This is a genomic window from Bifidobacterium callitrichos DSM 23973 (genome assembly GCF_000741175.1).
Lineage (GTDB): Bacteria > Actinomycetota > Actinomycetes > Actinomycetales > Bifidobacteriaceae > Bifidobacterium > Bifidobacterium callitrichos.
Window position 1 is genome coordinate 1 of sequence record NZ_JGYS01000003.1, and the last position, 230,686, is coordinate 230,686.

The following is a 230,686-nucleotide window of genomic DNA, read 5'->3' on the forward strand; positions in this document are numbered from 1 at the left end:
CCAGCCGTGAGTGCATCATCCACGAGCACAGGCGGTGCAGGCGCGACCACGCCTCGCCTGGCGTGCGGCTGGTCTCGTAGATGTCCTGCAGGGTCTCGCGTATCTGGCACGCCCGGCCGGTCTTCAGCCGCTGTTTCATGAGAGCGCGTTTGGTTTCCAACTGCAGTTCGCTCAGCCCGGACTCGTTGCGCAGCCACAGGTACTTCGTCCTCTTCAGCAGCCCGTTGGAGCGTCCCTCGGCCTTCCGGACCTTGTCGACGGCCTCGTTGGCGTGCTTGACAACGTGGAACTTGTCGACGATCCGCTCCGCGTTGGGCAGGTATTCGCGGATGCCCTTCCGAAACCCCAGGCTCATGTCGCAGGTGACGAGCCGCACGTATCCGGGCACTCCGTTGTGCGCCGTGAAGTCGTCGACGAACCGCTTCACCGTGGACGAGTCCTTGCCGGCCGTCACGTTGATCACGTCGTGCTCGACGAGGTCGGCGACCACCGTGATGTAGTTGTGCCCCTTGCGGCTGGTCTCGTCGATGCCGATGGCCTCCACGCCCGTGTAGTCCTCGAGCCTGCGGGCCTCGTCCACGTAGTGCGCGATGAACCGCCACAGGCGGGTGTCGGTCTCGTCGACCTGCTCGGCGAGCGTGCTGACCGGCAGGTGGCGGGCCATCTCGACCGCCCACGCCTCGAACAGGAGCGTGAACCCGCTGCCCGGCCTCGCCCACGGGACAGGCACGGTCCTCACGCCATGCTCCGGGCATGTCACGCGCGGCACGCCGGCATGGATGAACGCCTTGTACTGGAAGAAGTTCAGATGCCTCCACACGCGCCCGCGCGTGTCATGCACCGGACATTCGTCCCGCCGGCACCCCGGCTCGGGGCAGCGGAACCGCGAGCCCGCCTCGAAACCGATCCCGATGTGCAACTCCTGCCTGCCGTCGTCGGTGTCCCGGAAATCCACGGACTCGACCCTCCAAGGCTCCCGCAGCTGGAGCGCGGCCGTGAACAAACGCGAGGTATCCATGCCTCCAACCTACCCGACAGACACCACACCGCACACCATCACCCACCACAAACAGCGAAAGGCCCAGAAAACACAAATAGAAAAACCCTCAGAATCGGCATGATTCCAAGGGTTTCACTAGTGACCCCGGCCGGACTCGAACCGGCGACCCAATGATTAGAAGTCAGTTGCTCTATCCAGCTGAGCTACGGGGCCAAACTCGTGACATTGTAATAGCCGGGGTGGAACGACACGAATCGGCGACCTACAGATCACCTACAGATTACAGGTCAGCTGCGGTATTCACGGTCGGCGATCATGCGACCGGACTGGTCGAGCGCCGTGGAGAATCGACCGTAATCGGAAAGGATCACGCCCATGTACAGCATGTCGACGAGCGCGATGTGGGCCACGCGCGAGAAGATCGCATTGCCGTAGATGGTCTGCGTACTCGAACCGGTGATCAGCGTGACGTCGGCGGACCCGGCAAGGGGCGAGCCGATATGGTTGGTCACGGCGATGGTACGGGCGCCGGCGGATTTGGCCAGACGCAACGCTTTGACGGTGTCCGCGGATGAGCCGGAATGCGAGAACGCAATGGCCACATCCTGATCACGCAGGTGCCCCGCTCCGATCTGCTGCAGGTAGGCGTCCGTGTTGAGGCGACAATCGAGCCCCAGATACATCAGCTTGGTGAACAGATCGGTAGCCGGGACCAGCGAGTTCTCGACACCATAGATATCAATGGCATGCGCGTCGGCCAGCAGCGCCGTCGCCTTGCGGAACGCCTTGACATCGAGGCAACGACGAAGTTCCTCGATGAGCGAGGCGGCACCCGCAGCGGCCTTGGCCGGCACATCCTCGGGGCTGTCCCACGGGTTGAGGTCGAATCCTTCGAGCGGATCGAACGTCACCTGATGTTCCGCCTCGGGATGGCGCAGCACGTATCGCAGTTCGCGATAGCCGCCGAAACCGAGTTTGCGCGAGAAGCGGATGACCGTGGGCTGGCTTACGTGCGTCGCCTCCGCGAGCTGGCCGACGGTCAATCCCGCCGCCTCCTCGATATGATCGCGGATGTAACGCGCAACGGCCCGTTCGGCCGGGCGAAGCGAAGGGTATACGTGATCGATACGCTCGCGGATTCCCACCGAAGACTGCACGGTCCCATCTCCTACAACGTCACGCCTATGATGCTCTACACTGTCGTAGCCTAACCGGAATGGGTGTGTCGACGGGTGATATCAGCCGACTTCCAAGTGAACCGTCCGTTAACTTTTCCGTGGGTCGACTACGTTCCGCATCTTGCGCCGCATCTTCCGTCATGCGTTCTCCATCAAGCCCGCCATATATATGGGTAGGTAGGTGACGGCCCCTTCCACGGAGACATTGCATGGGCCAAACACGAGGCCAGTGCCGAGATGATATTCCGGACGCGCAAGCACATTATCCATGGCATGATGGCGCTTGTACGATTTGCCGGATTTCACCTCGATGGGCAGTACACGATCGTTCCTGTCCTGAACCAGAAAGTCCAGTTCACCGAATCGCTTGCTGTTGTAGTAATACAGGTCAAACCCATGGGCATGCAATTCCTGTGCGACCGCGTTTTCATAGATGGACCCGTAGTTGACATCGGGATTGCCGTCGAGCACATCAAGCGCGGTTTTCTTCAGGAAGGAGCCGGTCAACAGACCAACATCATTGTAGAAGAACTTGAACAGGTTGCGCTCCTTGCTCATTTCCAACGGAACACACGGCTCATCGACGTTATACGCGGCTATCGCCACACCGGCGGCCTTCAGCCAATCGAAGTCAGCGGCCACGGTCTGGAACCGCAGCCCCTTGTCTACCTTCGCGAAGGTGAAACGCTTGTTGGGATTGTTGAGCTCGCTCGGCACCAGATCGTAAATGCCTCTGATATGCAGACGATCCTCCCGCTTGGCATACTGGCTGATATCCCGACGATACTCACGCTTGATGTTCTCCTGAATCGTGCGAACGTCGGAGATGCTGCCATTGGCGACGAAGGAGTCGACCGCCGCCGGCATTCCCCCGATGACCAGATATTTGGCATACAGATCCATCAGCCGGTCATGAACGAACCCATCCACCGGCTTTCTGCCGGCAAGACAGCCACGCAACATGTCGAACACGTTGCCCCCCACACCCTGAGACCAGCAGAATTCCTCGAAATCCAGCGGATACATGTCCAACTCGCTCAGATACCCCACAGGCACCGAACGCACATCCTCCAGTTCAACGCCGAGCAACGATCCCGACAACATATAGTCGAATCGACCGTCGTCCACCAGAAACTTGACCGCGGTAACCATTTCCCTGCACTGCTGGACCTCATCGAAGAACACAAGGGTCTTCCCCGGCACCAACGGAACGTCAACGGCCAGCTCCAGCCGCATCAACAAGTTCTCCACATCGCGCGGCTTGCTGAAGATGGAGACCAGCTCGGGATTCTCGATGAAGTTCAGCTCGGCGACATGCTCATAATGCTTGCGGGCAAAGTAACGGATGATGTAGGTCTTGCCGGTCTGGCGAGCTCCCGTAATCAGCAACGCGGTGCGCTTGGGGGCGGATAGCCACGCCTCCATCCGGTTCTCCACTTTACGAGTCAGCATGCATCCCTCCCACGCGATACGGACCGAAAACCAGTTGTCCCCGAACGTATCGACAACAGTGTGACTACATTTTCAAACCATTGAAACATGACGTCATTACATTTTCAAACTGATTTCATGTCGTTTATCTACATTTTCAAACCATAGAATCGTCCTAGAAGCACATTTTCAAACCCGTCATCCCGCGGGATCAATAGAACGGGACCGAAGCCGCGCCATCGCCATCGCGGAATAAGCCGCAGCCCGCGCCGACAAACAACCAAGAACTACGTAGCAAAGCGTTCGTTGAGTCAAAAAAGACATCGCGAAACCGATTGTGACCGTGCTCACATGCACAATACGCACATCGCATCGCCCCAAAACTACGTGGACTACATCCGCCACAGGTAGTTTCACTCGCTGTTCACCGTACTTTCAGTCCGATTTCCCCGGCATGCGGTAGAGCAGCGCCGAAACGGAACCATCATGGAAATTGCGCACGGCGGACGGGAACGACCGAACGGACACGACCGAACGCGGGGCGCAACGGCGAGCAGTCTCTAGCCGTGACAACACAGTGCTGACACACAGTGCATACCGCATAACTGAACAACAACTGAATATCGATCACGGCGAAGAACCCATGGGACCGATCAATCCGATCCGACCCCGCGGGAACGGAGCCACACCATAGAGCGGACCCGAACAACGGGCCGCATGATGAGAGGCAGTCGAAGAATATGCTCGAATTGAAGAACATCACCAAGTCGTTCGGCGACACCCACGTCCTGAACGGCATCACCCTGGAACTCGACAACGGCAAGATCATGTCGATCCTCGGACCCTCCGGCGGCGGCAAGACCACGCTGCTCAACATCATCCTCGGCATCACCGAGCCGACGAGCGGCAAGCTGATCTACAACGGCGAGGACCTGACCCACGTGCCGATGGAGAAGCGAGGCTTCAACATCGTGTTCCAGGACTACGCCCTCTTCCCGAACCTCACCGCCTACGAGAACATCACCTACGGCCTGCGTAACAATCCGGGCATCTCCTCCGAGAAGGAGATCAAGGAGATGATCTCCCTGCTCGGCCTCGAGGAGCACCTGAACAAGCACATCGACGAGCTCTCCGGCGGTCAGAAGCAGCGCGTGGCGCTCGCCCGCACGCTGGTGATGAAGCCGAAGCTGCTGCTCCTCGACGAGCCGCTGTCCGCTCTGGACGGCGTGATCAAGGAGTCCATCAAGGCCAAGATCAAGCAGATCGTCGAGCAGTACAACCTCACCACGATCATGGTCACCCACGATCCGGAGGAGGCCTGCACGATGAGCGACAAGGTCCTCATCATCAACCAGGGCAAGGTCGCGCAGTACGACAGCCCGGAGAACATCATCGAGCACCCGGCGTCCGACTTCGTGAAGAAGTTCATCCTCCACCAGCTCGAGGTCAAGCGCAACAACATCTACACCCTGTTCAACGAGGGCGATCAGGACGCGGCCAAGGCCAACGCCCAGCTCGCCGCCGCAGGTCAGGAGGCCTGAGACCCATGTCGGCTGAATCCATCCAGGCGGGCAAGCAGCTGCCCAACATCCGCCCCGAGATCCACAACTACGAGGCCCGGCCGTCCAAGCCGAAGCAGACCGAGCTGTGGACCCTCCTCGTGATCGTGGCGGTGTGCTTCCTCGGCTTCCTCGTCGTGCCGATGATCCTCGTGATCATCCGCTCGTTCACCACCGCCGGCGGGGCCGCCACCCTCGAGAACTACACGACGATTCTCTCCCGGCCCGAATTCGGGCGGTCGATCACCAACTCGCTGACCGTGGCCGCGGTCTCCGCGCTCGTCGCCGTGATCCTCGCGTTCCTGCTGTCCTACACCATCAACTGCACGAACGTGCCGCGCGGCCTCAAGAAGGCCATCGCCCTGCTCGCGCAGCTGCCGATGCTCCTGCCGACCATCACCTACGGCTTCGCGATCATCTACTCGTTCGGCAAGAACGGTCTGATCACGCAGCTCATCGGCCACCCGCTGTTCGACATCTACGGCTTCAACGGCCTGCTGATCGGCTACGTGATCTACACGCTGCCGACCTGCTTCCTGCTGATCAACAACAGCTTCCAGTTCGTCGACAAGAAATTCATCATCGTCTCCCACATCATGGGCGACAAGCCGATCACCACGTTCCTCAACACCGTGCTGCGCCCGCTGGTCGGCACGATGGCCGTCGCGTTCATCCAGTCGTTCTTCCTCGCGTTCACCGACTACGGTATTCCGACCTCCGTCGGCGGCGAGTACGACGTGCTGGCCATGACGCTGTTCAACCAGATGCTCGGCTCGATCCCGAACTTCAACCGCGGCGCCGTGATCGCAGTGTTCATGCTCATCCCCTCGATCATCTCGATCATCCTGATGACCGTGCTCGAGCGCTTCGCGATCCGCTACAAGCAGATCAGTCAGGTCGACCTGCCCAAGGGCAAGAAGCGCGACTGGATCTGCGGCATCCTATCCGTGGTAACCCTCGTGTGCGTGCTCTCCGTGTTCCTCGTGATCCTGCTCATCCCGTTCGTCCAGGAATGGCCTGACCACCTCGGCTTCACCTTCTCGCACATCGCGAACCTGTTCGTCGACTCCCAGCTGACGCAGGTGTTCGTCAACTCGCTGTACGTGGCCGCGATGACCGCCATCTTCGGATGCGTGTTCGTCTACGCCGCCGGCCTCGTGACCTCCCGCTCGAAGCTGCCCGGCTGGGCCCGCCGCTCGGTCGACGCGATCTCCGCGATCATCAACACGGTCCCGGGCATGGTGCTCGGCATCGCCTTCCTGTTCGCCTTCTCCGGCTCCCCGCTGCAGAATACGTTCTGGATCCTGATCATCGCGAACATCGTGCACTACTTCGCCACCCCGTACCAGATGATCAAGGACTCCCTGACCAAGATGAACGCGGGATGGGAGACCACCGCCAAGCTCATGGGCGACAACTGGATCAAGACACTGATCCGCGTGGTCACCCCGAACGCGTGGCCGACCCTGCTGCAGATCTTCGGCTACTACTTCGTCAACGCGATGGTCACGATCTCCGCGGTCGTGTTCCTCACCGGCGCCCGCACGCAGGTCATCACCACGAAGATCTCCGCCCTGCAGCACATCGCCAAGTTCGACGACGTGTTCGTGCTCTCGCTGCTCATCCTCGTCGTCAACCTCGTGGTCAAGGGCCTGATCGCCCTGTTCACCCGCGACCGTTCCAAGGAGCGCGCGAAGGCGAAGGCCAAGGAACGCGCCGCCGTGAAGACCCCGCAGGTCGCAGCCTCGTTCAGTACCGTCAGGCCCAGCAGCCAGCTGACGACCGCAGCGGCCACCTTCCAGCTGCCGAACGACGGCAACCGCAAGGCCAAGGGCCTGCTCACCGGCATCGCCTCGGCGGTGTGCGTGGCGTTGCTCGTCACCTTCGGCGCGGTCTCGACCTCCGCGGCCGCAGCCGGCGGCAAGGTCGTCATCTACACGAACGCCGACGAGGAGGCCGTCACCGCCTTCGAGCACGCGCTCGACGACAACGGCTACAAGGACCAGTACATCATCCAGGAGTTCGGCACCTCCGAGCTCGGCGGCAAGATGCTGGCCGAAGGCAAGGCCCTCGAGGCTGACATGCTGACGATGAGCTCCTACTACGTCGACTCCGCGCAGGAGCGCAACCACATGTTCGCGAACCTGACCGACGTGCACACCAAGCTGCTCGGCGACACGGAGAACTCGAAGGCCCCGGCCTACCGCTCCCCGACCACCGCGCAGGAGGGCGCCATCATCATCAACACCGAGGCCCTCAAGGCCGCCGGCGTCGAGGCCCCGAAGAGCTACGCGGACCTCGCCAAGCCCGAATACAAGGGACTCATCTCCGTGCCGGACATGGAGGGCTCCTCCACCGGCTGGCTGATGATTCAGGCCATCGTCGACGCCTACGGCACCGGCGAGAAGGGCAAGCAGATTCTCACCGACATCTACCGCAACGCCGGTCCGCACCTTGAACAGTCCGGCTCCGGCCCGCTCAAGGCCGTGCGCGCCAAGGAGGTGGCGATCGGCTTCGGCCTGCGCCACCAGGCGGTCGCGGACAAGAAGAAGGGCCTGCCGATCGACTACGTCGACCCGACCGAAGGCAACTACTCGCTCACCGAGTCGGTGGCCGTGCTCGACAAGGGCAACGCCACCAACCCGAAGGCGCAGAAGATGGCCGGCATCATCATCGACAAGGGCCGCAAGGAGCTGCTCCAGACCTACCCGACCCCGCTGTACGAGGGCGAGAAGGCTCCTGCGAACGCCTCCAAGCGCTCCAAGTCGTTCCCCGAGCCGCTGACCGTCGACCTGCTCCAGCAGCATCAGGACTTCTCGTCCGAATGCAAGCGGATCGCGCAGGGCGAGGCGTAAAGCGGACAGTCCGGTGGACTGTCCGTAGCCGAGCCCCGAGTGAGACGACAGTCGAACGAGGGCAGGATGACAGTCTCACCGCAGGGCGAGTAAACGCAAAGCGAACGCAACTAGCAAACTAGATTCGACACTCCGCCCGCAGGGCGAAATCTACGTAGAAATTTTCAAAAACTCTCTTCGTGATTACACTCTGCGGGCGGAAGCCATATTCGGACACATTTTCAGCGCTTCAACGCTTCACAACCCAAGCTTCATAACTGAATATCGCAACAACCAAGACCACGACAAACTACGCCCCCGCTCCCCCGACTCCCACGCGAGAAGCGAAGGACATCGACAAGGAAAGGAAACCACCATCATGGCGAACGAATACAAGCTGCTGACCCCCGGCCCGCTGACCACCACCCGCACCGTCAAGGAGGAGATGCTCTTCGACCACTGCACGTGGGACGAGGACTACCAGCAGATCACCCAGAAGATCCGCCACCAGCTGCTCGAGCTCGCCCACGCCGACGACGGCGCCCACACCGTCGTGCTCATGCAGGGCTCCGGCACCTTCGGCGTCGAGAGCGTCCTGACCTCCGTGATCGGCAAGGACGAGAAGGTCCTGCTGTGCACCAACGGCGCGTACGGCGACCGTCAGGTCAAGATCTGCGAGCACGCCGGCATCGCCTACACGCAGTACGCCGAGCCGTACGACCGCATTCCGGACGCCGAGCGCGTGGCCGAGTACCTGGACGCCGACCCGTCCATCACCCACGTCTCTATGATCCACTCCGAGACCACCTCCGGTCTGCTCAACGACATCCAGGCCGTGGCCGCCGTCGCCAAGGCCCACAACTGCACGTTCATGGTCGACGCGATGAGCTCCTTCGGCGGCGTCGACATCCCGGTCGCCGACTGGGGCATCGACTTCCTCGTCTCCTCCGCCAACAAGTGCATTCAGGGCGTGCCTGGCTTCAGCTTCATCATTTGCGACAAAGCCAAGCTTGAGGCCTCCAAGGGCAAGGCGCGCAGCCTCTCCCTCGACCTGTGGGATCAGTGGAACACCCTTGAGAAGGCCAACGGCAAGTGGCGCTACACCTCCCCCACCCACGTCGTGCTCGCCTTCTCCAAGGCCCTCGACGAGATGTTCGCCGAAGGCGGCATCCCCGCCCGCTCCGCCCGTTACGCCCTGAACAACCACCTGCTCATCGCCCGTATGAAGGCGCTCGGTTTCCGTGTGTTCCTCAAGCACCACCAGGGCCCGATCATCACCACGTTCCTCTACCCGGAGGGCACGCAGTTCGACTTCCACGACATGTACGAGTTCATCAAGGAGCGCGGCTACGCGATCTACCCGGGCAAGCTGACCGACGAGGAGACCTTCCGTCTCGGCAACATCGGCGAGATCTACACCGACGACATCGAGAAGGTCACCGAGCTGCTGGCCCTGTACATGGGCGAGCGCGGCCTGCTGGCCGCCGCCACCGGTCTCGATTCAGTGCCGGCCGCGATCGCCGCGATGGACGCCGCCGGCGAGCCGATCAAGGCCGCCGCCCCGGCGAACGTCAAGCTCACCGCCTGATTCTTTCGAGTTCGTATTCAAGGAGATTCCATTATGACCAAGCGTTTTGAGGCCGTTATCTTCGACTGGGCCGGCACCACCGTGGACTACGGCTGCTTCGCCCCCGTCAAGGCGTTCCAGGAGGCGTTCAAGGAGTTCGGCGTCGAGCCGACGATGGCCGAGACCCGCAAGCCGATGGGCATGCTCAAGCACGACCACATCGAGACCATGCTGCACATGGATCGCATCGCCCGCGCATGGGAGGACAAGCATGGCGCCGCCCCGACCGACGCCGACACCGACGCCGTGTGCGCGCACTTCGAGCCGAAGCTGCTGTCGATCCTCGACGGCTTCGCCGATCCAAAGCCGGGCGTGATCGACGCCGTCGCCGAGCTGCGCGCCGAAGGTCTCAAGATCGGTTCGACCACCGGCTACACCGACAGGATGATGGAGATCGTCGTGCCGAAGGCCGCCGAGAACGGCTACGCCCCGGACTTCTGGATCAGCCCGGACGGCACCAACGGCTTCGGCCGCCCCTACCCGTACATGGTCTTCAGGAACCTCGAGAAGCTCGGCGTGACCGATGTGCGCCGCGCGGTCAAGGTCGGCGACACGCTCTCCGACATCCGCGAAGGCAAGAACGCCGGCGTGTTCACGGTGGGCGTGACCGAAGGCAGCTCGCAGATGGCGCTGAGCCAGGACGAGTTCGAGGCGCTGTCCGATCAGGACAAGGCCAAGGCGCGCACCGCGGCCCGTGACGCGTTCGTCGCCGCCGGCGCGGACGCGGTCATCGACACGATGGCCGAGCTGCCGACCCTGCTCAAGCAGATCGCCTGAACATATCCGATATATGTCGATGTAGCCTGAGACTCCCGGAGCATTCATCCGGGAGTCTCAGGCTACATTGCGTTCAGCGATTCGCCGATCACTTGAATGCCCCTCTCCAGATCGGCCGCATCGGGGCGGACCATATTGAGGCGGATGTGGGCGTCGTCGCTCTCATCGACGTCGAAGACGCCGCCGGGCATGAACGTAACACCCCTGGCACGGCACCGGCCGAGCAGGTCGAGCGCGCGCACGCCTCCGGGCAGAGTAGCCCATATGTAGTATCCGCCCTGCGGTCGCGTCCAGCGCATGTCGTGGGGCATGTACCGTTCCAGCGCATCGAGGATCACGTCCCGGCGCGTGCGGTATGCGGCCGCAAGGGACGCGACATGCCCCGCGATGCGCCCCTCCTTGAGTAGTTCCAGACAGATGCGCTGCGACGACGTGCTCGTATGCTGGTCGACCATACGTCGCAATGCCGCGAGTCGCGCGATGACATGCGGATCGGCCACGACCCATCCGGTGCGCAGTCCCGACGTGACGGTCTTGGAGAACGTGGACAGATACATCACATAGCCGGTGTTCTCCATGCCGGCGAGAGGGATGGGACGGGGACCCTGCCCGTACCACAGATCGCCGTACGCGTCATCCTCGACGATAAGGCACTGGTAACGTCGGGCCACGTCGACGAGCGTGCGTCGGCGTTCGATCGGCATCGTCGTGCCGGTGGGATTATGGAACGTGGGGATCGTGTAGATGAGTTTCGGATGGAATCGGGCGCAGTAGCCCTCCAGTAGGTCGGTGCGCATGCCGTGCCCGTCGACGGGTACGCCGATGATGCGCGCGTCCGCCGAACGGAAGGTCTGCAGCGCGGGAAAGAACGTGGATTGTTCGACGAGCACGCAGTCGCCGGGATTGACGAACGCACGCACGATCAGGTCGATGCCCTGTTCGGAGCCGGACAGGACCATGACGTTGCGCGCGTCGCAGCCGACGCCGCGATCGCGCATGTGTTTCGCAAGCAGGTCGCGCAGCTCGTCGAACCCCTCGATCGGGGATTCGGGCTGGCCGTCGAACTCGTGCGAGGAGAACGCCTCGAGACTCACCGCGCGCAGCAGATCGTCGGGGATGTCGGCCGGATTCGGCGAGCCGGTGGCGAAGTCGATCGGATGCGGTCCGGTTCCGCCACCTCTACCGCCACTGCCGCTCCGCTGGGCGCGATCCGCCGCGGCGATGTCGTGGTAGGTGAACCGGTTGGAATAGTCGGAGAACAGGATCGACCACGGCGGTCGGATGATAGGCGGTTCGCCGGATGCGCTGCCGACATCGGCAACCGGATCGGCCGCCCGCGGCGACGCCGGACTTGCGGGCAGCGCAGTCGTACCGATGGCATCGACGGATGCGGGTGGAATGGATGCGGCCGTTGTGCCCGGTGCCACAGATACAGCAGGCGCAGCAGGCAGCACGAAGGTGCCCTTGCCAACCTTCGAGGCGATGAACCCCTCGTCCTTCAGCTGCTGGTACGCCTGCAGCACGGTGGTGCGATTGACCTCGAGGCGTGTTGCGAGCTCGCGTTCGGGCGGGAGCCGGTAGCCTTCGGCGAGCGCACCGGAGACGATCGACTCGCGCAGCTGGGCCGCAAGCTGCCGGTACATCGGCATGCCCGAATGCCGGTCAACGGTCAATCGCATCGCATCCCACCTTTCTGAATATCCGGTCTTCGCGCCAACGTCCGTTCCTATAGGATCGGGCGAAATACCACCCCATTCGGGCCTCTATCACGTCCGATCCTATAGGAACGGATGAAACGAGGACCCCTCATCCCCGTTTTTCGTCCGTTCCTATAGGATCCGACGAAATGGGGGATGGGGAACAGGGCTAGAGCGAGAGGAACAGCTCGTGGATGCGGGTGTCGTCGGTGAGTTCGGGGTGGAACGCGGTGGCGAGGATATTGCCCTGGCGCAAGGCCACCGGATGCCCGTCGACCTCCGTCTCGACCTGTGCCTCGGGGCCGACCGAGACGACGAAGGGCCCGCGGATGAACACGAGCGGGAATCCGGCGATGCGCTGCGGGTCGTCCGTGGCGCCGAAGTCGGCGGTCGTCTGGAAGCTGCCGAGCTGGCGGCCGTACGCGTTGCGGCGGACGACGGCGTCGAGCGCGCCGAAGTAGACGTTCGGATCGTTGTCGAGCTTCTTCGCGAGCAGGATCATGCCGGCGCAGGTGCCGAACACCGGCTTGCCGGCCTTGATGTGCTCGGCGATCGGATCGAACAGGCCGGTCGAACGCAGCAGCTTGCCCTGCGTGGTGGATTCTCCGCCGGGCAGGATCACCCGGTCGATGGACTCGTCGAAGTCCTCGGCGGCGCGCAGGAGCTTCCACGGGGCACCGAGCCTGTCCAGTACGGCGGCGTGTTCGGCGAATGCGCCCTGAACGGCGAGGATGCCGGTCATGCCATGCTTCGCGTGTTCGGCGTCGTCGGACTCCTCCTTGGAGATGTATTCAACGGCTACGACCATGCTGTCTTCCGCTCCCCGTCACTCGCCTCGGGCGGCCATGATGGTCTTGATCTCGTCCTCGTTGATGCCGACCATGGCCTCGCCGAGGTTCTCGGAGAGCTTGGCGAGCAGGTCGGCGTCCTGCCAGTTGGCGGTCGCCTTGACGATGGCGGCGGCGCGCTTGGCCGGGTCGCCGGACTTGAAGATGCCGGAGCCGACGAACACGCCCTCGGCACCGAGCTCCATCATCAGGGCCGCGTCGGCCGGGGTGGCGACGCCGCCGGCGGCGAAGTTGACGACGGGCAGACGGCCGTTGTCGTGCACGTACTTGGCGAGGTCGTACGGCACGGCGAGCTGCTTGGCCTCCTCATATACCTCGTCGTCGCGCAGGGAGACGAGCTCGTGGATCTGCTTGTTCATCGTGCGCATGTGGCGCACGGCCTGAATCACGTCGCCGGTGCCGGGCTCGCCCTTGGTGCGGATCATCGCGGCGCCTTCGGCGATGCGGCGCAGGGCCTCACCGAGGTTCTTCGCGCCGCACACGAACGGCACGTCGAACTGGCGCTTGTCGATGTGGTAGACGTCGTCGGCCGGGGAGAGCACCTCGGACTCGTCGATGTAGTCGATGTCGATGGCCTGCAGGATGCGGGCCTCTGCGATGTGTCCGATGCGTACCTTGGCCATGACCGGGATGGACACGGCCTCCTGGATGCCCTTGATCATGGCCGGGTCGGACATGCGGCTCACGCCACCGGCGGCACGGATGTCGGCTGGGATGCGCTCGAGGGCCATGACGGCGCATGCGCCGGCGTCCTGGGCGACCTTCGCCTGTTCGGGCGTGGTCACGTCCATGATCACGCCGCCCTTGAGCATCTGGGCCAGATTACGATTGAGTTCCGCACGATCCTGCGTCATGAGTGTTCCCTTCATGTGTGATAATGTGCGAACGACCGTTGGTTCGTTCCGTCGCGTTCATTATCGATCGCAGGACCATGCGGCCATCCAAGCCAGTCCAATTTGGATGGGGCCAATCGGCAAGTTCTTCACCCATCCAATCGCGATGCCGCCGTGCGCCTCAGCCGATGGTGCCGTAGACCTGGGCCTGAAGGTCCTTGCGGGAGGTTTCGAGCTTGGTGATCTCACCCAGCAGGGCGATCTTCTCCTCGCCGTCCGGAAGCATCGTCATGCGCCGGCGGGCGGCGCCGATGCGGCGCATCAGGCCCATGTCGAGCAGCTTGGCGAGCAGCTCGTTGGCATACTGCGTCTCGGCCTTGGTCGGCGGACGCAACTGGGCGTCGGCGGAATCGGCGTCACCCGACGTGTTGACGTTGCCCGACGCATCCGGGCCGGAACCAGCGCCCGCGCGTCCCGAGGGCGGCAGCGGAAGAGGCATCACGGCCAGCTCGTTGATGACCGGTTCGAGCATCGGCCCGCCCGCCTTGGTCAGATTATGCATCCACAATCCCTGCGGAGTGTCGTTGGACGGCAATCCCCCGGCCGCGGCGATCGCCTGATACAGCGTGCGGAACACCGGCGTCATGAAGTTCGCGAGCGTCAGCGCGCCGAACCAGTTCGCGTCGATGGCGCGCGGCACCTGGATCAGCATCGCCATGAACTGCTGTTCGGCGATGAACACCGCATCGTCGATACGGAAATACGTCTGCTCGGTCGCGTCGCGATGCTCGAGCTCACGCCGGCGGGCGGGATTGGCATACGGGTTCTCCCCCGGCTCGAGACGCGACTCCCCGCGTCCGAACGTTCCGGGTTGATCGCCGAACCTGCGGCGCTGCGCGTACGCATCGTCATCGCGCACGTGCAGCTGGCGGCGCGCCATGTTCACCTCGCGGCGCATCACGTCCAGATCCACGCCGATGCGACGCGTGGTCTTGCGCGTGTACATGTCGAGCAGCGAACGGTCCCGGATCTGCGCGACCAGCGGAGCCACCGCCTTGACCGCGCCCATCTGACCGGTCGTGTACGTGGTGTCGAACCGGCCGATCGCCGAGTCGATGACGAAATCATACAGGGGCTTCGCATTCGCCACCAGCGAGCGCACCGCCTCGTCTCCGCGTTCGATGCGCAGATCGCACGGGTCGAGATTGTCGTCCGCGACGGCGACGAACGTCTGCGTGAGGAACGCCGAATCAAGGCCGAACGCATGCAGCGCCGCCTTCTGCCCGGCCGCGTCGCCGTCGAACGTGAACACGATGCGCGAGCTCAACGGCTGACCCTCGACCTTCAGCGGGCCGACCAGCTGGACCGCGCCGAGCGAATCGTCGGCGATCAGACGACGCACGATCTTCGCGTGTTCGGCGCCGAACGCGGTGCCGCAGGTCGCGATCGCCGTGTCGACCCCGGCCAGATGCATCGCCATCACATCCGTATAGCCCTCGACGATGACGACCTGACGCTTCTTGACGATCGCCTTCTTCGCCAGATCGATGCCGTACAGCACCTGCGTCTTGCGATAGAGCGCCGTATCCGGCGTGTTGATGTACTTCGCGGCGATCTGATCGTCCTCATACAGCTTGCGCGCGCCGAAGCCGAGCGTGCGTCCGGTCGAATCGCGGATCGGCCATGTGACGCGCCCGCGGAAGTAGTCGTAGATGCCGCGCTGGCCCTGACGGGCGAGCCCCGCGTCGAGCATCTCCTGCTGAGTGAATCCCTTCGATGCCAGATGGCGCACGAGATTGTCCCAGCCCTGCGGCGCGTAGCCGCAGCCGAAGCGCTCGCAGTCGGCCTGGCTGAACGTGCGGCCGCCGAGCAGCTTGCGGGCGGCGAGCGCCTCCTTGGTCATGATCTGCGAGACGAAGAAGCGCTGCGCCTCCTCGTTCGCCTCGATGAGACGGGCACGCTTCGAACCGGAATGCTCGGGCCTGCCGGTGCCGGAGTTCTCGTAGTGCAGTTCGATGTGGTACTTGTCTGCGAGCAGCTGCACGGCCTCGCGGAAGTCGATGTTCTCCTGCTGTTCGACGAATTTGAACACGTCGCCGCCGAGTCCGCAGCCGAAGCAGTGCCATACGCCGAGCGCCGGGCGCACGTTGAAGCTGCCGGTCTTCTCGTCGTGGAACGGACACAGGCCGACGTAGTTGCCGGTGCCCGAGGGTTTCAGCGAGACGCTGGCCGATACGATGTCGTACAGGTCCGCGGCTGCGCGCACCTTCTCCACGTCTTCCTTCTTGATCATTCCGGCCATAGCTTCCTACCTTACCTCACCGTAAGGCTTGGTTTCAGCCGGCCGGCGGGGGAGTGGGATATGCGATACACGACACACTCAAGGCCGTTTGGCCAAGCTTACAGTCGTGCATCGTATATCCCACTCCCCCGCCTCATTTCCAGCGCAACGCCGTCAGCACAGGATCGAGTGGAGGGCGAGGGCGGAGGCGTCGGTGAGGGAGGCGACCTGGTCGACGGCGACGCGCAGCCGTTCGTCGTCGTTGGAGGCCGAGTCCCAGTCCTCAAGGAACTGGCTTTCGAGCACGTCGGAGGGGCGGGGCGAGTCGGCCATGAGCACGTCGATCAGGTCCTCGACGATCCTGCGTTCCTCGATGTGCAGCGGTTCGTGCTCGCGTGGGGCCATCACGAAGTAGACGGCGATGCCCTTCAGGGCGACGATCTCGTATGCGGTGTCCTCGGGGATGACGACGCTGGCCGAATAGCGGGTCAGTGGCCCCGGACCGTAGGTGTCGCGCGTCACCTCCTCGACACTCCACGCGAATCTGCCGATGAGATCCGAGGTGATGTTCTTCAGCTGTGCGAGCGAGGAGCGTGAGCCGTTGAAGTGCATGGGGAACATGTCGAGGCGCTGCAGTCGGCGGAATGCGGCGAGCAGCAGGTCGGGATCCCACTTGTCGCCGTACCAGTCGCGCGTCGCCTCGACGATGCGGTCGAGCATGCGCGGATCGGTGAGGACGATCGGCTCAAACGCGCCGGTCGCGATCGCATCCTCCACGTCGTGCACGGAGTAGGCGATGTCGTCCGCGAGGTCCATGACCTGGCATTCCATCGGCTTGGTGGCTTCGGGGGCGTCGATCTTGAGCCACCGGAAGACGTCCATGTCGTCCGGGTAGACGCAGAACTTCGTGGGTTTGACGCCTTTGATTTTCGCGTATTCGGCGGCCTGATCGAGCGTCCACGGATATTTGACGGCGGCGTCGAGCGAGGCTCGCGTAAGGTTCACTCCGGCGGATCGGCCGTCGGGGTGCATGATCTTGGGTTCGAGCCGTGTGAGCAGTCTGAGGGTCTGCGCATTGCCTTCGAATCCGCCGATGTTGCGGGCGATGTCGGCGAGCGCCTTCTCGCCGTTGTGTCCGAAGGGCGGGTGTCCGAGGTCGTGGGCGAGGCAGGCGCAGTCGACGACGTCCGGATCGCAGCCGAGCAGTTTGCCGACCTGTCTGCCGATCTGGGCGACTTCGAGCGTGTGCGTGAGCCGTGTGCGCGCGAAGTCGTCGGTGCCGGCGACGAGCACCTGGCTTTTGGCGCCGAGTCTTCTCAATGCCGACGAGTGGATGAGTCGGGCGCGGTCGCGTTCGAACGCGGTGCGCGATTTCGATTTGGGCGGTTCGATCGCCCAGCGTTCCTCGTCGAAGGCGGTGTACCCCTCGCCGCTCAGGACCGCTTCCCCATCCAGCGTCGTTTCCATGCCTCCAGCATAGGGCACCTCGGGAATTTGTGACGCTCACCAACAGTAAGCGTCACTTATTCCCGAGATCCATGGGGACTTCGGGAATTTGTGACGCTCACGGATGGCCAGCGTCACCTTTTCCCGGGATCAACCTAAATCCCGGGAATTTGTGACGCTGAGAAGCAACAGGGAGGAGATTAGGTGGGTTGAGGTGGGGAAATGGGGACGAGGACGAGGATAAAGATATTGGGCGCTAATGGTGGTTACCAATAGCGCCCAATATCTGTTAATGGCTACTTAGCGGCGGCCTTGGCGGCCTTGGCGGACTTATCTACACCGTCCGCACCGTTGAGCTTGGAGCGCTTGCGGCTGTAGGCGAAGTAGACCACGAGGCCGAGGCCGAACCAGATGGCGAAGCGCAGCCAGGTCTCCCAGTTGAGGCCGGCGATGAGGATGAAGCAGAAGATGATCGAGATGACCGGGGTGACCGGCACGCCCGGGGCCTTGAAGCCGCGGTGCGCGTCGGGCGCGGTCTTGCGCATCCACAGGATGCCGGCGGAGACGATGATGAACGCGCTCAGCGTGCCGATGTTCACCAGCTCGAACAGCACGTTGATGTTGATGAAGCCTCCGGCGACGGCCGTGAGGATGCCGAAGAACCAGGTGCCCTTGAACGGGGTGCGGTACTTCTCGTGCACGTGGCCGAAGAACTCCGGGAACAGTCCGTCGCGGCTCATCGCGTAGCAGATGCGGGACTGGCCGTACAGCTGGACGAGCATCACCGTGGTCATGCCGACGAGGGCGCCGAGGTTGACGATGAACGCCAGCCAGTTCATGCCAGTGGCGAGGATCACGCCGGCGACCGGCGCGTCGATGAACTTGGCGAACTCCTTGTAGGGCACGATGCCGGTCATGATGAGCGTCATGATGATGTAGAGCACCGTCGAGATGCCGAGGGAGTAGAGGATGCCGCGGGGCAGGGTCTTGTTCGGGTTGACGGTCTCCTCGGCGGAGGAGGAGACGGCGTCGAAGCCGATGAAGCTGAAGAACACGATCGAGGCGGCGGGCACGATGCCGTACGGCTGCGTGGAGCCGGGCTGGAACGTGTAGATGCCATACGGGGAGAACGGCTTCCAGTTGGCCGGGTTGATGTACCACACGGTGCACACGATGAACAGGACGATGATCACGAGCTTGATCATCACCATGATGTCGTTGGTGCGCTTGGTCTGGTTGATGCCGATCGACAGCACCCACGTGATGATGAGGACGATGACGAAGCCGGGCAGGTTGAAGTAGGTGGTGACGCCCGGCGTGGTGCCGTATGCGGCGGTCAGCTCGACCGGCAGATGCAGTCCGAACCCTTCAAGCAGCTTGTTGAAGTATCCCGACCATCCGGCGGACACGGTGGCGGCCTGCAGCGCGTATTCGAGGATCAGATCCCAGCCGATGACGAACGCGATCAGTTCGCCGAACGCCAGATACGCGTAGGAGTAGGCGGAGCCGGAGACGGGGGCCATCGACGCGAACTCCGCGTAGCACAGGCCGGCGAAGCCGCAGCAGATCGCGGCGAGCAGGAACGACACGGACAGGGCCGGGCCGGCGGTCAGAGCGCCTTTGCCGGTCAGCACGAAGATACCGGTGCCGATGATCGCGCCGATGCCGAGCATCGTCAGATCGAACGTGCGCATCGTACGCTTCAGAGGGGTGGATTCGGCGACAAGCTGATCCACCGTTTTCTTACGGAACAGATTCATGGTTCTTCTCTCATGAACTAGTGGAATGGGGCTTGGCCGGACGGAATTCCGGGACCCCGACACGCCTCAACGCCGGGAGTCTTGAATACGGTCGTCATTGTTGCCCCCGCATATTACGGGCGGGAAAACGGCAAGCGAACCGTGTGAGAAGCGAGTATACGTCGGACCGGAGAGAACCATCGCACGCCGTCTCACCATGCGTTCACGATATGGACCACGCCGATCGGCGTCTTCCAGTCATCTCCATGCCGATCCATGCCGACCGACACCGCTCAACGCCCGTCCGACACCTCAATCCGGCGGCCCACAAGGCCGCAATGTGGTCTCCCCCACAGCCACGTCACACTGACGCGCCACAATAGGGCGTCATGACTATCAACGCAGCGAATGCCGCTCCGGCAATCGAATTCAGCAACGAACAGGGCAGGGCCAACTACGCGGCCGCCCGCCGCCGCTACCCGGCGCAGGCCATCGTCGACATGAGGGCCCTGCGCGACAACATGGCGCATCTGGTGGACGTCGTGGGAGGCCCGAACTCCGGCACCGCCGTGATGGGCGTCGTCAAGGCCGACGCCTATGGCCACGGTCTGCTGCCCGCCGCCCTCGCCGCGCTGGCCGGCGGCGCCACGTGGCTCGGCACCGCGCAGTCGCACGAGGCGCTGCTGCTCAGGAAGCTCGGCATCGGCCCCGACCGCTGCCACATTCTCACCTGGGTCTACAACGGCACCGAAGTGCCGTTCGACGAGCTCATCGCTAATGACATCGACATCTCCGTCGGCTCGCTGCCGGGCATCGACCGGGTCGCCGAGGCCGCCCGCGCGCTCGGCAAGACGGCGCGCGTGCATGTGAAGGTCGATTCCGGCTTCGGACGCAACGGCTTCACCCCGGCCGGCTTCGACGCCGCGCTCGCCAAGCTCGTTCCGCTCGCCAAGGAGGGTGTGCTGCACATCGTGGGCCAGTGGAGCCACCTCGCCGTGGCCGATTCGCCGGACGTGCCGGAGTTCGTCGCCTCCACCGACCGTCAGATCGAGAACTTCAAGGACTTCACCCGCCGCATGGAGGCCGCGGGCATCGCCCCCGAGATCCGACATCTGGCGAACACCGCGGCGACGCTCGACCGTCCGGAGATCCACTTCGAGCTGACGCGTCCGGGCATCGGTCTGTACGGCTACGAGCCGGACCCGGCGATGGGCACGCCGCGCGACTGGCATCTGACCCCGGCCATGCGTCTGCAGGCGCAGCTCGGCACCGTCAAGGACGTGGAGGCCGGTCACGGCATCTCCTACGGCCGCACCTATCTGACTCCGGACGACACGTCCACGGCGATCGTGCCGATCGGCTACGCGGACGGCATCCACCGCTCCGCCTCCGGATTCGACATGCAGGGTGCCAAGCATGTGGAGAAGCCCGGCGGTCCGGTGCGTGTGATGACCGCCGAGGGCCCGAAGCTCTACCGCGTCTCCGGGCGTGTGTGCATGGACCAGTTCATCCTCGATCTGCATGGTTCGGCGGCCGCGCTCGGCGTGCATGAGGGCGATACGGTCGAACTGTTCGGACCGGGCCGCGGCGAGGAGTTCGTCGAGCCGACCGCCGACGATTGGGCGCGCGCAGCCGACACGATCAGCTACGAGATCTTCACCTGCCTGAGGAACCGCATCCCGCGCCTGTATGAGCATGCCGCCGAGGTGCTGCCCGCGGACGATCTCGCCAAGCTCGATCCAACGAGCCTGCTGTAGGCGCGTACGCGGCCGAAACGCACTAGCCCCCTGCCGACCGATACGGTTTCGGCAGGGGGCTAGTGCGTTTCGCCGGTCCGCTCACCTCACCACTCGTGGCGCTGGTAGGCGATGCGGGTGGTGTCCGTCGTTCGGTCGATCAGCTGGATCAGCCCGCATCGGGCGAATCCGTTGGTCTCAAGCACATGCTGCATGGCCCGGTTGTTGGGATGCGTGTCGGCGCGCACATTGCCGTAGTGCTTGAGCGCCCAGGCGATGCAGTCGCGCGCCGCGTGCTTGACCAGACCGGAGGCCGCGATGCGGTGGATGGTGACATAGGCGTCGTCGTCCAGCCAGGCTCCGTCGATGTGCTTGTAGGTGGGGTCCTCCCCCGGGCACAACGCGAACTGGGCAAGGATGCGCTCGTGTCCGTTCTGCGTGTCGACGAGCAGCATCGTGCGCTGGTTGGCGATGTCGTCCCTGATGACCTCCTCGTGCGGGAACGTGTTGCCCCATTGCGTGGGATTGCCGTTGCGCGCCATCAGCTCGCGGGCGTGCGCGTAGATCTTGAGCATCTGCGGAAGATCGTGCATGGTCGCGTGGCGGAAGCGCCGGGAGGAGGTATTGGATACCACGATTCACCTCACGGTCGATTGGTCGGATTGGGTCGGTTGGAATGGTGACTGACGGGTTACGCTACCATGTCCGCCGCACAAACCGGTGGCGTCCGTTTCGGTGCGTGGTCGTTTCAGTGCGTGGCGATCTCGTCGACCTTGGTGACATGTCCGCCGAACTGGGCTCGCAACGCGGTGACGACCCTGAGGATGTCGTCGGCGCCGCCGCGCGAGGCCTGCCGCTGCCATAGGGCCGCGGCGGTGGTCGGGGTGGGCACGCCGAGCTCGAGCGCGGCCTCGACCATCCACTTGGCCTCACCCGACTCGTTGGCGACGGCCGGCACGTCCTTCAATTCGGGATCGTTCCTAGTGGCGTTGTCGAGCAGGTCGAGCAGCCAGCTGGCCACCACGGATCCGGTGCGCCAAGAGGTCATCGTCTCGGCCGGGTTGGTCACGTATTCGCTGCGCAGCATCGTTGCGAAGCCTTCGCCGAACGCCTGCATCATGCCGTATTCGATGCCGTTGTGGACCATCTTGGCGAAATGTCCACCACCGACCGGGCCGGCGTGGACGAGGCCGAACTCGCCTTCGGGCTTGAGGCTCCTGAAGATCGGCAGGACGGTCTCGTAGTCCTTGTCGTCGCCGCCGATCATCAGCGCGTAGCCGCGTTCGGCGCCCCACACGCCGCCGGAGACGCCGCAATCGAGGAATCCGATGCCGCGCTTCGCGAGTGCGGCCGCGTGCTCGCGGTCCTCGGTGTACTTGGAGTTGCCGCCGTCGACGACGATGTCGCCGGGCTCGAGCAGTTCGCCCAGACGCGCGATCGTCGAATCGGTGGGGGCGCCGGCAGGCACCATCACCCATACGACGCGGGGCGCGTCGAGCGCGGCCACCAGAGCCTCGAGCGAATCGACGTCACGCCCGGAGTCGGGGTTCATGTCGTAGCCGACGATCTCGTGGCCGTCCTCCTTGAGACGCCTGACCATGTTGCCGCCCATACGGCCGAGGCCGATCATACCCATCTGCATTTCGGTTGCCTTCCTGTCCTGATTGCTGAGTCGTAGCGTTGGTGTTGCGATGTGATTGACGATGTACTGACGACGCGTTGACGATGCCGACGGTCTCACAGGTGCAGCGCGCCCGCGACGGCGGCCGCCTCCTGCTCGGGGGTGCCCAGTCCGATGTGCGCGGCGACATGGACCTCGTCGTCGCCCGGCTCTTCAAGGATGTCGAACTGGCTTTGGAGCATCTCCGGCTTCATGAAGTGGTTCTCGCGGGTGGACAGGCGTTCCATCACCTCGTCGAACGTGCCCTTCATGTAGACGAACACGACGCCCTTGCGGCGCAGTCGGTCGCGGTAGGCGCGCTTCAACGCGGAGCAGGTGACGACGGCGGGCTCGCCGGCGGCGATGCGCTCGTCGATCCACACGGCGAGGGTGTCGAGCCACGGCCAGCGGTCCTCGTCGGTGAGCGGGTGGCCGGCGGCCATCTTGTCGATGTTGGCCTGCGGGTGGAAGTCGTCGGCCTCGGCGTACTTCAGGCCGTAGTGGTCGACGAGATGCTCGGCGACGGTGGTCTTGCCGCAGCCGCACACGCCCATGAGGACGATGATCGGCTTGGCGTGGCTGAAGTACTTGGCGGGGATGGTGTTCTCGACGATGATGCGCTCGGCGAGGGTGGGGGTGGCGGTTGCGGTGGTCATGGTGCGGTTCCTTTTGCGTGTGGAGGTTTCACGAAATACGGGGCAGGCGACTACCCCTCAGACCCGCTTCGCGGGCCAGCTCCCCTGACAAGGGGAGCCGAGGGCCTAGACGAAGCCGAATCGGGAGTCAGACAAGGGGCACGAAGATGCTGGCGATCATGACGAGGGCGAGCACGACGAGCGAGAGCAGGCATTCGAGGACGGTCCACGTCTTGAACGTCTCGCCGACCTCGAGGCCGAAGTACTCCTTGATGAGCCAGAATCCGGCGTCGTTGACGTGGGAGAGGAACACGGATCCGGCGCCGATCGCGATGACGAGCAGGGCGATGGCCGGGGCGGTCACGCCCATCTGGTCGACGACGGGGCCGAGGATGCCGGCGGTGGTGATGATCGCGACGGTGGCGGAGCCGGTGGCGACGCGCACGAACGCGGCGATGAGCCAAGCGACGAGGAAGATGGAGATCGAGGAGCTTTCGACGAACCTGCCGATGATGTCACCGATGCCGGTGTCGACAAGGACGCCCTTGTAGCCGCCGCCGGCGCCGACGATGAGCAGAATGCCGGCGATCGGGGGAAGCGCGGCCTTGAGGGAGTCGTTGACGGCCTTCCAGGTCATGTGGGTGGCACGTCCGAGCACGAGCATCGCGAAGACCACGGCGACGGCGAGCGCGATGGCGGGCTTGCCGAAGAAGGCGAAGACCTGCGCGTAGAGGGCGTCGGAGCCGGCCTGATCGGGGGCGGCGATCTCGAAGATCGCGTTGCCGAGCATGAGGATCGCGGGCATGAGGATGCACAGCACGGACAGGGCGAACGGCGGCTTGGCGGTGACGGGGTTGCCGTCGGCGTCGACGCGGCCCTTGCCGGTCTCGAAGTTCTCGGGGGCGCCGACCGGCACCCACTTGGCGGCGAACTTGGAGAAGAGCGGGCCGACGAGCGCGGCGGTGATCACGGCGATTGGCAGGCCGAACATCATGGTGACGCCTACGGAGCCGTTCTTGAAGCAGCTGAGCGCGGCGAGCGGGCCGGGCTGGGGCGGCATGCAGGCGTGCATGACGGACAGGCCGGCGAGGGTCGGGATGGCGACGCGCATGAGCGGCAGCTTGGAGCGACGGGTGATGAGGATGATGACGGGCACGAGCACGACGAGGCCGACCTCGAAGAACATGGGCAGGCCGATCAGGGCGCCGATCAGGGCCATGGTCCACGGGATCATCTTCACGGAGGTCTTCGCCAGCAGCGTGTCGACGATGGAGTCGGCGGCGCCGGTGTCCATGAGCACGCGTCCGAGCATCGCGCCGAGGCCGACGAGGATGCCGACGGAGGCCATGGTGGAGCCGAAGGTGTCGGAGAAGCTTTCGACGGTGGCGACCGGTCCGTAGCCGGATCCGATGCCGACGACCAGTGCGGAGATGAGCAGGGAGACGAACGGGTGCAGCTTGGCGACGGTGACCAGCAGGATCAGGACGACGATGCTGGCGACCACGCTGATGCCAAGCTGGGTGCCGTTGAGGTGCACCGCGGTATCAGCCGCCGTGTTGGCCGCCGCAAGAATCATGGTATTCATAATCCATCTCTTCTTTGAGTCGTTGTATTGGATGACGAAACTCTGTCAACCAATCTGTTTTGTATGTTGATATTCAATATAACGCACCGTTTTGGATTACGCAATACGATTCAAAGACGGCGTGTCGAATATGTATGCCATAACACATCGCATGTGCGATACTTGTCCTATGAATACGGAGAAGACGGAAGATACGGCGCGTACCGGTCAATACGCCGGGCAAAGTGACGAACGCCCGTTGCACGACCGGCTGCTGGACTGGTGGGGCATGGCGATCGTCGACGGCGACATCGCCCCGGGAGACCGGCTCCCCGACCCCGATCTCGGCGGCGAAAGCCCCTCGCGCACGGTCACGCGAGAGGCGACTCGCGTGCTGGAATCGATGGGACTGGTGAGCGTCAGGCGCAAGGCGGGCGCGACGGTCAACCCGATCCGGCAATGGAACATGTTCGACCCGCAGGTAATCCGCTGGCGCTTGGGCGGGAGGCACCGTCTGGACGCGCTGCACGAACTGTCGCAGCTTCGCTCGGCGGTCGAACCGCTGGCCGCGCGCCTCGCCGCCACGCATGCCACAAACGAGCAGTGGGCGGCCCTGACCGAGGCCGCGATCGGCATGGTCTCGCACGCGGACCGCGCCGACGAGCAGGAGTACCTCGACGCCGACAGCCTGTTCCACCGCACGCTCGTGGAGGCGAGCGGAAATCTGATGATCGCCGATCTGGGCGACGTCATCGTCGCCACGCTCGAAGGGCGCACGCATCACGAGCTGATGCCGAAGACCGCGAATCAGGAGGCGCTGGACCTGCACAGCGAGGTCGCGGCGCTGGTGCGCCGGGGCGACGGCGCGGGCGCCGAGGCGGCGATGCGGCGCATCGTCGACGAATCGGACGACGCCATCACGCGCATCGCCGAACGGGCGTAAGTAAGTAGACCAACGGGGCCGGATGAATGGGGGTGCTCGACCGTAGGCTTGGCCGAACGGCCTTGAGTGTGTCGAGCACACCCATTCATCCGGCCCAACCAACCGTAAGGCTCAGACGACCTTGCGGACGAAGGGGTCGGAGCTGATGCCCTTGGCGAGGATGTCCTTGCACCACTCCTTCGCGGTGAACAGGCTGTGGTCGCGGTAGTTGCCGCAGCTTTCGATCGTCGTGGCGGGGACGTCGTCCCACGTGGCCTTGTAGGCGATGAACTCGAGCGATTCCTTCAGCGCCTTGGCGACCTCCTCGGTGGGGTGCTCGCCCCAGGTGAGCAGGTGGAAGCCGGTGCGGCAGCCGAACGGCGAGCAGTCGATGTAGCCGTCGATACGCTCGCGCAGCAGCACGGCGATCGTGTGCTCGATCGTGTGCAGGCCCGCGGTCGGGATCGCGTTCTCGTTCGGCTGCACGAGACGCAGGTCGTAGTTGGAGATCACATCGCCATGCGGCCCCTTCTCCGTGTCGATGTAGCGCACGTACGGCGCCTTGACCTTCGTGTGATCCAGCTGGAAGCTCTCGACGACGGGCTTCGTCGGCTTTTCGTTCGTTTCCTCAACCATGTGTCGTCCTCCATAGGTGTTCATTGGAATGACGGATACCATAATAGGACGTGGTTCTTCATGCGGGAGGACAACGCGCATGCGCAAGAACGACGCGGGAAGAACACAGGGAAGGAAAGGGATCATATGCGTTTCTGCACGAACTGCGGTCACAGTCTTGAACCCGGAACGAGATTCTGCACGAACTGCGGCACGCCGATTGCTCAGATGACTCCCGCCGGGTCGTCCGCAGCAGCTCAGCCGGAGCCCACGCCGATTCAACCGACGATTCAACCGGTACCGACACCGGCACCGACGAGGGGAACGTCGCAGGATCGTCCGGTGCCCGATCCCCCGCAGGCTTCCCCCGCACCCGCGTCCGGTCCTTCGCCTTCGCCGGTGCCGGCTCCCACGCCGAGCGCCACGACACGGTCCAGGACGAACCGGATATGGATCATCGTCGTGGCCGCGATCGCCGCCGTGGCGATCGTCGCGGCGCTCGTGTTCGCGTTCGTCATCAAGCCGGACTTCCTGACCGGCTCGACCCCGACCAATCAGACCACCGAACAATCGAACACGGCCGATTCGGACAAGTCCGAAGCCGATTCCGCAACCAAATCCGACACCGACGCGAAGGCCAAGACGACGAAGCCCAACTCGAAGTCGCTGTCGTCGATCACCGACAAGTACTCCTCCACCGACGTGTCGGTCTCGGCGATGTTCCTCGGCGACGGCACCTCGTCGGCCGACACGTCCTATTCGGAAAAGGACGTGGCCAACACGGCCGCCGCACGCACGAAGTTCGTCTCCGCAGGCCTGTACCTGCCCGTCTATCTCGCCGCACGGTCGAACGGTGGCGATTCCCTCACCGAGGCCCAGACGATGATGTCCACGATGGACAATGCGGCCGCCAATCAGGCGATCGCCGACTTCGGCGGCTTCGAGGCGGTCAACCTGTGGCTCAAGCAGCACGGATACGCCGACACCACGCTGGACCGCAACTTCGGCGACGTGCAGGCCAGCAACGCCGGCTACGAGAACACCAGCTCCACGTTCGACGCCGTACGCATGCTCGCCGCGGTGGATGCGGCCGGGGTGTCCGACCTCATGAACGTCGACGTCGCAGCCGAAGGCGTCGCGATTCCATCCGACATGACCATCCACGCACATCGCGGACAGGGCATCAAGAACACGTGGAACTACTTCGCGGTCGTCACCACACCGCACGGCAAGGCGGCGGTCGCGCTCGCCACGCAGAATCAGGGCAAGGGCACGGCGGCGCAGATCATGAGCGACGTCCTCGCCGACATCGACCAGCAGCTCGCCAAGGCGGACGAGTGATGGGCGGACGCCGCTGCGCGCGCAGTGCATCCTCTCGTAGACGTCGTGGACGGTCACACGCCGCGCGGAGTCGCACGCCGATCGCAGCCGTCATCGTGGCAGCGGTGCTGCTGGTCGCCGTACTCGCCGGGATCATCGCGTATCCGCGCGTGACGGGCGTGGCAGGCGGCGCAGCGGATGACCCCGGCCGAAATCAGACCACGTCATCGACGACGAAACACACCACGGACGGCGACATGACAGGTACGGGTGACGGGACCGACAAAGCCGAAACGGCCGCACCGGACCCGGATGCGGCGCGCATCGATGCGGTGAGACAGACGATCGAATCGACCGTCGCACAGTATCCGGGCGACTGGTCCGTGTACGCGCTCGACCTCGGCAGCGGGCGGGACACGGCGATCAACGACAAACCGCTGGTCGCGGCGTCGCTGATCAAGCTGTACATCATGCTCACGGTGTTCGATCGTCTCGAGCACGGGACGATCGCCGACAACGCGACGATCGACGCGAACCTGCAGCAGATGATCACGGTCAGTTCGAACGATGCGGCCAATCGGCTGCTCGCCGTCATCGGCGGCAAGGGCGGGACCACGGCCGCGATCGCGACCGTCACCGACACCGCCGTACGGTACGGCTTCTCCGGCACGAAGGAGCTGCGCGCACTGACAGGCGCCGCATCGGGCAACGCCGTCGAGAACTGGACGTCGGCGCGCGACTGCGGGACGTTCCTCGCCAAGGTTTATCGGGGCGAACTGGTGTCGGCGAACGCGAGCAAACGGATGGTCGACCTGCTGCTTGGACAGACGCGACGCACGAAGATCCCGGCGGGCGTGCCCGCCGGCGTGCAGGTGGCGAACAAGACCGGCGAACTGGCTGCAGTGCAGAACGACGTCGCGATCGTCTACGGTGCCCGCCCATACGTGATCGCCGTGATGACGAACGACGTCGACGAATCCGCCGCCACGAACATCACCACCCTCTCCGCGAACGTGTACCAAGCGTTCGAGGGGCGAGACAGCAGAGGCTGGCGGACGGACGCGACGTCAGCCGACCAACCGTCCGAGATCGGTGATGCCGATGACCTGACCGTGGCTGGTCGCAAAGGACTCGTCTCCCCCGTAGACCACGAAACGGTTGTCCACGGGCAGACCGAAATCCGGTGCGAGATCCTCGAGAATCTCGAACGATTTCGGATTGAACGATGACGAGGACTTGACCTCGACAGCATACAGCGGCCGCCCGCCCTTCTCGATGATCAGGTCGATCTCCTTCTTGTTGCTGTCACGCCAGTAGAACAGCTTCGGTTCCCTGCCGAGCGCCTGATATCGTTTGACGATCTCGACCACGACCATGTTCTCATAGAGGTTGCCGCGATATTGACTGGTGAACAGTTGATCGGCCGATTCCATGCCCACAAGCTGGCCGCCAACCCGGTGTCATAGAAGGCTATTCGCAGGCATATCGCCGACGGACGCAAGTTCGGCTCAAAGCCCTTGGAATCATTGCGTTCTCCCCCATCGACACATGCGTAATCGGCGATTTACATAAGTCGTAACCCACGATTTGCATAAACTGTAGTGATCTGCATCACATATTTTGCCGATGATGCCTCGACCATCGCCGCGTTCAGCACTTTGCGGCATTGAACGCGGCGATCTCCTCCATGAAACGCTTGCCGTACTGGCCGAGCTTGCGCTCGCCCACGCCGTTGACGGCGAGGAACTGGGCGTCGGTGACTGGCCTGATGCGCGCCATGTCACGCAGAGTGCGGTCGGAGAAGACGATGTACGGCGGTTTGCCGATCTCCTGCGCGATCGTACGTCGCAACGCACGCAGACGCTCGAACAGCGCGTCCTCCTCGTCGTTCGGCACGTAGGCGTCCACATCCGCGGACCCACTCGTGCCGGAGGCACCGTAGACGGTCGAATCCGGCGTGCCGGCGCCGCCGATGCCGGAGGCGACGCGGCGGACGGGACGCCCCGCTCCCCCGATGCCATCCGACGAACGGTCGGTCTTACGGTCCACACGCTTGATCTCATAGCGGAACCCGGGTGCGACGGTCTCCGCCGCTCGGCGTCCGAACTTCACGATCGGCAGACGCCCCGCATCGATGTACAGGAACCCGTCGGTGGCCATCTGACTCAGCACGTCGCGGATGCGCGCCTCGGGCACGTCCCTGAGCATGCCGAACGTGGGCATGCTCTGCGGGTTGAGCCACGCGAGATCCTGCGCCTGCGAACCGCGCAGGATCCTGACGATCTTGCCGGAGCCGACGCGCTGGTCGACGTCGTGCACACACTGGCTGATCGCCCGGGCCACGGCGGACACGTCGATGGTGGTGAACGTGCGCTCGCAGTTCGCGCACGCCCCGCATTTGACGGGCTTGCCGGACGCCGACACACCACCATTCGCACCCGCGACCGGCCCGTCCTCCTGCCCGAAGTAGCGGGTCATGTAGCGGTGCAGGCACTCGGTGGTGCGGCAGTAGCCGATCATCCCGTCGAGCAGGCGCCGGCGGTTGCGCCGCGCGATCTCCTGTTCCTCGGGCGTCATGCGCTCGTTCTCGTTGTCGTTGTCGAGCAGGCGCCGGCGCGTGACGATGTCCGACTCGTTCCACAGCAGCGTGCACCGGCTGGGTTCGCCGTCGCGCCCCGCACGACCGGCCTCCTGATAGTACGCCTCGATCGACTCGGGCATGTTGTGGTGGATGACATATCGCACGTTCGACTTGTCGATGCCCATGCCGAACGCGTTGGTGGCGACGACGACCTGCACCCGGTCGGTGACGAAGTCGCGTTGCGCGGCGGCGCGCACGTCGGCGCTCATGCCGCCGTGATAGGCGACGGCGAGACGCCCGGCCGACGCCACTCCCCCGGTCGCACCCGCGAGTTTCGCCGGCACCGCACGGTTCAGCGTGTCGGCGAGCGCCTCGGTCTCCTTGCGCGTGGAGCAGTACACGATGCCGGACTCCTGCGCATGCGCGGCGATATAGTCGGCGATCCACGCGGCCTTGCGTTTGCCCTCCATCATGATGACGTCGAAGTAGAGGTTGGGCCGGTCGAAGCCGGTGACGGTGACCTGCGGCGAACGCAGCCCCAGAAGGTTCACGACGTCGTAGCGCACCTTCTCGGTGGCGGTGGCGGTGAACGCGCCGACGATCGGACGGCGCGGCAGGGAGGCGATGAACTCACCGATCGACAGGTACGAGGAGCGGAAGTCCTGTCCCCATTGGGAGACGCAGTGCGCCTCGTCGACGGCCACGAGCGAGATCGGCGTGGACGAGGCGAAGTTCCTGAATCGCTGCGTCTCCAGGCGCTCCGGCGCGACGTAGAGGAGTTTGACCCGGCCTGCGGCGGCCTGTGCAAGCACCATCGACTGCTCGTCGGGGGCCTGCGTGCCGTTGATGAACGCGGCGGGCAGGCCTATGTCGTTCAGAGCGTCGACCTGGTCCTGCATCAGGGAGATGAGCGGCGAGATGACGACGGTGACGCCGGGCAGGAGCACGGCCGGGATCTGGTAGCACACCGATTTGCCGGCGCCGGTGGGCATGACGGCGAGTACGTCCCGCCCGCCGAGCAGCGCGTTCACCACGGCGGTCTGCCCGGGGCGGAACGATTCGTAGCCGAAGTATCGTTTGAGCGCGTCGAGCGCCGCCGTGGGTTCAGTCATGCTTCCAGTGTAGAAGCAGGTGGAAGCAGGGCGCTCCGCCGGCGTCTCAGAGCGCCTTGAAGGCCTGGTCGAGGTCGGCGATGAGGTCGTCCGCGTTCTCCAGCCCCACGGAGATGCGGATCAGGTTGGCGGGCACCTGCAGGGTGGTGCCGGCCACGGAGGCGTGGGTCATGGCGGCGGGCACTTCGATGAGGCTTTCGACGCCGCCGAGCGATTCGGCCAGCGTGAAGATGCGGGTGTGGTCGACGAAGCGCTTGGCCGCCTCGCCTCCGGCGGCGAGCTGCACGGAGACGACGCCGCCGAATCCGCCGTGCATCTGACGTGCGGCGATCTCGTGGCCGGGGTGGGATTCGAGGCCCGGGTACCAGACGCGCTCCACCACGTCGGACGGCTGGGATTCGAGCCATTGGGCGATCTTCAGCGCGTTGGCGGAGTGGCGTTCGACGCGCAGGGCGAGGGTCTTGAGGCCCCTGATGTCGAGCCAGGAGTCGAACGGGGAGGGCACGGCGCCGGCGGCGTTCTGCAGGAAGGCGACCTCGTCGCGCACCTCGGCGTCGTTCAAGACGACGGCGCCGCCGACCACGTCGGAGTGGCCGCCGATGTACTTGGTGGTCGAGTAGACGACCGCGTCGGCGCCCTCGCCCAGCGGATGCTGGAGCGCGGGCGAGGCGAACGTGTTGTCGACGACGACCTTGGTGCCGTACTTGTGCGCGATCTCGGCCGTCAGAGCGATGTCGGTGATGTTGAGCAGCGGGTTGGACGGGGTCTCGACCCACACGTACGCGTAGTGCTTGGCGGCGAGCGCCTCCTCGACGGCCTTCGCATCGGTGATGTCGACCACGTCGAGGCCGACGCCCCACGGCACGAACACCTTGGCGAGCAGTCGGTAGGTGCCGCCGTACACGTCGTTGCCGAGCAGGATGCTGTCGCCGGGCTTCAGGGTGGAGCGCAGCAGCACGTCGATGGCGGCGAGTCCGGAGGAGAAGGAGAGCGCGTACTTGGCACCTTCGACGGCGGCGAGCTGCTCGTCGAAGCTGGTGCGCGTGGGGTTGATGGAGCGCGAGTAGTCGTGTCCGCCGCGAAGGCCCAGCACGCCGTCCTGCTTGAACGTGGAGGTGGCGTAGATCGGCGTGACGACGGCGCCGGTGGTGGGGTCGGGCTCCTGGCCGGCGTGGATGGCGCGGGTGGCGATGTCGGCTGCGGCGAACTGGGCGTTGTATTCGGCGGACATGGTGATTGGTTCCTTTCGGTGTGGTGCGCTTGGGCTTATGAGTGGATTTTGGGTACGTTGTCGAGGGTATGGCAGTGGCCGGCGCGCATGGCGCCGGTCGGTATCGGTGTTGGTGATGACCGGTTATCCGGTCGGTTATGGGCGGAAGGTCACAGGTACTGTTCGGCGAGCGACGGGCGGGTGGTGCGTTCGACGATGTCGCCGTAGCCGTTGGCGCGCATCCAGTCGTCGTTGAAGATCTTCTCCAGATAGCTGCGGCCGGAGTCGGGGGCGAGGACGACGACGAGCTGGTCGGCGCCGAGGTCGTGTTCCTTCGCGTACTTGATCGCGCTGACGACGGCCATGCCGGAGGAGCCGCCGACGAGCAGCGCCTCCTCGGCGGCGAGCCTGCGGGTCATCTCGAACGCCTCGGCGTCGTTCGCCTTGACGATCTCGTCGGGGATGGAGCGGTCGTAGGCCTTCGGGTAGAAGTCCTCGCCCACGCCCTCGATGTCGTACTGGTGGACGTCGGCGAGGCTGGGTGCGGAGTAGATCGAGCCCTCCGGGTCGGATCCGACGACGACGACGCGGCCGTCGGAGGCCTCCTTCAGATATTTGCCGGTGCCGGAGATCGTGCCGCCGGTGCCGATGCCGGCGACGAAGTGCGTGACCTTGCCGTCGGTCGCCTCCCAGATCTCGGGGCCGGTGGTCGCGTAGTGGCTGGCGGGACCGTTCGGGTTGTCGTACTGGTTGGGGCGGAATCCGCCGGGGATCGACTTGGCGAGTCGTTCGGCGACCTGGTAGTAGGAGCGCGGGTCGTCGGGGCCGGCGTCGGTGGGGGTGACGACGACTTCGGCGCCGTACGCGCGCAGCACGGCGCGCTTGGATTCGGAGACCTTGTCCGGCAGGGTGAAGATCGTGCGGTAGCCGCGCTGCTGGGCCACCATCGCAAGTCCCACTCCGGTGTTGCCGGACGTGGGTTCGACGATGACGCCGCCGGGCTTGAGTTCGCCGGAGCGTTCGGCCGCGTCGATGATGCGCGCGGCGATGCGGTCCTTGGACGAGCCGCCCGGGTTCATGTATTCGATCTTGACCGCGATGGTGGCGTTGACGCCCTCCTCGGCGGGGATGTGGTTGAGCTTGACGAGCGGGGTGTTGCCGATGAGCTCCGCGGTGCTGTTGGCGATGGTCATGTTCGTCTCTTTCCTTGTGGTTCGGGTGGGTTGTCGGTTGGTTGGTGATGGATTGGATGGAAGCCATGCGACGATGCCGTGTCGCGGACCGACGTTCCCCGACGAAAGGAAAGTGACGAGATTGATTGCGTTCGATGCGGTGCGATTCCGTATCCGGTGATCGCATCCGGTGTTTTCCGATGATGCCGGTGTTCCGGGCCGTTCGCCGGATGCGTGATCCGTGGATGCCCGTATGCCCTGTCGCTCATTGGTCTGCCCCGAAGACCCGGTTATCGATACCCCCAACGTACCAATAGCCTTGTGCGACTGAAAACCGCTGCGCACGAATCGAGGTGAAATGCGGCTACGCCGCGCCCGAATGCCCTATCTCAAGTTATGCGTCACTGACCGTTCGCCCGGGGGCGTCGGTTAGCGACAACAACACAAGATAATCTGCATGTCTCACACGATACCACCCTCATCGGCGAGGGCGTGTCGCGCGGGGCCCGCACAGTCCGCATTGTGGACAGGGATGATACCTGTTGCCATGTCTCTCCCCGGCCGGCCTACAGCGAGGCGGCTTCGATGAGGCGACGGGTGTAGTCGGATTCAGGGGCGTCAAGGACCCGCTCAGTGGGTCCGGTCTCGATCGCACGCCCCTCGTTGAGGACGAGGATGCGGTCGGCGATGTGCCGTACGACGCCGAGATCATGCGAGACGATGATCAGCGCGGGGCGCTCGCCGTCCACTCCCTCGCCGGCGAGGATCGACTGGAGGGTCTCGAGGATCTGCACGCGCGCGGCCACGTCGATGGCGCTCATCGGCTCGTCGGTGAGGATCACCTTCGGCTCGTTGACGATGGCGCGGGCGATGGCGACGCGCTGCGCCTGCCCGCCGGACAGGTCGCACGGGTAGCGGTTCAGGAACATGCGCGGGTCAAGGCCGACGCGGGCCAGCGCCTGCACGGTCTTGCCGGCGACCTCGTCGAACGCGTAGCCGAGCGCCTTGCGCCGCAGCCACAGCGGTTCGGACACCGACCGTTCGACGGTCCAACGCGGATCGAGCGACCCGTACGGGTCCTGGAAGACGATCGACGATTCGGCACGCAACGCACGCATGCCCGCCGAACCGCGTTCGACCGCGGACCCACGGTAGAGGATCTCGCCGGAGTCGGCCGTGTCGAGCCCCAGCATGACGCGCGTGAGCGTGGTCTTGCCCGATCCGGATGCGCCGATCACGGCGAGGCACTCCCCCGCATGCACCTCGGCGGACACGTCGAACAGCACCTGCCGGCGCGTTCTGGGCGCGAACAGCCCACGGTGCATGGCACGGTCGACGAACGACGTGTCGATGTGTCGTGCGGCGAGCAGCGGCTGCGACGGTTCAGTCGACCGCGGCGTTGCCGTTGCGTCTGCGGCGTTCATAACGTTCATGGCGTTCATGACTGTGCGACTCCCCCTTCATCGGCACGCGACGTGTCGCCGGCATGCAGCGTCAGCCTGCGCGCGGCCGTGACGAGCTCGCGAGCGGGCGCCGTTTCGGGCGCGGCGAGCAGATCGGCCGTATTCCCCGATTCGACGATACGCCCCTCGTCCAACACGTAGCAGCGTGTGGTGGCGCGCGAGAGCACGGCGAAGTCGTGGGTGATGAACAGCATCGAGGCGCCCGCGTCGTCGACGAGCGAGACGAGCAGGTCGACGATCTGGCGTTGCGTGATCGAGTCAAGCGCCGTGGTGGGCTCGTCCGCGATGATGAAGCGCGGCGAGGTGATCAGCGCCGTCGCGATGCCGACGCGCTGGCGCTGTCCGCCCGACAGCTCGTGCGGCCGCTTGTTCAGCACGTCGTCGGACAATCCGACCTTGCCGAGCATCGCCCTGACACGCTCGGCGCGTTCCGAGGCCGTGAGGTCGTAGTGCAGCCGCAGCGGCAGCGCGATCTGCCGCGCGACGGTCATCACCGGGTTCAGCGCCCGAGCCGGATTCTGGAACACCGTCCCCACATACCGCCCGCGCAGGTCGGCCAACGTCCGCTCGTCCGCATAGGAGGCCGGAGCCGAGTCGCCGCCATTACCCTCGCCACTCGCACTCCCAAGGATCGCCGCATCCCCCATCGAAATCCCGCCGCACAGCGAAGCGCCCTGCGGCAACAACCCCAGCAAGGCCTTGGCGATCATCGATTTGCCCGACCCGGACGCCCCGATCAGCCCGACGCGCTCCCCATCGCCGATGGTCAGATCGACCCCATGCACGATCTCGACGCCACCAAGGTCGACTTTCAACCCACGGACAGAAACACTCATCGAACACCTCCCCCGAGGCACAAGCAGCAAACGCGACGAACACCCCCAACGGAGGGGTGAGGCGGGTACGCCGTACTGGACCGTAGGCTTGGCCGAGCGGCCTTGAGCGCGTCCAGTACGGCGTTAGCCGGCTCACCCCGGACGCAACGCAAACGAATCGCACAAATGACCATCGAAAACTAAGCCTCCCGCAGCAGAGGATTGGCGACCGGATCGCCCGCATCGCGCAGGGCGTCGCCGAACAGGTTCAACGCGATGACGACGAGCGTGACCACCAATCCCGGCCACAGCACCGTCAGCGGAAACACGTTGATGAGCTTGACCGATGTGGAGAGCGAATGCCCCCAGCTGGGCACGCCCGCGCCGACGCCGACGCCGAGATACGTGAGCCCCGCTTCGGCCAGTACCGAGGTTCCGGCGGACATCGACAGCTGCACCGCCAGCACCGGCGTGATGTTCGGCACGATGTGCTGCACGAGCACGCGCAGGCCGCCCGCCCCGTTCGCCCGCGCCGATTCGACGTACTGCGACCGCGCGGCGAGCAGGGCGGCGGGCCGGGCCACGCGCGCGAGGTTCAACCCGTAGGCGATCGAGCATGCGCCGACGACGACCGCCGCGGACGCGCCGAACGGCACGGCGAGCAGCAGGGCGATGAGCACGGTCGGAATGGAGATGAGCGCGTCGACGACGGCGACCGATACGGAGGCGAGCGCCGTGGATCGCGCGACCATGAGGCCGACGAGCAGCAGTCCCAGCGCGGCGGAGCCGATCACGGTGAGGCCGGCGATCACGAGGTTGGTACGCGAGCCGGCCATGAGCCAGCTCAGCACGTCGGCGCCGGTGCCGTCGGTGCCAAGCCAATGGTCGGCGGACGGCGCGGCCCAGACGTGGTAGCCGTCGGTGGCGAGCAGCGGGAGCGGCGTCCAGAACAACGAGACGAGCGCGACGAGCGCCCAGAGGGCGAGCACGACGAGCGCGTATCGTCCGGTGCCGCTCGACCACATGGTGTCAAGGATGACTCGAGCGCGGCGCGCCGGAGTCGGTTTGGTCACGGCCATCACTCCTCCTCTCCCGCGGCAAGTCGCGGATCGAGCGCCCGATGCGTCAGGTCGACGATCAGTCCCAGAATCAGGAAGAACGCGGCGAGCAGGAACAGCTCGCTTTCAACGGCGACAAGATCGCGGTTGCCGACGTCGCCGACGAGCAGCGCGCCGAGCCCGGGCAGGGCGAACAGGTTCTCGATGACCATGACGCCGGTGATCATCGACGCGAACGTCAATCCCACGACCGAGACGAGCTGCGGGGTCGCGAGGCGCAGTCCCACCTGGAGCATCGCCTGTGTGCGGGTCATGCCGCAGGCCATCGCCATGTCGACCGGACCGCCATCGGAGGCGATGTCGTCGAGCGCGGAACGCGTGTAGCGCATGATGCCGGCCGCCGCGACGAAGCCAGTGGCGAGCGCAGGTAGGATCAGCGAGGCGAACGCGCGGACGGGATCGCCCGACCAGCCATCGGCGGGGAATCCCTGCGAGGGGAACAGACCGATCAATCCGACACCGCGGCCGAACAGCAGGAGCAGCAGCAGGCCGCTCCACAGGGCGGGCACCGCGCCGCCCGCTATGGCGAGCACGCGCAGGAACCCGCGCAGCCGGGGCGAACGGGCGATGGACGCGGCGCAGCCGAGCGGCAGCCCGACGGCGAGCGCGACCACGAGGCTCATGACGATCAGCGGGAACGTGATGGCCGCGCGGCGGCCGACCTGCGCTGCGACGGATCGCCCGGTCAGCGCGGACATGCCGAGGTCGCCGTGCAGCAGTCCGCCCGCCCAGTCGAGGTACTGGACGGTGTAGGGCCGGTCGAGCCCGAATTCGGCGCGCAGTTCGGCCACACGCGAGGCTGAGGCGTTGGTGCCCGCCATGACGACGGCCACATCGCCCGGCAGGATGCGCAGCGCCGCGAACACGAGCATCGACACCCCGACCAGCGCCGCCGCAAACAGCAGCAGCCGCTTCACCAAGAACCGCATAAGGATTCCTTTCGCTAACGCAACATGCTCGTCGGAAGTGAGCGGGAGATGACAATTCCCCGTTCAGGACCGTAGGACTTGGCCGAGCGGCCCGGAGCGTGTCCGGAATGGGGAATCGTCATCTCCCGCGACCACCGCACTACTCGGTACCGATCAAAGGTAAGACGTCGTCACTTCACTGGCGTGTAGGTGACCTGCCACAACGGCAGCACGGTCTGGGAGAGGTTCTCCGGGTATCCGGAGACGCCCTTGGCGTAGGCCTGCGTCACCCTCCAGCTGAACAGCCAGTCGGCGGGCGCATCCTCGGAGACGATCTTCGCGGCCTGGGCGAGGTACTTGGACGCCTCGTCGTCGGAGGTCGCGGCGAGCGCCTTCGCGTAGAGGTCCTGCACCTCTTTGGAGTCGTAGTGGTAGTAGTAGCTTGGCGTGGCCCACTTGTAGAAGTCGTGGCTTTCGGCGTGGTCGACGAGCGAGAGGTCGTAGTCACCGTTGGTGTGCACGTCCTGCAGCCAGGTGGAGAATTCGACGTAGTTGATCTTCAGGTCGATGCCGATGGGCTTCAGCTGGCTCTTGAGCTGGTCGCCGAGTTCGGTGCCGTACACGTTCGCGTAGGTGAGGGTGAGTTGAAGCGGCTTGGACTCGGAGTAGCCTGCCTCGGCCATGAGCTGCTTGGCCTTGGCCTCGTCGTGCGGGTACAGGTCGGTCAGGTCCTCGTAGCCGGGGTCGACCTTGGGGATCGGGCCGCCGAGCGGGGAGTCGACGCCGCCGCGGGAGGCGATGATCTGCTGGTGGTCGATGCCGTAGCGGATGGCCTGGCGCACGCGCTTGTCGGTGAGCTTCGGATTGGTCATGTTGAACGCGAGGACGAACTTGTCGGAGCCGTCGCCCTCCTTGACGACGTAGTTGGAGTCCTTGCGGAACGGTTCGGCGAGGGTGGCGGTGATCGGAGAGAGCACCTGCACGTCGCCGCTCTTGAGCGCGTTGATCCCGGCGTTGTCATCGGGCAGGAAGCGGATGATCACGTTCTCGGTCTTCGCCTTGTGTTCGGTTCCCCAGTATTTCGGGTTGGCTTTGAACACGATCTTGTCGCTCGGGTCGAACGAGGAGACGGTGTACGGGCCGGAGCCGAGGGCGCCGGTCTTCTCGTCCCACGTGCCGTCCTTGTCGTAGACGAGTCCGGGGCGGCCGGTCAGGTACCACAGCATGTTGGAGTCGGGCGCGGAGAGGGTGATCTTCACTGTCTTCGAGTCGACGGCCTCGGCCTTGTCGAGGTTCTTGACCTGATCGTAGTTGTAGTACTTGTTCGCCTTGAGCTCGTTGATGGACCAGGCGACGTCGTCGGCGTCGAGCGCGTCGCCGTTGGAGAAGGTCATGTGCTCGTTCAGGTGGAACGTGTAGGTCAGGCCGTCGTCGGAGATCTCCCAGCTCTTGGCGAGTCCGGGGTGGACCTTGTTGTCGGAGCCGCGCGAGACGAGGCTTTCGTACACGTTGCCGATGAGGATCTGCTCGAGCGCGGATCCGGACTGGTGTCGGATGTCGAGGTTGACGGGCGCGAGCTTCAGGCCGATGGAGACGGTGTCGGCCTGCTTGGCCGCGGCGGTGCCGCCTGTGCTCGCCGAACCGTTCCCGCCGTTCTGCTTGTTGGTGAAGAACGCGTTGACGCCGACGACGAGCGCGCTGACTACGATGACCGCGATCAGCGACCACAGCCACCACTTCGGACCTTTGCCATTGCCGCTGCGGCCGGCGCGATTGCCGCCTTTGGGGGTCTTCGCGCGGGCGTTGAGGCTCGCGTCGGTGCTTGCCGTACTGGTACTGGTTGCGCCGGCTTCGCCGTGCACACCATTGTTCTGGGACATGTTCTCTCCCTGTTCGGCTCGTTCGGGCATGCTTGCGCGTCCCGGATCGATGCCGATTCAATATGTGGTTATGAGTTTGATTATGTGCGGTTGACCGCCCATGGAAGGGTCGATCACCGCGTGCCATTATAGACCCACCAATGAGCATCCTCATCAATCACGAAACAACGAAGGCCAGCCCTCGATGGGCTGGCCTGTTGCAGTGCACGGCATTCGTCTCCCCCACCCGGCGGAGCCGGTGGCTTACAGTTCGAAGCCGAGTTCCTCGGCGGCTTCGGTGGGGACCGGATCCTCGGCCCAGAAGTCCTCGAGGTTCTCGTTGGTGGCGAGGGAGCGGATCTCCGCCTTGTCGATGTACAGCTCACCGCTCAGATGGTCGGTCTCGTGCTGGAAGATGCGGGCCGGCCAGCCGTGCAGGCGCTCCTTGTGGTGCTTGCCGTCCTCGTCGTCCCATTCGGCATCGACGTCAAGCCAGCGCCTGCGCACCGCCTGATAGCCGTCGAAGCTCAGACACCCCTCGTAGAAGCTGGCGGTCTTCTCCCCCACCGGCGTGTACTTCGGGTTGATGATCACATGGAACGGGAATTCGGCGATCTCGCGAGGATCGTCCTCGTCGTCGCGCACATGGTCCTCGACGACGGCGAGCGCGAGCCCCAAGCCGATCTGCGTGGCGGCGAGGCCGACGCCGGGCGCTTCGAGCATGGTGGTGTGCATCGTGTCGATGAGCTTGGCGAGGGTGTGCTTGGACAGCTGGCCGTCGTAGGCGGCGGTTTGCTGGCGCAGCACCGGCTCGCCGGCCTGCACGATCGGCAGGATCTTCTCCTTGCCGCCGGTCTTGATGAGCTGTTCGACGTCTCGGTTGAGCTCGATGTCGACTTTCGTGTTCTTCCCGAACATGTGGCTGGGTTCCTCCGTGGGATTCCGTGTGATTCGTGGGTTGGCTGGGCTTGGGATTGGCTGGCTGCTACAGGGCGAGCTCGTCGGCGACGACCTTGGCGAGGCGCGCGCAGACCTCGTCGGCCTGCTCCTGCGTGGCGGCCTCGGCCATGACGCGCACGAGTGGCTCGGTGCCGGAGGGGCGCAGCAGCACGCGGCCGGTGTCGCCGAGGAGCTTCGACTCCTTCTCGACGGCGGCCTGCACCTTGGCGTTGGTGGTGGCGGCCATCTTGTCGACGTTCGGCACGTTGACGAGGGTCTGCGGCAGCTGCGGGAAGTCGGCGGCGAGCTGCTTCAAGCTCTTGCCGGAGCGGACGACCTCGTTGCACAGGGTCAGTGCGGTCAGAGTGCCGTCGCCGGTGGTGGCGAACTCGCGGTTGATGACGTGGCCGGACTGCTCGCCGCCCAGCGTGTAGCCGCCTCGCAGCATCTCCTCGAGCACGTAGCGGTCGCCGACCGCGGTCTGCACGGTCTTGATGCCCATGTCCTTCAGGGCGAGCTTGAGGCCCAGATTGCTCATCACGGTGACGACGAGCGTGTTGTCGGCGAGCTTGCCGGCCTCCTTCTTGGCGCGTGCGAGGATGCCCATGATCTGATCGCCGTTGACCATGTTGCCGTCCTCGTCCACGGCGAGGCAGCGGTCGGCGTCGCCGTCGAACGCGACGCCCATCACCGCATCGGTGGCCTTGACCATGGCCTGCAGCTGCTCGGGGTGGGTGGAGCCGGCGTGCTTGTTGATGTTGTATCCGTCCGGGGAGGCGTTGATGACCATGACCTCGGCGCCGGCGCGGCGCAGCGCCTCGGGGGCGACGACGGAGGTGGCGCCGTTGGCGCAGTCGGCCACGATCTTCAAGCCCTTCAGGGGCTTGGGTTGGGTCTTGTCCGGGTTGATCGGGGCGATGGTGGAGACCAGGTGATCGATGTACAGGTTGGTGGCGGTGACGGTGTCGTGGCTGACACGGCCGACGCCGGCGCCGGTGGGACGATCCCAGTCCTGGCCGAGCACGGCCTCGATCTCGTCCTCCTTGGCGTCGGGCAGCTTGAAGCCGCCGCGTGCGAAGAACTTGATGCCGTTGTCGGGCATCGGGTTGTGGGAGGCGGAGATCACGGCGCCCATCTCGACGTTGAGCACGGAGGTCAGGTAGGCGACGCCCGGCGTCGGGATGATGCCCGCGTCGATCACGTCGAAGCCGCCGGCGGACATGCCCGCGGCCAGTGCGGAGGCGAGGAAGTCGCCGGACACGCGCGTGTCACGACCGACGAGGGCGCGGCGGCGGCCCTCCGGCTGGTTGTCCTGCGTTCCCGCGTCACCGAGCACGCGCACGGCGGCATCGCCCAGATCGAGCGCGAGACGCGCGGTCAGATCACGATTCGCGAGACCTCGAACACCATCGGTTCCAAACATCTTCGGCATAGTTGCTCAACATCCTTATCATCGATCGATCGAAGACGACGCGTCCGCCCTCACTGAGCCGGACGACGCAACGCCCCGTTACCGACCACCATGGTAATCGGCGCGTCACGCGAACGCACGCCGACACGGAATAATGTCCGATTCGGCCACATTCGCGCATGATCAGGCGCCCCGTCACCGGTACGTCTTCAGAGCGAGGTCGACGGTGAGGATGACGCCGGCGATGGCGGCCGCCCAACGCATCGCGTTCGCGGGGATGCGGCGTGTGATGGGCGGGGCGATGCAGCCGCCGACGAAGCAGCCGACGCACAGCATGATCGCGGCCGGCCAGTCGACCACTCCCCTCGCGATGAACACGACGGACGCGGTGATGTTCGCGCCCGTGCCGATCAGGGTCTTCAGCGCGTTGATCCTGTGGAACGGGCCGATGTCCGCGGCGTCGAGCACGGCGAGCGAGACCGTGCCCGCGCCGGCGCCGAAATAGCCGGAATACACGGCGACGCCTGCGGTGGCGGGCCATACCCACCACGCGTCGCGATTCATCGGCTGCACCGGCCGTTCAGCCGATCCCGTCAGCTGCGCGACCGCGGTTTTCGCGGCCGCCCGGGCCTGTATGCGTCCGCGCGGGTTGAACGCGATGAGGAGTGAGGAGAACAGGATCAGTGCCGGCGCGGCGAACTCGAACACCTTCTCGTCGAGTTCGAGCAGCAGGAACGCACCGGCGACACCGCCGAGCGCACCGATGACCATGTAGACCGCGACGCGCGCCGCCTGTCCCTTGAGTTCGCGCTGCGCCCCGACCACTCCGCCGATGCCGGTGCCGATCACGCCGACCGTGTTCGAGGCGTTGGCGAGGACCGGAGGGATGCCGAGCGCAAGCAATGCGGGATACGAGACGAGCGACGAGGCGCCCACCGCATACCCGACGAATCCGGCGCCGATGCCGGCAAACATGATCAGCAGCAACGTGACGATCGAGAATCCCGCGACCATACCACAACATCCTTCCGGTCAGGGGGATCGACGGTCTATCCGGTCCGGGATATCCACCCCATTGCCGGCTCGATTCCTAACGTTTTCCTAACGGTCGTGAGTGAGAATACCCCGATTCCAGCGGCCTGTGACGGTTCTCTTGCCATGTGGACGGATTCACCGTACGTTCCCGGTGGCCATAGGCAAGCCGGCCCCGTTCGACGTACGCTGACTGCCGCTCACCGTACGTCGAACGGGGCCATCACACACAGACCCCCCGAAATCGTACGGCCACTCGAGGTGAGCATACGATTTCGGGGGGTCAGATCCCTATCGCCACGGGGGACGCACGCTGGCGGGATCTCAGCGTACGTTCCACGTGGCGACCCATTCCATGGTCATCGAGAACGTACGCCGAGTGCCGGGCACGCCAAGCGCATCAACGGATCGTCAACGGGTCACAGGGATTCGTTGTACTTACGGACCTTGAGGGTGCGCTTCGAGGAGTACACGTTCTCCAGAATGATGCGGCGCAGGGCCGCGTCGGCGTCCTCGTGGCCGGCCAGCCAGGATTCGCCGAGCGAAACCAGCTCGGCCGGATCGGCGTAGCCCGGGTAGAGGCCCTCGAGCAGCGCCTCGGCCATGTGGAAGGTCTTGTTCTTCCAGATCCAGTCGACGGTCTCGAAGTACTTGGCGGCATACGGGGCGGCCAGATCGGGGCGCGGGGTCGCGGCGAATCCGCGGGCCACGGCCTCAAGCTGGCTGTTGGTCAGATCGGCGTTGTTGAGCGCCTGATCCCACGCCCACGCCTTCGCTTCGGCGGTGCCCTTGACGGCGCGCGCACCGTAGGCGAACTCGCGGTTCTCCGTGGTCTCCTTCTTCTTGAGCTGGGCGTCGATATCGGCGTCGTCGTACTCGTTGACGGAGGCGAGGGCGTTGACGATCGTCCACGTGAAGTTGTTGTCGATCTCGAGGCCTTCGAGGCTCACGGAGCCGTCGAGCAGGCCGCGGGCGTTGGCAGCGAACGCGGCATCGCCCTCCTCGCCGTATCCGAGGTAGGCGGTGGCGAGCTGGAACTGGCTGTCGGAGCCGGCCTCGGCCGCACCCGCAAGCTTCCACAGCTCGGCGGCCACGTGCTTCAGCACCTCGTCACGGCGGTCGGCGGCCACATAGTGGTGCGCGGTGGTGGACATGCAGGCCAGCGCGTAGCGGAACGTGGTGGACTCGGTCTCGGTGGCGAGCAGGCGCAGCGTCAGGTCGACGAAGCGCTCGGCCGGGAACTCCCCGTCGCGGGTCATGTCCCAGAAGGCCAGCCAGATCACGGCGCGGGCGAGCGCATCGTCGAAGTCGGGCAGACGCTGCTCGGCGAATGCCAGCGAGTTGGCGTCGAAGCGGATCTTCGTGTAGGTCAGGTCCTCGTCGTTGATGAGCAGCAGGGCCGGGCGCGGCTTGCCGGCGGCCGCCGTGACGGCGGTGCTCTCGCCGTCCACGTCGAGCTCGAGGCGGTCGGTGCGCACGATGCGTCCGGTCTTCCCGTCCTCGTTGTAGAAGCCGAGGGCGAGGCGGTGCGGACGCAGGACCGGGTGATCGGCGGGCGCGCTCTGGACGAGCGTGAGCGAGGCGATGGTGCCGTCGCCGTTCTCCTCGAGCTCCGGCGTGATCGTGTTGATGCCGGATTCCTCGAGCCACTTGGCGCTCCACGCATTGAGATCACGGCCGGAGGTGAGCTCCAGCTCGGCAAGCAGGTCGCCCAGCGTCGCGTTGGAGTACGCGTGCTTGTTGAGGTAGTTGTGGATGCCCTGGAAGAACCTCTCACGGCCCACGTAGAACACGAGCTGCTTCAACACGGAGGCGCCCTTGGCGTAGGTGATGCCGTCGAAGTTCACGTACGTGTCGTTGAGATCGTTGATCGGAGCGACGATCGGATGCGTGGTGGGCAGCTGGTCCTGCCTCAATGCCCAGCTCTTCTCGCCGGAGCAGAACGTGGCCCACGCGTCGTGCCATTCGGTGGCCTCGGCGGTGGCGAGCGTGGAGGTGAACTCGGCGAAGGACTCGTTGAGCCACAGGTCGTTCCACCACTTCATCGTCACGTAGTCGCCGAACCACATGTGGGCGAGCTCGTGCAGGACGGTGACGACGCGGCGCTCGGCCAGGGCGTCGGTCACCTTGGACTCGAAGACGTAGGAGTCGCGGATCGTGACCATGCCGATGTTCTCCATCGCGCCCGCGTTGTACTCGGGCACGTAGATCTGATCGAACTTGGCGTACGGGTAGGGCACGCCCCACGTCTTGGCGTAGAACGCGAAGCCCTTCTTGGTGATGTCGAACAGATAGTCGACGTCCTTGGCGAAGGCGTCGGCGACGGCCTGACGGCAGTACTGGGCCATCGGGATCGTGCGGCCGTCCTCGTTGCGGTACTCGGTGTGCCATTCGGCGTACGGGCCGGCGCAGATGGCGGTCAGGTAGGAGCTCATCACCGGAGTCGGGTCGAAGGACCACAGGCGCGTGGTCTCGGCCGGCTTGGCCTCGAGCGTGCCCTCGGCGGTCAGACGGTCGTCGTCCTCGACGGACGCAGCCGGCATGTTGGAGGTGACGATCCAGCTCTTCGGGGCGAGCACCTTGAAGTCGAAGGTGGCCTTGAGGTCGGGCTGGTCGAACACGGCGTACACGCGGCGGGCGTCCGGCACCTCGAACTGGGAGTAGAGGTACACGTTGCCGTCGGACGGGTCGACGGAGCGGTGCAGGCCCTCGCCGGTGTTGGAGTAGCGGCACAGCGCCTTGACCGAGACCTCGTTCTTGGTCTTCAGACCGGTCAGCTCGATGCGGTTGTCGACGAAGGCCTCGGACGGGTCGAGCCTCTGGCCGTTGAGGACGATCTCGCTCACCTCGTCGGCGATCAGGTCGAGGAAGGTGGACGAGCCCGGCTGCGCGTTGAAGCAGATCAGGACGTCCGAACCGAAGGTCTTCGCTCCGACGGTCAGATCGAGGTTCACATGGTAGTGGATGGGCGCTTCGACGACGGCCTTGCGGGCCTCGGCCTCGATGCGGGTCAGATTCGCTCCGGGCATGTATTGCTCCTTATACATGAACAAGGCTCCCCCTTGATAAGGAGGGGGAGCTGGTTTTTACGTGGAATGGTGTGAGGGATGGGACTCGGCGTCTACGACCGTCTTGACGACTACTGGGCGTCGACGTCGGTGGCGATGTCGGCCACGACCGGCACGATCATCGGCTTGCGCTTGAGCTGGCGGGCGATCCATCCGCCGAGCGTGCGACGCATGATCTGCTGCAGCTTGTACGTGTCGGTGGTGCCCTGCATCATCGCGTCGTTGAGCTGCTCGACGATCTGGTGACGGACCTTGTCGAACTCGCTCTCGTCCTCGGCCACGGCGTTCAGGTAGATCTTCGGGCCGGAGACCACGTCGCGTGCATCGGTGTCGACCACGACGAACGCGGAGACGAAGCCCTCGGTGCCGAGGATGCGGCGCTTCTCGAGCTCCTCGTCGGTCAGTTCGCCGACCGAATCACCGTCGACGTACACGTAGCCGCACGGCACGGAGCCGACGACCGCGGCCTTGCCGTGGTAGAGGTCGACGACGTCGCCGTCCTCGGCGAGGACCACGTTCTGCGGGTCCACGCCGGTCTTGACGGCCAGCAGGCCGTTGGCCACGAGGTGGCGGTTCTCGCCGTGGATCGGCATCGCGCACTTGGGCTTGACGATGTTGTACATGTACAGCAGCTCGCCCTCATTGCAGTGGCCGGACACGTGCACGGCCGCGTTGTCGCGGTTGACGACCTTGGCGCCGAGCTGCACGAGCTTGTTGATGACCTTGTAGACGCCGTGCTCGTTGCCCGGGATCAGGGAGCTGGCGAGGATGACGGTGTCGAACTCGTTGATGTGGATGTCGCGGTGGTTGCCGTCGGCGATGCGGCCGAGGGCGGCCATCGGCTCGCCCTGCGAACCGGTGCACATGTAGACGAGCTTGTCGTCCTGGATGTCGTTGGCCTGCTTCAGGTCCACGACGGTGCCCTCCGGGATGTGCAGGTATCCGAGGTCGGCTGCGATGGACATGTTGCGCACCATCGAACGGCCGACGAAGACGACCTTGCGTCCGTACTTGTGGGCGGTGTCGACGACCTGCTGCACGCGGTGGACGTGGCTGGAGAAGCTCGCGACGATGATCTTGCGGGTGGCCTGCGCGAACGCCTGATCGAGCGCCGGACCGATGGAGGTCTCCGGCTTGACGAAGCCCGGCACCTCGGCGTTCGTGGAATCCATCATGAGCAGATCCACGCCCTTCTCGCCGATCTTGCCGAACTCGACCAGATCGGTGATCTTGTGGTCGAGCGGCAGCTGGTCGAGCTTGATGTCGCCGGTGTCGATGAGGGAACCGGCCGGGGTCTTCACGTGCACGGCGAGCGCATCGGGGATGGAGTGGGTGACGGTGACGAACTCGAGCTCGAAGGGGCCGACCTTGAGCTTGTCACGGCCCTGGACCTCCACCTTGGTGGGGTTCTGGTGATGTTCCTTGCACTTCGCGTCGACGAAGGCGAGGGTGAGCTTGGAGCCGATCAGCGGGATGTCCGGACGGAGCTTCAACAGGTACGGCACGCCGCCGATGTGATCCTCGTGGCCGTGCGTCAGCACTAGCGCCTCGACCTGGTCGAGCCGGTCCTTGATGTAGCTGAAATCGGGCAGGATAAGGTCGACGCCCGGCTGCTCCTCCTCCGGGAAGAGCACGCCGCAGTCGATGAGCAGCAGGTGACCGTTGTATTCGATCACGTTCATGTTGCGGCCGATTTCGCCCAGACCGCCGAGCGGCGTGATGCGCATCGAACCCTTGCGGTACTTCGGCGGGGCGATGAGCACCGCATCCTGCTGGGGCGCGGTGGCCTGAGTGCCGACGTTCTGGCGGCGGGAGCGGGACGCGCCGGAGGCGCCACGCGAACGGCTGCCGTTGGAACGGCTCCTGCCTCGCGTGTTGGAGGCGGAACGGCCGGACGTACGTGCGGCGGAGGTGCGGCCCGAAGCCGCGCGGCCGGCGCCGCGGCGGCGGGAACCGGAGGATTTCCTGGCGCCCTTGGCGGCGCCTTCATTGGTATTGCTGGTTTGTTCTTGTGCCATGACTTTCTTGTATTTCCTGTATGTACTTCGGTGCCCCCGCGCTCTCGCGGAGGCGACGTGTGGAGCGCCTTACAGCAGTCCGGCCGCGTGCATGCCGGCCCTGGCCTTCTCGATCTGGGCCTCGTCCGGTCCGATGTTCGGCAGACGCATGGTGGTGGAGTCGAGGATGCCGCGCACCTTGAGCGCGGCCTTGGCCATGACGGCCTGATAGCCGTCGCCGTTCAGGGCGTGAACCAGCGGGGCGAGCTGGTTGGCGAGGCGCTGGGCCTCGTGGATGTCGCCGCGGTCGAACGCCTCGACGAGCTGGCGCATCGGGTGGGCCGCTGCATGCGCGATGACGGAGATGATGCCCACCGCGCCGATGGACAGGAACGGCAGGAACAGGCCGTCGTCGCCCGAGTACCAGGCGAGTCCGGTGCGCTGCTGCTTCTCGACGGCCGCTGCGAGGTCGCCGGTGGCGTCCTTGACCGCCACGACGTGTTCGAGCGCCGCGAGACGGTCGTAGGTCTCGACCTTGACCTTCAGTCCGGTGCGGCCGGGCACGTCGTAGACGATGATCGGCTTGTCGGTGCTCTCGTCGACGGCCCTGTAGTGGCCGACGACGCCGTCCTGCGAGGGGCGGGAGTAGTACGGCATGACGACGAGCACCGCATCGGCGCCCGCCTCCTGGGTCTGTTCGACCATGCGCACGGTGTGCGCGGTGTCGTTGGAGCCGGCGCCGGAGATCACCGGCACGTCCACGACCTCCTTGACCGCACGGACGAGATCGACCTTCTCCTCCATGTGGGTGACGGGCGATTCGCCGGTGGTACCGTTGACCACCAGGCCATCGGCCCCATCCGCGACCAACTGTTTGGCGAGTTTCTGCGCCGCCTCGTAGTCGACCTCGCCGTTGGATTTCATGGGGGTGATCATGGCGGGAAGGATGCGCCCGAACGGGGCAGGATTCAGCAGATGCATATCGCTCTCAGTCATATCGCTTACCGTACTTCGCGTTGTGGACGCCTATTGTTAACTCTCGACGTCGTCGCCCGGACGACGTGACGTCGGCCTTGCGGCCCCGTGTCCCTACGGCCCTACAGGCTCGCAGGGCTCACAGGTCGAGGAAGTTGTCGAGGCCGACGGTCAGCCCGGCGGGGGCGTCGGAGGCCACCTTGCGCACGGCGAGCAGCACGCCGGGCATGAAGGAGCCGCGGTCGAAGCTGTCGGCGCGGATCACGAGCTGCTCGCCGGCGTTGCCGAAGAGCACCTCCTCGTGCGCGTTGAGGCCGCGCAGGCGCACGGCGTGCACGTGGATGCCGTCGACGACCTGGCCGCGCGAGCCGCCGTCGGTCTGGGTGTTGTCCGGAACCGGGCCGAGGCCGGCTGCCCTGCGTGCGGCGGCGATGCCCTGCGCGGTGTGGATGGCGGTGCCGGAGGGGGCGTCCACCTTGTTCGGATGATGCATCTCGATGATCTCCACGGATTCGAAATACCTCGCGGCCTGCGTGGCGAAGTGGTCGGCGAGGACGGCGGAGATCGCGAAGTTCGGCGCGATGAACACCTTCTGGCTCTCGGGCCTCGGACCGGCGGCGATGGCTCCACGCACCTGATCGAGCTTCTCCTCGGTCCAGCCGGTGGTGCCGACGACCACGTCGACGCCCTGAGCGATGAGGGCGAGCACGTTCGTCAGGCTCACGGCCGGCACGGTGAACTCGACGACCACGTCGGTGTTCTCCGGCGTGATGGCGGTCAGGTCGTCGCCCGCGTCAAGCGCCAGCGCCAGCTGCATGCCGTCCGCTCCGCTGACCGCCTCGACGACGTGCGATCCCATGCGTCCCTTGGCTCCAACAACCGAAACCCTGATCATGCCTGCATTCCCTTCTGTTCGGACGTCCGTTTCCTTTTTCTCGAGACTATCATCCGAGCAGCCCCAGAAGATCGTCGCGGCTGAGTGTGGAGATCGTCGCCGGCGCGGCCGCGGCGAGCGCCTCGGCGTCGGTGAACCGGCGCGCCAGCTCGCTTTTGCTGTGCTGCAGGTCGAGGATCCGCTCCTCGATGGTGTCCTTGGCGACGATCCGGTACACATCCACGTCCCGACGCTGTCCGATGCGATGGGCGCGATCGGTGGCCTGATCCTGCGCCGCGGCGTTCCACCATGGGTCGGCGTGGATGACGACGCTCGCGCCCACGAGGTTCAGTCCCGTGTTGCCCGCCTTCAGGGAGATGAGGAAGACCGGAGTGTCGTCCGCGTTGAAGCGGTCGACCAGCTCGAGCCGCCTGCGCTTCGGGGTCGAACCGGTGATCGTGTAGTAGGCGACGTCGTCCCGGTCGAGACGGGCGGCGATCAGGTCCAGGAAGCTCGTGAACTGGGAGAAGACGAGCGCCTTCTTGCCTTCGGACATGCAACTGGAGATGAGCTCCTCGATGGCGGCGAGCTTGGCGGAATGGTCCTTCGCGTTCGCATAGAGCAGACGCGGATCGCAGCAGATCTGCCTCAGCTTCATGAGTTCGGCGAGGATCTGGATCCGGGAGGTGTTGAAGTCGGCGTCCGCGCTGTGTTCGAGCTGCTGGCGCAGACGCTGCTCGTGCGCGGCGTACAGTCTGCGCTGCTCGCCCTCCAGCTGCACGGTGACGGTGGTTTCGATCTTGTCCGGCAGATCGGTGAGGACCTGCGCCTTGAGACGGCGTTTGATGAACACGCCGACGAGCGCCTGCAGCCGGTGCGCGACCCGCTCCCCTTCCGGGTTGACCTCGGCGGCGGCGCGGCCCTCGGCCGTGGATCGGTCGGCGGCACGCGCGTTGGAGATCGGCAGTTCGTAGCGTTCGTGGAATCGCCGGTAGGAGCCAAGGAGCCCCGGCATGAGGAAGTCGAAGATGCTCCACAGTTCGCTCAGACGGTTCTCGATGGGCGTGCCGGTCAGGGCGAAGCGATGCTCGGCGTCGATCGCCTTGACGGCCTTGGCGATCTTCGTGGTGTGGTTCTTGATGACCTGCGCCTCGTCGAGCGCCATCACGTCGAAGCGTACGTCCTTGTAGTCGTCGACGTCGCGACGCAGCAGATCGTACGAGGTGATGAGCACGGAGCCCTTGCCGACGCACCGCGCGATGGCGTCGCGACGCTCGGCCTTCGTGCCCGCTACGGCCACGACGTCGACCCCGGGCGCGAATTTGGAGAATTCCGCCACCCAGTTGTAGACGAGCGATGCCGGGCACACGATGAGCGAGGGCGCGGGTTGGGCTGCGCCGGAGACATCAGCGGCGGTGTCGTCGACGGCGGTGTCGTCATGCGCGTCCAACAACGAAAGCAGCAGGGCAATCAGCTGCACGGACTTGCCCAGACCCATCTCGTCGGCGAGGATGCCGCCGAATCCCTTGTCGCACAGGGTGCGCAGCCACCTGAATCCCTCCACCTGATAGGGGCGCAGCACGTGGGCGAGCTCGTTCGGCACCGCATAACGGCTGGGATCGATGGTCTTCAGCTCGTCCACGTAGCGCATGAACGACGGCTCCTTGCGCACGCCCTCGCCGGCGAGCTCCCCGTCGAGCAGGAACGCCTGCATGCCGGGCAGGGTGACGGGTCCGTCATTGAGCTCCGATTCGTCGAGATCGAGGTCGGCGGCGACCCTGTCGAGCGCATCGAGCTTCGCGCCGCGCAGGTCGACGAACGTGCCGTCCTTCAGCCGGTGGAAACGCTGTCTGCGGCGGTATGAGGCGAGGAGCGCACCCACCTCGTCGGGCGGCACCTCGTCGGCGATCGGCGAGATCTCCACGAGATTCGACCTGATCGCGAGCCCCACGGTCACGCTCGGCGGCTTCGGCGCGAGCAGACGGTCGAAGGCGGGCGTCGTGAACACCCTGCCCATAGCGCGCAGGGCGGGCAGGCCCTCGTCGAACAGGGCGATGATGCGCATGGTCTCGTCTCGTCCGATGAACGCCGGGTCCGCACTCGAGGGAATCGCGAAATACGTGCGCACCAGGTCGAGCATCGCGCGTTCGGCGGCGAAATCATGTCCGGCGCCGACCATCGGCGTCGCGCCGGCGATGAAGTCTCCCCCGCGCTGGGGCACGATCGTCGTCTCGCGATCACCGTAGCGGGCCTTCGCCACGCAGGTGATGCCCTTGTCGTCGCGGTCGAGGTAGAACTCGGGCTCGCATTCGACGGGGCGCAGAAGTTCGATCTCGCGTGGCACGTCCCCGGCGCTCATCAGGCCCGCGTCGACGAGGCGGGGCATCAGCGTGCGCGCGAACAGCGGCGCGTCGTCGAACGCGACGATCTCGCCGTTCGGATCCTCGCCACAGACCACGGGAAGCAGGTCAGCGAACGGTTCGAGCGGCTTCGGACAGCGGACGAACCGGTATCCGACGGCGCTGATGCGCATGGTGGAATGCGCCCGGCTCGTCAGCATGGTATTGCGCAGCGCACGACGACCATGCGCGTCGGCGGGTGGCATGAGCAGCCATACGCCGTCGTCCCCGGCGATCGTCGTCTCAATCGGAGGACGCCCGTGCAACGAGTAGCCGTCGACGCCGCCATCGCCGTTGATGCGGGTCATCGAGACGACGGGCATCGCGTCCGGGCCCTCGCCGTTGACCGGCACATAGACCGGAGACCGGTTGAACCATTCGTCGAGCACCAGTCCGATGCGCGTGTTGTCGGAGCCGGCAGCATCGGGGGCGGCGGCCACGATGTCGAGCAGTCGCGCGGTCTCCGATTCGGCGAGCGGCAGATGCCGGTCGATGCGCACCGATCCCAGAGCGCCGTATCGCACATCCTGCAGGTCGACGGCCCGACGCACGTCCTCGATGCGGTTCAGGAAGCCGAGCATCGCGCGCGAACGCGAGTCGAGCATCGCCGGCGTATGCGTGAACGCGAGCTTCTGCCCGTAGGCGCGGTAGCTCGACAGCCGCATGTCGTCAAGCAGGGTGGAGATCGATTTGAGCACGTACATGGCGCCTTCGACGCCGATGCGGAACTCAACGCTCCACCGCCCGTCGAGATAGCTCAGGATGGGAGCGAGCATGACCGAACCGGGGACGACCTTCGGTTGCGACGCACGGCCGCGCCCGTCCGACGTACCGGCGTTGATCATCGATTCGCGGCGTCTGGCGCGACGAGCCTGATCATCCTGCTCGTCGAGCTGCTGCATCGCCGCGAGCAGCCGACGCGACGACGAGATGGACTGCGGCGCTCCGAAACCGTCGAAACGATCCGGATCGTTGATGAACGCGATCACGAGGGCCGCCATATGCTTGCAGATATCGTAGCCGCGCGCGTATGCGGGACAGGTGCATCCGCCGCCGCTGATCTCACCGGTGTCGGCGTTGAAGTAGACATTGACCGTATACCTGCTGGACGGGCTGGACGTGCCTCTGATCCGCCCGGTTATGGTCGCCGATCCGGTGCGCGCGTCCAACGTGTAGTCGAGGGAATCCATCATCGAGACGGCGTGGTCCGCGATCGAGCGGGCGCGGGCGAGCACGGCCGGCGAGGTGTCGTGCCGCAGCGACGTGTACAGCGGCAATCCCACCGCACCGCCCCGCGGCGCTCCGAACGAGGGGCCGGACATGGCGGGATCGCCGTCGTCGAAACCGTCGGGGGATCCCGACACGCGGCCGAATACGCTCAAGCCCATTGCATCCCCTTCCCGCCATGGTCCTTTCCGTTCCGCCACGGTCCATCATCGCCATTGTAGTGACGACTTGCCACCGCCGACGTGACCTCGCGGCTATACTGGGGCATCGGCGCCGATGGAAGGTCCGCGGCGACCGGCCATGCATGGAGGCATCGGCATACGCGTACCCGGCGAAAACCGGGGCGGGAGGCGGTTATGGCACATATTCTTCTGGGGGTCACCGGCAGTATCGCCGCGTTCAAGTCCTGTCATCTGGCATCCGACTGGACGAAGGCCGGGCACACGGTCCGCGTGATCGAGACGGCCGCGGCCGAACGGTTCGTCACCCCGCTGACGTTCACGTCGCTGACCGGCGAGCGCACACGTACGACGATGTTCCCCTCCCCCGCCGCCGGTGACGCCCTTGGCGACGTGGTCGCCAATCCGGCCACGCGCGAGACGATCAACCATGTGCGCGACGCCGAATGGGCGGACATGCTCGTCGTGGCGCCGGCGAGCGCGGATGCGATCGCCCGCATCGCCGCGGGGATGGCCGACGACACGCTCACCGCCACGGTCCTCGCCTACGAGGGGCCGAAGGCGTTGTGTCCGGCGATGAACGTGCACATGTACGCCAATCCCGTCACGCAGCGCAATCTCGACGTCTGCCGATCGCTCGGATGGACCGTCGTCGAGCCGGGCGAGGGGGAGCTTGCGTGCGGCGACGTGGGTCGCGGGCGCATGGCCGAACCGGAAGAGATCGAACGGGCGGTCGCCGGACTGCTGTCCGACGGGGATGCGACGGTCGCGGCAGACGCATCGGACGAGACTACCGGTACGCCCGATGCGTCGGACACCGTCGACGCATTCTCCGACTCGATCGCTTCGCAGCCGCTCAGGGGTCTTACCGTGCTGGTCACGGCGGGGCCCACGCAGGAGCCGCTCGATCCGGTGCGCTACCTGACGAACCATTCGACCGGCAAGATGGGGTACGCGATCGCCGAGGCGGCCGCCGAGCTGGGTGCGAAGGTCACGCTCGTCTCCGGACCGGTCTCGCTTGAGCCCCCGCAGGGTGTCGACGTGGTGCGAGTCACCACGGCCGAGGACATGTTCGAGGCGGTGTCGGAAACGTTCGCCGCGGCGGACATCACGGTGATGGCCGCGGCCGTGGGCGACTTCCGCGTCGAGCGGATCGCCCAGCAGAAGATCAAGAAGGACGGACGAGATTCGATCACCCTCAATCTCGTGTCGAATCCGGACATCCTCGCATGGGCCGGCGGACGCAAGCGCGACGACGGATCGCAGATCCTGTGCGGCTTCGCGATGGAGACGGAGCATCTGATCGCCAACGCGGCGAAAAAGCTCGCAGCGAAGCACTGCGACATGCTGGTGGCGAACAATCTGCGCGAGGAGGGCGCCGGTTTCGCGACGGACACGAACATCGTGACCGTGCTGACCCCCGGCACGAGCGATCCGAAGACCCCGCAGATCGAACACTGGAACAAGATGGACAAGATCGTGCTGGCCAAGCGGCTGATGCTGCGGCTCGCCGCCATGCACCGTCAGTCGGACGCGGCATAGCGCGTCTGGCGGCTCGGCGGCTCATAGGCACGGCTTACGGAACACATTCAATACGCACTCAATACACACGCAATACACACGCGACACAAGGAGCAACCCATGCTGATGGCGGTCGATATCGGCAACACGAACATCGTGATCGGTTTTCTGGAGGACGGACGCATCGTCGGCACGTACCGCATCACCACGAAGGCGACGCACACGTCCGACGAGTACGGTCTCATGATCACGCAGTTCCTGGAACTCGGGGGCTATACGGCGCGCGACGTGGACGACGTGATCGTCTGCTCGGTGGTGCCGAAGGTCATGTACTCGTTCCGCTCGTCGATCATCAAGTTCCTCGGCTTCGAGCCTATGGTGGTCGGCCCGGGCATCAAGACCGGCATGAACATCCGTCTCGACGATCCGAAGACCCTGGGTTCGGACTGCCTCGCGGACTGCGCCGGCGCCTACCACACGTACGGCGGTCCGGTGCTCGTGGCCGATTTCGGCACGGCGACGACGTTCAACTACGTGGATGCGACCGGCACGATCGTCTCCGGGTACATCACGACCGGCATCCGCACCGGCGCCGAGGCGCTGTGGGGGCAGACCGCACAGCTGCCCGAGGTGGAGATCACGCGTCCGAAATCGATCCTCGCGACGAACACGCGCACTGCCATGCAGGCGGGCCTGTACTACACGTTCCTCGGCGGCGTGGAGTACACGATCGCCCAGTTCCGCAAGGAGATCGGCGAGCCGTTCCAGGTGATCGCGACCGGAGGCCTCGGCCGCGTGTTCCAGAACGACACCGACATGATCGACGTGTACGATCCGGATCTGATCTTCAAGGGCATGGCGTACATCTACTCGCGCAACGTGCGGTGACGATACGCGTCAGCGGATCGTGAAGCCCTGGTTGACGCCGTACTCCTTCAGGTCCGCCTGCCATGCGGCGATGCCCGATGAGAGGCTCACCTTCGGGGTGGGCCGCTCGATCGGCTTGAGGGCGTTGCCGTCCGCGTCGGTCATGCCGGCCTTGATGTCCCGCTGACGCTTCAGATACGACTGCCAGGCGCTGCCCCACTTGTACGCCTTGCCGACGGTGGAGCGGAAGTCGCTGCGCGCGTACACCTCGAAGGGTAGATACTGGTATCCGACCGACACGTTCTCGGCCGCGTCGGCGAGCACTCGGTTGAACTGCTGCCCGCCGAAGTAGGGGATGTCGATGCCGTTCGTGTTGCGGATCGTGGTCTTGTCGAGGAACGTCTCGCTGGAGAGCGTCTCCAGATCGGCGGGGAACGCGCCGCCGTCGACACGCGTGTCGATGCCGTCGCGACTATGCGTGACGTAGTCGACGAACCGGTAGGCGGCCCGCGGCTTGCGTGTGGATTGGAGCACGGCCATCGCCGATCCGCCGTTCTCGGCGTTGGTCGTCCGACCGTCGGCCGTGGGCATCGGCGCCACCCGCCACAGGCCCGCGGTGCCGAGCGCATTGGCCATCAGCATCGACGGCATCCACGCGCCGGAGAACACGGAGGCGACGGTTCCGGTGCTCAGTGCCCGCTTCCAGCCGTTCGACCAGGTGGCGCTCCGGGTGTCGATCAGTCCCTCGTCGATCATCCGCTGCCAGAACTTCGTGAATCTCCTCGTACCCTCGTCGCCGTCAAGGGAGATGGTGACGGTCTTGCCGTCGGGGCTGGTGTGGAACGGCTCGCCGCCGGCAAGCCAGATCATCGCCGCGTAGAAGCTGGCGTCGCCCGAATCGGCGGCGATGTACACGCCGATGTCCTTGAGCTTCTTCGCCGCCTCGTAGTAGTCGTCCCATGTCCTGATCCGCGAGGCGTCGACGCCGACCTGATCGAAGACGTCCTTGTTGTAGAAGAACGCCATCGGGCCGGAATCCATCGGCAGGCCGTACACGCGTCCCGCCAGCTGCACGCTCGACCACGTGCCGGGCGAGTAGAAGTTCGCGTAGTCGTCGCCTACGTAGTCGGAGATGTCGAGCAGCTGGCCGGAGACCGCGTACTGCAGCAGCGCGAAGTATTCGATCTGCGCCACGTCGGGCATGCCGTAGCCGTCCTGGATCGCGGTGTTGAGGTTCTCGTAGCCGGAGATGTTCTTCAGATCGACGACCACGTCGGGGTTGTCGCGCTCGAAGTCGTCGACCACCTCGCCCATGTTCGGCTCCCAGCTCCACACGGTGATGTGGGTGCGCGTGTCGGCCGCCTGACCGCAGGAGGCGAGCGAAACCGTCATGACGAGTGCCGTCAGCGCGACGGCGATGCGTCTGAAACCCCCGTTGAAGCCGATTCTCAAACCCATGTGCCGCGTCTCCCTACGCATTCGTGATGTCATCTCGTCGCCCGCTGTCGCCCGTGCCGTACTCTCCCGCCTCACGGAGGAACGGACGGCAGGCGCAATGGTCACGAGTGTACTCGTCCTCCTGTGACGAGAGCGTGTGAAGCCGTACGACGACGCCGCACGACGATTTGGCGGACACCAAACACCCGGACACCGATGCGTGCGTAAGAGGCCGCCGGACGGCACGAAGGCCCCGCCGCACAATGCGACGGAGCCTTCGTGTGATTGGTTATTGCGGTTTGCGGGACATCGCCCTTCCGGGCGAAGCTGCTATCATCCGGCCAGCTGGCGGCCGGTCTGATGATCGGATATCCGGGCGATCACTTGACGGTGAAACCCTGATCCTTGCCGTAGTCCTGCAGGGCCTTCTGCCAGGCCGCCACGCCGTCGGCCAGCTTCTGATCGCCGGTGTAGGACTTGCCGACGTAGTCGCCGAAGATGGTGCGGGCCTTGACCTCGAAGGGCAGGAACTGGTATCCGGTGGACACGTTCTCCGCGGCCTGGGCCAGAACCTCGTTGTACTTCTGTCCGCCGAAGTAGTCGACGTCCTCGCCGTCGGCGTTCTTCACCGTGGTGGCGTTCTTGAAGGAATCGGATTCCATGGAGGCCTTGTCGGCCGGGAAGGCGCCGCCGGCCACACGGGTGGCCACGCCATCGCCGTGGTTCGCGTACTCGATGAACTTGTACGCGGCGTCAGCCTTCTTGGAGCTGGCGAGCACGGCCAGCGAGGAGCCGCCGTTCTCGGCGTTGGTGGCGGAGCCGTCAGCGGTCGGCATCTGGGCGACGCGCCACTTGCCGGCGCCCGCAGCAGCGGAGTTCGCGAGGTTGGCCGGCATCCAGGCGCCGGTCAGCAGGGAGGCGATGGTGCCGTCGACCATGCCCTTGAACCAGTCCTCGGACCAGCCGGCGGTCTTGGTGTCGAGCAGGCCCTCGTCGAGCATCTTCTGCCAGTAGGTGTTGAACTTCTGGACGTTCTCGTCGCCGGTGAGGTTGATGGTCACCTCGGAGCCGTCGGACGAGGTCTTGAACGGCTGTCCGCCGGCGAGCCAGGTCATCGAGTCGTAGAAGCCGGCGTCACCGGTGTCGGAGGTGATGTAGTAGTTGTCGCCGAGGGCGTGGATCTTCTTGGCGGCCTCGTAGTAGTCGTCCCACGTCTTGATCTGGGTGGCGTCGACGCCGGCCTTGTCGAAGACCTCCTTGTTGTAGAAGAAGGCCATCGGGCCGGAGTCCATCGGCAGGCCGTAGACCTTGCCGGCGAACTGCACGGAGGCCCACGGGCCGGGGGTGTAGAAGTCCTCGTAGCCGGAGGTCTTGTCGGTGATGTCGAGCAGGTTGCCCTTGATGGCGTACTGCGGGATCGCGTAGTACTCGACCTGGGCGACGTCCGGGGCGCCGGAGCCTGCCTCGATGGCGTTGTCCAGCTGCGTGTACTCCTTGGTGTTGGTGCCGACGTTCTTCAAGTCGACCTTGATGCCGGTCTCCTTTTCGAAGTCCTTGGCGACCTGGGTCAGCGTGGGCTCCCAAGCCCACACGGTGATCTCCTGGACGTCCTTCTCCTGAGCCGGCTGGCTGCTGCTGTTCGAGTTGCTGTCGGAACCGCACGCGGCGACGCTGACGAGCATGGCGATCGCACCGGTGAGCGCGACGGCCTTCTTGGCGTTGGTGAACTTCATCGTCCTGATTGCTCCTTCCTTCAGTCGCCATTCGACGACTGTCGATGTTTCCCGCAACCACGGTCCCATCACGTTCTTCCTCGTAGTGATGCTATCGAAAACAATTTGCTCTGTTTCCGATAGCGCGAACCAGCGTATTCCGCCGCTTCGCGGGTATGGTTGCGATAACATGATTCATTATACACAGATTCGCACGACACGCCACTCGCCCACGCGGCCCGCGCGAAGTTCATGCCCCATACCGAGAACAAACCCTCGCCGCCCGACCACCCCACACGCAGCGCCGCCGACACCCGGCGCGTGGCAAAGCACCCCCAACACAGCCAACAGAACAACCGACATCCCGACACATCGCACAATTGACACCGCCTCAGCCATGCCGCCCGGCCACACCACTTCAACCATGCGCCCAGCTATGCCCCGGCGGTGCCGTCCAGCTGTGCCGCCCGGCCACACCGCCTCAGTCATGCCGCCCGGTCACACCGCCTCAGTCATGCCGCCCGGTCACGCCCCGGCTGTGCCGCTCAACGCATTTTTCGGCGATTTTTGCATTGAGCGGCACGACGATACGTCATTACCACCTCACCGCCTTTTTGACATCTTGTCAAAACGGCCATTTTCCAACGATCCTGCGATAACCGGTATCGCAAGGGCCGCCACCGCCGCCGATCTGTCTGCCGCTCAACGCGAAAAAACACCAAAATCGCGTTGAGCGGCACGGTTTTCTGCCACTCAACGAACGTCAACCGATTGACATGTGCTGAGTGGCAGACCCATCACGTCTCCGCCCCCGATCGCCGTGTTGGACCCTACGGGACCGGACGTTTTCACAACCCCACAAGCCCCGTAGCGTCGGAACCTGCAGAATCGAACGCAATGGAACACATAAAAAGGGTGGAAGTGCAGGCGAGACCGTCCCGAACGGAACCAGATAGACTGGAAGCCATGTCAGTCAGCAGCCACAGGAACGGCAGAACGACCATCACGATGGCCGACGTGGCCCGCAAGGCCGGGGTGTCGGTCGCCTCGGTGTCCAACTACCTCAACAAGCGCCCGTATATGAGCGATGCGATGCGCACGCGCATCGAGACCGCCATCGCCGACCTTGGCTATCAGATCAACTCATCCGCGCGCAATCTCAGGTCCGGTCGCACCAGACTGCTCAAGCTCGTCATCCCCGATCTGCGTCAGGTATATTTCGCCGATCTCGCCGAGGACATTCTCACCGAGGCGCGCACGCACGGCTACGGCGTCATCGTCGAATCAACGTCCAACCACCGCGAGAACGAACTCGCCAGCATTGCATCCATGGGCACGCACCCCGCGGACGGACTCATCCTCAGCCCCCTGATGATGACCCGCGACGACATTCCCCTGCTCAACGGCACCTACCCGCTGGTCATGCTGGGCGAGCGTCTGTTCGGCGTGGATGCGCCGCATGTGCTCATCCGCAACCGCGAAGGGGCGTATATGGCCACGACCCACCTCATCGAAGACGGATGCCGGCGCATCGCCGTCATCGGAGCCGTACCACCCGCAAACGAATCGAACTCAGACGTAGATGGTCCGACATCGGACGTCACGGCACCGACACCACCGGATGCCACGACGCACTCGACAAGTTCATCCCATTCATCGACACCGATCGGAAGCCTCTCCGCCTCGATCTCCTCGACCAGCCCTTGCACAGACCCGCCGACGCAGTCCTCGTCCGGCGACCTGCGCACGCGCGGCCACTGCGCGGCACTCGCGGACCATGGCATGAACTGCGACCCGCGACTGCTCATCGAAACCGACGGATGGGACAGCATCGACGGATTCGAGGCGGTCGGCAGGATGCTGGATGACGGTCTCGATTTCGATGCGGTGTTCGCGCTCAACGACACGCTCGCATGGGGCGCGCTGCGATGCCTGCGCGAGCGCGGCGTCGACGTGCCGGGAGCCGTGCGCGTGGTCGGATTCGACAACATCGACGAATCGCGATACATGGCACCGTCACTGACGACGGTCGACCCGGGACGCACCGATATCGCACGGCTCGCCGTCGAGTCGACCATCGCCCAGATCAGGGACGGCAGGCGCGCGCCGGCGAAGCGGATCGAAGCGCCATGCCGGCTGGTCTGCCGCGAATCCTCACCGCAGGGCGTCACGCCGTGAAACGGATCGCGACCCAGGAGACCTGCGGCAGGTCGACGTCGATCACGGTACCGTTCGCCGTCATATCGAGCGGCTGCGGCGTGACCGCATCCGGCTCGGCGGCGGTGTTGGTGCGGTAGATGTCGTCATCGTGCAGGATCTCGGCATGCGTCACCTTCACGCAAGCGCCGCCGATCTCGCCCTCAGCCTTAGCCGCGGAAGATTCCCCGGCAACACCCGGCAGCGAGCTCAGGTCGATCGACACGTCATGCGCGTGCGAGGCGTCGCGGTTCACGATCAGCACCAGTCCCTCACGGGACTCACGATTCCAGGTGACGACCGCGTCGACCGCCTTCACATCGCCGTAGGCTTCCGTATGGATGAGCGGCGAGTCGATCTGCGGCGCATAGGCGTCGCCCTTCGCATGATGCGCGGCCTCGGCGAACGGGTAGAACGTGGTCTGACGCCATGCGGGGCCGTTCGGTTCGGCCATGATCGGCGCGATGACGTTGACCAGCTGGGCGCGGGAGGCGGAACGCACGCGATCGCAATGCTTGAGTAGCGTGATCATCAGCGACCCCTCCACCACCGCATCGGCGGCCGAGTACACGTCCTCCAGCAGATGCGGCGCCTTCGGCCACGGCTCGTGATGCAGCCCCTCGCCGGCGGCCGCCTTCCACGCCGCCTCCTGCTCGTTCCACGCGTCCGAATACCACACGCCCCACTCATCGAAGCTCAGGGCGATGTCGCGGTCGCCGTGGTTCGCCTCGCGCGCCTCGTCGGCGCAGGCGGCGACCGTATCGATGAACGTCGTCATGTCCTCGGCAGCTGCGAGGAACTCCTGCATCTGCTCCCGCGATCGGGTCTTGTGACCGTGATCGAAGTAGTAGGCGTGCGCGGACACGAAGTCGAGATACTGGTAGGCGCGGGTGAGCACGGTCCTCTCCCATGTGCCGAACGTGGGCATGTGCGCGCTGGACGAGCCGCATGCCACCAGTTCCAGCCCCGATTCGGCGAGCTTCATCGCATGCGCGGTCTTCTCCACCGCGTCCGCGTACTCGTCCGGGGTCATGTGGCCGACCTGCCAGGGGCCGTCCATCTCGTTGCCGATGCACCACATCCTCACATCCATCGGCTCGGGGATGCCGTTGGCCACGCGTCGGTCCGCGAGTTCGGTGCCCGGCGCGCCGTTGACGTATTCGAGCTCGTCGAGCGCGGCCTTGAGCCCGCGTGTGCCCATGTTGACGGCGAGCATGATCTCGGTGCCGGCCTTGAGGCTCCAGCGATGGAAGTCGTCGATGCCGATCTCGTTGGTCTCGGTCTGGTGCCATGCGAGGTCGCGCCTGACCGGACGTTGCTCGCGCGGGCCGGTGCCGTCCTCCCAGTTGTAGTTGGACACGAAGTTGCCGCCCGGGTAGCGCACGCAGGTGACGCCGAGCTCCCGTACGAGGTCGAGCACGTCCTCGCGGAATCCGTCCTCGTCGGCGCTCGGATGACCAGGTTCGTAGATGCCGCCGTACACGCAGCGGCCAAGATGCTCGACGAACGAGCCGAACAGACGCTCCGGTACGTCCGCGACCCGCCGCAGCGATCCGATGGTGGTATCGCCCATGATAAGTCCTTCCCCACGGGTCTTCACAACCCGTGTTTGCGTAACCATATGCTATGTGCTATGGTAGTACTTGAAACGATACAAGACTTGGAAGACCAAGTCCAATCGTTCTTCAATAAGGAAGGATACAAGGACGATGAAGTTCACAGCCATGAAGAAGACGGTGGCCCTCGCCGGCGCCGCCGCGATGCTCGTCAGCGTTGCCGCCTGCGGAGGCAGCTCCAACACCGGTTCGAGCAGCACCGGATCCAGCTCCGACAAGAAGATCGAACTGACGGTCTGGTCCTGGGATTCCACGCTGCCGCGTACGGTCGAGGGCTTCGAGAAGGCCAACCCGAACATCAAGGTGAAGGTTACCAACGCCGGCACCAACAAGGACGAGTACAACGCGCTCTCCAACGCCATCGAAGGCGGCTCCGGCGCTCCGGACATCGCGCAGATCGAGTACTACGCGCTGCCCGAATACGTGATCCGCGGCTACCTCGAGAACCTGTCCGACTACGGCGCATCCGACTTCTCCGACTTCTACACGCCCGGCACCTGGGCGTCCGTCAACATCAACGACGGCGTCTACGCCCTGCCGATGGATTCCGGCCCGATGGCGTGGTTCTACAACAAGGAGGTCTTCGACAAGGCCGGCGTCGACGCGACTCAGGTGAAGACCTGGGATCAGTTCTACGAGGCCGCCAAGAAGATCAAGGCCGCCGGCTCCTACATCACCTCCGATTCCGGCGACGCGGGCTTCTTCGATTCGATGACCTGGCTGGCCGGCGCGAAGCCGTTCTCCACCTCCAAGGACGGCAAGACCGTCTCCATCGACCTGACCGGCGACTCCAAGGTCAAGGAGTTCACCGACTTCTGGCAGAAGATGATCGACGAGGGTCTCATCGACACCAAGACCGTCGGCTGGACCGACGACTGGAACAAGGGTCTCGACGACGGCTCCATCGCCTCCCTGCTCACCGGCGCGTGGATGCCGTACAACCTGCTCTCCGGCGCCCCGAACGGCGAGGGCAAGTGGCGCATCGCCCAGATGCCGACCGCCGACGGCTCCGAGACCAACTCCGAGAACGGCGGCTCCTCGCTCGCCGTCATCAAGTCCGACGACAAGGACAAGGTAGCCGCGGCCTACAAGTTCATGGAATACGCCTGCCACAACGCCGAGGGCATCAAGACCCGCGTCGACGGCGGCGCCTTCCCGGCCGACAACGATACCCTCAAGTCCTCCGACTTCCTCGGCATGACCGCCCTGACCGACTCCGACGGCAAGGCCCACGAGTACTTCGGCGGTCAGAAGTTCAACGAGGAGCTGGCCAAGGCCGCCGCGAACGTGTCCACCGGCTACCAGTTCCTGCCGATCGAGGTCTACGCCCGCGGTAAGTTCGGCGACTTCGTCGGCGACGCCTACACCGGCAAGGGCAAGCTGGCCGACGGCATCGCCGCTTGGCAGAAGGATCTGAAGTCCTACGCCGAAGGCCAGGGCTACACGGTCAAGTAACCGATCTCAGGGGATTCGCGAGCGCGACCGGCACGCACACTCCGCTCCCGGTACGCATTTCCCGCGAATCCCCTTTCATATCTTCGTGGCCATCTTCCTCCCCGCGAGGCTCCTTCCCGCGGGTCTGGCTGCAATAACACCGGGTGGCGCATCCTCGTGATGCGCCACCCTTTTTCATGCCCTATGGTCACGTCCATTCCCCATCCCCTCCGCGTCCATTCATCCCCTCCGCGTCCATTCATCCCCGTCGCATCCATTCATCCCCGTCGCATCCATTCCCCATCTTCCCCATCCACATCGCCCCCATCGCGCAGCCATGAAGCGGTCACGACACCCATCGCGCGGTGAAATCCACATGGAGCTGTGTTTACCCCATGAAGTGGTGACACAAAACGGCGGATTTCCGCCAATACAGAAAACCGCCTCACCGCGTCATGTGAATTTCACCGCGTCATGTGGCCCCAGATCGCGTCATGGGATTCCCCCGACGACTGGGCGCCCGCCCCTCTCGAGCGGCAAGTCCCCGAGAACCCGAGAACCCGAGAACCCGAACACACACGAGAACACACGAGAACACAATGGGGTCGCCCCCGACCGAAATCGGGAGACGACCCCATTGCTTGCCGACGCCAGCGACCGCACCATCGATGGGCGGCCCCGCGCCGGCGACCCGGCATCATACCGGCGCGATCAGCGTCACAGCTTGACGACGAGGACGCCGTTGGGCTGGATGGCGGCGGTGTGCTCACTGTCGTTGACCTGGGCAAGAGACGCGACCAGCGGCTCGCCCTCGACGTCGACGACCGCCACATCGCGCGTGCGGTTGAACAGGAACACGAAGTGGTTCTCATCGGTGGCATCGGCGCGTTCGATACGCAGTACCTCGCCACGGTCGTCGCCGGCGGGCGTCGCGACCTCAAGCTCGGAGAGGATCTCCGGCAGGCTCACGGCCAGCCCCTCACGACCAAGCTTGGCGCCGACGTACACTGTCTTGCCGTCGCCGTACTCGTTGACGGTGATGGCGGGCGCGCCGTCGAAACCGGTCCACTTATCGGCCTTGAAGGTCTCAAGCACACGTCCGCTCTCGGCCACGGAGGTGATCACGTCGGCGATATCGTGCGCCACCGCCCCGTTGGAGAGATCAAGGTGATCCATCGTACCCGGGAAGTCAGTGCCCATCGGTGCATGTTCCTCGACGCGCACGCCGACGACGTCGCGGATCGAGCCGGGGTATCCGCCGAGCCAGACGTGGTCGCGCTCGTCGGACAGGCCCGTGTAGTAGGTGACGATGAGCTTGCCGCCGTTGGCGACGTACTCACGCACGCGACGCGAGGTGTCCTCGGACAGGATGTACAGGGCGGGCAGCACGGCCACCTCGTAGGAGTCCCAGTCGCCACGCACCGGCACGACATCGGCGGTCACGCCGGTATCGGCAAGGGCGCGGAACCAGTCGAGCGGCTCGGTCCAGTGACGGACGTTCTGGCTCGGAGTAGCGGTGTGCTCGGTGGCCCACTGCGATTCATAATCGAAGACGACGGCGACCTTGCTCTTGAGCAGCTTGGTACCGAGCAGTCCCTCGTCGGCGAGCCTGTTCAGGTCAGCGCCAAGTTCGCACACGTCGCGGAACACCTGCGAGTCGGCACCCGCGTGGGGCACCATCGCGGAATGCCACTTCTCGGCGCCGGCCTTGGACTGACGCCACTGGAAGTAGCAGATCGCGTCGGCGCCCATGGCGAGATGGGCGAGGGAGTCGCGCACCAGTTCGCCCGGCTCATCACGGTAGTTGATCGGACGCCAGTTGACGGCCGACGTGGAGTGCTCCATGAGGAACCACGGATTCTTGCGAGCGATGCCGTCGGTCAGGGACGCGGCGTACGCGAGCTCGTCGAGGTGGGCCTCACCGGGGGTGAAGTAGTGGTCGTTGGACACGAAGTCAACGTCGTAGCCCCACTTGTCGTAGTCGAGTCCGGTGCCGCCGGCGGAGATCATGAAGTTCGTGGTCTGCGGCTTCGGCGCGATCTCGAGCAGTGCGTCGCGTTCGGCGCGGTAGAAGTCGAGCAGCGCGTCGGAGCTGAAACGCTTCCAGTCGAGTAGCTTGCCCGGGTTCATGAAGTTGCCGTCGCCGATGAAGCGCGGCGGAATGATCTCGGAGAAGTTGTTCACGTGCTGCGCCCAGAAGGCGGTGCCCCAGGCCTCGTTGACGGCCTCGATGGTGCCGTAGCGCTTCTCGCACCACTTCTGGAAGGCGCGCTCGGCGTCCTCGGAGTAGTCGAAGCGGTTGTGGCAGCCGTATTCGTTGCTCACATGCCATGCGACGACATACGGGTTGTCCTTGTAGTGTTCGGCCATCTTGCGGCACAGGCGCAGCGCGTAGTCGAGGAAGACCGGGCTGGTGGCTCGCCAGTGCTGACGTGCACCGGGCTGGCAGACGTCGCCGCGATAGTCGACCCAGAGGATCTCCGGGTGCGCCTGCGTCATCCACATCGGCGGCGAGGCGGTGCCGGAGGCGAGGTCGACGGCGATGCCAGCCTTGCCAAGCTTGTCGATGACGCGGTCGAGCCAGTCGAAGTCGTAGACGCCTTCCTCGGGTTCGAGCTTCGCCCAGGAGAAGATGGCGACGGAGACGAGGTTGACTCCGGCCTGCTTCATGAGTTCGATGTCCTCGTCCCAGACCTCTTCAGGCCATTGGTCGGGATTGTAGTCGCCGCCGTACCAGATACGGGGCTTCTCCCCCGCAAGAGGCTGCGGCCAGTTGAATGCGCGATGTTCGCTCATTGGTGTTTCCTTTGCCGTGTGATTGATCATTGTTGCGTATACCGATGCATTTCGGGGGTGAGCGGCGGCGACCGTCGGATCGCCGTCGCTCACCCCCGTCAATGCTGCCGATCAGGCGGTTCCTGAACGATGTTCAGCAGTGTGAATGGCTCCATGCCGGTTATTCCTTGACGGCGCCGGCGGCGAGGCCGGACTGCCAGTACTTCTGCAAAGCGAGGAACGCGATCACCAGGGGGATGATCGTGATCAGCGAGCCCGTGATCACCAGGTTCTGGATCGCCTGACCACCGGCGGTCGAGGCCTGGTCCTTCCACTGGTTCAGACCGATCGTCAACGGATACCAGTCCGCGTCCTTCAACATGATCAACGGCAGGAAGTAGTTGTTCCACGTCGCCACGATCGTGAACAACGACGTCGTCACGATACCCGGCGCCAACAACGGCAGACTGATCTGCCAGAACGTACGGAACTCCGACGCACCATCCACACGAGCCGCCTCGAGCAGTTCGGTCGGCACCGCCTGATCCGAGAAGATCCACATCAGGTAGAGTCCGAACGGGCTGATCAGGCTCGGGATGATCATGGCCCACGGCGTGTTCGTCAACCCCAATTTCGCGAACAGGAGGAACTGCGGGACCGCCAACGCGATACCCGGCACCGAAATACTGCCGATGATGACCGCGAACACCGCCTTCCTGCCCGGGAACCGGAACTTGGCGAGGGCGTACCCGCCCATGATCGCCAGCAGGGTCGCGCCGCCCGCGCCCACCACCACGTACAGGAGCGTGTTGACCAGCCAGCGGCCGAAGATCCCGTCCTGATACGTGAACACCGTCACGATGTTGTCCCACAACGCAAAGCTCTTGCCGAAACCAAGACCGAACGTCGACGTGAAGTCCGCCTGGGTCTTCGTCGCGTTGATCAGCAGGTACACGAACGGGAACAGGCAGTACACCGCGAAGATCGCGCACACCACCGTCATCCACACGCTGCGCCGCGGGTTGTTCACGTTCGCGAAACCGCTCTTCTGCGCACGCTTCCTTTCGGCGGCCTCATCCCTCGCGACGCGCCTCTGACGCTCGCGCTCCGCCTGCCTGGCGGCCTTCTCCTGGGCCTTGAGATCGGCCGCGCTCACACGACCCGGGGCAGTCGACACCGCACTCATCACGCACGCTCCTTCACCAACACCACGGACACCATCACCATCGAAACCATGACACGCATCACTTCATCTGCTCCTTCATGCTGTTCAACTGCACCGCATACGCGATCGCCATCGTGATCACCGCCATCGTGATCGCCAACGCCGCCGCATAATTGCTCTGGTTACCACTGAAGCTCAGGTTGTACGCATACATGTTCGGCGTGTAATACGTCGTGATCGCATTACCCGGCACCATATTCTGCAAAATCGAAGGCTCATTGAACAACTGGAACGAACCAATAATGCTGAAGATCACCGTGATCGCCAGACTGCCCTTCAACTCCGGCAGCTTGATGCTCTTCACGATCTGCCACTCGCTCGCGCCATCAATCGACGCCGCCTCATACAGGCTGTGCGGGATCGTCGACAGCGAGCTGTAGAAGATCAGCATGTTGTAACCCGTGAACTCCCACGTCACGATGTTACCGATCGACGCCAGCAACACCGACGGCGCGAACATGTCCAGATTCGTGCCCAGCACATCGTTCAGCGACCCCACCAGACCGTACTTCGCGCCATACACGAAACCCCAGATCAACGTGGACACCACGGCCGGCACCGCGTACGGCAGGAACGTCGAAATACGGAAGAACTTCGTACCATGCAACTTCATCGAATCCAACGCCAACGCCATCAACGCCGACAGGAACAACATGATCGGCACCTGCACACACGTGAACAGGGCCACACGACCCACACTGCTCCAGAACTGCGCGTCACCGAACAGACGCAGGTAGTTCTCCACACCAACGAACTTCGTGCCACCAATCATCTGCTTCTTGAAGAAACTGATATAGATCGCGTACACGATCGGAATGATGAACACGAACACGAACACCACCGCAAACGGCGCCATGAACTTCCAACCACGCCAATCCGGCTTATGCCTATTCTCCCGCGCCACGGACGACCCGCCAGTCGCCGAAGCCGCAACTTGCGCTGCTGTCATTGCCAGCCCCTCTCCTTCGAAGGCTTTGATGGGCGGATCAGCCACTCGATCACCGAGTGCCTCATCACCGTATCCATCCCTCTTAAATGTTTGCGTTACCATCATAACATCATTTCCAATCATGTCCACTTCGGAGTTTTCCGCATTTTTGCCGGCAATACCGTCCCGGACGCCTATAATGGTCACGAAAACATCGTTGTGTGTTGTGCATGTTAGCGAAGACAGTGGGAACGATCCACCGGCCAGCATCCGTCAGCGGCGCGGATGCCTCGGCGAGCCCCCCCCCCACACACACGCGGACGAATCTCGCACAAGGGCGTAATACTATGAATAGTTGCGGCACGGAACAGGCAATGGAACAAGCCCGTTCCCGGCGCGACGACGACAACGAGGAGTGAGGGACATGCCACGCAGCATTCAGGTATCGATGCAGGACGTCGCCAAGGAAGCCGGCGTCTCACCACAGACGGTGTCCCGCGTGGCCAACGGCAGCGACGCCGTGCGACCCGACACGCGCCAGCGCGTCGAAGCCGCGATGGAACGCCTCGGTTATCGCCCCAACTACGCCGCCCGCGCGTTGAAGCACGGCAGCTTCCGCAATATCGGCGTCGTCCTGTTCAACATGACCACCTTCGGCAATTCACGCATCCTCAACGGCATCCTCAACGCCGCGATCGCCGACCATTATTCGATCACGGTCCAACTCATCCCCACCAGCGGCGAGCGCACGTTGAGCGCGGCGGTCGACCGCATGAAGCAGCAACCGGTCGACGGCGTCATCGTCCTGCTCGAGCAGCGCATCGCCGGCTTCGCCGGATACCAGCCGCCGAAGGATCTGCCGGTCGTGCTCGTCACCGAGGGCGCGGCCGACCACTGCCCCACCGTCGACGCCGACCAGTACGGCTGTTCGACCGCCATTGTCGACTACCTGATGAGCAAGGGACATCGCACCGTATATCACATCGCAGGCCCCGCGTCATCACGAGCCGCGGAAAGCCGCGCGCGCGGATGGCGCGAGGCGTTGGAGCAGCTAGGCGCCCCCGTACCGGACATGTACATCGGCAATTGGGATGCGGACTCCGGATATCAGGCCGGCATGGCCCTCGCACACAATCCGGATTGCACCGCCATCTACGCGGCGAACGATCAGATGGCATACGGCGCGATCCAAGGGCTCAAGGCCGCGGGCAAACGGGTGCCGGAGGACATGAGCGTGGTCGGCGTCGACGATTCGCTCGTCAACATGGTTCCGCGTCTTGATCTGACGACGATGCGCATGAAGTTCAATGAGATCGGCGCCACCGCCTTCTCGATGATCCGCCGCCAATGCGAGGGCGAGAAGGTGCCGGTCGGTACCAAGACCGTCATCCCCGCGGAGTTCGTCGAACGCGGTTCGGTGCGCGACTTGAACGAGTAGGCGAGGAACGGTCGGAGGTTCAGCCGAGCGGCACGCGGGAGATGAACTCGCGCGGCTCGCCGCTGACCGGATCAATGAACGACAGACGCCGCGCGACCAATTCGAGCGTTTGCGAGAAATCGTCGTATGCGCGCTGTTCGACGCGTGGATAGAAGTCGTCGCCGCGAATCGGCAGGCCGAGCGAGTTCATATGCACGCGCAGCTGATGCGTCTTGCCGGTGCTCGGATGCAGCGTGTAGGCACGCACGCCGCTCCCCCAAGTCGGTGTCCCATCGATCGCCATTCCACCGGCTCCGAGCTCAATCACCGTTTCGGCGTTGACCTCGCCCGGCTCCTCGTACGCCTGCAGCACGCCGCGCCGCTTGACGATGCGCGACCGTCGCCGCAGCGGGAATACGCGCGGCGTCTCCAGTCGTTCGATCGTGCCGTATCGGGGTCTCACGATCGGTGCGCACGGCGCCAGACACTCGTACGTCTTGGAGGTGCGGCGCTCCTGAAACAGCATCTGATACGCCCCTCGCAGCGCCGGATCGCGCACGAACACGACGATGCCGGCCGTAAGCCGGTCGAGCCGGTGCGCCGGCGTGATCGCATCGTCCCCGTACATCTCACGCAGGCGCATCAGCGCCGTCTGGCGATACCACATGCCGCGCGGGGTCGTCGCCAGAAAATGAGGCTTGTCGACGACGATGATCCCCGCATCCTCATACACCACCGGCAACTCGAACGGAATATCCGGCTCCTGTTTTACAAATCGGTGGCGCATAGTGTCACTTTCCGTAGCAATTCCAGCGGTGACCGGGGACGGCCGGGATCCGCGATACCCGACACGCTCCGGGCCGCTCTGGCCAAGTCCTTACGGTCAGATACCGCGGATCCCGGCCGTCCCCTCCGTTTCGTTGTGCACTATACGTAGGGGACGGACGCACTACTCTACGGTGACGGACTTGGCGAGGTTGCGTGGCTTGTCGACGTCGTAGCCCTTGAGTTTGGCCATGTCCATCGCGAACAGCTGCAGCGGGACCACGTCGACGAGCGGGCTCATCAGCGTCGGGCACGCCGGACGCCAGAAGACGACGTCCGCGTACCGTTCGACGTCCTTGTCACCCTTTTCGGCGACGGCGATGATGAACGCACCACGCGCCTTGACCTCCTCGATGCCGGAGAGCACCTTGGCGTGCAGGACGTCACGTCCGCGTTCCGGAGGCACGATGAACACGACCGGCTCGCCCTCGTCGACCAGGGCGATCGGTCCGTGCTTGAGCTCGCCGGCGGCGAAGCCCTCGGTGAACGTGTAGGCGATCTCCTTGAGCTTCAGAGCGCCTTCGAGCGCGACCGGGTAGCCGACGTGACGGCCGAGGAAGAGGAACGACTGCGCGTTCAGCATGCGTTCGGCGGCCTTGTGGATGGTCTTGGTCTGTGTGTCGAGCACCCACTGGATCTTGCGTGGCATGTCCTTGAGCGAGTCGAGGATGTGACGGATCTCGTCGCGGAACATGGCGCCCTTGACCTGCGCCAGATACAGGCCGAGCAGGTAGGCGGCGGTGATCTGCGCGACGAACGCCTTGGTCGAGGCGACGGCGACCTCGGGGCCGGCGTGCGTGTAGAGCACCGCGTCGGATTCGCGCGGGATGGAGGCGCCCTGCGTGTTGCAGATCGCAAGCACCTTGGATCCCTGTTCGCGCGCGTGGCGCAGGGCCATCAGCGTGTCCATCGTCTCGCCGGACTGCGAGATCGCGACGACGAGCGTACGCGGCGTGAGGATCGGATCGCGGTAGCGGAATTCGTGCGCCAGCTCAACCTCGACGGGGATGCGCACCCAGTGCTCGATCGCGTACTTGGCGACCATGCCCGCGTAGGCGGCGGTTCCGCAGGCGATGACGATGATCTTGTCGATCACCTTGAAATCATGCTCGTCGATGCGCACCTCATCGAGGGCGACATCGCCGTTCTTGTCGAAACGACCAAGCAGCGTGCGCTGCACGGCGGCGGGATCCTCGTGGATCTCCTTGTCCATGAACGAGTCCCAGCCGCCCTTCTCGGCCGCGGAGGCGTCCCAGTCGACGGTGTAGGTCTTCGGGTTCTCGACGACGTTACCGTCGAAATCGGTGACGATCACCTTGTCGGCGGAGACGCACACGGCCTGATCCTGGTCGATCTCCATCGCACGCTTCGTGTATGCGACGAATGCGGCGACATCGGAGCCGAGGAAGTTCTCGCCGTCGCCAAGGCCGACGACGAGCGGCGAATCGTGGCGCGCACCGACGACGATATCCGGCTGGCGGCAGTCGGTGGCGAGGATCGTGAACGCGCCCTTGAGCATGCGGGCCAGACGCCGCATCGCCTTGAACAGGTCGGGCCTGCCCTCCTCGTGGATGATGGTGTCGACGATCTTGCCGAGCAGCTTGGCGGCGACCTCGGTGTCCGTGGCGGACGTGAAGTGATAGCCCTCCGCCTGCAGGTCGAGGCGCAGCTGGGAGGCGTTCTCGATGATGCCGTTGTGGATGATCGCGACCTTGCCGTCCTGGCTGGTGTGCGGGTGGGCGTTGACGTCGCTCGGCACACCGTTGGTGGCCCATCGCGTGTGGCCGATGCCGACCGTGGCCAGCGGCATCGGCTTGCGTTCGATGTCCTCGATGAGGTTCGCGAGGCGTCCTGCCTTCTTGCGCACCTCGACATGATCCATGCCGGGCGCGGTCAGCGCCACGCCGGCCGAATCATAGCCGCGGTATTCGAGTCGCTTCAGGCCCTGAAGACACACCTCCAGAGGCTTGCCGCACGCGGTATCAATCTGTCCTGCATATCCAACGATTCCACACATGGCTTCCCAGACTACTACACGCCCTCGTGGCGCGGGTTACGGATACGCTTTTGGCACATGGTCTGCGCGCATCGCGCACATCGACCGACACCACAATCACAGCACGTGCTGCAGGAAGTCCTTGAAGCGCGGCTCGGTGGGATGGTCGATGATATCGGACGTGCCGTGTTCGACCACGACGCCGCCGTCCATGAAGACGACCTGATCGGCGACCTCGCGGGCGAATCCGATCTCGTGCGTGACGACGATCATCGTCATGCCCTCCTTGGCGAGCGAGAGCATCACGTTCAGGACCTCACCGACAAGCTCGGGGTCGAGCGCGGAGGTCGGCTCGTCGAAGAGCATGATCTCCGGCTTCATCGCAAGCGCTCGGGCGATGGCGACGCGCTGCTGCTGTCCGCCGGAAAGCTCGGCCGGATAATAGTCGAGGCGCTCGCCGAGGCCGACGCGGTTGAGCTCGGCGACGGCCAGCTCGCGCGCCTCGGCCTTCTTCATGCCCTTGACGTGGACCGGGGCCTCCATGACGTTCTCGATCGCGGTCATGTGCGGGAACAGGTTGAAACGCTGGAAGACCATGCCGAGCTTGGAGCGCTGCGCGGCGATCTCCTTCTCGTTCAGGGTCTGGAGCATGTCCTGACCGTTCTTGGTGACGTGCTTGTAGCCGATGAGCTCGCCGTCGACCTCGATCGAGCCGCCCGTCAAGGTCTCGAGCTGGTTGATGAGCCGCAGGAACGTGGACTTGCCGGAACCGGAGGGTCCGAGGATCACGGTCACGGTGCCGGGTTCGACGGTCAGGTCGATGCCCTTGAGCACGTGGAGCGAGCCGAACGCCTTGTGCACGCCGACGGCCTTGACGGCCGGGACGTGGGCGGCGGTTGCCGGAGCGGCGGTGGTTGCGGTTTCAGTCATGATGTTCGTCTCCCCTCGCTTCAAGCCGTCAATCCGCTGAACGTGGCGTCGTTGAGCTTGTCGACCTTGTCCTTCGGCTCGCCCTCGGTCTTGCCCGGCAGTGGCGGCTGCTTGCCGCGCGAGCCGATCGGACGCGCGTCGAAGCCCTTGCCGAAATGCTTCTCGAGACGCGACTGAATGACCATGAGGATGGATGTGATCAGCAGATACCATATGCAGGCCACGATGAGCAGCGGGATCGGCTTGTAGATGCGGTTCGCGATCGCGTTGGTCGCGAACTGGAGTTCCAGCGTGAACGGCACGGCGAGAACCAGCGACGTGGTCTTGAGCATGCCGATCGTCTCGTTGCCGGTCGGCGGGATGATGATGCGCATGGCCTGCGGCAGGATGATGCGGCGCATGATGAGCGAGCGCTTCATGCCGAGCGCCTTGGCGGCCTCGGTCTGGCCGGGGTCGACGGCCTCGAGACCGGCGCGCACGATCTCGGACAGGTACGCGGCCTCGTTCAAGGCCAGTCCGATCCACGCGGCGTTGAACGCGGTGATGACGGTCTCCGAGTCGATGCTCCAGAACTCGACCGAGGTGAACGGGATGCCGAGACTCAGCTTCGGGATGAGCACGGCGAACAGGCCCCAGAACACGAGCTGCGTGTACACAGGGGTGCCGCGGAAGAACCAGATGAAGAACCAGCTGACGCCCCTGAGCACCGGGTTGATCGACTTGCGCATGATCGCGAGGATCACCGACAGGATGATCGCCACGATCATCGAGATCGCGGTGAGGATCAGCGTGTAGGCGATGCCCTCGAGCACGTTCTCGTTGAACAGGTACTTCCATACGGTGGGCCAGTCGAGGCGCGGATTGGTGACAAGCCCCTGAATGAGCATCGCAGCCAGCAGCGCCACGATGACGCCGGCCACGATCGGGCCGGTGCGCTTGACCGGCAGCGCCTTGATGCGGTTGGGGATGTCCAGTCCCTCGCCGTCGGTTTCCTTCTTCGCCATGTATCGGCTTCCTCTCGGTTCCTTGTGTTGCGATGATTGAGGTCCCGGGGGCATTGCATTGCTGCTTTCCGCCCCGGGACCGGTGATTTTTACGTGATTACGCTCTGCCGGCTCAGCCCTCGACGTTCGGGTTGACCTCGGCCTTATCGAGACCGCCGGACTCGACGCCCCAGTGCTTGAGGATCTTGCCGTACGTGCCGTCGTCCATCAGCTTCTGCATCGCCTTCTGCACGGCCTCGACGGTCTTGGAATCACCCTTCTTGATGGCCACGGCGTTCGGCACGGAGTCGAAGTCCTTGCCGAGCTGCTCGAGCTCGCCGCCGGTCTGGGCGATCGCATAGCCGACCACCGGGGAATCGGCGAAGAAGACGTCGGCCTTGCCGGTCACGACCGCGGTGGTGGCGTCGGTCTGCTGCTTGGAGGACTGCACCTCGATGTCCTTCTTGCCGTCGGCCTTGCACTGCTTGGCGGTTTCGGCGATGGCCTCCTCCTCGACGGTGCCGGTCTCGACGGCGACCTTCTTGCCGCACAGGTCGTTCTCGTCGATCTTCTCGGGGTTGCCCTTCTTGACCGCGTAGGCCATGCCGGAGGTGAAGTAGGAGACGAAGTCGACCGAATCCATACGCTCCGGCGTGATGGTGAACGCCGCGATGCCGAGATCGTACTTGGAGCCGACGGCCGGGATGATCGTGTCGAAGTTCGAGGAGACGATCTCGGTCTCGAGGCCGAAGATGTTGCCCATCGCGCGGGCGAGATCCATGTCGTAGCCGATCTGCGTCTTGCCGTCGGTGTCGAGGAACTCGGCCGGAGCGTACGACGGATTGGTGCCGATCGTCAGCTTGCCGTCCTTGGTGACGGATTCCGGCAGCAGCGAGGCGATCGCATCGTCCTTCTTGACGTCGCTGACGTCGTAGCTGGAGATGGTGGCGCTGTCGGACGAGCCGGAGTCAGACGACGAACCCGTCGTCTCGTCGGTGGTACCGCAGGCGGCGACGGAGATCAGCATCGCCACACCCAGCGTGGCGGCCGTGATGGTCTTGAGTCCCTTGAATGCCATGGGATGAATCTTCTTTCTTCTTCCGAACGACGGTTGCGCGCCGCAATGCACGACGCGCAATCGGATGACCGTGCGATCACACGGTCACGTGATCACGCAGTGAATGCAATGAATATACACGCCACTGTATACACATGCGTGTTACCTCCGCGTTATCGACGATTCGTCCGTCATTCAACGGTCGGGTTGATCTCCGGCTTGTCGATCGCGCCGGAGGAGACGCCCCACGTGTCGAGGATCTTCTTGTACGTGCCGTCATCCATCAGCTTCTGGATGGCCTTCTGCACGGCCTCGGCGGTCTGAGAATCACCCTTCTTGATGGCCACGGCCTCCGGCGTCACGCCGACGTCCTCGCCCAGCGCCTCAAGCGTGTCGCCGGTCTGCGTGATCGCGTAGCCCGCGACCGGGGAGTCGGCATAGAACACGTCGGCCTTGCCGGACGCGACGGCGGTGGTCACATCGGTCTGCAGCTTCGAGGACTGGATCTCGATCTCGCTCTTGCCGTCGGCCTTGCACTGCTCGTTGTCCTTGTTGACTTCCTCCTCCTGCGTGGTGCCGGTCTGCACGGCGACCTTCTTGCCGCACAGGTCGGAGGAGTCGACCTTGTTCGGGTTGCCCTTCTGCACGACGAACGTGGAGCCGGCCTTGAAGTAGGTGACGAAGTCGACCGCCTCGAGACGCTCCTTGGTCACGGTGAACGAGGAGATGCCGACATCGTACTTGGATCCGACCGACGGGATGATCGAATCGAACGTGGAGGTGACCGTCTCCTCCTTGAGGCCGAAGATCGCGGCCAGCGCCTTGAACAGGTCGACGTCGAAGCCGACCGGGGTCTTGCCGTCCTCGGCCAGGAACTCGGCCGGAGCGTACGAGGTGTCAGTGCCGACGACGAGCGTACCGTCCTTGGTGACGGATTCGGGCAGGAGCGCCGCGATCTCGTCGTCCTTCTTGATCGAGCTCGTGTCGAAGCCCTTCGTGCTGGAGCTGGAGGACGAACCGGATGCGTCACCGGATGACGAGGCGGTGTCGGATGAATCGGTGGTGCCGCATGCGGCGGCCGCGAACAGCATCGCGGCGGACAGGACGGCGGCGGTTACGGACTTGAGTCCCTTGATTCCCATGCTTACGGACATTGGATTTCCTCTCTCAGAAATGTCGATCGGGCGGGTACGTTTCCCGACTGATTCGCGAGAGTAGGTTTCCCATGCTACGAAAGCGTAAATCTCACGGATACAGTTCATTACGTGAGACGCTTGACTCCGGGAGGAATCGCGATATACGGTCCCCGACACACTCAAGGCCGTTCGGCCAAGCCTACGGTCGGGTACCGTATATCGCGATTCCTCCCTCCGGAACAAACAAATCCAATTGGACCAATGAAACGAGGACGTGGCGTCGACGAGATACCCTCGGCTAGCGAACTGAGCGCTTGTTGGCGTAGCGCATGGCTCGCAGGGCCTCGCGCTTGTCCTGCTCCTCACGCAGGGTCTGACGCTTGTCGAATTCGCGCTTGCCTCGGGCCAGGGCGATTTCGGCCTTGACCCGGCCGTCCTTGAAATAGAGACTCAGGGGGATGATCGTGTAGCCCTTGGCTTCGGACTGCCGGGCGAGCTTGAGGATCTCCCGCTCGTGCAGCAGCAGCTTGCGCTTGCGCTTGGGGGCGTGGTTGTTCCACGTGCCGTTCAGGTATTCGGGGATGTTGGCGTTCTCGAGCCAGATCTCGTTGCGGCGGTCGATCGAGATGAACGACTCGGCGAGGGATGCGCGTCCCTCGCGCAGTGACTTGACCTCGGTGCCGGTCAGTACGAGACCCGCCTCGTACTTGTCCTCGATGGCGTAGTCGTGACGCGCCTTCTTGTTCTGGACGATGAGCTTCGTTCCCTGTTCCTTCGCCATGGAGGCGATTTCCTTTCAATCAGTCAATCAGTAGTGGACGAACTCGTTGCCGTTCGGCCAGACGGTCTCCCAGTTCGGGAAGGACGCGAAGCCGGTGCCGCCTTCGGAGATCAGCAGGGAGCCGTCGGAGTTGACGCGTTCGACGATGGCGACATGGCCGTACAGGCGGTTGGCGTACCAGGTGGAGACCTTCTGGCCGGCGCGGAAGACCATCGCGGCGCCGTAGTGCGGCGTGTTGTTCACGTAGTAGCCGAGCGCACGACCCTTGGTGCCCCACTCGGCGCCGTTGCCCATGTACGAGCCGACGGGGAGGTTGAGCTGTGAGCGGCGGATGTACGCCCACAACGTGCACTGGCGCGCCGGGTAGGCGGAGCCGCCCACGGTGTTGCCGGTGTTGTGGCCGTAGCAGTACGAGGATCCCTCGGGGCAGTTGCCGGGCACGGCGTAGTTCATGCCGTTGGCTCCGGAGGAACCGCCGGACGGGGTCGAGGGCTTGCTGGTCGTGCCGGAGTTGCCTGTGTTGCCGGAGGTACCGGAGTTACCCGAATTGCCAGAGTTGCCGGAATTGCCGGAATTGCCGGAGGTACCGCCGCCGTTGCCGGAGGACGAACCGCCCGAAGGCGTGTTCTGCTGCGAGGTACTGCCCGGCGTGTAGTTGGTCGATCCGCTTGACGGCTTGTAGCTGGCCAGCTCGGCCTCGATGAGCAGGATGTCGGCGGCCTCCTTGGCCTCCTGGGTCTTCAGGTTGCTCTTCTGGGCTTCGAGCTCGGCGCGCTGCGCGGCGCTTTCGTCCTGCAGCTTCTCCAGCGACGCCTCCTTGGCGCTGGCGTCCTCGGCGGCCTTCTGCGCGCTGGCGGCCTGCTGGTCGGCCTGGTTCTTGAGCTGCGTGATCTGCTTCTCGATGGCGGCGAGACGCTGCTTGCGGTTCATCGAGGTGTTGAGCGTGGTCGCCGCCGAGTTCGCGGCGTTCGCGGCGGATCGCGCGGCCGCGGCGTCGGACTGCATCTGCGAGACGAAGTCATCGGTGGACTTGGCGTCCGTGACGACCTCCATCATCGTGGACACGTCCGAACCGTGGAAGCTGCCGCGCGCCATCGCGGCGACGGATTCCTTCGCGTCGTCGTACTCGATGCCGGTCTGCTCGATCTTCTTCTCGAGGTCGGCCTTGTCCTGCTGCGCCGCCTTGAGACGCTCGGCCGTGGCGTCGGCCAGGCCCTTGGCCTGCTCGGCCTTCTGCTGCGCCGCCTCGGTGGCCTTCTGCGCGGCCGGGATCTGCACGTTGGCCAGATTGTCCAATTCGATGATCTTATCGGCCAGCGCCTTGTCCACACCGGCGAGCTTCGCCTTGAGATTGTTGCGGTTGGCGACTTTCTGCTGGTATTCGGACACGGACACCGCCTCGGCCTGCGGCGGTGCGGGGACGATCGTCGCCAGACCGCAGATGGCCATCATCGCCACCGACACCATGAGACCGAATCCTGCGTTCCAGTATCGTTTCGAGCGATTCATCACCTGATCGTCCTTCCTTCACATACACGCGTCATACACGCTGGTGGTCATTGTAACGAAGATTGCTGGGCGCGCGAGTCGCACGCTTCGGCTGGGAGCGGAACCGCCCGTCGATCACGCCTTGAGATAACGACGCAGCGAGACCGCGGAGGCGATGATCGACAGCAGCACGGCACCTGCCACCAGAGCCGGGGCTATCATCCACACCGTGGACTGCGTGACGAACGGCATCCAGCTGACGGACCCGGACAGACCGTCGGTGATGAACACCTGCACGATGCCGGCGAGGGTGCCGCACGCGAGCAGCGAACCGATGAGCGAGGCGACCACTCCCTCGAGGATGAACGGCAGTCGGATCGTCCAGTTCGATGCGCCGACAAGTCGCATGATCTCGGTCTCGTTCTTGCGCGAGGCCGCGGACATGCGGATCGTGGTGCCGGTCAGGAGGATCGCGACGACGACCATCACCACGGCGAGCGCGACGGTGACGGCGGTGGCGCGGTTGAGCACGGCGAAGACGGGATCGAAGATCTGCTTCTGGTCGACGACGTCCTCCACACCTGTCTTGCCGGACAGTACCTCGGAGACCATCTTGTACTTGGTGGGATCCTTGAGCTTCAGCTGCAGCGAGTCCTGCATGTCGGCGGCGGTCAGGGTGCGTCCCTGATACTCGCCGTTCGGATACTGCTTGAGGAACGTGTTCTTATAGAAGTCCTCGCGGCTCACGTAGGTGATCTTGGAGACGTTGTCGGTCAGCTCATCCTGGATGAATTCCTCGAGCTGGACGATCTCCTGCTTGGTCGGCGCCTTGCCGGCGGCACAGGTGGCGGCCTGGCTGGTACCGTCAGGGCACAGCCAGACGACGACCTCGATCTTGTTGTACCATTCGCCCTTCGCCCGGGTAACCTGCGCCTGCATCAGGGCGGATGCGCCGATGAACACGAAGGAGATGAACGTGACGAGCATCACCGAGATGATCATCGGCACGTTGCGCCTGAGGCTCGTCCACGTTTCCGACAGGATGAATCGCGCCCTCACTGCTGTTCCTCCTCGTTCTCGTTCTGCTCGCTCGCTGCATCTCCGCCGGTTGTCTCGGAGTCGGCATCGCTTTCACCGTTTTCGGGGGTTTCGGCGTGCTCCTCAACGGCCGTCTCCCCCACTTGCGCAGTGGAAACGGTCGTTTGCGCATCATCGGCATCCGTTTGGCGGGCATCCTGTGTGGCGGAGGCGATACTCGGCGGCGTCGGTGGCGCCGGCGGCGCCAGCAAGCCGTTTTCAGGAGTTGCGGACTCATCAACGGATTCATCAACGGACTCATCGGTGGCGGAGGACTCGCCGCTTCTGGCGAGACGCTCCACCTCGTCAAGTTTCAGTCCCTTGCCCCAAGTCAATGTGGTCTCAAGGGGCGCGAATGCCTCGCCGTAGCGTCCGGTGCGCCCGGAATGCACGGATTGGGCGAGACGCGCGATACCCTCGTCACCGTTCATCGCACCGGAGGCGATCGTTCCGGCCTCGATGGCGATGGCCTGCGTGACCTCCGCCTCGACTCCGTTCTGGGGGCGGAACCGAAGATCGGAGTCGCCAGCCCCCGACGTCATGACTGTGGAGCCGGCGCCGGATCCCAGGGCCTGATGCGCCTTGGACGTGACCTCGGCATCGGGGAAGTACATGGCGGAATCATAGGAGCCGTGCTCCTCGTCACGCACGATGGAGCCGCTGTGCAGTTCGACGACGCGCTTGCGCATCGAATTGACGATCTCCTCGTTGTGCGTGGCCATGACGACCGTGGTACCGGTGCGGTTGATCGCGTCCAACACCTCCATGATGCCGAGCGACGTGGTCGGATCGAGATTGCCGGTGGGCTCGTCGGCGAGCAGGATCTGGGGATGGTTCACATAGGCGCGGGCGATCGCCACACGCTGCTGCTCGCCGCCGGACAGCTCATGCGGATAGCTGCGCTCCTTGCCGGTCAATCCCACGGTCTCCAGCACCTTCGGCACCAGCGACTTGATGGCCGAACGACGCGTGCCGATCACCTCGAGGGCGAACGCGACGTTCTGCCAGACGGTCTTGTTGTTGAGCAGCTTGTAGTCCTGGAACACGAAGCCGATCGTGCGCCGGTACTGCGGGACCTGACGGTTCGAGATGCGCCGCAGGTCATTGCCCGCGACGCGGATCTCGCCATCCGTGGCCTCCTCCTCGCGCAGCAGCAGACTCAGCAACGTGGTCTTGCCGGAACCCGAAGCCCCCACAAGGAACACGAAGTCCCCGCGGTCGATGTCAAGGGTGATGTCATGCAACGCCGGTCTGGTGCCCTTCGGATAGACCTTGCTGACATGCCTGAGCGAGATGAGTGCCATGATCCCCCTACCGTACCTTATGTACGTATATCTACGTATTACTCTCCGGCTTCTTCCTTGGCGGCACGACGCTCCTCGTGACGCCAGCGGATGCCGGCCTGGATGAAACCGTCGAGATCGCCGTCGAACACCGCCTGGGTCTGCGACGTCTCATAGCCGGTGCGCAGATCCTTGACCATCTGGTACGGGTGCAGCACGTAGGAACGCATCTGATCGCCCCAGCTGGCCTTGATGTCGCCGGCGAGCTCCTTCTTCTTCTTGGCCTCCTCCTCATGGCGCAGCACGAGCAGTCGGGACTGCAGCACGGCCATGGCGGCGGCGCGGTTCTGGATCTGGGAGCGTTCGTCCTGCATCGTCACGACGAGGCCGGTGGGAAGGTGGGTGATGCGCACGGCCGAGTAGGTCGTGTTCACGCCCTGACCGCCGGGGCCGGAGGAGCAGTACGTGTCGACGCGGATATCGGTGTCCGGAATGTCGATGTGATCGGTGGCCTCGACGAGCGGCACCACCTCGACGGCGGCGAAGCTCGTCTGACGGCGGCCCTGATTGTCGAACGGGGAGATGCGCACCAGACGGTGCGTGCCGCCCTCGACCGACAGACGACCGTAGGCGTAGGGCGCATCCACTTGGAAGGTGGCGGACTTGATGCCCGCCTCCTCCGCATAGGAGGTGTCCATGACCTTGGCCTTGAAGCCCATGCGCTCGCAGTAGCGCAGGTACATGCGCAGCAGCATCTGCGCGAAGTCGGCCGCATCGACGCCGCCGGCGCCGGAACGGATCGTGACGACCGCGGAGCGCTCGTCGTATTCGCCGTCGAGCAGCGTCTGGATCTCCATCGCGTCGAGATCCTCGGCGATGGACTTGAGCTCGCTCTGCGCGTCGTCGAGGGAGTCCTGATCCTCCTCCTCGCGGCCGAGCTCGACGAGCGTCTCCACGTCGTCGATGCGCGAACCCGCGGACTGGAGCTTCTTGAGCTGCGATTCGGCGGCGGACAGACGGCTCGTCACCTTCTGCGCGTTCTCCGGATCGTCCCACAGGCCCGGCGCGGCCGCCTGCTGCTCGAGTTCCTTGATGTCCGCCTTGATACGGTCGACGTCCAGCGCCTTGGCGATGGAATCGTATTTGGATCGCACATCGGCGATCGCCTGCGAATAGTCGAATTCTGCCATCGTTTCTGTACCTTACGTGTCTTACCTATGAATTGCCTTGATGGAATTTCCTGATGATTGCCTGATGATCGTCCGATGGTGTGGGCCGCGCGCATCGTCGCCGGTCGGTCCGTCGTTCCGTCTCGCCTGTCCGGACACCGCCGAGGGCCGGCCGCACGGGACGGAACGTCACGCGGGGATGCGCGTGACCATACGTCAAAGTCCCGCGTAGATGGCGGGGATCACCAAGGACAGCAGCATGCACGCGGCGATGACGATGCACACCGCGCGCACCATCGTGCGGCGGCGGCGCTCACGCCCATCGCGTTCATCCTGCTGAAAGTCACTCACGTGGACGGATTGTACCGTACCGCTTGGTCATTGGACTCGCGTCTGTGCGCCGACGGCGGAAGCGGTAATGTGGGAGCACATGGCGATTCCGCTGAACAGTAAAGGAGCAACAATGGCAGAAGAACGCACCGCCTACGGCTGGGGTCTGGCCAGCATCGACGCGGCGGGCAACACCCTTGACGTGTGGTATCCGACTCTCGCTGTGGGGGCCGCCCCGGCCGAGGCCGATCGGCCGAATCATGATTTCGGCGTGCTCGTGCATGACGAGCCCGACGCCCGAGGCGTTCGTCGAGTGCCGGTCTTCACCGTGACCTCCCTCGACGAGCCGATCGCCAACGCCGAGGACGCGTATCTGAAGCTGCACCTGCTGAGCATGCGTCTGGCCAAGCCGAACACCCTCAATCTGGACGGCATCTTCGCACAGCTCGCCAACGTGGTGTGGACCAACTACGGACCGTTCGCCGTCCCCGACTTCTCGCTGCGCAAGGCCGACGTCGAAGCCGCCGCCACCGCCGCCGCGCAGTCGTTCGCCGCGAACGCCGGCCTGCCCGCCGTGGCGCCGGCAGCCACGGTGAACGTGTTCGGCGTGGACAAGTTCCCGCGCATGATCGACTACGTCGTCCCCACCGGCGTGCGCATCGGCGACGCCGATCGCGTCCGTCTCGGCGCCCACCTGTCCGAGGGCACGACGGTCATGCACGCCGGCTTCGTGAACTTCAACGCCGGCACGCTCGGCGTCTCGATGGTCGAGGGCCGCGTCTCGCAGGGCGTGGTCGTCGGCAACGGCTCCGACATCGGCGGCGGTGCCTCGATCATGGGCACGCTCTCCGGCGGCGGCAAGCTGCGCAACTCCATCGGCGAGCATTCGCTGCTCGGCGCGAACGCGGGCATCGGCATCTCGCTGGGCGACAACTGCGTCGTCGAGGCGGGCCTGTACATCACCGCCGGCACGAAGGTCACGATCTGGGACAAGGCCAAGGCCGCCACGGGCGAGCCGCTCGAGGTCGTCAAGGGCGCGGACCTGTCCGGCAAGGACAACATCCTGTTCATCCGCAACTCGGTGTCGGGCCGCATCGAGGCGCGTTACCGCAAGACCGGCATCGAACTGAACGAGAAGCTGCACAAGAACTAGTCAGCCCCGCCGCCGGTTCCCCCGGCTCCCCTTGTCAGGGGAGCCGGTCAGCGCTCGTCCATCGGCACGTAGTCGCGTTCGGTCGCACCGGTGTAGACCTGCCTCGGGCGGCCGATCTTGGTGTTCGGATCGGCGAGCATCTCGCGGTACTGGGCGATCCATCCGGGGATGCGCCCCAGTGCGAACAGCGTGGTGAACATGGCCGGGTCGAAGCCGATCGCACGGTAGATGAGTCCCGTGTAGAAATCGACGTTCGGGTAGAGGTGACGCGAGACGAAGTACTCGTCGCTCAGGGCGATCTCCTCGAGTTCGGTGGCCACGGCGAACAGCGCGCGCTCGTCGGCCGGCAGCTTCGACGTGTCCTCGCGCTCCATGATCTTCTCCAGATACTGCTTGGCGATGGCCGCACGCGGATCGTACGACTTGTACACGCGGTGGCCGAGTCCGGAGATGCGCTGTCCGTTGGCCTTGGCCTCATCGACAAACTCGCGCACCGACTTGCCGGAGTCGCGGATCGCCTTGAGCTGACGCAGCACGGCCTCGTTCGCGCCTCCATGCAGCGGGCCGGACAGGGCGTTGACGCCGGCGGCGACCGCCGAATACAGGTTCGCGTGCGCACTGCCCGCGATGCGCACCACGGAGGTGGAGCAGTTCTGCTCGTGATCGGCGTGGATGATGAGCAGACGGCCGAGCGCATGCACGTACAGCGGGTCGGATTCGAACGGCTCGTAGGGAACCGCGAAGCACATGCGCAGGAAGTCGTCGACGTAGCCGCGCGCGTAATCGGGGTAGAGCATCGGCTCGTCGCGGCGGCGGCGGAAGATGTACGACACGATCGTGCGGACCTTCGCCATGATGATGATCGCGGACTCGTCGAGCTGATCGGAGTCGGTGATGTCGGTCGTATCCGGGTAGAAGGTGGCGAGCGCGTTGATCGCGGAGGCGAGCGCGCTCATCGGATGCGCGGTACGCGGGAACGAGCCCATGAACGTGCGGAAGTCCTCCCCCACCATCGTGCGATGGTTGATGTCGGAGACGAACTTGTCGTACTGTTCCCGGTTGGGCAGTTCGCCGTGACGCAGCAGCCACGCGACTTCGAGGAAGTCGGACTGATCGCACAGCTGCTCGATCGGATAGCCGCGGTAGCGCAGGATCGAATGCTGGCCGTCGATATACGTGATCTTTGATTCGCATTGCGCGGTGGTGAGGAAGCCCGGGTCGAGCGTGACCCATCCGTCGTTGCGCAGCTTGGACACGACGATGCCGTCCGGTCCGGCGGTCGCCTTCACCAATGGCAGGGTGTATTTGCTGTCGTCCACATTCAGCTGTGCTGTGCCCATGGGTACCTCATTCCTGTTCCAAGTGTTGCCGGTCACAATAGACCGCCTGTGTTACCGCCACGGGTTTCGTGGTCGATACGCGGGACGATGCGGGACGCGAGGACGCGGGAACATGACGCTGGGGTGCGCATGGGTGCATGACTTTGCGCGTCAGCCAGCCGCATCGTGGAAACGTCGGAGAGACGTCGAAAGCCGGCGTGCGCCCATCGTAACAAGGTGGGGCGCACGCCGGCTTTCAATGTCTCAAAACGGTGTGACCGACGTCACTCGTCGCGCGTGGTGAGGATGATCGGGCCGTTCTCGGTGATGGCGATCGTGTGCTCGGAGTGGGCGCCGCGCGATCCGTCCTCGGCGCGCAGGGTCCAGCCGTCCTTCGGATCCTGGTAGATCTCATCGGTGGTCTTGAGGAACCACGGTTCGATGGCGATGACCAGACCCGGACGCAGCTTGTAGCCGTGGTGGGCCTTGCCGTCGTTCGGCACGTGCGGATCGCCGTGCATGATGTGGCCGACACCGTGGCCGCCGAACTCGAGGTTGATCGGATAGCCGTACTCGCGGGCGATGTCGCCGATCGTGCTGGACACGTCACCCAGACGGTTGCCGGGCTGAGCGGCCTCGATGCCGGCGGCGAGCGCCTCCTCGGTGCACTTGATCAGGCGCAGGTCCTCGGGATCCTTGTCCTTGCCGACCACGAAGCTGATGGCCGAATCGCCCACCCAGCCGTCGACGTTGATCGCGAGGTCGAGGCTGACGAGGTCGCCGTCCTTGAGGTTGTAGTCGTAGGGCACGCCGTGCAGCACCGCGTCGTTGACGGAGGTGCAGATGTAGTGCGCGAACGGGCCGGTGCCGAAGTCGGGAGCGTAGTCGACGTAGCAGGATTCCGCGCCCTTGCGGTCGACGATCTTCTTGTGCACGAACTCGTCGATGTCGAGCAGGTTGGTGCCGACCTTCGTGTACTCCTTCAGCTCACGCAGGATGGATCCGACGAAACGGCCGGCGGGCTTCATCTCCTCGATCTCGCGAGGGGTCTTCAGTTCGATCATGTGACTCTTTCTACCTTCTGGCGGGCCTATCAAGACTCGTTCTCAATACGCTCCCACGATAGTGCCCCGTCTCGTCATTCACGAGGACGATTTCACGCGCACGTTTCGATTGCGATCCGAAAAATCCGGCTCATCGACCGAACTTGAAGCCGCGCACGATGGCGGAGACTCCCATGACCACCAGCGCGCAGCCACCGAAGACGACGAGCCACATCGTGGAGGTGATCGGCGAAAGCAGCACGACGAAGCCGGCGATGATCGAGATGACCGCATAGAGCACGGCCCAGCCGGAGCTCGGCAGTCGCCACGATTCGACCAGAGCCATGAAGCCCTCGAGCATCCAACCGAGTCCGACGGTCATCGTGACGAGCACGGCGAGGGTCTGCCCGGACAGGGCCGAGTTCTTCAGCACCACGACGCCGCCGATGGCGAGCAGCACGCCGACGAGGATGTCGAGGATGCGCCAGCCGCCCGGCAGTCCGAGTTCGACGATGGCGGTGACGACGCGCGTGACGCCGGAGACGACGAAGTAGATGCCGAGCAGCACGGCCGCGACCTGCAAGGTGATGCCGGGCCAGATCAGCAGTGCGATGCCGAGCACGATCGCGGCCACGCCGATGATGGCGTAGATGGTACGCACCCAGTTCTTGGTGCGCTGCGGCAGCATGCTCTCGATGAGCTTGAACGGATCGGTCGAATGCCATCCGAACGGGTTCTGGCCGGCCTGACCGACGAACGGATTACCGGCGTTACCGGCGCCGCCGGCATTGCCGGTGTTGCCATACGTGGTGTTGTTCTGATTCACGTACGGGTTGGCGTACGGGTTGCCGTTCTGGCCGGCCTGCGGCTGGCCATATCCGTATGGATTCTGCGCGGGACCGGCGTACTGACCCGCATTCGCCCCGGCGTACTGGCCGTACTGGCCGTACTGGCCGTACTGCGGAGGCTGCTGCCCCGGCGCCCACTGCCCTTGCTGTCCCTGTGGACCGGCTCCCGGCGCATACTGACCGTATTCGGGCTGCTTCGGATTTGTGTTCCCGTTGCCATCAGTCTGCCCGGGCTGCCCGGGCTGCCCGTAGCTGTCACCATTCGGATTTTGGTTCTGATCGTTCGGGTTCTGGCTATTCGGGTTGAAGTCCGTCATAACGACCTCCTTGCTGGACGTATCTGCCATGTTCACGCTCCATAACCCAAGTCTAGGCACCCTGTCTAATTCAGTCCATCAACAAAACAAGACACCTTGTCCAAATACGTGGATATGTCGCCATCCTGAGGCGACGACACGGGTCCGTCCCGTCACCTCCGGTCGCCCCACATGCGCATGACGAGCATGACCGCGGGACTCAACACAAGAATCGCGAAAAACCACCTTGAGTCCCCCAAATCCGCGGGACTCAACGCGATAACAGCAGAAATCGACACTGAGTCCCACGCCACAGACACACCTCAGGCACCAACCGCACAACCATCCCCCGAATACGAAGCGGAAATCATTGGAATTCCGCCATTCTCAAGCAACCCCGACGGAACGCCTCCGGTCCGATATCGGCATGAATGGGTGACGTCGAGGGACTCAACGCGAAAATCGCAATAAATCCCTCTGAGTCCCCCGAATCCGCGGGACTCAGCAACGAAATCGACCACAACCGCGCTGAATCCCACACAGGCGTCAATACAGCATGACCCCGTCGACAATCCCCGCGCGTGCGGGGCGAACCCGAGACCGATGATAACGTTTTTATGAACCATGAATCATCGCCGCCAAATATAGCAGCCAAGCCCTTGCGGGGAGTGACCGATGTTGCAAGCGCTTCAGAACCGTCCAATGAATTTCAATCCACACTCCCCTTGCGGGGAGTGACCGACCTGCACACACTGCGGGAGACGCTGCAATAAACCAATTCCGAGCATAACCCTGAACGAGACGCCCTACCGCCTCCGCAACCCGACGGCATAGGCATCCAGAACATCCAATATGCCGCGATGCTCCCAGATGACGTTGCGCTGCCGACCGCTTCGTGCTGTCAGGACACCGGCGCTTTCCATACGCCGTATCGCGCGCTCGGACTGCGATTTGCTCAACCCCAGCGCCTCGCACAGGTACTTCGTGGTGACGATCGGCTGCTCGATCAGTTGCGGAAGCACCCGCCACACCGGCGAATCGGAACGCGTTCCCTGCAGCTGCTCACGAGCGAGATCCAGCTGATGCGTCAGATCGTCAATAAGGCGCTCACCGCTGGAAGCCGCAAACAGGCACGCCTCCACGAACGACTCGACGATCGGCTCGGCGTCACCGTTCCTGAACGCCGTCAGCGCATCGAAATAGGAGTCCGTGCGTCTCAGCAGACCAGCCGATACCGGTGGGGTGGTGGCATGGACCAAGCTCTTGTTCCGCAGAATCGCGTGCACCAAAGCCCGCCCGCACCGCCCGTTGCCATCGGAGAACGGGTGAATGGTTTCGAACTGCGCATGCGCCATCGCACACTGGACGATGACAGGCAGATCGTCGCGCGCGATGAATGCAAGCAGATCCCGCATGGCCGCCGGAACAAGCTCCGCCTGCTGGGCGACATGCGAAGCTCCTCGAGGACTGTACGAATCGGTTCCCACCCACACCAGTCGGTCGCGGTAACGCCCCGCTTCCTCCTCCCAACCAGGCTGCGCCAGCATCAGTGCGCGATGCATCGCCAGCACATGCTCCTCGTCCATGTCCTTGCTAAGACGCAAGGCGGCCTCCATGGCACGCACATTGCCCACGACGATCGCCGCGTTGTCGCTGGAACTTTCGTGAATCGTCTCCAGCGCAAGGTTTTTGGCACCGACCGTCAGATGCTCGATCTGCGACGATGACGTGGCCTCGGTCCTGAGCAGCACCGCGCTCATCGGACCAAGTACGCGATTCCCGGCACCCAATCTGGAGGCGGCATACATATCGAATCGCGACAAAGCCCCCGCCGCTTCCTCGACGTCGGCACTCAGGGCTGCGGAAATGGAAAGTTCAAGAGACGCCAGTCGCGCAGGAACCGTCGACTCGTAATCGCCGTTGCCACGGGAACGACGCGAACGGGAGACCGGAGCGTCATCGGCGATGTGCCAGACATGTTCCTCCCTGCCGACTGGTGGAATCAGCAATTCATCGTCATTACCCAACACCGCTCCTCGCTGTTAGCCGCACTTATTGTGATAAGTGTAGCTAACGGTTGCCCCAAGCAACACAACGCCATAGCAGTGGCTGACTGTCGGCGCACATGGAAAATGGTCCTGTCTCCCGATCATTCAGAATCGGAAAACAGGACCATTTACATGAAGCAGACTTATATGTCTATGTCTCTCCCCCACCCGGCTCCGCCGGGAGCCCCCTCGTCAGAGGGGGCCGAGAGGAGAAGAACCGCAGCTCGCGCCGCTCAGGCCTTAACCACCTCGGCCTTGAGCTCGGCGCCTTCGACGACCGTGAAGTCGTCGGCGGCGAGGGTGGCGGAGGCGATCAGGTCGCGGAAGGCCTCGACCTTGGCCGCATCGGCGGCCGGGACGGTCAGGGTCAGCGTGACGTGGTCGGCCACGTCGAGGCCGGCCTCCTTACGGGCGTCCTGGATCACGCGGATCGCGTCGCGGGCGTAGCCTTCGGCCTCGAGCTCCGGGGTCAGGGCGGTGTCGAGGATCACGAAGCCGCCGGTCGGCAGCGCGGCGGACACGGACACGGCCTCTTCGGCGGCATCCTTCTCCTCCACGCGGTTGATGAGCTCGTATTCGCCGTCCTCGAGCGCGATGTCGCCGTTCGGGGTCTCGACGACGGGCACACCGGTGGCGGAGTCCACATGCCAAGCGCCGGACTTGGACGCCTTGATCGCGAACTGGACGTCCTTGCGCAGACGCTTGCCGGCCACACGCGCGTTGACGCGCAACTCGTGCACGATCTTGAGACCACGGGAGGCGGCGTCCTCCAGCGTCGAGAACTCGAGGTCCTTGACGTTGAGCTCGGACTTGAGCAGGTCTGTGTACGGTTCGACGGCGGCCACGTCCTCGGCCACGACGGTCAGCTTGCTCAGCGGCTGGCGCACGCGGATCTTGGCGGCCTTGCGCAGGGACAGGGTGCCGGAGACGACCTCACGCACCTTCTCCATCGCGGCGACCAGCGCGGGATCGTCGACGAGCACGCGGCCCAGCTCGGTGTCCTCGCCGGTCTTCTCGTCGACGACGAACGGCCAGTCGGCCAGATGCACGGACTCGCCGCCGGTCAGACCGCGCCACACGGACTCGGCCTCCATCGGGGCGAGCGGCGCCAGCACGCGCATGAACGCCTCGAGCACGGTGTAGAGCGTGTTGAACGCGCTTTCGTCCTTGTTGAGGAAGCGATCACGGCTGTTGCGGATGTACCAGTTGGTGAGCACGTCGATGAAGTCGGACGCGGCGTCGCACGCGTCGGAGATCGCGAACTCGTTGAGCGACTTCTCGGCGGAGAGCACGAGGCGACGCGTACGGGCAAGCAGGTAGCGGTCCATCTGCGGCAGGGAGGCGACCTCCTCCGGACGCAGCTGGCGCGCGTCGTACCCGGCGGCGTTCGCGTACAGCGTGAAGAAGTAGTAGGAGCTCCACACCGGCAGCATGACCTGACGGACCGTGTCGCGGATGCCCTCGGCAGTGACGATCAGGTTGCCGCCGCGAAGGATCGGCGAGGACATGAGGAACCAGCGCATCGCGTCGGAGCCGTACTTGTCGAACACGCCGTTGACGTCCGGGTAGTTGCGCAGGTGCTTGGACATCTTCTGGCCGTCGGAGCCGAGGACGATGCCGTGGCAGATCACGTTCTTGAACGCCGGACGGTCGAACAGGGCGGTCGCCATGACGTGCAGCAGGTAGAACCAGCCGCGGGTCTGGCCGATGTATTCGACGATGTAGTCGGCCGGGAAGTGCTGTTCGAACTTCTCCTTGTTCTCGAACGGGTAGTGGAACTGCGCGAACGACATGGAGCCGGATTCGAACCAGCAGTCGAGCACGTCCGTGATGCGGTGCATGTGGCTCTTGCCGGTCGGATCGTCCGGGTTGACGCGGGTCAGGTTGTCGATCCACGGACGGTGCATGTTGATGTTGCCGTCGCGGTCGCGCGGGTAGTCGCCGAAGTCGCGCTTCAACTCCTCGAGCGAGCCGTACACGTCGACGCGCGGGTACTTCGGATCGTCGGAGACCCACACCGGGATCGGCGAGCCCCAGAAGCGGTTGCGGGAGATCGACCAGTCGCGAGCGTTGGCGAGCCACTTGCCGAACTGGCCGTCCTTGACGTTGCCCGGGATCCAGTTGATCTCCTGGTTGAGCTCCAGCAGGCGCGGCTTGATCTTGGTGACGGAGACGAACCAGGAGCTGACCGGCTTGTAGATCAGCGGCGTGGCGCAGCGCCAGCAGTGCGGGTAGGAGTGCACGTAGCTCTTCTCCTGGAAGAGGATCGCGCGGCGATCCTCGGGGATGGAGGCGAGCGGACCGTCGCCGGCGCGCAGATTGCGAAGGATCGGCAGGTTGGCGTCGAAGACGAACATGCCTCATAGTCCGGGCACTGCGCGGTGAAGCGGCAGCCTCATCGAGCACGTCGGTGCTCTTGATGCCCTTGGCGTTGAGGGTGTTCATATCGTCCTCGCCGTAGGGGGCCTGATGGACAAGGCCGGTACCTTCGACGGTGTCGACGTAGTCGGCGGTGAAGATCGTATAGCCGTTCGGTCCGGGCACGTGGCCCTCGGACTCGGCGGTCTCGCCGGCGAAGTACGGGAAGACCGGGTAGTAGCGGCGACCGGCGAGGTCGGAGCCCTTGAGCTCACGCACGATCTCGTAGTTCTCGCCGAGCTCCTTGGCGTAGGAGCCGAGCAGCGGCTTGCCGAGGTAGAACTTCTTGCCGGCGAACTTGCCTTCGGTGGGCCTGACCTCGACATAGTCGATGTCGGCGCCGACGACGATCGCGAAGTTGGTGGGCACGGTCCACGGGGTGGTGGTCCAGAAGACGGCGTAGGCGTCCTCCTCGTCGCGCAGCTTGACGGCCACGGAGACGGTGGTGTCCTGACGGTCCTGGTAGACGTCGGCGTCCATGCGCAGCTCGTGCGCGGACAGCGGCGTGCGATCCTTCGGGCAGTACGGCAGCACGCGGTAGCCCTGGTAGGCGAGACCCTTGTCGTAGAGCTGCTTGAACGCCCACATCACGGATTCCATGTACGGAATGTTCAGCGTCTTGTAACCGTGCTCGAAGTCGACCCAGCGGGCCTGACGGTGCACGTAGTCCTGCCATTCATGCGTGTACTTGAGCACGGAGGCGCGGCAGGCGTCGTTGAACTTGTCGATGCCCATCTTCTCGATCTGGTCGACCGAGTCGATGCCGAGCTCCTTCTGCGCCTCGAGCTCGGCGGGCAGACCGTGGGTATCCCAGCCGAAGACGCGGTTGACCTTACGGCCCTTCATCGTCTGGTAGCGCGGGATCACGTCCTTGGCGTAGCCCGTGAGCAGGTGGCCGTAGTGCGGCAGGCCGTTCGCGAACGGCGGGCCGTCGAAGAACACGAACTCGTTCTGGCTGTGGTCGCCGGAGGGGTTGCGTTCGACGGACTTCTGGAAGGTGTCGTCCTTGTCCCAGTAGTCGAGGACGGTCTCCTCCATGTGCGGGAAGCTGGGGTTCGGCGCGACGTGCGCGGTCTCGCCGCCCTCGTTCGCCTTGGGATATACGTTGTCGCTCACCGTGTGGTTCTCCTCGTATATGCTTCGTTGGTTTCATACGAGGACGACTTTGGATCCGACGTCTTCCCGACGTCGAGCCCGCCACCGCGGTACCACCTCGCTTGTCATGCGCACGACCGGCTACTGCCCCGGCACGCGCCGCGTGACCGCTTGCGTTCGGCTGTTTCGGGCCGATCCCGTCGGTTCTACTGAGTCCGTGACACGCGACGCGCATGTGTGATGTACGCCGCACGCTTGGACCGTTCTTCCGAAGGCTCCCCGCTGATGACGGATCATCGCCTTGACTGCGATGCACATCGTAGCACGGCGCGTTGTCAAATCGACGGGCGATTCCACACGTACCGCGGCCGCCCGTCGGCTCCGACTACTCCTTCGGCCGACCGGTCAGCGCGTCGGCGCGTCAGCTCAGGAAGCGGCTCAGCCGACGCTGCTGCGGCCCCATGCCGTCCTTGGACCGCGCATAGGACAGGTGCAGCGTGTCCTCGGCGCGGGTGACGGCCACGTACATGAGCCGACGCTCCTCCTCCAGTTCGTCGCCGGGAGCGGGAGACCCGTACGGCATCAGCCCCTCGGAGCAGCCGATGAGAAAGACGTGCTTGAACTCGAGTCCCTTCGAGGCGTGGACCGTCGAGACCGTGACCTGGCCGAGACGCGCGACCCACACGCGCGCCCGCTCGGCCTGTTCGGCCGTCGTCGGCGTCGCATCGCCCTGCCGCACGATGCCGGAGGATCCCGTACCGGAGGATGCCGCCGCCTCCGACTCGCGCAACGCCTCGACCATCGCGATGCGCTGTGCCGCATCCAGATCGGCGATCGGCGCGACGCCCGCACCGCCGCTGTCCCGCTTGACCCGATACCGCAGTCCCGCGTGGCGCAGCGCCGCGCAGCATATGGCCTGCTGCGCGTTGATGCGCGTGAGAATCGCACAGTCGGACGGACTCACCCCCTGCTCCATGAGCCGCAGGATGCGCGCAGTCACGCCGCGCGCCTCCTCCTGATCGGTCTCGTACACGGTGCGTTCGACACGTCTCCCCTTCTCCCTGGCCGAGGCGAGCTTCAGATACTCGTGTCTGACCGGCGAGGCGGCGAGGATACGATTCGCATACGAGACGATCTGCGGCGTGGACCGATAATCGGTGTTGAGCGCGATATCGGCGGACAGGGGCGCAAACTCGTCGGCGAACCCGAGCAGATCGTAGCTCGACGCGCCCGCGAACGAATAGATCGTCTGCGCCGGGTCCCCCACCACGCACACATTGCGGTTGTCACCGAGCCACAGGCGCATCAGCCGGTGCTGCAGCGGCGAGACGTCCTGATACTCGTCTACGGTCAGCCAGCCCACCGAACGACGGATCGCCGCGGAGGCCTCCTCGAAATCCTCGAGCACATGGCAGGCCATGAGCAGAATATCGTCGAAATCCATCTCGCCGCGTACGGTCTTCTCCTTCTCGTACGCGTCGTAGATCTCCGCGAACCTGTCCGGCTCGAGCCCCGCCGGACGGCACCGGTCGCTCACGGCGGCGACACGCGCCACCTGATCGGGCGCCACCAGCGAGATCTTCGCCCAGTTGATCTCGTCACGCACCGTGCGCACGGTCAGATCATCCTGATCCAGATCCGGATCGACCCGACGCATCGCACGCGCGGCGATGTCACGCGCATCATCGACCAGTCTCGGGAAGGGGGCGTCGCATACATCGGTCCACACGCGGCGCAGCTGGTGCAACGCGGCGGAATGGAACGTCGCCGCGGTCACCGAATCCCCGATGCCGAGCGAGGAGAGACGCACGCGCATCTCCGCCGCCGCCTTGACGGAGAACGTGACGGCGAGCGTACGAGCCGGATCCCACCTGCCGGTGCGGCACGCGTAGGCGATGCGACGCGTGACCGTACGCGTCTTGCCCGCGCCGGCGCCCGCGATGATGCGCACCGGGCCGTCCAGCGCCTTCGCCGCGGCCAGCTGCATCTCGTCCAATCCCTCGAGCAGATCCTCGCCCGATCCCTCACGCCCCACGTCCATGCCCTTCATTGTGGCAAGTGGCGTGGCCATCGCGCCTCCTTGTATTACTGTGGGAGTGTGACTGAACGTAATGAACTGATGCTGGCGGCTCTGACATCGGCCGCGATGCCGTCCGTGATCGTGGCCGGCGTGTCCCCGGGAACCACGCACATCGGCGGCATCGACCAGGCTCAGGTGCGCGACCTGACCGGCAAGACGTACGACGTGTACGCCACGGACGACGACCAGGGGCGCAAGCGGCTCGCCGCGCGCGTGAAAGCGGCGAAGGCGCTCGCCGAGGCGCGCGAGCCGGGTGGTCTGGGCTTCGCGTTCGACCGCGTGCTCGCATTCGTTCCGGGAGACGATCCGAAGGGACCGACCGGCACCACGGCGGTGATGATCGCCATGCATCAGGACGGTCGCGAGCGCGATCTCAATCTGCTCACGCTCGACGACTGCTCGTCGATGGGCACGGCGATCGGCGCGATCCACCGTCTGAACCCGCTGTTCCTAGCCAAGGCCCGGTATCCGATATACGCGACCGAGCAGATCAAGGCGCAGCTGGTCGCATGGATCGCACGTCTCAAGCACGCCGGCCACGTCCCAACGGAGATCACCTCGAGCTGGTCGAAGATCCTCGAGACGGAGGGACTGTGGTCGTTCCGCACGTGTCTGGTGCACGGCGGCTTCGAGGACGGCGATGTGCGGTTCGACGGTTCGACGATCACGGCGATCAACAACTGGCAGAACATGCAGGTCAACGACCCTGCGCGCGATCTGGCGTGGATCTTCTCCAAGCTCGACGAGGATCATCGCAATGCGGTGCTCACGGCGTACGGGCGCATGATGGGCAACCGCCTGGACGACCTGATCATGCTGCGTGCCAACCTGTGGGTGCAGATGGAGCAGGTCGGCGAGTTCATTCAGGCGTTGAACAAGGCGGACACGCAGGGCATCATCCGCTTCAAGGCGCAGGTGGATCGTCTTGCGCATCAGCTGGGCGTGACCTCGCGCGCCGTCGACGACTCCAACGCCGCCGCGAAGGCCCGTCGCGCCCCGGGTGCGGGGGCCGGTGCCGGCGACCCGGATGATACGGCGGACAATCCGCCCTCGACGATCACCGTGGGCACGCTGCTCAAGGACGGCGAGCGCCGTCGCGCCGCGGCGAAGGCCGCCGAACAGGCCGCGGCGAGGGCCGCGGGAGTCCGTCCGGGGGATCCGGGCGCCGATGCGACGGCCGAATCGGACCGTACCGGTTCAGCCTATATCGAGGCGGCCGGACGCATCGCGGTGCCGACCGGCAACGACGACACCATGGATGCGCCGATCGACGCCAAGGAGGCGACGATCCCGCCAAGCTTCCACGTGGGCGGGGCACGGGCGGACGGACAAGCCGGCCCGACCGGTGCGACCGGCTCGACGAAGCCGCAGCCGTCCTCCCCCTACCCGGACATGCCGGCGCCGTCGTCGAGCGAGACGATCACGCTGGCGCCGATCGACGGCGACGATGAGGATGACGACACCGACGAGCACGATGTCAGCGCGCATGCCGATCCCGATTCCGACTCCGACTCCGGGAAGGCGGATGAGGCCATGCCTGTCTCGTTCCCGGTCGCCGCGGCCGTGGCGCAGGGAGGATTCGGCACCGACCGGCTGATGGACCCACCGCAGGACGAGCGTCACGACGAACATCACCGCGAGCGCGCGAACAACACGGCGACGATCGTCATCCCCCTGCTGGAACGCGAGGAGCGCGCACTGCGCGACGCACGGGCCGGACTGGAATTCGACGACGAGACGTTCGACGACAAGCCGACTGCCGGATCCTCCGCCGAGATTCCCGCGAAGGACGACGATTCCGCCGCGGCCGCCGATGCGGATGAGAACGACGACACCGCGGACAACACCGCGGATGATACGAACGATGCGGAGCCGGTCGTGACCCCGGAGGCCGAACCCGAGCAGCCGCATAACTTCGACGAGACCGCGACGCCGGCCGAAACGGATGAACCGGACGCGACGGGCGAGTCGGACACGACGGACGAGACGGATAACGCGGACGAGGTGACCGACGAGGACGAGGACGACGACACCGGCGAATCGGTGACCACGCCGAAGGCGTAATCGCACGCGTTCCCGTCGCGCTCGGGCGTGGCTGAGGGCACAATAGTCACCAGTCACCTGACACAAACGCGTCTTGACGCATAACACTAGGAACACATCCGGAACACAGCACAAAGGAGCAGCACATGGACATCGAGTTCGGAATCCGCAACGTGGCGCGCGCCGTCACCTTCAGCACCGACGAATCGGCCGATTCGGTCAACGCCACCATCGCGCAGGCGGTGGCCGACGGCAAGCCGATCGAGCTGACCGACGACAAGGGACGCCGCATCATCGTCCCCGCCGACGCGCTCGGCTACGCGATCGTCGGTTCGGAGACCAAGCACGCCGTCGGTTTCGGCGCCCTGTGACGTATTGCGACGTATTTCCGCGTCTGCCGTATCCCGGCCATAGTCGCAGCCGAATAGTCACAACCGAATAGTCACGGCCGGGATACGACCACCCGGTTGAAACAAGGACTGCAGACAGGAGAACACGAAGCGGGGATGACTCCATAAGGAAGTCATCCCCGCTTCGCTATACGGATATCACCACACCGAATATCACCGTATCAACGGAATCGCGCCGCGGCGCACGATCTCGCGCACGGTGGCATCGTCGGTCAGATTCTCGCCGAGCCTGTTGGGCTTGCCCGCGCCATGCCAGTCGGATCCGCCGGTGACGAGCAGATGCCGCCTCCGCGCGATGGCGAGCAGACGCTCGCGCTGTTCGGGAGGATTGCCGCGATGCCAGACCTCCAACCCGTCCAGTCCCTCGTCGACGAGTCGTTCGATCTGCTCGTCGGACAGCAGCCGCGGATTGCGGCTTAGATCGCCGGGATGCGCGATGATGGTCACTCCCCCGGCCTCGCCGACCGCACGCACCACCTCATGCGTCGTAGGCGAAGGCGTGGGGATGTAGTACTTGGAGTTGGCGCTCACGGCACCGGCGAACGCCTCGGAACGCGTGGCGTAGACTCCGGCCGCGACGAGCGCATCGGCGATGTGCGGACGTCCGATGGTGGTCCTGCCGCCCTCCTTGACCTGCGCCTGCACCGACTCCCATGAGATCGGGAAATCCTCGGCGAGACGCTCCACCATGTGCTTGGTGCGCACCAGTCGCGCCTCGCGCGTGGAGGCGAACAGCTGCGAGATATGCACGTTACGCGGGTCGTACTGCAGCCCGAGCATGTGCACGGACACGTTCTCGTCCTCGGCGGTGATCTCCGTGCCACGCAGCATCGGCAGTCCGGCCTCACGTGCGGCCCGTTCGGCCAGCTCCCATCCGGCGGCGGTGTCATGATCGGTGATGGCCACGCCGTGCAGACCCAGTCGCCGCGCCTCGGCCACCAGTCCCTCGGGCGTTTCGGTGCCGTCGGAGAACACCGTGTGGCAGTGCAGGTCCCAGCCGGCCTGCGGCGGTTCGGCCGGCGTCTCGTAATGCGTCATACCTCTATCGTAACCGCTCGCCGCACGAACCGGCCCCGATGCGGATTCCCAGAAAGCTTCCCCCGGACCTCTAGGCCGAGACCTCTCTTAGGCCTAGACCTCCAGTCTCCCCCCTTAGGAGAGGAACGCCGCGCCATCCTTGACGAGGATGATCGCCACGATCGCGACCACCCACACCACGTCAACCATGAGATCGTAGTTGAGACGGTAGTAGGTGTCGAGCGCGCGCGGCCTATCGGAGGCGCCGCCGGGCAGACGCTGGACCGTAGCGGTCGCGTGGGAGAGGGCCATGAACTGGATCGTGGTCGAGAACATGAGCGCCAGACACCACGGGCACAGCGCGCGGATCACGAACAGCGACTGCGTGGTCAGCCAGTACGAATACAGCAGCGCCGCGAGTCCGCCGAACCAAGTGCATGCCGCGAACCACTTCGGCACCTTCACTCGGGCCAGTCCGATCACGGCGATCGTGACGAACACCGACTCCGCGGCGATGCCGAAGAACGCGTTCGGATAGCTCAATCCGGCGAATTTGACGATCTCCGCCTGCCAGGATTGGGCCACGGCTGAGCAGGACAGCACGGAGTTGACGTCGCACGACAGCTGCTGGCCCGGGTGCCTCGCCAGTTCCAGCGTCTCCGCGGACAGCACGAACGAGACGATCAGCGCCACCGCCGAGGCGATGAGCATGATCAGATACGTCCATGTGGACCCGTGGCGGAATCCCGTGGGTCTGCGGTCCGCGGCATCGAAGGTCTCGTCCGATGCCGTTTCATTCAATGCCGCTTCGTCAACCGTCGATGATTCCGACGATGCCTTCGATGAAGAAGAAAATAAACCGTTTCGTGCGCTGCCGGTCATCGGCGTTCCCCTTTTCTCTAGTCCTCCCAGTTCTCACGTTCCCAACAGCGTGATGTCGCCGACCAGTGTAGCCGAACCGGTGAGCGTCACGTCCGTATCGGTCACGTCGACGCGCAGCGTGCCGCCGCGCACGGTGATCATCCAATGGTCGACGTCGGTCTTCGCCCGCAGCGTGACCGCGGTGGCGCACAATCCGGTGCCGCATGACAGGGTCTCGCCGCAGCCGCGCTCGTTGACGCGCATCGTGGCCTCGCCGACGCCGGTGGCCTCGCCGATCTCGTCGACGCGCACGAACTCCACGTTCTGGTCCGATTCGATGACGGGGGCGACGACCGGCTTGGTCACCAGATCCAGCGATTCGACGTTGGGCAGGCTGGAGAACGCGTCCTCGACGACGGCGACCACATGCGGATTGCCCATGTCGACGAACGTGCCGCGGGCCGAACCATCCGTTCCCGGGATCGTGACCTCGTAGCCGTCGAGCTCGCCGCGCTTCCATGCTCCCATCTCGACGCGGAACACGTCGCGTCCGAGCCCGGGTACATCGCCCAGCGAGGTCAGCGTCTTGACGCCGGCACGCGTGCCGAGACGGAACGTATCGCCGTCGAAGAGGCCGTGCCGTTGCGCGAACAGCGTAATGGCGCGTGTGCCGTTGCCGCACATCTCGGCAAGCGAGCCGTCCGCGTTGCGATAGTCCATGAACCATTCGGCACCCTGCGACTCGCAGTCGGCCACCTGCTCGGCGCTCAGATCGGACACGTCGCGCGGATGGGCGAGACGGATCAGCCCGTCGCCGCCGATGCCGAAATGACGGTCGGCAAGGAAACGCACCTCGTCCTCGGTGGGTTCGAAGGTGCCGTCCGAATCGAGGTAGACGACGAAATCGTTGCCGGTGGCGTGTGCCTTGGTGACATGCTGCGGAATGCTCATGGGCCACAGCATACTCGCCATGCGCGCCGCAGGAGCGGAGTCCTGTTTGGTTTCGACATCTACGGTGAGTAGTCTGGGAACCAAGTACGTGGTACGGCTGAGCTTTGTCAGCGAACGATGTGTGGGAGGGAACAGGCATGTCTTCGACGGCTCCGATAGGCGTGTTCGATTCAGGTTTGGGCGGCATCTCCGTGGTCCGGCAGATCGTAAGGGACATGCCGCGCGAACGGGTGCTGTATTTCGGCGATTCCGCCAACGCCCCGTACGGCACGAAGACCCCCGAACAGGTGCGCCGACTGAGCTTCGCGATCGTCGACCGGTTCGTGCACGAGGGCGTCAAGGCCGTCGTCATCGCCTGCAATACGGCCACGTCCGCCGCCGTCAACGACCTGCGCGAGGCCTACGACATCCCGATCATCGGCATGGAGCCGGCGCTCAAGGTGGCCTGCGACCGTGGCGGTGTCCAGTCGGACGGAAACCACGTGCCTCAGCGCGTGATCGTCGCCGCCACGCCGCTGACGCTGCGCGAGCGGAAATTCGCCCGTCTCATGGACCGTTTCGACTCCGACAACGAGATCTTCAAGGAGCCGTGCCCCGATCTCGTGGAGATCGTCGAATCGGGTCGTCTTCACGATCACGATCTGGTGATGGACACGCTGCATCGCTATTTCGACAAGTACGATCTGCATCGCATCGACTCGGTGGTGCTGGGCTGCACGCATTTCGTGTTCTACCGGGACTACTTCCGCGAGCTGCTGCCCGACAGCGCCGCGATCATCGACGGCAACGAGGGCACGGTGCGTCATCTGGACGTCGTACTCGAATCGCTGGGCGATCTCGCCCCCCAGGACGCGCAAGGCTCGGTCGAACTGGCCAATTCCGATCCATCCGAGCGCATCGCGGCCCTGTCGCGCGAGCTACTCGACGCCTGAACCGCATCTGTCCAATTCCCTTCAATGTCCCGGCAGATGGCGTACTCTCGCTCGTAATCGGGTCATGGATCATGGAGGGAACGATGGCGAACAGGACTGCTCTGATCGACGTGGGCGGCGGATTCCGCGCGATCTTCGGCTGCGGTGTGATGGACTACATGCTCGAGGAGGGCATCGACGTCGACATGTGCTACGGCGTCTCGGCCGGCGCCGCGAACATGACCTCGTTCGTCGCCCGCCAGCACGGACGCAACCACACGTTCTACACGAAGTACGCGTTCCGCAAGGAGTACGCGAGCACGGAGAGCTTCCTCAAGAACCATAACTTCGCCAACCTCGACTACATCTACGGCACGCTGAGCAACCATGACGGCGAGTATCCGGTCGATTTCGAGGCGTTCGAGGCGAATCCGACCGGTTTCACGATCGTCGCGTGCAACGCGGAGGATGGTTCGACCCAGTACTTCGACAAGTCACGCATCCACTACGACGACTTCGACGTGGTCAAGGCCTCGTCGGCGGTGCCGGTGGCGTGCGAGCCGTACGTGGTGGACGGGGTGCCGTATTTCGATGGCGGCATCGCCGATCCCGTCCCGGTGCAGAAGGCGCTGGACGACGGCTACGAGCGCGTGGTGCTGATCCTGTCGCGCCGGCGCGACGAGGTGCGCCAGCAGCGCCATGATCTGGCGCCGGCACGCATTCTGGAACGCTCGTATCCGGCCGCCGCCGAACGTCTGCGCATGCGCTACAAGACCTACAACGACGAGATCGAACTCGCCAAGAGCTACGAGGCCGAAGGGCGCGTGCTGATCCTCGCCCCCGAGGACCTCTACGGTCTCAACACCCTCAAGAAGAGCTTCGAGGGCCTCGAGATGATGTACCGCAAGGGCTACGCCGCGGCGGCCGCGATTCCCGGGTTCCTCGAGAGCTGACCCACGTCCCCGTCCTCCGCGAAACGGAACGGAACGGGGATCCCCGGCATTCCCTTCCAGCACTGATAACTGATACGATGGAACCAGCAGTTGCGACCGATGGCGGTCGCAACGCGTTGGAAGGGAAAAGACAATGGTCATCGGTGAAATGTTCGGGACCACGGCACTGATTCTGGTCCTTGTCGTGATCATCCTCGCACTGCTGATCTCGGCGATCTTCATCGTGCCGCAGCAGCAGGCGTTCATCATCGAACGATTCGGCAAATTCCAGTCGGTGCAGTTCGCCGGCATCCACATGCGCATCCCGATCGTCGATCGCATCGCGATGAAGACGAACATGCGCGTCAACCAGCTCAACGTGCAGCTGGAGACCAAAACGCTCGACAACGTGTTCGTCACCGTCGTGGCGTCCACGCAGTTCCGCGTCAACCCGGAGAACGTGGCCACCGCATACTACGAGCTGCGCGATCCCGCCGGCCAGCTCAGGAGCTACATGGAGGACGCGCTGCGTTCCGCCATCCCGGCACTGACGCTCGACGACGCGTTCGCCCGCAAGGACGACGTCGCCTTCGACGTGCAGAAGACCGTCGGCAACGAGATGAGCCGCTTCGGCTTCACCGTCGTCAAGACCCTGATCACCGCGATCGACCCGTCCCCGCAGGTCAAGAACGCGATGGACTCGATCAACGCCGCCCAGCGCGAGAAGGAGGCCACGCGCCAGCGCGCCGAGGCCCAGCGCATCCAGATCGAGACGCAGGCCGCCGCCGAGGCCGAAAAGACCAGGCTGCAGGGTGAGGGCCAGGCGAACTACCGCCGCGAGATCGCCAACGGTATCGTCGACCAGATCAAGAGCCTGCAGGCCGTGGGCATGAACATCAACGACGTCAACAACGTCGTGCTGTTCAACCAGTACCTCGACGTGATGCGCTCGCTGTCCGAGTCGAAGAACGCGAAGACCGTGGTGCTGCCGGCCTCCACGCCCGGCGGCTACCAGGATCTCTACGAGCAGGTCACCAAGGCCATGCTCACCGCCGCCGAGACGCAGCCCGGAGCCGGCACGCTCGCAACCGGCACGCCCACGACCGGCGCCCACGCGAGGTAACCGCGCGAGGTAACCGCGCGAGGTAACCGCGATCGGCCATGACCGTCCTACACTGGGAGCCATGACCGAAAGCAACGAACACAACGCGAACAAACTGATCGTCAACTGCCTGCCGCTCACCGATGAGGAGCGGCAGGCTTTCGTTTCCGCGGCCGGCGACGTGCCGCAGGAGTTCGTCGGCAATCCCGCCGAACGCGGCACGATGGTGTGGCGGGCGCAGGTCCCCGACGAGCTCAGGTCACGCGCCACCGCCGTGATCGGCAACATCGCGCCGGATGAGTGCGCGCAGTACCCGAACCTCGCATGGCTGCAGACGTGGAGCGCCGGCGTCGACAGGTACGTCGCGCCCGGCGTCCTGCCGGAGTCGACCCGCGTGACCAACGCCTCCGGAGCCTACGGACAGACCGTCTCCGAACACCTGTTCGCGATGATGTGGGCGCTCATGCGGAACCTGCCGATGTACGCACGCCAGCAGAGCGAGCATCGCTGGCATGATCTGGGACGCGCGCTCTCGCCGGCAGAGGCGACGGTGCTGGTCGTCGGCACCGGCGACATCGGCTCCCATTTCGCCGGGCTATGCAAGGCCGTGGGCGCGCACACGGTCGGCGTGCGGCGCAACCCCGCCAAGCCGGCGGACGGTATTGATGAGATGCACGGCTTCGATGAACTCGACGCGCTGCTGCCGACTGCGGACGTGATCGCCCTTGTCGTGCCGGCCGCGCCGGACACGTTCCATCTGATCGACGGGCGTCGCCTAACGTTGATGAAGTCGACCGCGATCCTGCTCAACGCGGGCCGCGGCACCGCCGTCGACCCGATCGCTCTGGCGCGGGCGCTGTCCGAGGACCAGCTGCACGGCGCGGGACTCGACGTAACCGAGCCCGAGCCGCTGCCGAAGGACAGCCCGCTGTGGGACGAGCCGCACTGCCTCATCACCCCGCATGTGGCCGGCGGCAACCATCTGGAAGTCACCGAACGCCGCATCGTCGCTATCGCGCTGGAGAACGTGCGACGCTACGCCGCCGGCGAAGCGTTGACCAATGTGCGGCGGTAAGGTAAACCGAGGCTCAGCAACCCGATACCCTCACCACCCCAGTACCCCCACTGCCATCTTCAGTACCAATCCCCGTAGCAGTACAACCAACCTCAGTACCCCACCAACCTCCGCACACCACTTGGCCAGTGCCCAGCGCGGTCCCCATCACCACCACCCACCAACCCAGTATCAACACCACCAGCACCACCCACCACCCACCAACCCAGTATCAACACCACCAGCGTCACATTTTCCCGAGATTTCTCCAGTGCCCGGGAATAAGTGACGCTGGTCTTCAGTCAGCGTCACTTATTCCCGCAGGATAGGATGATTTCGGGAATAAGTGACGCTCAGAAACTGCGATGGAAAGATCCGTATCGGTAGGTAGCTGATCGGCAAGAAGACGGTCGGTAGGGAACCAGTCGATAGGGAACCAGTCGATAAGTGCAGTCGGTAAGAAACCAGTCAGTAAGTAGCCGATCGGTAAGAAGCTGATCGATAGGGAGTCAATCGGTAAGTGTTGCAGTAGGTCGGTAAGCGCGCAACTGGTTCCGGTCGCTGCCGAATGGGGAAGGCACAGCCTGAGCAGCGACAATCGCCGGAGGAACTCCGTCGCCTTAGTTACCCACAATCTCTCACGGAATCGAGGTTTCGTCCACATTCCCCGATCCGGTTGCAATCATGGTCGGCGCATTCGTAACGTCACCTCCATGAAGAAACACAAAAGACTCATCGCGATGATGCGGACGGCGCAGCAGGAACACCGCTGTGTCATCGGAAGCGACCCGGCCATTCGCCGAGCATGCCGACGACGGCTGGTCGTCGGCGAATTGATCTCGCCATACCGAAATCTATATGCCGAAACCGGGTACTGGAACTCCCTCAATGCCGAGGAGCAATCGCTGCATGTGATCCGGTCGCTGTCCATCCTTCATCCCCGATGGGTGTTCGCCGGATTGAGCGCCGCATGCCTGTACGGGTTTCAGCATTCGTATTCGCTGCACGACGGCACGACCCATATCGCCAGCACCAGTGGCGTCAAGAGCGGCGATCACGACAGACTTCATCGCATCTACATGAAACGAATCCCCGCCTGGATACATTCCAATCGCTTCCTCCTGACGTCGCCCGCCAGAACGCTGATCGATTGCGCCGAATATCCGTTCGCCAATGCTCTGGCCATCTATGATTCCGCATTGCGTATGAAATTGGTCACCATCACAGATGTACGGACTTTGATGATTCAGACCGTCTGTAATGAGAAGGCCGTGTCCGAACTGTTGCGATGGGCGAATCCTCTGAGCGAGAACGGCGGAGAGTCGCTGATGCGGGGACGAATCATCGAACAGGGTTTCGCGGAGCCGCTGCTGCAGGTCGAATTCGAGAATCCCGATAACTTCTCCATGCCGTATCGCGCTGATTTCTGCTGGAAGCTAGCCGATGGAAGGATCATCGTCGCCGAATACGACGGCGTGGCGAAATATCGCGACAACAGCAACCCGAATCGAGCCAATCTCCAGTCGAAGCTCGCCTATGAACGCGAGCGGGAACGGTCCCTGAAATCACAAGGAGTCGCATCCGTTGTTCACGTATTCTATGAGGACGTGATGGTACCGCAACGACTTGAGAGCAAGCTGGTCACCGCCGAAGTACCGAAACTAAGGTGACTTCATCAACGCCGATCCCCCGGTCAACGCCGATCCCCCGGTCAGCCAACGTCGATCCCCCGGTCAGCCAACGTCGATCCCCCGGTCCTCCCCCATTCCCTCTGTTCCTTCGACCTCAGCGTCACTTATTACCGAAATTAGCGCACCCAGCGGGAATAGGTGACGCTGACTTAAGGTCAACGTCACCTATTCCCGCGCACTGGAGGAATCTCGGGAATAAGTGACGCTGAGGAGGGAACAGGTGCCAAAGGAACCGAGAAACCAAGGACTTGGAGACCCAAGGAACCAAGAAGCCAAGGAGACTTGGACCCCAAGGAACCACGGAACCCCAAGGAACCAAAGGAACCAAAACCGAGAAGCCAATAAGGATAAGGAACCAAGGAACCGAAAGAACCAAAGCACCGAGAAGCCAATAGGACTAAGGAGCCAAGGAACCAAAGAACCAAAGAAACCAAAGAAACCAAGAAAACCAAAGGAACTAGGGAACCGAAGAAGCCCATAGAGTCAGGGGACCAAGGGAGCACCGGGAACCGAAGGATCTAACAATCTACGGAACCACAGAGACACTCGGCCGTCAGTATGCGCCGGCGATGGCCTGGTCGAGGTCGGCGATCAGATCGTCGGGGTCCTCGAGGCCAATGGACAGGCGGATGAGGTTGTCGGTGACGCCGGCGGCAATGCGCGCCTCCATCGGCACCTCGCGGTGGGTAATGTGCGCCGGGTCGACGATGAGCGATCGTGCGTCACCGATGTTCGGCACGTAGGAGAACAGCTTCGCGCCGTCGATGATGTGACGGACGTTGTCGGCGCTGCCATCCACGAGGAACGACAGGATCTGTCCGATGCCGTTGGGGAAGTACTTGCGGACCAGCTCGAACTGCGGGGTGTTGCCGAGCCCGGAATAGTTGACCTTCACCACGTGGGGCGTGCGCGTCAGATGCTCGGCGATGCGAGTGGCGGACGCGACCTGCTGCGAGACTCGCTGCGGCAGGGTCTCCAGTCCCACCAGCGACAGGTAGGCGTTGAACGGGCTCTGCACCGCGCCGAATGTGCGCAGGTACTTGATGCGGATGCGCTTGATGAACGCCGCCTTGCCGAACTTCTCGGCGAAGCTGTGCCATTCGCCGGCACGATCGTCGCTAATGACCTGCTGGCGTGCGGTGAACTGCGGGAATCTGCCATTGGCCCAGTCGAACGATCCGCCGGAGATCACGGCTCCACCGATGGCGTTGCCATGTCCGGTGATGCCCTTCGTGGTGGAGTGGACGACCACGTCGGCACCGTGTTCGATGGGGCGCAGCAGATACGGGGTGGGGACAGTGTTGTCCACGATCACGGCGATGCCGTGCTCATGTGCGAGATCGGCCAGCGGTTCGATGTCCAGCACCTCGGTGGAGGGGTTGGCCACGGTCTCGGCGAAGATCGCGCGCGTATCCGGGCCGATCTTCGAGGCGACCTCGTCGAGGTCGTTGATGTCGTTGACGAAATCCGCGTGGATGCCGAACTGGGGCAGGAAGTCGCCGAGCGCGTCCACGCTGGCACCGTAGAGATCATACGGGGCGATGATGCGGCCGCCGCCCTCGCCCACGCACATCAGCGCGTAGGTGACCGCCGCCATGCCGGATCCCACGGCAACGGCTCCGATGCCTCCCTCCAAGGCCGCCAGTCGACGCTCCAATGCGTCGACGGTGGGATTGGCCACACGCGAGTATTCGAAACCGTCGATGTCGCCGGCGGCGAGCGCATCGCCACGTGCCGCATCGCCCAGATCGAACGCGGCCGAAGCGTATACGGGAGGGACGGCCGCGTGATCATGGTCTTCCGGATCATAGCCCGCGTGGATGGCCTGCGTGGCGAACTTCGACATCGGTTCCCTCTTTTCTCATCGCCGGATCGAATGCGATACACCAAAATGCGGCGCACCGGACGACACCGGACGACACCGGACGGCATTCACGATTCACGGCGAATGGTGGAATTCACTGTACGTACTGTGACGGAACCATAGCAAACCCTCGTGCGCGAACCGGCGAGGGGATATCACGATTCGTCCGATGACGCTATAAGAGAAGACTATAGGCCTCCGTCGTACGCAAGTGACGAAGGCCTATAGCGGATGTGGAAAACTGTTGGAATGCTAGGAATAGTACGAATTCTTAAACGAGACTGGACATAGTAGTCGACCTGTACGGTCAACTACAGTCAACTACAGTCGACTATGGTCGAATCGATGCGTGCATGCGCCACGGCAACGCACGCACGCATCGGTTCGAATACGGACATCGGGATGGGTTGGAGCCCGACAGGATCACGGGACGGGAATCCTGTCCGTCGGTTTTACAGGTTTTACAGGTTCTACAGGACTGTGAGGCCTGTGCGGAAATGATCGCGCCGACAGCGGCCTTCCATTCCTGCCGATGCCCTAGCGACAGGAATCTGTGAGTTTAACGCCTATGACCGGTACACGAGCCGGCCACAGGCCAGATCATTCGGAAGGCTCCGGCGGCCGTGCCCGTCGTGACACGTACCTTGGCACTGATCATGACAATCCCCTTTCTGTCATGGTGATGGATGGTTCTTCTCCCCTTGTCGTCGCCGGCGGATCCCCCAACCCGTCGACGACGAAATCCTATGCGACCCGCGAACTCAGGCGAAGACGCCCGAGGTGAGCTGCGCGAAGAGGTCGACGTCGGAGTGACGTTCGATGTACTTCGTGTACGCGATGTCGAAGGCCTGGCCGAGATCCTCGATCAGGTCGGCCTCGTCCTCGATGCCGACGGCGAGACGCACCAGTTCGTCGGTGATGCCGACCTTCAGGCGCTCTTCGCGCGGCAGTTCGAAATGCGTCATCTTACACGGCAGTTCGGCGAGCGATTCGACCGCGCCGAGCGAGACGGCCAGCCGGAACACATGCAGGTTGTCGAGCACGTCGGCCGGGTCGACGCCGGGCACGACCTCGAAGCTCAGCACGCCGCCGGCGCCCTTGAGGCCCTTCTCGCGCAGCTCGTCCTCATGTCCGGGCAGCCCGGGATAGTGCACGGTCTTGACCAGCGGATGGGCGAGCAGGTACTGCGCGATCGACTTGGCGTTGGCCTGCTGACGGTCCATGCGCAGCGCGAGCGTCTGGATGCCGCGGCGCACCGCGTCGCATTCGAGCGGGGCAAGCACGCCTCCGAAACGGTTCTGCGCGAAGTAGATCCTGTTGCCGATCTCCTCGCTCAGCGTCACCACGAGTCCGGCGTTCACGTCGGAATGTCCGGCGAGGTACTTGGTTGCGGAGTGGATGACGATGTCGGCGCCAAGGTCGAGCGGACGCTGCAGGTACGGGGTGACGAACGTGTTGTCCACGATGGTCAGCGCCCCGTGGCGGCGGGCGATGTTGGCGATGCCGCGCACGTCGTTGACGTCGAGCAGCGGGTTGGTCAGGACTTCGAAGTAGACGGCTTTGGCCGGCGAGACGCCGTGCTCGCGATCCCCGGCGACCGCGGTTTCGAGCGCCTGGAAATCATGGGTGTCGACCGATTCGATCGTCAGCCCCCAGCGGGAGAAGTAGTCGTGGAACAGCGAGTAGGTGCCGCCGTAGATGTTCTTGCCGACGACGATGCGGTCGCCCGGCTCGAAGATGCTCAGCGTGGCATGGATCGCGGCGAGGCCGGAGGCGAACGCGAACCCTCGCGTGCCGTGCTCGAGCTGCGCGATCTGGCGCTCGAGGAACTCGCGGGTCGGGTTGCCGCTGCGCGCGTAGTCGTAGCGGGGCATGGCGCCGACCTCGTCGAAAGCATATGTGGTCGAGTTGTAGATCGGCGGGTTCACGGCGCCGGTGGCGTTGTCGCCGATCGGAAGGCCGTGTACGAGCTGAGTGTTGAACCTGGTCATTGCGCACCCCCTATCGTGTGTGTCGCGCGGTTTGTTGTTGCGTGGTTTTGTTGTGGCTGTACCGCCTGTTCGGGGTGTTCCCGTGCGGTTGGTTATGACGATAACGCAGATCGACGCGCAGGAACAGGGCGTTGCTATATGTGTTGGTTATGGAATGTTATGGGTCGGCGACATTCGACGCCTACACTTGGCAATCATGAAGATCACCAAGGCTTTGACGCGTCTGAACGGTTCCGATTCCTCCCACTTCCCTGATCCGGTGTTCGTGCTGCTGCACGGCTGGGGTTCCAACGAGTACGATCTGCCCGACCTGCTGCGGTACTGTGGTGCGGGTTCGGCCGATTTCGCGAGTCTGCAGGCCCCGATCGCGTACGGCATGGGCTACACGTGGTTCGGTGACTGGGCGCACGAGGGTGTGCCGGAGGGCGAGTCGCTGACCCGTCAGGCGTACGATGCGGCCGCCGCGATCGATGAGTGGGTGAAGGCCAACATCCCCGCCGATCGCAGGGTGGTCACGCTGGGCTTCTCTCAGGGCGGCCTGCTCGCGGCGCACATGCTGCGCTTCGACCCCGCCCGTTATGCGGCGGCGGTGAGTTTCTCCGGCTGGCTCGCGCCGGGCGTGATGGACGGCGACAAGGCGCTCGAGGCCTCACAACCGCCGGTCTTCTACGGCCACGGGTCGATCGACGACATCTTCCCCGACGCCGATGTGGCGGCGATGAGCGCGTTCTGGCGTGCCCACGGCACGCTGAGCGAACACATCTACCCGGGCATGGCCCATTCGATCAACATGGACGAGCTGCGCGACGTGCAACGTTTCCTCGAGTCGAACGACCTGATCCGCCCGCAGATCCCGTGACGGCGTGACAGCAGCGTGACTACGTGGCATGACGGCGTGATTCCGCGAGCCTCGATCACGCCGTCGCGTAGTCGAGGTGCATGAATTCGGGCACCTTGTACCATTTGACCGGATAGCCGGCGCCGTGCGCGCAGAACACCGAGTCGGGCGTGTTGTCCAGGTCCGATTCCGGGTCGTACGCGGCCTGTTCGATGACCCGCGCCTGATCATGGCACGGCCGGTAGCCGCCGAACGTCGCGGAGAAGCGTCCGCGACCGTGCGTGTACGCGTTGACGTCCATCGCGTAGTCACGCATCTCGGAGACGGGAGCGAGCCCTTCGATCATCGCGTACTCGCCGTCCGTGACGGCCGGATCGAACGTGCCGGACATGCGCTGGATGTCGGCCATCGCACGTCCGAGCATGTCCTGAGGTACTTCGAGTCGGAAGCGATACCACGGTTCCAGCACGACGCAGTTGCCCGGGTTCACGGCCACGGCCTTCGCCATCCGCGCGACCGCCTCGTCACGTGCGTCGACGTCCGTTGCAGTCCCGTTCGACGACGTGGCCTTCGATGCTCCCGACGCATCGTTCGTCTCCTGCGCCTCCTCATCCTCGTCGATCTCGTATTCGGGTCGTACCGTATCCGTTCCGACGACCGCGTGACCGACGATGCCGGATCGCGCCTCCATCAGCCCCTGACGGATCGCACGGTACGTGGCCTGACGGAAATCGCCGCCTTCGGTGTGTTTCAGATGCGCGCGCGCCGCCACCAGCGTCATCTTCACGTCGGTCAGCGGCGAGCCGGTCAGCACGCCCAGATGCTCGCGTTCGGTCAGATGCGTGAGGATCAGGCGCTGCCAGTTGCGGTCGAGCTCGTTCACTGACAACGCGGAGGCGACGTGCACGCCGCTGCCCGGCTCGCCCGGCTCCAGGAGGATGTGCGCCTCGGCGTAGTGGCGCAGCGGTTCGAAATGCCCCACGCCTTCGATCGGCTTCGTGATGGTCTCCCGGTACAGGATCGACCCGGCGCCGAACGACACATCCAGTCCGAAGCGTTCATGCAGCGTCTGCTGGATGATCTCCAGCTGGACCGCGCCCATCAGCTGCACGTGGATCTCCTGCACGCGCTCCACCCACACGACGTGCAGCAGCGGGTCCTCGTCCTCGAGCTCGCGCAGCGCGGTGAGCACCCGATGCAGGGTGAGGTCGTCGAAGCGCGGGCGATCCGCGGGAACGGACTCATCCGCCGAGCCTCCCGCGGATTCGCCGCCTGCCACGGAATCGGCACCGGCTGTGGCGGGCAGCACGGTGTAGGTGAGCACCGGCTGCATCTCGGGCGATTCGGCATCCGGTTCGATGCCCAACCCCTCGCCGGGGAACGTGCGCTCCAGCCCGGTGACCGCGCACACCGATCCGGACGGCAGTTCGGCGGCGATGTCGAATCGGGCGCCGTTGTAGACGCGCACCTGATCGATCTTCTCTATCGATCCCGATGATCCCGATTCCTGCGACGCATCCCCATCCACGCCGGGCGACCCCGCACCGGTGTCGACCAGCGACTTCGCCCTGAGCGCGCCTCCGGTCACGCGAAGCCAGGTGAGACGGTTGTGCTTGTCGTCGTGCGAGATCTTGAACACGCGTGCGCCGAAGTCGGCGGGCCATTGCGGCTCACGTGCGTATGCGGCGAACCCGTCGAGGAACTCCTCGACGCCGTCGAGCTTCAACGCGGATCCGAAGAACACGGGGAACAGTTCACGTGCGGCGATCATCGCTCGCACGCGCTCGAGCGTGATCGCGCCGGCGTCGAAGTACTCGTCCATCGCCTGCTCGTCCAACGCGGCGATGTCCTCGATCTCGTCGCCGAACGGCACCGCCGTGCTTCCGTCGCCTGACGGATCCGCATCGATCGCCGGCAGCGGATGGATCGCGTCGCTCAGCCTCGCGTGCAGCTGCGCGAGGATCGCATCGCGATCGAATCCGGGGGCGTCGGACTTGTTGACGAACAGGAACACCGGCACGTCGTACCGTCCGAGCAGTCGCCACAGCGTCTCGGTGTAGCCCTGCACGCCGTCGATGCCGGAGACGACGAGGATCGCGTAGTCGAGCACGCGCAGCACGCGTTCGGTTTCGGCGGCGAAGTCGACGTGACCGGGCGTGTCGAGCAGGGTGAGCTTGAGATCGCCGTGCTCGACAAGCGCCTGATGCGCGAAGATCGTGATGCCGCGCGCCTTCTCGAGCGCATTGGTGTCGAGGAACGCGTCGCCGTGGTCCACGCGGCCGAGTTTGCGGATCTCTCCGGTGCGGTACAGCAGCGCCTCCGACAGCGTGGTCTTGCCCGCGTCCACATGTGCCACGATTCCCGCTACGATCCGTGTCATGGTCCGCTCGTCTCCTCTCGTTTCCTGTCTTCGTCTTCCGTTGCGTCCGATATGGTTCACCAATATAGCCCGATGCCCGAGTCGGTCACACGTCGGCCTCCATGTGTGCATCTACTCGTGCATCTACTATGGATTGAGCATTTCAGGGTAGCGCCCGGCCGCCCTGGCCGGTGTTGTCCGGTTACAGGGGCGTGGCACGCATGACGCGACTCGGCAGAAGGGCCCGCGACCCCACGTATGACGCATTGCAAGTGAAGGAGCACACAGTGACCGTTTCCGGCATCAGCACGTTCGGCCGCGCCGACGATTCCGCCGATCCCCCGACCGAGGGCCGCGCGGGAACGGCAGGCTTCCCCGCGGACTATGTGACGCTCGATCTGGAGACCACCGGCTTCTACCCGAACAGCTGCTCGATCACGGAGATCGGTGCGGTGCGCGTGCGCGACCGGCGTATCGTGGACCGGTTCCAGCAGCTGGTGAATCCGCTGCGCCCGATTCCCGCGCAGGTGGTCAAGCTCACCGGCATCACCGACGAGATGGTCGCCGGCCTGCCGACGATCGACGAGGTGCTGCCGCGGTTCGTCTCATGGCTGTCGGCCGGCGTCTCGACCGACCCGGACGCCTCCTACGAGCCCGATTCCGATAGCGACACCGACGCCGACGATTCCGCCGCCATCGCCGCCGTCCCGTTCGAGCCGATCGTCGGACACAACGTGAGCTTCGACATCCGCTTCCTCGATTGGAACGCGCGCAAGGTGCTCGACGCCCCGTTCTCCTGCGTCGACTACGACACGATGCAGATCAGCCGCACGCTGTTCCCCTCGCAGCGCCACCACCGTCTGCTCGATCTGATCCAGCGCTTCGACATTGCGGACAACGAGGAGCACCGCGCGTTGAGCGATGCGATCCAGACCCAGCAGTGCCTCGAATGGATGCACCGCTACACGGATCGCCACGCCGGCCGCGGCTTCGGCTCGGTCGACTGGACCGACGTCACCGACAAGGGCAACGACACGGTCATCCACCGCCAGCTCACGCTGCTGTAATCTGCTGCCGCGGCACAATCAACTTCGCCCCCACTCGCCTCCGAGCGCCGAGGTAGCATGGGATATGCGCAGCAGGGGATCGAAAAAGGGGATGACGATGACCGAGGATTTCAATACGTAGGCGCGCGACACGGTGCTCCGCCTGCTCACCGAAGTCAATCGCGTCCCCTTCCTGTTCGTGGGTTCCGGCATCTCCCGCCGATATATGGGATCCGAGGATTGGGACGGTCTGCTCAAATGGGTGTGCGAAAGCGCAGGCGCACCGATGAAACCGTACTATCAGTACAAACTCGCCGCCTCCGCCGAGGGCGACGGCAGGAAGAACACGGTCTATCCACGCATCGCGACGTTGATGGAAAAGGATTTCCTCGATGCGGTCAATCGTCCGGAATATGCGGCATGGGTCGAAGCGCATCAGGAGGAGTTCGAGTCCGGCATCGAACCGATGAAGGTGTACATCGCCGACCATCTGAAGGCCTTCCAACCGACGCAGCTGTCCGAAGAACTGGAGGTCCTGCGCAGAGCGACACGCCATGTGGCCGGCGTCATCACCACCAACTACGACTCCCTCATGGAATCGGTCTTCCCCAAGTACGACGTGTACGTGCGACAGGACGATCTGCTGTTCTCACCGCTCATGGGCATCGGCGAAATATACAAGATCCACGGTTCGGCCGACGACCCCGAATCGATGGTCATCGACGAACGGGATTACCAGCGACTCGGCGAACACCGCGATTACCTGACATCGAAGATCCTCACCATCTTCGGCGAGTACCCGATCATCTTCCTCGGCTATTCGATGAACGATCAGGACATCCGCGACATCATTTCGTCGATCGCGTCCTGTGCAGGGGAACGCCGCGCCAGAGAGATCGCCAAACGCTTCATCTTCGTGGAGTATTCGGCCGATCACACGATCACATCCAACCGCTACGAAGTAAACGACAGCCAAGTGGTGGAGATGACCGGCATCCGCACGCAGGATTTCACGCCGATCTACGCGGCCATCGCGAAAACCAACCAACGGTATGCGCCGAAAGTGTTGAACCAGATTCTCAGGCAACTGTACAGGGCATCATATTCCGGGGAAGACGCCGAAAGCGTGGTTGCCGTGGAACTCTCGCATATGGACGAACTACCGCCCGACAAGAACGTCATCGTAGGCGTGGGCGTGATGGACTACGGGCGCAAGGTGACCTTGTCCGATCTGTATGAAGATGTGCTGTTCGGCACCAAACAGTTCTCTCCCGAACTTGTCGTAGGAGAATACATGGACGCGATGCTCAAACAAGGCGGCGTCCCCATGTACTACTACTTGCGCCGCTACGACGATCCGTTGGGACCACGAACCCAACAGGAGATCGCGACAAAGACCTCAATGGAGTCGTATCTCAATAACACGGACCGAAAGATACGGGAGCATAGCCGCACAAAGCTGTCAGACGCCAGCATCGATGGCCTTATCAAGGCTTTCCCCGATGATGCCTACAAACATCTCATTCTGCTTCATCAATCGGAAATCGACGTCGACCAACTCGAGATGCTGCTGAAAACCACCGCAAAAGGCATGCTCACGGCCGGCAAACAGCTTGACTACGTGTTGCGCAAGGACATCAGGATCTACGATTTCCTCAAATACGGCATCGACTACCTGAAAACCAGTACGCCCCCACAGTCACCGTCATCAGCTCCAACTCTTACAGCGGAACCCAACGGATCAGCGGGGGCGTCACCGACATCGGATCCAAGCCACGCGTAAGCCTGTAATCCTGTCTTCAAGGATAGTCGCGTACCTCACTGCAGGCAACCTGCATCCGTCTTCGAAACAGAACTTCACTGACAGCACAAAGAGGGACAGCGATGCTTCCGATCGTAATGGCACAGCATATCCACGACGGTCTGGCCGATTATCTGGAGACCACGTTCCCGATGACCATATGTATGAGGGAACACGAGCATGCAAACAAACGCCACTAACTGGATACGGATCTCGCCGATCTGATTCGACGGGCGGCAGGCGGACCGGCGCCGCCTCCGCTCCCCCGTGGCGACTACTGTGGGGGTTATGAGTGAAGCATCTGCAACCACCGGCGCGACCAGCGCATTGAAGTCCGGCATCGATCCGGCATCGTTCTCAGGCGTCATCAAGCCTTCCGACGACCTGTTCCGTTACGTGAACGGCCCGTGGACCGACACGTACCGTCTGCCCGACGATCGTTCCCGCTACGGCTCGTTCGACAAGCTCGCCGAGAACGCGGAGAACCAGATCCGCGACATCCTCGAGGATGAGGACGGCTGCCCGGCCGTCAAGTCGCAGGCCCTGTACCGTTCGTTCCTCAACACCGATCTGATCGAGCAGCAGGGCATCGCTCCGATCAAGGCCGATCTCGACGCGATCGACGCCGCCGAGGACAAGGCGGAGCTCACCCGTACGCTCGGACGTCTCAACGCGTCCACCGGCGTCGACGTGTTCGCGCTGCCGATTTACGGCGACCCGGGAAACCCGGATCTCAACATCGCGCACATCGAGCAGGCCGGCATCCTGCTGCCGGACGAGGCGTACTACCGTGAGGACCATTACGCCCCGGTGCGTGACGCCTACGTGCACATGGTCGCCGTCCAGCTCGTCAACGCCGGCTACGCGCCGGCCGCCGAGGACAATCCGAACGTCGACGACGAACTGCCGAAGTCGCAGACCGACGGTGAGGACGGCGAGGGCGACGACACGCAGGACGTGACCGTCACGCCGAGTCAGGAAGCGCTCGACATGGCCGCCCGCTTCCTCGACGTGGAGACCAGGATCGCCGCGAATCATTGGGACAACGTGGCCACGCGCGATTCCGTGAAGACCTACAACCCCACCGACTACGCCGATCTGGCCGCGACGCTCAGCCACTTCGATCTCAATGCATGGATCGACGCATGGCAGGCCGGCTATGATGCGACCGCCGCCGCCAAGGTCCAGCCGCTCGACTTGCGCGCGGTGTTCTCGCGCGTGATCGTCCACGAGCCGAGCTTCCTGGAAGGTCTTGACGCGTTCTGGGACGCCGCCGATCTCGACGATCTCAAGCTGTGGGCCCGTGTGCATCTCATCGTCGGATCCGCCTCCTACCTCTCCCGCGCATTCGACAGGACGAACTTCGACTTCTTCGGCAAGGTGCTTTCCGGCGCGAAGAAGCAGCGCGATCGCTGGAAGCGTGGCGTGAGCCTCGTCAACGGCATCTGCGGCGAGGACGTGGGCCGCGAGTACGTGCGCCGTCACTTCCCGGAAAGCTCGAAGCAGCGTATGGAGCAGCTGGTCGTGAACCTGATCGACGCCTATCGCGTGTCGATCACGAACTCCGACTGGCTGGGCGAGGAGACGAAGGAGAAGGCCCTCGAGAAGCTCTCCAAGTTCACGCTGAAGATCGGATACACGAACCATTGGCGCGACTACACGGCGCTGGACGTGCACGAGGACGCCGTGCTCGCCGAGAACATGATGGCCGCTTCGCTCTACGAGACCGGATACCAGCTGGAGAAGGTCGGCAAGCCGGTCGACAAGGACGAGTGGCTGATGAACCCGCAGACGGTCAACGCCTACTACGAGCCGACGATGAACGTGATCGTCTTCCCGGCCGCGATTCTCCAGCCGCCGTTCTTCGACCCGCAGGCCGAGGACGCGGCCAACTACGGTGGCATCGGCGCGGTGATCGGCCACGAGATCGGCCACGGCTTCGACGATCAGGGTTCGCAGTACGACGGCGACGGCAAGCTCAACGACTGGTGGACACCTACGGACAAGGCCAACTTCGAGCAGCGTACGAAGGCGCTCATCGAGCAGTACAACGCGTTCGTTCCCAAGCAGCTGCAGGAAAAGTACGCGGATGAGCCGGAGAAGGCCCCACATGTCAACGGAGCGTTGACGATCGGCGAGAACATCGGCGATCTGGGCGGCGTGAACATCGCACTCAAGGCGTATGCGTTCGCGCTCGACAAGGCCGCGGGCCGCGCCGAGGACGGTTCCGCCGAGGCGATCGAGGCGTCGCTCGCCACCGCTCCCGAGATGGACGGGTTCACCGGCGTGCAGCGCTTCTTCCTGAGCTACGCGTCGATCTGGCGCACGAAGAACCGCGACGAGCTGGCCGAGCAGTATCTGCAGATCGACCCGCACTCCCCCGCCGAATGCCGCACGAACGGCATCGTGCGCAACGTGGATCTGTTCTACAAGGCGTTCGACGTCAAGGAGGGCGATCCGATGTACCTCGCCCCCGACCAGCGCGTACGCATCTGGTGACGACGCCACTCCTCTGTTCCGAGGGGTAGTTGGCGGCAAGCAGCACCGAACGGCGCCCGTGCGATACCTGATAATCGGGTATCGCACGGGCGCCGTTCGTTTGTGTCCCTTCGGCTATGGCGGAGGTCAGAGGTCGGAGGTCAGAACGGATCCGAACCGTTCTCAGCGGTATCGGCGACGGTGCGATCACCGGCATCGCCTTCATCCGCAGCCGACGAATCCGCAACCGCAGCAGCCGATGCAACCGTCGAATCCGTGGATTCGTCGTGGATGACACCGTCGTCGTCCACGGTCGTGTCGTCGTATTCGGCTGCGCCGTCGACGGACTCGTCCTCGCTCATGGCACCGTACACCTCGGTGCCAGCGGCATCGTCATCCTGCGACGCGCCGAGGATGTCGACCGGGCGGATCGGCGTCGAGGCACCCGGCAGTGGATCATTGCTGGGAGCGCCGGCACCATCGGCTCCGGCATTGGCGTACGAATCCGCTCCCTGCCCGCTGGGGACGTTCTGCCCGTTCCGATCGTTCCGCTCCGAATCCGACGCGTCCGAGGCGGGCTGTTCGCGTCCGACACGGCGGAATCGGCCGACGCCCTGACTCAGGTCGTGACCGACGGCGACGGCGTCGATCACCGGCGTGAACCGGTCGGTCTGTTCGCCCTCCTTGCGCCAGCGCTCCGAATGAAGCGTGCCGGTCACGATGACGGGATCGCCCTTGTGCAGCGATCCCAGGATGTTCGAAGCGAGCGTGCGATAGGCGCGCACACCCACCCACGTGGTCTCGCGGTCACGCCACTGCCCGAGACCCGAGTCATAGAATCGTGGAGTAACCCCGATGCGAAACGAACAGGCGGGAGCGTCGATGTTCTTGCTGAAGGATCTGGGGTCCGCACCGAGATTGCCGGTGACGGTCACCTGAATTTGCTGGATGCCCATGTCGATTGGTCCTTTCCGTATGCGATCGGCCCTCGTTGGCCGATGCGATCGATGATGGACCGAAGAGACGGCCCACCCGCGCGTGTGATCACGGACGGCCGTTCTTCGGTGCTCCCAGCGTGCGTCGGAGCACGGCGCACGAGCAAGACCGGTCGAAATATGTGGGCGGAGCCTGGCACCACGGGCGTGTTGTGGATAAAAAACGGCTCCCCTGACGAGGGGAGCCGCAAAAGGAATGCCGGAAGCGTCAGATGCGCTTCGCCAGCTCGTCGACGGCCTGATCGGCGGGCACGGCGACCTTGTTCTCGCCGTCGCGATCGCGGATCTCGATGGTGCCGTCGTTGACGTAGTCGCGGCCGACCACGGCGATGACCGGCACGCCGATGAGCTCGGCGTCCTTGAACTTGACGCCCGGGGAGACCTTCCTGCGGTCGTCGTAGATGACCTCGACGCCCTTGGCCTCCAGATCGGCGACCAGCTTCTCAGCGCCTTCGAACGCCTTCTCGTCCTTGCCGGTGGCGACCACGTGGACCTGCGCCGGCGCGATGACGGTCGGCCATGCGAGGCCGCGATCGTCGTGATGCGTTTCGGCGATGCAGGCGAGCACACGAGAGACGCCGATGCCGTAGCAGCCCATCCACACCGGTACGGCCTTGCCGTTCTGGTCGAGGACCTTCAAGTCCAAAGCCTTGGAGTACTTGAGACCGAGCTGGAAGACCTGACCGATCTCGACGCCGCGTTCGAAGCTCAGCGGGCCGGAGCCGTCCGGGCTCATATCACCGTGGCGGACCTCGACGGCCTCGACGGTGCCGTCGGCCTCGAAGTCACGGCCGTAGACCGCATGGAAGCGGTGCTTGCCGGCCTCGTCGCCACCGATGATCCATTCGGAGCCCTTGACGACGTGCGCGTCGACGAAGAAACGCACCGGCTCGGCGACGCCCGCGGCCTCGCCCTGCTTGCCGAACGCCATCGGTCCCATGTATCCGGCCACCATCTCGGGGTGGGCCTTCAGGTCCTCCTCGGTGGATTCCTCGATCTCGGACGGAGCGAACTGCGCCTCGAGACGCTTCATATCCACCTGACGATCGCCCGGCACGGCCACGGCGATGACCTCGCGCCACGGCTTGTCATGGTCCTCATCCTCGGCGTGCATCACCGTGATGGCAACGGTCTTCAGCGTATCGGCGGCGGTCCATTCGCGGCCGTCCTCGCGCGGGTAGAGACGATTGGCGGTGTCGACCAATGCCTCGATGGTCTTGGAATCGGGGGTCTCGCGAATGTCCATCGCCGGAGTGTTCGAGGCGTCGATCTCCGGCAGCTCCGGAGTGTGCAGCGCCTCGACGTTCCACGCCTTGCCGGACGGGGCGAGGGCGAACGTGTCCTCGCCGATGGCCATCGGGGCGAGGAACTCCTCGGAGGCGGAGCCGCCCATCGGGCCGGACATCGCGAACACGGGCACGTACTTGAGGTCGAGACGCTGGAAGATGCGCTCGTAGGCGCCGCGCTCGTCGTAGTACGCCTTGCGCATGCCCTCCTCGTCGATCGTGAAGGAGTAGGCGTCCTTCATGATGAACTCGCGGCCGCGGATGAGGCCGGCGCGCGGACGGAACTCATCGCGGTACTTGGTCTGGATCTGGTAGAGGGTGACGGGCAGGTCCTTGTAGGACGAGTACATGTCCTTGACCAGCAGCGTGAACATCTCCTCGTGCGTCGGCGCGAGCAGGTAGTCGGCCTGATGACGGTCCTTGAGACGGAAGATGTTGTCGCCGTACTCCTCCCAGCGGTGGGTGGCCTCGTACGGTTCACGCGGCAGCAGGGCCGGGAAGTGCACCTCCTGGGCGCCGATGCCGTTGATCTCCTCGCGGATGATGTCCTCGATCTTGTTGAGCACGCGCAGGCCGAGCGGCAGCCAGGTCCAGATGCCGGGCGCGGCCTTGCGGATGTATCCGGCGCGCTGCAGAAGCTTGGCGGAATCGACGTCCGCGTCGGCGGGATCCTCGCGCAGGGTGCGCAGGAACAGGGTAGACATACGAAGGGTATTGGAAGTCATACGCTCCAAGATATTCGCGTCAACCGACAAGCGGGTGATGTACATCGGCCTGCCCATCCGCACGCCCGTTGCCCGCGTATCCTTCCGCGTGCCCTCCCACGATCGCCCGCAATCACCCGAGATCACCCGCCGGCGGGGAGATCACCACCTGCCGGCGATCACGGTCCCGCACTCGGGGCATCGCACGCCCTCCGCATCACGTCCATCGTTCCCGCTCTCTCCTGCCGGAGTCCCGCCCGTAAGCCGGTCGTCGATGATCCGATACCAGTCGCGCACCACGAGCGGCGTTCGGCAGGACGGGTTCGGGCAGTAGGTGGTGTCGCCGTCGGTGTCATGCACGTTGCCGGTGTAGACGTAGTGGAGTCCCTCGTCCAGGGCGATTCCGCGGGCGCGGGTGAGCGTCGCGTGCGGGGTGGGCGGCACGTCGGTCATCTTCCATGCGGGGTGGAACGCGGAGAAGTGCAGGGGCACGTCCGGTCCGCAGTGCTCGCGTATCCACGTGCATTCGGCGTGCAGCTGCGCGTCGTCGTCGTTGAGGCCGGGGATGAGCAGCGTCGTCAGCTCCACCCACACGTGCCGCCCGTCCGGGATGCGCGCCTCGTTGACCGCATAGTCGATGGTGTCGAGCACGTCCTGCAGGTGCGTGCCGGTAACCTTCCAGTAGAAGTCCTCGGTGAAGCCCTTCAGGTCGATGTTGGCGGCGTCCATCGCATCGTAGAAGTCGGCGCGGGCGGGCGCGGCCATGTATCCGGCGGTGACGGCGATCGGATGGATGCCGCGCGCACGGCATGCGTAGGCGGTGTCGATCGCATATTCGGCGAACACGATCGGATCGTTGTAGGTGAACGCGACCGAGTCGATGCCACGATCGGCGGCAACGCGCGCGATCCTTTCGGGGCTCGCCTCGACGCCGAGACGATCGTAATCGCGAGCGCGCGAAATGTCCCAGTTCTGACAGAACCGGCATCCGGAGTTGCATCCGGCCGTGCCGAAGCTCAGGACGCTGGAGCCGGGGTGGAAGTGGTTGAGTGGCTTCTTCTCGACCGGGTCGACGGCGAATCCGGAGCTGCGGCCGTATGTGTCGGACACGATCACGCCGTCATGGTTGGAGCGTACGAAGCAGAAGCCGCGCTGTCCGGGCTTGAGCACGCAACGGCGCGGGCACAGTTCGCAGCGGGCGCGGCCGGTACCGTCGTCGAACCGCGTCTGCCAGCGGCCGAGGGCCGGGCCGAAGGTGTCCTGTGGCCGCAGGTCACTCCCGCTCGGCATAGGCCGTCACCCCATAGCGTTCGCACTCGATCTCGCTGTGATCCCAGTCGAGGCTCGGCGTGATGCCGGCCTTGGCGAGCAGATGGGAGACGAAGTCGTGCGGGTCGGGCAATTGCTCCCACACCTGCGGCAGGAACGTGGCGCGGCGTCCGCGACCGTCGGCGAGGATGAGCCCGTCCTCACCGGGCTTCAGCGCGCGCTCGAGTTCCGTACGCGAGCGCACGGCGATCGGTTCGGGGCGCGAAAGCACCGACACCTCCACGTCGAGCAGCGGGTATTCGCGTGACGTCACGGGCATGAACCGCGGGTCGCGGCTGGCCGCGTCGACCGCGTGGTCGGCGACGTCCCGGCCCAGCGACCGGTATGCCTCGAGCGTGCCGATGCAACCGCGCAGGTCGCCCTGTTCGGTTAGGGTGACGAAGCTCGCACCGGGTTCGTCGAGCCACGAATGGCGTGCGATGATCGCATTCGGACGGTCGGCGGGGTCGTCGTCCAGTCCGAGATGTTCGCGGATGGCCGCTCGGGCGAGTTTGAGGAGCACGGTGCCGTGGTCGGCGTCACGGTCGACACCGTGGCCTGCATCGTGGCCGGACGCTTCCTGCTCGGATGCGGGATCCGATCCGTTCCGCGATGCCGCATCGCGTTCCGCAGTCCTCACGCCACCTGCGGATTCGCTCTCCTGCCAGATCGCAAACGACGAGTAGCCGACGACGGCCTCGTCGGGGTCGCGCATCGCGGGACGTGGCTCGCCGGCGAGCGCGACCACGCCGTCGTCGCCGGAGGTGCTGCGGCCGAGCAGCCGCAGGTCGAAGGCGACGTCGTCTCCTGCGGCGCTCCCCTGCGATGCCGGAGACGAATCGGGATGCAGCCCGCGTGTCAGCACGTCGAGCAGGCCGTTGACCGGGTATGCGCCGCACGCGCGACGCGGGTGGATGGGACCACGACGGTGCGCGATCGCGTCGATGGTCTCGTCGTCGAGTTCGCGCGCATACTCCTGCGGATGGTAGTGGGACAGGTCGGAGCTGATCACGATGACGGTTTCGGGACCGCCCCACAGGGCACGCAGCACGTCGCCGACCTCGCGCGGAGTGGCGTCGCCGGCGTTGAGCGGCACGATCTCGAGATCCGGTCCGAACACGGTCTGGAGGAACGGGATCTGCACTTCGACCGCATGCTCCTGCGCGTGCGTCGGATCGTCGACGATGAGCGCAGGGGCGGGTGCGTCCGGCAGCGCGCACATGCCGGAGCGCAACGCGCCTCCGACATCGTCAGGCCTGTCCGCGTCATCGCCGGATAGCAGTCCCAATGCGCGACGTTCGGACGCGACGTCGATCGGCACCGTGCCGAGCGGGGTCTCGAACGCGACGGCCGACGAGCAGGCGACGCCGCGGACCGGTACACGATGCGTAGGCCCGACGATCACCGCGCGGCGGATCGTGCCGCGTCCGCGTTCGAGCAGCGCATAGGCGAGCGCCGCGGTCGTGCCGGAGTACACGTATCCGGCGTGCGGCACGATCACCGCCTTCGGGGCGCCCTGCGGCAGGGAATCGCCGTCGTTCCCGTCATCCTCCAGCTTCGCAAGCAATTCGCGCCCGTAGTCGAGCTGTCGGCTGATCATCTTCTTCAATACGACGCGATCATCGGGGTAGAAGGCTCCGGCCACCGCTGCCAGACGAACGAAATCGGCACGCACCATAACGACCACCTCTTTCACGTCCTATGGTAGTCGTCGTTGGATGTCCGCGTCTCGCGATCGCCTATCGCACGACGATGACCGATTCGGCTGGACTCAGCTGGCGGCGCCTACTTGACCACCCTGCTGTACGGCGTCGACGCTGTCGAGACTGTAGATCATGTCGCCGGGCTCAACAGGCTGCATGGCGCCGGCGAGGAGCGTGTCGACGGTGACGAGATGATAGCCCTTCTTCTCGAGTCCCTTGATGATCTCGGGAAAGGCCTTGGCGGTTGCCGCATTGCCGTCGTGCAGGGCGACGATCGAACCCGGGGCAGCGTCGGAGACCACGCGTTTGGCGATTGCGGAGGCCGTGGCCTTGCCGTCCCAGTCGCCGGAGTCGACGCTCCACATGATCATCGATTGGTTGTTGGCTTTCGCGGCGGCGCGCAGGGCGTCGCTCCAGGCACCGTCCGGCGGGCGGAACAGGGTGACGGGTTTGCCTGAGGCCTGCGAGATCACGTCGTCGGTGTCCTTGAACCATTTGGCAAGTTGGTCGGCGCTCATCGCATGCATCTGCGTGTGCCGCCATGAGATCGATCCGACGGAGTGTCCTTCGGCGATCATGCGTTTGACGAGGGACACGTTGGAGCCGTTGACGAACTGGCCCTGCAGGAAGAACGTGGCGGGTACCTTGGCCCGTTTGAGCTCGTCGAGGATCTTCGGCGTGCGCTGCTTGTTGGGGCCGTCATCGAAGGTCAGGGCCACGCAATTGATGAAATGGCAGTCGAGCGGCATGGCGGCAATAACCTTGTCCGTGGCGTCGGAGAGCGGTCCGGTCGCGTTCGCAATGGTCGCCGCGTCGGTGGTGGACGTGGTGTCGAGCGTATGCTGCGCCGCGTCGATGGTCTGCTTGAGTACGGCGCGCAGGGCGTTGTCGGCCTTGCCGTCGGATCGCGTATAGGCGGTGCGCGCCTTGTCGAGGAGCGTGTCAAGTCGTGCACGCGCGTCCCTGACGGTCAGACCATCGAGAATGCCCTGCAGGGTCTGCATGTCGTACGGCATGGAGATGAGGGCCGTGTCCATCTGGGTGTCGGCGATGCCGTACCGGTCGGACAGGTCGTCCAGCGCCGCGGTGGACATGTCGTCCGTGCAGTCGGCGGCGGCGAGCGCCGTGAAGTCGATGCCGTCCGTACGGTTCACCTGTTGCTGGAGTCGTTCGCGGGTCTCGCTGTCGTCGAATCCCTTGGTTTTGTCGAGCAGCGTCTTCGATGTGGCGAGGGTCGGTGTGAACGTGGTGGCGGTCTCCGTGTACGCGCGGCGGGAGGCGCGGCATCCGGCGAGTGCGCTTTCATGCGCGTGACGCTGCGACGTCAGTACCGAACTCGTGACCGTCCACCCGGCGAACACCAGTCCCGCCGCGAACAACGCGATCACCGCGACGACGATCGGCGTGCGCAGGCGACGCACATCGGCGTGGCGTCTCCCAGCGCCGCTCCCGGCATCGCTCTGTGAGGAGCTCTCAGAGAAGTCTCCGCGCCCAGGCTTCGCGGCCGCGTAAAGGTCGTCCTCCATCGACTCGCTCGATTCATCAACAGACTCGTCAGAATGGGACAGATTGTCCAGAAGAGTCGGATCATCGATCTCGTCACCGTAGGCAGAGTCACGACCATTATCGCCATTTCGCGCCGTCCGATTCCCCGTCATAGCATCTGGCCTTTCAGAGTCCGCACCAATCGTCTCGTCATACGATCCCCGCCTCTCCGTTCTAAGCATAGACTCCTTTCCTTACGGGAGCATGCATCAGTCAGGTAGCTGACGAGAGCAACCAACGGAATTCAGCGGGATGGTCACCTTGACATGCCAACGGCCATCTTCGACAGAATACTGCACACTGCCTCCCAGCATAGACAATTTTGACTGCATCGATTTCAACCCAGTCCCCAATCCGAAGGATCGAACTTCGCTCTTCTTAGTGGAAATAGCATTGGAACTGCAGATAGTGAGACATTCCCCTTCATCAACAATCTTCAAATCATATGCACCACTACTCACAATACAGTATTTTTCAATGTTTACATACAACTCCTTGAGTACATCAAGGGTCACATCAGGATATATGACATCGTGCTTTCTAACACTATTGAAGACAGATTTACCCACATATCCCATGTCATGAAGATAGGTGTCGGATTCAACTAGAAAGTGACTGATACTATCAGAATTCAGCATTCCCGTTTTTGGGAGATGAGGATCACTTTCATCTACAAGCAGATTCATGACACGATGCGTGTTGAGCAAAGCTTTTTGAGCGCACAACTCAACGGCAGCAACACTCTTCGCATCCATTTCACCAGAGCTATCATCATGTGAGCGTCCACACATGAGAATAATCGAAGATAACTCATTGGTCACCTTATCATGAAGTGCTTCAGACATATATATTCTGTACATGAGGTTTCGTGATCTGACTTGTTTAACCAAGTCATTGTTGTCCAAACGAATACGAAGAATAGCCCTTCCGATACAAAAGAAGATTATGCATAGATATATGACAGACATAATCTGTTGTATATCATGGTGAAGCCAATACTCGGACAATAAAAGCATCGAACACAAGACCAAAAGAACACAAGATGACCATACTACTGGCAAAATATATGCAAGAAAGCAGATCGCAATCAGCACACCCAATGCCTGAAGGGTATACAAATCATTCGGCAGAAAAGCAACCACAACGCGCAACACGACAAGCAGCAGACTTGCCACACATGGCAAAACAGCGAATAGTGCAATGAGTAGAATATATACCGCAAGAAATAAAACAATATCAACAGGCAGTGCAAACGAAAAATATCCAGAACCATATATTTGGATAATGCTGTAGCACAACACAGCAAAGGAAACAACCATCGTCCATTTATGACGACGAACCGCCGTCTTGATCTTATCCACGATAGATCACCTCTATGAATTAATCGACAACCATGTAACCACCGCTTGTATCAAAGTCTTCGATTTCAGCTTTCTCCTCGCCCGTAATGAATAAGTCCGAACGCTAGTGGAGGATATTCCAATTTCTCTAGCAATATCATTTTGAGTCATTCCTTCGGCGGACAGACGAAGAACCATCTCTTCCATATAGTTAAGACAAGATTTGTCCTTATATTTACGCGAATGGCGCATGTCATAACTATCCGAAGCCGACTTGAACCATTCTTGAGGAGCAGGAGGACGATCGTCATCTCCGCTTTCTTGCGATGAAATAGTTATCCCATCAGCACCAGTCACTTCAGACATGTCCCTGAACGTCGATACGGACATTGCACTCCCGTCATGCACTTCATGCAATACCGGTATCAAGTATCTGTAATCGCTTTTGTGTATCAACCCCTGAGCTCCGGCCATAATCGCTCTGTAATAATATCTCCGAAGCGGATAAGATGTTATTATTACCACAGAAACAGATGAATTCACCTCCCTCAATCTTCGGCATAAACTTATACCCGACGAATCACCAAGTTCAGCATCAATCAATATAACATCAGGCCAAACGTGTTCATCAAGGCATTTACCTATCAATGCTTCCCCGGAATCAAGCAGCCACAATATATGACATTCATGATCCTTTGAAACCATCTGTCCTAGGACACTGAGAGACATGTGATCATTATCAACTATTCCTACTTTAATCCCGATCACCCGCCCATTCAATCAATCTCACAATGCCGTGAGGCAGACTCGTTTTTAGCCTCACGATACATTCCATTCGACCATAATAATAGCATGCTTTAAATATGCTACATCATAAACTCTTTTCACGTAGTTTTCGTCTGATCTCTTTGACGTTTTTCATTGTATAGCTTCCAACACATCTTCGCACTTGTTTCAGATGCAATTGTCAACGTTTGTTATACATCAACAATTGATTCCACGTGACATGGTCTTGTCTGCACGGCGTCCCATATCCGCTCAGGTACGGACGTATGCGGAACTCAGCGTAAAGACCACTGAGAATCGTGCTGAGTCCTCGGGATTTGCGGGACCCAGCACGATTTCGACCAATTTCGGCGCTGAATCCCTCATATCGCTCCATCCGGCAACCGTCACGGTATGACGGCCGCATCGGACGCATCGCGTCACTGCTGATGACGTTCGTCCACGTATTCGAGGATGTCTCCGGGCTGGCAGTCGAGCGCGCGGCAGATGCCGTCGAGCGTGGTGAAACGCACCGCCTTGGCCCGCTCGTTCTTGAGCACGGAGACGTTGGCGGGCGTGATGCCCACGCGCTCGGCGAGCTCGTTGACGCTCATACGCCGTTTGGCGAGCATGACGTCGAGGTTCACGCGGATGGCCATGTCAAATCACCTCCGCGAGTTCGCTGCGCTGGGCGATGGCGGTCACCAGCAGCGAACGCATGACAATGAGCAGCAGTATGAACGCGGCGATGAGCAGCAACGCCCCAAGACACGCCATCCCCAACGCGGCGGATCCCATGGCCAGATCCACGTATTGCCCGCTGGAGGGATCGTGATACGGGAATTGGGCGATGGACCCATAGAGCAGCACGAAGACGACGATCGCGGCCTCGGCGAGCGCGCACACGATGATGGCGTTCGTCCATGTGACGGCCTTGCCGGAGAAGACGTCACGCCGCTTCACCAGGGTGAGCAGACGCCATAGGGGCACCAGCGCAGCCTCGAAGCACAGGACTCCGAAGATTCCGGCGATGGCATACGGCCATCGGGCGGGCGCGAACTCGGGATACACCTGAATGAAGTCGCCCGAGGCGACGACCAGTACATACTGCCCCCACAGGCAACCGATCTCGATAACCACGATCAGCCCTTTGAGCACCGCTATGGCGGTGGGATGGTATTCGGGCCATATCTCGTTCGACATGTCAGCCATGGTTCACTCCCTTGCCGTTTCGCCGACCGCCGGACGACGCTTCGCCGGCAATCATGCAGTACATAGCGATTATCGCCATACAGTACGATTGCATTGCATTTCGATAATACTATATCGTTTTTCAATATGCGACATCCCGAATCCCCCCAACAATAGGACGCTAGAACAGAGACTCTTGGGCGAATTCGTCGTCGGCAGCGGACGCGAGCGCCGACGGCTTGAACGCGCCGGCGCCCTGGTCGGCGAGCAGGTCGGATGCGGCGGCGGACGCCTCGCGCAGATCGCCGTCGAGCATGACGGCGTCGGGTGAGACGAGGAACATGCGGTTGTTGACGCCCTCCAGATACAGTCCGTCCAGCGATTCGACGCGGGAGAGCGCCACGTACCCCATGCCGGGCGCGAACGTGCGCCTCAGATCCATGACCGCGCGATCGAGCGTCATGCCCTGCGACTTGTGGATGGTGATGCCCCATGCGCAGCGCAGCGGCACCTGCGAAACGGAGGCGAGCACCTCGTCGCCGTCCATCATCTCCCATGTAGCCTGTTTCATCGTGACGATGTTGCCGTTCTCGAATTCGACGATCGGCCAGCCGCCCTTGTTGTCGGCGGCGAATCCGCGCACCGTGCCGAGCGATCCGTTGACGAACTGGCGGTCGGTGTCGTTGCGCAGGGCCATGACGGCCGCCCCCTCCTTGAGCACAAGCTGTTCGGGGGCGAGCATGTTGCGTTTGAGCCGGTCGACGAGGTTCGCGGGACCCGCCTGTTCGGCGTGGAACGTGTGCTGCTCGGCGTTGATCCGCGCGAGTTTCACGTCATTGAGATTGTCGGCCTGACGGTTGACGGGAAACAGGTGGACGGCCACCTCGCCTTCGGCCGGCCGGACGCCGAGGCGGGTGACGAGGAGGTCGCGGTCCGCGTCGCTGACGCATCCGGAGCGGATGTCGCTCAGCACGCCGAGCAGCTTGCCGTCGTCCTGACGATGCTGTTCGGTCAGGTAGCAGACGGCCGGATCGAGTTCGGCCCAGACGAGCGATTCGGTGACGAACCTTCCGGGTTGAGTCCGGCGCGCGCATACCGTTCACGCGAGGCGATGAATTCGGGGCGCACCGGCAGCACGTCGCGGTCGCGTCCGGAGACGGAGACCGGCGGCAGCTGGAAGAAGTCTCCGGAGATCACCACCTGCAGACCGCCGAAGGGGCGCGGATCGTGCCGGACCTGACGGCACACCTGATCGACCATGTCGAACAGCCAGGCGTGCAGCATCGACACCTCGTCGATGACGAGGATGTCGGCGGCCTGGATTCGGCGGCGGCGCCGGGTTCTGATGGTCTTGAGCAGGCTTGCGGTGAGCACGTTAGCGAGACCGATGCCGCTCCACGAGTGGATGGTCTGGCCGTCGATGTGCGTCGAGGCGATGCCGGTGGAGGCGGTGACGGCCACGTCGGCACCGTCTGCGCGCGCACCGCGGATGAACTCGTTGAGCACGTACGTCTTGCCGGCGCCGGGCGCACCCGTCAGAAACACGTTCGCCCCGGCATTCAGAATCGCCAACGCCTCGCTCTGCCGCATCGATCAGCCCCTCGGAGACGGTCTCACTGGTTGTTCAGGCTGGTCGCGACGATCTCGTCGCGGATGCGCGCGGCTTCGGCGGCGTCCGGCCCGGGGGCGGCGGCCATGACGGCCGCACGGTAGTAACGCAGTTCGTCGAGCGATTCGATGATGTCCGCGAGCGCGCGGTGGCCGCCGTTCTTCGGCGGGCGGTTCTCGTACACGGCCGGGTACCAGCGGCGAGCGAGTTCCTTGAGGGTGCTCACGTCGATGCTGCGGTAGTGCAGGTGGCTCATGAGGTTCGGCATGTAGTGGTCGAGGAACTTCTTGTCGGAGCCGATGGTGTTGCCGGCGAGCAGCGGGCGCACGCCGTCCGGGGTGAAGCGCGCCACGTACTCGGTGACCTTCTGCTCGGCCTCCTCGAGCGTGAGACCGTGCTCCCACTCGTTGATGAGTCCGGAGCGTGTGTGCATCTGGCGCACGAAGTCGTTCATGTGATCCACGGCCTTCCGGCTCGGCTTGATGACGTAGTCGACCCCCTCGTCCAGCACGTTCAGGTCGAAGTCGGTGGGCACGACCGACACTTCGACGAGCTCGTCGCCGCCGAAGATGTCGAGTCCGGTCATCTCGCAGTCGATCCAGATGAGGCGCGAATCCTTCGCGCTGTAGGTTTCGGCGTCATGTGCGTCAACCATTGTCGTCCCTCTTTCGTCATCGTTCGTCTTGGAAAAGAACAGTTCAGACTATACCCGGCAGGGGACGCGTAGACGCGGATCACAGGCGTGCTGTGGTGGATCGCGTCAGCAGCGATGTGGGCAGGATCGTGTGAGGCTCGTCGAGCGTCTCGCCGCGCATGAGCCGCAGCGCCTTGTCCGCGGCGACGCGTCCGAGTCGTTTCGGATCCTGCCGTACGGTGCTCAGGTCGACGACGTCTCCCAGCGAGTCGCCGTCGAATCCGACGAGCGACACCTCTTCGGGGATACGCCATCCCAGTCTGCGCAGCTCCTTGAGCAGCAGCACTGCGCACCGGTCGTTCTCGACGCATATGCCGGTGGGTCTGGGGGTGGCTCCGACCAGTTGCGCGGCGATGTCGGAGATCGCCAGATGCTCGTCGTCCCCATCCGCGGAGCCATACCGGTCGATCGAGGGGATCGTCAGCACCTGGGTCTCGTCGTACCCCTGTTCGTTCACCGCGTCGAGGAATCCCTGAAGACGAACCGAATCGCTGCACACGAACGGCGATGACTGCACCGGCTGCTCGACATACGCCACGGCCTCGTGGCCGAGGGAGCGCAGCAGTCTGATCACCCCGCGCATCGCCGCCTTGTCATCGATGCGTACGGAGGCGTCCAGTCCTTCGACCGATGGCGTGTTGACGCCGATCGTCGGAGTGGAGAGCGTTGCGAGCATGCGTTGACGGTCGGCGTCAAGCAGGAACGAGGCGACGATGATCGCGTCGACGTTCTGCGTTCCCGACACCGTTCGCAGGAAGCCGTCCAGATCGACCTCCGACCACATCACATAGGGAACGACGTCGTATCCCTCGCTTGAGAGCCCTTCGTACAGCCCCTCGAATGCATTGGCGTTGAACCATTGGTCCATGCCACTGGGCAGGAGTACGGCCACGCGCATCGAACGTCCGCTGGCGAGCGACGATGCTGTCTTGGAGAAGGTGAAGCCGAGTTCCTCGGCGGCCCGTTCGACGCGGGCGCGGGTGTCCGGATTGACCTTGTCCAATCCGCGCAGCGCACGCGAGACCGTGGATACGGAGACGCCGGCCTGGCGGGCGACGTCGTTGATCGTGGTACGAGTTGCCGTCCTATTCATATGTTCGCTCTCCCGTGTCCGTCGAGGCCGTTGCGATCTCCGCCCTCCGCCCGATGCGCGGATGACGCCGCATCAATCACGATACACCAGCGAATCGCACCGTTTGCACTCCATTGTTGTAAAAACGCTTGCATCATTGGTATTTCAGTGCAATCAGCACACTGCACGCCGACACGACACGCCGATTGCACCCGATTTTGCACAACTCTATGCAAGCGCTATTATTCAACTACCCGAAAGAACGAAAACACCTTGCAACACAAGGTGCAAACGCTTTTACAACTCTGGATTCAAGGAGGAACCGCATGACCAACGCCACCGACCCCGCACTGTGGTGGAAGCAGGCCGCCGTCTACCAGGTCTACCCGCGCAGCTTCAAGGACACGACCGGCTCCGGTCTGGGAGATCTCGCCGGCGTGACCGAGAAGATCGGCTACCTGTCCCGGCTTGGCATCGACGCGATCTGGTTGAGCCCCTTCTACCCCTCGCAGCTCGCCGACGGCGGCTACGACGTGGACGACTATCGCAACGTCGACCCGAAGCTCGGCACGATGGACGACTTCGACGCCCTCGCCAAGGCCGCGCACGCGCATGGCATCAAGGTCGTCGTCGACATCGTCCCCAACCACAGCTCCAACCTGCACCCGTGGTTCCAGGAGGCCCTCGCCGCAGCCCCCGGCTCCCCGGAGCGCGACCGCTACATCTTCCGCGACGGCAAGGGGCCGAACGGCGACCAGCCGCCGACCAACTGGGAGAACCACTTCGGCGGCCCCGCATGGACTCGCGTGCCTGATGGCCAGTGGTACCTGCACATGTTCACCAAGGAACAGCCCGACTGGAACTGGAACAACCGCGAGGTGCGAGACGACTTCATCACCACCCTGCGCTTCTGGCTCGACCACGGCGCCGACGGCTTCCGCGTGGACGTGGCGCACGGACTCGCCAAGGATCTCGACCGCGACGACCTTGACAACTACGTCGTGTGGTGCACCTCCGACCAGCCGGACGACGGCTCCCACCCGGTCATCGACCGCGACGAGGTCCACGAGATCTACCACGAGTGGCGCAAGGTCTTCAACGAGTACAACCCGCCGGCGTTCGCCGTGGCCGAGGCCTGGGTGCAGCCCAACCGCCAGTACCTGTACGCCAGCCCCGACGATCTGGGGCAGATCTTCAATTTCGAGTTCGCCAAGAAGGATTGGATCCGTGACGCCTTCCACGAGGCCATCGAGGAGGGAGTCGCCAGCGCCGAGCGTTCCGGATCCTCCGCCACGTGGGTGATGAGCAACCACGACGTGGTGCGCCACGCCACCCGATACGGCCTGCCGCAGGTGCCGACCAGCGAATACCACCAGCTCGCCAAGGATTGGGTGCTGCGAGACGGCACCACGTACCCGCTCGACAGGGAGCTCGGCACCAAGCGCGCCCGCGCCGCCATCCTCATGGAGATGGCGCTGCCCGGTTCCGTCTACGTCTATCAGGGCGAGGAACTCGGCCTGTTCGAGGTGGCCGACATCCCGTGGGATCGAGTCGAGGATCCGTCCGGACACCGCACCTCGCAGGCGGCCAGCACCAAGGGCCGCGACGGCTGCCGCGTGCCGCTGCCGTGGACGGTGGACCCGTCCGACTCCTTCGGCTTCACCCCCGCCTCCAAGGCGGACGGCACCCCGAGTCAGGAGGCGCATCTGCCCCAGCCTGCATGGTTCAAGGACTTCGCCGCCGACATCGAGGACAGCGATCCGGAATCCATGCTGAACCTCTACCGTCGCGCGCTGGCCCTGCGTCACGAGCTGCAGACCGACGACCTGAGCCTGACATGGCTGCCCGAAGACCGCTCCAGCGGCAAGCCGGACGGCGCGAACGGCTTCACCGGCGGCACCATCGCCTACAGGCGTGCCAACGGATGGGCATCGATCACCAACTTCGGCGCCGATCCGGTCGACCTGCCCGCCGGCGAGGTACTCCTCACCTCCGGACCGCTCACCGAGGACGGCCAGCTACCTCAAGACACCTCCGCTTGGATCCAGCTCGCCTGATCCCACCTTCCCAACCCCATTACTCAACGAAGAGAAAGCAACAGAACAATGACAGCAGCAAGCGTGACTCCCACGTCTTCCCGCCCCTCATCCGACAAATGGCGCTATGTCGCCGGCTTCATGCCTTCGCCGTGCTCTCCGGCATCGCCTTCTTCGGCACGATGTCCGTGCTGGTCCCCCAGCGCCTGCGCGCCGATCTCGGCATGGGCGCCGTCGAATCGACCGCCGCCCTCGGCGCGATCAACTCCGCCGGATCCATCGCCTCCATCTTCATCGCCCTGTTCGTCGGCGCACTGTCCGACCGCACGCGCAGCAGGTGGGGCAAGCGCACCCCGTGGATCTTCACCGGCGCGTTCATCTACGGCATCTGCTTCTGGTCGCTGTCCCGTCCGTCCAGCGCACTGCTCATCGCGATCTTCTACATCCTCGCACTCGTCGGCCTCAACATGGTGCAGGCCCCGATCTACGCCCTCATCTCCGATCGCGTCGAGGAATCGTCACGAGCCACCGTGTCCGCCGCGATCGCCGCGATCGCAGTGCTCGGCATCAAGCGAGTCAAGTGAGACAAGTGAGTCAATCCTCACCATAAGGAATGGTCTCCTCCCGAAATTCGGGAGGAGACCATTCCTGTCGTCAGCGTCGAACCGTCACGTTCGAATCGTCACGTTCGATCAGTTGCTGTGGAAGCCGGAGTAGTTCGGCGCTTCGGCGGTCATCACGATGTCGTGCGGGTGCGACTCGCGCAGGCCGGCGTCGGTGATGCGGATGAAGCGGCCCTTCTCGGACATCTCGGCGATGTTGTGCGCGCCGATGTAGAACATCGACTGGTGCAGGCCGCCGATCATCTGGTAGAGGACGGCGTTGAGCGGTCCGCGGTACGGCACCTCGCCTTCGACGCCTTCCGGCACGACCTTGTCGTTGGAGGTGACGTCGGCCTGGAAGTAGCGGTCCTTGGAGTAGGACTTCTTGCCGCGCGGGGCCATGGCGCCGAGGGAGCCCATGCCACGGTACAGCTTGTACTGCTTGCCGTGCAGCAGGACCTTCTCGCCCGGAGCCTCCTCGCAGCCGGCGAGGGTGCCGCCGAGCATGACGGAGGACGCGCCGGCCACGAGGGCCTTGGCGATGTCGCCGGAGTAGTGGATGCCACCGTCGGCGATGCAGGGCACGCCGGCGGTACGGCAGGCCTGGGCGGCCTCGTACACGGCGGTGAGCTGCGGGACGCCGACGCCGGCGACGATACGCGTGGTGCAGATGGAGCCCGGTCCGATGCCGACCTTGACGGCGTCGGCGCCGGCGTCGATCATGGCCTGCGCGCCGGAGCGGGTGCCGACGTTGCCGCCGATGATCTGCACGCCGTCGAAGGCGGAGTCGTGCTTCAGGCGGGAGATCATGTCAAGGGCCAGACGGGCCTCGCCGTTGGCGGTGTCGACGACAAGCACGTCGACGCCGGCCTCCATCAGGGCGGAGGCACGCTGCCAGGCGTCGCCGAGGAAGCCGACGCCGGCGGCGACGCGCAGACGGCCCTGCTCGTCCTTGGTGGCGTCCGGGTACTGCTCGGTCTTGACGAAGTCCTTGACGGTGATCAGACCGGTCAGGTGGCCTTCGGAGTCGACGAGCGGCAGCTTTTCGACCTTGTGCTTGGCGAGCAGGTCGTGCGCATCCTCCTTGGAGATGTTGGACGGACCGGTGACCAGGTTCTCCTTGGTCATGATGTCCTTGACCTTGAGGCGGTCGTAGTCCTCGGAGGCGATGAAGCGCATGTCGCGGTTGGTGATGATGCCGACGAGCTTGTTGTCCTTGTCGACGACCGGCAGGCCGGAGATGTGGAACTTGCCGCACAGCTTGTCGAGGTCGGCGAGGGTGACGTCCGGGTTGACGGTCAGCGGGTCGGTGATCATGCCGGACTCGGAGCGCTTGACGACGTCGACCTGAGCGGCCTGATCGTCGATGGACAGGTTGCGGTGCAGCACGCCGATGCCGCCGTTACGGGCCATGGCGATGGCCATCTCGGACTCGGTGACGGTGTCCATGGCGGCGGAGAGCACCGGAGCCTTCATCGTGATCTTGCGGGTCAGGTGGGTGGTGGTGTCCACCTCGGAGGGAATGACGTCCGTCTCGTTCGGCAGCAGCAGCACATCGTCATAGGCGAGGCCAAGCTTCGCGAAAATCGGCGGAAGGGGAGCATACGCGGATTCTGCGTTCATATCGAGGTTTGTAGCCATGTGACCACTATATGAAAGTGCATTGACGTAGGAAACCACAATCGCCTATGGGCGTTCCACATCCGTTCTTCCGGAGTTTCACTGCCGTTCATCAGACTTCCGTTCGATTGTCTGCTCCCAGAAGGAGGGATCTCACTTGCCGTTGCGCACGTGTTTGGCGCCTTCGTTTTCGGCGCGGATCTCGGGGATGCGGCGTTTCAGGTACGGGTACATCGTGACCACGGCGAGCACCGCGCCGACCACCGCCATGCCGATGAGGACGTGCCACGCCTTGAAGAACAGGATCATCAGGGATCCGAAGGCGATGAGCGCGGCCCACGCCCACAGGATCGTCACGGCGCCCTGCACGGTGTGGCCGATCCGGAGCATGCGGTGATGCAGGTGCATGCGGTCGGGGTGCATCGGCGACTGTCCCTTCGACAGACGTCGCACGATCGCCAGACACATGTCGAGCACCGGCAGGAAGAGCACGAGGATCGGCAGCAGGATCGGCATGAACACCGGCAGATAGATACTGGTGTGCACCGAAGCCGGGTCGATGCGCCCGGTCATCACGATCGACGCGCAGGTGATGAGATAGCCGAGGAGCATCGAACCGGAATCGCCCATGAACAGCTTCGCCGGATGCCAGTTGTGCAGGATGAATCCGACGCAGATGCCGACGAGCGCCACGTCGATGAGCGTGGCCATCGACGCGTACGAGGGCGAGGTACGCGCCAATATATAGGAGTAGATCGCGAAGGCGATGCCGCCGATCGCTACGATGCCGGAGGCCAGTCCGTCGAGTCCGTCGACGAAGTTGACCGCGTTGATCGACGCGACGATGAGGAACGCGGTGATCGCCATCGACAGACTGGGGGATGCGGTGACGAGCGATCCCAACGGCAGCGAGATGATCTGCAGGCCTCCCCATGCGACGAACACGGAGATGAGCAACTGCCCTGCCATCTTGAGCATCCAGTCAAGATCCCACAGATCGTCGGCCATGCCGAGCAGGCAGATCAGGGCCGCGCCGATCAGCACCACCCACGCCTGCCGCGTGCTTTCGAACAGCCCCTGGATGAACGGGATGTGGCTGGCGAACAGCATGGCGACGGCAAAGCCGAGCAGCATGCCGAGTCCGCCCATGCGCGGGGTGGGGATGGTGTGCACGTCACGCGCGCGCACCTTGCCGACGGCGCCGATCTCGATGGCGATATGACGGATGATCGGAGTGAACAGGTAGGTGGCGCCGCCCGCGACGGCGGCGATGAACAGGTAGATTCTCATGCGCCGAGCCCTCCGCCGTTGACGTGGAGTGCCTCGCGGATCGCCGACTGCGGGATCACGCCCTCCCGAAGGATGCGGATGCCGTCACGCTCGTGCGGGTCGGCGGCGACGACGGTGCTGGCCACGTGCCCGGGCGTGCTGCCGCCGTCCAGATACAGCGGCACGGCGTCACCGAACGCCTCGACGGCCTCGGCGACGCTTTGCGCACTCTCGCCGCCGGACAGGTTCGCACTGGATGCGGCCAGCGGTCCCAGCGCCCTGAGTGCCTTGAGGCACAGCGTCGAATTGGGGACACGCACGCCCTGCGTGCCGTCCTTCGCGAGCGTGCGCAGGGTGCAGCCGTCCTTCGCGACGGCGATCGGCGAGAACGCTCCGGGCAGGAATCGTGCGGCGAGACGGTTGAGCGGCGCGGGCAGCGCGAGATCGAGCTCGTCGAGCTGATCGACGTCGGCGAGCAGCACCTGCAGCGCCTTGAACCGCGGTCGGCGCTTCAGCTCGTAGATGCGGTCGATGGCTTTGCCGTTGCGCGGGTCGCCGGCGATGCCGTACACGGTGTCCGTGGGGATGACCACCAGTCCGCCGTCCCTGATGATCTCGGCCGCCTTGGCGAGCGCCTCGTCGTTCACCGCAAGAATCTCACTCATCGCTTGCTCTCCTTCTCGATCCGCGTCATCATCGTCCTCCGCCCGTCCGTCGTCTCGCTCATCGTCCTTCATCCATTCTTGCGTCCACATGACCAGCACTATCCGTCTGGCCCATGGATCGGCACACAATCTATCATTGCATCATTGCGCACGGACCGCAGCACGAACCGTGGAAGGCCGATCGCAGCGCCACGCGACGAACGTCCATTATGTACGGTCGTACATTACGATGTATAGGCGACGGATGACAATCATCAAAAACCGTATGCGGCATGCACGCATCATGCAAAGGAGCCATCACTATGACCGATCAGATGACCGATCAGCCCACGCCCACCACGGACAGCGTCACCACCGACGCCGCCGACCCGTTCCGCATCCCGCCCATCGAGCTGCGCACGCCGCGTCGCTCGGAGCGCGAGGAGATGCTCGCCGGCAGACTGTACGACGCATCCGACGCCGAGCTCGACGATCTGCGCCGCAATGCCGGCGACCTGTGCACCCGGTTCAACGCCACGTCGCGTCACGACGATGCGACGCGCAAGGCGATCCTCGACGAGCTGCTGCCCGGTCACGGCGAGAACCTCGACGTGATGGGCCCGGTGTTCTTCGACTACGGATGCCATACGACGATCGGCGACCGCGTGTTCGCGAACTTCAACTTCACCGTGCTCGACTGCGCGCCGGTGACGATCGGCGACGACGTGCTGTTCGGCCCGAACGTATCGCTGCTGCCGCCGATGCACCCGCTGCGCTGGCAGGATCGCAACGTGCGCAGGCGCGCCGACGGCACCGCCTACGACTACGAGTACGGCGAGCCGATCACGATCGGCTCGAACTGCTGGTTCGGTGGCAACGTGACGGTGCTGGGCGGCGTGACCATCGGCGACGGCTGCGTGATCGGCGCGGGAGCGGTGGTCACGAAGGACATTCCAGCCAACTCGGTGGCCGTCGGCAACCCAGCGCACGTCATCAAGACCATCACCGACAGGGACGCCAGCGTCTATCAGGGGTACGCGCAGTAGGGACCGAAACCGTTTCAGCCTTTGACGGCGAAGAGGAAGCGGGGGCGACCGGTCCAGTCGTTGTCGGTGCGCCCCTCGGTGAAGCCGTTGGCGCGCGCGAAGGCGACGAGTCGATCGCCCTGCGAGATGTCGTGCTCCATGACGAGCGCGCCACCTGTGCGCAGCAGTCCGGCCGCACGCAGGATGATCCGCTCGGGGATGAGCACGCCGTCCGCCGACCCACCGTATAGGGCCATGTCCGGATCGAAGTCGCGCACCTCGGGCTGTTCAGGCACCTGATCGAGCGGCACGTACGGCGGGTTGGTGATGACGATGTCGACGGTGCCGTCGAGCTGCGGCAGCGTCAGCGGGCTGGTCGCGTCGCCGCGTTCCAGATGGTAGTTGCCGGCGACCGACGGGTACGCCCGCGCGACGCGCACATGATTGCGCTCGGTCCACGCATACGCCTCGGCCGACAGTTCGACGGCCCACACCTCGGCGCCGGGAACCTCGCTTGCGACGGCGAGCCCGATCGCGCCGGACCCTGCACACAGGTCGACGACGCGCGGATGGTACATGCCCTGCCGCGTGATCCAGTCCAATCCCGCCTGCACCACGGTCTCGGTCTCCGGCCGCGGAATGAACACCCCCGGCCCGACCACGAGATCGAGATACCTGAACGGCGCGTGGCCCACGATATGCTGCAGCGGCTCGCGCTTCGCCCGCCTCGCGACCATCGCATCGAACCGCGCGGCGTCATAGGCGAGGTCTTCGCCCATCAGCAGCGCCTTGTCGACATCGCGCAGCTCGACGCCGTCACCGGCCGCCTCGGCCATCAGCAGCTTCGCGTCATGCTCCGCCGTCTCAACCCCCGCCGCCCGCAACTCAGCCGCAGCGGCCTTCACCACCTCATTCAGGGACACAAAACCTCTCTCCCCTGTCAAAAACGCAACTTGAAATACGAACGAGGTGTGGTGCGGCTTATACGGTGCTCGACCGTAGGCTTGGCTGCCGAACCGTCAATGGACAGTCCAGCGGACTGTCCATAGGTGAGGGGAGCAGCTACGCTGCGACGATCCGACGAAGTCGGATGCCTTGAGTGTGTCGAGCACCGTATAAGCCGCACCACACCGGCCAAGCGATCACTGCTGCTTGGCGAGACGTTCGGCCTCGTCGGCCTGGATGTCCGAGTCGATGACCGCCTGCAGATCCCCGTCGAGCACCTGATCGAGGTTGTACGCCTTGTAGTTCGTACGATGATCGACGATGCGGTTCTCCGGGAAGTTGTACGTGCGGATGCGTTCGGACCGGTCGAGCGAGCGCACCTGCGAGTGACGCATGTCGGCGGCCTCGGCGGCCTCCTGCTCGTGCTTCATCGCGAGCAGTCGCGATTTGAGCACGCGCAGCGCGGAGGCGCGGTTCTGGATCTGCGACTTCTCGTCCTGCATGCTCACGACGATGCCGGTGGGGATGTGTGTCATGCGCACGGCGGAGTACGTGGTGTTCACGGACTGGCCGCCGGGGCCGGAGCTCATGAAGATGTCGATCTTGAGGTCCTTCGGATCGATTTCGATCTCGTCGTCGTCCTCGTCGGCCTCCGGGAAGACGATCACGCCGGCCGCGGAGGTCTGGATGCGCCCCTGCGATTCGGTGACGGGGATGCGCTGGACGCGATGGACGCCGCCCTCGTACTTGAGCGATGCCCATACGCCGTCCTCGGGGGCGGGCGTGCCCTTGGCACGGATGGCGACCTGCACGTCCTTGACGCCGCCGAGCTCGGTGCCGTTCTCGGACTGGATGGTGACGGTCCAACCGCGCTTTTCGGCGTATCGGGTGTACATGCGCAGCAGGTCGCCGGCGAACAGCGCGGCCTCCTCGCCGCCAGTGCCGGCCTTGATCTCCATGATGACGTCGCGCGCGTCATCGGGATCACGCGGGATCAGCGCGGTGCGCAGCTTGTCCTCGGCCTGAGGCAGTTCAGCTTCGAGTCGCTTGGCCTCCTCGGCGAAATCGGGGTCGTCGTCGGCCATCTCTCGCGCGGCCTCGAGATCGTCACGGATGCCGAGATACCTCTGGTATGCGGAGACGATGGCGCCGAGTTCGGCGTGGCGCCGTCCGAGCTTGCGCATCTTGTCCGGGTCCGTCACCACTTCGGGGCTGGCCATCTGCTCCTCGATGGACCTGTACTCTTCCAGCGCGGTCGCCGCCGCGGGGAACTGTTCGTCTGCCATGCAGCCTTCCTTACCGTCCTGCCGTGTTGCCTGTGATTGTCGTTTCGGGTCGCATCCCGCCGCGGATGACGGCGGATGCGGAGAAGATATGAAAAAGCCAGCCCCGGCCGGTTCGCGCGGATGCGCGCCGGACCTGATGGGCTGGCGTGAAGTATGCTACTTGGTCCTCTTGCCGTAGCGCTTCTCGAAGCGGGCGACGCGGCCGCCGGTGTCGAGAATCTTCTGCTTGCCGGTGTAGAACGGGTGGCACTTCGAGCACACGTCAACCGTCATGTGGTCACCGTTGTAGGTGGAACGGGTGACGAAGGTGTTGCCGCACGAGCACAGGACCTCGACGGCATGGTAATCGGGATGAATACCCTGCTTCATAATGTCTCCTAAGGAATTCAGGTGACCCGGGTCGCCATGCCCCTCTGGCTGGCGTGAACCGGAACCTACGGAATATTAGACGAATGCACCGACAACACGCCGGCGAAGTGACCATGACGCCTGCATGGCGCCCCGGACAGCACGGTGCCCCCGCTGGGACTTGAACCCAGGACCCACACCTTATAAGGGTGCTGCTCTAACCGACTGAGCTACGGGGGCGGACGCACATATTCTACCGAGGGCCGGGACGGAGAAACACGGCAGGCGCCCGAACGCCACGGCATCACGACACGCCGGACCGGCATATCAGATCGCACACAAATGTTCGTTTCAAGCTCAAAACTATCAATCTCACTGTTCATTTGAGCGGGAATATGAACAGAAACTCAACCCGGCGAACAATACCGACCAAACTGGTTACCTAAGGGTTAACGAGACAGAAAATCGCACCACTTCACCAATTTGAAACACTTCGCAGTGCTATTCTTAGGTTTCGGACGTTCACCTGAACGCCTGTTGCAGTCAATCGAAAACGTCATAGACGTGCATAACGCGCTATCAGAAACGAACATATTAATTGTTCGATTTCTCGTAGGAAGGGAACATCATGGCAGAGGACAACAAGAAGGTCATCACCGTCAACTTCGACATGTTCGACAAGACCCCGGAGGAGAAGACCGCCGAGGCCAACAAGGTCGCCAAGTCGTTCGGCATCAGCGACGAGGCGATCGCCGAGGTCGAGGACTACAAGGCCAAGCTCACCCGCTACGACGCCTGGGATCTGCCGTTCATGGGCTACGTGAACGACGACGGCTACGGCTACGCCTACGTGCCGGATGCGGCCATCGTTCGCGAGCCCTACTGGGACGCCCACAAGGCCTTCCTCGCGCTGCCGGAGGACGTGCAGACCGCGTTCGCGATCCGCATGCTGTTCACTCACCGTCCGGTCGACCGCTACGGCGCCAGCATGTTCCTGCACTACCAGCGCGGCTTCCAGGTGAACTTCGTGGGTGAGGGCGCCAACAAGTACTGATCGGCACCATTCCACGAAACGCATATGAAGGGCGATGCATCCGCACTCGCCTGATAGACGGAGGGCTTCGCGGTCGACGTTGACCGCGAAGCCCTCACTGTCCTCCATGGAGCGGACGCGCTCGACCCGATGACGGGGTCACCAGCGCATGTCCTTCAGATCAAGCTTCAGATGTGGGTCGCACCCGAACAGCAGCCGCACCAGATCGATGAACTTCGGGTCCCATGTCCGCAGGCACGAGGCCAAGTGCAGGCGGAATCGCGCGGAATCGGGCTTTCGGGCCTGAAACAGCGGATCGCCGACCATGCGCCACGCGCCACGCACGCGGGCGATGCGCACCACCACGGCGCCGCCCCTGGCACCGTCGAACGCCGCGGCCGTCGCGAAGTCGCGTACGCCGTATATGCCGCCGTTGATCACGTCCTCCAGCACGATCCGCGATTCGGCGGCGTTCGCCTCCCGCACCCAGAACCATGAGGCGAAGTTCGTCCGCGACGTCTCGCACAGCTCCGCGTAGCCGCGCTCCCCCACGGTCTCGTTCTCGTCACGCGCATAGGCGGAGGCCACCGCGAACGGCGTCAGACCCAGCTGATCGAGGTGATAGTCGAAGGTGAACCACTGGTCGAACGCGTCCTCCATCCTCTGATGGAACTCCTCGCTGCGCGTGCGGAACGGATTGAGGTTCACCTGGATGAAGAACTCGCGTCTCGCGTCATCATAGGATTCCGGATCGGCCCGTCGGAACATGCTCGCCACATGGAACGCGGGGATGGAGGCGGGGGCTCCCCAATCGTCGCGCTCGCACATCGTCGTCGTCTCGCTCATCGTCATGATCGTTTCCTTCCTCTGTGAAGGCTTGTGGGAGAACGCCATCGTTCTCCTCGTGCATGCCACATTAGGAGGTATCCGACAGAGGGACAAACGTCGGCACGAAACCTGTGGATACGGTGGACGACGCGGTGGATAACCCGAATGCCAGTCAATCACCCGCCGGCCGCCGCCATGCGCCCAGCATGCGTACACATATATGGAATTGTTATCAAACCGTTAGCGTTAACCACATTGCGGAATGTACCATGTGGTTGATCATCCTACGGACTCGAATCACCTACGGCAATACAGCCGCAAGGCACGACCGAAGACACGAGTTGGGGTATATCGGCAACAGACATCGGAGCATCGAAAGGGCGGCAGACAATGACGTTCACCAAGGAGCAGATCACGTATCTCGAATCGCTTCCGGCGGTCGAGCACGCGACCGCGACCCGCATCACCTACACCGACGCATTCAAGACGCAGTGTCTGGAACGCTACATTCAGGGCGACAGCCCGACAGGCCTGTTCCGAGAGGCGGGACTCGATCCCAAGATCGTCGGATACAAGCGCATCGAACGCAGCTTCGCCCGCTGGCGCGACCTTCACGATGTGCCGGCGTACCCGCGCACGCCCGGTCTTGATGGCCGCGGTCTCGACGGCCGCGGCGGGATGCGCCCGATCCGCACCGACGCGAACACGAACACGGACACGATCGATGCGATGGACGCGATGAACGCCATGGATATCCTGGACGCCACGCAGTACACCTCGACGAATGCGTCCGAAGCGACAGCTCCGGATCCGCGCGACCTGCTCATCGCCCGACAGCTGCATCGCATCGACGAGCTCGAGCGCGAACTGGCGGAGCTGCTCCACATCAAGGCCGCGTGACCGTCAGGCAATAACATCGAACGGACCCGCTAAGTGGCAACGTTTGCAATGTAAACGTACACAAATCAGCACCGCTTTCCCCTGCTGATCCCCGTCGATCAAGCCATTTCCATAGGTGAACGGCAGGTGACATTTGACGCAAATCATGCGTCAGCACCGGCGAAACATGCCGAAAGGGCGTTCGCAATCACCCGGTATCACTACACTTTCACAAGTGAAACAGCCTAATGGAGCAATCAAAGGAGAAGCGATGACCACGTTGGCAATCGATATCGGAGGAACGAAGATCGCCGCGGCCGTGTGCGACGCAAACGATAGCATCATCCAGCGCTGGAGGGTTCCCACCCCGATGGACGCCGATGCCATCAACCAGCACATCGCCGACATCTACCATCAGGCCGTCGCCTCGGGCCACGACGACATCGAGGCCATCGGCATCTCGGCGGCCGGCAACGTCGGAGCGGATCGCAAGACCATCACGATCGCCGCGAACATCCCCGCGTGGATCAACTACGATCTGTCCGAGCACGTCGGAGCGCTCATCGACCACGCCGTGCCGGTCATCGTCGAGAACGACGCCAACTGCGCCGGCTGGGGCGAATACGTGCACGGCGCCGGCCAAGGCAGCCGCAACATGGTGGCGCTGACCGTCGGCACCGGACTCGGCGGCGCGATCGTCATCGACGGACGCCTGTACCGAGGTTCCTTCGGCATGGCCGCCGAGCTCGGCCACCTGCCCATGGTGCCGGACGGCGACACCTGCGGCTGCGGCCTGCGCGGCTGCGCCGAACGCTACACGTCCGGCAGCGCGCTGGAGCACTTCGCGAAGTCGGCCGTGCGCCGCCGCCCGCAGGACGCCAAGCGCCTGCTGGAGCTGTGCGGAGGCGACGTCAACAAGCTGGAGGGGCCGATGGTCTCCCAGGCGGCGCAGGAGGGCGACGTGCTCGGCCTGTACGCGTTCGGCAAGATCGGCGAGTGGCTTGGTCGTACGATGGCCGCCGTCTCCGCAGTGCTGGACCCGGACCTGTTCGTCATCGGCGGCGGCGTGGTGGCCGTCGGCGACATCCTGCTCGACCCGGCCCGCTACAACTACGCGCGATTCCTTGAAGGCAGCGCCTACCGCGGCCATGCCAAGATCGTCGCGGCGACCGCCGGCCAGGACGCCGGTCTGATCGGTGCGGCGAACCTCGCCCTGCACTGATCGCACGCGACCGATCCCACGCAACCGATCATGGAATCCGTCCCGCTACGTACCGGATTACGTAGCGGGACGGACCACCACATGAACAGACCGCAACATGGGCGTGAACACCGTCGTTCCACCCGCACGCAGAGGCGATACGGCTTTTAGACTGGGGTTCGTGACCGTCATAGACACCGCACCGCATCCGTTATCGAGCATTCAGCCTCCTACGCACCAGACCGCGTACGAGGAACGCAAGCTTTCGGTACTCGTCGTCAGCGAATCGTCGCTGGAACAGACCAATGGTGTCTCCGGAAGCGTGAAGCACATTCTCGACCGCTTCTGCGAACGCGGGTTCGACGCCCACGTCATCAGCCCTCAGCCCGCTCCCGACGACGGCGAATACGACGGCTTCAACGTGGACACGACCCCGTCATGGCCGATTCAGAACTTCAACGTGGCCGTACCGACGAAGACGTCGGTGATACGTCTCATCAAGGAACTGCCCCGTCCGGACGTCATCCACGTGGCCGCGCCGATATCGAAGCTCGGGCATGCGGCGCTGATCGCCGGCGAGGAGATGGGCGTGCCGACGGTGGCGATCTACCAGACCGACGTGGCCCAGTACGCTCGGCGGTTCGTCCGCGAGGCGCTGGACGGCGTCGTCGACGGCGTCATACCGAAGCACACCGGGTGGCTGCGCAAGGTCAGCAAGGCCTCGGGCGAAAGCGCCGAGCAAATCGTGGGCGCACGCATCGCCCAGATGCACAACATGGCGACGCTGACGCTCGCCCCCACGACGCAGGCCGCCGAACGGCTCGAATCGTTCGGCGTCGCCCCGGACCTCATCCGGCAGTGGGGCCGCGGCGTCGATTCGTGGCTGTTCAATCCTCGGCGGCGGGAACGCGCGAGGTGCGTCAGCTGCACGACAAGTGGAGCGGCGGCACGGCCCTGCCGGTCATCGGATACGTCGGCCGGCTCGCCCCGGAGAAGCAGGTCGAGCGCCTTGCGGCGCTGGACGGGCTCGGCATGCGCCTGGTCATCGTGGGCGGAGGACCTTGCGAGGAGGAGCTGCAGGAGCTTCTGCCGCACGCGGTGTTCACCGGCATGCTGCACGGCGATGAACTGGCCGACGCGTACGCCGCGCTGGACGTGTTTGTGCATACGGGAGCCGAGGAGACGTTCGGGCAGACCATTCAGGAGGCGATGGCCAGCGGCTTGCCGGTCGTGGCTCCGGCCGCCGGCGGACCGCTCGATCTCGTGTCGGACGGCAGGACCGGTCTGCTGTTCAATCCCGACGACGAGGAGGATCTGCGCTCGTGCGTGGAGCGTCTGATCGAGGATCCCACGCTGCGCGAGACCATGGGATTCAATGGACTTGCGGCCGTCAAGAGCCGCACGTGGCCCGCGTTGGTCGATCAGCTCATCGGCTACTATCGACTCGCCGCCGAACTGCAGATGGCGCACGCGGCATGATCCGCTGCTAATCCGAACCGAATACGAAAACGGGCTTCCGAATCATTCGGAAGCCCGTTGCTGGCGACCCCGGCCGGACTTGAACCGGTGACCTCCGCCGTGACAGGGCGGCGCTCTAACCAACTGAGCTACGGGGCCGTGTGTTTCTCACTCTCGCGAGGCACGAGTGGATATATTACACGTTTTCCCGCGATCGCAAAACTCGGCGTGTCGCACTGGAATCCGCGCTTCACTTCTGCCCGCAAGTCCAGCGCATCGACCAGCACGATCCACGATCAGCGCACGGCCAGATCGCGCGTGGCGAACAGACGGTACGCGGCCGCAAACCCGACCACGACGATCAGCACCGCCAATACGGCGAACGGCACGGGCATCCGTCCGTCGATCACCTCACGCGGTGTGGCATAGCGGAACGGGGAGAGCACCCGCGCCACGACCGACGCGTCATGATCGGAGAACATGTCGAAGACGACGCCGGCACCATAGGCCACGACCACCGATGCGTTGCCGATGGACGCCCCCTGCTCCGGGCGCGGGCACGCCGCGGACGCGCAGGCCCCGATTGCGCCGAAGACCAGCATCATGACGAACAGCCAGACGGAGAACCGCCAGATCACCGTGGCGGCCGTAACGTCATTGAGCCCGGGCACATCGCCCAGCAGTCGCAGGCACAGCAACGACGAGACGCAGTTGACGGCGACGAACGCGATCGCATCCGCCAACGCCGCCACGAGTTTCGCGCTCAGAATCGTGGTGCGCGAGACGGGCCGCACGAACAGGAACTCGTAGGTGCCATCCGTCATCTCGCGCGACACCGCGTTGCGGGCGAGCGCGACCGCGTAGACGGCCGCCATGATGCCGGTGTAGAACTCGATCACCGCGTAGTATCCGGCGAACGTGGACATGTCGAGGTCGGAGATGCCCATGACGGCGAGCGCGACCTTCGGGAAGGCATCGGTGAGTTTGCGCACGGCGTCGGCGTCACCGCCGGCGATACCCTCGAACTTCATCACGCCGGCGATGTTGAACAGGATGATCACCACGCTCCAGATCAGCCAGACCTTCACGTTGGCCTTCAGTTCGCGCGAGATCATGGCGAACAGCGTCTTCATCATGACGCCCTCCCCTCCTCTTCCCATGGTCATCGAACGCGATCGACCGGTCCGCAGCGCAGCCACTGCCTGCCGTCGATGACGATGCGGTTATGGTCAATGCGAATGTGGTCGTTCATGCTCGCGGATCCTCCTTCGTTGGCAGCGAACCGAACCCGGCGGATACGTACATGATGGCGCCGGCGACCAGACAGACGAGAACCATCACGGCGAACAGAGCCACATAGCCCGCCTCGTAACGTCCGTGGTCGAGCGCTTCGGACACGTTGAACCAGGTGAACGGGGCGACGATGCGGTACTTGTCCTCGCCGGTCATCTCGGGCAGGGAGACGAGCATGAATCCGAGTATGCCGAATGCGGTCGCGATGCCGGACACGCTGCGGATGCGCCTTAGAAGTACCGCCGTCAGCGCTCCGATGGCGAGGAACAGCAGCCCCACGCCGAACAGTGACGAGGCGGCGAGCAGTAGGCGCGGCAGGGCGATGGACGTCGCGGTGGGGTCGTCGCCGAACCGGGTGTAGGTCAGCGCCACCGAGGCGAGGAATGCCAGTCCGGCGACGATGACGAGCGTGAGCCCGGCCGCGAGCTTGGCCAGATAGATGGCGATTCGCGATATCGGCATGACGAAAAGGAAGTCGGCGTCCTTGGCTCGCTTCTCACGGCCGAAGATCGCCAATCCCCATGCGCAGGCCATGATCGCCATGGTCAGCATGAGGTAGAGCGAGCTGAACCGGTAGAAGCCTCCGAAGGAGAATACGTCGTCGTTGACGCCGAACAGTGCGGCGAACTGCGGAGGGAATCCGTCGATCACCTGTTCAACGCTCGATTTGGAGTCGCGGTAGATCGGATAGGCACCGGCCAGCAGCAGGATGGTGACGATGAGGAGAGTCGCCACGCCGATGAGGAGCGAACGAAGCTGGGACTTCAGCTCGAAGGCGTAGACGTGCAGTGCGGGCGCGCCTACCATGGGCGCACTCATCGGACCGGCTCCGACTGGTAGTAATGCATGAACACTTCCTCCAACGTCGGCTCGGCGATCTCCACATCCGTAAGCCTCATGCCGGCGAGCGCCGCGATGAGCGCGTTGCAGTCGCCCTCGTAGAGGAACGTGGCGGTATTCCCTTCCTCGTCTTCCCCTCCCGCTTTCAGCGACCTGACGCCGGGCGTGGATTCGAGCGCGTGCACCGCGGACGCGCAATCGTTTTCCAGTGCGAGCGTCACGCGCTTGACCGCGGACCGGCGCATGTCGGCCACGCTGCGGACCGCGACGATGTGCCCTTCGCGGATGATGGCGACGCGGTCGCAGATGCGCTGCACCTCGGAGAGGATGTGCGAGGAGAACAGGACGGTGGCGCCGCGGGCGTTCTCCTCGCGGATGAGGTCGAAGAACGCACGCTGGACGAGCGGATCAAGGCCGCTGGTCGGTTCGTCGAGGATGATGAGCCTCGGCGAGTGCATGAGTCCCTGCACGATGCCGACCTTCTTGCGGTTGCCGAGCGACATGTCCTCGACCTTCTGGTCGAGGTTCAGCCCGAGCCGTTTGGACAGCTCGCGGATGCGCGCCGTGCAGTCCGTGCGGTAGAAGCCGGCCGCGTAGGCGAGCAGGTCGCGGGCGCGCATGCCGTCGTAGTAGAACACCTCGCTGGGCAGGTATCCCACCTGCTCGAGGATGCGCGTGCGGTCCTTCTCGCAGTCGAGGCCGAGGATGGACGCCTCGCCGCCCGTCTTGCGGATCAGGCCGAGCAATGTGCGGATCGTCGTCGACTTGCCCGCCCCGTTCGGTCCGATGAAGCCGAAGATCTCGCCCTGACGCACGTTAAGGTTCACGTCCTCGATGCCCCGCGCCCTGCCGTATCGCTTGGTCAGGTGCCGTGTGAGGATCGCCGGAACGTCATTCGTTGTGGTCATTGTCCCTCCTCGAGATGCCGTCGACTTCTCCTGCGATACAGGATAGGGGCACGCCGCTGACCTGTCATGCCTTCCTTACGGAATCCTTATGGCGTTCATATCGCGTGCGCAAAACAACGTCCCTCGGACGCGATGAGCCTACAATGTCATGCGGTTCAACCTCACGGGTTCATGCTCACCAACGGCATCATGATCCCGATCACCGCGTTCCTCATCGAGACCTTCACCACGCGCCAGCTGTTCGGCTACGCGATGGGCATGTTCTTCGCCGGATCGCTGGCCTGCGCGCTGGCGCCGAGCTTCGCGCTGCTGATGGCCGGACGCATCCTGCAGGCGTGCGGCGCGGGCGTGCTGATGACGCTCCTGCAGACCGTGCTGTTCCGCGTCTACCCGCCCGAACGCCGCGGCCAGGCGATGGGCATGTTCGGCATGGTCATCGCATTCGCCCCCGCGCTCGGCCCCACCATCTCCGGCCTGCTGGTCGAATGGCTCAGCTGGCGCTGGATGTTCGCAATCCTCGTCGTGATCGCCGGATGCGTGCTGATCGCCGCATGGTTCATCGTGTACAACGTGGGCGAGCCGACGCGGCCGCATATCGACGTACTGTCCGTGGTGCTCTCCACACTCGGCTTCGGCGGCGTGCTATTCGGTTTCTCCGACGCAGGCAAGGCCGGATGGGCCAGCGCGACGGTATTGGTTTCGCTTGCAGTCGGCGTCGTGGGACTGACGCTGCTCATCGTCCGCCAGCTCAGGCTCGAGCAGCCGATGCTCGACTTCCGCATCTTCGCGATCCCGATGTTCTCACTGTGCCTGACCGTGTCGGTGATCGGCTTCGCCTCATTCATCGGCATCGAGAACGTGCTGCCACTGTACCTGCAGAACGATCTCGGCGTCAACGCGCTCGAATCGGGTCTGATCATGATGCCCGGCGGCATCGTGATGGGCCTGCTCAACCCTGTCGCCGGCCGCCTGTACGACCGCATCGGGGGCCGGCCGATCGCCCTGATCGGGTTCTCGCTGCTCACCGTGGCCGCGGTGCTGCTCGCCACGATGAACGAACACACGCCAGTCTGGCAGCCCGCGCTCTACTTCACGGTGCTGCTGGCCGGCTCCGCGTTCAGCTCGATGCCGCTGGTCACCGCCGCGCTGAATCAATTGCCCGGCCAGCGCATCCCCCACGGCACCGCGATGAACAACACGATGCGCCAGACCTCCGGCGCGATGGCCATCGCCCTGCTCATCACGATCATGAACACACACGCCGCGAGCGCCGCCGCGGACGGCATGGACGAGGCCGCCGCCTCCGCCTTCGGCATGCGCGCCTCGTTCCGCGACGTGGCGATCGTGTGCGCGGTCTGCCTGATCGCATCCTTCTTCATCCGCGACCGAGGCCGCCGGGCCAAGTAGCGGTTCCCGACTTGCATCAGCGGGGATCGATCAGTTCACGACCGACAACATGTCCGATTTGTCCGATATTAGCGATATGTCCAGTAATGGGTACAATCAGAGAAAGCGTCATCGGAAAGGAACTGCCATGAGCACATTCGAGGCAATCCCCATTTCACAGATCAGCGAAGGTTCCGCGTACATCACCTCAGGCGACGGCAAGGCGATCCCGCTGGACGCAGAGGAGCTGCGCCGAGCGTTCGACGCGATCGTGCACGGCGGCGGCGCGGATCTCATCACCACGGGCGAAGCCGCGCAGATCCTCGGCGTCTCCCCGAAGACGGTCGCGCGCATCCTCGACTCCGGCGAGATCCCATTCACCAGATACGGCTCGAGAGGCAACCGCATGGTCTCCCGGGCGAAGGTCGTCGCCTACCGCGATACATCCGAAGCCCACGGACGTCAGGCACTCGAGGACATGCGGGAGGCCGCCAGCCAAGGCGGATTGGACGACGTCGATTACACCGCCTACCTGTCCCGTTTCAACTGAGACAGGGCAAGGGAAACCCCTATGGTCATCGCCTTCCTCGATGCGAACATCTTCCCCCACACATGGTTGACGGACGTATTGCCCACGTTCGCCGACCATCATCTGTTCGACCCCCAGTTCTCCGACGATGTGCTCGAAGAGGCCCGATGCGCGTTCGTGGACGATCTGGGATATGACCCGATATGGGTGGATCGCTATCTCACCGCCATCCGGGACATCAAACCGTACTACCTCGTCCCCTCCAAACCGGAATTGGCCGGCGAAGTCGTACTGCCTGACCCCGATGACCGTCATGTGGCGGCTGCAGCCCATAACGGCGACGCCGATGTAATCGTCACCTTCAACCTCAAGGACTTCCCGGCAAACCAACTTGCCAAAATCGGACTGGCCGCACGACACCCCGATACGTTCCTGGTCTCCCTGGCCGAATCCCAACCGGAACAGGCGGTCAAGGCCATGCAGGAACTGGTATCGTCCAAGAAACATCCGCCGCGCACCATGCGTGAAGAGCTGGAGCGGCTCGAAGCCTCCGGCATGCCCGAGTTTTCCCGCACAATGTGTGGATTGCTTCACTTGTAAGCTCCGACAATCTACGTCTCGCTGTTCCCGTTCGGGGCCTCTCAGCGGACGGCCCCGAACGAACAACGAATAGGTTGCTCAGTGGCGTTCTCCGGCGATGACGGGAACGGTCACGGTGTTCTCGGCCGGGGCCAGCGGGCAGGTGCAGTAGGGCGAGAACGCGCACGGCGGGTTGAAGGCGCGGTTGAAGTCAAGCAACACGTCCGACGCGCCGCCGTCGGTTCCGTCAGTATCCGCGGCCACCGTCGCGTTGAGGAACCGGCCGCTGCCGTAGGTGGTGTCGCCGTTAGTGGGATCACGGAAGATGATGAACAGCTCGCGGGCGCCGTCCTTCACGCCGCCGTCGAACGCGATGAGGCTCTGCGGAACGCCCTGCGCCTCGAAGCGCACCACGCCGATGGCCTCAAGCGTGCTCGTCAGCCATTCGACGCGGGTGCTTACCACCGTGTCCTGCGACTCGCCGTACGGCTCGAACCGACCCTCGATCCGCCACGCCGGATCGAAGTCATAGACCGGGATGCCCGTGAAATCACGGCGGAACGGCGATTCGGGGTCCCGCACGCGGATGCCGAACCGGCCGCCGCGCTCGATCACCGCAGCGCGGATCTGCCCGGCTTCGACGTACGATCCGTTCGCGGTGGCGTCGCTCGGCACGCGCACTGGGCCGGTGATCGGGGTGCGATCGCCCTTGGCATCCACCAGCGTCAGCGCGGCGGACTGGTCGCCAGCACTGTCGGCACCCCTGCCGCTTTCCCCGGACGGCTGCGGCGTGAACATGACCTCGCCATCCTGTAACAGCCATTCGCCATCGATGCCCGGAATGACGGCCCTGAATCCGCCGAGCGCCTGCAGCCAGTACAGTCCGGTCTGGGACAGCCATCCGTACGGCGCACACAGCCCCTCCTCACGCTGGCGCCGCCATGCCTGCCAGTCGGCACGTTCGATGGATTCGTCGTGCTGCGTGATCGTCGTGGGATCGGTCATCATATGCTCCTTTTCGATGTTTCGATGTGTCGGAGCCCGGCTCCCGTCGCCGACCCCTCCTGTCCACGACCATACCTGCTGAGATTATGCCGACGGCGAGCGCCGCGCCGGCGAACCGTTATATCACGGCGAATCGCCATACCACGGGACGACGCCCAGCCATTCCATATTCCGAGACAACCTCGGTCCGAAAGACGGTCACCTGTATAGTCGTGCCCTGATAAATCAATATGCATCTTCAGGGCAGGGTGAAATTCCCGATCGGCGGTACAGTCCGCTAGCCTCGCGAGCGATCGCGCGGCCGAACCGGTGAGATTCCGGTACCGACAGTCATAGTCTGGATGGAAGAAGTTTGCGGAAGACATGCGGATGTCGGCCGACGTTCGCGCGTACTCTCATGATCGATGCCCTGGAATCCAATGGATTTCAGGGTTTTTGCGTTTCCGGAGGGACGCGCGGGCGGCTTGCGGCGGACAGGCGAGCCCATGTCCTCCCCCATGAAACACACCCCTGGACATGCCCTATCGAGCAAGGAAAGGGGATTCATGGACGATAGGGACTTCATGTCCGTGGCACTGCGTCACGCACGACTCGGAGCGGGCAGGGTCAACCCGAATCCGATGGTGGGCGCCGTCATCGTACGCGATGGCGAGATCATCGCCACCGGTCATCATGACCATTTCGGCGGCTGGCATGCCGAGCGCGCCGCGCTTGAGGCCGCGAAACAGGCGGGCGTCGACGTTCGCGGCGCCACCATCTACGTCACGTTGGAGCCCTGCTGCCACACCGGCAAGCAGCCGCCGTGTTCCAAGGCGCTCATCGATGCGGGACTGGCCCGCGTGGTGGTCGGCTCTCCCGATCCGAATCCACTGGTGGCCGGCAAGGGAGTGCGTCAGCTGCGCGACGCCGGCATCGAGGTCGTCGAGGGCGTATTGCGGGACGAATGCGACCGGCTTAACGAGATCTTCCTGCATTTCATCACCACGCGCACGCCGTTCGTCATGCTCAAATACGCGATGACGCTGGACGGCCGCATCGCCACCTCCACGGGGCTGTCGCGTTGGATCACCGGCGAGGATGCGCGCCGCCGCGTGCACGAGGATCGCGGCAGATTCGCCTCGATCATGGTGGGCGTGGGCACCGTGCTGGCGGACGATCCGCAGCTCACCTGCCGTATCGACGGCGGTCACGATCCGGTGCGCGTGGTGTGCGACACCCATTTGCGCACGCCGATCGACGCGGCGATCGTCGCCACCGCGAGCGAGACGCCGACGATCATCGCCACGGCGGTCGACGACGAGCAACGCACGCTCCCCTACCGTGAGGCCGGATGCGAGATCCTTCGCGTGGACGCTGACGATGACGGCCACGTGAGCGTCGCCGGGATCGTGAAGGCGCTTGGCGATCGTGGTCTGGACAGCGTGATGATCGAAGGCGGCGGAACGCTGGCGTGGTCGGCGCTGCGGGATCATGTGGTATCCAAGGTGAGCGCCTACGTCGCGCCGAAGCTGTTCGGCGGACGGAACGCCCCCGGCCCGGTGGGCGGCGAGGGAGTCGAGGCTCCCGATGACGCCTTCCGCATCATCGACCGCACCGTCGCCACGGTGGGCAGCGACATCGTCATCGAGGGAGGTGTCGAGTATGTTCACGGGAATCGTTGAGGATCTGGGCACGGTCGTGCGATTGGCTCGCGGCGCCGATTTCGCCCATCTGACCGTCGACTCGCCGGTGGCGGTGACCGACCGGACGGTCATCGGCGAAAGCATCGCCGTCAACGGCGTATGTCTGACCGTGACGGCCGTACATGGCACGACGTTCACCGCGGACGTAATGCACGAGACGCTGCGCCGCTCCTCCCTCGGAACCTTACGGCGCGGCGACCATGTCGACGTGGAACGCGCGATGCCCGCCGATGGCCGCTTCTCCGGGCACATCGTCTCCGGACACATCGACGGCACCGGCGTGGTCGAGTCGATCACGCCCGACGGCATCGCGAAGGTCTATACGATCCGCGCGCCGTACGAGCTCATGCGATTCATCGCCGAGAAGGGGTCGATCGCCGTCGAGGGCATCAGTCTGACGGTGACGACCGTCACGGAGACCGCGTTCGGCGTCTCCCTCATCCCGCACACCGCCTCGCACACGGTGCTTGCCGAACGCGGAGTCGGCGACATCGTCAATCTCGAAACCGATCCGATCGCGAAATACGTCGACCGACTGCTCGCACTGCCGTCGCACGGCGGCGACGCCAACAGGGGAGGTTCCGGCGGATCCGGGGCGATCACCGAGAACTTCCTCATCGAGCACGGCTTCTGACATGCACACGGACCTCTTCACGGACAAAGGACACAATATGACTTCACTGAACACCGATCACACGAACACCGATCAGGCGGTGGCACGCGCGATCCGCGACATCCGAGCGGGACGCATCGTCGTCGTGGCGGACGACGAGGGGCGCGAGAACGAGGGCGACCTCATCTGCGCCGCCCGTTACGCCACGCCGAGCAACATCGCCTTCATGGCCTCGCACGGCCGAGGACTCATCTGCACGCCGATGAGCGCCGAGCTGGCCGACCGCCTCGAACTACCGCCGATGGTCGCCACGAACACCGACAACCATCACACGGCGTTCACCGTGTCCATCGACCACGTGACCGCGTCCACCGGCATCAGCGCGCGCGACCGTTCGCTGACCGCACTGGCCTGCATCGACCCGAATACGCGGCCGGAGGACTTCCGCCGTCCCGGTCACGTGTTCCCGCTGGTGGCGCGCGAAGGCGGCGTGCTGGAACGCAACGGACACACCGAGGCGACCGTCGATCTGGCTCGACTGGCCGGATTCGAGCCGTGCGGCCTGTGCTGCGAGATGATGAAGGAGGACGGCACGATGATGCGACGCGGCGATCTCGAACGGTTCGCCGCCGAGCACGATCTCGCGTACATCACGATCGCCCAGCTGCAGGAGTACCGGCGCACGCACGCCTTCCCGCATACGGTGCGACGCGTCGCACAGGTGGATCTGCCCACCGACTACGGACGGTTCACGATGGTCGGCTACGAATCCGAGAACGGCGGCGAGCACGTGGCGCTGGTGATGGGCGACGACATCCTCGCCGCGATGGCCGGCGCGGAAGGCGTCTCCGGCGCATCCGATACGGCGGCGGCGATCCCGCCCGTATTGTGCCGCATCCACTCGCAGTGCATGACCGGCGACGTGTTCGGATCTCAGCGCTGCGACTGCGGTCCGCAGCTGCACGAGGCGATGCGCCGCGTGGCCGACGTCGGCCGCGGCGTGATCCTCTACTTAAGTCAGGAGGGCCGCGGCATCGGGCTTCTCAACAAGCTGCGCACCTACGAGCTGCAGGAGCAGGGCTTCGACACGCTCGACGCGAACCTGAAGCTCGGCTTCCCCGCCGACGCGCGCGAATACGACACGGCGGCGGCCATGCTGCGCGATCTCGGCATCGCATCGGTCGACCTGATGACGAACAACCCGGACAAGATCGACCAGCTGGAGCGTGCCGGCGTCGCCGTCGCATCCCGCGTGCCGATCGTCATCCCGCCGAACGCATACGACGCGAACTACCTGTCCACCAAGCAACGGCGCATGGGACACCTGCTGGGCGTCCCCGCAACCGCAACCACCACAATCACCACTACAACAATCACCAAGGAGAACTGACATGACCGTATTCGAAGGCCAGCTGGTCGCGAACACCACCACTCTCACCGGAAGCGCAGCGAACGCGCCGATCCGCATCGGCATCGTCGTCGCCCGCTTCAACGAGTTCGTCACCTCGAAGCTATTGTCCGGCGCACAGGACGGTCTGCGCCGTCACGGCGTGGCCGACGAGAACGTCGACGTGGCGTGGGTGCCCGGCTCGTTCGAGATTCCGATCGCGGCCAAGCGCATGGTGTCCACCGGCCGCTACGACGCGGTGATCTGCCTCGGCGCGATCATCCGCGGATCCACCTCCCACTACGATCTCGTGTGCAACGAGACCGCGAAGGGCATCGCGCAGGTGTCGCTGAACTCCGACGTGCCGGTGCTCTTCGGCGTGATCACCACCGAGAACATCGAACAGGCCATCGAACGCGCCGGCACCAAGGCCGGCAACAAGGGCTTCGACTGCGCGCTCGGCGCCATCGAAATGATCAACGTGCTGCGCGCCATCGGCGCCGGCGAGTGACCGGCATAGCCGATGTAACCGACATAGACGTACGCCCATGACCGACCCCGATGGTGGCCCCGGTCATGGGCGTACGTTCGTCCGGGTGTTCCCTCATCTTTTCCGGGCGAACGTACGTTGACGAGCCCTCACTATACGTTCGTCCGGAAAAGATGGAGGAATACCCGGACGAACGTACGGTGAGTGCTCGTCAACGTACGTTCGCCCGGATACGCCCGCGAAACACCCGGACGAACGTACGGTTCACCGTCCATAGCACGGTGCCGTACACGAGTCCGACCCCGGTTACCACCACAAGCCAGATGACGCCGGCCATTCCGGTGAAATCCGTATGCCACCACCATCCCGTCAGGACGGCAAGTGACACACCCGCCACGGCGAACATCACCTCGTTACGACGGAACGTCGGTTGTGCCAATAGCATGTCCGCCAACAGCCGACGCACGTATAGAAACTGAGCGACCATCAATACCCCGACCAGCACGACAAGCTTCCAAAACCCCGGTGGCACGGGACGATCAGATCCCAAAGCAAAGACGACCACCCATCCGAGGAAGCACACCACGCTCTCCGCCCCGGAGATGACCACCGTCCTCCGCTTCGACGGTTCCACCTGTCCGATCGGTTTCATGCATCACTCCCAATTTCGCCAGTATTGTTTCCGCTTCCCGCTCCGGTTACTCGTCACTCCATCGTATCGCCGCCCTGAGCTTCGTAATAGCGCACCAACGGCAGGAACAGCTCGTCCACGACGGCGACGATGTCGGATTCCGGGAGCGGCCGCATGTCGCGGATGATGGCGGCCGGCCCAGATCGCCTGACATGTCCATCAGGCTCTCCGGTAGCTCACCGGCGATTTCGCCACGTTCACGCGCGCTGTCGATGGCCATCGCGATGCTCGGCCGCTCGCTCAGCGCCGTGCGTCTGTACAGCTCGTGACTGTCGATGCCGTGGCGGTGATCTCACACAAACACAACCCACACGACTGACAATGGCGGCCATCTTCACTCCGATTGTCCGTCCAGGCGCGGCATGGTGCCAAACGATCACATGATGACGTCAACGATGGTTGACGCACTCCCCCGTCGCCGCTTCGCCATTACCCTACATCGACTGGATTCTCTTTGGGCGAGCTCTTGTATTGTTCCAAAGACAACCCCGACTATGGGCGTACGTCCGTCCGGGTATTCCTCCATCTCTTCCGGATAAACGTACGGTAGGTATCTGTTAACGTACGTTTGCCCGGATACAACCACAAAAACACCCGGGCAAACGTACGGCACCCCGCCGCCGACAGTCACACCCCCGCCATTCCAGCCCTTCCGTTACCATGGTGGGCGGTGGTTTGGCATGGAATCGACCGCTATGCGGACACGCGCCGCATGGACGCGGACGACAAGGCGAGATGACAGCAACGCAACCGACGGACAGCGACCGTCGAATCCGCATGCGTCAATCCGTATTGTGTCAATCTGCATGCACGAACCGAAGAAACGGCGGAATTCCAACCTTTGTAAGGAGTAACTGCAACTCATGGCAGAATTCGTATTCCAAATGATCAAGGCGCGCAAGGCCTTCGGCGACCGCGTCATCCTCGATGACGTGACGCTGAGCTTCCTGCCGGGCGCGAAGATCGGCGTGGTGGGCCCCAACGGCATGGGCAAGTCCACGCTCCTGAAGATCATGGCCGGCATCGAGCATGTCTCCAACGGCGAGGCCACGCTCACCCCCGGCTACACGGTCGGCATCCTGCAGCAGGAGCCGCCATTGGACGACACCAAGACCGTCGGCGAGAACATCAAGATGGCGTTCGGCCCGATCGCGGAGAAGGTCGCCCGCTTCAACCAGATCGGCGAGGAGATGGCCAACCCGGACGCCGACTTCGACTCCCTGATGGAGGAGATGGGCAAGCTCCAGACCGAGATCGACGCCGCCAACGGCTGGGATCTCGACTCCCAGCTCGATCAGGCGATGGACGCCCTGCAGTGCCCGGATCCGGACACCCCGGTCTCCGTGTGCTCCGGTGGCGAGCGCCGCCGCGTGGCCCTGTGCAAGCTCCTGCTCGAGGCCCCGGACCTGCTGCTGCTCGACGAGCCCACCAACCACCTCGACGCCGAGTCGATCCTGTGGCTGGAGCAGTTCCTGCACCAGTACAAGGGCGCCGTCATCGCCGTCACCCACGATCGTTACTTCATGGACAACGTGGCCGAATGGATCTGCGAGGTCGACCGCGGCCACCTGTACCCGTACAAGGGCAACTACTCCACGTATCTGGAGACCAAGGCCAAGCGTATGGAAATCCAGGGCGCCAAGGACGCGAAGCTCGCCAAGCGCCTGAAGGACGAGCTCGACTGGGTGCGTTCCTCGCCGAAGGCCCGTCAGGCCAAGAACAAGGCCCGTCTGGAGAGGTACGACCAGATGGAGGCCGAGGCCCGCAACAACAAGAAGCTCGACTTCTCCGAGATCCAGATCCCGGCCGGCCCGCGTCTGGGCTCGCTGGTGCTCGAGGCCAACCACATTCACAAGGCGTTCGGCGACCGCGTGCTCATCGACGACCTGTCCTTCACGCTGCCGCGCAACGGCATCGTCGGCGTGATCGGTCCGAACGGCGTCGGCAAGTCCACGCTGTTCAAGACGATCGTCGGCTTGGAGCCGCTGACGTCCGGCGAGCTCAAGATCGGCGACACCGTCAAGATCAGCTACGTCGACCAGAATCGTGAGGGCCTCGACCCGAACAAGAACCTGTGGGAGGCGGTCTCCGGCGGTCTCGACTTCATCGAGGTGGCCGGCGTCGAGGTGCCGACCCGCGCCTACGTGGCGAGCTTCGGCTTCAAGGGCTCCGACCAGCAGAAGCTCACCGGCGTGCTCTCCGGCGGCGAGCGCAACCGTCTGAACCTGGCGCTGACCCTGAAGCAGGGCGGCAACCTGCTGCTGCTCGACGAGCCCACGAATGATCTCGACGTCGAGACGCTCGAGAGCCTCGAGAACGCGCTGCTCGGCTTCCCGGGCTGCGCCGTGGTGATCTCCCACGACCGTTGGTTCCTTGACCGCGTCGCCACGCACATCCTCGCGTGGGAGGGCGATGACGAGAACCCGGCCAAGTGGTACTGGTTCGAGGGCAACTTCCAGGCGTATCAGGAGAACCGCGTCGCCCGCCTCGGCGAGGATGCGGCCCGCCCGCACCGCCTGCACAGGAAGCTGACGCGCTAGTACATGCATACCGGCTTTCTCTCCCCCAGTCAGCTTCGCTGACAGCCCCCTCGTCAGAGGGGGCCGGGATTATCGGGCCTTTCTCCGCCGCGGATAACCGCCGACGGCCGGAGGAAGGCCTTTTACCATATCCGCGTTACCATTGCGCGATAACCCGATGTTCACGTTGCACATACGCTCGTAACAATCGCCTCCGGCACGGGTAACGCCCCGTCGCTACAGTATGAGCAAACGACAGTGAACCGAGCAAGTACATCAGGGGGAGAACATGACCGATGACACCACTACGCCATTGGAACATCTGGTGAAGGTGCTGAAGCTGGGCAAACCCTCAGGGTATCGCAATCATACGTACATCAACGGCGAAAGCCTGTACTTCCCCACCGGTCGCGTCTATGGCGGCCAGGTCATCGCGCAGTCGCTGATGGCCGCGGCCAAGACGGTTCCGGAGAATCGTCTGCCGCATTCGATCCACGGCTATTTCGTCGCTCCGGGAGATATCCGTCAGGATCTGCTGTTCGACGTCGAGAAGCTGCGCGACGGCCGGTCCTTCTCCGCCCGCCGCGTCAATGTGACGCAGGCCGAGGGTTCGATTCTCACGGCGATCGCATCATTCCAAGTCGAAGGTCAGACCGGTGTGGAGTTCGCCGATCCGATGCCGACCGATCTGCCCGACCCGGAGTCACTCACCAGCGCGAAGGAGCTGATGGAGCCGTACGCGGGCAAGTCGCCATTCGCGAACTACTACGTGAAGAAGTCGCCGTTCGATATCCGCCATATCACGCGCACGATCATGCTGGGACCGGACGAGGAGTCGGCGGCGGCCGATTCCGGCAAGCAGATGGTGTGGATGAAGGCCGATGGCGAGGTCGACGTGCCGCAGCTCATGCACCGTGCGATGCTGGCGCTCGGCTGCGATCAGGTGATGATGGAGCCGGTGCTGCGCCGAGCCGGCCTGTCGATCTCGACGCCCGGCATCTCCTACGCGTCGATCGACCATTCGATGTGGTGGTACCGCGACGTGGACATCAACCAGTGGCATCTGTATGTGCAGGATACGCCGACCGCCGCGCACGGCCGAGGACTGGGATTGGCGAAGGTGTATTCGCGTGACGGCGAGCTGGTCGCGGCGATCGCGCAGGAGGCGATGATCAGAGTGCCGCGCGACTGATTCGTCTAGCGCACGGTCTTGGCGGCGGCGGGGGCGACGCCGCGCTCCCTCTCGGCCCTCTTCATCTTGGGATTCTCCGGGCCTTCGGTGGGCGGCAGCTGGCACAGCCACTCCCCCACCAGTCCGATGATCATGTCGATCAGGCAGACCACGGCCGTCACCGCGCATTCGATCACGGCCTGCGAGTAGAAGTCCGCCTCGATGTGTCCGATGGTGGGGATGATCTGCCCGCCGTACCATCCGGCAAGCATCGCACCGGCCAGCGCGAGCGCCTTCGACAGCACCAGAGTGTCGAACGCGAGTCTCGGATTGATGAAGGTGCTGGGGCGTTTGCGAGGATCCGTGGTGGCGTACTTGTGCACGTTCAACGCGAGGATCAGCACGATGATGCCGATGGCGATGAGCAGCGCGGCCACGAACCATGGGGCGCCGATCAGCGTGAGGTTGAACCGCTCCCCCAGTTCCGCGACGACGGCACCGGCGACCGTTCCCAATGCAAGAGCGAGGGCGGGCTGCCACCACGGCGTACGTTTTGCGCTCATCGAGGGGTTCCTCCCAGAATCCAGTTGTCGGACAGCATGCCGACGCGCGCCGCGTCGGGTGCCATCGCCAGCAGGAACGACACCGGGTCTCCGCCAAGCGTGGCGTTCGGATCCATGTCCATCCACGGGGCGAGTACGGAGGCGTGTTCACGAGCCGTGGGCCATGGTACGCGGCAGTCGGGCTCGTCGGATTCGACGCCGTCCATGTCGACCAGATCGAGGTCGATGGCGTTGCCATGCGACTGCTCGATGGTGCCGAGCGCGCTGATCAGGGCACGTGCGCCAAGTCTGGTCTCGATCTGGATGACCGCGGACATCGCGTCCGGTCCGTCGAAGTTACTCACGTGGTACAGGGGCGAGATGCCTTCGACCTGATTGCCGGGAAGCCCGTCGATCGCGACGATCGCCTCGCGGAACAGTCGTTCGGCGTCGGTGGAGGTCGAGTCCATCGAGATCACGGCCCTGCTGGAGATCATCGCGCCGTCACCGGCATCGACGACGGTCCGCGACGGACGTTGCACCGACGCGTCCGCCGATGCATCCGCCGACACTCCAGCCGACTCCGCACCCATCCAATCCTTCGAGACGAGTGTGACCGGCGGCCTGTCCGGATCGGATTCGGCAAGCAGTCCTTCGGCGAGCTCACGCACCGGACCGCCATGCATGCCGGGCAGATCGGCCTTGGGATCCAGCGCGGCCCACGGTACAAGCACGAACGCCCGCTGCCATGCGCGAGGATGTGGCAGGGTCAGGTCAGGATCGTCCGATTCGACGCCGTCGAAGTCGATGATGTCGAGGTCGAGCGTGCGGTCCGACCAGTGCGTGTCGCGTGTGCGGCCGTGATCGGCCTCGATGCGCAGCAGCTCGCGCAGCAGACGGGATGCGGGCAACGTGGTCGTCACCTCGACCACGGCGTTGAGGAAATCGGGCGTGCCGTCGGGCATGCCCCATGCGGCGGTGCGGTACAGGGGCGAGACGCCGACGACCTGCGTACCGTCCAACGCGTCGATGCGACGCACGGCGTCACGCAGCGTCGAGGCGACATCGCCCTGATTGCCGCCGAGCGCGATCACCGCGCGATGAATGCCGTCCGACGCATCCTGTCCGTCACCATTATTCCCCGCATCCGATTCGCGCGTGCGGTCGATCGTGACGGCGACGTCATCGAACGGCACGGTGATCGGCGCATGGGGCTTGTGCACGGTGATCTCCACCTCGCGGATCGCCGTGTCGACGGCGAACACCCGATCGGCGATCTCCTGCGCGAGCCTCTCGATGAGATCGACGTGATCGCCTTCGATGACATCGACGATGGCCTTGGCGACCTTCCCGTAGTCGACGGTGTCCCCGAGCGCATCGGTACGCCCGGCACGGGTCAGATCGAGATGCAGCGTGGCGTCGACGATGAACGGCTGGGCGCGTTCGTGTTCGAAGTCGAGCACGCCGTGCGTGCCGTTCGCACGCACACCGGTCAGTCGGATGGTGTCCATCGAATTCCTTTACTTACGATTACTGTCTATTCGCGTATTGTCCCGCGTACTGCCGCCACACGTTGCCCACGGCCACGGCGGCACGGGATCTGGGCACGTCGTGCACGCGCACCGCCCAGGCGCCGTGTTCGGCGGCGAGTGCGCTCAACGCCGCGGTGGCGTCGTCGCGCGCGGCCATGTCGGGGCCGGTTCCGTCCTCGCCGTCGATGCCCGCATCGGTGAGGATAGCGGTGACGAAGCGTTTGCGCGATTGGCCGATGAGCACCGGATACCCGGTGGCGCGGAACGTGTCGAGGCTCACGAGCAGCGGCAGGTTGTGTTCGATGCCGGGCTTGGAGAAGCCGAGACCCGGGTCGATAATCACGCGCTTCGGGTCGACGCCGGCGGCGAGCACGTCGTCGACCTGGCGCATGAGTTCGTCGCGCACGTCGTTGAGCACGCCGTGCTCGTAGTGCGAGGTGTCGGCGTCGGGGGTTGCGCCGTGGGATCCGGCGAGCCAGCCGCGCCAATGCTGCACGATGTACAGGCAGTCGTGATCGGCGACGACGTGCGGCAGCTCCCGGTCGAGCGTGCCGCCGGAGACGTCGTTGATGATCTGCGCGCCCTCGTCGAGCGCGGCCTTCGCGACCGAGGCGCGCGTGGTGTCGATGGACAGCGTCACTCCGGTGGGGGCAAGCGCCTTGACCGCGCCGGTGATGCGCGCCAGCTCGTCGGCTTCGGAGACGCGCTTGGCGCCGGGGCGTGTGGATTCGGCACCGATGTCGATGATGTCGGCACCGGCGTGGGCCATGGCCCGCCCATGGTTCGCGGCCGCAACCGGGTCGAGCCAGAGGCCTCCGTCCGAGAACGAGTCCTCGGTGATGTTGAGCACGCCCATCACGAGCGTGCGATCGGTATCGTGCAATGCTCGCAGATCAACCATGATGTTCCCCTTCGTGTGATTGCGATTCCATGGATTGCGAGTCGGCCCGTCACCTGTAGCCGTCTGTGCGGCGCGTCCTCACCGACTCATGATGAGGCTCATCGCCTCGGAACGTGTGGCGGGATTGCGTAGCAGCCCCCGTACTGCGGAGGTGACCGTGCGCGCCTCGGATTTCTTGATGCCGCGCATCGACATGCACAGGTGCTCGCATTCGGTGACGACGATCACGCCACGCGCGCCCGCGTATTCGACGAGCGCGTCGGCGATCTGCTGGGTGAGTCGCTCCTGCACCTGCGGACGGCGCGCATACACCTCGACGAGCCGTGCGAGCTTGCTCAGTCCCATCACGCCGTCCTTGGCGGGGATGTACCCCACGTGAGCGACGCCATGGAACGGCAGCAGATGATGCTCGCACACCGAATACAGTTCGATGTTCTTGACGAGCACGAGCTCGTCAGTGTCCACGTCGAAGTGCTTCTCCAGCACCTGCGCGGGCGAGGATCCGAGGCCTGCGAACAGTTCGCGGCAGGCGCGGGCGATCCTGTCCGGCGTCTCCACGAGTCCTTCGCGATCGGGGTCCTCGCCGATGGAGGTGAGGAAGAGGCGTACGGCACGGCGCACGCCCTCCTCGTCATAACCGCGGTAATCCGGGTTCGTGCTCGTCATCGTCCGATCACTCGTCTCGATCACTCGCCCGGCTTCATGCCGACCGAACGCTTGAGCGATTCGGGGATCTCGACCGGCGGACGATCGGAGTCGGGGCGCCTGTCGTCGGACAGCCACACCGGACGTTCCGGCGCCTTCTTGATCGGCGCGAAGATCTCGGCCAGCTCCTTCTCGTTCAGCGTCTCCTTGACGAGCAGCTGACGGACGAGTTCGTCGAGGATGTCGCGGTTGTCGTTGATGATCTTCCACGCCTCGGTGTGCGCGGTCTCGACGAGCTTCAGCACCTCCTCGTCGATGATCTCGGCGGTCTGGTTCGAGTACTTGTGCGGCCCGATGCCGTTCAAGTCCGAGCTCTGATCGTCGTCGTCGGCCCATTTGATGGCGCCGAGCTTCGTCGAGAAGCCGTACTGGGTGATCATCGTGCGTGCGATCTTCGTCGCCTTCTCGATGTCGTTGGACGCGCCGGTGGTCGGGTCGTGGAACACGATCTCCTCGGCGGTGCGGCCGCCCATCGCGTACGCCATCTGGTCGAGCAGCTGGTTGCGCGACTGGGAGTAGCGGTCGGAGGTCGGCATCACGGCGGTGTAGCCGAGCGCGCGGCCACGCGGCAGGATCGTCACCTTGGTGACCGGGTCCGTGTTGTGCAGCGCGGCGGCGACGAGCGCATGGCCGCCCTCGTGGTACGCGGTGTTGCGCAGCTCGTCCAGGGCCATGCCCTTCGACTTGCGCTTCGGGCCGGCCTGGACGCGGTCGATGGCCTCGTCGATGGCGCGGTTGTCGATGAGCTGGGCGCCGGCGCGGGCGCACAGGAGGGCCGCCTCGTTGAGCACGTTGGCGAGGTCGGCGCCGGTGAAGCCCGGGGTGCGCACGGCGACCATGTGCAGGTCGACGTCCGGCACGAACGGCTTGCCCTTGGCGTGGACCTTGAGGATCGCCTCGCGGCCTTCGAGGTCCGGGGCGGCGACGCCGACCTGACGGTCGAAGCGGCCCGGACGCAGCAGGGCGGGGTCGAGCACGTCGGGGCGGTTGGTGGCCGCGATGATGATCAGGTTGGTGTCGTTGTCGAAGCCGTCCATCTCGACGAGCAGCTGGTTCAGGGTCTGCTCGCGCTCGTCGTGGCCGCCGCCCATGCCGGAACCGCGCTTGCGGCCGACGGCGTCGATCTCGTCGATGAAGATGATGGCCGGGGCGTTCTTCTTCGCCTCGTCGAACAGGTCGCGCACGCGGGAGGCACCGAGACCGACGAACATCTCGACGAAGTCGGAGCCGGCCATCGCGTAGAACGGGACGCCCGCCTCGCCGGCGATGGCTCGCGCGAGCAGCGTCTTACCGGTGCCCGGAGGACCGTACAGCAGCACGCCGCGCGGGATACGCGCGCCCAGCGCCTTGTACTTGGACGGATCCTTGAGGAAGTCCTTGATCTCCTCGACCTCCGCCAGGGCCTCGTCCTCGCCGGCGACGTCGGAGAACTTGGTGGTCGGGGTCTGGCCTTCGAGCAGCTTGCCGTTGTTCTTCTTGCCGCCCATGCCGAGCATGCCGCCGGCACCGCCCATACGGCTCATCATCCACCAGAACAGGGCGAAGAAGATGACGAACGGCAGGATCGAGCTGATGAGGTAGCTCATCATGCTGGTCTGCTCGATGTCGGCGCTCCAGCCCTTGGACGGCTCGGCGCTCTCGACGGCCTTGATGATATCCTGCCCCTGCGCGAACGTGTAGTAGAACTGCACCTTCTGACCGTAGTTGTGGTCCTTGCCGGTGTCGGGGTCCTTCTTGGTGTAGTCGGCCTTGAGGTCGAGCGTCACCTTCTGCTTGTTATCGACGATCTTCGCGTAGTCAACCTGCCCGTTCTTGAGCAGCTGCAGGCCGTCCTTGGTGTCGATGGTCTGCGCGCCGGTGCCCGTGAACATCTGGAACATGAGAGCGACGATGACGACGATGACCGCGCCCCACAGCCACGGCGACTGCCAGAACGGCCTGTTGCCGTTCCCGGTGCCGCCGCCGTTGCGATTGTTCCCGTTGCCGTTGTCCTTATTATTGCGGCGGAACGGGTTGTTGAATGGGTTGCCGTTCCCGTTGTTCGGGTTGTTCGGCTGCCCCGGCCCCTGAGGGAAGCTCATGCCTGTTCTCCTTGGTATACTGACGGCTTCAGCACCGCGATCGAATCGAGATTGCGGTAACGCTCGTCGTAGTCCAGACCGAATCCGACGACGAACTCGTCGGGGATCTCACGGCCCTTGTACTTCACATGCACATCCACCTCGCGGCGGGCCGGCTTCTCGAGCAACGCGAAGATCTCGACCGATGCGGCCCCGCGGCGCTTCAGCTCCCCGACCAGCCACGCGAGCGTATGGCCTGAATCGATAATATCCTCGACGATCAGGATGTGCCGACCGCGAACATCGGTCGACAGATCCTGACGAATCGTCACGATGCCGCTTGATTCGGTGCCCGAGCCGTAGCTCGACAGGCTCATGAAATCAAGCTGGCACGGAATGGACAGCGCCTGCGAGAATGCGGCGATCGTGTTCACCGCGCCCTTGAGCACGGCGATGACCAGCGGGTTCTTGCCACGGTAGTCCTCGCTCGCCTGTGCGGCGGCATGGTTGATGATGCTCTGGATCTCTTCTTTGCTGACCAGCTCGTGGTCGATGTCGTCTTGTACGTCAGCGATTCGCATGCCAACCATCTTGGCACACGCGAATGACGTGTTTCTGAGGAAAACCTGAATGGATTCCGAGTATTTACACGAGCTACCGAGCGACCGGACGACTTGACGGACGACCTACAGCTTGGCCAGTCCCGCCGCAAAACTGTCGACGGCCTTGTTGGCCTCCCATGCGTTGACCGGATTGTTGACGATCACCGCGAAGGCGAGCACACCGCCCTTGCTCAGGGAGATGTTGCCGGCCAGGGATCGCACGTTGTCCAGCGAGCCGGTCTTCACACGGATCAATCCGCGCGTGGACTGATCGGCCACGCGGCTGCGGGCGGTGCCGACCAGTCCCGGCACCGACAGTCCCTCGAGCGCCGCTGCCGCGCCATCGTCCGGATCGACGAGTCTCGACTGCACCTCAACGAGCGTCCTCACGGTCAGGCGCGTGCCCGGAGCCAGTCCGGAGCAGCTGCTCAGCGTCATGCCTTCGATGCTGATGCCGCCGTCCTTCAGCACACGTTCGACGGCCTTGACGTCTCCGGCGATGGAGTTGCCCGTGCCGAGCTTCAACGCGGTCAGACGTCCGAAGAGCTCGGCCAGCGTGTTGTCGGAGTGGCGCAGCATGAACGCCATCACCTCGTTGAGCGGTGCCGAACTGACCGAGGCGATGCGGTTGGACGGCTTCTGCCCGCTCACGTCGGTGGAGTCGGTGACGGTGATGCCTCGTGCGGACAGCAGCGTTTTGAACGTGTTCGCCGCGTCAATCGCCGGATGCTCGGACAGGATCGGGTATTCGGTGAAGGAGTCCCGGTCCTGGCTCTCCAGTCCGGTCCAGTCGCGTCCGCCGTCGATGGCCATCGAGGAGATGGCCGTGTAATAGCGGTGTTCGGCGTTGTTCTCGATGATGTTCGACGGAGTGCGGTCGTCGCCGAACAGGGAGTCGTCCGTTGCAAGCGCGACGCGGGTGACGCCCTGCTTGCGAAGCGCGGCGGCGGTCCTGTCCGCGAGGGTCGCGAGCCCCGCACGGCCGTTGATATGCGTGGGATCGTTGTCGCCGGCGCCAAGAAGCATGTCGCCGTTGCCTTTGAGGACGATCGTGGGGTCGTCGCCGGTGCGGGTCAGATACACCTCGGTGTCGAGCGTGGATCCCATCTCCAGCGTGTTCGCGGCCGCATACGCGGTCAGTGTCTTGGTGGTCGACGCCGGCTCGCGCAACGTGTTCATCTCATGTTCGGCGATCACGTTGCCCCGCGCGTCCGCCACGGCGACCGAGAAATCGGTGCCGATGCCTTCGGTCTTGCCAAGTTCGTCGATCAGGCGGGCGACCGCTGCCTTGTCGATGTCACCGCCGTCGAGGTCGACATCGCCGGAGACCGTGCCGGCTGCCCTGGCGGCGGACGGATCCGGGTAGGAGCGCGTGGCGACGCCGCGCATCGTCAGCAGTCCGGGGACGGCGTCGGCGGCGTCCGCAACGGCGTATCCGACGCCAAGCACGGCCGTCAGCACCACGCACAGCGCGCACACGATGACGCGATGGCCCGCCGGCCGCCGGCCGTTGCTCCGACTCATTCCTCCCCCTTCCGCGCCCCCGCGTTCCGGGACACGCATACGTGTGGATCGCCGCGCGGCGTACGGTCCTACCGCCGCTTCCCCTACTTCTGCAGGGAGGCGAACTCGTCCAACGTGCCGAGGATGCCGACCGCGCGCGCATCCAACAGCTTACCGCCAAGCCATGTACCGAGCGCGAGAGCACCCGTTCCATTCACCATCGCGGCCACGGCGATGGCCATCGTGGCGCCCGGGGCGCCGAACGTGTGCATGACGAGCGTGACGAGTGCGACGATGCCGGCGGGCAGCATGACGAACACCGTGCCGAACATGTGGATGAACGGGAACACGCCCTGTGCGGCGGCGCGTCCCTGCGGCGTGGAGAAGGGACGCTCGATATCGGGAACCGGGTAGAGCATCAGGGTCGAGACGATCTCGGCCAGGCCGAGCGCGGCGAACGCGACGCCGATGCCGATGAACAGGCAGCCCAGTCCCATCGCGATTCCCTCCGGCGTGCGCCAGTCCCCGGTGAACGCGAACAGTGCGGCGGCGAGTGCGAGCATGTAGATGACGATGAATCCCACGAGTACGCGTATGCGCCCCAGACGGTCGTCGATTCCTCTGACGCCGCTGATCACCTCCATGGCGAATCCGGTGCCGTCGTAGGCCAGGCCGTTGCCTTCGACCATCATCATGAACAGTCCCAGCCAGATGAGCGTCTGCCATGCGAGGAACGTGGTGCCCGCGGTACGTGACTGCAGGGTGAAGATGACGACCATGATGAGCGGCATGACGAACAGCACGGCCTGACGCGGGTCGCGTTTGAGATAGGTGAACAGTCGTGCGGAGATGGCTCCGGACACGCTGTCCGGCATACGGGCGAAATCACCCAGACCGGCCTTGACCTTGCTGGACGTGTCGGCACCGCGCATGTGCCGCTGACGTCCGAGGCACCACATGGAGACATAGAAGCAGACCACCCATGCGACGGCGAGGATGATCAGACGGATCGCGAGCGGCAGCCACGCGCCGGCGATGACGTCGAACGGCAGCTGGAACGCGGCGCCGAACGGAGTGAATGCGAGCAGTCGGGACAGAGCGGAGAACGTCCCGAGGCTGGACTGCGATCTGCCTGAACCGTCCTGCGGGAGGATCAGCGCCGGCAGCTGAGTCGCCGCGATGAACCCCACGATGACGATGATGTAGAACGTCGCACGGCCGCGTGCCGTGGTGACGAGCGTGGTGGCGAGCGACATGACCGTCTTGCCGACGAGAACGGTCGTGATGACGACGAGCAGCGCCGAAAGAACGCCGGCGAGCACGACGCCCCAACCGATTGCGCGATAAATGAACGCCAGAGCGACAAGGGCGCAGAAGGCGATGATCGCGGCCGGTCCGGTCAGTCCGGCGGCGATGAGCGCCCACAGCAATCGGGAGTCGCGGATGCCGTACAATTCGAAGCGCTGCGGGGTCAGTGCCGATCCCTCGCCGAGAAGCATGAGCTGGACGATGACGGCGAACACCATGCCGATGGCCCCGATCGTGACAAGCAGGGCGTTCAGTCCAGGCACGAAATCAGGATCCGCCGCGAACTGCGGCATGCCAAGCAGGGCCGCGAACACGATCATGACGACGACTGCGCCGGCCCCCATGGTCAGCAACAGTGCGAAGCCGATGGTCTGCAGGACGGAGCGGCGCAGCACGGATATGGTAAGGATCCAGCGCAGGCGGACGACTGCGGCGATCTCGCTCATCGTCCGACTCCCGGCTCCTGTGCGCCCATCGAACCGTCGAGCCAGTCAAGTCTGGCCGCGGCGTGGCGTCCGCCGACCAGCTGAAGGAACCGATCCTCGAGGTCCATGCCGGCCGCGACCTCGGCGACGGTGCCGGCCGCGCACACGCTTCCCTGGTTGATGACCGCCACGTGCGTGCACATCCGTTCGATCAGAGCCATGACGTGGGAGGAGATGATGATGGTGCCGCCGGTGGCCGCGTATTCGGCGAGGATGTCCTTCAGGTTCGCGCTGGAGACCGGATCGACCGATTCGAACGGCTCGTCGAGCACGAGCAGACGCGGACTGTGGATCATGGCCGAGGCGAGGCAGATCTTCTTGACCATGCCGGTCGAATAGTCGACGACCATCTTGTCGGCCGCATCGACGAGGTCGAACGCGGCGAGCAGGTCGCGCGCACGGGCGACGGTCTCGGCGCGCTGCATGCCGCGCAGCATGCCCGCGTACACCAGTAGCTGCAAGCCGGTGAGCCGGTCGAAGATCTGGGATTGCTGCGGCATCACGCCGATCATGCGCTTGGCCGCGTTGACGTCGCGCCACACGTCGACGCCGAAGATCGACGCGCCGCCCATGTCCGGAGTGAGCAGACCGGTGACCATGTTGAGCGTCGTGGTCTTGCCCGCGCCGTTCGGACCGACCAGACCGTAGAACGAGCCGACCGGGATGTCGAGGGACAGCCCGGCGACGGCGGTCTTCGCGCCGAAGCGTTTGACGAGGCCGCGGATCGACACCGCCGCATGAGGGTCATAGGGCACGGGAGGTTGCATGGTCTTTCACCCCTTATGTTGGATCGGCTTCCACTGGGCTTTGGAGAAGATGGCCTGGAAGGAGATCGGCACGTAGGAGAGCATGTAGATCGGGAAGCTCAGCACGTAGGCGAACAGCTCCTTGTTGGTGGCGCCGATCTGATCGCACTCGGCCACGATCGTAAGCCCCGCAAGTCCCATCATGCCGAGCACGGCGAACACGATGCCGTTCGCCCAGCCGGATATCGCGCCGATCTGGCTCTGCCAGGTGACGAAGCCGAAGGCGGCGAACAGCATTCCCAACGCGATTCGGAACACGCTCAGCACGGTGAACGGGCACAGCAGCAGCGTGAAGTCGACCGCCGAGAAGTCCCGTTCGCGCACGGCGCGGCGGATCAGATACGGGCCGTAGAAGCGGAACACCTGCAGGAAGCCCTTGCTCCAGCGCAGACGCTGCCGCCAGCTCTGCGCGAAGGTGACGGGCTGCTCGTCGTACAGGATCGCGGTGCCGCAGTATCCGACGCGGTCGCCGTGCAGCACGGAGTCCATCGTGAACTCCAGATCCTCGGTGAGCAGATGGAACTTCCATCCCTTGTTGCGTTTCATGACTTCCTTGGAGAACATGAAGCCGGTGCCGCCCACATGGCAGCTGGATCCGAAGAGCATGCGCGAGTTGTTAAGGAATCGCGATTCGCGGATGAACCACAGTGCGGAGCCGGAGGACACCCAGTTGTCGTTGAGGTTCACCGAGTTGCGGTAGCTGGTGAGGATCCTGAACCCGGCGTGGAAGGCCTTGTTCATCTCCTCGAAGTAGTGCTTGTCGAGACGGTTGTCGGCGTCGAACACGAAGTAGGCGTCGTACGTGTCGGACAGGCCCTCGTCGATCATATGGTCGAGCAGGTAGGTCAGCGCGTATCCCTTGCCGATGAGCTGGTCGTTGTGACGTTCGACGACGTTGCAGCCGAGCGATCGCACGAGGTCGGCGGTGTGGTCGGTGCAGTTGTCGGCCACGAGCCAGATGTCGATGAGTTCGGCCGGATAGGTCTGTTCGCGGATGCATCCGATGAGGTTGCCGATGACCTGTTCCTCGTTGCGCGCGGAGATGAGGACCGCATAGCGCTTGTCCATCGGGGCGTCGGGGAATCGCACCGGTTTGGAGACCAGCGATTTGAGGACGCACGCCACCTGGTAGATCATGCCGACGGCGCCGACGACGAGCATGAGGACGTCGAGTACGGTGAGCAGGACCATGTCAGCGCCACCCCGCACGCGGGTTGTCGGACGGGTCGGACGAATCGGATGAATCAGGCGAATCGGACACGTCGGACGAGTCAACGGATTCGGACGAGTCAACGGATTCGGCGGACGGGTCGGTTCGGTCGGCTCGTGACGAGTCGTCGGCTTCCGTGCCCGCCAGTGCGCTCACCGATCGCTTCCCGACCTGCCGATCGAGCACGCCCTTCGGGATCGCCACCGTGGCGGATTCGTCCGGATCGCCCGAACCGGAACGGCCACGGCCGTCGCTACGTCCGGAGCCATGCTCCGCACCGATCCCCTCGTCCGGGATCGCGTAGATCTCCTCCTGCAGACGACGGATCTCGTCGTTCATCGGCACGCGATTCGTCGATCCCCTGGCCGCACGCGGCATGTGGTCGCCGAGCGGGTGAAGCACATGCTCGCTGAACGCCTCGGACGCCTCGACGACCTTCGACTTCCTGCCGATCTCCGGATCGTACATAAGCGGCGAGTCGACCAGTTCGTAGCGACGGGTGTACACGCGGAAGATCGTCTGCAGGGATGCGGTGACCGGCAGTGCGAGGAACGCGCCCAGAGCGCCGAACACCGAACCGAACGCGAGCACGGCGAGGAACGCGATGGCGGCGTTGATGTCCATCGTGCTCTGGGAGATCTTCGGCGAAAGGATCAGGTTCTCGATCTGCTGGTAGACGATGATGAACACGAGCACGGCCACCGCGTATACCCAGCCGCGGCTGCCCAGTGCGAACAGGACCGGCAGTGCGCCGCCGATGTACGTGCCGACGGTCGGGATGAACTGGGAGACGACGCCGCAGAACAGCGCCAGCGGCAGCCAGTACGGAACCTTGAGCACCTCGAGGAAGATCGCGGTGCAGGCGGCGTTGATCATCGCGAGGATCGATCGGGAGAACAGGAACGAGGAGATCTGATCCTGCGCGACCGTCCACACCAGAAGGAACCGGCGCTGCATGGCGGGCGCCATCCACTGGCAGAAGGAGCGGCGCAGCTTCGGCCCCGCGGCGGAGATGTAGTACGTGGTCATCACCACGGTCATCAGGTTGAGCAGGAACGAGAACAGACCGCCGACCGTGCTCATCGCGGTGCCGGCGAAGTCGGTCACCCACGAGGTCTGGATGTTCTTGAGGATCTCGGTGCCGAGGTTGTTGATTTCGGGCATTTCGAAGTTGCTGTACTGACTGACGAGACCCTTGATCTGCTCGTACATCGACGGCAGACCGTACAGCATGGCGATCACCTGCTGGACGAACATGCTGCCGAACAGGGACAGCAGCACGCAGATGACGACCGCGACGATGACCAGCGCGAACGCGGAGGCGGCGCCTCGCTTCCAGCCGTGCTTGACCAGAGAGATCACCATCGGCTCGACCGCGAGCGCCAGGAACAGGGAGATGATGATGTCGAGCACCAGATAGGAGATCTGGCCCCACGATCGCCAGCAGAAGGCGAAGACGATGACGGCGATGGCGATGTACAGCAGGCCGCGCCCGAACCATTCGGGTGGTCTGCGCGGATCCCCCTTGGCCGGAAACAGCGTGCCGAAATCCCATCGCTGCTCATTGCCATCAGTAGTATCACTGCCGTATTCGCGCGCGCTTTGACTCATGGTTCCCCATTGTAGCGGCGACAGTTCCGTATGGGAGCGGGAGCTCGTGGGCTCCTCGGGCCCGTGGAGGCCCGTGTACGCCCGTGTACGCCCGCCCATTTATTCTGAAGGCATGCTGAATGTCTCGATCGTCATCCCGGCCTGGAACGAGTCCGAACGCATCGCCGACTGTCTGCTCAACACGATTCGGCAGACCGTGATGCCCCACGAGATCATCGTGGTCGACAACCGTTCCACCGACGACACCTGCAAGGTGGTCGAACAATTCATGCTCGATCATCCCGAGGCCCCGATCAAGCTGCTGCATCAGGATGCGGAGCAGGGGCTTATTCCCACGCGCAACTACGGTCTCGACCACGCCACCGGCGATGTGCTGGGCCGCTTCGACGCCGACTGCATGATCAAACCCGACTGGGTGGAGGTCGTCTCCGGCATCTTCACCGAGGATCCGACCGCGATGGGCGCCACCGGTCCGGTCATGTACTACGACATGCCGTCGCGCCATTTCGGCCTCAAGAGCGACAATTCGATCCGCAAGCGCATCTACCGCGCCGACGGCGGCCAGCCGCTGCTGTTCGGCTCGAACATGGCGCTGCGTGCCTCCGCATGGCGCGAGATCTCCGGTGAGGTGTGCCGGGACAAGGCCGATGTGATGCACGAGGACATCGACATCTCCCTGCACCTGATCGGCAAGGGCCTCAAGACGGTCTACTCGCCGCGGATGATCGCCGGCATGAGCGCCCGTCGCATGGATACGTCGTTCTCGTCGTTCCTCAACTACATGCGCCGGTTCAGGAACACGTTCGACGCGCATCCGCAGCATTGGCGCAAGCACAAGCCGGAAATCCTGTTCACGGCCATGTACCCGGCGATGCACCTGTTCTACCCGGTGTGGCAGAAGGTGCTCAACACCGCCGACATCAACCCGGCCGAGGCCGCGTGGATCAACGAGCAGATGGAGCTCGCCGAGAAGGAGGGTCGAGAGCTGTACGACGAGACCCCCACCGACGAGACCTACGACGAGAAGCACGAGGAGCGGAACTGACGGTCGGTCGGGCCAGCGTCACATATTCCCGAAATCATCCCATATCTCGGGAATTTGTGACGATTGACCATTGTCAGCGTCACATATTCCCGAGATCACCCTACATCTCGGTAAAAGGTGACGCTGACGATTGGGGAGCGTCACCTTTTACCGCGCACAGGGGAAATTCCGGGAATTTGTGACGCTGAGGGCTACGGGATCTTTCGGCCTCATGAATAGACAGCGGCCCGGTGGATCGGGGGATCCGCCGGGCCGCTCAGTCCATATGCCATATAGATATGGATCACATGGATCACATCAGAGAGATCACATCAGCGAGGTGTAGATCTTGAGGATGTCCTCCTCGGTGGCCTTGCGCGGGTTGCCCGGGGTGCACACGTCGTTGAACGCGTCGTGGGCAAGCGGGGCGAGATCGGCCTCGGTGGCGCCGACCTCGGAGATCGTGGTCGGGTTCTTCAGGTCGACGGTCAGCTTGTGGACGGCCTGCACGGCCTCCTCGCGGACCTTCTCCAGATCGCCGGTGTAGGCGTCCTCGACGCCGAACGCGTCGGCGATGTCACGGTACTTCTCACCCGTGTAGTCCTTGTTGTACTCCATGACCGGAGCCAGCAGGATGCCGTTGGCGACGCCGTGCGCCACGCCGAGACGGCCGCCCAGCGGGTGGGCCATGCCGTGGACCAGACCGAGGCCGACGTTGGAGTAGGCCATGCCGGTGATGTAGGAGGCGTACGCCATCTGCTCGCCGGCCGGGATGTCACCGTCGGCGGACTTGGCGAGGTTCTTGGCGATCATGCGGATGGTCTGCATCGACAGGCAGTCGGAGAGCGACCAGGCGCCCGGGGTGATGTAGCCCTCGATGGCGTGGGTCAGCGCGTCGAGACCGGTGGCGACCTTGAGGCCACGCGGCATCGAGTCGGTCAGGTCAGGGTCGACGAACGCGACGATCGGGATATCGTGCGGGTCGACGGCCACGAACTTGCGCTTGTTCGCGGTATCGGTGATCACGTAGTTGATGGTCGTCTCGGAGGCGGTACCGGCCGTGGTCGGCACGCCGAAGATCGGGACGGACGGGTTCTTCGTGTCAGCCACGCCCTCGAGGGAAAGCACATCGGAGAACTCGGGGTTGGCCGTGATGATGCCGATGCCCTTGCAGGTGTCCTGCGGCGAGCCGCCGCCCAGACCGATCAGGAAGTCGGCGCCGGAGGCGGCGAACTTCTCGACGCCGTCCTTGATGCACTCGACCGGCGGGTTCGGCTTGACGTTGCTGAACACCTCGTACGGCAGTCCGGCCTCATCGAGAACCTTGGTGACCTTCTCGGCGGTGCCGGTCTCCAGCAGGACCGGATCGGTGACGATGAACGCCTTGGTGAAGCCATGCTGCTTGGCGACGGCAGGAATCTCCTTGATGGCACCGCGGCCGAAGTAGGCGGTCTGGTTGAAAATCATGCGATAGACCATAGTGAGCTCTCCTTTGAAGCTAGTGTTCTGTCTGTGCACGTGGGCGGATGCGCTCATCGCATCTCCCGACGATGTCCAGTGTACTCGTTTGCGTGAGCGTTCACCAACACGACTCTGGAAATTTTCTAAATTGTTCAAGAAAAATGGAGATCCCCAATCACTTCGTAGCTCGTTTCCCCACCCGCGTCCTCATCAGCGTCGGCAACCCGTCCCGTCACCGATAATTCGACGACGATCGGCGTTTTCACGCGTTTCCCATCCCACAACGAGGACTAATATGATGCTCGAATTTGGGGTTTCACACCGTCTGCGTAGCGGTCTCACACGCGGCGACTGCGAACGACACTACTGTCCGGCGCGATGCGCGGCAACGCGGAAATCACGTGGCGCGCAACGCGATAGACACGAAAAGAACAGACAGTACAGATAGTTAGGAGGCAGCCTTATGGCAAATGGCAAGTCCATGACCGTCGGCGAAATGGTTGGATTGTTTCTGGAAGACGATGCGCCCGTGCGTGTGGACGCGTTTGACGGATCCCACTTCGGAGCGGCGGACGCCGATCTGAAGGTCCGCATCACCAGTCCTCGCTGCATGTACCAGCTACTTATGCATCCCAATGAGATCGGCGTCGTGCGCGCCTACGTGCTGGGCGACTTCGACGTGGAGGGCATCGACTACGCCGACCCGTATCCGGCATTGCATGCCCTGTTCTCCATGGCCAAGTACGTCAAGCCGCTGACGCCGTTGACCGTGGCGCGTGTCTCCGCCGGCATCCTCAGCCACGGCTTCAAAAAGCCGCCGGTTCCGGCCACCGAGGGCCCGAGCAAGTTCGATCGCATCAAGGAGGGCCTGCTCCCCCACACCGAGAAGGCCGACTCCGAGACCGTCAGCTTCCACTACGACATGTCCAACGAGTTCTATGCCGACTTCCTTGGGCCCTCGATGACGTACACCTGTGCGGTGTTCGACAACGAGGACATGAGCCTCGAGGACGCGCAGGCCAACAAGCTGCGCCTCATCCTCGACAAGCTGGGGCTCGAGCCCGGCCAGCGGCTGCTCGACATCGGCTGCGGCTGGGGCTCGATGGTCATTACCGCCGCCCGCCGTGGCATCAAGGCCCTCGGCGTCACCCTGTCCAAGGAGCAGGCCGAATACGCGAACGAATGGATCGCACGCGAGGGCCTGACGGATCTGGCCGAGGTGCGCGTGCAGGATTACCGCGAGGTGCCTGAGCGCGACTTCGACGGCATCTGCTCGATCGGCATGATGGAGCATGTGGGCGTCAGGAACTACGAGAGCTACTTCAAGGAGATGTACAAGCTCCTCAAGCCGATGGGACGCCTGCTCAACCACCAGATCACCATCAGCCACGACAAGCCCGACGGCAAGCCCGGCACCGACGAGTTCCTCGACCGCTACATCTTCCCTGACGGCGATCTCGGCGCGCCCGGCTTCATCGAGTCCTGCATCCACGATGCAGGGTTCAACGTCGTGCATCAGGAGAACCTGCGCCAGCACTACGCACTGACCCTGCATCACTGGAATCACAACCTGTCCGAGCATTGGGACGACGCGGTCAAGCAGGTCGGATTCGAACGCGCGAAGGTGTGGGGCCTCTACATGGCCGCCTGCGCGCTCAACTTCGAGCTGGATGGCATCCAGATCCACCAGTTCCTCGCCGTGCGCCCCGACCGCGTCGGCCATCCGGACGGCAAGTGGTATCCGCTGCGTCCGTGGTGGAAGGCCTGATCCGCCCCCACCCTCTCAGAACTGGATGTAATCGATCTCCTCGTGTTCTCCGGTCTCGAGCCACTGGCTCAGATCATCGGGGCCGGAGAACACCATCTCGACGGCCTGCGCCACCATCAGATTGACGCGATCCATCGGAGTCAGGCCCTCCGCATAGCCGTACACGGGCATGCCCAGCGCATGCGCATACCCGATTTCGAACATCGTGCCCGGGTCCTCGTCCATGAGATTGGCGATGACGGCCTTCGAGGAAAGGATGCCGTTGATGTCGTCCTTGAAGCAGCCATCCGGCCCTGCCTCCTCGATCTGACTGACGAAACGCGGCTTGAACAGCTTCCTGCCGTATCGCTCGAGCACCGTCTCCAATCGCTCCATGCTGTCCGACTGCTCTGGGTCGAAGAACGGACCTGCCACGTAGAAGTCGTACTGCTTGGTGTTCATTTCGCCATTCACCCTGCTGTCGACATTGTCGATAACGTCGATATCGTCATTCATCTTGTCATTCACGCGCACCATTGAACATCAGGAGCAGCCACCACCATCACTCCAGCTCACTTTTCGGACGAACGCCCACGATATGGCCAGAAAACCTCTCGCCAAGCCGCCCTTCCCCAAGAGATTTCCGTCAGTCCCTTGCAGCAAACTCTCACCCGGCTTCCACTTTGCTAGTGAATGCGCGGGGTAAATGCGGGGTTGAGGGGTTTATGCTGGGTTTGTTTCTGAAACCAGAAAACCCCGCAAGCCTTGGAATGATTGGCTTGCGGGGTTCCGCGTGGTGGCTCCGAACGGCGTCGATCCGTTGACCTAGCGATTTTCAGTCGCTCGCTCTACCAACTGAGCTACAGAGCCAATGAATGGTTTCCCATTCAAGCGACCCCGGCCGGACTTGAACCGGTGACCTCCGCCGTGACAGGGCGGCGCTCTAACCAACTGAGCTACGGGGCCGTGTTTCTCTCGCGTTTCCGTGAGGCAACAGGTAGATATAATACAGGTCTCAGCTCCGCATGCAAATCATCGGCGTGTCGCCCGGAATTCCAACGAAAAGGGGCGCAGCCGGATGAATCCGACCACGCCCCTTACGAGCCTATGAAGCCCAGATCAGTCGATCACGACCGTAAAATCAGTCGGTCTGCTTCCAGTTCTCGACGTCGATGTGGTGCTCCGGGTTGGCCTGCCACGCCCTCCACGCGGACTCGACGATGTCCTCCACGTTGTACTTGGCATGCCAGCCCATCTCCTCGTTGATGCGCTTCGGGGAGCCGATGAGGTGCGGCGGATCGCCGGCACGACGGCCCTGGACGTGCTCCTGGAACGGCAGGCCGGTGACCTTCTTGAGCTCGTCGACGATCTGACGCACGGAGGTGCCCTCGCCGGTGCCGACGTTGAACGCGTCATACTTGCGCTCGTCGCGGTCGAGGTACTTCAGGGCGGCGATGTGGGCGTCGGCCAGATCGGAGACGTGGATGTAGTCGCGCACGCAGGTGCCGTCCGGAGTCGGGTAGTCGTCGCCGAAGATCAGCGGGGCCTTGCCCTTCTTCAGACGATCGAGCAGCATCGGGATGAGGTTGAGGATGGCCGGATCCTCAAGCTCGACCGGACCGCAGCCGGCGACGTTGAAGTAGCGCAGCGCGCAGAAGCGGATGCCGTAGCGGCCCTCGCAGGCGCGGGCCATCCACTCGCCGAACAGCTTGGTTTGGCCGTAGGGGTTGATCGGCAGCATCGGAACGACGTCCTCGGGCACCACGTCGACCGGCGGGACGCCGTAGGTGGCGGCGGAGGAGGAGAAGACGAGCTTCTTGGTCTTCTGGGACTTGCTCATGCCGGTCAGGACGTTGAGCATGCCGCCGATGTTCTGCTGGTAGTACCACAGCGGCTTCTCGACGGACTCACCGACCTGCTTGCGGGCGGCGAAGTGGATGACGGCGTCGACGTCCTCGGCATCGAGGATCTCGGCGAGGCGATCGCCGGCACCCGGAGCGGAGATGTCCATGCCGTAGAGGCGGGAGCCCTCGATGCGCGTGGGTTTGCCGTAGCTCAGATCGTCGACGACGACGACCTTCTCGCCGGCTTCGTGCAGCGCGTGGACGACGTGGGCGCCGATGTAACCGCACCCACCAGTGACGAGAACTGTCATGTTCTGGCCTTCCTATCCATGAGAGAGGCATGCGGTCCGACTACGCGAGCCGCTGTTCGCTTCTGCTCACATTTGTTATCTTTTCGAACAATTTGAGTATAACACGTAACAGGACCGAACACACGCGATTCATCTGCAATCGTGGTGAATAATGAGATAAGCGCGCACGGCAAGACCGTAAGAGACCGCGATAGACCGCGGCGGCCCCGACGAATTCACAGAAAGGACCCCATGACCGACACCACGTCATCACCCGAAACGACCGAAACGACCGAGGCGACCACGCTGGAGGCAACGCCCGAGACACCCGAAACGCAGACGGCGTCCGCAACCGAAACCGATCCCACACCTGACTCCCCCGCCGAGCACCCCGCGCACCCCATGCACAAGGTACTCTCCTTCGTGCGTCGATCAGGCCGACTCGACGCCAGACTCCAGCGCGCGTGGGACAACTACGCCGGCGACTACCTGCTCGACATCGCCCCGGCCGCGGGATCACTTGACGTGCGGGAAGGGTTCACGCTTGACCACGATTACGTGCGCCACGCGTGGGGCAACGACAATCCGCTCATCATCGAGATCGGCACCGGTCAGGGGGAGAACGTCGTCGCGGCGGCCGAGTCGCGCCCGAACGAGAACTTCCTCGCGCTCGAGGTCTACGATCCGGGCGTCGCGCACACGCTACTGCTTGCCGGCAAGCGGGGACTGAAGAACATCCGCGTGGCGCAGGCCAACGCGCCCGAGCTGTTCAAGGCGTGCGCCGACGGCGTCGCCGCGGAGGTGTGGACGTTCTTCCCGGACCCGTGGCCCAAGATGAAGCACCACAAGCGCCGCATCGTCCAGCCGGAGCTTGCTGGCGAGATCCGCCGCACGCTGGCCGACGGCGGCATCTGGCGCATCGCCACGGATATAGAGGACTACGCCCTGCACGTGCACGAGGTGATGGACGATCTCGACGGATGGCGCAACGAGGGCGGGATCACCGTGAGCCTGCCCACCGGACACGTCGGCAAGGGCAACGCCGAGCTCGCGGCGGACATGCCGCACGCCGACTTCACGGAGTCGACGCGATTCGAGGGCCGCGTGCTCACCAACTTCGAGAAGAAGGGACTCGCCGCCGGCCGCGTGATCCACGATTTCACATACCGCAAGGCGTGACACGCCGAACAGGTACGGCGATTTGCTCTCCGACGACGACTTGTGTATTCTAACTCGAGTTGTCAGCCCCCATCGTCTAACGGTTAGGACACCAGACTTTCAATCTGACAACGAGAGTTCGACTCTCTCTGGGGGTACTCACCGGCTCCGGGCTCCACGAGGTATCGTGGCCCGGAGCCTTTTGTTTCCAACGGTTTCAGGCCGCCAGCTTGGCCTTCAGTTGCTCGCACAGGAAACCCGGCGGTGGCCACTGCCACCAAAGATGCACCTCCGTCACTGTTCATTCCGCGCATCATCTGCTCGTACATCGACGCATCCAGCAGGGAGAGCGGGGGGACGTTGAAGAATTCCGCCACTGCGGCGATGTCCTGGATGGTCCAGGAAGTCTTGCCGGTCATCTTCGCGGACACGGCGCCCCTCTTCAGCCCCAGTGCCGCGCAAAGTGACTGCTGGGTCATCCCGCGGCCGGTCAGCTGCATGTTGACGTTCCAGATGAATACCCTCTGCAGGTAGTCGCCGAGTCCATTGGATTCGGTCGACGGTTCGATTTTTGCCATATCAAGTCCTTTCAGATTAGAGTTGTCCAATATCGATGGACATAATCCTACAACAATGATTTGCCGCTGTGCAAGTTTCTTGCTATATTGTCTATTGTGAATGGACTGACGGCAAAAATAATGGATTCTCCGATGCGTCGTTATATGACGGCGGCGGGTCTGAGCTGCCGAGACCTCGCGAGGGAGATGGGTACGTCCAAATCCTCGGTCGCGGGAAAGGTCAACGGCTCGATACCGTGGCAGCAGTCCGACCTGATCTGGCTGGCCATTCACCGAAACCTGTCCCCTGGGTATGTGCTCGGCATCGACGCCTATCTCACGGATGGCGGGTGGAAACCCGAAACGAGAATCCCCGGACCGGCTGGAACCCGGCGCGGGGATTGAACGGCAACAACCATGGAGCCGCGGGCGCGCATATCCGCCAAGATCAGACGCCCGTCGTTCCGATTCCCCGAAGGAGGGTCATCGCCATGACCGATTCTACCAATACTGCCGGCATTCGCCGGGCATCTGTCTTCGAGCCTAATCGCCAGCGCGACGCCGTGCGGCGGACGACGCGGGGTGGCGGCAACGTCGATCTGCGCATCGCGAAGGCTCATGTGCTGTCCATGCTCGCCCACCCGTCCCGGGGCTCGCGCCGCTGAGGCGCGCGTCCGCGGACCGTTTCCCCGATACCGGCCGAACCATGTGGTGGTTGGTCGTTGCCGCCGTGTGCATGTCCGGCGGCGTTCTCTCGTATGCGTTGTGCCGCGCCGCCCGTCTGGGCGACGACATCGGCGCGAGACTGCGCGAACGCCGCGAAGCGGACCCGGCGCATGACGGCGGGAAGGTCGAGCGATGAGCAGCAGAGCCGAGAACTGGGCATGGGAGCGCGACGACGTCAAGGGCATCACCAAGTTCGTGCTGGTGTATCTGGCCCGCCGCGCCTATTACGACGATGGCGCCGCCGCGTGGCCGAGCGTGGAGACCATCGCGTTCAATTGCGGGTGCTGTGAGCGCACCGTGATCCGTTCGTTGCAGGAGCTGGAGCGCAAGGGCTACATCAGGCCCGGCGACCAGGAGATGTCGGCGCGTAACCCGCGCACCCGCAAGCCGATCGCCAAGGGGCACCGCTCGCGCGTGTGGGACGTCGTCATGGACGGCGACCATCCTGCCGAGAACATCGAGGAGAAGCCCCGGAACCTGGACGCGCTGGCGGAAGGCGACGGCAAGCCGGATCCGATGAAGGACAATTTGTCACCCGACGGATTGTCACCCGAGCCGAAGGACGTGGAGCCGAGGACAAATTGTCCCGGAATCTTGGACAGAAAGTCACCCAATAGACAAGTGATAAACAATTCTCCCCTCATCCCCTTCGGGGATGCTCCCCTCAACGCCGAACAAGCCTCCACGAAGCCGGTCGCCGACCCGAAGCCCGAACCCGTTCCAACGACCGATTGGGGCAGGGCCCTGCCTCCAAGGGGTTGCAGGAACCCGCTATGGGTGCCCGAACCCGGCAAGCTGCCTGAGCCGGTCACGGAACGCGCAGGCCAAGAGGTGCGCGTGCTCGACGGCATCCGCCGGCGCATGCTCGCCGTGGACCAGAGGTTCGATGTTCCGGCGACCATGGCCGACCGCAAGGCCGTCCACTCGCTGCTGATCGACAGGCCGTACGGCGAGATCGTCGCGACGATGGACTGGGCGTACCGCAACCGCTACTGGCTGCCCCGGCTCACCAGCGGCGCCAGGTTCGCCGCGAACTACGTGCAGCTGCGGCTGGAAATGCTCACCCATCCCGATCCGACGGGCAAGCGGGCGCCAGACGCCCCGCTGCCGGTCGTCAAGGATCCCAACCGGGCGATACCGGTCAGCTCGTCGTCCGCGAGCCGTGTGCCGATCTACGGGGCTGCGCTGCTGCGCACCTCGCTGTGCCAGGAACACATCGAAGGCGTCATCTCGCAAGAGACGTGCCCGGTATGCGCGTACGACAAACGCAACCACGCCACCCACGACGTCGCCGGACGGCGCAAGACGAAGACAGGCGCGCCGGCGGAGGCGGTGCGGCCATGAGCGGGGACGGGCAGCGTCTTGAGGCGTGGAAGAAGGCCGGCGAATGCCGCGACTTCCCGCAACCATGGTCCGACTACCTGTGGTCGCTGGAGTTCGAGCACCGTCCCGGCGACGCGAAGGCGTTCCACTCGGTCGCCAAGGCCGTGTGCGAACGATGCCCGGTACGCGCCGAATGCCTGGCCTACGCGGCCAGCGGCGGACTCGAATGGGGCGTGTACGGCGGCAAGGTGTGCACCGACCGGCGCAGGATCGCGCGCATGGCCGAAGCCGACGGCGTCCCCTGCCGGGACCGCGGCCTGCCGTGGCCGCAACGCTGGCGGCTGCTCACGGACTGGATACGCGCCCACCGGAACGTGTTCGACGAAGCCACCGACGAGGCCAGCGCCGAACGCCAACAACGACGCCTGCGCGCACGGGGCAGGACGGCCGATCGCCCCGCCCCACATGAGCCGTCAGACAATCAAACAATCAAGCAAGCAGGAATCCAAGCAATCCAGCAAGCAAACAATCAAGCGACCGACTGACCAGGTTCGCATGATCGCCGACAGTCGCAAAGGAGAAGAACGAATGCGCATCGCCATAGCCAACGCCAAGGGCGGGGTCGCGAAGACCACGTCCAGCATCTACATCGCCTCGGTCATCGTTTCCAGAGGCGGCAGGGCCGTCGTGTACGACGCCGACCCACAGTCCAGCGCGAGCCTGTGGGCCGCTGCCGCGGAACAGACCGCGGACCCGCTGACGTTCGACGTGCTGCCCGCCAACCAGGCCACGCTCCGCCAGCTCGCCGCGGGAGCCGACCCGGACGAATGGGCGATCATCGACGCGCCGCCGCAGGGGCCGACCCTGGACATGGCCATCAAGGCGGCCGACTTCGTGATCGTGCCGGCATCGGACTCGCCCATGGACCTCCAGCAGGCATGGAGCACCCTCGACATGGCCAGGATGAGCACGCCCGCCGCGCTGCTGCTGGTCAAGGCCGAACACAACACGAAGGCGTTCCGCGACACCATGGACGCCCTCAACGCCATGGACACTCCCCGGTTCGACACGATCGTGCCGAAGGCCCAGTCCTACAAGCGTTCGCTCGGCACCAACCCGCACCAGCTGGGCGAATACCGCGACCTCGTCACCGAACTTCAGCAAATCGCCGGAAAGCAGGAGTGAGACCATGCAGGGCAACTACCAGCCACTGGCACGACCTGTGCCGTTCGACGACGTGCTGCGCCAGCAGAACAAGACATCCAAGGCCACGGGCGAACCGTTGGTCATGCTCTCATTGCGCATACCCGTATCGCTCAAGACCCGGCTCAAGACCACGGCCGCCGCGCACGACCTGCCCATGCAGCAGCTCCTGCGCGACGCCATCGAACGCGAGCTCGACCGGCTCGACGGCGACGACGAGCCGTAACCCGTCAGACAATCAAACAATCAGGCAATCCGACAATCCAGCAAGCAAACAAGCCGACAGCCAAACATTCAGGCAGTCAAACATGCAGACGCGATCCGGCAAGCCGGCGCGTCTGCGGAAAGGAGACACTATGGACTATTCGATGGAGGTCTCCGTGCTCGGCGACCGGATCAGCATCGGCGAGGAGGCGCACGTCATCACCCTCGGCGTGAACACGGGATTCCCCGCGGGCTCCACGGCGGGACTGGCGTACACGCTCTCGCCATTGCAGGCCCGCGTGTTCGGCGCGCAGATGCGCGCGGCCGCGGACGCCGCGGAGGGACATCCGGGCATGCCGTCCGACGAGGAGGTGAACGCGGCGGCGAAGGTGTTCTGCGGCGGCGTGTGGAACGGGTTCGACCCCGCCAGCATGATGCCGACCGAACAGTTCGACCGGTTCTGGGGCGACGGTGAGGGCCACCAGCTCTACCTGGAGATCGCGCGCCACGCGCTCATCGCCGCCCGCATGTCCATCCTCGCCGGGCAAAACGAAAGCTGACAAGCAAACAAGCCCGCATGCAGACAATCAAACAATCAAACTTGATTGCATGCAGGCAAGCTGACATGCAAGCAATCAAGCAAACCAACAATCAGGAAAGCAAACAATCCAACAATCAGGAACGGAGCAGAACCATGAACGACAACCACAACGAAAACGAGGAGCCCTTCGACGGCACGAGCGAGGATTCCACGCTCGAAGACCAGATGAGCGCGCACATCGCGGCCATCGCCGCCAGCGGCGTCGCCGCCGAAGCCGAAGCCCTGGCCAACCGGCAAGCCGACATGGCGGCCAAGGAACGCCGCGAAACCAGACTGGCGCTCCTTGCCGCCGTCACCGTCATCGCAGGTCTTATGGCCTATGTAATTACTCGCATCGTCAAATAAAGACGATGTTTCTGTCGCTTATCATTTCAGGGACGGGTAATTCCTTGGATCCACGTCCCTGAAAGGCGCGCGTTTCCCCATTTATGCAATTAGGATGCCCCGTCAATGAGCTGAGCCATTGACTCGCCACAGCGGCGACACCCGCCATCCGTCAGGGAATCCCATATCAGACTTCGGAATCTGAGGGTGCCTATCCATAAGGGAGATGAATTTCTCCGTCCACGCGGGTCCGTCGATCTGGGATGTCAGGTAGTTCTCCATGGTGAGGAATGCAGCAGGGCCGGAGGACTTACGGAAGATATCCCAATCGTTACCCCACCAACCCTTTGCATGGGATCCGCTGCGATGCTTCGGCAGTTTCGGCGCTATGCGGGTGCTGGTTTCGTTCCAGAAGCGATCATGATGCGCGGTCATGTTCCGGGCCTGCCGGATAGTCTCAAGCCAATTGGAGAGGATTTTGGCGTCGCCGCGTACGGCGGGATTCGGGTTGGGGTTGAAGATATGCAGCTTGGTGGCCAGCTTTCTCTTGATATGGTCTGGCGCACCTTGGTAGAAGTTCTCCTTGAGTGTTCCGTAGCTCAGGCATCCGACGATCATCCAGTACGGAGGCAGCGGATCACTGTAGGTACTCCGGAAATGCCTGAGGTACGGAAGATTTGATTTGGTGAATGTCGAACGCAACGAGGAAAGGCAAGCCAGATGGTCGTCATAGCTCAACCCCGGGAGTCCTTCCCGTGTCATGTAGCCGAATTCGCCGCCGAATACCGATAGCTCATGGGCGAGGAAGCTCTTGAGATAAATCTCGATGGTGACGATGCCGTCGAATACCAGCATCCGCAGTTCCTGATCGAACAGATACCTATCCCAGATATCCTTGAATTGCACATCTTGACGGAAGGGCAATGAGCGCTTCGCCGACTGCTCCGATACCGGGGTGAGGAACGGATACCAGTATCCTTTCAGCCGAAAGTATCCCACTTGCTCGATTCGACGCTCAAGGAGCTCGCGACTTATTCCGGACAAACCGTTGTCAATGAGCTTGGCCGATAAATCATCCAATGATTTCGGCGGATGCTGCGGATAGGGGCGGAGCTGTGGAGTATCATTCTCGTCCATCGTTCCTCCGATAAGAAAAATGCCACCCTAGTGTGCTTCAGTGAGAGGCAATGGTGGCTTTTAACATCGCTAATTGTAGCGAATATATCGCCTTTCGTAAAGATACAGAACACTCCGTACATCTAGTATCCAAAGCAAAGCAATGCACTAAATGTAGTATCCGCGTCATGTTTCATCCATGAACGGGTTGCCAATCTTCGTCACATGTCCGCCGCAGCATCGCTCGATGCGGGGTGATGCTGATGGTGCGTCCGGGGTCCGGCGGCCGGCCGTCGGGCTTGCGGGCGTGCTTTTCTTCCAGGGACCCGGGAGGAGGCGGGTTCTGGAGTCCCCGTCTCCTCCCTTTCCCGGAGAGGGGCGCTTCTGTCGTATGTGGGAAAGGATTTCGTATGAGGTTCGGGAAGAAGGGCACCGGTGCGGTGGCGTCGATCACCGCCGCCGCGGCGTTGCTGGCCTGCTTGGTTCCGGTCGCGTTGGCCGATAACGGTGGCGGCGGTTCCGGTGAGGACGGTGGCGGTTCGGGCGGTGGTCCGACGCAGACGGCCGATGTGCATTGGATCTACAAGGATTCGTGGCCGGCCACTCTGGATGGCATGAAGACGGCGTTGAGTGACGCGAAGGTGCGTCTGTCGTCCGATCTGGCGAACGGGCAGAACCAGTTCGTGAACATGAACAAGACTTTGAGCGACGCGATCGATGAGTGCCAACGCTCCTATACGGGTGAGGGGAACGCGGACTGCCGTCTGGTGGCGGTGGGCTACGTGCGATTGGCGGATGGTTCGTTCAACGGCAGCTATGTGAGCTCGAACGCGAAGAACCGTTGGGAGGCGCAGTGGAAGGCCGAGGCGAAGGGCGACTACACGTATCAGGGCCAGAAGTACTCGACTTCGACCACATGGAAGGACAAGCTCGGCACGCGCAGCGTTGACTCTCTGGCGCAGGAGTCGATCAACTCCAACCCGAACGCCTCGTTCCGCGTGATCGTGCTGGCGCAGAACCAGCCGCCGGTCGATTACAAGCTGAACGTGGCCACCAGCCACAAGCAGAAGACCGACATGCAGGTCGGCTCCACCGACCCGATCGGCGACGTCATCCATGCAGACAACGGCGGTTCCGCGATCAAGGAGACGTTGAACGGCACCGCGATCATCCATTACGAGAACGGCCCCTATCTGCCCGCGAAGAGCGTGAGCAAGTCGATCAGCTTCTCCAGCAATGGGGATACCCAGCTCGACAATCTCGCCTCGCCGAAGGATTTCGGCATGAAATACTGGGCCGAGGGATCGTACTGGATCGACATCCAGGTGCCCAAGCAGGGCCGCATGCAGGCGGCCGTGGACACCGCGGACCGTGACCCGGCCGAATCCTGGAAGGTGAGCTCGGTGCCGCCCGAACCCCCGGTCAAGAAGATCGAGGACGGCGTGAGCGCCGACCGGATGACGAACCGCACCACCATCACGTACGGCACCGGCCGCGGCGGCTACGAGATGCGTTTCCGCGACGTGATCGAACCCAACGGCGTCGAATACTCCGTGGACAACTACAGGCTCATCGACAGGACCGACGGCAACCGCGACGTTTCCGGCGAGTTCGAGATCACTTGGGACAAGGCGTCGAACACGGTGTCGGCCGCGCGTTCGGCGGACAAGGGCGAGATGTCCATGGACCATGTCTACGAGTTCAGCTTCGACGTGACCGTGTCAAAGCCCTCCGACTTCCAGCAGGTCAAGGACCATGCGTGGGGCAAGTGGAACCATGAGCCCGAGGCCGACGCCGGAACGAAACAGTTCGATACGTGGCGGCCGAATCCCGACAAGAGCTGGATCCGCCTGAACGCGAAGGGCCAGTGGGAGGCGGTCATCGACCCGAAGGAGACCAACCGGACCGGCGCCGACGATATGACGCTTCTGGACGGGGACCGGGTCGCCTCGGTGGTCAACGGCACCATCGCCAAGAACCTCATCCAGGCCCCGGAGACCCTGACGCTCACGGACGACTGGTCGGCCGCCGACTACCTGTTCGACGCCGACGACAAGTCGAAGATCAAGGTGTACGAGGCCGACGCCGGCACCGATCGCGAGTCCAGCGTCACCGACATCGCCAACCACGGCAGGGACGTCACCGACCAGTGGACGATCACGATGGAAGACACCACGGTGACCGCCACCGCCGGCCGGGCCTACCGCGAGGGATTGAAGGGACTGAAGACCGCGAAGCAGGTCACGCTGCTCATCCCAGGCAAGGCGGCCTACGCCAACGGCAAGGGCGCGGGCCAGGTGCGCGACGACTTCGACAAGCAGGCGAACGACGAACTGTCATTCTGCACCGCGCCGAACGGCAAGGCGCTGACGAACAAGGGCTCCCAGACCGTCAACACGCACACCATCCCCACGAACGAACCGAAGATCTGCGGTTACATACCGCCCGTCGTCAAGGACGTGGTCGGCGAATCCTCGCAGGGCGGCGACCAGGCGTCCGTGGACGGCAGGGTCGTCTACCCGGGCCAACGCGTGGAATACCGTCTGGAGACCCAGCCCCACCTGCCCGGCAATCTCGCGTACTCGGTCAGCGAGGTGGCGGTCACCGACACCTACGACGAGCATCTTGAAGTGGACAAGCAGACCCTGGAGGTCACCGACCTGTCCACCGGCAGGTTCATCCCGAAAACCGAGTACGAGACCCAGTGGAACGACTCGCAGCACGCGGTGCGCCTCGTGTTCTCCGACGGGTATGTGAAGACCAACTGGCGCAACGGCGCGAACCCGCGCATCATCGTCCGCTTCGAGGGCACGGTCGCCAAGGACGCGCCCACGGACACCAAAATCGGCAACCAGTGGGCATTGACACTGAACAACATGGTCACCCCGAGCAACAGGGTGTGGAACGAGCCTCCCGACTTCACGCCGGTGAAGAAGGACACCCAGGCCGACCCGTCCATCAGCATCGACGGCAAGACCGCCCTGCTGGGCGACCGGATCTACTACCGCGTGATTATCGACGCCAAGCAAACCAACCAGGCCTACAAGGTCTGGAGACTCGGCATGACCGACGACTGGGACGACGAATACCTCTCCCTTGACGCCAAGCGCATCGAGGTCACCGACACCGCGACCGGCAAGGACGTGACCGCGAAGTTCAACATCGCGGCGATCGACGGCGTCGCCTACGTGTACGCCAAGACCGCGGACACGAAGGTGCCGGCCACCGGCGAGACCATCAAGGGCGACCCCCAGCCCAAGAACCTCAAGGAATACGCCGAAAAGAAGGACCACGACCCGTTGAAGGAGCCAGCCATCGACCAGTCGATGCTGGGCACGAGCTACGAGGTGATCCTGCCGATGACCGTCATCAAGGTCACCGACGGACATATCGTGAAGAACAAGGCCACGCAGGTCGTCAACGACACCCGCAAGGACACCAACGAGGTCGCCAACCCCCTCAAACCCGTCAACCCGTCCAAGGACGTGGTCGTGAAGGTGGACGGCGAATCCATCGACAAGCAGAGCGTATACCTCAACGGCCTGTTCCTCTACCGCCTCGACAGCTCCGTGCTGCCCGCGCACCGCGCCTACCAGAAGGTCACCGACTGGAGCATCACCGACCCGCTCGACACCGAGCACGACCAGTACACCGGCCAATGGGCCGTGTACGCCATGCGCGACCTGACCGAACAGGGCAAGGTGATCGCCCATAAAGGCATGAAGATCGCCGGCAGCAGCTTCGACGCCGGCGCATACGGCGGCGAACTGTTCACCCTCGCGCAGGACGACAAGGGCGTGGTCACCGTTACTGCGACCCAGCGCATGCTCGACCTCATCAGCGGCAACGACGAAAGCGAGCAGGCATGGACCGCGTTCATCCAGTGCAAGCGCGTCAAGACCGGCGAACACATCGCCAACCGGTTCGACGAAACCCTCAACGGCACCAAACGGCCTTCCAACCAGGTCGAGACGCACACGCCCGACATGACCCCGAGCCTGAAGATCGAGAAATGGGACGAGGCCTCCGGCTGGCCGGCCGGCGACCGCGACCAGGTCAAGGACGCGCTGGCCATGCAGGGCGACACGCGCATCGTGTTCACCATCACCAACACCAGCACCGCCGACCCCGACACCAAGCAGGGCGCATGGTACCGAACCAAGGACCTGAACCTCAAGGACCAACTGGTCGCCGGCGACGGCCGGGTGACCGACCTCGAATACCCCGCCGATTGGGACAGCCGCATCCTCAAGCCCGGCGAAAGCGTCGAGGTCAAGGGCGTCCTCAAGGGCGTGACCGACCATCACACCGACCGCGCCACGGTCACCGGCACGCCTCTGATCGAATGCGTCGTCTCCGACCCGGATCCGTTCGACGGCAAGGACGAGACGTCCGCACCCGATGACGCGGTCACGATCGACGGCAGGCTCGTCTGCCCCGACACCGAAGTGGTCAGCAACACCGACGACTGGAACGGCTACCGGACCGGGCTCGCCCACACCGGCGCCGCCATCCAGGGCGTGATCGCCGCGGCGATCACCCTGCTCGCCGTCGGCGTGGGACTGGTCGCCGCCCGCAGGTTCAGGCGCGGGAACAACGCCGCCGGCCGTCACTCCGGCACGATGCAACCCGTCGATGCCGAGGACGCCGACGCGGATGCCGTCGAAACCGTGGATTCGGTTCCCGGCGGGCAATCCGTGGTCTGACCGAAGCGGCAGGGACCGCTTTCTGCCGCGATGATTCTTCCGGCCGGACGACAATCCGGCCGGAACCCCGCCGGTTCTCTTCCTTCTTCTCTCCCCGGCGGGCATGGCAACGGCCCGGCGCCAACGGTTCAAACCGTTAGCGCCGGGCCGTTCCCTTGCTGCCCTGATTGCTTACTGCTTGTCGGTTTCCTCGGAGGCGAGTCGTTCTTCGAGCTGTTCGACGATGTGGTCGTGCATGTTCTCGTCGATCTTGACGGTCAGGAGGAAGACGACGAGGCTGGCGACGATGCCGGCGAGCGGCAGGTAGTAGGCGCAGGTCTTGAACGTGCGGATGTTCGCGGCGGTCATGTCGGCGGCGGTGGCGTTGCCGACCATGCCGGCGGCGACGGCCACGAAGCCCACGATGCCGTTGGACAGCGCGCCGGCGATCTTGTCGAGCATCGGGCGCACGGAGAGGGTGACGGCCTCGTTGCGCTTGCCGGTCTTGAGCTGTCCGTATTCGATGGAGTCGGTCATGCTCAGGATGGCGGTCATCTGGATGGTCTGCGCGGGCAGGTAGAAGAGGACGAGCGCGACGATGACGACGGGCAGGTTCATGGGCGCGATGATGAACAGCGTGTAGCCGGCGATCATGAACGCCATGCCGGCGGTGTACAGCCAGCGGCGCGGGATGCGGCGGTTGAGCACCGGGTAGAGGGGCGTGGTGACCAGTCCGGTGATGACCGGGATGACGCCGGCGATGGAGAAGCTGTCCGGCGCGCCGAGCACGTATTTGAACTGGTAGAAGAGCACGCCGGTGGTGGCGACGTTGGCCACGGAGTACAGCAGGTAGCTCAGGGCGACCCACAGGAGCTGGTCGTTCTGGGCGATGGCCTTGAACGCCTCGATGGGGTTGCCGTTGGCCTCGGCCTTGGCGCGCAGCTCGCCCTGGTTCTCGCGGGTGCCGAACGCGACGCTCCACGCGGTCAACAGGCCGAGCACGGCGATGATGATGGCGAACGCGGCCCAGCCGGTGCGGCCCTGCTCCCATTGGCCGGTGAACTTCCAGGTGAACCAGCTGACGACGGGCACGACGATGACGGTGACGCCGTTGTAGCCGATGGATCCGGTGAACGCGCCGAGCGCGGTGTACGTGCTGCGTTCGTGCGAGTCGGAGGAGATCGCGGGGATCATGCCCCAGTAGGAGATGTCGCGCAGCGAGTAGATCACGTCCAGCAGGATGAACACGATGACGAACAGGACCATGAACACGCCGGTGTTCACGTCCACGAGGCCGAACAGGCCGGTGAACACCATGATCAGCAGGATGCCGGGCACGAGGCCGCCGATGAACTGCCAGGGGCGGAACCGGCCCCAGCGGGTGTTCGTGTTGTCCACGAGGTTGCCGAGCAGCGGGTCGAGGAAGATCTCCGCGATGCGGATGACCACCACGAGTCCGGTGATCACCGCAATGAGGCGCGCGGCCAGCGTCTTGTCCACGTCGATGAACAGCGCGGTGGTCACGAACGTGATGAAGAACGTGCTCATCGTGTTGTAGAACGCGGCCTGTCCCAGATTGCCGAACGCGTATGCGATCTTCTGGCCCATGTTCCTCGCGGGCGCTGCCTGCGGTTGTCCGGGCGTCGCCGTGCGCTGTGTGGTGGATCCGCTCATGGTGTGGTGGCCTCCTTGCGACCTGTAAAGAATCCGTGCGCGGGAACAGCTCCGATCCCGCAAGACGCGAGTATAGAACTTTCTCAAAAAAGTAAAAAACTTTACCGCGTGTCGCAAGCAATGCCAACGATTCATGTTCGCCAATCCAACACGCCGCGCGGGCGCCAGCAGTGGTCGGAGACCGGATTATCGTTGATAAGTAACGGCTTTCCGCCGTTCTTGCGGTCGCAGTCGGGACAAGCGCAAGAAGTTGCGTAAATTAGTAAATATCTTTATCATCATTGTGCAAGGAGTCACATTCGGAGGCTCCCGCACTGCGGCGGCAACGACGCGACGCAATCCGATGCGAAAGCGAGGACATCATGAACACAACCGACGATCAGCGGAAGAACGGCGATCCGATCGTCTCCCCGTCCATGCCGACGACGGCATGGCTCGCCGACCCGCGCGTGTACGCGGTCCACCGGCTCGACGCCCATTCCGACCATGCATGCTGGTCGCACGCCCCCTCCGGCGGCGAGGGCACGGATCTCACGCAGAGCCTCGACGGCGAATGGCGGGTCCGCGTCGAGACGGCGCCGGCGAACAGCTTCCCCGACGGGACGAGCGACGGGCCGGATTGGATCAGCGACGTGTCGCCGTTGTTCGCCGCGCCGGGCTTCGACGACTCGTCGTTCTCCCGGGTGCAGGTGCCCTCGCATCTGGAGACCGCGGGGCTGCTCGCCCCGCAGTACGTGAACGTGCAGTACCCGTGGGACGGCCACGAGGACCCGAAGGCCCCGGCCATCCCCGAGCATGGCCATGTGGCGGTCTACCGACGCGAGTTCTCCGCGGAGGGCGCGGTCGCCCAGGCCATCCGCGAGGGCCGTACGGTGACGCTCACCTTCCAGGGCGCGGCCACCGCCATCTACGTGTGGCTCAACGGCGCGTTCGTCGGATACGCCGAGGACTCCTTCACGCCCAGCGAGTTCGACGTGACGGACGTCATCAGGAAGGACGGCAACGTGCTGGCGGTCGCCTGCTACGAGTATTCGAGTGCGAGCTGGCTGGAGGACCAGGACTTCTGGCGGCTGCACGGCCTGTTCCGCTCCGTCGAGCTCAATGCGAGGCCCGCCGCCCACGTCTCCGACATCCACGCCGAGGCCGATTGGGAGCCCGCCACGTCGATCGGATCGCTTTCGCTGGACGTGCTGATCGACGGCGCCGCGAACGCCGCGACGGCCGATCTCGCACTGCGGGACAAGAACGGCGCCATCGTCTGGCGCACCGCCACGGAAGCGGACGGGACGCTGCACGCCGAGGCCGAGATCGACGACGCGGCCCCCTGGAGCGCCGAACGCCCCGACCTGTACGAGCTGTCCGTCACCCTGCTCGACGCGGACGGCAAGGTCCTGGAGACCGCGCGCACTCGCATCGGCTTCCGGCATGTGGCCATCGAGGATGGCATCCTCAAGCTCAACGGCAAGCGTCTCGTGTTCCGCGGCGTCAACCGCCACGAGTTCGACTGCCGGCGCGGCCGTGCCGTCACCGAAGAGGACATGCTGTGGGACATCCGCTTCATGAAGCGCCACAACATCAACGCGGTGCGCACCTCGCACTACCCGAACCAGTCACGCTGGTACGAGCTGTGCGACGAATACGGCATCTACCTGATCGACGAGACAAACCTGGAGACCCACGGCAGCTGGAACAGCCCCGGCGACATTCCCGTGGGCACCTCCGTCCCCGGCGACGACGAGGCCTGGCTGGGCGCGTGCATCGACCGGCTGGACAGCATGATCCTGCGCGACCGCAACCATCCCAGCGTGCTCGTCTGGTCGCTGGGCAACGAATCCTACGCGGGCGAAGTCCTCAAGGCCATGAGCGCGCACGCGCACCGGCTCGACCCGTCCCGCCCCGTCCACTACGAAGGCGTCAACTGGAACCACGCCTACGACGGGATCAGCGACTTCGAAAGCCGCATGTACGCCAAGCCCGACGAAATCCGCGACTGGCTCGAACATGGCGACGAACGGGGCGAGGCGAACAAGCCGTTCGTCAGCTGCGAGTACATGCACGCCATGGGCAACTCGTGCGGCGGTCTGAGCGAGTTCATCGACCTCGAACAGTACGAGCGCTACTCCGGCGGGTTCATCTGGGACTACATCGACCAGGGACTCGTCCAGCGCCTGCCCGACGGGCGCGAACGCCTCAGCGTCGGCGGCGACTGGGCCGACCGGCCGACCGACTACGAATTCGTGGGCAACGGCATCGTGTTCGCCGACCGCACGCCTAGCCCCAAGGCGCAGGAGGTCAAGCAGCTGTACTCGCCGGTCAAGCTCACCCCCGACGGACACGGCGTGACCATCGAGAACCGCAACCTGTTCGCCGGCACCGACGGCTACGTGTTCGCCGCACGGCTCCTCGAAGACGGGCATGAGATCTGGCACGCCGACTACCGGTTCGACGTGGACGCCGGAGACACCCAGCGCCACGACATCGCCTTCCCCGACATCGACACGGACGGGAATACGCGCGAGGTCACCTACGAGGTCGATCTCCTGACTGCGGAAGCCACCGCATGGGCGCCGGCCGGCTACGAGCTCGCGTTCGGCCAGCTCACCGGCACACTCAACCCCGAACGGGACATCACCGAGACCGATCATGACGACGACGGCCGCGCGACGGTCACGCTCGGCCGATGGAACGCGGGCATTCGCCGCGACGACGAGGAAATCCTCCTGTCGCGCACCCAGGGAGGCATCGTCTCCTGGAAGCGGGACGGCCGGGAAATGGTCATCCGACGCCCCGAACTCGTCACCTTCCGCCCGCTGACCGACAACGACCGGGGCAACCGTTCCGGATTCGACCGCGCCGCATGGTTCGCGGCCGGTCGCTACGCCGTCGTGACCGATACGAGCATCGCGCAATCCGACGACGGAGGGCTCACCGCCAAATACCGGTACGAGCTCGCCGACCCGGACCACACGCCCGTGACGGTCTCCTACCGCATCACCGCCGACATGCGCATGCGACTGACCGTCGAATACCCCGGCGGAGCCACCGGTGCGGCCAGCCTGCCCGCGTTCGGCGTCGAATGGGAACTGCCCGGCGAATACGAGCGTCTGCGCTACTACGGCCCCGGCCCCGAGGAGACCTACCGCGACCGCAAGCAGGGCGGCAAGCTCGGCATCTGGAACGCCACCGCGAAGACGAGCATGGCACCGTATCTCATGGTGCAGGAAACCGGCAGCCACGAGGACGTCCGCTGGCTCGAAGCCACCGACATCCAAGGCCACGGATTGCGCGTCACCCAACGCGGCGACCGTCACTTCACGGCCAGCCTGCTGCCCTGGAACACCTACATGATCGAAGCCGCGCGCCGACATGAGGACCTGCCCGAGCCGCGCCACAACTACCTGCGTCTGCTCGCGGCCCAGATGGGAGTCGGCGGAGACGACTCCTGGGGAGCCCCCGTCCACACGGCCTACCAGCTGTCCGCCGGCAGGCCGCTCACCCTCGACGTGGACCTCGAACTCATCTGACCGGCAACGGGCGGCGGCATGCACCACCATGCCGCCGCCCGTACACGTATATATACATTTCCCAAACACACTCCACAGGAAAAGAGGCAATCAATCATGGCTGAAGTGATTATCGTCAGGAACGAGGAGGAGGCCGGCGAGATCTACGGCCGCTGCGTGGCGGACCTCATCAAGGCCAAGCCGGACGCGGTGCTGGGCCTGGCCACCGGCTCCAGCCCGCTGGCCGCCTACCGCGCCCTCGCCAAGATCGTGCACGAGGAGCACATCGACGTCTCCAAGGTGCGCGGCTTCGCGCTGGACGAGTACCTGGGCCTGCCGCTGACCCACCCGGAGTCCTACCACTCCACCATCCACCGCACGGTCGTCGAGCCGCTCGGCCTCGACCCGGAGAAGGTTCACGTGCCCGGCGACGTGCTCAACGGTGCACCTCTTGAGGATGGCGACAAGATCGCCGCCGCCGGTCCCGCATATGACGCGGCGATTGAGGCCGCGGGCGGCATCGATGTGCAGATCCTCGGCATCGGCACCGACGGCCATATCGGCTTCAACGAGCCCGGCTCCTCGCTGGCGTCCGGCACGCGCGTGAAGACCCTGGCCGAGCAGACCCGCATCGACAACGCGCGCTTCTTCGACAACGACATCAACCAGGTGCCGACCCACTGCATCACGCAGGGCATCGGCACGGTGTTGAAGGCCCGTCACCTCGTGCTGCTCGCGTTCGGCGCGGGCAAGGCCGAGGCCATCGAGGAGACCGTCGAGGGCGGCGTGTCCGCGTTCTGCCCGGCCTCCGCGCTGCAGCTGCATCCGCACGCCACGATCATCATCGACGAGGAGGCCGCGAGCCGTCTGCGTCACAAGGACTACTACCGCTACGCCTTCGCCCACAAGCCGGCCTGGCAGGGCATCTGATCGGCAGACGAACGATTCGGGCTCCTTCTTGCTTCGCCAAGAGGGAGCCCGAACCCATATGCAGGAAGGAAATCATGACGCAGGACAGAGATGAGATCGTCGCCCGCGTGACGGCGGCGTTGGAAGACGAGGCCAAGCCGGTCGCGATCCGCGGGGCACGCAAGGTAGACGCCTGCGGCGAACAATCGGGCTATTGGGTGGTCTCGGACGCACGTGGCGTGATTGTGGCCACGGGCTTCGCCGCCGCGGACGGTACCGGCGAGGAGGCGTTCGAGCACGCCTGCCGCACGGTCGGCATCGACCCGGCCGTTCCAGCTGACTCCAACGACGCGGTCATCGACGCGGCCGGCCGCATCCTGACCCCCGGCTACGTGGACATCCACGCCCACGGCGCCTGGGAGAAGAGCTTCGACGACGGCCCCGACGGCATCGACGTGGCTCGCACCGGCCACGCGGTCCACGGCACCGCCCGCCAGGTGCTCTCGCTCATCACCAACCCGATGGACGTGATCTGCCGTAACATCCGCACCGTGCACGAGAAGATGGCCACCCGCCCTGACATCCTCGGCTGCCACCTCGAAGGCCCGTTCCTCGCCCTGAAGCGCAAGGGCGCGCACGACCCGAACTGCCTCAAGGACCCGGTGCCCGAACTCGTGGACCGCATGCTTGACGCCTCGGGCGCCGACCCCGCCGTCGGGCGTCTCGGCTGCATCCGCCAAATCACCATCGCCCCCGAGCTTGAGCACGGCATCGGCGCCATCCGCCAGTTCGCGGCCGCCGGCGTGGTGCCCGCGGTCGGTCACTGCGACGCCGACTACGAGACCGCCCAGGCCGGCTTCAACGCGGGCGCCGGCATCATGACCCACATGTTCAACGCGATGAACGGCCTGCACCATCGCGAACCCGGTCCCATCCCGGCCGCCGTCGAGGACCCGCGCGTCACCATCGAGCTCATCAACGACGGCTTCCACGTGCAGAACCCGATGGTCAAGCTCGGCTTCGGCCTCGCGCCCCACCGCATCGCGTTCGTCACCGACGCCATGGCCGCCACCGACTGCCCCGACGGCGCGTACAAGCTCGGCAAACTTGATGTGAACGTCATCGACGGCCACGCCCGACTCGTGTCCAACGGCGCGATCGCCGGCTCCACCTTGACGTTGGAGGTCGCGGTTCAGCGCGCGGTCAACGAACTCGGCTTCAGCCCGGTCGCCGCCGTCGAGGCCGCCACCCTCACCCCGGCCCGCGCTTTCGGATTCGACAGGGCCAACCCCGTCACCGGCACGCCGCTCGGCCTGATCGCCCCCGGATACGCCGCCGACCTCAACCTCCTCGACCCCACCGACTGGACCGCCCAACACGTCTGGTGCGCCGGCCGCCAGCTGAAGTAAACTCCTTCCAGCAAAATCGACACCGGTGCCGCCCGTCTTCGAGACGACGTCTTACGCCCGAGGAACGAAGCTTGCGCGCGGCACCAGCTCGGTCGTCAGCAGGATGTGACGCCGCACCCGCCGCTCATGCTTCAACCCATCAATCAAGGTGGAGAACGCCATACGGGCCAACTCCCTTTGATCGATCGCATACGAACTCAGCGACGGAGACGTGTACCGGGCGATCGACTGGTTGTTCACACTCACCACAGCCAACTCGTCGGGAACCGCCACACGCAGCGCATTCAACGCCTGCAACGCCCCCACCGCGAGCACGTCGGCGGCCACGATCAGGCCATCGGGCATGCTGCCGGCCTCACGATGGTCAGCCACCAATTGCTCCGCGAGACGGTAGCCGTTCTCCACGGTGAACGTGCCGGACGAATACACCAATCCGTCCGTTCCCAATCCCAAGTGCGCGGCCCACTGGCGGAACGACAGTTCACGGATGTCCTCGGGATAGTCATGCATGCCCATGATGCTGCCCACTCCGCCGAGAAACGCGATGCGCCTGCGGCCCACCGCGATCATCGCGTCCAGGGCGTCCAGCATCGTCTGCGACAGATCGGGCCGTACGGAGTCGAACAGGTGCGGCGCCGGATTCGTATCGATGCACACGCCATGCGGGAGCACCGCATGCAGGGCGCGCAGGTCCGCTTCGGGAAACACCGTGGCGCCCACGGTGATGAACCCATCAAACTCCGCCGCACGTTCCGTCAACTCGTGTATGGACCGGATGAACGTGGGCTGGTCCAATTCCATCGACTTTGCACACTCCACAAGGACCTTCCGCAGATCCGAGAAGTATGCGTCCTGCAATTCCTCCCCGGACGGAGGGGCATCCAACACCGCGATCGCGGGACGGAACACGTTGCGGTATCCCATCTCCTCGCATACGCGCAGCACCCGCCGGCGCGTCTCCTCCTTGATGGAGAACGACGGGTCGTTCAGCAAGCGCGACACCGTGCTCTGCGACACCCCGGCCCGTTCCGCGACTTCCTTGAGCGTGGCCATGACATCCTCCTCGCAAACTTTAGTAAAGGGTTTTACTACAGCATAACCCGGGATTTGCAAGATGGCGGATTCCCCCACTCAGGAAGTGACCCACAACTGATAAACTTCAAGCGTCCCGACAAAGGGGCAATGCATAGAGGGCGGGCTTGTCATTGGAAAACATGCTCGCCCTCTAATCAAGACGTATGGCAGTCTGAACCGGAACCTTTTCCTCATGCTCACTGTCTGTTTTTGAAGAAGGCGAAGAGTTGGTTGTCGTGTATGGCGGTGATGGCAATGACGGCTCCGATTTGCGCGGTGATGAGGGCTGTGGTGAGTGCGGGGAGTTGGATGGCTGTCAGGGTGATCGCGTTGGCGTGTCCGCTGGTCCAGCGGGCCGTGGTGTAGGTGATGGCGGTGGCGGCGAGGATTGCCGGCAGGGTCCATGCGAGGGTTTCGAGCGCGTTGGTGGCGAGGATGCCTTGGCGGGGTATTCCCATGTGCAGGTCGTCGGCTATTTCGATGCGTCGTGCGCGTGTGGCCATGATGGCGATGGCGAATGCGGCGATGGGTGTGATGGCGAGCATGAGGCGTGTGGTTCGCTGCCGGTAGCGGGTGTCGAGGTCAGGGTTGGTGCCGAGCATGGTGTTGGCTTGTTTGGTTTGGGTGGCGGGTGCGGCTCCGGGTATGGCGGTCGCGGTGGTGTTGAGCAAGTCTTCGGCGTCGGGGTTGGCGGGGTTGATGGTGGCCCAGCATTCGTCCCATTGCTGGCCGGCGTTGATGGGTGTTGGGGTGATGATCGCGTAGGCGAGTCGTTGGTCACGGCTGTCGTCGGTCCAAGGGAAGACCGCGCTGATGTGCATGACGCCCTGGGTCGTGGGCAGGTCGTCTCCTTCTCGCGCGTGGAGGGTGGCGGCGAGTTGACTGGAGATCCATACGCCGGGTTGGGTTTGCTCTCTTGCTCCGACGCCGAGCACGTTAGCGAGTCCCGGCGTGGCCTGCCATGCGTCCAGTGGGGCCGCGGGCATGGCGGTCAGGGTGATTTCCCCGTTGCTTTTGAGCGCGCCGGCCGCTTGGATGGGGTTCGTGGTGGTGTCGCCTGTGGTGCCGGTGGTTTGGGTGAGGTTTGCGCATGTGGTGGGGTCGATTTGCTTGCTGCCGGAGATGATGTGGATGGCGGCGGCGCTGGTGGCCCATTGTCGGGATTCGTGTTGGAGGGAGGTGATGGCGGTCAGGTCGAATACGGCGGTTCCTGCTGCGATGAGGGTGAGGATGCCGGCGCAGGCGAGGGCGCGTGTGGTGCCGGTGGCGATGTTGCGCCATGCTTCGGACAGGATGGCGGTTGGTTTCATCGTGTGTCGTCCTTGGTGTCGATGTTGGGGTTCGGGTTGTGCCACGCGAGGTCGATGACGCGGGTGCACGCGGCCCGGGTGTTGGGGTCGTGGGTGGCGATGACGACGATCGCGTCGCCTTGCGCGAGTCCGGTGAGGGTGGAGTCGATGTCGTTGGCGGTGCGCTGGTCGAGTTGGGCGGTGGGTTCGTCCACGAGGAGGAGGTCGGGTTTGCTGGCGATGGCGCGGGCGAGCATGAGGCGTTGGGCTTCGCCTCCGGATAGTTCACGGAACTCGCGTGCGGCGACTTTGGTCAGGTGGAACGTGCTCATGATGGCGATGGCTTCGTCTTCGGCTTGCGTGCGGTCGATGCCTTGGCCGAGGAGCGGTTGGACGACGTGGTCGATGGCGGTGCGCCGTGGCATGCCGTGGGGGTTCTGGAACACCCAGCGCACGCGGTTGACCCGGCTGCGTCGGATGGTTCCTTCGGCGGGCGGCTCGAAGCCGGCGATGATGGACAGGAGGGTGGATTTGCCGGAGCCGGACGGCCCGCACAGGCCGACGGCTTCGCCGGTCGTAAGGGTGAAGTCAAGGTCGCGGAACAGCCAGGGGCCGTCCGCGAACCGGTGGCCCACGTGTTCTCCCGTGACCGACGGTATTCCGCCGGCCGCGGGCCGCGCGGAGTCGATTGGCCGTGCCGGCACGGGGTCCGCGACCGTTTCGAGGGGCAGGATGCTGATGCTCATGCGCGTCCTCCTTGTGTCAGTGCTGCGTTGCGGCGGGGCATTGGATGTCGTCGAGTTTGTGGCCGAGGGCGACTTTGCCGATTGTCGCGTCGGATTGTTCGGGTTGGATGAGCGTGGCGCCGAGGGCGGAGCCGATGACGGTGACGGGGATGGCCTGTTTGCCGTCGGGCGAGACGCAGGCGCGGGTGCCGTTCTGGCCGGTGATGGCGGAGGGCGGGACCTTGATCGCGTCGATGGGTTGTTCGAGCGCGAGGGTGGCGGTGGGTTTCTTGCCGCCTTGGTCGGCGAGGGTGGTCTTGTAGCCGTCGCTGGCCTGTACCTGGTCGAGGAATTTCTGGTCGCTGATCCTGCCGTCGGTCTTGTCGAGGCTGGTCTTGACGCCGAAGAGTGTGAACGTGCGTTTGCCTTCCCTCAGGTTCTCCGGCGTGGGGAAGGTGATGGCCGTCAGCTGGCCGCCGGTCTTCATGATTTCGGCACCGTCCGTCAGGCTGGCGTTCAGTCCGGCCGTGCATTGGGTGGGCATGGCGGCAGCTTGGGGCAGCCATGCCACGTCGGCCGGTCCGATCCTGCCGTCGGGGTTGCGGTCGCCGGCCTGCGAGAGCAGCTGGTTGACGCCGTCCTTGGTGCGCCACCCGTAGGTGCCGTTGCCTTCGGCGTTGTAGCCGAGGCGGGCGAGTTCCTGTTGCAGGGCGAGCACGTCGGGCCCGGTGTCGCCGGTGCCGATCTCGCGGTAGAGGGGCGTGTCGGTGTGCAGGGCGATGACGGGTTTGCCGTCCACGGACAGCAGTCGTTTGCCGGATTCGACCGCTTGGCCGGGCGTGCACAGGGTTTCGCTGACGGTGCCGGCGGCGCGCGAGGTGATCGATTGTTCCGCGCTGGTCTCGAACGAGGCCTCGACGGTCCGTTCGTCGTCGAACTGCTGGCGGCTGGCCGTGACGGTGTCTGGGCTCGTGGCCGCGGACAGTCCGTCGGGTGTGGGCGTGGGGATGACGAGCGCGGTGACGAGCACGCCCGCGGACAGCATACCCAGCCCGGTCAGGATCAGCGGGGTCAGGATTCGTGTTTTCATGTGGTCGTTTCCTTTCGTCGGATGCTTGTTCGTCAGCCGATGTTGACGGCGAGGCCGGCTCCGGTGAAGCATGACTGGGCGGCGTCCGACGAGGCGTCGAACGGCAGTCCCTTGGACGCTCCGTCCCCGTTCAACGCGTTTTCGAGTTTGCGTCCGGTGTAGGCGTCATCGACGAGGCTGCTTTTCTTCAGGCATTCCACGGCGGTATCGTACGGGTCGGCCAGAAGACCTGGGTTGCCCTGCTGGAGCTGGTAGAGGGATTCGATGATCTTGCTGGTGCCCTCGGAGCAGGTGTTGGATGCCTCCATGTACTTGTTCACTTCGGCGTCGGTCGATGGCACCGGCGTCACACCGGTGGTCTGGTAGAGTCCGTTGGACAGTTTGCGGGTCTGTTCCTGCCACCCGTTCTCGGCCATGCACGCGGCCTGCTTGTCGTGCGCGGTCTCGTAGTCCTCGGCGCTGATCTTGCCGGTCTTCTTGGCCCGTTGGAGCACGTCGCGCTCGAACTGGCTGAGTGTGTCTTTGGCGAGGTACTGGTCGAACAGGGCGCTCATGCTCGGCGCGATTCTGGTGCCGGATGTCTGCGCGTCGTCTGCCGTGTCCCGGCTCCAGGGCGTCGAGCATGCCGTCAGCGAGACGAGTAGTCCCATGCAGGACAGCAGCGCGGCGGCCCTGCGCAGCGTTTCTTGGCGGAGGATGGATGATGTGCTGGTGGTCATGGTGGTTTTCCCTTCCATCGGCTGGTGCCGGTCTGTCTACTTGGTGTTGAAGTCGGGATCGTGGTAGTCGGGCACCTTGGCCTGGCATTCCTTGATGGCCTTGTCCCGGTCACCGTCCGTGGACCCCGAGGACACCGAGCCGGAGCCGTCGCCGGTCCATTGGAGCACGACCCAGTTGCCGTCCATGATCTGCGCGGGCACTCCCGCTGCCGTGAGACAGTCGCGGTATCGTTCGGCGGCCTGTTTCGAGGCCGGGTTCGATCCCTGCGGCGCGTCGCCGCCCTGGCTGTCGGTCTTCGGCGCCGCGGCCTGCGACGTCGTCGCGGAGGGCGCGTCGGATGATTGCGTCGGCTGCTGTTGGCCGCATGCCGACAATGGCGCGGCCAGCATGGCGGCCAGCGCCGCGGCCGCCGCCAGTCTGAATACGGATGTGGTTCGCATGTGTTCCTCCCTTGCATGGGTTCGCCGCTGCCGGGGCGATGCTTTGGCCCGGCGGCTGCCGGACGATGCCCATTACAGCCGGCTCTCCGTGTGCGATGGGTGCGTGTCGCGCTCACCTAACACACACCCACACCGGGCACAATGGAGAGCACGAAGGCAATCGCATGGAGACCATGCGAGGAATCGGAGGCAATAAGAATGGCGAGGATCCTGATCGTCGAGGACGACGCCGACCTGTCGGCAGTGCTGGACGACTGTCTCAGGCACGAGGGATACGCGACCGGACTGGCAGGCACCGGCGTCGAGGCGCTGGACCTGCTCTCACGGGGAGAATACGACGTGATGCTCCTCGACCGCGACCTGCCCGTGCTCTCCGGAGACGAGGTCATGCGCACCGTGGACAGGCTGCGCATCCCCGTGCGCACGCTCATGCTCACCGCGGCCGGCAGCATCGAGGACCGCGTGCACGGCCTCGACCTCGGGGCCGACGACTACCTGCCCAAACCGTTCGCCTACCCCGAACTCCTCGCCCGCATCCGCGCGCTCCTGCGCCGAGGCGACACGGACGACGCGCCCACCGTAATCTCACGGGGACGTCTGTCGGTGGACACCGTCAGACGGCTCGCCTACGCGGACGGCCGGCCCCTCGACCTCGCACCCCGCGAATACTCGCTCCTGGAGGAACTGCTGCGCGCCGACGGCGGGTGGATCAACACCCGCGCCCTCCTCGAATCCCTGTGGCCGTCCGAGGCGCACGACCAGCCCGACCTCGTCAAGACCGCCGTCTACTCGCTACGGCGCAGACTGCCCGACCCCTCGCTCATCGCCTCGTCGCGCGGAGAGGGATACCGTATACCATGACCGACACCGACACGACAAACCAGCCGGCCGGGCACGCCGCGCACCCGCGCAAACCCGCCAGCTTCCGCATCCGCCTCGCCGTCACCGTCGGACTGCTCCTGCTCGGCATGCTCCTCGCCGTGATCCTCGTGCAGAACATCTCGCTCGACTGGGCGTTCCAGCATCAGGTGGACACCATCGCCACCGGCAGCAATCAGAACACCATCACGACGGAACCGGCAACACCCCAGGACGGGGTTCCCGGCACGGCCGACTCATGCAACGCGGACCCCTGCGACGTGACCGGCACCATTCCGACCCCGAACGCCGGACAGGGCGGCACGGAGGGCGTGGTGCTCACCGTCAGGGACGGCGTCGTGCAATGGATGCGCTACGGATCGCTCGCCGTGTTCGCCGTATCCGCGCTCCTGGCCGTGCTCCTCGTCTGGAACCTGTCGGGCAAACTCACCGCACACCTCGACTCCATCAGCCGCCAGGCCGGCCAACTCGACCCCGACCATCCCGCCGGGCGCATCAGCCTCGATCATCCCGACGCCGAGACCGCCAGCCTCGCCGACGCGCTCAACACGATGCTCGACCGCATCGAGCAATCCAACGAACTGCAACGATCGTTCATCCGCAACGCCAGCCACGAACTGAAAACACCGATCACGACCATCGGCACCAGCCTCGAAGCGCTCATGGCCCAGGACCGGTTCCCCGAGGACGTCAGACCAGCCATCCGCCACGCCATCGAAGCGAACCGCAAAAGCGGCGAACTCATCAACAGCCTGCTCGAACTCTCCCGCATCCAGACCGTGCCCGACACCAGCACGGAAGCCGTGGACCCTGCCCGCATCGTACGCGACACGCTCGAAACCCACCGCGAACAGGCGCAGGCACGTCACCTGCGCATCGACGCCGACGGACTCGCCGCATACCACGGCCCCTTCATCGAGACGAACCCGCGCTACCTCTCGCTCGCCGTGGACAACCTGATACGCAACGCCATCATCCACAACACCGACCACGGCACCATCGCCTGCACCATCCACGACGACAAGCAGCACGTCACCATCAGCATCACCAACACCACAAGACAGCCGGACCACCCCGAAGCCACGGCCGACCTCATCCAACCATTCCATCGAGGAGACGCAACCCGCATGGCCAACCAACCCGGCCACGGCCTCGGACTATCCATCGCCAAAGCCTGCACAGACGCCATCGGCGCCAGCCTCAACATCAGCCGTCCCACAGCCGGTGTATTCCGCGCCGGAATCATGCTAAATCGACATATCGGCATGCCCATTAGATGATTTATTCACGATAAGATATCCTTACCCATACTGACTGATTAGTCAATGAATGCGAGGATATCGATGAATAGTGCGGAACGGAGACGTAGAACGCGCGAAGCCCTGCTCGAAGCCGCGGCTCTCGAATTTGAAACACAGGGATATGCGAAGACCACATTGCAGGGCGTCGCTGACCGACTTGGTTTGACGCGTGGCACAGTGCTGTTCCATTTTCACACGAAGGAAGCATTACGGGATACGCTTATCCAATGGTGCGATGAGCGCCTGTGCGCAAAAGTGTCCCAATGTAGCGGCAGAAGCGATTTCGCTCGGATTCTCGCCGCGATTGCTGACATGCACTATGAAGATGCGCGAATACGTTCCGGATTACTGCTGCATGAAGAAAAAGCCCGAGCGGAGAACGCGGGGCACATGAAGTGGGAGGAAGCACTTGAACTAGTCTTGTTTGGGCAGTCCAACGACGCCCATGACAGCATTAAGACAGGAGCCCTAATCGATATGTACATCGCCGTCATAAGGTCTGATCGATGGAAGAATAAGCAGCAGCTCCGTCAGGCCCTTGATTTCTATCTGTCCCTAACCGGTCTGAGCAAAGCGGCTGAACCCTCTGATAACAAGCTATAAGGGAATCGTATGACAAGAATCGTTGATTCTTGTTGACTGACTAGTCAGTCAATGCACATTATGGGAGCACCAACCGGAAAGGTTGGACAACCCAAGGAGGAAGGAACTCCCATGAACACCACCACCAAAAGCAAAATCGGTCTGCTGGGCAAAGTCGGAGCCGTCGCCGCAGCTGCGGCAGCCGTGATGGCTTTCACCGTTCCTGCCGCTAACGCGGCCGGAACCTACGCTCTCCATGCCGGCACGGACTATGCCTTGGCCCAGACTTGGACCAACGGAGGAACCCAAGGTCGCTCCTATGCGCAGCATGGCAGGCGCGTAGCAAGCACCGTGTGGACTCTGCAGTCCAGCCGCGCATACGCAGATGACGGGTACTCGACCAGTTACCACGCTCAGGTCTGGTTCCGCTGAATTTGACTCCATGAATCGAGGAGGCGAGCTTTTTGCTCGCCTCCTTCTTTATTCGTCCCGATCAAAACGGTCTCGCCGCACATAAAGGACAACGAGACCATTCTTGTCCGCCGCTATCCTGCCGGTTTTCCCTGACGATGGGTGTCAACGGAGGCCGCCTGTCGGGCTCCTTGATCGTCGTCAGAGGAGGCCGTCGTGGATTTGTTGAATCAGGTGCTTCAGTTGTTCGTCAGGTTCGCCACCATCGGCGGTGGCTTGTGGCTGGTGTGGGGTGCCGTCACATTCGGCGGCGGCCTGAAGGATCATAATGGACCGCAGACGCAGTCTGGACTGTGGCAGATCGTGGGTGGAGGCATGATCATCGCGGCCGCGCAGATTTTCAACGCGGTGGCTCTGGGCTGAGCTGGTTCGGGGCCTGCCGTGGAGGACTTCATCGTAGCCATGCTCAACATGATCGGCGGCGGAGGTGCCGGTTCGATCACTGCCGGGCTGTTGTCCCAGGCGCCGGAGACATGGAATCCCGCTCTTTACCAGTTGGCGGTGAACGTGCATGGAGTCGCCGTCAAGCCTCTGACGTCGGTGGTGCTCGCGGTTATGTTCACGTTGGAGCTGGCGCGCAACTCGACGCGCATCGAAGCGGATCGCGATCTGGGTGTGAAGATCGTGGCCGGCACCATGTTCAAGATCGCGCTGGTGTTCATCGCCGTGCAGAACGCCGGTTTGTTCATTCGGATGTTCAATCAGGCCACGCAGTTCCTCATGCAGGGCGTGTCCTCGCAGATGTCGTATGAGGCGACGGGCGACGGCGGTCAGCTGGGTGATCTGATGCGCGACCAGATTCGCGATGCCGGGGTGATGGGGCAGGCGGCGTTGTTCTTTCTGCTGGTGATTCCGTGGCTGTTGTCCCAGTTGGCGTCGGTGGTGTTCACGGTGGTGCTGTATGTGCGGTTCATCGAGTTGTATGCGTTGACGGCGTTTCAGTCGTTGCCGTTCGCGTTTCTGGTGCATGAGGACACCAAGGCGATCGGCGTGGGTTTCTTCAAGTCGTATGCGCGCACGTCGGTGAATGCGGTGTGCGTGTTCATCTGTCTGGTGTTCTATCAGCGAATCGTGGTCGATGCCGTGAAGATCCCGAATTCCGCGGACAAGGGCATGGTGGCGTGGGTGACGGGCAATTTCGGCAATCTCATGATGGCGGGCATCCTGCTGTTCTTCGTGATCGCGGTGAGTCAGCGTGTCAGCCGGGCCATAGCCGGCGGCGAGTAGCCGCCTATCACAAACCGGATCCAATCAGGGAAAGGATTCTTTCATGTTGCAGATGCGCGTATATAAGGAGATCGCCAATGTCGAGGCGAAGGTGATGTGGGGGTTGAGCTGGCGTCAACTGGCGGCCGCCGCGTGCATGCTCGTTCTGGGCGGAGGCGAGGCTGCGTTGTTCTGGTCGTTGGGACTGTCCGATCTAGGGTCGTATCTGCTGTTTGCGGTGTGCCTGCCGTTCGCGCTGTGGGGCTGGTGGCGTCCGAAGGGACTGAAGCCTGAACGGTATCTGGGATACATGCTGCGCCAGCGTTTCGGTCCGAAGGTCTATCTGCTTGAATCCTATGTTCCCGCGAGGTTTCCCGGCAAACCGTCGTTGAAGGAGAAGACCCGTAGACGAATCAAGGGAAGGAAGGCACGTCGTCATGTCTGACATCAGCGGCAGCAAGGCGGTCAAAGGCAACGGCAAGCGACACGGAAAGGCCGGGAACCGGCGGTCCGGGAATCGCCGCATGCCTCGTTCATCGAAGGAGCTGCTTGGCTATGATTCGATGCTGTCCAATGGCATCGCGTTCCTTGGCGGCGATCGGTGGAGCGTGTCTCTGCGAATCAGCGACATCAATTATCAGGTCGCGACCCAGGATCAGCAGCTGGACGTCGTGGACCGGTGGGGTCGTTTCCTGAATTCGGTCGGCGAGAACATGGGTGTCCAAATCACGGTCGCCACGCGCATGCTGGATCCCGAGGAGGTGACGCGTAGCATCGCCATGCCGCTCCGAGGCGATGCGTTGGATGGATTGCGCGGGGACTTCAACCGCAATGTGCGTCGGCGTCTCGCCGGCCGTTCGCAGGGCGCGGTAACGGACAAGTATCTGACGTTGACGCTGCGCGAGCGGGATGGGGAACGTGCGGTCACGCTGCTGAACCGTGCCGCGTTACGTGCCACGGCGCAACTGCGATCGGTGGGCGGATGCGTCGGCGTCCGTTTGAACCGTCAGTCGCGTCTGGCGGTGCTGCACGGGATGCTGCGGCACGGTGTCCGGTTCCCGTTCACCGAGGACGGCTTCCTGAAATCGCATGGCATGTCCACGAAGGATTACGTGGCCCCGTTCGCCGTGGACGTGTCGGACCGCCGTCGGCTCCGGTTGAGCTCGGGCACCACGGAAGTATGGCATCAGTGTCTTTTGGTGCGTGATTTCCCGGATTATCTGAGCGATCAGCTGGTGTCGTCCATCACGGACATCAAGGCGGACATCACGGTCGGCATCCATCTGTCCCCGCGGGGCAAGGCCGAGGGGTTGAAGCTCGTGAACCGGACGATCGCCGAGATGGACATGCAGGCCATCGACGAGCGGCACAAGAACCGCAAACAGCATCTGCCCGAGGACATGCTGCCTCATGATCTTCAGGAATCCATGGCCCAGGCGGGCGAACTGCGCGATGATCTGGAGCATAACGGCGACCGTCTGGTGGATTCCCTCATGATCGTGGACGTGTCGGCGGACAGTCGCGAGCAACTGGACCAGACGGTCCGTGACGTGACGGCCGCGATCGATGGACAGTCATGTGTGGCCGAGACCTTGGCCTACATGCAGGTGGAGGGACTGAACGCCGTGCTGCCATTGGGAAATCCTTTGCCGCCGATGCGTCGCACGCTGACCACGTCGAGCGCGGCGATTTTGGTACCGTTCACGTCGCAGGAGCTGTTCGAGCCGGGCGGGGTGTTCCATGGGGCGAACGCCCGCACCGGCAATCCCGTGGTCATCGACCGTACGAAAGGCATGAACGGCAACGGATTCGTTTTGGGTACGACCGGGTCAGGCAAGAGCCAGGCGGCGAAGAACGAGATCACCCAGATCTATCTGACCCGTCCGGACGATGATCTGATCGTCATCGACCCGGAACGTGAGTTCACGCCGTTGTGCACCGGTCTTGGCGGCGAGCGAGTCGAGATCGGGGAATCGTCGCGCGCGCATATCAACGCTTTGGATATCGAGTATGAGGATGATTCCGAAGGCGATCCGATCCGGTCGAAATGCGCGAGCGTGCTGAACATGCTCGGCGTGCTAATCGGCGGACAGGACGGAATCGACCGCATGCAGCGCAGTCTGATCGACCGTACGGTCATCGGCATGTATCGCGAGGTGCGGGAACATCCGGAACTGGGCATGCCCACGCTCGTCACCCTGCATAATCGTCTCGCGGCTTTGAACGAGCCGGGTGCCCGTGATGCCGCGCGAGCATTGGAAATCTACGCGACCGGCAGTCTGAACGCCTTCGCTCATGCCACCGATGTGAACACGTCCAGCCGGTTCCTGGTCTATGACGTTTCCAATCTGGGAACGGGGTTGCGCACGTTCGGCATGCTCGTCGTTCTGGATCAGATATGGAACCGGGTCGTCAGAAATCGCCGTCTCGGCCGACGCACCTGGCTGTGGGTGGACGAGTTCCATCTGCTGTTCTCGAACCGGTATGCGGCCGAATACTTCCTGCGCCTGTACAAGCGCGCCCGTAAATGGGGCTTGTGCCCCACCGGCATCACGCAGAACATCGAGGAGCTGCTGGCCAACCAGGATGCGCGTCTGATGCTCGCGAACAGCGACTTCCTGTTGCTGCTGAACCAGACCGCCACGGATGCCGATGCCTTGTGCGAACTGCTGAGGCTGTCCGATGAGCAGCGGGCGTTCTTCACCGGGGTGCAACCCGGTCAGGGCATGGCCAAGAGTGGCACCGCGTTCATACCGTTCGACGGGCGCATCGATGCCGATAGTCTGCTTTACCGGCTGTATACCACGAAATTCGAGGATCGGAAGCCCGAATGAGACCCGTCACCTCCGACTCATTCCACGCCACACGCAATCTCGTTCGGCCGAACGGCACGATTCATGGCTTGAAAGTCCGTCATGTCAATGGACTCTCCCATGGCCCAATGCTGACCGGGCTAAAATGGCCACGAACCACCATCAGGAATAGTCAATCCGAAGCATCGCGCCCAATCGGCACAACAACCGTCAGCGCTTTGAACCGTGGTGTGAAGGCGACACGGTCCGTGCTTGAATCGCAATCGACACAGACGGAGACCAGCGAGGACGACGATCTGTTGTTGCCAATGGTCCCTGCAGACCGGGTACGCGACGGCGTGACCGGCATTATTCGCACAAGACATGCCGCAAGAGGTTCAACGGCACGTGCCATGGCAGGAAGAACGGCTTCGGTTCGTGCCAAACGTACGAGGCGTTTCGGCAAGACCGTACGATCGGGTGTCCACGGGACCAAATCCGCTGCCAGAGCTTCGACGCAGATTGCACGACAAGTCACGCAGACGGTTTCTCGGACTATGACGGCGGTGAAGGCCGGTGTTGCGGCATCGGCATCAACTGCGGTCAGCATTCCATTTCTATTGGGCGCGGCGGCGGTACTGATGGTCTTCAGTCTGCTGCTGTGGTTCATCCCCACCGTTGCCGTCGGAGATGACGGAGGCTGCGAGGCCCGTGTGATCGAAGTCCCGGACGAGGCGAAGCCATGGGTTAGTGAGGCGGCTCGATCGAGCGGATTAAGCGCTGATTTCATCGCGGCGATCATGAAGCAGGAATCCGGTTTCCGACCGGATGCGTATGCCGACGACAGTAACGGCGGAACATGGGGATTGTTGCAGATGAACAGGAGCGTATGGCGCGGCGTACATCCCGAAGGCGCCGACCAGACGCCGCCTGAAGGCATTACCGCCCCCATGGTCCATGCTCATTACGGCGGCATATACCTGAAAAACCGTCTGGAAGGCGTCAAACAACTCAAAGTCGAGCATCCGGGCATGCCGTTCGCCGAGCTTGACGATCTGACGGCTTTGGTCATCGCCCATAACGCAGGCGAAGGCAATCTCATGAGATACCCGGATATTCCCAACACCACCAAACGGTATCTCGACAACGTGAAGCTGGCCATCGACGCGGGAGGCGGCTGCTCGGCCACGGCAGGCCGAACCATCGGCAAGCTCACGCCGCCATTGGTCATGCAGCCCGGAACGCTAAACGTGGACGTGGCGGCGACCGGCACGCCCGTAGGCAAGATCACCACCTATGAAATCGGCCAATGCACATGGTGGGCGGCCGCCCGCCGATTGCAGATCGGCAAACCTGTGGACGGTTACATGGGCGACGGCTGGATGTGGGCGTCAAGCGCCAGAAAATTCGGATACCCGACGGGCGGCGGCATACAGCTCGGCGACGTGGCGAGCTTCGCCAAAGGCTATCTCGGCGCAAGCGCCGATTACGGACACGTCGCCATCGTCGAGGAAATCAAGGACGACGGCAGCATCGTCGTCAGCGAATCCGGCGGCGGCCTCCCATACGCATGGCTCAGAACCCTTACCAAAAAGCAGGCCAACAATCCCAGCATCACTTACATCCACTAATCCCGAGGGAAAGAAGGAAGCATGCGCCGCATCAATCCCAAACTTGATCCTTGCGAGCTTTCCGATCTTATGAGCGATTCCGGCAACTGGGATCTCCTTGCGCAAATCTGCGATCATCCCGGTACATGGCCGGAACTCGACCAGTGGGCTGCGCATGCCATTGCAGATCCTGAAACCGCTGGGGCTCCACCGGAACCGTTGCCCGACAGGAAACCCGAGCATCGGCTGCTGCCCATCACACCCATCATCGACGATGAGCCGCCTTGCGATACGAGGAGCAATAACACTCTCGCCTCCAAGCCCGGCAAGCGGACGGGAACGACGGTAGGCATGCCGATGGAGGACGGAGAACATGTCGAGGATGATGCGCCCTTGGCGGAATTATCTGCTGACAATGCGGATGAGGTGGCCGTCCATCGGCATATCCCTTTTACCCGCATCGCCGGCATCATGCTCGCTTCGGTCATCGCAACGGGATTAACCACAGGCCTTGTCATGGCGAAGAAGAACTATGACCATCAGGAGGCGCTCACGTCATGCAATCATGCAATCAAGCAAGCTGACATAGTGCGGATTGCATGGGACAAGGCATTGAAACAGGCGGAACCATATGTGAAGCTCCAGGATAAAGACGTGCAGGATCCCAAGTCTTTGGAACTGCTCGCCAAAATCATGCAATATCAGCCATCAATCTCAACAGAAAATTGCAATCCGAGTCTGACGGCCGACCGTCTCGATCGCAATCGTGCAGAAATAGGGAGAGAGAACAACCAGCTCAGAACCCAGATCAGGAACCTGCATGACACAGTTGACACGGTCAAGGCATCACACGAACAACAACAGATCGACAACGCACAGAACGTACTGAGTCAAACCATTGAAGACGCCGATAGGCTCTACAAAGAATCCGAGAACAAGGTCAGAGACGACAACACCCGCACACGACTCAATGAGCAGATCACCCATGCACGACTCATGACGCGCGACCACCAGAGTCTTGATGTCTATGACAGAACCATCCAAGACCTCAACGAAGTCATGCAAATCGTCCGGGATTCCATGACGACTGTAGAGAACGAGGATACATCTGATGCGGACCATTCGGATGGTTTCACACAGTCAGGATCGGATCCCCAATCATCGAACCGACAGTCCGCACCATCATCGGAAGGTTTATCCTCGCCAGTCACGCAAGGCAATCCCACTTGGGAGGTGCCTGAGCAATCAGCAATCCCCTCATTTCCCGACCAGCTGGGTTAACATCACTTTGCAAGAATGGCTAGGAGACGGCGCTGCGGTATTCGTCGAGTTTCCGGGCCAGTCGGTCTCGACGATGTCGAACATATCAGGGAGCCTGCGGTTGAATTCGACCAATCTGTCGTTGGCAGTCACGGCCGGGCTGGTCAACTTGACCAGATTAAAGAGACTCTAAAGAATAAAAAGACGAGGGCTATCCCACAGAATTCATGGAATAGCCCTTATCTCATCAATTGCGACGATTGTATTCATTAAGAACACTGTTCGCGTATTCAAGATGAGATTCCGTCTGTTGCTTCATGAGCTCATCGCTCGCTATGATATCGTTCTTCTCCTTCAGCAATTTCCATGCGAATATACTGTATTTATGAGACGGATCTGCATATTCTGGAAGTTCAGGTCTTTCAAATTCAGTTAATCCAAATTTTTGCGCATTCGCCTTTTCGGTCTCTGCTGAGACTAAAGTCGCTAAATTCCAGAAAACTTGGTCTTCTTCCCACTGAGAATATGCCGCGGACACCTGAAACATCAGTACGCCCGTCATGCAGACATATATCAGGGCAATGACTGATATAATCTGAAAATACCTTTTACTCTTCATGACAGCCAGAGTCCATTTTCTCAGTCATAACGATATTGAAGCCCATACCAGGTCATATTATTTTTTCCTTGTTCATGGGCATGCTGCAACGACTCCGTCAACGTGATTTGATGACGATTCTCCGTCTTCTGATCTATGACTGGATTGGCTTTGCCGTTTTTTTTACGACGACACCCACAACGAACATAGCGTGATCGATTTCATTATTTGAGGTCCAATCGACATACAATATGCTGCCTTGCCATGCTTTCCAAACATTATCCAAACTGTCATAACTATGCGAATAATGCTTCATGTACGAATAATTGCTATCCGCATTCATCCAAGCGCGTGTTGTCAGCTTATCCGGCATTACAGTAGAGTAATTCCATAGCCGCGTCAGCGTCATTCCGCCTTGATGAAGAGCCTGCGAGACAAAATTTGTACAGTTAGAGCCAAAAGACGGATACGCAGGATTCATTTTATCTTTATTTTCAGGACTCGTCCATTTATCGGCATAATTCATCGCCTTAATATAATTTACTCCGACGGAGTTGTCCCCGAAGGCATATGTCTGAGCCTTATTGAGTGCCTCACTTTCTAATGCGCCATTTTCATCCAAAGAAGCAGGTGTTTTGTCTTCGGTCGGCAATTCATCCGATGCGTCGGCATATTCCGGTGAATCTTGTTCATCAATCACTTTGTCGCTAATAATTGAATACCCTCGCTGCCTTCCCACATGGGCAAGCTCCATGACATGCGTAGAAGTCCAACTCTGGTCAAGATGGTCCGTTCGCTTACCATTAACATAAATAACAGTATCCGAGTCTGCGTCCAGACTCACGTTCACGGTCATATCTGCATCAATCAGATACTCTCCGTCATTTGATGATTGAATGCTTCTAATTGTCGGTACGACTTCAACATTCTTGCTGATAAGACCCTCTTTGGCTTGTTCCTCCGCGGTAAGTGGGATGTTCAGTTTGGACCTCGTACGCGGCGAATGATATTCGGCTAATAGTTCTTGCGAATACTGATGAAGCGTCTGCTGGATCTCTTGCATCTCCACATTGTCGCTTCCATACGCATATGCATTCGCAGGAAGCGTCAAGCTCGTCACTGCGAGAACCGTCAATATCGGGATAATCTTTTTTTTGTTTGCATTTAATGCATGATTTCATGCATATTCAAGAGACTGACCGATACATACAAGTTGTGTCATCTATAGATGACACAACTTCTCGCTGAGGAACGGTGGTATGCCTCTGAGTAGGTAGATGCACTGGCTAGTGGGGATGCGCCCGAGTTCGTCCGGGGTGAGGAGTTTTCTCGCGTTCTTGCGGGTGCTGCGTGTCCAGCTGCCGTTGAGGCCTTTGGTTTCGCTGGTTTCGATGACGTCGATGGTTTGGTCTCCGAGCCGGTCGCTGATGTATTTGGTGGTGCTGGGTTCGTTGCCGCCGAGGAAGAGCTGGCTGTCGCAGTTGCCGGCGATGGTCTCCCAGTCATCCCGATAGAGGCTTTTGCCTTGGCTGACGGTCTGAAGGATGATGCTGCAGCTGATGCGTCGGCTTCGTATGGTGGCGATGAGCCTTACGAAGTTGGGGATCTTGCCGATGTTGGCGAATTCGTCGAGCATGCAGTGCACGTCGCGGTCAAGCACGCCGTCGGGTTGGGCGTCGGCTTTGCGTACAAGCGTTTCGAAGAGGCATTGGTAGAAGACGCTGGCGATGAAGGAGAACGTGGCATTGGTGTCGGGCAGTTCGAGGTAGATGATGCGTTTGCCTTGGTCGAGGGTTTCGAGCCGGATGTCGTCGCCGTCGAGAATCCGGCGTACCTCGCGCACTTGGAGGGGTGCGAGGTGGACGCCGGTGGTGATGATGATGCTTTTCTTGGTTTCGCCGGCGCCTTTGAGGAACGTGTTGTATTGGGCGCATGCGAACGCGAGCCCGTCGAGCATTCTCCGGGTTTCCGCGTCGTAGTCGTCGGGATGTTCGCGCATGCGGTGGATTTCGGTTTGGGTTTCGGCGAAGAGCGCGTCGATGATGTATTCCTTGTCTTCGTCTTGTTCGCTGGCTCCCATGCGGTCGAGGGTGTCGGTGACTTGGTTGAGGGTGGGGTTGCTTTCGGTGTAGTAGGTCCATGCGATGAGGGCGCATAGGAGTGCTTTTTCGGCGTCCTGCCAGAAGCTGTCTCCGGTTTTGCGGTCTCCGGTGGCGTTGGTGACGAGGTTGTCGGTCAGGCGCAGGATCGCGGATTGGGGTTCCTTGGAGTCGATGTAGCGCATGGGGTTGAACCGGTCGGATCGGTCGAGGTGGATGAGGTCGAGCGTGTTGACCTGATAGCCGCGGTCGCGCATGGCGTGTTCCGTATCGCGTTTGAGTTCGCCTTTGGGGTCGGTGACGGCCCAGTTCATGTCCACGGACAATAGGTTGGGTTTGACGTAGTAGCGGGTTTTGCCGGAGCCTGATGAGCCAAGCAGGAGCGCGTTGAGGTTGCGCAGGGTGCGTCGTGTGTCTATGGAGAGCCGTTCGGTCGCGGTGAATCGGATGTTGTGGGATTCCACGGGGTCGATGAACGGTTTGATGTCCTTCGGGGTGCCCCAGTGTGCGGAGCCGTGTTCCTCGCCGCTGCGCAGGTTCAGGCGTGCCGTGTACTTGTATGCCCAGATCAGCAGGCCGACGCCCGTTGCGGCGAGTCCGCACAGCAGGTCGGTATGGTTCGTGGACAGGTGGAATGGATGGTACAGGTCGAGCCAGAACCTGTTCATCAGGTCAATCACGCTCATGCCTTCATCCAGGTCGGCGCGTATCTGGTAGCCGATCTTGTCGCCCAGCCAGAACAGCGTGAACAGTCCCATGGCCGCGGGCAGTATGGCTTGCAGACGTTTCATTGGTTTCCCCTGTCTCTTTCCAAGCCGCCGCGGTGCTGTGTCATGGCTCGTCGCATGTCATCGCCTGCGGGGGCATCGGCCGGCTGCGCAATCCGGCTGTTGACGCGGTGTTCGGCGCGGACGCGGATGTTCGTGAGCGTTTGTTCCCTGGTCCATGGCGGATCGTCGGCCGCAGGCTGCATGACGGCGGTGTCCGCCGGCAAAAGTTCATCGTGCCCGGGCGTCGGCTGTCTGTTTCCCGCGTCGGCGGCGATGGTGATGCGCGTGAGGCCTTGGCGGTTCTCGATGGTGTCGCCTCCGTCGCACATCGCGGCAAGGATGCGTCCCACAGGTGTTCCCGTATCGTAGGTGGCGGGGATTTCGTGTGTGATTGGAGCGCCGTTGGTTTTCTCATCTGCGCCGATGATGGTGATCGTTCGCGCCGTGTTCACGGGAGCGTGTCCTTGACGCTGGTGTGCAGGGCCATTTCGTCGGCCAGGATGTATGCTTCGTCGGCGGTTTCCTCCTCATGGATGATGCCGTGGACGATGAGCCGTCGCCCCTGCAGCGCACCCTGTTCGCGTAGGTATGCCGCATGGTCTCCGGCTGCGTGCACGCGGATGATGAGCGGCGCGTCCATGGTGCCGGCGTTTACGGTCAGGGTTGCCGTCGTCCTACCGTTGCCGTCGGTGTGGAATCTGGCGTCATCGGTGAGGATGCCGCGCGCATAGGCCTGCGGGTATCGGGCGTCGCTCATCGGCTTGGCCTGCGTTTTCTGGTGGGTTTGTCGATGTTCGGGGCTTTGCCTTGGACGGCGTTGATGGCGTCGCGTCCGATGGTGCGGGCGTCACGGCCGCCTCCGGTGAGCGCGTCGGATTCGGCGCGGGCTCTGGCCACCCGAACGTGTTTGGAGGCGAGCGTGTCGAGGGCCTGTTCCCGTGCGGCCATGACCCGTATGCTCCACGGGTCCCGGTAGTCATCAATCGGCTGGCTGATGCGAGTGCGGTCGGGCAGTTCGTTGCGTCGGGTCTTGCGGTCCACCGGGTAGGATCGGCATGCGGGGTTCGCGGATTGGATGTAGTGGATTGCGGTGGCGAGGTCGGCGATGCGTTCCTCCGCCGTTTTGTCCATGTCGATGAGCACGCGGCCCTGCACGTGTTGTTCGTCGCATACGGTGCGCGTCCATGTTTCGTAGTCGCGCACGTCAACGGTGTCCCGTTGGTCGCGGTCGTGCTGGTATCGCGTGGCATCGAACCGGTAGGTGATGTCGTGCGGGTGCACGTCGGCCGACCATTCGGGCAACGGTTCGATGGGGATCTCGCGCAGGGTGACGAGCCGGTACGGTGGTTCGATGTCCCCGTAGGAGCCTTGGGGCTGGAGGATGCCGAAGCCTTCCATGCGCAGCTCGTAGCCGAGGCGTTTGAGTTCGTCCTGCAGTTGCCGGTAGGCGGTGTCCATGGTGGTCATGCTGGTCTCCTCGGCGGCTTATCGGTTGCGGGTCTTCGTCCGGTCCGGTGCGGATGGATGGGCTGTGGGGTCGTCGGCGCGCTGGCTGGCCCGTTGGCGTATGCCGTCGAGCACCGTGTCCTTGCCTTTCGACGTGTTTGGCTCTTCCTCTTTCGCCGGTTTGGGGTTGAAGGAGGTGAGGGGTGCGGGCAGCGCGTATCCCTGGTCGATCGGGGTGATGCCGTCGGCGGGGTCGAGTTCGCCGGCGGGCTTGGCGCCCATGGTTTCGGCGAGTATCGCGGCGGCGTCGCCGTGTCCGGTCCGGTCGGCGATGATGCGTTGGAGGGTGTCCTCCAATCCTGCGCTGATGTCGGTGGAATCGGTGGGCATGATGCACTGGTAGACGGGTGCCCCCCAGTTCGTCGCCGTGCCGGAGAGCGTGTATTCCATGATGCGTTCGCCGGGTTCGAGCAGTGATTCGAGCTGGAACGGTTCCCGTGCCGGCATCTGGTCGGGATTGGCGCGTTCTGCTGCGTGTTCGGCGATGAGTCTGGCGAACGTGGCAGAGCCTGAGGGCATGTCGCCGTCCAGCTGGTCGGCCACCGGTTTGATGAGGCCTTGGACCTGTCGGCGCAGGGTTTCGTCATCGGTGTCGTTGGCCCGCATGATGCGTTCGGTGATGCGTGTGGCGTCGTCCGATCGCATCACGTTGTCGTGCGTGTCTCCCCAGCGTTCAACCATCTGCAATGCATCGGAGACCGTCGGCATCGTGGCGTCGAGGCCGGGCTCGCTGTCGGTGTAGGCGTCGATGATCTGCTTGAGCTCCGTACCGGAATACCGTTTGGTGTCGGGGATGGTGGCGTCGAGCAGGAACCCCTGGTCGGCGAGGGTGACGTTGTCGTTGATGGTGGCGTCGCGCCCGTATTTCGCCACGTCGAAGTACATGCCGTATGGTCCGTCAAGGAGTTTCGCGAGTTCGGCGTTTTGGTTGACGCAATGCCAGCCGTACATCTCGTCCAGGTCGGGCGTGTTCTCCTGCGTGATGCCTTGCGGCAGGTCGTAGGTCATGTATTCGATGTCCTCGGATTGGACGAGCAGGTTCGCCAGTCCGATCGGGTCGTGCACGCTGTTCATGTCGGCCGCCAGCCGTACCGCCTCCAATGCTTCGGGCTGGTCTTGCGTGAAGATCCGGGCGGCTTGTGCGAGCGTGTTCAGGGCGTGGATGTCTTCGTATTCGCCGGGCCGGTAGTCGAGTGCGGCGAGCAGTCCCGTGTATTCGTGGTCGAAGATGCCGTATTCCTCGTAGACGACGCCTCCTTGGCGTCCGATCTCATAGGCTTGCTGCGCGTCGAGCGTCAGTCCGACCTGTTCGGTGAGGAACCGGTCGATCCGCTGCTCGTCCGTGGGCAGGCGCAGCCATCCGCCGATGAGCGTGCCCTCGTTGTATCGGCCGAGGTTGCCTACCCATACGTTGATCGTCAGATCGTCTTCCGCCATCATCGGCTCCTTGTCTGTGTTTGCGCCTGCGTTCTTGCCGGCGTGGTGGATGGTGTCTGTGCACGGCGTTTGGCCCTGTCCTTGATGGCGTCGAGCGTCCGGCTCTTGCCGGCCGTCTGGGATTGCGCGGCCGCCTGTTCGGGGTTCTCCGGGCCGGGTGCTGCTGCTGGCGGTTCCTCGCCGGTTCGGGTGCCGGTGGCGGTGACCGGTTTGTTTTCGGCGTGTTGCCTCGCGTAGGCCATGCGTTGCGCTTTGACGGCGCGGCACAGCTGCCATGCGTCGTCGATGCGCATGGTCTCGCGTTGTTCGCCTTTGCCGCGCCACAGTTCCACCGGTTCGCCGGGTTTGAAGCTGACGGTCACGTCGCGCCCGTTCAGTTTGGCGTCCCGTGCATGGTCGGTCAGGAAGCGGTCGAGCTGCCATCCGGTCAGGTCCACGCCGCGGATGCTGGTGCCTTGCGGTATCGCCACGCGCATCTTGTCGAACGTGCGCCCGTCCTTGGAGGTCATCCGGTACAGGTGCACGTAGCTGTTGGGGAAGTTCACGCGCGGCCAGATCTCCTTTGTTCTTCCGCCGGCCGCGGGTTGCGTCGGCTGCTCGCCGCCGGGACGGCCGACGGCCGTCCCGTCCTGCTTTGGCTCCGGGGCCGGGGTATGCGTGTTCCCGGGATGTTCGGGCTGCCATTGCGTCGGCGTCTGCATGGCGTCGGGCGTGTTCCATGATCGTGCGGCCTGCGTGCGGATGCGTTGGGCGATCTCGTCGGAGGCCTGGTCGAGGTCCGGCGCGGGGAAGCCGATCGCGGCGTCGGGCCATGCCTGGTTGTGGCGTCGGATGGCGTCATCGACGACCATGCGGGCGACCTGGTCCAGCCGGTTGTCCTGCGGCATGCCGGCGGCCGCGTATTGCTCGCCGCGTCGTGCGATGTCCGCCAGGGCCTGCCGGTCGTTGTCGATGAGGTTGTCCATGAGCCAACGCGCGTTGGCTGAAAGCTCGGGCATGGCGATGCTCCTTTCCGGTCATGGTCGTCGCGCATCCGTTCACCGGGTGCGGGTGCGTTGTTTCGAGGGCGCGGTGCGGCGTTGGCCTTCGATGCGTTTGCCGGCCCGCTTGCGGATGTCGTTCAGGGTCTGTTGTTTGGTTTTGGGGCGTCGCACGCCGCCGTCCGGGGCGGGGATGTCCATGCGGCTCCAGTCCAGGCCCCGCGAGCGTGCGGTCAGGGATTCGATCGCGTCGGCGATACGTCTGGCCTGGCCGGCCGGGTAGGTGAAGCGCACCGTGTCGTCGGCGACCCGTTGCGTGTGGTGGGGTATGTGGAGCCGGTCGAGCTGGTCGGTGATGATCGCGGCGTCACGGTCCCAGGGCACCGTGCGGAAGTCGAACCGGCCGTTCGATGGCGATTCGGCGTCGAAGGCGAGGCGCAGCGCGTCGTCGGATGGTTCGAGGAACGGGTTCGGCTCCTCCCGTTCCGGCATCGGCGTCGTCTCCATGGACGGCTGCGCGTGGTCGGCGCCACCGGGTTCGGGAATCGTGGCGGTCTCCTGTTGGGCGAGTTCCCGGTTGAGGCGCTCGACGATGCGCGAGACGACGTGGTTGACCTCGTCGGCGTCCCTGCCTTGGAAGTGGAGGAAGGTGCGGCCGGTGTCGCGGTCGTGCTCGATGTGGAAGGTGATGCCGGCCTTTTTCAGGTCGTGTTCGAGCTGCCGGGCGTATCGTCCGGTGACTTCCTGCACGTTGATCGGCTCGCCGGTGCGATGCAGGGTTTTGCCGTCCACCTTGCCGGTGGTCCTGATGCGCCGCAGTGTCTCGCCGGTGGCGTGCACGCCGATGCCAAGCAGGTGCAGCGCCTTGTCGAGCCCGTATTTGGTCACGTCGATGATGACGCGTGTGCCTTGCTCGCTGACGCGCATCATGAGTTCCTGTGCCTGGTCCTCGGCCGCCATGGGATTCTCCCGTCATCCGTCGTGGTTCGTTGCGTTCCAGCTTCCGCCGGCTCACCGGTTCCTGCGGCGGACACGATGCCCGTCATCGCGGCGTTGCGCGCGCCGTGCGCCGTCGGAGCGTTCGGAGGCTGGCGCGGTGCGGGCGATGAGCCGGCGCAGGGCGAGGGCGTCGGAAGCCAGGTTGCGGGTCTCCTGCTCCTCGATGGCGAGCTGGGCTTCCAGTCCCGTGGCGTCGGCTCCCTGATCGTGGTTGTCGGCGATGAGCGCGATCAGGGCGCGCATGTGCTTCGCGTTGCGTTCGACGGAGTCGGTGAGTCGGCCGAGCGTCGCCAATCGGCCGTCGCCCTCATCAATGACTTGGGCGAGCACATTGAGCTCGCGCAGGCTGTCGGCGAGCCGGTCGCAGGCGATCGCCTGACGCAGCGCGCGCCCGTTCACGCCGGTCATGTCCCGGCCGTCGAACCGTTGCCGACAGTAGTCCTCAAGTCGCAGCGCGGGCCGTGCGAACCATGCGTACAGGCTCTCGCAGTCCGTTGACCGCACATAGCCGCCGTTCCCGTCGGTGAGCACCTGTCTGACGTCGTCGGACAGGTAGGCGTGCCAGATCCTTCCGTCGCGCACGAGCCGGTCGCACGGTATTGCCAGGTGCAGGCGTCCGTGCGTGCCGGGCACCCGCACGGTCACCGCCGTATCCGTCCGACGGGTGATCATGGCCTCATGGAAGATGATCTCGCTGAGCGTGCGCCGGTGGATCTTGCCCATGACGGCGAGCATGTTGTACGCCACGCCCAGTCGCCGGTCTCGGATTCCGCGGGTCTGCCCGCATGACGTGTAGGTGATGCGTCCGCCGCGAACGGTCGCGTTGACGCCGAGCGTCGCGAGTTCGCGGCGGAATCCCGCGAAGTCATGGGCGTTCATGCAGGCCGTGTCGATGCTGGTGCGCAGCCGGTCCTTGAGGTTGCCGCCTCTGGCGCTCAGGTGGAGTTCCCCGATCGACGGGGCCACGCGCCCGGACTGTTCCGGCATGAGGATGTGCAGCCCGTATTCGCGGCACAGCCGGTCGCTGATCTTCCGCCATTCGCCCAAAGTCCCTTTCCGCAGACGCAGGGCCTTGCCCGTAATCCGGTCTGCCGGGCAGATGAGGATGTGGTTGTGCATGTGGGACCTGTCGGTGTGGGTGGCGATCACGTAGTCGTGCGTGCCTCCGGTGATCTCCCGGACGAACCGTTCCCCGATCAGATGCGCCAATCGGGGCGTGACCTGGTCGGTGGGATCGAACGATTGGATCACGTGCAGCGCCAACACGGCGCCCCGTCGGCGTGAGCCGCCTTTCGTGGCGTCCAACGCACGTTCGAAGCCGCGGGCGATGGACTCGGCGTCCGTGATGTCATCGCCGACGGTGGTCGAGGCCCACCGGTAGCCGTCGGTCTTGGCCGGGTTCGTCACGTAGGCGATGCTGCGGGCGAGCGTGCTTTTGATCTTGCCGATCTTGACTACAGCCATTCGGGCACCCCTTTGGGGTCGACGTCGGTCTCCACCCGGATGCTCAGGCCCGCGACCAGTCGTTCCGCCTGGCGCAGCTCGTCGAACACGCGCGAGAGCATGGCCAGGTCCGTCTCCCGCGTGGTGTTCGCGTGACGGGCGATCTGGTTGACGTTGTTGCCGATCCTCGCCAGTTGGGCGCTCACGTCATGCAGGTTCGCGGGCACGGTGATGTTGACGCGGTGGGCGCATCTGATCCGGTTGCGGGCGAACGCCATCCATCCCACGGGCCTGAGCCCGGCTTGGATACGCTGACGGTTCTCCACTTTGAGCGAGTCCGCCACCCACCGCCATTCCTCCTCGCTGAACGTGACCGTCTTGCGGATCGTCCTGGAACGGTTGCCTTTCCAGCCCATCGGCGCCTCCTCATATCGGGTTCCACGGGTGTCCCGCGATCGGCCCCGAGCTTCGCGGGGCCGCGCCGGTGTACGTACACCGGCGATGCTTGCTGCACACCAACCGCCCCTCCGGGGAGGGATGGTTGCGGCACCGGTCAGTTTCACCTTCGTGCCACGCCATGCGCGGCGGACTCCATGTCACGTTTCGCATGCCGGTGCCGGTTCCGTTTTCGTGTCCGCCGGCATCATGGCCGGCGTCGTTCTACGATGCGGGGCAACGAAGAACAATCACCGTGAGGAGACCGTCATGGCGAAGCCGAGGGAACGCAACCGGGCGATGCGCGCCATCGCCGACAACGCATTGGATGCCGAGTTGGAGGCGCTTCGGCGCAAACGCGGCGAACTGTCGCGTTTGGGCATCCTGCTGGACGACATGCGCTGGGCCGCGGAACGATTCCGCGACGCCGCCCAGTCGTTCTGCGACGACCATCACATGCCGCGCGCCCAGCTTGTGCGCACGCTCAGGATGGAGCCGAGGGAGACGGGCATGGCGTTCCATGCCGTCACGCCCGACTACGGACATGCCAATCCCGCCGATAGCCATGGCGAAATCCATGATGGCGCGGATTCGGCCGTCGAATCCGGCGGCCGACCGGCATCCGCCGCCGATGCGCCGGAGACTGCCCTGACGAAGGACAACGCCGCAACGGAGAATGCGGCTGATGCCATGGATGCTGACACGTCCGGTTCGATTGGATTGGACCCGGAGGGGTTGCGATTCGGTTTCCCGCGTCCTGGCGGCTACGCTGGATGACATTGGCGACATACGGGAGGTGACGGCGATGCCGATGCTGCTGGTGATGCTTGGCCTGTCGCTGGCGACGGGCGTGATACGCACGCTGATGCGGGGCGTGGCCTCGTGCCTTGCCCTGCTCGCGCACCCGTTGCGGCTCGTGGTGTTCCTCGCGAATTCCGTGTTCACGGCGTTCGCCATGCTGTCGGGATTGCTCATGCTGGCGTTCCTGCTCATGCATTTCCTCGCCGGCTCGGACGCTCCGGCATTGGACGGCTCTTTCACGTTAATCGTCGCCGCGTTCCTCACGGCCGTGCTTGCGAGCATGCTCATGGATTGGTGCGACGCGCGGCTCCGACGACGCTCCGCCCGCCACGGCTGAGCGTCACCCGCCGCCGCTTGGCTCCGGCAGGTGCGGGCGCGCATGCGCCGTCACGTTTCGCCGTCCGCGCCCGGACTGGGCGGAACCCGTATTCCGGTTCCGCCCAGTCCGTCGTCTATTCGGCGTCTTCCGGTTCGCCGGATGCGTCGTCGGTCTGCGACGTCCCGTCGTCGTCCGGTTCGCCGTCCTGCCCTATGCCGGCATCCCCGCCATTGTCGTCGTCATCGATTGGCGCGAGGGAGCCGTTGAGGGCTTCGGTCTCCGTGTCCGAGGTGCGGTAGCCGAGCGTTTCCAAAGCCTCGTACAGTGGCGCGGCGTGTTCCGCGATGGTCGCCGCGCCGCGCCACGTTTCCCAGCTGACGCGTTCCTCGGCCAACGCGTAGAGCAGTCCGAACGCGGCCCGTTGCGGGTCGCCGGCAATCATCGCGGTGACGGACGCGCGTAACGGGTCTTCGGCCTCGCTCTCC

Annotated in this window: 182 protein-coding genes, 6 tRNA genes, 8 pseudogenes and 1 riboswitch (1 of these 197 cut by a window edge); of the genes and pseudogenes, 71 read left to right on the forward strand and 125 right to left on the reverse strand. The window is 63.8% G+C overall.

Annotated features, from left to right (window positions below; all coding sequences use genetic code 11):
- The 4 genes from BCAL_RS01920 to BCAL_RS01935 all read right to left on the reverse strand — a co-directional run.
- Window positions 1-1,018: ISL3 family transposase (locus tag BCAL_RS01920; protein ID WP_081887189.1), on the reverse strand; the 1,018-nt coding region annotated here is incomplete at its 3' end.
- A gap of 121 nt (window positions 1,019-1,139) precedes the next feature.
- Window positions 1,140-1,213 (reverse strand) — tRNA-Arg (locus BCAL_RS01925).
- A gap of 74 nt (window positions 1,214-1,287) precedes the next feature.
- Window positions 1,288-2,157: a MurR/RpiR family transcriptional regulator gene (locus BCAL_RS01930; RefSeq protein WP_043166870.1), complete on the reverse strand. Its 870-nt coding sequence runs from the start codon at window positions 2,155-2,157 to the stop codon at window positions 1,288-1,290.
- Between the two features lie 159 nt (window positions 2,158-2,316).
- Complete coding sequence (locus BCAL_RS01935; RefSeq protein WP_043166868.1) at window positions 2,317-3,630, reverse strand: ATP-binding protein; 1,314 nt, start codon at window positions 3,628-3,630, stop codon at window positions 2,317-2,319.
- 719 nt (window positions 3,631-4,349) lie between these two features.
- On the opposite strand from BCAL_RS01935, the gene BCAL_RS01940 reads away from it, so the two are divergent.
- The 4 genes from BCAL_RS01940 to phnX all read left to right on the forward strand — a co-directional run bounded on the left by BCAL_RS01940 (window position 4,350) and on the right by phnX (window position 10,406).
- Window positions 4,350-5,150: an ABC transporter ATP-binding protein gene (locus BCAL_RS01940; protein WP_043166865.1), complete on the forward strand. Its 801-nt coding sequence runs from the start codon at window positions 4,350-4,352 to the stop codon at window positions 5,148-5,150.
- A gap of 5 nt (window positions 5,151-5,155) precedes the next feature.
- Window positions 5,156-8,023: an extracellular solute-binding protein gene (locus tag BCAL_RS01945; protein ID WP_202961931.1), complete on the forward strand. Its 2,868-nt coding sequence runs from the start codon at window positions 5,156-5,158 to the stop codon at window positions 8,021-8,023.
- Window positions 8,024-8,381: 358 nt separating this feature from the next.
- Entirely contained in the window at window positions 8,382-9,590 is a 1,209-nt protein-coding gene (locus BCAL_RS01950) for a 2-aminoethylphosphonate--pyruvate transaminase (protein ID WP_081887190.1), read from the forward strand.
- Between the two features lie 33 nt (window positions 9,591-9,623).
- On the forward strand, window positions 9,624-10,406 hold the full coding sequence (gene phnX / locus BCAL_RS01955; protein WP_043166863.1) for a phosphonoacetaldehyde hydrolase: 783 nt from the start codon (window positions 9,624-9,626) through the stop codon (window positions 10,404-10,406).
- 62 nt (window positions 10,407-10,468) lie between these two features.
- Here phnX and BCAL_RS01960 read toward each other — a convergent pair whose 3' ends face one another.
- The 6 genes from BCAL_RS01960 to BCAL_RS01985 all read right to left on the reverse strand — a co-directional run bounded on the left by BCAL_RS01960 (window position 10,469) and on the right by BCAL_RS01985 (window position 19,271).
- Window positions 10,469-12,085, reverse strand: a complete 1,617-nt coding sequence (locus BCAL_RS01960) for an aminotransferase-like domain-containing protein (RefSeq protein WP_043166861.1) — start codon at window positions 12,083-12,085, stop codon at window positions 10,469-10,471.
- 187 nt (window positions 12,086-12,272) lie between these two features.
- Window positions 12,273-12,911 carry a pyridoxal 5'-phosphate synthase glutaminase subunit PdxT gene (gene pdxT, locus BCAL_RS01965; RefSeq protein ID WP_043166859.1) on the reverse strand — a complete coding sequence of 213 codons (639 nt, stop codon included), beginning with the start codon at window positions 12,909-12,911 and terminating at the stop codon, window positions 12,273-12,275.
- Between the two features lie 18 nt (window positions 12,912-12,929).
- Entirely contained in the window at window positions 12,930-13,805 is an 876-nt protein-coding gene (gene pdxS / locus BCAL_RS01970) for a pyridoxal 5'-phosphate synthase lyase subunit PdxS (protein ID WP_043166857.1), read from the reverse strand.
- Between the two features lie 160 nt (window positions 13,806-13,965).
- The gene (gene dnaG / locus BCAL_RS01975; RefSeq protein ID WP_043166855.1) at window positions 13,966-16,086 is read right to left on the reverse strand and encodes a DNA primase; all 2,121 of its coding nucleotides are present in this window, start codon (window positions 16,084-16,086) and stop codon (window positions 13,966-13,968) included.
- Between the two features lie 153 nt (window positions 16,087-16,239).
- Window positions 16,240-17,532 carry a deoxyguanosinetriphosphate triphosphohydrolase gene (locus BCAL_RS01980; RefSeq protein ID WP_043166853.1) on the reverse strand — a complete coding sequence of 431 codons (1,293 nt, stop codon included), beginning with the start codon at window positions 17,530-17,532 and terminating at the stop codon, window positions 16,240-16,242.
- Between the two features lie 275 nt (window positions 17,533-17,807).
- A complete protein-coding gene (locus tag BCAL_RS01985) occupies window positions 17,808-19,271 on the reverse strand; it encodes an APC family permease (RefSeq protein ID WP_043166851.1) in 1,464 nt (487 codons plus the stop codon).
- Between the two features lie 368 nt (window positions 19,272-19,639).
- On the opposite strand from BCAL_RS01985, the gene alr reads away from it, so the two are divergent.
- On the forward strand, window positions 19,640-21,007 hold the full coding sequence (gene alr, locus BCAL_RS01990) for an alanine racemase (RefSeq protein WP_043166850.1): 1,368 nt from the start codon (window positions 19,640-19,642) through the stop codon (window positions 21,005-21,007).
- 86 nt (window positions 21,008-21,093) lie between these two features.
- On the opposite strand, the gene BCAL_RS01995 is transcribed toward alr, so the two are convergent.
- The 4 genes from BCAL_RS01995 to BCAL_RS02010 all read right to left on the reverse strand — a co-directional run bounded on the left by BCAL_RS01995 (window position 21,094) and on the right by BCAL_RS02010 (window position 24,866).
- Window positions 21,094-21,579, reverse strand: a complete 486-nt coding sequence (locus BCAL_RS01995) for a GNAT family N-acetyltransferase (RefSeq protein ID WP_052119252.1) — start codon at window positions 21,577-21,579, stop codon at window positions 21,094-21,096.
- A 155-nt stretch (window positions 21,580-21,734) separates the two neighbouring features.
- A complete protein-coding gene (gene gnd, locus BCAL_RS02000; protein ID WP_043166848.1) occupies window positions 21,735-22,628 on the reverse strand; it encodes a phosphogluconate dehydrogenase (NAD(+)-dependent, decarboxylating) in 894 nt (297 codons plus the stop codon).
- A gap of 95 nt (window positions 22,629-22,723) precedes the next feature.
- Complete coding sequence (locus tag BCAL_RS02005) at window positions 22,724-23,302, reverse strand: gluconokinase (RefSeq protein ID WP_238549593.1); 579 nt, start codon at window positions 23,300-23,302, stop codon at window positions 22,724-22,726.
- Between the two features lie 127 nt (window positions 23,303-23,429).
- Window positions 23,430-24,866, reverse strand: a complete 1,437-nt coding sequence (locus BCAL_RS02010; protein WP_238549594.1) for a GntP family permease — start codon at window positions 24,864-24,866, stop codon at window positions 23,430-23,432.
- A 169-nt stretch (window positions 24,867-25,035) separates the two neighbouring features.
- On the opposite strand from BCAL_RS02010, the gene BCAL_RS02015 reads away from it, so the two are divergent.
- A complete protein-coding gene (locus tag BCAL_RS02015; protein WP_081887191.1) occupies window positions 25,036-25,788 on the forward strand; it encodes a FadR/GntR family transcriptional regulator in 753 nt (250 codons plus the stop codon).
- Window positions 25,789-25,899: 111 nt separating this feature from the next.
- Here BCAL_RS02015 and BCAL_RS02020 read toward each other — a convergent pair whose 3' ends face one another.
- Window positions 25,900-26,403: an S-ribosylhomocysteine lyase gene (locus tag BCAL_RS02020; protein ID WP_043166846.1), complete on the reverse strand. Its 504-nt coding sequence runs from the start codon at window positions 26,401-26,403 to the stop codon at window positions 25,900-25,902.
- A 126-nt stretch (window positions 26,404-26,529) separates the two neighbouring features.
- Between BCAL_RS02020 and BCAL_RS14035 the strand changes: the two are divergent.
- The 3 genes and pseudogenes from BCAL_RS14035 to BCAL_RS13645 form a co-directional block, all read left to right on the forward strand.
- Window positions 26,530-26,598: pseudogene (locus BCAL_RS14035) on the forward strand (zinc-ribbon domain-containing protein); the annotation flags it as partial.
- A 246-nt stretch (window positions 26,599-26,844) separates the two neighbouring features.
- Entirely contained in the window at window positions 26,845-27,723 is an 879-nt protein-coding gene (locus tag BCAL_RS02030; protein ID WP_043166845.1) for a serine hydrolase, read from the forward strand.
- A 449-nt stretch (window positions 27,724-28,172) separates the two neighbouring features.
- Window positions 28,173-28,652, forward strand: a pseudogene (locus BCAL_RS13645) (serine hydrolase); the annotation flags it as partial.
- 117 nt (window positions 28,653-28,769) lie between these two features.
- Here the strand turns inward: BCAL_RS13645 and BCAL_RS12545 are convergent.
- The 17 genes and pseudogenes from BCAL_RS12545 to BCAL_RS02115 form a co-directional block, all read right to left on the reverse strand.
- A complete protein-coding gene (locus BCAL_RS12545; RefSeq protein ID WP_152600405.1) occupies window positions 28,770-29,135 on the reverse strand; it encodes a DUF4143 domain-containing protein in 366 nt (121 codons plus the stop codon).
- Window positions 29,136-29,352: 217 nt separating this feature from the next.
- Window positions 29,353-31,395 (reverse strand): RecQ family ATP-dependent DNA helicase, encoded by a 2,043-nt coding sequence (locus BCAL_RS02040; RefSeq protein WP_043166843.1) that lies wholly within the window; start codon window positions 31,393-31,395, stop codon window positions 29,353-29,355.
- Window positions 31,396-31,441: 46 nt separating this feature from the next.
- Window positions 31,442-32,626 (reverse strand): cystathionine gamma-synthase, encoded by a 1,185-nt coding sequence (locus tag BCAL_RS02045; protein ID WP_043166841.1) that lies wholly within the window; start codon window positions 32,624-32,626, stop codon window positions 31,442-31,444.
- A gap of 149 nt (window positions 32,627-32,775) precedes the next feature.
- Window positions 32,776-33,798 (reverse strand): pyridoxal-phosphate dependent enzyme, encoded by a 1,023-nt coding sequence (locus BCAL_RS02050; RefSeq protein WP_043166839.1) that lies wholly within the window; start codon window positions 33,796-33,798, stop codon window positions 32,776-32,778.
- Window positions 33,799-34,343: 545 nt separating this feature from the next.
- A complete protein-coding gene (locus BCAL_RS02055) occupies window positions 34,344-35,201 on the reverse strand; it encodes an ABC transporter ATP-binding protein (RefSeq protein WP_081887211.1) in 858 nt (285 codons plus the stop codon).
- Window positions 35,202-35,215: 14 nt separating this feature from the next.
- Window positions 35,216-36,076 carry an ATP-binding cassette domain-containing protein gene (locus BCAL_RS02060; RefSeq protein ID WP_043166837.1) on the reverse strand — a complete coding sequence of 287 codons (861 nt, stop codon included), beginning with the start codon at window positions 36,074-36,076 and terminating at the stop codon, window positions 35,216-35,218.
- A gap of 179 nt (window positions 36,077-36,255) precedes the next feature.
- Complete coding sequence (locus BCAL_RS02065; protein ID WP_081887212.1) at window positions 36,256-37,080, reverse strand: ABC transporter permease; 825 nt, start codon at window positions 37,078-37,080, stop codon at window positions 36,256-36,258.
- Window positions 37,081-37,133: 53 nt separating this feature from the next.
- A complete protein-coding gene (locus tag BCAL_RS02070; RefSeq protein ID WP_043166834.1) occupies window positions 37,134-38,102 on the reverse strand; it encodes an ABC transporter permease in 969 nt (322 codons plus the stop codon).
- A gap of 170 nt (window positions 38,103-38,272) precedes the next feature.
- A complete protein-coding gene (locus BCAL_RS02075) occupies window positions 38,273-39,961 on the reverse strand; it encodes an ABC transporter substrate-binding protein (protein ID WP_043166832.1) in 1,689 nt (562 codons plus the stop codon).
- Between the two features lie 243 nt (window positions 39,962-40,204).
- Window positions 40,205-40,858, reverse strand: coding sequence for a peptide deformylase (locus BCAL_RS02080; protein ID WP_043166831.1), 654 nt, complete (start codon window positions 40,856-40,858; stop codon window positions 40,205-40,207).
- A 67-nt stretch (window positions 40,859-40,925) separates the two neighbouring features.
- Window positions 40,926-42,311: a phosphoglucosamine mutase gene (gene glmM, locus BCAL_RS02085; protein ID WP_043166829.1), complete on the reverse strand. Its 1,386-nt coding sequence runs from the start codon at window positions 42,309-42,311 to the stop codon at window positions 40,926-40,928.
- 174 nt (window positions 42,312-42,485) lie between these two features.
- The gene (locus tag BCAL_RS02090; RefSeq protein ID WP_043166826.1) at window positions 42,486-43,304 is read right to left on the reverse strand and encodes a sulfite exporter TauE/SafE family protein; all 819 of its coding nucleotides are present in this window, start codon (window positions 43,302-43,304) and stop codon (window positions 42,486-42,488) included.
- Between the two features lie 437 nt (window positions 43,305-43,741).
- A complete protein-coding gene (gene pepN / locus BCAL_RS02095; protein ID WP_043166824.1) occupies window positions 43,742-46,351 on the reverse strand; it encodes an aminopeptidase N in 2,610 nt (869 codons plus the stop codon).
- Between the two features lie 110 nt (window positions 46,352-46,461).
- A pseudogene (locus BCAL_RS02100) lies at window positions 46,462-48,186 on the reverse strand (ribonuclease J); the annotation flags it as partial.
- Between the two features lie 291 nt (window positions 48,187-48,477).
- Window positions 48,478-49,383: a 4-hydroxy-tetrahydrodipicolinate synthase gene (gene dapA / locus BCAL_RS02105; RefSeq protein WP_043166821.1), complete on the reverse strand. Its 906-nt coding sequence runs from the start codon at window positions 49,381-49,383 to the stop codon at window positions 48,478-48,480.
- A 118-nt stretch (window positions 49,384-49,501) separates the two neighbouring features.
- Complete coding sequence (gene dapB / locus BCAL_RS02110; protein ID WP_043166819.1) at window positions 49,502-50,257, reverse strand: 4-hydroxy-tetrahydrodipicolinate reductase; 756 nt, start codon at window positions 50,255-50,257, stop codon at window positions 49,502-49,504.
- A 49-nt stretch (window positions 50,258-50,306) separates the two neighbouring features.
- Window positions 50,307-54,023, reverse strand: a complete 3,717-nt coding sequence (locus BCAL_RS02115) for a DEAD/DEAH box helicase (RefSeq protein ID WP_081887193.1) — start codon at window positions 54,021-54,023, stop codon at window positions 50,307-50,309.
- A 195-nt stretch (window positions 54,024-54,218) separates the two neighbouring features.
- Here BCAL_RS02115 and BCAL_RS02120 point away from each other — a divergent pair, with 195 nt between their 5' ends.
- Both BCAL_RS02120 and BCAL_RS02125 read left to right on the forward strand, forming a co-directional pair.
- Window positions 54,219-55,583 (forward strand): bifunctional phosphopantothenoylcysteine decarboxylase/phosphopantothenate synthase, encoded by a 1,365-nt coding sequence (locus BCAL_RS02120; protein WP_043166817.1) that lies wholly within the window; start codon window positions 54,219-54,221, stop codon window positions 55,581-55,583.
- Window positions 55,584-55,682: 99 nt separating this feature from the next.
- Entirely contained in the window at window positions 55,683-56,450 is a 768-nt protein-coding gene (locus BCAL_RS02125; RefSeq protein WP_043166815.1) for a type III pantothenate kinase, read from the forward strand.
- 9 nt (window positions 56,451-56,459) lie between these two features.
- Here the strand turns inward: BCAL_RS02125 and BCAL_RS02130 are convergent, their stop codons facing one another.
- Window positions 56,460-57,887 (reverse strand): ABC transporter substrate-binding protein, encoded by a 1,428-nt coding sequence (locus tag BCAL_RS02130; RefSeq protein WP_052119248.1) that lies wholly within the window; start codon window positions 57,885-57,887, stop codon window positions 56,460-56,462.
- A gap of 359 nt (window positions 57,888-58,246) precedes the next feature.
- A complete protein-coding gene (locus tag BCAL_RS02135) occupies window positions 58,247-59,599 on the reverse strand; it encodes an ABC transporter substrate-binding protein (RefSeq protein WP_043166813.1) in 1,353 nt (450 codons plus the stop codon).
- 987 nt (window positions 59,600-60,586) lie between these two features.
- Here BCAL_RS02135 and BCAL_RS13650 point away from each other — a divergent pair.
- Window positions 60,587-61,756: a LacI family DNA-binding transcriptional regulator gene (locus BCAL_RS13650; protein WP_238549602.1), complete on the forward strand. Its 1,170-nt coding sequence runs from the start codon at window positions 60,587-60,589 to the stop codon at window positions 61,754-61,756.
- Here the strand turns inward: BCAL_RS13650 and BCAL_RS02145 are convergent.
- On the reverse strand, window positions 61,746-63,347 hold the full coding sequence (locus BCAL_RS02145) for an alpha-N-arabinofuranosidase (protein ID WP_043166811.1): 1,602 nt from the start codon (window positions 63,345-63,347) through the stop codon (window positions 61,746-61,748). The two genes, BCAL_RS13650 and BCAL_RS02145, sit on opposite strands and share 11 nt — an antisense overlap.
- Window positions 63,348-63,483: 136 nt before the next feature.
- Between BCAL_RS02145 and BCAL_RS02150 the strand changes: the two genes are divergently transcribed.
- On the forward strand, window positions 63,484-64,845 hold the full coding sequence (locus BCAL_RS02150; RefSeq protein ID WP_043166809.1) for an ABC transporter substrate-binding protein: 1,362 nt from the start codon (window positions 63,484-63,486) through the stop codon (window positions 64,843-64,845).
- A 696-nt stretch (window positions 64,846-65,541) separates the two neighbouring features.
- On the opposite strand, the gene BCAL_RS02155 is transcribed toward BCAL_RS02150, so the two are convergent.
- The 3 genes from BCAL_RS02155 to BCAL_RS02165 all read right to left on the reverse strand — a co-directional run bounded on the left by BCAL_RS02155 (window position 65,542) and on the right by BCAL_RS02165 (window position 69,773).
- Window positions 65,542-67,620 (reverse strand): beta-galactosidase, encoded by a 2,079-nt coding sequence (locus BCAL_RS02155; protein WP_043166807.1) that lies wholly within the window; start codon window positions 67,618-67,620, stop codon window positions 65,542-65,544.
- 160 nt (window positions 67,621-67,780) lie between these two features.
- On the reverse strand, window positions 67,781-68,785 hold the full coding sequence (locus tag BCAL_RS02160) for a carbohydrate ABC transporter permease (RefSeq protein WP_043259989.1): 1,005 nt from the start codon (window positions 68,783-68,785) through the stop codon (window positions 67,781-67,783).
- 58 nt (window positions 68,786-68,843) lie between these two features.
- Window positions 68,844-69,773 (reverse strand): carbohydrate ABC transporter permease, encoded by a 930-nt coding sequence (locus tag BCAL_RS02165; RefSeq protein WP_043165033.1) that lies wholly within the window; start codon window positions 69,771-69,773, stop codon window positions 68,844-68,846.
- A 427-nt stretch (window positions 69,774-70,200) separates the two neighbouring features.
- Between BCAL_RS02165 and BCAL_RS02170 the strand changes: the two genes are divergently transcribed.
- On the forward strand, window positions 70,201-71,190 hold the full coding sequence (locus BCAL_RS02170; protein ID WP_081887214.1) for a LacI family DNA-binding transcriptional regulator: 990 nt from the start codon (window positions 70,201-70,203) through the stop codon (window positions 71,188-71,190).
- Between the two features lie 19 nt (window positions 71,191-71,209).
- On the opposite strand, the gene BCAL_RS02175 is transcribed toward BCAL_RS02170, so the two are convergent.
- The 12 genes from BCAL_RS02175 to BCAL_RS13900 all read right to left on the reverse strand — a co-directional run bounded on the left by BCAL_RS02175 (window position 71,210) and on the right by BCAL_RS13900 (window position 84,245).
- Window positions 71,210-71,956 carry a pseudouridine synthase gene (locus tag BCAL_RS02175; RefSeq protein WP_043164964.1) on the reverse strand — a complete coding sequence of 249 codons (747 nt, stop codon included), beginning with the start codon at window positions 71,954-71,956 and terminating at the stop codon, window positions 71,210-71,212.
- A gap of 162 nt (window positions 71,957-72,118) precedes the next feature.
- A complete protein-coding gene (gene glmS / locus BCAL_RS02180) occupies window positions 72,119-74,011 on the reverse strand; it encodes a glutamine--fructose-6-phosphate transaminase (isomerizing) (protein ID WP_043164962.1) in 1,893 nt (630 codons plus the stop codon).
- Window positions 74,012-74,107: 96 nt separating this feature from the next.
- Complete coding sequence (locus tag BCAL_RS02185; protein WP_043164961.1) at window positions 74,108-74,920, reverse strand: amino acid ABC transporter ATP-binding protein; 813 nt, start codon at window positions 74,918-74,920, stop codon at window positions 74,108-74,110.
- A 20-nt stretch (window positions 74,921-74,940) separates the two neighbouring features.
- Window positions 74,941-75,924 (reverse strand): amino acid ABC transporter permease, encoded by a 984-nt coding sequence (locus tag BCAL_RS02190; protein WP_043164959.1) that lies wholly within the window; start codon window positions 75,922-75,924, stop codon window positions 74,941-74,943.
- A 112-nt stretch (window positions 75,925-76,036) separates the two neighbouring features.
- Window positions 76,037-76,981, reverse strand: coding sequence for an ABC transporter substrate-binding protein (locus BCAL_RS02195; RefSeq protein WP_043164957.1), 945 nt, complete (start codon window positions 76,979-76,981; stop codon window positions 76,037-76,039).
- A gap of 170 nt (window positions 76,982-77,151) precedes the next feature.
- Window positions 77,152-78,114 carry an ABC transporter substrate-binding protein gene (locus BCAL_RS02200; RefSeq protein WP_043164955.1) on the reverse strand — a complete coding sequence of 321 codons (963 nt, stop codon included), beginning with the start codon at window positions 78,112-78,114 and terminating at the stop codon, window positions 77,152-77,154.
- Between the two features lie 280 nt (window positions 78,115-78,394).
- Window positions 78,395-78,877: an SsrA-binding protein SmpB gene (gene smpB, locus BCAL_RS02205; RefSeq protein WP_043164954.1), complete on the reverse strand. Its 483-nt coding sequence runs from the start codon at window positions 78,875-78,877 to the stop codon at window positions 78,395-78,397.
- Window positions 78,878-78,904: 27 nt separating this feature from the next.
- Window positions 78,905-80,386 carry a CHAP domain-containing protein gene (locus tag BCAL_RS02210; RefSeq protein ID WP_152600312.1) on the reverse strand — a complete coding sequence of 494 codons (1,482 nt, stop codon included), beginning with the start codon at window positions 80,384-80,386 and terminating at the stop codon, window positions 78,905-78,907.
- Window positions 80,387-80,500: 114 nt separating this feature from the next.
- Window positions 80,501-81,424, reverse strand: coding sequence for a permease-like cell division protein FtsX (gene ftsX / locus BCAL_RS02215; RefSeq protein WP_043164950.1), 924 nt, complete (start codon window positions 81,422-81,424; stop codon window positions 80,501-80,503).
- Window positions 81,421-82,746 carry a cell division ATP-binding protein FtsE gene (ftsE, locus tag BCAL_RS02220; RefSeq protein WP_081887194.1) on the reverse strand — a complete coding sequence of 442 codons (1,326 nt, stop codon included), beginning with the start codon at window positions 82,744-82,746 and terminating at the stop codon, window positions 81,421-81,423. The genes ftsX and ftsE overlap by 4 nt, the downstream gene beginning before the upstream one ends.
- A gap of 38 nt (window positions 82,747-82,784) precedes the next feature.
- Window positions 82,785-83,915, reverse strand: a complete 1,131-nt coding sequence (prfB, locus tag BCAL_RS02225; RefSeq protein ID WP_043164948.1) for a peptide chain release factor 2 — start codon at window positions 83,913-83,915, stop codon at window positions 82,785-82,787.
- 195 nt (window positions 83,916-84,110) lie between these two features.
- Window positions 84,111-84,245 (reverse strand): hypothetical protein, encoded by a 135-nt coding sequence (locus BCAL_RS13900; protein ID WP_258175577.1) that lies wholly within the window; start codon window positions 84,243-84,245, stop codon window positions 84,111-84,113.
- Between the two features lie 112 nt (window positions 84,246-84,357).
- Between BCAL_RS13900 and dapD the strand changes: the two genes are divergently transcribed.
- Window positions 84,358-85,377 carry a 2,3,4,5-tetrahydropyridine-2,6-dicarboxylate N-succinyltransferase gene (dapD, locus tag BCAL_RS02230; protein ID WP_043164947.1) on the forward strand — a complete coding sequence of 340 codons (1,020 nt, stop codon included), beginning with the start codon at window positions 84,358-84,360 and terminating at the stop codon, window positions 85,375-85,377.
- 47 nt (window positions 85,378-85,424) lie between these two features.
- Here dapD and BCAL_RS02235 read toward each other — a convergent pair whose 3' ends face one another.
- From BCAL_RS02235 to BCAL_RS02260, 6 genes and pseudogenes are all read right to left on the reverse strand, one after another.
- Entirely contained in the window at window positions 85,425-86,717 is a 1,293-nt protein-coding gene (locus BCAL_RS02235) for a citrate synthase (RefSeq protein WP_043164945.1), read from the reverse strand.
- 263 nt (window positions 86,718-86,980) lie between these two features.
- Window positions 86,981-87,760: a type I methionyl aminopeptidase gene (map, locus tag BCAL_RS02240; protein ID WP_043164943.1), complete on the reverse strand. Its 780-nt coding sequence runs from the start codon at window positions 87,758-87,760 to the stop codon at window positions 86,981-86,983.
- Between the two features lie 130 nt (window positions 87,761-87,890).
- On the reverse strand, window positions 87,891-88,904 hold the full coding sequence (locus BCAL_RS02245; RefSeq protein WP_052119049.1) for an HdeD family acid-resistance protein: 1,014 nt from the start codon (window positions 88,902-88,904) through the stop codon (window positions 87,891-87,893).
- 785 nt (window positions 88,905-89,689) lie between these two features.
- Window positions 89,690-90,910: a Fic family protein gene (locus BCAL_RS02250; protein WP_238549595.1), complete on the reverse strand. Its 1,221-nt coding sequence runs from the start codon at window positions 90,908-90,910 to the stop codon at window positions 89,690-89,692.
- A 254-nt stretch (window positions 90,911-91,164) separates the two neighbouring features.
- Window positions 91,165-94,465 (reverse strand): annotated as a pseudogene (gene ileS, locus BCAL_RS13905) (mupirocin-resistant isoleucine--tRNA ligase).
- A 400-nt stretch (window positions 94,466-94,865) separates the two neighbouring features.
- On the reverse strand, window positions 94,866-96,515 hold the full coding sequence (locus BCAL_RS02260) for an ATP-dependent helicase (RefSeq protein ID WP_420796801.1): 1,650 nt from the start codon (window positions 96,513-96,515) through the stop codon (window positions 94,866-94,868).
- Window positions 96,516-96,563: 48 nt separating this feature from the next.
- Here BCAL_RS02260 and BCAL_RS02265 point away from each other — a divergent pair.
- A pseudogene (locus BCAL_RS02265) lies at window positions 96,564-97,952 on the forward strand (phosphotransferase); the annotation flags it as partial.
- Between the two features lie 761 nt (window positions 97,953-98,713).
- Window positions 98,714-98,938 (forward strand): DUF3107 domain-containing protein, encoded by a 225-nt coding sequence (locus tag BCAL_RS02270; RefSeq protein ID WP_043164939.1) that lies wholly within the window; start codon window positions 98,714-98,716, stop codon window positions 98,936-98,938.
- 192 nt (window positions 98,939-99,130) lie between these two features.
- Here BCAL_RS02270 and BCAL_RS02275 read toward each other — a convergent pair whose 3' ends face one another.
- The 3 genes from BCAL_RS02275 to dapF all read right to left on the reverse strand — a co-directional run bounded on the left by BCAL_RS02275 (window position 99,131) and on the right by dapF (window position 101,806).
- A complete protein-coding gene (locus tag BCAL_RS02275; RefSeq protein WP_043164937.1) occupies window positions 99,131-100,015 on the reverse strand; it encodes a PHP domain-containing protein in 885 nt (294 codons plus the stop codon).
- A gap of 114 nt (window positions 100,016-100,129) precedes the next feature.
- Window positions 100,130-100,876, reverse strand: a complete 747-nt coding sequence (locus BCAL_RS02280; protein WP_081887195.1) for a vitamin K epoxide reductase family protein — start codon at window positions 100,874-100,876, stop codon at window positions 100,130-100,132.
- Between the two features lie 33 nt (window positions 100,877-100,909).
- On the reverse strand, window positions 100,910-101,806 hold the full coding sequence (gene dapF / locus BCAL_RS02285) for a diaminopimelate epimerase (protein WP_043165026.1): 897 nt from the start codon (window positions 101,804-101,806) through the stop codon (window positions 100,910-100,912).
- A 137-nt stretch (window positions 101,807-101,943) separates the two neighbouring features.
- Between dapF and murI the strand changes: the two genes are divergently transcribed.
- The 5 genes from murI to BCAL_RS02310 all read left to right on the forward strand — a co-directional run bounded on the left by murI (window position 101,944) and on the right by BCAL_RS02310 (window position 107,475).
- The gene (murI, locus tag BCAL_RS02290; protein ID WP_043164933.1) at window positions 101,944-102,738 is read left to right on the forward strand and encodes a glutamate racemase; all 795 of its coding nucleotides are present in this window, start codon (window positions 101,944-101,946) and stop codon (window positions 102,736-102,738) included.
- 83 nt (window positions 102,739-102,821) lie between these two features.
- A complete protein-coding gene (locus BCAL_RS02295; protein WP_043164932.1) occupies window positions 102,822-103,670 on the forward strand; it encodes a patatin-like phospholipase family protein in 849 nt (282 codons plus the stop codon).
- 148 nt (window positions 103,671-103,818) lie between these two features.
- On the forward strand, window positions 103,819-104,772 hold the full coding sequence (locus BCAL_RS02300; protein WP_052119055.1) for an SPFH domain-containing protein: 954 nt from the start codon (window positions 103,819-103,821) through the stop codon (window positions 104,770-104,772).
- Between the two features lie 61 nt (window positions 104,773-104,833).
- Complete coding sequence (locus BCAL_RS02305) at window positions 104,834-105,826, forward strand: D-2-hydroxyacid dehydrogenase (RefSeq protein ID WP_043164930.1); 993 nt, start codon at window positions 104,834-104,836, stop codon at window positions 105,824-105,826.
- Window positions 105,827-106,518: 692 nt separating this feature from the next.
- On the forward strand, window positions 106,519-107,475 hold the full coding sequence (locus BCAL_RS02310) for a type IV toxin-antitoxin system AbiEi family antitoxin domain-containing protein (RefSeq protein ID WP_043164929.1): 957 nt from the start codon (window positions 106,519-106,521) through the stop codon (window positions 107,473-107,475).
- Window positions 107,476-108,049: 574 nt separating this feature from the next.
- Here BCAL_RS02310 and BCAL_RS02315 read toward each other — a convergent pair.
- Window positions 108,050-109,342 (reverse strand): O-acetylhomoserine aminocarboxypropyltransferase/cysteine synthase family protein, encoded by a 1,293-nt coding sequence (locus tag BCAL_RS02315; RefSeq protein ID WP_043164928.1) that lies wholly within the window; start codon window positions 109,340-109,342, stop codon window positions 108,050-108,052.
- A gap of 779 nt (window positions 109,343-110,121) precedes the next feature.
- Window positions 110,122-111,351, reverse strand: coding sequence for a trans-sulfuration enzyme family protein (locus tag BCAL_RS02320; protein ID WP_043164927.1), 1,230 nt, complete (start codon window positions 111,349-111,351; stop codon window positions 110,122-110,124).
- Window positions 111,352-111,547: 196 nt separating this feature from the next.
- On the opposite strand from BCAL_RS02320, the gene BCAL_RS02325 reads away from it, so the two are divergent.
- Entirely contained in the window at window positions 111,548-112,210 is a 663-nt protein-coding gene (locus BCAL_RS02325; RefSeq protein ID WP_043165022.1) for an alpha/beta hydrolase, read from the forward strand.
- A gap of 55 nt (window positions 112,211-112,265) precedes the next feature.
- Here the strand turns inward: BCAL_RS02325 and BCAL_RS02330 are convergent, their stop codons facing one another.
- The gene (locus BCAL_RS02330) at window positions 112,266-114,569 is read right to left on the reverse strand and encodes a GTP-binding protein (RefSeq protein WP_043164925.1); all 2,304 of its coding nucleotides are present in this window, start codon (window positions 114,567-114,569) and stop codon (window positions 112,266-112,268) included.
- Window positions 114,570-114,835: 266 nt separating this feature from the next.
- Between BCAL_RS02330 and BCAL_RS02335 the strand changes: the two genes are divergently transcribed.
- The 3 genes from BCAL_RS02335 to BCAL_RS02345 all read left to right on the forward strand — a co-directional run bounded on the left by BCAL_RS02335 (window position 114,836) and on the right by BCAL_RS02345 (window position 119,894).
- Entirely contained in the window at window positions 114,836-115,615 is a 780-nt protein-coding gene (locus tag BCAL_RS02335) for a 3'-5' exonuclease (RefSeq protein ID WP_052119047.1), read from the forward strand.
- A gap of 178 nt (window positions 115,616-115,793) precedes the next feature.
- Window positions 115,794-117,377: an SIR2 family protein gene (locus BCAL_RS02340; RefSeq protein WP_152600311.1), complete on the forward strand. Its 1,584-nt coding sequence runs from the start codon at window positions 115,794-115,796 to the stop codon at window positions 117,375-117,377.
- A 306-nt stretch (window positions 117,378-117,683) separates the two neighbouring features.
- A complete protein-coding gene (locus BCAL_RS02345; RefSeq protein ID WP_043164921.1) occupies window positions 117,684-119,894 on the forward strand; it encodes a M13 family metallopeptidase in 2,211 nt (736 codons plus the stop codon).
- Window positions 119,895-120,034: 140 nt separating this feature from the next.
- On the opposite strand, the gene BCAL_RS12085 is transcribed toward BCAL_RS02345, so the two are convergent.
- The 12 genes and pseudogenes from BCAL_RS12085 to BCAL_RS02395 form a co-directional block, all read right to left on the reverse strand.
- On the reverse strand, window positions 120,035-120,829 hold the full coding sequence (locus BCAL_RS12085; protein ID WP_052119046.1) for a single-stranded DNA-binding protein: 795 nt from the start codon (window positions 120,827-120,829) through the stop codon (window positions 120,035-120,037).
- 247 nt (window positions 120,830-121,076) lie between these two features.
- Window positions 121,077-122,879, reverse strand: coding sequence for a proline--tRNA ligase (locus tag BCAL_RS02355; RefSeq protein ID WP_238549597.1), 1,803 nt, complete (start codon window positions 122,877-122,879; stop codon window positions 121,077-121,079).
- A 141-nt stretch (window positions 122,880-123,020) separates the two neighbouring features.
- Complete coding sequence (amrS, locus tag BCAL_RS02360; RefSeq protein WP_081887197.1) at window positions 123,021-124,148, reverse strand: AmmeMemoRadiSam system radical SAM enzyme; 1,128 nt, start codon at window positions 124,146-124,148, stop codon at window positions 123,021-123,023.
- Window positions 124,132-125,844: an AmmeMemoRadiSam system protein B gene (gene amrB, locus BCAL_RS02365; RefSeq protein WP_043164918.1), complete on the reverse strand. Its 1,713-nt coding sequence runs from the start codon at window positions 125,842-125,844 to the stop codon at window positions 124,132-124,134. The genes amrS and amrB overlap by 17 nt, the downstream gene beginning before the upstream one ends.
- Window positions 125,845-125,937: 93 nt before the next feature.
- Window positions 125,938-127,395 (reverse strand): polysaccharide deacetylase family protein, encoded by a 1,458-nt coding sequence (locus BCAL_RS02370; RefSeq protein WP_052401184.1) that lies wholly within the window; start codon window positions 127,393-127,395, stop codon window positions 125,938-125,940.
- A gap of 228 nt (window positions 127,396-127,623) precedes the next feature.
- Window positions 127,624-128,775 (reverse strand): sensor histidine kinase, encoded by a 1,152-nt coding sequence (locus tag BCAL_RS13060; RefSeq protein ID WP_150393824.1) that lies wholly within the window; start codon window positions 128,773-128,775, stop codon window positions 127,624-127,626.
- Window positions 128,776-128,787: 12 nt separating this feature from the next.
- On the reverse strand, window positions 128,788-129,522 hold the full coding sequence (locus BCAL_RS12555) for a response regulator transcription factor (protein ID WP_223847551.1): 735 nt from the start codon (window positions 129,520-129,522) through the stop codon (window positions 128,788-128,790).
- A 437-nt stretch (window positions 129,523-129,959) separates the two neighbouring features.
- Window positions 129,960-130,178 (reverse strand): helix-turn-helix domain-containing protein, encoded by a 219-nt coding sequence (locus BCAL_RS02375; protein WP_043164917.1) that lies wholly within the window; start codon window positions 130,176-130,178, stop codon window positions 129,960-129,962.
- 1 nt (window position 130,179) lies between these two features.
- On the reverse strand, window positions 130,180-130,731 hold the full coding sequence (locus BCAL_RS02380) for a DUF2975 domain-containing protein (RefSeq protein WP_052119044.1): 552 nt from the start codon (window positions 130,729-130,731) through the stop codon (window positions 130,180-130,182).
- 160 nt (window positions 130,732-130,891) lie between these two features.
- Window positions 130,892-132,300, reverse strand: a pseudogene (locus BCAL_RS02385) (DEAD/DEAH box helicase).
- Between the two features lie 23 nt (window positions 132,301-132,323).
- On the reverse strand, window positions 132,324-132,974 hold the full coding sequence (orn, locus tag BCAL_RS02390) for an oligoribonuclease (protein ID WP_043164915.1): 651 nt from the start codon (window positions 132,972-132,974) through the stop codon (window positions 132,324-132,326).
- Between the two features lie 79 nt (window positions 132,975-133,053).
- Window positions 133,054-134,106, reverse strand: coding sequence for a LacI family DNA-binding transcriptional regulator (locus BCAL_RS02395; protein ID WP_043164912.1), 1,053 nt, complete (start codon window positions 134,104-134,106; stop codon window positions 133,054-133,056).
- 305 nt (window positions 134,107-134,411) lie between these two features.
- Between BCAL_RS02395 and BCAL_RS02400 the strand changes: the two genes are divergently transcribed.
- Window positions 134,412-136,142 (forward strand): glycoside hydrolase family 13 protein, encoded by a 1,731-nt coding sequence (locus BCAL_RS02400; RefSeq protein WP_043164911.1) that lies wholly within the window; start codon window positions 134,412-134,414, stop codon window positions 136,140-136,142.
- 98 nt (window positions 136,143-136,240) lie between these two features.
- Window positions 136,241-136,705, forward strand: a complete 465-nt coding sequence (locus BCAL_RS02405; RefSeq protein ID WP_238549599.1) for an MFS transporter — start codon at window positions 136,241-136,243, stop codon at window positions 136,703-136,705.
- 108 nt (window positions 136,706-136,813) lie between these two features.
- On the opposite strand, the gene guaB is transcribed toward BCAL_RS02405, so the two are convergent.
- The 3 genes from guaB to BCAL_RS02420 form a co-directional block, all read right to left on the reverse strand.
- Window positions 136,814-138,364 carry an IMP dehydrogenase gene (guaB, locus tag BCAL_RS02410; protein ID WP_043164909.1) on the reverse strand — a complete coding sequence of 517 codons (1,551 nt, stop codon included), beginning with the start codon at window positions 138,362-138,364 and terminating at the stop codon, window positions 136,814-136,816.
- 132 nt (window positions 138,365-138,496) lie between these two features.
- On the reverse strand, window positions 138,497-139,633 hold the full coding sequence (locus BCAL_RS02415; RefSeq protein WP_043164907.1) for an MraY family glycosyltransferase: 1,137 nt from the start codon (window positions 139,631-139,633) through the stop codon (window positions 138,497-138,499).
- Complete coding sequence (locus tag BCAL_RS02420; protein WP_043164905.1) at window positions 139,630-140,277, reverse strand: L-threonylcarbamoyladenylate synthase; 648 nt, start codon at window positions 140,275-140,277, stop codon at window positions 139,630-139,632. Before BCAL_RS02420 ends, BCAL_RS02415 begins: the two co-directional genes overlap by 4 nt.
- A 425-nt stretch (window positions 140,278-140,702) precedes the next feature.
- Here BCAL_RS02420 and BCAL_RS02425 point away from each other — a divergent pair, with 425 nt between their 5' ends.
- Window positions 140,703-141,302, forward strand: a complete 600-nt coding sequence (locus BCAL_RS02425) for a sugar O-acetyltransferase (RefSeq protein ID WP_081887216.1) — start codon at window positions 140,703-140,705, stop codon at window positions 141,300-141,302.
- 14 nt (window positions 141,303-141,316) lie between these two features.
- On the opposite strand, the gene prmC is transcribed toward BCAL_RS02425, so the two are convergent.
- The 4 genes from prmC to BCAL_RS02445 form a co-directional block, all read right to left on the reverse strand.
- The gene (prmC, locus tag BCAL_RS02430; RefSeq protein ID WP_043164903.1) at window positions 141,317-142,204 is read right to left on the reverse strand and encodes a peptide chain release factor N(5)-glutamine methyltransferase; all 888 of its coding nucleotides are present in this window, start codon (window positions 142,202-142,204) and stop codon (window positions 141,317-141,319) included.
- A 219-nt stretch (window positions 142,205-142,423) separates the two neighbouring features.
- Window positions 142,424-143,512: a peptide chain release factor 1 gene (gene prfA / locus BCAL_RS02435; protein ID WP_043164902.1), complete on the reverse strand. Its 1,089-nt coding sequence runs from the start codon at window positions 143,510-143,512 to the stop codon at window positions 142,424-142,426.
- A gap of 156 nt (window positions 143,513-143,668) precedes the next feature.
- Window positions 143,669-143,881 (reverse strand): 50S ribosomal protein L31, encoded by a 213-nt coding sequence (gene rpmE / locus BCAL_RS02440; protein WP_043164901.1) that lies wholly within the window; start codon window positions 143,879-143,881, stop codon window positions 143,669-143,671.
- A gap of 145 nt (window positions 143,882-144,026) precedes the next feature.
- Window positions 144,027-144,100 (reverse strand) — tRNA-Ile (locus tag BCAL_RS02445).
- Between the two features lie 388 nt (window positions 144,101-144,488).
- Between BCAL_RS02445 and BCAL_RS02450 the strand changes: the two genes are divergently transcribed.
- On the forward strand, window positions 144,489-144,914 hold the full coding sequence (locus BCAL_RS02450; RefSeq protein ID WP_043164900.1) for a hypothetical protein: 426 nt from the start codon (window positions 144,489-144,491) through the stop codon (window positions 144,912-144,914).
- A 138-nt stretch (window positions 144,915-145,052) separates the two neighbouring features.
- On the opposite strand, the gene BCAL_RS02455 is transcribed toward BCAL_RS02450, so the two are convergent.
- Window positions 145,053-145,745 carry a hypothetical protein gene (locus BCAL_RS02455; protein WP_043164899.1) on the reverse strand — a complete coding sequence of 231 codons (693 nt, stop codon included), beginning with the start codon at window positions 145,743-145,745 and terminating at the stop codon, window positions 145,053-145,055.
- 366 nt (window positions 145,746-146,111) lie between these two features.
- Here BCAL_RS02455 and BCAL_RS02460 point away from each other — a divergent pair, with 366 nt between their 5' ends.
- The 4 genes and pseudogenes from BCAL_RS02460 (at window position 146,112) to BCAL_RS12090 (ending at window position 149,280) form a co-directional block, all read left to right on the forward strand.
- Entirely contained in the window at window positions 146,112-146,621 is a 510-nt protein-coding gene (locus BCAL_RS02460) for a hypothetical protein (RefSeq protein ID WP_043164898.1), read from the forward strand.
- Between the two features lie 250 nt (window positions 146,622-146,871).
- Window positions 146,872-147,822, forward strand: coding sequence for an ROK family glucokinase (locus BCAL_RS02465; protein ID WP_043164897.1), 951 nt, complete (start codon window positions 146,872-146,874; stop codon window positions 147,820-147,822).
- A gap of 97 nt (window positions 147,823-147,919) precedes the next feature.
- A pseudogene (locus BCAL_RS14040) lies at window positions 147,920-148,666 on the forward strand (glycosyltransferase); the annotation flags it as partial.
- Window positions 148,667-148,680: 14 nt separating this feature from the next.
- Window positions 148,681-149,280 carry a glycosyltransferase gene (locus tag BCAL_RS12090; RefSeq protein ID WP_162178537.1) on the forward strand — a complete coding sequence of 200 codons (600 nt, stop codon included), beginning with the start codon at window positions 148,681-148,683 and terminating at the stop codon, window positions 149,278-149,280.
- Between the two features lie 61 nt (window positions 149,281-149,341).
- Here the strand turns inward: BCAL_RS12090 and BCAL_RS02475 are convergent.
- From BCAL_RS02475 to BCAL_RS02490, 4 genes are all read right to left on the reverse strand, one after another.
- A tRNA-Asp gene (locus BCAL_RS02475) sits at window positions 149,342-149,418 on the reverse strand.
- A 137-nt stretch (window positions 149,419-149,555) separates the two neighbouring features.
- A complete protein-coding gene (locus BCAL_RS02480; protein ID WP_043164896.1) occupies window positions 149,556-150,395 on the reverse strand; it encodes an ABC transporter permease subunit in 840 nt (279 codons plus the stop codon).
- Window positions 150,396-150,507: 112 nt separating this feature from the next.
- Window positions 150,508-151,371, reverse strand: a complete 864-nt coding sequence (locus tag BCAL_RS02485) for an ABC transporter permease subunit (protein WP_081887202.1) — start codon at window positions 151,369-151,371, stop codon at window positions 150,508-150,510.
- Complete coding sequence (locus BCAL_RS02490; RefSeq protein ID WP_052119041.1) at window positions 151,368-152,300, reverse strand: ABC transporter ATP-binding protein; 933 nt, start codon at window positions 152,298-152,300, stop codon at window positions 151,368-151,370. Before BCAL_RS02490 ends, BCAL_RS02485 begins: the two co-directional genes overlap by 4 nt.
- Before the next feature lie 171 nt (window positions 152,301-152,471).
- Between BCAL_RS02490 and BCAL_RS02495 the strand changes: the two genes are divergently transcribed.
- The 3 genes from BCAL_RS02495 (at window position 152,472) to BCAL_RS02505 (ending at window position 154,815) form a co-directional block, all read left to right on the forward strand.
- Complete coding sequence (locus BCAL_RS02495; protein ID WP_052119040.1) at window positions 152,472-153,707, forward strand: MDR family MFS transporter; 1,236 nt, start codon at window positions 152,472-152,474, stop codon at window positions 153,705-153,707.
- A 127-nt stretch (window positions 153,708-153,834) separates the two neighbouring features.
- A complete protein-coding gene (locus tag BCAL_RS12095) occupies window positions 153,835-154,236 on the forward strand; it encodes a helix-turn-helix domain-containing protein (RefSeq protein WP_052119039.1) in 402 nt (133 codons plus the stop codon).
- A 21-nt stretch (window positions 154,237-154,257) separates the two neighbouring features.
- The gene (locus tag BCAL_RS02505; RefSeq protein WP_043164894.1) at window positions 154,258-154,815 is read left to right on the forward strand and encodes a PIN domain-containing protein; all 558 of its coding nucleotides are present in this window, start codon (window positions 154,258-154,260) and stop codon (window positions 154,813-154,815) included.
- 78 nt (window positions 154,816-154,893) lie between these two features.
- On the opposite strand, the gene BCAL_RS02510 is transcribed toward BCAL_RS02505, so the two are convergent.
- Window positions 154,894-155,802, reverse strand: a complete 909-nt coding sequence (locus tag BCAL_RS02510) for a DUF1684 domain-containing protein (protein WP_052119038.1) — start codon at window positions 155,800-155,802, stop codon at window positions 154,894-154,896.
- Window positions 155,803-156,029: 227 nt separating this feature from the next.
- Window positions 156,030-156,156, forward strand: a riboswitch (FMN riboswitch).
- 188 nt (window positions 156,157-156,344) lie between these two features.
- On the opposite strand from BCAL_RS02510, the gene ribD reads away from it, so the two are divergent.
- Genes ribD through ribH form a run of 4 tightly spaced genes read left to right on the forward strand, consistent with a single transcriptional unit; the run spans window position 156,345 to window position 159,992 of the window.
- Window positions 156,345-157,460, forward strand: coding sequence for a bifunctional diaminohydroxyphosphoribosylaminopyrimidine deaminase/5-amino-6-(5-phosphoribosylamino)uracil reductase RibD (gene ribD, locus BCAL_RS02515; protein WP_043164893.1), 1,116 nt, complete (start codon window positions 156,345-156,347; stop codon window positions 157,458-157,460).
- Window positions 157,441-158,115 (forward strand): riboflavin synthase, encoded by a 675-nt coding sequence (locus BCAL_RS02520; protein ID WP_043164892.1) that lies wholly within the window; start codon window positions 157,441-157,443, stop codon window positions 158,113-158,115. Before ribD ends, BCAL_RS02520 begins: the two co-directional genes overlap by 20 nt.
- A gap of 37 nt (window positions 158,116-158,152) precedes the next feature.
- Window positions 158,153-159,484 (forward strand): bifunctional 3,4-dihydroxy-2-butanone-4-phosphate synthase/GTP cyclohydrolase II, encoded by a 1,332-nt coding sequence (locus tag BCAL_RS02525; RefSeq protein ID WP_052119052.1) that lies wholly within the window; start codon window positions 158,153-158,155, stop codon window positions 159,482-159,484.
- 1 nt (window position 159,485) lies between these two features.
- Window positions 159,486-159,992, forward strand: a complete 507-nt coding sequence (gene ribH / locus BCAL_RS02530) for a 6,7-dimethyl-8-ribityllumazine synthase (protein WP_043164891.1) — start codon at window positions 159,486-159,488, stop codon at window positions 159,990-159,992.
- A 190-nt stretch (window positions 159,993-160,182) separates the two neighbouring features.
- Here ribH and BCAL_RS02535 read toward each other — a convergent pair whose 3' ends face one another.
- The gene (locus tag BCAL_RS02535; RefSeq protein WP_043164890.1) at window positions 160,183-160,623 is read right to left on the reverse strand and encodes a hypothetical protein; all 441 of its coding nucleotides are present in this window, start codon (window positions 160,621-160,623) and stop codon (window positions 160,183-160,185) included.
- Window positions 160,624-161,525: 902 nt separating this feature from the next.
- Here BCAL_RS02535 and ettA point away from each other — a divergent pair.
- Together ettA and BCAL_RS02545 are read left to right on the forward strand one after the other, a co-directional pair.
- Entirely contained in the window at window positions 161,526-163,202 is a 1,677-nt protein-coding gene (gene ettA, locus BCAL_RS02540) for an energy-dependent translational throttle protein EttA (RefSeq protein WP_043164889.1), read from the forward strand.
- A 268-nt stretch (window positions 163,203-163,470) separates the two neighbouring features.
- Window positions 163,471-164,373, forward strand: coding sequence for an acyl-CoA thioesterase (locus tag BCAL_RS02545; RefSeq protein WP_043164888.1), 903 nt, complete (start codon window positions 163,471-163,473; stop codon window positions 164,371-164,373).
- A 5-nt stretch (window positions 164,374-164,378) separates the two neighbouring features.
- Here the strand turns inward: BCAL_RS02545 and BCAL_RS02550 are convergent, their stop codons facing one another.
- From BCAL_RS02550 to BCAL_RS02600, 11 genes are all read right to left on the reverse strand, one after another.
- The gene (locus BCAL_RS02550) at window positions 164,379-164,915 is read right to left on the reverse strand and encodes a DUF3180 domain-containing protein (protein WP_043164887.1); all 537 of its coding nucleotides are present in this window, start codon (window positions 164,913-164,915) and stop codon (window positions 164,379-164,381) included.
- A complete protein-coding gene (gene folK / locus BCAL_RS02555; protein WP_043164886.1) occupies window positions 164,912-166,405 on the reverse strand; it encodes a 2-amino-4-hydroxy-6-hydroxymethyldihydropteridine diphosphokinase in 1,494 nt (497 codons plus the stop codon). Before folK ends, BCAL_RS02550 begins: the two co-directional genes overlap by 4 nt.
- A gap of 19 nt (window positions 166,406-166,424) precedes the next feature.
- Window positions 166,425-167,327, reverse strand: coding sequence for a dihydropteroate synthase (gene folP / locus BCAL_RS02560; protein WP_043164885.1), 903 nt, complete (start codon window positions 167,325-167,327; stop codon window positions 166,425-166,427).
- Between the two features lie 78 nt (window positions 167,328-167,405).
- On the reverse strand, window positions 167,406-167,993 hold the full coding sequence (folE, locus tag BCAL_RS02565) for a GTP cyclohydrolase I FolE (protein ID WP_043165001.1): 588 nt from the start codon (window positions 167,991-167,993) through the stop codon (window positions 167,406-167,408).
- 20 nt (window positions 167,994-168,013) lie between these two features.
- Window positions 168,014-170,113: an ATP-dependent zinc metalloprotease FtsH gene (gene ftsH, locus BCAL_RS02570; protein ID WP_043164884.1), complete on the reverse strand. Its 2,100-nt coding sequence runs from the start codon at window positions 170,111-170,113 to the stop codon at window positions 168,014-168,016.
- Complete coding sequence (gene hpt, locus BCAL_RS02575) at window positions 170,110-170,682, reverse strand: hypoxanthine phosphoribosyltransferase (protein ID WP_043164883.1); 573 nt, start codon at window positions 170,680-170,682, stop codon at window positions 170,110-170,112. Before hpt ends, ftsH begins: the two co-directional genes overlap by 4 nt.
- Before the next feature lie 96 nt (window positions 170,683-170,778).
- A complete protein-coding gene (locus BCAL_RS02580) occupies window positions 170,779-172,218 on the reverse strand; it encodes a D-alanyl-D-alanine carboxypeptidase/D-alanyl-D-alanine-endopeptidase (protein WP_043164882.1) in 1,440 nt (479 codons plus the stop codon).
- An 83-nt stretch (window positions 172,219-172,301) separates the two neighbouring features.
- Window positions 172,302-173,951 (reverse strand): hypothetical protein, encoded by a 1,650-nt coding sequence (locus BCAL_RS02585; protein ID WP_043259991.1) that lies wholly within the window; start codon window positions 173,949-173,951, stop codon window positions 172,302-172,304.
- Window positions 173,948-174,757, reverse strand: a complete 810-nt coding sequence (locus BCAL_RS02590; protein ID WP_043164880.1) for an ABC transporter ATP-binding protein — start codon at window positions 174,755-174,757, stop codon at window positions 173,948-173,950. The genes BCAL_RS02585 and BCAL_RS02590 overlap by 4 nt, the downstream gene beginning before the upstream one ends.
- A 6-nt stretch (window positions 174,758-174,763) precedes the next feature.
- Window positions 174,764-175,987, reverse strand: a complete 1,224-nt coding sequence (locus tag BCAL_RS02595) for a glycosyltransferase family 2 protein (RefSeq protein ID WP_043164879.1) — start codon at window positions 175,985-175,987, stop codon at window positions 174,764-174,766.
- Window position 175,988: 1 nt separating this feature from the next.
- Window positions 175,989-177,617 (reverse strand): AI-2E family transporter, encoded by a 1,629-nt coding sequence (locus BCAL_RS02600; protein WP_043164878.1) that lies wholly within the window; start codon window positions 177,615-177,617, stop codon window positions 175,989-175,991.
- Between the two features lie 112 nt (window positions 177,618-177,729).
- Here BCAL_RS02600 and BCAL_RS02605 point away from each other — a divergent pair, with 112 nt between their 5' ends.
- Window positions 177,730-178,662: a glycosyltransferase family 2 protein gene (locus tag BCAL_RS02605; protein ID WP_043164877.1), complete on the forward strand. Its 933-nt coding sequence runs from the start codon at window positions 177,730-177,732 to the stop codon at window positions 178,660-178,662.
- 306 nt (window positions 178,663-178,968) lie between these two features.
- Here BCAL_RS02605 and fucO read toward each other — a convergent pair whose 3' ends face one another.
- Entirely contained in the window at window positions 178,969-180,120 is a 1,152-nt protein-coding gene (fucO, locus tag BCAL_RS02610) for a lactaldehyde reductase (RefSeq protein ID WP_043164876.1), read from the reverse strand.
- Between the two features lie 445 nt (window positions 180,121-180,565).
- Here fucO and BCAL_RS02615 point away from each other — a divergent pair, with 445 nt between their 5' ends.
- Window positions 180,566-181,870 carry a class I SAM-dependent methyltransferase gene (locus BCAL_RS02615; protein WP_043164875.1) on the forward strand — a complete coding sequence of 435 codons (1,305 nt, stop codon included), beginning with the start codon at window positions 180,566-180,568 and terminating at the stop codon, window positions 181,868-181,870.
- Window positions 181,871-181,885: 15 nt separating this feature from the next.
- On the opposite strand, the gene BCAL_RS02620 is transcribed toward BCAL_RS02615, so the two are convergent.
- The 4 genes from BCAL_RS02620 to galE all read right to left on the reverse strand — a co-directional run bounded on the left by BCAL_RS02620 (window position 181,886) and on the right by galE (window position 184,004).
- The gene (locus tag BCAL_RS02620; protein ID WP_043164999.1) at window positions 181,886-182,311 is read right to left on the reverse strand and encodes a nucleoside 2-deoxyribosyltransferase; all 426 of its coding nucleotides are present in this window, start codon (window positions 182,309-182,311) and stop codon (window positions 181,886-181,888) included.
- A gap of 332 nt (window positions 182,312-182,643) precedes the next feature.
- Window positions 182,644-182,719, reverse strand: a tRNA-Phe gene (locus tag BCAL_RS02625).
- A 22-nt stretch (window positions 182,720-182,741) separates the two neighbouring features.
- Window positions 182,742-182,815, reverse strand: a tRNA-Asp gene (locus BCAL_RS02630).
- A 175-nt stretch (window positions 182,816-182,990) separates the two neighbouring features.
- Window positions 182,991-184,004 carry a UDP-glucose 4-epimerase GalE gene (gene galE, locus BCAL_RS02635; protein ID WP_043164874.1) on the reverse strand — a complete coding sequence of 338 codons (1,014 nt, stop codon included), beginning with the start codon at window positions 184,002-184,004 and terminating at the stop codon, window positions 182,991-182,993.
- A gap of 231 nt (window positions 184,005-184,235) precedes the next feature.
- Between galE and trmB the strand changes: the two genes are divergently transcribed.
- Complete coding sequence (gene trmB / locus BCAL_RS02640) at window positions 184,236-185,162, forward strand: tRNA (guanosine(46)-N7)-methyltransferase TrmB (RefSeq protein WP_043164873.1); 927 nt, start codon at window positions 184,236-184,238, stop codon at window positions 185,160-185,162.
- A 65-nt stretch (window positions 185,163-185,227) separates the two neighbouring features.
- Window positions 185,228-185,299, forward strand: a tRNA-Glu gene (locus tag BCAL_RS02645).
- A 159-nt stretch (window positions 185,300-185,458) separates the two neighbouring features.
- Here the strand turns inward: BCAL_RS02645 and BCAL_RS14045 are convergent.
- Window positions 185,459-185,719 (reverse strand): annotated as a pseudogene (locus tag BCAL_RS14045) (helix-turn-helix domain-containing protein); the annotation flags it as partial.
- 470 nt (window positions 185,720-186,189) lie between these two features.
- Between BCAL_RS14045 and BCAL_RS13455 the strand changes: the two are divergent.
- From BCAL_RS13455 to BCAL_RS02685, 8 genes are all read left to right on the forward strand, one after another.
- Window positions 186,190-186,363, forward strand: coding sequence for a hypothetical protein (locus BCAL_RS13455; protein ID WP_162834849.1), 174 nt, complete (start codon window positions 186,190-186,192; stop codon window positions 186,361-186,363).
- A gap of 41 nt (window positions 186,364-186,404) precedes the next feature.
- Window positions 186,405-186,560 (forward strand): hypothetical protein, encoded by a 156-nt coding sequence (locus BCAL_RS13460; protein WP_162834848.1) that lies wholly within the window; start codon window positions 186,405-186,407, stop codon window positions 186,558-186,560.
- Window positions 186,557-187,768 carry a helix-turn-helix domain-containing protein gene (locus BCAL_RS12570; RefSeq protein WP_043164871.1) on the forward strand — a complete coding sequence of 404 codons (1,212 nt, stop codon included), beginning with the start codon at window positions 186,557-186,559 and terminating at the stop codon, window positions 187,766-187,768. Before BCAL_RS13460 ends, BCAL_RS12570 begins: the two co-directional genes overlap by 4 nt.
- The gene (locus BCAL_RS02665) at window positions 187,765-188,292 is read left to right on the forward strand and encodes a WhiB family transcriptional regulator (protein WP_043164869.1); all 528 of its coding nucleotides are present in this window, start codon (window positions 187,765-187,767) and stop codon (window positions 188,290-188,292) included. The genes BCAL_RS12570 and BCAL_RS02665 overlap by 4 nt, the downstream gene beginning before the upstream one ends.
- Window positions 188,293-188,335: 43 nt before the next feature.
- Entirely contained in the window at window positions 188,336-188,932 is a 597-nt protein-coding gene (locus BCAL_RS02670) for a ParA family protein (RefSeq protein WP_043164867.1), read from the forward strand.
- A 4-nt stretch (window positions 188,933-188,936) separates the two neighbouring features.
- Window positions 188,937-189,176: a hypothetical protein gene (locus BCAL_RS13665; protein ID WP_033495367.1), complete on the forward strand. Its 240-nt coding sequence runs from the start codon at window positions 188,937-188,939 to the stop codon at window positions 189,174-189,176.
- 130 nt (window positions 189,177-189,306) lie between these two features.
- Window positions 189,307-189,714, forward strand: coding sequence for a hypothetical protein (locus BCAL_RS02680; protein WP_043164849.1), 408 nt, complete (start codon window positions 189,307-189,309; stop codon window positions 189,712-189,714).
- A 17-nt stretch (window positions 189,715-189,731) separates the two neighbouring features.
- A complete protein-coding gene (locus tag BCAL_RS02685; protein WP_223847823.1) occupies window positions 189,732-190,100 on the forward strand; it encodes a hypothetical protein in 369 nt (122 codons plus the stop codon).
- 102 nt (window positions 190,101-190,202) lie between these two features.
- Here the strand turns inward: BCAL_RS02685 and BCAL_RS02690 are convergent, their stop codons facing one another.
- Window positions 190,203-191,216 carry an Abi family protein gene (locus BCAL_RS02690; RefSeq protein ID WP_043164848.1) on the reverse strand — a complete coding sequence of 338 codons (1,014 nt, stop codon included), beginning with the start codon at window positions 191,214-191,216 and terminating at the stop codon, window positions 190,203-190,205.
- Between the two features lie 389 nt (window positions 191,217-191,605).
- On the opposite strand from BCAL_RS02690, the gene BCAL_RS02695 reads away from it, so the two are divergent.
- Entirely contained in the window at window positions 191,606-195,901 is a 4,296-nt protein-coding gene (locus tag BCAL_RS02695) for an LPXTG cell wall anchor domain-containing protein (protein WP_043164846.1), read from the forward strand.
- 171 nt (window positions 195,902-196,072) lie between these two features.
- Here the strand turns inward: BCAL_RS02695 and BCAL_RS02700 are convergent, their stop codons facing one another.
- Complete coding sequence (locus tag BCAL_RS02700; RefSeq protein WP_043164844.1) at window positions 196,073-197,554, reverse strand: glycoside-pentoside-hexuronide (GPH):cation symporter; 1,482 nt, start codon at window positions 197,552-197,554, stop codon at window positions 196,073-196,075.
- Between the two features lie 362 nt (window positions 197,555-197,916).
- Between BCAL_RS02700 and lacZ the strand changes: the two genes are divergently transcribed.
- The 3 genes from lacZ to BCAL_RS02715 all read left to right on the forward strand — a co-directional run bounded on the left by lacZ (window position 197,917) and on the right by BCAL_RS02715 (window position 203,375).
- Window positions 197,917-201,078 carry a beta-galactosidase, LacZ type gene (gene lacZ, locus BCAL_RS02705; RefSeq protein WP_043164843.1) on the forward strand — a complete coding sequence of 1,054 codons (3,162 nt, stop codon included), beginning with the start codon at window positions 197,917-197,919 and terminating at the stop codon, window positions 201,076-201,078.
- A 96-nt stretch (window positions 201,079-201,174) separates the two neighbouring features.
- Window positions 201,175-201,987, forward strand: coding sequence for a glucosamine-6-phosphate deaminase (gene nagB / locus BCAL_RS02710; RefSeq protein ID WP_043164840.1), 813 nt, complete (start codon window positions 201,175-201,177; stop codon window positions 201,985-201,987).
- A gap of 74 nt (window positions 201,988-202,061) precedes the next feature.
- The gene (locus BCAL_RS02715; protein ID WP_043164839.1) at window positions 202,062-203,375 is read left to right on the forward strand and encodes an N-acetylglucosamine-6-phosphate deacetylase; all 1,314 of its coding nucleotides are present in this window, start codon (window positions 202,062-202,064) and stop codon (window positions 203,373-203,375) included.
- Window positions 203,376-203,426: 51 nt separating this feature from the next.
- Here the strand turns inward: BCAL_RS02715 and BCAL_RS02720 are convergent, their stop codons facing one another.
- The 6 genes from BCAL_RS02720 to BCAL_RS02745 form a co-directional block, all read right to left on the reverse strand.
- Complete coding sequence (locus tag BCAL_RS02720) at window positions 203,427-204,428, reverse strand: LacI family DNA-binding transcriptional regulator (RefSeq protein WP_043164836.1); 1,002 nt, start codon at window positions 204,426-204,428, stop codon at window positions 203,427-203,429.
- A gap of 218 nt (window positions 204,429-204,646) precedes the next feature.
- On the reverse strand, window positions 204,647-205,759 hold the full coding sequence (locus BCAL_RS02725) for a hypothetical protein (RefSeq protein WP_043164834.1): 1,113 nt from the start codon (window positions 205,757-205,759) through the stop codon (window positions 204,647-204,649).
- On the reverse strand, window positions 205,756-206,484 hold the full coding sequence (locus BCAL_RS02730; RefSeq protein ID WP_043164832.1) for an ATP-binding cassette domain-containing protein: 729 nt from the start codon (window positions 206,482-206,484) through the stop codon (window positions 205,756-205,758). The genes BCAL_RS02725 and BCAL_RS02730 overlap by 4 nt, the downstream gene beginning before the upstream one ends.
- A 16-nt stretch (window positions 206,485-206,500) precedes the next feature.
- A complete protein-coding gene (locus BCAL_RS02735; RefSeq protein ID WP_043164830.1) occupies window positions 206,501-207,553 on the reverse strand; it encodes a peptidoglycan-binding protein in 1,053 nt (350 codons plus the stop codon).
- Window positions 207,554-207,585: 32 nt separating this feature from the next.
- Window positions 207,586-208,272, reverse strand: a complete 687-nt coding sequence (locus BCAL_RS02740) for a hypothetical protein (protein WP_043164829.1) — start codon at window positions 208,270-208,272, stop codon at window positions 207,586-207,588.
- A 36-nt stretch (window positions 208,273-208,308) separates the two neighbouring features.
- Complete coding sequence (locus tag BCAL_RS02745; protein ID WP_043164827.1) at window positions 208,309-208,713, reverse strand: hypothetical protein; 405 nt, start codon at window positions 208,711-208,713, stop codon at window positions 208,309-208,311.
- Window positions 208,714-208,911: 198 nt separating this feature from the next.
- Between BCAL_RS02745 and BCAL_RS02750 the strand changes: the two genes are divergently transcribed.
- The 10 genes from BCAL_RS02750 to BCAL_RS02795 all read left to right on the forward strand — a co-directional run bounded on the left by BCAL_RS02750 (window position 208,912) and on the right by BCAL_RS02795 (window position 218,835).
- Window positions 208,912-209,574 carry a response regulator transcription factor gene (locus BCAL_RS02750; protein ID WP_043164825.1) on the forward strand — a complete coding sequence of 221 codons (663 nt, stop codon included), beginning with the start codon at window positions 208,912-208,914 and terminating at the stop codon, window positions 209,572-209,574.
- Complete coding sequence (locus BCAL_RS02755; RefSeq protein WP_043164823.1) at window positions 209,571-210,872, forward strand: sensor histidine kinase; 1,302 nt, start codon at window positions 209,571-209,573, stop codon at window positions 210,870-210,872. The genes BCAL_RS02750 and BCAL_RS02755 overlap by 4 nt, the downstream gene beginning before the upstream one ends.
- A 63-nt stretch (window positions 210,873-210,935) precedes the next feature.
- Complete coding sequence (locus BCAL_RS12105; RefSeq protein WP_052119037.1) at window positions 210,936-211,496, forward strand: TetR/AcrR family transcriptional regulator; 561 nt, start codon at window positions 210,936-210,938, stop codon at window positions 211,494-211,496.
- Window positions 211,497-211,607: 111 nt separating this feature from the next.
- On the forward strand, window positions 211,608-211,907 hold the full coding sequence (locus BCAL_RS02765) for a hypothetical protein (protein WP_043164820.1): 300 nt from the start codon (window positions 211,608-211,610) through the stop codon (window positions 211,905-211,907).
- Between the two features lie 195 nt (window positions 211,908-212,102).
- Window positions 212,103-212,309 carry a hypothetical protein gene (locus BCAL_RS02770; protein WP_025263185.1) on the forward strand — a complete coding sequence of 69 codons (207 nt, stop codon included), beginning with the start codon at window positions 212,103-212,105 and terminating at the stop codon, window positions 212,307-212,309.
- Window positions 212,310-212,327: 18 nt separating this feature from the next.
- Window positions 212,328-213,173: a VirB6/TrbL-like conjugal transfer protein, CD1112 family gene (locus tag BCAL_RS02775; RefSeq protein ID WP_043164814.1), complete on the forward strand. Its 846-nt coding sequence runs from the start codon at window positions 212,328-212,330 to the stop codon at window positions 213,171-213,173.
- 43 nt (window positions 213,174-213,216) lie between these two features.
- The gene (locus BCAL_RS02780; RefSeq protein ID WP_043164813.1) at window positions 213,217-213,597 is read left to right on the forward strand and encodes a PrgI family protein; all 381 of its coding nucleotides are present in this window, start codon (window positions 213,217-213,219) and stop codon (window positions 213,595-213,597) included.
- Window positions 213,590-215,986 (forward strand): VirB4-like conjugal transfer ATPase, CD1110 family, encoded by a 2,397-nt coding sequence (locus BCAL_RS02785; protein WP_043164811.1) that lies wholly within the window; start codon window positions 213,590-213,592, stop codon window positions 215,984-215,986. The genes BCAL_RS02780 and BCAL_RS02785 overlap by 8 nt, the downstream gene beginning before the upstream one ends.
- A 515-nt stretch (window positions 215,987-216,501) precedes the next feature.
- Window positions 216,502-217,575 (forward strand): CHAP domain-containing protein, encoded by a 1,074-nt coding sequence (locus tag BCAL_RS02790; protein WP_223847973.1) that lies wholly within the window; start codon window positions 216,502-216,504, stop codon window positions 217,573-217,575.
- A 21-nt stretch (window positions 217,576-217,596) separates the two neighbouring features.
- Window positions 217,597-218,835 carry a hypothetical protein gene (locus tag BCAL_RS02795; RefSeq protein ID WP_223847975.1) on the forward strand — a complete coding sequence of 413 codons (1,239 nt, stop codon included), beginning with the start codon at window positions 217,597-217,599 and terminating at the stop codon, window positions 218,833-218,835.
- A 226-nt stretch (window positions 218,836-219,061) separates the two neighbouring features.
- Here the strand turns inward: BCAL_RS02795 and BCAL_RS02800 are convergent, their stop codons facing one another.
- The 11 genes from BCAL_RS02800 to BCAL_RS02845 form a co-directional block, all read right to left on the reverse strand.
- Window positions 219,062-219,376: a hypothetical protein gene (locus BCAL_RS02800; RefSeq protein WP_146143583.1), complete on the reverse strand. Its 315-nt coding sequence runs from the start codon at window positions 219,374-219,376 to the stop codon at window positions 219,062-219,064.
- 190 nt (window positions 219,377-219,566) lie between these two features.
- Window positions 219,567-220,475, reverse strand: coding sequence for an amidase domain-containing protein (locus BCAL_RS12575; protein WP_238549600.1), 909 nt, complete (start codon window positions 220,473-220,475; stop codon window positions 219,567-219,569).
- A 159-nt stretch (window positions 220,476-220,634) separates the two neighbouring features.
- The gene (locus BCAL_RS02805; protein WP_043164807.1) at window positions 220,635-222,302 is read right to left on the reverse strand and encodes a VirD4-like conjugal transfer protein, CD1115 family; all 1,668 of its coding nucleotides are present in this window, start codon (window positions 222,300-222,302) and stop codon (window positions 220,635-220,637) included.
- The gene (locus BCAL_RS12110; protein WP_052119036.1) at window positions 222,299-222,733 is read right to left on the reverse strand and encodes a hypothetical protein; all 435 of its coding nucleotides are present in this window, start codon (window positions 222,731-222,733) and stop codon (window positions 222,299-222,301) included. The genes BCAL_RS02805 and BCAL_RS12110 overlap by 4 nt, the downstream gene beginning before the upstream one ends.
- On the reverse strand, window positions 222,730-223,038 hold the full coding sequence (locus BCAL_RS02815; RefSeq protein ID WP_043164804.1) for a hypothetical protein: 309 nt from the start codon (window positions 223,036-223,038) through the stop codon (window positions 222,730-222,732). The genes BCAL_RS12110 and BCAL_RS02815 overlap by 4 nt, the downstream gene beginning before the upstream one ends.
- On the reverse strand, window positions 223,035-223,748 hold the full coding sequence (locus BCAL_RS02820) for a hypothetical protein (protein ID WP_043164802.1): 714 nt from the start codon (window positions 223,746-223,748) through the stop codon (window positions 223,035-223,037). Before BCAL_RS02820 ends, BCAL_RS02815 begins: the two co-directional genes overlap by 4 nt.
- Before the next feature lie 18 nt (window positions 223,749-223,766).
- On the reverse strand, window positions 223,767-225,227 hold the full coding sequence (locus BCAL_RS12115; protein WP_081887205.1) for an antirestriction protein ArdA: 1,461 nt from the start codon (window positions 225,225-225,227) through the stop codon (window positions 223,767-223,769).
- Complete coding sequence (locus BCAL_RS13670; protein ID WP_223847977.1) at window positions 225,224-226,222, reverse strand: hypothetical protein; 999 nt, start codon at window positions 226,220-226,222, stop codon at window positions 225,224-225,226. Before BCAL_RS13670 ends, BCAL_RS12115 begins: the two co-directional genes overlap by 4 nt.
- Before the next feature lie 39 nt (window positions 226,223-226,261).
- Window positions 226,262-227,164 (reverse strand): PcfB family protein, encoded by a 903-nt coding sequence (locus BCAL_RS02835; RefSeq protein ID WP_043164800.1) that lies wholly within the window; start codon window positions 227,162-227,164, stop codon window positions 226,262-226,264.
- 51 nt (window positions 227,165-227,215) lie between these two features.
- Window positions 227,216-228,667, reverse strand: a complete 1,452-nt coding sequence (locus BCAL_RS02840) for a relaxase/mobilization nuclease domain-containing protein (RefSeq protein ID WP_044088992.1) — start codon at window positions 228,665-228,667, stop codon at window positions 227,216-227,218.
- Window positions 228,658-229,062 (reverse strand): MobC family plasmid mobilization relaxosome protein, encoded by a 405-nt coding sequence (locus BCAL_RS02845; protein ID WP_043164798.1) that lies wholly within the window; start codon window positions 229,060-229,062, stop codon window positions 228,658-228,660. The genes BCAL_RS02840 and BCAL_RS02845 overlap by 10 nt, the downstream gene beginning before the upstream one ends.
- Window positions 229,063-229,351: 289 nt before the next feature.
- Here BCAL_RS02845 and BCAL_RS12120 point away from each other — a divergent pair, with 289 nt between their 5' ends.
- Window positions 229,352-229,858 carry a hypothetical protein gene (locus tag BCAL_RS12120; protein ID WP_052119034.1) on the forward strand — a complete coding sequence of 169 codons (507 nt, stop codon included), beginning with the start codon at window positions 229,352-229,354 and terminating at the stop codon, window positions 229,856-229,858.
- 28 nt (window positions 229,859-229,886) lie between these two features.
- On the forward strand, window positions 229,887-230,219 hold the full coding sequence (locus BCAL_RS02855; protein ID WP_043164796.1) for a hypothetical protein: 333 nt from the start codon (window positions 229,887-229,889) through the stop codon (window positions 230,217-230,219).
- A gap of 115 nt (window positions 230,220-230,334) precedes the next feature.
- Here BCAL_RS02855 and BCAL_RS02860 read toward each other — a convergent pair whose 3' ends face one another.
- On the reverse strand, window positions 230,335-230,686 hold the final stretch of the coding sequence (locus BCAL_RS02860) for a ParB/RepB/Spo0J family partition protein (RefSeq protein WP_044089056.1). It continues 1,208 nt past the right edge of the window; the window shows 352 of its 1,560 coding nt (coding positions 1,209-1,560); its start codon lies off the right edge, out of view; the stop codon is at window positions 230,335-230,337.

Excerpts from the sequence above, each read along its gene's own strand:
- BCAL_RS02605 (WP_043164877.1), top strand. The coding sequence starts at position 177,730 with ATGCTGAATGTCTCGATCGTCATCCCGGCCTGGAACGAGTCCGAACGC.
- prfA (WP_043164902.1), bottom strand. The coding sequence starts at position 143,512 with ATGGCAGACGAACAGTTCCCCGCGGCGGCGACCGCGCTGGAAGAGTAC.
- BCAL_RS02820 (WP_043164802.1), bottom strand. The coding sequence starts at position 223,748 with ATGACCACCATGGACACCGCCTACCGGCAACTGCAGGACGAACTCAAA.
- BCAL_RS02150 (WP_043166809.1), top strand. The coding sequence starts at position 63,484 with ATGAAGTTCACAGCCATGAAGAAGACGGTGGCCCTCGCCGGCGCCGCC.
- BCAL_RS02510 (WP_052119038.1), bottom strand. The coding sequence starts at position 155,802 with ATGATGACCGATCCCACGACGATCACGCAGCACGACGAATCCATCGAA.
- BCAL_RS02305 (WP_043164930.1), top strand. The coding sequence starts at position 104,834 with ATGACCGAAAGCAACGAACACAACGCGAACAAACTGATCGTCAACTGC.
- BCAL_RS02840 (WP_044088992.1), bottom strand. The coding sequence starts at position 228,667 with ATGGCTGTAGTCAAGATCGGCAAGATCAAAAGCACGCTCGCCCGCAGC.
- BCAL_RS02785 (WP_043164811.1), top strand. The coding sequence starts at position 213,590 with ATGTCTGACATCAGCGGCAGCAAGGCGGTCAAAGGCAACGGCAAGCGA.
- BCAL_RS02195 (WP_043164957.1), bottom strand. The coding sequence starts at position 76,981 with ATGGCATTCAAGGGACTCAAGACCATCACGGCCGCCACGCTGGGTGTG.
- BCAL_RS02720 (WP_043164836.1), bottom strand. The coding sequence starts at position 204,428 with ATGGCCACGCTCAAGGAAGTCGCGGAACGGGCCGGGGTGTCGCAGAGC.
- BCAL_RS12545 (WP_152600405.1), bottom strand. The coding sequence starts at position 29,135 with ATGGAATCGGCCGATCAACTGTTCACCAGTCAATATCGCGGCAACCTC.
- BCAL_RS02015 (WP_081887191.1), top strand. The coding sequence starts at position 25,036 with ATGAATACGGAGAAGACGGAAGATACGGCGCGTACCGGTCAATACGCC.
- BCAL_RS02155 (WP_043166807.1), bottom strand. The coding sequence starts at position 67,620 with ATGAGCGAACATCGCGCATTCAACTGGCCGCAGCCTCTTGCGGGGGAG.
- nagB (WP_043164840.1), top strand. The coding sequence starts at position 201,175 with ATGGCTGAAGTGATTATCGTCAGGAACGAGGAGGAGGCCGGCGAGATC.
- phnX (WP_043166863.1), top strand. The coding sequence starts at position 9,624 with ATGACCAAGCGTTTTGAGGCCGTTATCTTCGACTGGGCCGGCACCACC.
- BCAL_RS02685 (WP_223847823.1), top strand. The coding sequence starts at position 189,732 with ATGCAGACAATCAAACAATCAAACTTGATTGCATGCAGGCAAGCTGAC.
- BCAL_RS02325 (WP_043165022.1), top strand. The coding sequence starts at position 111,548 with ATGAAGATCACCAAGGCTTTGACGCGTCTGAACGGTTCCGATTCCTCC.
- BCAL_RS02800 (WP_146143583.1), bottom strand. The coding sequence starts at position 219,376 with ATGACGGGCGTACTGATGTTTCAGGTGTCCGCGGCATATTCTCAGTGG.
- BCAL_RS02415 (WP_043164907.1), bottom strand. The coding sequence starts at position 139,633 with ATGAGAATCTACCTGTTCATCGCCGCCGTCGCGGGCGGCGCCACCTAC.
- ettA (WP_043164889.1), top strand. The coding sequence starts at position 161,526 with ATGGCAGAATTCGTATTCCAAATGATCAAGGCGCGCAAGGCCTTCGGC.
- BCAL_RS02485 (WP_081887202.1), bottom strand. The coding sequence starts at position 151,371 with ATGAGTGCGCCCATGGTAGGCGCGCCCGCACTGCACGTCTACGCCTTC.
- BCAL_RS02815 (WP_043164804.1), bottom strand. The coding sequence starts at position 223,038 with ATGAGCGACGCCCGATACCCGCAGGCCTATGCGCGCGGCATCCTCACC.
- BCAL_RS12085 (WP_052119046.1), bottom strand. The coding sequence starts at position 120,829 with ATGGGCATCCAGCAAATTCAGGTGACCGTCACCGGCAATCTCGGTGCG.
- guaB (WP_043164909.1), bottom strand. The coding sequence starts at position 138,364 with ATGGCTACAAACCTCGATATGAACGCAGAATCCGCGTATGCTCCCCTT.
- BCAL_RS02495 (WP_052119040.1), top strand. The coding sequence starts at position 152,472 with ATGCTCACCAACGGCATCATGATCCCGATCACCGCGTTCCTCATCGAG.
- BCAL_RS02620 (WP_043164999.1), bottom strand. The coding sequence starts at position 182,311 with ATGAACACCAAGCAGTACGACTTCTACGTGGCAGGTCCGTTCTTCGAC.
- pdxT (WP_043166859.1), bottom strand. The coding sequence starts at position 12,911 with ATGGTCGTAGCCGTTGAATACATCTCCAAGGAGGAGTCCGACGACGCC.
- BCAL_RS02070 (WP_043166834.1), bottom strand. The coding sequence starts at position 38,102 with ATGCGGTTCTTGGTGAAGCGGCTGCTGCTGTTTGCGGCGGCGCTGGTC.
- folP (WP_043164885.1), bottom strand. The coding sequence starts at position 167,327 with ATGGTTGATCTGCGAGCATTGCACGATACCGATCGCACGCTCGTGATG.
- BCAL_RS02795 (WP_223847975.1), top strand. The coding sequence starts at position 217,597 with ATGCGCCGCATCAATCCCAAACTTGATCCTTGCGAGCTTTCCGATCTT.
- BCAL_RS02505 (WP_043164894.1), top strand. The coding sequence starts at position 154,258 with ATGGTCATCGCCTTCCTCGATGCGAACATCTTCCCCCACACATGGTTG.
- dapA (WP_043166821.1), bottom strand. The coding sequence starts at position 49,383 with ATGACTGAGAGCGATATGCATCTGCTGAATCCTGCCCCGTTCGGGCGC.
- BCAL_RS12095 (WP_052119039.1), top strand. The coding sequence starts at position 153,835 with ATGAGCACATTCGAGGCAATCCCCATTTCACAGATCAGCGAAGGTTCC.
- BCAL_RS02130 (WP_052119248.1), bottom strand. The coding sequence starts at position 57,887 with ATGGGTTTGAGAATCGGCTTCAACGGGGGTTTCAGACGCATCGCCGTC.
- pepN (WP_043166824.1), bottom strand. The coding sequence starts at position 46,351 with ATGCCCGGAGCGAATCTGACCCGCATCGAGGCCGAGGCCCGCAAGGCC.
- BCAL_RS02075 (WP_043166832.1), bottom strand. The coding sequence starts at position 39,961 with ATGTCCCAGAACAATGGTGTGCACGGCGAAGCCGGCGCAACCAGTACC.
- BCAL_RS02545 (WP_043164888.1), top strand. The coding sequence starts at position 163,471 with ATGACCGATGACACCACTACGCCATTGGAACATCTGGTGAAGGTGCTG.
- BCAL_RS02465 (WP_043164897.1), top strand. The coding sequence starts at position 146,872 with ATGACCACGTTGGCAATCGATATCGGAGGAACGAAGATCGCCGCGGCC.
- BCAL_RS02480 (WP_043164896.1), bottom strand. The coding sequence starts at position 150,395 with ATGATGAAGACGCTGTTCGCCATGATCTCGCGCGAACTGAAGGCCAAC.
- folK (WP_043164886.1), bottom strand. The coding sequence starts at position 166,405 with ATGGACACCATCCGACTGACCGGTGTGCGTGCGAACGGCACGCACGGC.
- BCAL_RS02040 (WP_043166843.1), bottom strand. The coding sequence starts at position 31,395 with ATGACTGAACCCACGGCGGCGCTCGACGCGCTCAAACGATACTTCGGC.
- BCAL_RS02665 (WP_043164869.1), top strand. The coding sequence starts at position 187,765 with ATGAGCGGGGACGGGCAGCGTCTTGAGGCGTGGAAGAAGGCCGGCGAA.
- BCAL_RS02490 (WP_052119041.1), bottom strand. The coding sequence starts at position 152,300 with ATGACCACAACGAATGACGTTCCGGCGATCCTCACACGGCACCTGACC.
- BCAL_RS01995 (WP_052119252.1), bottom strand. The coding sequence starts at position 21,579 with ATGCACGATCTTCCGCAGATGCTCAAGATCTACGCGCACGCCCGCGAG.
- ribH (WP_043164891.1), top strand. The coding sequence starts at position 159,486 with ATGACCGTATTCGAAGGCCAGCTGGTCGCGAACACCACCACTCTCACC.
- BCAL_RS02425 (WP_081887216.1), top strand. The coding sequence starts at position 140,703 with ATGCTCGCCGGCAGACTGTACGACGCATCCGACGCCGAGCTCGACGAT.
- BCAL_RS02005 (WP_238549593.1), bottom strand. The coding sequence starts at position 23,302 with ATGACCACCGCAACCGCCACCCCCACCCTCGCCGAGCGCATCATCGTC.
- BCAL_RS02010 (WP_238549594.1), bottom strand. The coding sequence starts at position 24,866 with ATGAATACCATGATTCTTGCGGCGGCCAACACGGCGGCTGATACCGCG.
- BCAL_RS12570 (WP_043164871.1), top strand. The coding sequence starts at position 186,557 with ATGAGCAGCAGAGCCGAGAACTGGGCATGGGAGCGCGACGACGTCAAG.
- BCAL_RS02295 (WP_043164932.1), top strand. The coding sequence starts at position 102,822 with ATGGCGAACAGGACTGCTCTGATCGACGTGGGCGGCGGATTCCGCGCG.
- BCAL_RS02805 (WP_043164807.1), bottom strand. The coding sequence starts at position 222,302 with ATGAAACGTCTGCAAGCCATACTGCCCGCGGCCATGGGACTGTTCACG.
- BCAL_RS02600 (WP_043164878.1), bottom strand. The coding sequence starts at position 177,617 with ATGAGTCAAAGCGCGCGCGAATACGGCAGTGATACTACTGATGGCAAT.
- fucO (WP_043164876.1), bottom strand. The coding sequence starts at position 180,120 with ATGGTCTATCGCATGATTTTCAACCAGACCGCCTACTTCGGCCGCGGT.
- BCAL_RS02455 (WP_043164899.1), bottom strand. The coding sequence starts at position 145,745 with ATGACGATGAGCGAGACGACGACGATGTGCGAGCGCGACGATTGGGGA.
- BCAL_RS02175 (WP_043164964.1), bottom strand. The coding sequence starts at position 71,956 with ATGCGCCACCGATTTGTAAAACAGGAGCCGGATATTCCGTTCGAGTTG.
- BCAL_RS02715 (WP_043164839.1), top strand. The coding sequence starts at position 202,062 with ATGACGCAGGACAGAGATGAGATCGTCGCCCGCGTGACGGCGGCGTTG.
- dapF (WP_043165026.1), bottom strand. The coding sequence starts at position 101,806 with ATGAGCATTCCGCAGCATGTCACCAAGGCACACGCCACCGGCAACGAT.
- BCAL_RS13460 (WP_162834848.1), top strand. The coding sequence starts at position 186,405 with ATGTGGTGGTTGGTCGTTGCCGCCGTGTGCATGTCCGGCGGCGTTCTC.
- BCAL_RS02735 (WP_043164830.1), bottom strand. The coding sequence starts at position 207,553 with ATGAAAACACGAATCCTGACCCCGCTGATCCTGACCGGGCTGGGTATG.
- BCAL_RS02400 (WP_043164911.1), top strand. The coding sequence starts at position 134,412 with ATGACCAACGCCACCGACCCCGCACTGTGGTGGAAGCAGGCCGCCGTC.
- BCAL_RS02165 (WP_043165033.1), bottom strand. The coding sequence starts at position 69,773 with ATGACAGCAGCGCAAGTTGCGGCTTCGGCGACTGGCGGGTCGTCCGTG.
- ftsE (WP_081887194.1), bottom strand. The coding sequence starts at position 82,746 with ATGGCACTCATCTCGCTCAGGCATGTCAGCAAGGTCTATCCGAAGGGC.
- BCAL_RS02345 (WP_043164921.1), top strand. The coding sequence starts at position 117,684 with ATGAGTGAAGCATCTGCAACCACCGGCGCGACCAGCGCATTGAAGTCC.
- glmS (WP_043164962.1), bottom strand. The coding sequence starts at position 74,011 with ATGTGTGGAATCGTTGGATATGCAGGACAGATTGATACCGCGTGCGGC.
- BCAL_RS02550 (WP_043164887.1), bottom strand. The coding sequence starts at position 164,915 with ATGAGCGCAAAACGTACGCCGTGGTGGCAGCCCGCCCTCGCTCTTGCA.
- BCAL_RS02680 (WP_043164849.1), top strand. The coding sequence starts at position 189,307 with ATGGACTATTCGATGGAGGTCTCCGTGCTCGGCGACCGGATCAGCATC.
- BCAL_RS02170 (WP_081887214.1), top strand. The coding sequence starts at position 70,201 with ATGCAGGACGTCGCCAAGGAAGCCGGCGTCTCACCACAGACGGTGTCC.
- BCAL_RS02055 (WP_081887211.1), bottom strand. The coding sequence starts at position 35,201 with ATGAACGCCGCAGACGCAACGGCAACGCCGCGGTCGACTGAACCGTCG.
- BCAL_RS02135 (WP_043166813.1), bottom strand. The coding sequence starts at position 59,599 with ATGAAGTTCACCAACGCCAAGAAGGCCGTCGCGCTCACCGGTGCGATC.
- trmB (WP_043164873.1), top strand. The coding sequence starts at position 184,236 with ATGACCGACACCACGTCATCACCCGAAACGACCGAAACGACCGAGGCG.
- BCAL_RS02855 (WP_043164796.1), top strand. The coding sequence starts at position 229,887 with ATGCCGATGCTGCTGGTGATGCTTGGCCTGTCGCTGGCGACGGGCGTG.
- BCAL_RS02125 (WP_043166815.1), top strand. The coding sequence starts at position 55,683 with ATGCTGATGGCGGTCGATATCGGCAACACGAACATCGTGATCGGTTTT.
- orn (WP_043164915.1), bottom strand. The coding sequence starts at position 132,974 with ATGGTTGACGCACATGACGCCGAAACCTACAGCGCGAAGGATTCGCGC.
- BCAL_RS02835 (WP_043164800.1), bottom strand. The coding sequence starts at position 227,164 with ATGGCGGCCGAGGACCAGGCACAGGAACTCATGATGCGCGTCAGCGAG.
- BCAL_RS02060 (WP_043166837.1), bottom strand. The coding sequence starts at position 36,076 with ATGAGTGTTTCTGTCCGTGGGTTGAAAGTCGACCTTGGTGGCGTCGAG.
- BCAL_RS02320 (WP_043164927.1), bottom strand. The coding sequence starts at position 111,351 with ATGACCAGGTTCAACACTCAGCTCGTACACGGCCTTCCGATCGGCGAC.
- BCAL_RS02050 (WP_043166839.1), bottom strand. The coding sequence starts at position 33,798 with ATGACCATCGCCAACAGCACCGCGGAGCTCATCGGCAACACCCCGCTC.
- BCAL_RS02090 (WP_043166826.1), bottom strand. The coding sequence starts at position 43,304 with ATGGTCGCGGGATTCTCGATCGTCACGTTGCTGCTGATCATGTTTGCC.
- alr (WP_043166850.1), top strand. The coding sequence starts at position 19,640 with ATGACTATCAACGCAGCGAATGCCGCTCCGGCAATCGAATTCAGCAAC.
- BCAL_RS12120 (WP_052119034.1), top strand. The coding sequence starts at position 229,352 with ATGGCGAAGCCGAGGGAACGCAACCGGGCGATGCGCGCCATCGCCGAC.
- BCAL_RS02615 (WP_043164875.1), top strand. The coding sequence starts at position 180,566 with ATGGCAAATGGCAAGTCCATGACCGTCGGCGAAATGGTTGGATTGTTT.
- map (WP_043164943.1), bottom strand. The coding sequence starts at position 87,760 with ATGATCGAACTGAAGACCCCTCGCGAGATCGAGGAGATGAAGCCCGCC.
- pdxS (WP_043166857.1), bottom strand. The coding sequence starts at position 13,805 with ATGACGCAGGATCGTGCGGAACTCAATCGTAATCTGGCCCAGATGCTC.
- BCAL_RS02585 (WP_043259991.1), bottom strand. The coding sequence starts at position 173,951 with ATGAGCGAGATCGCCGCAGTCGTCCGCCTGCGCTGGATCCTTACCATA.
- BCAL_RS02730 (WP_043164832.1), bottom strand. The coding sequence starts at position 206,484 with ATGAGCATCAGCATCCTGCCCCTCGAAACGGTCGCGGACCCCGTGCCG.
- BCAL_RS02270 (WP_043164939.1), top strand. The coding sequence starts at position 98,714 with ATGGACATCGAGTTCGGAATCCGCAACGTGGCGCGCGCCGTCACCTTC.
- lacZ (WP_043164843.1), top strand. The coding sequence starts at position 197,917 with ATGAACACAACCGACGATCAGCGGAAGAACGGCGATCCGATCGTCTCC.
- BCAL_RS02200 (WP_043164955.1), bottom strand. The coding sequence starts at position 78,114 with ATGTCCGTAAGCATGGGAATCAAGGGACTCAAGTCCGTAACCGCCGCC.
- hpt (WP_043164883.1), bottom strand. The coding sequence starts at position 170,682 with ATGGTTGGCATGCGAATCGCTGACGTACAAGACGACATCGACCACGAG.
- BCAL_RS01985 (WP_043166851.1), bottom strand. The coding sequence starts at position 19,271 with ATGAATCTGTTCCGTAAGAAAACGGTGGATCAGCTTGTCGCCGAATCC.
- BCAL_RS02450 (WP_043164900.1), top strand. The coding sequence starts at position 144,489 with ATGGCAGAGGACAACAAGAAGGTCATCACCGTCAACTTCGACATGTTC.
- BCAL_RS02145 (WP_043166811.1), bottom strand. The coding sequence starts at position 63,347 with ATGGGCGATACCACCATCGGATCGCTGCGGCGGGTCGCGGACGTACCG.
- BCAL_RS02310 (WP_043164929.1), top strand. The coding sequence starts at position 106,519 with ATGAAGAAACACAAAAGACTCATCGCGATGATGCGGACGGCGCAGCAG.
- BCAL_RS02300 (WP_052119055.1), top strand. The coding sequence starts at position 103,819 with ATGTTCGGGACCACGGCACTGATTCTGGTCCTTGTCGTGATCATCCTC.
- BCAL_RS02695 (WP_043164846.1), top strand. The coding sequence starts at position 191,606 with ATGAGGTTCGGGAAGAAGGGCACCGGTGCGGTGGCGTCGATCACCGCC.
- BCAL_RS02670 (WP_043164867.1), top strand. The coding sequence starts at position 188,336 with ATGCGCATCGCCATAGCCAACGCCAAGGGCGGGGTCGCGAAGACCACG.
- BCAL_RS02525 (WP_052119052.1), top strand. The coding sequence starts at position 158,153 with ATGACTTCACTGAACACCGATCACACGAACACCGATCAGGCGGTGGCA.
- BCAL_RS02080 (WP_043166831.1), bottom strand. The coding sequence starts at position 40,858 with ATGTTCGGGAAGAACACGAAAGTCGACATCGAGCTCAACCGAGACGTC.
- BCAL_RS02780 (WP_043164813.1), top strand. The coding sequence starts at position 213,217 with ATGTTGCAGATGCGCGTATATAAGGAGATCGCCAATGTCGAGGCGAAG.
- BCAL_RS02420 (WP_043164905.1), bottom strand. The coding sequence starts at position 140,277 with ATGAGTGAGATTCTTGCGGTGAACGACGAGGCGCTCGCCAAGGCGGCC.
- BCAL_RS02460 (WP_043164898.1), top strand. The coding sequence starts at position 146,112 with ATGACGTTCACCAAGGAGCAGATCACGTATCTCGAATCGCTTCCGGCG.
- BCAL_RS02405 (WP_238549599.1), top strand. The coding sequence starts at position 136,241 with ATGGCGCTATGTCGCCGGCTTCATGCCTTCGCCGTGCTCTCCGGCATC.
- amrS (WP_081887197.1), bottom strand. The coding sequence starts at position 124,148 with ATGCCGAGCGGGAGTGACCTGCGGCCACAGGACACCTTCGGCCCGGCC.
- BCAL_RS02725 (WP_043164834.1), bottom strand. The coding sequence starts at position 205,759 with ATGAAACCAACCGCCATCCTGTCCGAAGCATGGCGCAACATCGCCACC.
- smpB (WP_043164954.1), bottom strand. The coding sequence starts at position 78,877 with ATGGCGAAGGAACAGGGAACGAAGCTCATCGTCCAGAACAAGAAGGCG.
- BCAL_RS02275 (WP_043164937.1), bottom strand. The coding sequence starts at position 100,015 with ATGACGCATTACGAGACGCCGGCCGAACCGCCGCAGGCCGGCTGGGAC.
- BCAL_RS01935 (WP_043166868.1), bottom strand. The coding sequence starts at position 3,630 with ATGCTGACTCGTAAAGTGGAGAACCGGATGGAGGCGTGGCTATCCGCC.
- BCAL_RS02590 (WP_043164880.1), bottom strand. The coding sequence starts at position 174,757 with ATGCAACCTCCCGTGCCCTATGACCCTCATGCGGCGGTGTCGATCCGC.
- BCAL_RS02330 (WP_043164925.1), bottom strand. The coding sequence starts at position 114,569 with ATGACACGGATCGTAGCGGGAATCGTGGCACATGTGGACGCGGGCAAG.
- ribD (WP_043164893.1), top strand. The coding sequence starts at position 156,345 with ATGGACGATAGGGACTTCATGTCCGTGGCACTGCGTCACGCACGACTC.
- BCAL_RS02755 (WP_043164823.1), top strand. The coding sequence starts at position 209,571 with ATGACCGACACCGACACGACAAACCAGCCGGCCGGGCACGCCGCGCAC.
- BCAL_RS02370 (WP_052401184.1), bottom strand. The coding sequence starts at position 127,395 with ATGGAGGACGACCTTTACGCGGCCGCGAAGCCTGGGCGCGGAGACTTC.
- BCAL_RS02185 (WP_043164961.1), bottom strand. The coding sequence starts at position 74,920 with ATGACTGAAACCGCAACCACCGCCGCTCCGGCAACCGCCGCCCACGTC.
- BCAL_RS12575 (WP_238549600.1), bottom strand. The coding sequence starts at position 220,475 with ATGCAAGAGATCCAGCAGACGCTTCATCAGTATTCGCAAGAACTATTA.
- BCAL_RS02160 (WP_043259989.1), bottom strand. The coding sequence starts at position 68,785 with ATGAGTGCGGTGTCGACTGCCCCGGGTCGTGTGAGCGCGGCCGATCTC.
- BCAL_RS02740 (WP_043164829.1), bottom strand. The coding sequence starts at position 208,272 with ATGACCACCAGCACATCATCCATCCTCCGCCAAGAAACGCTGCGCAGG.
- BCAL_RS02375 (WP_043164917.1), bottom strand. The coding sequence starts at position 130,178 with ATGGCCATCCGCGTGAACCTCGACGTCATGCTCGCCAAACGGCGTATG.
- BCAL_RS02280 (WP_081887195.1), bottom strand. The coding sequence starts at position 100,876 with ATGACCGGCAGCGCACGAAACGGTTTATTTTCTTCTTCATCGAAGGCA.
- BCAL_RS13670 (WP_223847977.1), bottom strand. The coding sequence starts at position 226,222 with ATGCCCGAGCTTTCAGCCAACGCGCGTTGGCTCATGGACAACCTCATC.
- prfB (WP_043164948.1), bottom strand. The coding sequence starts at position 83,915 with ATGGCAGAATTCGACTATTCGCAGGCGATCGCCGATGTGCGATCCAAA.
- BCAL_RS02535 (WP_043164890.1), bottom strand. The coding sequence starts at position 160,623 with ATGAAACCGATCGGACAGGTGGAACCGTCGAAGCGGAGGACGGTGGTC.
- BCAL_RS02845 (WP_043164798.1), bottom strand. The coding sequence starts at position 229,062 with ATGGGCTGGAAAGGCAACCGTTCCAGGACGATCCGCAAGACGGTCACG.
- murI (WP_043164933.1), top strand. The coding sequence starts at position 101,944 with ATGTCTTCGACGGCTCCGATAGGCGTGTTCGATTCAGGTTTGGGCGGC.
- BCAL_RS01980 (WP_043166853.1), bottom strand. The coding sequence starts at position 17,532 with ATGGAAACGACGCTGGATGGGGAAGCGGTCCTGAGCGGCGAGGGGTAC.
- BCAL_RS02315 (WP_043164928.1), bottom strand. The coding sequence starts at position 109,342 with ATGTCGAAGTTCGCCACGCAGGCCATCCACGCGGGCTATGATCCGGAA.
- BCAL_RS02235 (WP_043164945.1), bottom strand. The coding sequence starts at position 86,717 with ATGGGCACAGCACAGCTGAATGTGGACGACAGCAAATACACCCTGCCA.
- gnd (WP_043166848.1), bottom strand. The coding sequence starts at position 22,628 with ATGCAGATGGGTATGATCGGCCTCGGCCGTATGGGCGGCAACATGGTC.
- BCAL_RS02790 (WP_223847973.1), top strand. The coding sequence starts at position 216,502 with ATGACGGCGGTGAAGGCCGGTGTTGCGGCATCGGCATCAACTGCGGTC.
- ftsH (WP_043164884.1), bottom strand. The coding sequence starts at position 170,113 with ATGAGCTTCCCTCAGGGGCCGGGGCAGCCGAACAACCCGAACAACGGG.
- BCAL_RS02260 (WP_420796801.1), bottom strand. The coding sequence starts at position 96,515 with ATGGCCACGCCACTTGCCACAATGAAGGGCATGGACGTGGGGCGTGAG.
- BCAL_RS02120 (WP_043166817.1), top strand. The coding sequence starts at position 54,219 with ATGGCACATATTCTTCTGGGGGTCACCGGCAGTATCGCCGCGTTCAAG.
- BCAL_RS02580 (WP_043164882.1), bottom strand. The coding sequence starts at position 172,218 with ATGAGTCGGAGCAACGGCCGGCGGCCGGCGGGCCATCGCGTCATCGTG.
- BCAL_RS13665 (WP_033495367.1), top strand. The coding sequence starts at position 188,937 with ATGCAGGGCAACTACCAGCCACTGGCACGACCTGTGCCGTTCGACGAC.
- BCAL_RS02065 (WP_081887212.1), bottom strand. The coding sequence starts at position 37,080 with ATGTGGTCGAGCGGCACCGGACGATACGCGCTCGTCGTGCTCGCCCTC.
- dapD (WP_043164947.1), top strand. The coding sequence starts at position 84,358 with ATGGCAGAAGAACGCACCGCCTACGGCTGGGGTCTGGCCAGCATCGAC.
- BCAL_RS01950 (WP_081887190.1), top strand. The coding sequence starts at position 8,382 with ATGGCGAACGAATACAAGCTGCTGACCCCCGGCCCGCTGACCACCACC.
- BCAL_RS02115 (WP_081887193.1), bottom strand. The coding sequence starts at position 54,023 with ATGGGCTTGAGCGTATTCGGCCGCGTGTCGGGATCCCCCGACGGTTTC.
- dapB (WP_043166819.1), bottom strand. The coding sequence starts at position 50,257 with ATGATCAGGGTTTCGGTTGTTGGAGCCAAGGGACGCATGGGATCGCAC.
- BCAL_RS02355 (WP_238549597.1), bottom strand. The coding sequence starts at position 122,879 with ATGACTTCCAATACCCTTCGTATGTCTACCCTGTTCCTGCGCACCCTG.
- BCAL_RS02700 (WP_043164844.1), bottom strand. The coding sequence starts at position 197,554 with ATGAGCGGATCCACCACACAGCGCACGGCGACGCCCGGACAACCGCAG.
- BCAL_RS01960 (WP_043166861.1), bottom strand. The coding sequence starts at position 12,085 with ATGCGATTGACCGTTGACCGGCATTCGGGCATGCCGATGTACCGGCAG.
- BCAL_RS13650 (WP_238549602.1), top strand. The coding sequence starts at position 60,587 with ATGGCCGACGTGGCCCGCAAGGCCGGGGTGTCGGTCGCCTCGGTGTCC.
- BCAL_RS02520 (WP_043164892.1), top strand. The coding sequence starts at position 157,441 with ATGTTCACGGGAATCGTTGAGGATCTGGGCACGGTCGTGCGATTGGCT.
- BCAL_RS02210 (WP_152600312.1), bottom strand. The coding sequence starts at position 80,386 with ATGAATCGCTCGAAACGATACTGGAACGCAGGATTCGGTCTCATGGTG.
- BCAL_RS02380 (WP_052119044.1), bottom strand. The coding sequence starts at position 130,731 with ATGGCTGACATGTCGAACGAGATATGGCCCGAATACCATCCCACCGCC.
- BCAL_RS02020 (WP_043166846.1), bottom strand. The coding sequence starts at position 26,403 with ATGGTTGAGGAAACGAACGAAAAGCCGACGAAGCCCGTCGTCGAGAGC.
- BCAL_RS13455 (WP_162834849.1), top strand. The coding sequence starts at position 186,190 with ATGACCGATTCTACCAATACTGCCGGCATTCGCCGGGCATCTGTCTTC.
- BCAL_RS02765 (WP_043164820.1), top strand. The coding sequence starts at position 211,608 with ATGAACACCACCACCAAAAGCAAAATCGGTCTGCTGGGCAAAGTCGGA.
- BCAL_RS02395 (WP_043164912.1), bottom strand. The coding sequence starts at position 134,106 with ATGAATAGGACGGCAACTCGTACCACGATCAACGACGTCGCCCGCCAG.
- BCAL_RS02245 (WP_052119049.1), bottom strand. The coding sequence starts at position 88,904 with ATGACGGACTTCAACCCGAATAGCCAGAACCCGAACGATCAGAACCAA.
- BCAL_RS02690 (WP_043164848.1), bottom strand. The coding sequence starts at position 191,216 with ATGGACGAGAATGATACTCCACAGCTCCGCCCCTATCCGCAGCATCCG.
- glmM (WP_043166829.1), bottom strand. The coding sequence starts at position 42,311 with ATGCCGAAGATGTTTGGAACCGATGGTGTTCGAGGTCTCGCGAATCGT.
- BCAL_RS12115 (WP_081887205.1), bottom strand. The coding sequence starts at position 225,227 with ATGATGGCGGAAGACGATCTGACGATCAACGTATGGGTAGGCAACCTC.
- BCAL_RS02745 (WP_043164827.1), bottom strand. The coding sequence starts at position 208,713 with ATGCGAACCACATCCGTATTCAGACTGGCGGCGGCCGCGGCGCTGGCC.
- BCAL_RS02045 (WP_043166841.1), bottom strand. The coding sequence starts at position 32,626 with ATGTCCGCCGAATACAACGCCCAGTTCGCCGCAGCCGACATCGCCACC.
- folE (WP_043165001.1), bottom strand. The coding sequence starts at position 167,993 with ATGACGAGCACGAACCCGGATTACCGCGGTTATGACGAGGAGGGCGTG.
- BCAL_RS02595 (WP_043164879.1), bottom strand. The coding sequence starts at position 175,987 with ATGGTCCTGCTCACCGTACTCGACGTCCTCATGCTCGTCGTCGGCGCC.
- galE (WP_043164874.1), bottom strand. The coding sequence starts at position 184,004 with ATGACAGTTCTCGTCACTGGTGGGTGCGGTTACATCGGCGCCCACGTC.
- BCAL_RS02750 (WP_043164825.1), top strand. The coding sequence starts at position 208,912 with ATGGCGAGGATCCTGATCGTCGAGGACGACGCCGACCTGTCGGCAGTG.
- BCAL_RS01945 (WP_202961931.1), top strand. The coding sequence starts at position 5,156 with ATGTCGGCTGAATCCATCCAGGCGGGCAAGCAGCTGCCCAACATCCGC.
- BCAL_RS12105 (WP_052119037.1), top strand. The coding sequence starts at position 210,936 with ATGAATAGTGCGGAACGGAGACGTAGAACGCGCGAAGCCCTGCTCGAA.
- BCAL_RS02190 (WP_043164959.1), bottom strand. The coding sequence starts at position 75,924 with ATGGCGAAGAAGGAAACCGACGGCGAGGGACTGGACATCCCCAACCGC.
- amrB (WP_043164918.1), bottom strand. The coding sequence starts at position 125,844 with ATGGTGCGTGCCGATTTCGTTCGTCTGGCAGCGGTGGCCGGAGCCTTC.
- dnaG (WP_043166855.1), bottom strand. The coding sequence starts at position 16,086 with ATGGCCGGAATGATCAAGAAGGAAGACGTGGAGAAGGTGCGCGCAGCC.
- BCAL_RS01940 (WP_043166865.1), top strand. The coding sequence starts at position 4,350 with ATGCTCGAATTGAAGAACATCACCAAGTCGTTCGGCGACACCCACGTC.
- rpmE (WP_043164901.1), bottom strand. The coding sequence starts at position 143,881 with ATGAAGCAGGGTATTCATCCCGATTACCATGCCGTCGAGGTCCTGTGC.